Genomic DNA, 228,054 nt, shown 5'->3' on the forward strand with positions numbered 1-228,054 from the left:
CCTCCATGGCGAATGCCCGCCGGAGGTGCTGACCTTCAATCCGTCGCTGCTGTTGCAGTGTCAGGCCACCAACTTAGTCGATCCCCAGCAAACCCTTCAGGATGCGCGGGTGGACTCCATTTTGGCCATGAACCCTGTGGGTAGTGCCCTGTTTGGCCCAGGGGGCTTTCAGCGCGTCACCATTCCGGTCATGGTGGTCAGCAGTGCCGCTGACACGGTAGCCCCGGCCTTTCCTGAGCAAATCCTGCCCTTCACCTGGCTCTCCACGCCAGAACGATACCTGGTGCTGCTGGGGCAGGGCACTCACTTTTCGGTGATTGGCGATGTTGAGGCCAGCGACCAACCCATTGCCCTGCCACCAGACATCATTGGCCCCCGCCCCGACCTGGCGCAGGAAGCCATGAAGATCCTGGCCCTGGCGCATTTTCAGATGACCCTCAATCAGGATGAACGCTTTCGGCCCATGGTGCAGGCGGCGTTCGTCAAGGCCATTAATGGTGAGACCTATCCCCTCTACCTCAGCACTACCCTTTCCACCGAAGCACTAGGATCGGTGCTTCAGCCCTAGCCCCAAATCGCCCCAGGCGGACTTAGCCCTTGGCCCTACCGCTCAGGACGGTGCCGATCAGACAGGCTCCAGTGGTGATCACGCCCTCAAGCCGGGCCTGGGTGAGGTCGGCGCAGAGGAGGTTGGCCCCAGAGAGGGATGCTCCGGCTAGGTTGGCTTGGTGCAGGTCGGCTTCCTCTAGGTTGGCATTGTTTAGTCTGGCCCCGGAGAGATCGGCCCCAGACAGATCGGCTCCCCGCAGGTTTACCTCACTAAGGTTGGCTCCCCGCAGGTCTACACCGCGTAAATCTACCCCTTGCAGGTTCACCCCGGTTAGGGTGCAGCCACTCAGGAAGGCCCCCGCCAAACTGCCCCCGCCAAACCGCGCTCCCATCAGGTTGGCCCCCCGCAGGTTGGCCCCCCGTAGATCGGCCCCGCTGAGGTCGCACTGCATCAGGTTGGCCCCCCAAAGGTTGGCCCGCCCGTCGGCCCCTGCTAGGCTAGCGCCCATCAGATTGGCTCCCTCTAGGTGGGCTTGGTGCAGGTTGGCACGGCTGAGGTTGGCTCCGACGAGGGTGGCCCCTGGCCAATGTACCCCGGCCAGCATCGCCCCAGATAAATCTTCATCGGCTAGATCAACCCCCGGCAAGTGGCGCAGTTGTCCAGCCTTGAGGGCGGTTAGATCCAGAGAGTCGGCGGTCGCAGGGGCCATGGGTTTGGGATGGGGAGGAGGGCAGTGGGGACAGATTACTGGGCAGTGGCGGCAAAGACCGTCCTGGGATCGGCAAGCTCAGGGTTGAGTAAGCCAGCGCCTAGGGTGATTTTAGTGGGAATGGTGGGCAGGCTCATGCCCTGTTGTAGCCCCATCACCAACAGGCTCAGAATTTCGACGAGTTTAGGATCCCACCGTTGCCCTGCTTCCTGCTGAAAGTTCCCCAAGACTTCTGTGATGTTAGCCATGGTCTGAGCGGGGTCTGGTGCGTGCCCCTGACCGGATGGATCGTAGCCCTTGAGGGCCACCTGGCGCTGAAACTCGGCCACCAGACCCAACAGGCGCGACTCTAGGGGGATGCTGTCTCCCGCTAGGCCAGCGGGATAGCCCTGCCCGTCCCAGCGTTCGCCCTGGTGGGTGATGATGGCGGCAATGGCGCGCATTCGGGGCATCAGCCGCAGGGCTTGAACCTCAGCCACCAGGGGGCAACTGGGGGCCTCGTGGCCGAGGGCGAGAACTTCGGCGGTGGGGGCAATGCGGTGTAGCATTCCGGCCAGCCGCAGGCGCTGAATTTGCCAAGCGGGTAGATCGAGCAGTTGGCCCATCATCTCTAGCAGGGCCACCACTTCGCTGCCCGCCAGGGGGTTGATGGGATCGCTCAGGTCTACGAGCTGGGCCATGCGTAAAAAGGCTTGCAGCTCGTTAGAAAACAGGTTGTGATCGAGATCTTCGGCCCAGTTAAAGGTGAGATTACTCTGCAAGTCATCGCGGCTGGTTTGCAGATACTGCACCACCTGGGTCACGGTGCGGCTCACGGTAACGGCATCGGGGCACGTTTGGGCGGGGGTCTGCTGGCGCAGGGCGTCAAGCTGTTGTGAAAGCTGGGCCTGGAGGGCCGGATCATAGCCTCCGATATGCTGGATGGCCAGTTCCACCGTTTGGCAAACCAGGGCGGCATCAAAGGTCCAAAACCCGTAGAACTTGCGCTCTAGGTCGTTGCTGGGCAGTCCGGTTTTGCCATAGTCAGCCTCGGATAGTTCTTGGCAGAGCACCATGGCGCTGTACTCCGGCGAGAGAATCATCAGGTGCCATTCCTGGGCCACCGGGTCGCTATCGGCCAAATCGACTAGGGCTACATTCTGGCGCTGGCTGGTGGGATGATCGTGAAAGCCCGCCTCTGGAGACGCCATGATGACAATCTGCTGGGATCGGTCGGCCAGGGCGGCGTAGCGCTCCGCCTCTTCTAGGTACCACTTGCCCCGCTGAAAGGCCGTGATGACCAGGGGATCGGAGTCAGCGGTGAGAATACAGTCCTCTAGGGCATGGCAGAGGGCCACCAGGGTATTTTTGTAGTACACGCCGTAGTTAAGGGGCGTAGTTTCCGGTTCGGTGCGCCCATCCACCAACCGTTGCAGTAATGACCCCTCCAGCATTGCAGTCCTCGGTATACCCTACAGCTATGTATTCTGGATGATAACGCAGCTTGGGGGGGGCAAGCCACGGCACAATAGCTACCCCTGGCGACAGGTGGATAGCGGCACCGGAGAAACCACCGATAAACGCCCGCTTCACCCAGAATCTTAGCGAAACCTGTTACCGTTTCAGTAACTTTTGAGCATCTCCTGTCCACCCTCGGTAGAGTGAGAGGTGGCAGGGCAGGTAGGCCATCATTCTCCTACGATCCCCGGCCCAATTCCCGTCAGTGGGGCTTGAGAAGCGGCCCCATGACTGAGGACTTGCCTAAAAATCGTCAATGCTGTGGATGTGAGGTCAACCATGATGCAAACTGCTGTGATCCGTCGTCTCAAGCCAGCCCTAGGGTTAGGAATTCTGAGCCTGGGGCTGGCCCTGGGGCTATCCAACCTGGGTCAATCGGCCCAAGCCCAAGCCGAGCCTGAATGGCACAACTGCCTCACCCGTGAAGTGTTTACTCCGGCTAAACAAGCCTGGTGTAATCGCTGGCAAACCCTTCAGGAGGGGACATTTCTGGTGCCGTCCACGGGGGTGCAGGACTCGGTGTACACCACGGTGACGCTGACCAATGGCCAGTACCAGGTGGCGGGTGAACTCATGGTTGCCCTGGCCAACGAACCGGGCTGGATAGCCTTTGGCGACGTGAATGGCGATGGGAAAGACGACGCAGCGGTGATCCTCGGCGTTCTGCCGGGGGATGGTACGGCCCTAGCCACCTACGTAGCGGCGGTGATGGACATTGACGGCAGTGCTGAGGCGCTGAATCCGGTGCTGTTGGGAGAACGGATCATGCTGAATGGCCCCATGACCATTGATAATCTGCGGATTCAGGTGCCCCAGCTCACCCAAGCCGAGGTGATTAACCGCGCCTTTGTGACCGATGGTGGCACCCTCAGCGAACTGGCCCAACTGCCTACCCCAGAGCGGGTTCCCGGCGGCGTTCCCGATGGCACCCTGGTGTTTAGCAACACGGCCACCTACGCCCTGCGCGTGTTCACGCAATCGGGCCAGCCCCATGTCAATCTGTTTAACCGCCAAACCGGGCGGCTGGAGGTAGACGCCGGACGGGCCATAGCCGTCTCCTCTGTTTCGGGCACCCGCTACGAGTACAGTGGATCTGAAACTAGTCCTTCAGTGCTGGTCAGCGTGGCCCGCGATGGATCTCAAACTTTGGAGGTCAATGGCACCGTGCAAACAGATCGATCCACCGTCAGCGGTACGGTGGCTTACCTGCCCCGCATTGCCCTACCGCCCAACGCTGTAGTGGAGGTGCAGTTGGTGGATGTCAGCCGCGCCGGAGCCCCGGCCATTGTACTAGCCAGCCAGAGCACGATCACGGGTGGGCGGCAGGTGCCCATTCCCTTCGAGTTGGTCTACAACCCCGATGGCATTGATCCCCGCATGACCTACGCAGTTCAAGCCCGGATTACGGTGGATGGGGAACTTCAGTTCATCAGCACTCGCCGCTTTACCGTAGACCTACTAGGACAGACAACCTCGGTGGAGGTAGTGGTCGATCCAATTCAGCGCTAGGCTGCTAGCTGAACAGACGGGAGTAGATCCGCAGGGCAGCCAGGCGGGCCATCAAGGCCATCCAGCCCAGCAGCCACAGCAGCGACAAGGGCCACCAGGGCGGCAACCCCAGGGGCCAGCGCAGCAAATCCACCAGGGAAGCCAGGGGCAGCAGCCCAGCGAACTTGGCCAGCAGGGGCGGCAGGGTATCCCGTGGGAAGTAGGTGCCGCAGAGGGTAAACATGGGAATCACGATCAAAAAGATGGGAACGTTCACCTGATCCACCTTGTTCACCACCCCCGCCACCAGCAAGCCAAAGGCCCCAAACAGAAGGCTCCCCAGCCCAATCAGCGGCAGGGACAGCAGCAGACTAGAGAGGTCGTAAAGCTGGGCGATGACGGCCACTAATCCAGTGAGGAATCCGGCGATGGTGCCCTTGGTGGCGGCCCAAAACCAGTCGCCCAGAAACACGTCCGTGTAGCTGAGGGGGGCGGTCAGCAACGCCTGCCAGGTTTTCTGAAAATTGAGGCGTATGAAACTGCTGTAGGCTCCCTCAAAAAAGGACTGAAACAGCACGCCAATGGCAATCATCCCCGGTGCGAGAAACTGGGGATAGGGCACGGGCTGACCCAGGTGCTGCACCTCGCCAATCAGCGGCGTGAGGCCGTAGCCAAAGGCCAACAGGTAGACGATGGGTTCAGAAATGGGGGGTAGGCAGTTCACCAGCCACGTACTGCGGTAGACCTGGAAATGCCGCCACCAAACGGAATAGACCCCCCAGGGGGTGACGGAGACGGGCTTGAGTCCGGCGATGGGTTTCATTCCAGCAGGCTCCCGGTGAGGCGCAAAAACACATCTTCTAAGTTAGCCTGTCGGCGCAGCAGGCGACGGGGGTGGTGGGCTTCGATCTGGCTCCAGAGGGTTTCGGGGTCGTCGTCGGGCAGGGTAATCAGGTAGCCGCTGCCAAAGGGCCGAGACCAAACGCCAACCTGTTCTGCCAGGGTTTTGATGGTGTCCCCCGGAATGCCTTCGACCTCGGCAATTTCTCGGCCCATCACCCGTAAAATCAGGTCGTCGGGGGTGCCTTCGTCAATCACCTGGCCCTGTTGCAGCAGCAGCAGCCGATCACACAGCCGCTGGGCCTCGTCCATATAGTGGGTGGTCAACAAAATGCCGCAGCCCTGGGCCTTGAGGTGCAGCACCAGCCGCCAAAAGTCTTGACGGGCATCGGGATCGAGCCCGGTGGTGGGTTCGTCTAAGAAGATCACCTGGGGCCGATTTAGCAGTGCGCGGGCTAACACCAGCCGCCGCTTCATGCCGCCAGAGAGCTCATCTACCTGGGCCGTGGCCCGGTCGGAGAGGTTCACCAAGTCCAGCAGTTCCCCTGCTCGCTGCTTGGCCGCTGCCCCAGTGATGCGGTAGTGGTGGGCAAAGTGGGTGAGGTTTTTGAACACCGTAAAGTCTGGGTCGAGGTTGTCGTCTTGGGTGACGATGCCCATCTGGGCGCGGGCCTGGGCCGCCTGGGCTGGAATGTGCCAGGGGCCAAGCTGCACAAAGCCCCGTGTGGGTACCACCGTGCCAAACAGCATCCCCACAGTGGTGGTTTTTCCGGCCCCGTTGGGCCCCAGCAACCCCACAATTTCTCCCGGATGCAGGGCAAAACTCACCCCCTGCACCACAGGCATCTGGTTGTATTCCTTCCACAGGTCGTAGGCCGTTAGGCTTAGGGCATCAGACATGGCGCTACACTACATCTCCTTCCTCACCCTAGCGCGATGCCAAGCTATCCGCCGGAATCATGGCTATCCTGCGGCGAAAAATCCTAAAAACTATCCTGATGAGCCACGCCACCGCTGAACGATAGGACGGTAGATGCACCCTGATGAAATCCTTGGCCCCTGGGCTAGGGATTTTTTTTGCGCCCACAGTCTGACCCTATGACTTCTCCTCACTGTTTTGCACGACCAGTACCGAACAGTGGGCATGGTGCAGCACATAGTTGCTAACGCTGCCCAGGAGTGCCGCCTGAATCCGCCCCCGCCCCCGCCGACCAATTACAATCAAATCGGCTTGGTAATGGTGGGCAATCTCGCATAACTGTGGCCCTACTTCGCCGCCGCGCCAGTCCCAGGATACAGCTACCCCGGCTTCCTGGGCTTGGGTTTCGAGGCTGGCTAGCCATTGGCGGGTGTGCTCTAGGTTGGTATCGAGCTGCTCCTGAGCAATGGCGAGAAATTCTTTGGCGCTGGCCCGGTAGCGGTCGCCAAAATCTAGATTGGTAGGGATGGGCAGGGTGAAACAATGGGCCAGATGCAGGTGTGCGCCCTGGGTCTGAGCCAGCCCTAGCGCTGTGGCAAACACCCGCTCCGACAGGGCCGACTGATCGATAGCCGCCAAAATCCGTTGGTACTGACCCATAAGACTCACCTGGAGAGACAACGCAGCTCCTCACCCGCAGGGCTTGGCCCCGGCGGAAAGACCCACGAAAGCATCTTAAACCTTGATCCTGCCGAAACAAGCAGCATGGCCCCAGAAAAGGGCACTAACGGTGAAGGACAGGGATGTTCAGCGGCAGGCTGATCGAGATTGCCTGCGTTAAGACAGGTTTCGCCGCAGCCACCCCCCCACCCCCCCTTGCGATACTTGAGCTATCTGTAATCGGGGAAAGTGCCATGTTCAAACGCATTATCGTTGCCGTAGACTGTGAATCCACCATGGCTAGCCCAGTGGTGGCCGAAGCCCAAGCCATCGCCCTAGCCCACTCAGCTCACCTGAACCTTGTACACGTCCTCTCTCCCCTGCGCCTGGGCTATCCCGATCCGGCCTATATGACCCTCGACGGAGCCTTCAGCACCATTAACCTCCAAAGCTATGAGCTGTACCGCTCGACCTGGGAAGCCCTGACACAGCAAACCCAGGTCAAACTCAATGCCTGGGTAGAGATGTCCCAAGGACAAGGCATTGACACCACCGCCACCCAACTGGCGGGAGAACCGGGCAAAGCCCTGTGCCTGCTGGCTAAAGACTGGTCAGCGGATTTAATGGTTGTAGGCCGACGGGGAATGCAGGGGCTTGGCGAACTTCTCCTCGGTAGCGTCAGCAGCTATGTTCTCCACCATGCCCCCTGCGCGGTGCTGGTAGTGCAAGGGCAGACCATCGCTGACGCTGCCGCCTAGGGGGCAGGCGAGATCCCTCCACCGTGAGGGCGAATCAACGCCCTACCCCACCATGATCTCCCTCACCATCCTCCCTAAAAACCTCCCTAGACCAAGGATCTGGGGAGGCTAGGGTGCTAATTGGCTGAGTTTGTCGCCCGTGCTGGCGGATCCCCAGATAACGGGCTACTTGCCAAAGCTGCTGATGGCAACCTTAGCCAACTCGATAGCTTGGGCTAGGGCCGTGCTGTCTTCCGTTAACTTACCCACGGCAGCGGCGGCGTCATCCACATTCAGCGCCCCTGTATCCTGACTCAGGGAGGAAAGGGCCTTAGAGACTCCGTTGAAAGCGGCTTGTAGGTCGTCAAACTTAGTGCCTAGTTGGGTTTCAAGAGCCGCTTGGATCTGATCTGGAGTGGCAGAGAGTGCCTTCTGAAACGCTGCCGTATCCTCCACCAGGGTACTGAAGGCAGTGGCAGCGGTTTCCAATGCTGTTTGAGATGCCACAAGTTTTGGTTCTAGTAGCGTTGTATCTGGCGTAGGAGAAATTGCAATTTTGCTCAGTTGCTTGGTCAAATCCTTCGTGACCGACTTCAGGGGCTTTAGGGTGCCATTAAAGCTGTCTTCTAGGACGTCTTCATACTCTCCCAACACCGAGGACACAAACTCCTGAGCAGCCTTGCTAATTTGTAGATCCATGGCTTCAGTCACAGAGCCTTCAGTGGCCGCTAAGGCCGGAGGAACAAAGGCGAACATCATCGTGCTCATCAGCCCTAGAAGGCAGATGCTAGCAGTCAATCCCTTAGCAAACCGACCTGTAATTTGGCGAAGGTAGTGAATCATGAAACTTTTCCTGAAATCAAACACATCTATACCCAGCGCTGCCTGGCCCATTGATTTGAGCTTTTATCTAGCTAACTTTCGCCCAAAAGTGATCCTTATTCCCGTCTTTCTGGGTGAGGAAAATTGAATTCCCATCCTGGGCTATCACCACCAGGAAATATGAGAACAACCGCATGCTTGGCGGTTTTTCTGGATGATTTGGGTTAACGAAAATTAAGCAGCTACAACGCTAAAACGAGTAATCCTCCAGCACTGTACACAATCGACAAGGGTTTTTCAACAGCCTGCTAAAAATCACAGACTCTCTACAGAATTCCCCCACGCTCCGCTTCCGACTCCCGCTTCCCCACTCCTGACTCCTGCCCCCTACCTAGTCCCCGACTCCTGCTTCCTGACTCCCGCTTCCTGACTCCCGCTTCCTGACCAGGGCAAACGCATACTCGTGGAAACAGGGATACTGATGGGGAAGGTTGAGATGGAGACATCCTATGGCCCCCACGGATAGGCTGCTGAATCATTTTGAGTCGTTAGAGGATCCGCGTACTCCGTACCTGATTGAGCACCGCTTGTTAGACATCATCGGGTTAACGATCTGTGCGGTGGTCTGTGGGGCGGAGAGTTGGGTGGAGGTGGAAGCCTACGGGCAAAGCAAAGCGGCGTGGCTGAAGACCTTTCTGGCGCTGCCAAGCGGAATTCCGTCCCACGACACGATTAGCCGTCTGTTTGCTCAACTTGACCCCGACCAATTGCAGGGGTGTTTTCTGAGTTGGGTGAAATCGGTATCGGCGCTGAGTGAGGGCAGTGTGGTGGCCATTGACGGCAAAACGGTGCGGCAGTCCTATGACCGAGGTCGAGGGAAGGGGGCCATCCATATGGTGAGCGCCTGGGCGGCGGAGAATCGCTTGGTGCTTGGGCAAGTGGCCGTGGATGAGAAATCGAATGAAATCACGGCCATTCCAGCCTTACTGAAGGTGCTGGCCTTGAGAGGATGCATCGTCACCCTAGATGCCATGGGGACTCAGAAGGCCATTGCCCAGCAGATTATTGAGCAGGAAGGGGACTACATCCTCAGCCTCAAGGGCAATCAGCCCGGCCTTTACGAGGATGTGCAGCAGATCTTTGACCATGCCCGACAGCAGGGCTTCAAGGCCATGCCCCACGAAGCCTATGAAACGATTGAGAAAGGCCATGGTCGCATTGAAATCCGCCGTCATTGGCTCCTGGGGGAGGTGGAGCATCTCGTCGATGCCGACCAGTGGCTCGGCTTAAAGCGGGTGGGCTTGATTGAATCGGAGCGTCGTCTTCCTGGGCAGGCTCCCACGATCACCCAACGCTACTATCTCACCAGCCTTGACGGCGGAGTAGAGCGCTTTGCCCAGGCCACCCGCAGCCACTGGGGCATTGAAAATAGCCTCCACTGGTGCCTTGATGTCGCTTTCCATGAGGATGACTGTCGCATTCGCACGGGCTACGCCCCCCAAAATATGGTCGTCTTGCGACACTTGGCCCTCAACCTTCTCACGCAGGAATCCTCCGCCAAGGTTGGCAAAAAAGCCAAACGACTCAAGGCCGGATGGGATAACGACTATCTCTTCAAGGTGCTGACGCTCACAAAATGAGTATGCGTTTGCCCTGGCTTCCTGACCCTCCAAATCCCACCAAAGCCAGATGGTATGATAAGTTCACATTGTTGCTGTATCGAGTGTTAAGGAGTTCGACCGTGGTTGAGCCGTTGCTAAGTGGCATTGTTCTAGGGCTAATTCCGGTAACGCTGGCGGGGCTGTTTGTGGCCGCCTACCTGCAATACCGTCGGGGCAATCAGTTTGACCTGTAGGCTCCAGTTAACGGGTCAGCGCTGAATCGGTTGATCCCCCCTTGGGCCAGATAGGCCGTCCCCACAGCCGCCTCGGTCGAGGTGGCTATTTTTATGGGCACTTGTAGGAGACCCTGGCGGATCTCGGCCCATGTTGGATTTTTGGCCCCACCTCCAGCGGTGTAGATGCGCTTCAGGGGGGACGACCCCTGCTGGACAAGGAGATCATAGCTCCGCTGTTCGATGCGGGCGATGCCCAGTAGTAGCCCATGGAGAAAGGCGACGTCATCGGCAGGACGAGGGGTGAGCCGGGGGGCAAGGTGGGGATCGTTGATAGGAAAGCGTTCCCCTGGCTGGAGCAGGGGGTAGTAGTCCAGATCCATCGGCGCAGCGGGGTCGATGTGTTGACTGAGGCGGGTGAGGGTGTCGGCATCAAAAAACTGCTTTAGCACAGCACCACCTGTATTAGAAGCGCCCCCCGCTAGCCAGTAGTCTCCTAGGCGATGGCTGTAGATCCCGTATTCGCTAGCCTCTACCCTGTGGGCGCTGAGGAGTTTAATCGCCAGGGTTGACCCCAGGGAGGTGACGCCATCCCCGACTTCGCTGGCCCCACTGGCCAAAAAGGCGGCGATACTGTCGGTGGTGCCCGCCACGATCTCGCACTGGGGCGACAGGCCAAACCGTTGTGCGATATCCGCTGTGACGTATCCAGCGACCTGGCCTGGTTCTAAGACCTTTGGCAGTAGGAAGGCCCAGGGTTGTCTAAGCATGGCATCGGGGTAAGCCAAGCGGCCCGGATCGTAGCCCAGTTTCAGGCTGTTGTGATAATCGCTGAGACCCCAACGTCCGTGGAGATGGGCGCTGAGCCAGTCGGCTTGGTGCAGAAAATATCGCCCTTGCTGCCACAGTTCAGACGGTAGGTGTGCCTGCCACCACAGTAGTTTGGCTAAGCTAGACGTGGCGCTATAGGCTGGGCTATGGGCGGGGACGAGGCTTTTCCCCTGGGCCAATTCCGTTTTGCCTCGGCCATCGTGGTACATCAGGGCTGGGGCAAGGGGCTGTCCTTGACCATCGCACAGCAGCACTGTGCCGGAGGTGCCATCTAGGGCAATCCGCTCAATGTAGGGGCTGAGGGCCGAGGGCAGGGCATCTAGGACGGCAAAAAGGGCTTGTCTCCACGCGGTGTAGGACGGCGGTGGATCCCCATAGTTGGTGCGGTAGGCCCAGACCTCCTGCCGCCGCTCCACCATCGCCGCTCTCACCCCGGAGGTGCCAAAGTCAATACCAAGGGCCAACACCATCTTCATACCCCACCGCAGATATACAAAAGGCATGACCGCCCATTGACCAGCCATGCCCCTGTTCTATTGTGTTCTGAAGTCGTGCCACCGAATCGGAACTGGCCTAGACGCTGAGTTCGCTCAGTTCGCGGCACATGTAGTCAAAGGGAGCTTCCACGACGGAGGGATTGGCTACCCCAGCTTCGGCTACCTTGGCTTTGATGATATCTTTCATGATTTGGATGCCGATGACGGTGGGGCCAATGGGCACGCCCAGGGAGTTGTAGGTTTCCCGCAGGCCCGCCAGCACCCGCTCATCCAGCAGGTCAGAGTCGCCAGCCACTAGGGCATAGCTGCCGTAGCGCAGGTAGTAATCCATATCGCGCAGACAGGCAGCATAGCGACGGGTGGTGTAGGCATTGCCACCGGGGCGGATCAGTTCGGGCACCTGGGCAAACAGGGTCGAACCAGCGGCCTTCACAATTTCCGAGGCGTTGGCGCTGATCACGGCTGCCGCTTTAATCCGGTCAAGGCCGCTGTCAAAGTAGGACTTAATGGAGCTAAGGGCATCCCGGTCGAGGTAGCGCCCGGTGTCGTCGTAGGTTTTGATCAGCGTCGTCACGGCATCCCGCATGGATTGTATCTCCCAACTCTCACTGGACAAACAGCAATTTTATTTAAAGGCATTCAAACCCGATCCGGCGCTTTATCGGGGACGTTCGTCGCGCCTTGGCAAGTCTGATTCTCGTGAAAGTTTACCACGGGGGTTTATCCCCCAAGTGCCCCTAGCCCGTTCAGGGGGCTTCTTTATGAGGGAATTGTTACAAAAGCACATATTTCGCTATGGATAGGGCCATGGTGCAGGGTTGGGCAAGGGCAGAGTAAGGCTGGGCCGAATCTGGGCCATGGGATGCGTAAATAAAGGGCTGAAACATCGTTACAAATCATCCCAATTTTGCCCCTGGGGCCTCGATTTCTGGGATAAGGAAGGGTTTATTTGTTGCGATCTCCTGACAAAAGGTAACTCCTGATACAAAACGAGCGTACCCCTATCCATAGGATGGGTCAGATGAATCAATGCTGTGGCAATAGCCCTGCAACGTGGTGCGCTTTGGCTCAGCCATAGGGGTTCCCGTTCTGGGGTGGGTTGAGCATAGCCAGTTGGTTGGCCATTCGGGACATCTGGCGGTTCTGTAGACCACCAAGCCTCACTGAAGGGCGAATGGCATTGATTTACTACACATTTCCACGCTTGTAGAGGTTAAGGAGTAGTTCATGGCAACCCCAGCAGACATCCTAAAGAAAATTGAGGATGAAGGGATTGAATTAATCGATCTGAAATTCATCGACATGCCAGGGATTTGGCAGCACCTTACCGTGCACAAGAGCCAGATTGACGAAAGCAGCTTTAGCGATGGCGTGGCATTCGATGGTTCCAGCATCCGAGGCTGGAAGGCCATTAACGAATCCGACATGATGATGGTGCCCGATCCTGACACCGCCTGGATCGATCCCTTCATGTCTCACAAAACCCTGAGCATGATCTGTACGATCAAAGAGCCTCGGACGGGGGAACTGTATTCCCGCTGCCCCCGCGCCATTGCTACCAAGGCCATCGAATACATGAAGTCTACGGGCATCGGCGACACCGCCTTCTTTGGCCCCGAAGCAGAATTCTTCATCTTCGATGACGTGCGCTTCGACCAAAACGAGCACTCCGCCTACTACTACGTGGACAGCGTAGAAGGCCGTTGGAACACGGGTCGAGAAGAGAAAGACGCCCTAGGTGTGAGCCGTAACCTCGGCTATAAGCCCCGCTACAAAGAGGGCTACTTCCCCGTCGCTCCCACCGATACCTCCCAGGACATGCGGAGCGAAATGCTGCTGACCATGGCCGAGCTGGGGGTGCCCATCGAGAAGCACCACCACGAAGTGGCCACGGGCGGTCAGTGCGAGCTAGGTATCCGCTTCGGCAAGCTGGTGGAAGCCGCCGACTGGCTGATGATCTATAAGTACTGCATCAAGAACGTGGCCAAGAAGTACGGGAAAACCGTTACCTTCATGCCCAAGCCCCTGTTTAACGACAACGGCTCCGGGATGCACACCCACCAGTCCATCTGGGGCAACGGCCAACCCCTGTTCGCTGGGGATCGCTATGCTGGCCTGAGCCAGATGGCCCTGTGGTACATCGGCGGCATCCTCAAGCACGCCCCCGCCCTGCTGGCCCTGACCAACCCCACCACCAACTCCTACAAGCGGCTGGTGCCCGGTTTCGAGGCTCCGGTGAACCTGGCCTACTCCCAGGGCAACCGCTCCGCTTCCGTGCGGATTCCCCTCTCCGGCGACAACCCCAAGGCCAAGCGCCTAGAGTTCCGCTGCCCCGATGCCACCTCTAACCCCTACCTGGCCTTCGCCGCCATGCTCTGCGCAGGTATCGACGGCATCAAGAACCAGATTGATCCCGGCGATCCTCTGGATGTGGACATCTACGACCTCAGCCCTGAGGAACTGGCCAAGATTCCGTCCACCCCCGGCTCTCTGCTGGATGCCCTGAAGGCTCTGGAAGCGGATCACGAGTTCCTCACCAGCACGGGGGTCTTCACCGAAGACTTCATCAGCAACTGGATCGAGTACAAGCTCGACAACGAAGTCAACCCCATGCGCCTGCGTCCCCACCCCTACGAACTAGCCCTCTACTACGATTGCTAGAGTTCCAGTCGGCCCTCACCCCCAGCCCCTCTCCCAAGTTGGGAGAGGGGGGGCGGAAAGTTCTTCAAGGTGCTTCACAGTCCCTCTCCCATGGGGAGAAGGATTTAGGGTGAGGGCCAAGTCATCAACAGCGGACTGTGTTCTACGGAATGCAGTCCGTTGTTGCATTCTGACGATTCCCGTCCCACGTCCTCCAATCCCTAACCCCTAATCCCTCACCTCCCCTAGCCGAAAATCCCCACATAGACTACTATTCCATCCAGTTTGTTCGTTAGACGCCGCCCCAGGAGGACACCCCATTGGCCAAGGCCAAATCCCCAAAACGTACGATTATTCTGGTCGTTTTGAACGGCAAAGGCGGTGTCGGCAAAACGACCACAGCGGTGAATTTAGCCGCCATTTACGCCGAAACCCAGTCGGTACTGCTGGTGGATGCCGATCCCCAGGGGTCTGCCCTGTGGTGGACGGGCCGCAGCCCCACGGCGCTGAATTTTGAGGTTATTCAAGCCAACGATCCCGCTCACCTCAGCGACCTGCCCAACCTGGGACGACACGACCTGGTGATTGTGGATACGCCCCCCGCCCTCAACTCAGCGGCCCTAGCGGCTGTGATCCCGGTGGCGAACTACGTGCTGCTGCCCACGCCCCCCGCCCCGATGGACTTAGCTGCCCTAATTACTACAGTCAGTGAAGCGGTAGCCCCTAGGGGGGTAGCCCATCGAGTATTGTTGACAAAAGTAGACTCCCGCAGTTTGGCCGAAGCCCTTGAGGCTCAAAACACGCTGCTGGAACTGAATATCCCAGCCTGCAATGCCTTTATTCGGACGTACAAGGCCCACGAACGCGCCGCCCTAGAAGGCATACCCGTGGTGCAGTGGCGGGGCAAAAATGCCCAAGAAGCCCGTTCTGACTACCACCGAGTGGCCGAAGAAATACAGCGAGACTGGAAGTAACCCTCTGGAAAAGACTATGACCAAGAAAAGCCTCTCCGACCTACTAAAAGAAGAAGCCAGCAAGGCCGACACGCCGGGGGAGGCTCCTGCGCCTGGAAATCCGTCGGACGAGGCCCCTCCTCTGCCCTCTGGGGATGAAACCGCCCGTCAGCCCATTCAGAGCCGCCGCAAAACGGCCAGTAGTCGCGCTAAGACGCCCCAAGCCCCCGCTGCTAAGAGTGCCTCTGCCAAAAGCACATCGGTTAAAACTGGCGGACGCACTGCGGCTAAGTCTCAAACCACCGTCCAGCCAAGCGATTTATCTGGGGATCAGCCCAGTGCGGCTAGCCCAGCAGCTACCCCGGCGGCGGCAAAAGTTGCTGCGCCCCCCAGTGTTCCAGCCTCCAGCGGCCCTTCTACCGCAGACTTAGAAGCCACCCTAGCCACCGTTCAGCAGGAAAAGGCTAACCTCGAAACCATCGTGCAAGGGCTTCAGCAGGATCTCGCTGCCCAGCAGAGCCGCCTGTTTGAACTCACCGATAGCCTCGACCAGGCCCAGGCCGATCTCAAGGCTAAAACCACCTCCCTTCAGCAATCTGAGGCAGCCCTCGCGGAAGCCAAGGCCACGATTTTGAAGCTGTCTGCCCCCGCCCCTGCCCCTGTCGCCGCCCCCAAAAGCCCTGCCCCGCCCCGCCGCTCCGGTGGAGACATTGTGCCCCGCCAACCCAGCTCAGGGCCAGCCCAACCCGGCTATGTACGCGGCGTCCCCTCCTATACGCCTCAGTCGGATCAACCCAATCCCATGCTCTCCGATGCCGATATTGGCTGGGTAGACTAGCTTGGGTCGTTCACCAGGGCAAATCATCAGAAAGATGGCAGGATGCCTGCGGCGAGGGCCGCAATAGAATACCCGCCTTCCTCCGACAGACATTGGATGAGGCGGGTATTTGGCTATTGCTGTCTAGGCTAGGCGGCTAGCGGATAGCTGGGCGGTGTGATCCTGTCCCAATGATCTCTAGCTTGGCGATGCTGCGGGATGGAGGCACCGCTGAGATTAGGCGACTAGTTTTGATCAAATAGGGAGTCAAGGTAAATTCGATTTACCTCGCGGCCACAGTGGCCGTTTTGCATCAAAAACAGGGATAGAGCGGCGCAGAACACCCGGTGCTGGCTCCAGTTGGCATGGCTAGCCAGGTAAGTCTGGAGGGCTTCATGGAGTTCTTCGGGGATTTCGGCTAATAGGCTAACGCGGGTCTGAGTCGTGGAGTTGGGGATCACTCGGAGTTCCTCCTCGGAAAACATTGATGAACTGTGGCGAACGGGGCAGGAAACCGTGGCTGGGCAATCAAGCGCAGCCCCTTTGCACCCATGCCGATACCCTAAATCGGCATGATCGTGGTCTTTAGGCATAGCAAAGCTGCGCTACACAGACGTTTAGACCTTCCTTACAACCTCAGCCGATGAAGAGCACCGCCTGAGGATGGCCGCTACGTTGGAGCGCATCGTATTTCCAGTCGCATCATTCTGCCCAACTCCCCCGAGACTGTCAATCTTGCCTAGAAGCCAAACTTGCGCTAATCCCTGTTCCCGGCAACGAAGCAATCAGGGTTTGATGGATCGCCCCTGGGGCCATGCCACTGCCTTAGGCAAAATAATCCTCCCGTAGGAGATGACCTTAAGTTTTCCACAGGTTATCCTCAAAGCCTGAGAACCCGTTTTTTCCTGTGGAGAACTCCAGCACTTCTGTGGAAAACCTGGGGAAAGATCTGGGGAAACTCAGCTAAAATAAAAACTTTTGTAACATTTCAGGGTTTAGGGGATTGACAATCGAGGGGGATTGCTGGGCTAGGTTGATGCTTTTTTACCCTTCACTGGATCTACCGATCTCTTCATGGAATAGAGGGGTGAGTCTTACCATCGCGCCCCCGCCCAACCCTCTGGAGAGCAGCCCAACCCTAGGGCTCCAGAATGCGCTGGGGTTAGGGCTCCTTGAGCATTGGAGCCCCCTAGGCTGATGTGTGGGCTTTGGGGATTGGGGATAGCCAGCCACCATTGTCGGCCTACCCAGCGTCGTCATCCATGGGCTGGCGATGCTGGCGTGCAGGCCCTAGACCCCAGGTTGTGATGGCCAACAGCAGCCCTAGTGCTAAGGTTTGGAGGGTTTCTGAGAAGGGGCGAGGGGTCTGCCAATCGAAGGCCTCCTGACCTTGACCCGACAGAAAGCTGCGGAGCCCCTGGACAACCGCATCGGGGGTGAGGGGCGTCTGCCATTCCGACAGCGTGAGGTGTTGCTGGGCTCCCACTAAGGTTAATCGGTGGCAAAAGCGCACACCGCCTTGGGGAATGTTGTCGCAAAGGCGGGACGCCAGGGTAAAGTCTGTCCAGTCTAAGGTTGTGTGCTGTGCAGGAAGCCAGCCCAGTCTACGGCCTCGCTCCAGTTGGCAATGGGCCACGGCGGGCGCGCCCGCTGAGGGGGCTGGGCAGTGGAGGCGCAGAGCCTTGCCGGGACTAGCTCCGTAGAGGCAGAACAGGAGGACACAAACAACGACCACCCCAGCAAGGCGCGGCACGACACGGGGTGGGGCGATCATCCTGGCTTAGGCTCCAACAAGACTCAGTTTCCAGCTAGAGGGCAGACGCGAGGATCTAGTAGTCCAGTTCTTCCTCGTATTCGGTGACTTTTTTCTTCTGGGGAATATTGATGGGAGTTGGCGTGTAGGGTTCAGCGTCGGCTTCCTCCGTCCAGGTTTCCTCCGCCACCTCTTGGTAGCTGGCATCGCTCACGTCGTAGGAGGATGGCACGGGGGGAGTGTCATCCCAGTTAGCATCTAGACTAGCGGCTCGGTAGGCTTCGGCAGCTTGGGCGCGGGCCACGGGCTCCTCCACCAGTTCTGGTTGTCCCCAGTCGTCATCACTCCATCGCTCCTCAGCGGCGGGGGTGCGGGTTTTGGTCAACTCTGTGGGTGCTTGAACTCCAGAGGGCAACTGGTTGGCGGTTGAAACGGGCATGATGTACTCGCTGTCGCTGGTGCGTTCCCAGGGGGCGCTGCCGATGCCTAAGCGTTCTAGGAGCCCAACGCTGAGCTGTACCATTTTTTCCTCGGCCCCTTCAAAGACAATCAGCCGATCGGGGCCGCTGCTGACGACTTCATCAATGGAAAGCTCGTAGGTGCTGATCACTTGGTCTGGAATTTGAGGTAGGCCAAAGGACGCCACCACAATGGTTTCGAGGCGACCGTTGGTGACGTCAAACTTAAAGCCTCGCACCCGCCCTAGGGGTTCCCCCGTTTCGGTGATGACTTCGCAGTTGACCAAGGTGCTGTAGGGGCCGATGTTAACCTCATCGTCTAAAACGGTGTCGTCGTCTACCAAAATGACGTCCCCAATTTGGCGAATACTGCTGAGGGGCATAATTTGCAGCGGGGCAGACACCAGGCTCGACATGATATTGTCTCGGAGCCCCACCGCCACCACTTCGCGCTGATCGACATCGACCCAAACTTGACTGACAATGCCAAGGCGCTGGCCAGAGTTACGTGTGATGACCTGGGTTCCCAGGAAGTCAGAGCGGAGGCGATATTTGTCTAAGGTCATGTCAGGTTTATCTCGTTTGCCGAGAGGCTAGATCGCTAGGGAAACATTGAGCCATTCTCAGACCAAGGCTGATGGATGGCGGAGCGGGGTGTTACGGTGCTGGGTCTAAGCACGGGCTAATCCGCCCCTGGCTTGAATGACTATCTTAAACAGAATCGCACTATTTTACAGGACGGAAGACCGAACCGCTAGCAACCGCAATCTGGCGGATCCACAAATAGACTATGGCCCTAGCTGCACCTCCTAGCCGGGTCACTTTCGGCGGCGGCTCTGGTTGTATTCCCGGTAGGAGTTAGCTAATGTATCAGAATGATGGAGACATCACTGTCCTCTTCCTGCGCTGAGCGTTTAGGTGATTGTGCGTACCTATAAGAGCCAGAAGATCGACCCCCAGTCCGACTACCCTTGCCCCTGTCGCCGCAGTGGTCGCCTACAGCCCATCATCCTCACCGAGGCCTTTGGGTGTGATCGCTGCCAGCAAATTTTTGTGGTGCAGGACGATGGCTATGTCATGGAGCAGCTTTCCACCCACTACCCCTACAAACGAGCTTGGCGCTGGACTGGCCAACAGTGGCGGCTAGACCGATCTGCCCTCAACCTGAGCTACCCTTCGCTCTTGGTGATGACCTCCTTTGTGTTGATGGCCTTTTTTCTCATTTTGGCCACCCTTCAGTCTCCCCAGGGAACGAGAGCCCTGACCCATCTGCTGATGACCATGGGAGTATTAGCTCCCTTGGGTTTTGTGTTCTGGCTAGCCTCTCGCCGTTAGCCCTCAACGAGAAAACGATGGTGACTCCCGGATCCCAAGAGGAACTTAGTGCAGCGGTCGGTGAGGTAGCCCAGGCGGGGTGCAACCTTTGGCTAGGGGGCGTAGAGGCCCAAAGCCAGATTCTAGAGGCCATGGCCGATCAGCTGGAGGCCGCACAGAATGACATCCTGGAGGCAAACACCCTCGATTTAGAAGCAAGTCTAGAAATGGCCGTCCCCGATCTGGTGCTGGACTGGCTGAAATTGACCCCCGAACGCCTCCACATTGCCAGTAAAATTCTCAGGCGACTCGCCTTTCTGGGCGATCCCCGTTGGCTGAATGCCTTGCCCGCCAGCCGCTGGGCCAAGGATGCCGCAGGCTATAGCCAGGTGGTGCCCGTGGGGGTGGTGGCCTTTGTGTATGAAGCCTTTCCAGAACTGGCCGCGATCATGGCTGGCTTCTGTGTCCGCACTGGAAACGGCCTCATTTTGAAGGGGGGCAACGAAGCTAGCCAAACCAATCAGGCCATTGTCCAAGCTCTGCACCATGGCCTGGTTCAGGTCAATCGGCCAACAACAGCCCTGCTGTTCCTCTCCGATGATTCTGGGGATGCGGCCCGATCCTGGCTGGTTCAAGATCCTGGCGTGAATCTCGTGATTCCCTACGGACGCCCGAGCTTGGTTAAACAGGTCATTCGCCAAGCGGCTGTTCCCGTCTTGCCCACCGCCATGGGCAACTGCTATCTGTACTGGTCAGCCTCCGGCAAAGCAGCCACCGTCGCTTCTATCGTGATCGACAGCCATCGGGGAGAACCAGATGCGGTGAATGCGGTGGAAAAAGTGCTCATCCATGAAGCCTGTACTACGGCGGCGGTGGCCCAGCTCTGTCGCCTGCTGTGGGATAGCGGGTTTAAGGTCTTGGGTGACGATGCCCTACACCAAGACCTGCCGGACTTGCCCCTTGCCGCGGTCAATGACTGGCACCAACCCCTGTTGGCCAAGCGAGTTTTGTTAAAGCGAGTGGACAATCTAGCCCAGGCCGCCGCCTGGATTAACCGCCACAGCAGTGGCCATGCCAACGTTCTCGTCAGCGACACCTACTCTGAGACGGTGCAGTTTCCCCGTTTGGTGAATAGTGCGGTGGTCTATGTCAATGCCTCCCCCCGTTTTGTCCGCAACCCTTCCCAAGCGGCGGCCATTGCCCTAGGCATGACTACTCAGCAGGGGCGCTGTCAGGGATTTGTGGGGCTCAATGCCCTGCTGACCGTCCGCCACATTTTGCAAGGTCTGAGTGAGGATCGGTAGGTCTAGCCCGGGGCCTAGGGCTAAGAACTGCCAGGGGCCAATCTTTCGAGGGAGAGACACCCGGCGGTCATGGCTTGAACTATCCAGGCGGCCAAGCCCCTTTTGGGGGGCTTCCCCTAGGGAACCTTCAGCAATCTTAATATCCAGATAAAAAATTGCCCAAGCTCAAATCAGACTATTCAGAGCACCAAGGCAATGGGTACACTCAGACAGATTCTCTTTCCGTCCCATCGTTGTTGAGAGCGTAGGTTATGGCAGCTTCCTCTGGCCCCATTGCAGCAACCCCGAAGCCGATCCAGTTTGGCACCGATGGCTGGCGCGGCATCATCGCCGCCGACTTTACCTTCGAGCGCGTTGCTCAGGTGGCTGCCATCTCTGCCCATGTGTTGCAGCAATGCTTTGGCGAAACCACAGGTAGTCGGACGGTGGCGGTGGGATATGATCGCCGATTTCTCTCCGCTGAATTTGCCCGCACGGCTGCCGAGGCCATTGCTTCCCAGGGCTTTGATGTCTGGCTGTCCCAAGACTATGCCCCAACCCCGGCCTTCAGTTTTGTGGCCAAGCATCAAAACCTCCTCGGGGCGATTGTAATCACCGCGAGCCACAATCCCCCTGCCTATTCTGGCCTCAAAATTAAAGGAGCCTTTGGGGGGTCAGTTTCCCCGGATGTCACTCAGCAGGTGGAGGCGCTGCTGCCCAATCCCCCTGCGCCCATTGGCCCTAAGGGGCAGATTACAGCGTTCGACCCCTGGCCTGACTACTGTGCCACCCTTCGGGCTGAGGTGGATATCGCAGCGATCCAGGCCGCGCTCGCCAGCGGCCAACTGACGGTTTTTGCAGATGTGATGTATGGCTCAGCCTCTGGTGGCCTACCTCGCCTTCTCGGAGAGGGTAATGTCCGTGAACTGCATCACCATGCCGATCCTCTGTTTGGCGGCAACCCGCCCGAACCTCTGCCCAAGTACCTGGGAGAACTGCTAGGGACAGTGAAGGACGAACCCGTTGCGGCGGGTGGTTTGAAGGTGGGGCTCGTGTTCGATGGCGACAGCGACCGCATTGCAGCCGTGGATGGTAGCGGCCAATTTCTCAGCTCCCAAATTCTTATTCCCATCTTGATTGATCACCTCAAGGCACGGCGGGGCTACAGCGGCGAAATTGTTAAAACGATCAGTGGCTCAAACCTGATTCCCGCCGTGGCCCAACTCCATGGCCTCGATTTGCACCAAACCCCCGTAGGCTACAAATACATCGCTGACCGCATGCAGGAAGCCCCGGTGCTGCTAGGCGGCGAAGAGTCGGGCGGCATTGGCTACGGCCATCACATCCCCGAACGGGATGCCCTCATGTCAGCCCTTTACGTCCTCGAAGCCGTGGTGATGTCGGGGCTAGATCTGAGCGACTACTATCGTCAGCTTCAGGAAAAAACGGGCTATTTTTCCGAATACGACCGCATCGACCTACCCCTGGCCAGTATGGAAGTCCAGGCCAAGCTGTTGAACCAACTCGCCACGGATCCCCCTCTGGAGGTTGCGGGTAAAGCGGTGAAGGATATCCTCGCCATCGACGGCTATAAGCTCACCCTGGCGGATGAGAGCTGGCTGCTGATTCGCTTTAGCGGCACCGAGCCTGTCCTGCGTCTCTACAGCGAAGCTAAGACCCTGGATGAGGTACATAAGCATCTCAGTTGGGCTAGGGATTGGGCCAATGCCCTAGCCACGGGCTAATGGCCCCGGCAATCCCTCATGGACAGGGACAGAGCCCACAGCCTAGGGGAAGCGGTCAGCCGATCAGCAATCCCCTGGGGGCCTAAACCCCAACGGGCCGATCTTTGCTGCCATTCTTGCGGCCTAGGCTAGTCACGGAATCCTGTCCTGGACGCAAAGCCTCCAGGGGATCAAGGGGGGCGATCCCACCGCGATCCAGGATTTGAGGAATCAGATCCTCCCGCCGCACCGCCATCAGGTGAACTCCTTGGCAGATCTGGCGAGCGGCTTGCACCTGCTCCGCTGCAATGTGAATGCCCTCTTGCAGCGGATCCTTGGCCTCGGCGAGCCGTTGAATAATGGTTTCTGGGATTTTGGCCCCCGGCACATTGCGATTGATGAACTGAGCATTCTTGGCGGACTTCAACAGAAAAATCCCTGCCAGCACCGGACGCCCCGATCCGGCTGCGATGTTATCCATGAACTTGCGTAGCCGCTCAAAGTCGGTGATGAGCTGGCTTTGGAAGAACGCCGCCCCTGCCTTGACCTTGGCCTCAAAGCGGCGTTGCAGCCCCGACCAACTGGCAGATTGTGGATCCACCGCTGCCCCAGCAAACAGGTTGAGTGCCCCATCGGTGAGGGGTTTACCGTGGCTATCTTCGCCGCTATTGAGCTGGTGGATCAGCCGCAGCAGCCGCACCGACTCTAAATCAAACACAGGCCGCGCATCGGGATGATCCCCAGCTTTGACGGGATCCCCAGTCAAAGCCAGGACGTTTCGCAACCCCAATGCTTGAGCCCCTAACAAATCGCCCTGAAGGGCAATGCGGTTACGATCTCGACAGGCAACTTGGTACACCGCCTCGACGCCTTCCCGCTGAAGCAGCACCGATGCTGCCAGGGAAGACATTCGCATCACCGCCCGACTGCCATCGGTCACATTCACCGCATGTACCCGCCCCTTCAGCAACTGCGCCATTTGCAGCATATGGCTGGGGTCAGATCCTTTCGGTGGCATCACCTCAGCGGTGACTAAAAATTCGCCAGCCTGAGCGGCAGACTGGAGGCGATAACCTAGGGGTGCAGCAGTCAACCCGATCTCCTCGGTGGCAATGGCATGGACGTTTGGCTAGTATATCCTGTCAATTGTTCCCTAGGGAAATCGCGGAACACCTTGATCCCTAGGGGGCGATGGAAAATCCTAGCGCTTGCTTGACCCTGGCCAGGGTGGGGTTAGCGACTGCCGCCGCCTTCTCTTCTCCGGCCTTGAGGATGGATTCTAGGTAGCCCCGATCCGCCATCAGTTCGTTGAATTTTTCCTGAATGGGAGCCAAGGCCGCTACGGCAGTCTCGGCTAGCAAGGGCTTGAACTGTCCCCAGCCCATCTCTCGACATTCGGCGGCGACGGCATCCTTCGTTTGGCCCGACAAAATCATGTACAGGCTCAGCAGGTTATGGCACTCTGGGCGGTTGGGATCATCAAACCAAAGCCCGCGTTCTGGATCGGTTTTGGCCCGCTTAATTTTTTTGGTCATCACATCCGGGGTATCAGTCAAATCAATCCGGCTCTGCTCCGAGGGATCGGATTTCGACATTTTCTTGGTGCCGTCGGTGAGGCTCATCACCCGTGCGCCCGCTTCCCGAATTAGCGGTTCGGGCACCTTCAGCACTGGATTTTCTTCGCTGCCGTACTGAAAATTGAGGCGGTTGGCAATGTCGCGGGTGAGCTCCAGGTGTTGCTTTTGGTCTTCGCCAACGGGCACCAAATCCGGCTCATACAGCAAAATATCCGCCGCTTGCAGCACGGGATAATCGAGCAAACCAATGCTGACGTTTTCCCCCTGTTTGATGGCCTTTTCTTTGAACTGAATCATCCGTTCCAGCCAGTTCAGGGGCGTAATGCAGTTGAACAACCAGGCCAGTTCCGCATGGGCCGACAGGTGCGACTGCACAAAAATGGTGGATTTTTCAGGATCGATGCCGCAGGCGATGTAGGTGGCGGCCACTTTGTAGGTGTTTTCGGCCAGTTGCGCCGGATCGTGGGGCACCGTAATCGCATGGAGATCGGCCATGAACAGGAACGCATCGTACTCATCCTGGAGGTCAACCCAGTTGCGAATGGCACCAAGATAATTACCCAGGTGCAAATTACCCGTGGGTTGAATGCCCGAAAGGATGCGCTGTTTGGCCATAGCGATAAAGACGGAGAGTGAAGACGACAGGGATAGAGCCATTCTTAGCTAAACCCTTTACGAATCTACACCACTCTTTGGCCCTCGCCTTGCTGAATCTTCGTAAATTATTTAGATTTATGACAGCAAGAGCATTCCCATCGCAGTCCTTGGGGCTAGGTTTCGCTCCTGTGTGCCCACCCTGCCCAGGTTTTGCCATGACTTCTACGGACTATGCTTCCACGACTGATCTCTCCACTCGCCTCCAATCGGCCCTAGACCTGGCTCAATCCGTCGAAAATCACGGAGAAGCCAGTCGATTGATTCAGGCGATTGTGGCAGAACTGCAAGATCAAAGCCCCGAAGCCATCGCCCTGTTTCAGCAGCTTTGGCAAGCCTACATTTCCTCCCAGCGGTCTTCCCAATTCTGGCAGCAGGTTTCTGAAGCTGAGAAGAACCTCTCGGATCGCCTCAGTGCCAGCCACGTTCAGCTCAAGCAAAACTATCTCCGCCTCATGCAGGAACAGTAACTCAGCCAACTGTCTGACACAGATCTCAAGCCGCCCCACGTCAACCAAACTCGTAGGGTACATTGCTTCGCGAGTGCACCGCAAAAGAAATTTGAAAAACCCCTCGGTTCTGCCCCATCACTCATGGGCTACCGAGAGGTTTAAGACCTGGGTGCTAGAACTTTTTAGCTGATCCCATCCGCCAATAATAACGTTCCAAAGAACGAAAGGCGTTGGCCTACAGCAGGCCCGTGTTGGTGCCTTGGCGACCCGTGGCCAATTCCACCTTAACGATTTTGCCGCCCATCTTTTGGATGCGCTGCTGCTCACGAAACCAGTTTTCGTAGGGCACTAGCTTGGTAAAAAAGGTGTTTTGCAGCTCTCGCTGGGTGCGAATGCGGCTTTGGCTGGGCACGCAGGCCGTAATCTTAAACATGCGCATGGTAAAACGCTCTCCTACTATCTCGCTGGACTACAGAATTGACGTTTAGGCTAACCCTACTGAAAAGCCAGAGTCGAAAGCCAATGCTGGGGACACCAGGAAGACAGCACAGCCTAACCCATTGTCCAAACACTCGCTCCTGACTCTGGCCTGTGACTACCCTATCACCCGATGGGAGAAGGGATGGCACCAGGATTGAGGCTTAGCTCAAGCCAGAGCTGATGTAGTCGAAGTACACGCCCATTTCCTTCCCAGCGTCAGCGCCCACCAGGCTGGCGGTCACTTCTTTCATGGCTTGGATGGCGTTCACGGTAGCACCGATGGGCACGCCCAGGGAGTTGTAGGTTTCCTTCAGGCCGTTCAGCACGCGCTCATCCAGGATGGAGGGATCCCCAGCCAGCATGGCGTAGGTGGCATAACGGAGGTAGTAGTCGAGGTCGCGGATGCAAGCCGCATAGCGACGGGTGGTGTACATGTTGCCACCGGGACGGGTGATGTCGGAGTACAGCAGGGACTTGGCCACAGCTTCCTTCACGATTTCAGCGGCGTTGGCGCTGATGGTGGAGGCGGCACGAACCCGCAGTTCTCCGGTTTGGAAGTAAGCCTTCAGCTTATCCAGGGCGGAGCTGTCCAGGTACTTGCCCTGAACGTCGGAGGAATTGATAACAGCGGTAATTGCGTCTTGCATGGGTGAAGCTTCCTTAGAACTGACGTAATCTCAACAACGAATCGACGAGGTAGTGCAAATGCGAGTAGGGCAAATGCGACTACTGCATTGCGCCGACAACATAGTCGAAGTAGGAGGCGGCTTCAGCAGCATCGTCGCTGGACAGCAGACCAGTTGCCACAGCCTTCATGGAGCGCACGGCTTCAGCCACAGCGGGGATGGGGGTGCCCAGGGAGTTGTACATTTCGCGCACGCCCACCAGACCGATTTCTTCGATGGGGGTCACATCACCAGCGACCACGCCGTAGGTGATTAGACGCAGGTAGTAGTCCATGTCGCGCAGGCAGGTGGCGGTCATTTCTTCGCCGTAGGCGTTGCCACCGGGGGAAACCACGTCAGGACGCTTTTGGAAGAGCTGGTTGCCAGCTTCTTTCACAATGCGCTCGCGGGATTCGGTCAGCACTTGGGCAATCCGCAGACGACGCTCGCCAGAGGTCACAAAACCCTTGATCCGATCCAGTTCGCCGGGGCTGAGGTAACGGGCCTCAGCGTCAGCATTCACGATTGACTTCGTGACAATACTCATTGATGGATTCCTCCGAAAGATATAACCAGATGTCTATAAAACTGGCTTTGACGGGCCAATGGACTGAGCAGGCGAGGGTGCCACCGCAGCACTATCGAGTTCAGCGAGAATCCTCAAAGGCTCAGTATCCTTCCCGAATCATTGTCAGGGATTGTGATCCCCTTCTTAAAGACAACGCAATATTTTGTAATAGTCTTCCTCAGTTTTCTAAATGCCCGTCCCATCTTGGTTTCGGCGCAAAGAGTTGGAAGTCTCACAAGCACAACCGCCTAGATTAAGACAATCCGGCGGTCATGCTTAATATTCCGTTGTGAATCTATCAGGAATTGGATCCAGCAGATTTGGCTTATACCCAAGCTAGCCTTAGGAGATCACAAAGATGTTTCTCAGCCTTGGATTGGCCCTCACCCCCAGCCCCTCTCCCAGGGAGGAGAGGGGAGCCGGAAATCTTTCAAAGTCCCTCTCCCAACTTGGGAGAGGGATTTAGGGAGAGGGCCAACCGTAGGGCGGATTATCGGGTTGGGCCTTTAGGACGCTCTAGCGACGGTAGGGCACGCCCTGTTCGCCAAAGTAGCGCTGGTATTCCGCTGAGGACAGCATCGCCTGGGCAACGGCCAGCCGCCCTTGGGCGTCAGCCATGGCCTGGTACTGCTGGGTTTCCTCGCCCTGGGCCAGGTTACGACCGAGGATTTGCCGCGCCATGATTTCCACCAGCTTGCTCTGGGGATAGGTATCCACAAAGCGCTGTTGGTAAGCCTCGGAGGCCAGCAATTCGGCCACAAAGCCACGGACGGTCAGGCTGCCGTTACGGAGAGCCTGTTCCGCCTGGGGCAAGCGCCAAGCCGTCGGGATTTCCCCGTCGTAGGCCATCATCACCTGGCGATAAATCGCCGTGATTACCTCTTCAGACTGAGCGGCATCCATATCCGCCGACCAGCGATAAAGCCGGGTGGCGGGCTGGGCCGTGGTCAAATCCAGACTTGCCGACTGGGTAGCGCGTCCAACGGAAGCCGCAAGGGCCGCTTCTTGGCTGGCTTGAGCCGCCACGGCATCCGCCATCAGGGGCATATCCGTCACCGGAATCGTAGATTTGGCGGGTACAAAGCTGGGCACCACCAGATCCCGATTTTGCTTGGTGAGACGGTTGTAGAGCCGCTCGGTGTTGGGGAAGTTGGCCGCAGGCAGGGTGGGATAGCGGCGGTAGGGCACCGTATCTTCCCCGAAGTTCTCGGCGTACTCAGGGGTGTTCAGCATGGCCTTGATGAAGCCACGGATCCCTTCGCTGGCCAAGATTTGGTTGTACTTGCGGATTTCCGCCTGATCCATCGGAGCCCGACCCAGGAAGTGCTTGGTGCCAAACTCAATCACTTGGGTATTGGGGTAGGGGGCGTAGAACTCTTTGATGTAGAGGCTCGAACAACCCAGCCCTTCGATGAACTCCTTCAGGGTGATTTCGCCGTTGCCCAGTTTGCTTTCCAGGGCGGTGAACTCGCTCTTCACAATGTAAGGGGCGATGTCCCGCTCGAAGATTTGGCGATAGGCGGCGGCAGTCACTTGCTTCAGGTTGGGCTTGTCGGCCAGGGAGGTGAGTTTGAACGCCTTGGTCTGCTGGCGCTGACGGTTCACCCCTTGGCTGATGCGACGCTGCACATCGGGGATGGAGCGGTCTTCGCCCACGGAACCCAGTTCCACAAAGCGCGGCACAGTGGTGTCGGGAATCGGCATCATCCCCTTCTCGGCCAAGGAACCCACCCGCATACTGCGGAGGGCCAAGCCCTTGGGCGTCAGGTAACGCTCGTAGGGAACGGTATCTTCGCCAAAGGCTTCCGCGTATTCCTGGCTGTCGATGATGCTGTCCACCAGGGCGTAGAAGCCCTTCTTGGCGCAAATATCGAAGTAGGCGTTGGTTTCCTTCCGCCCATAGGTGGGGCGACCCAGCAGACGACGGTGGATGTACTCCACGGCCTTCATGATGTACAGGGACGACCAGTAGGTCTTACGGAAGGCTTCGGACTTGGCAATCGTCCGAATGAATTCCTTCAGGGTAATTTCGCCGTTCTCCAGCTTGATTTCCGCCACGTTGGAGCGCTGGCCAGAGTACACCTCGCGACCAAACACCTGGCGATAGGCGGCGCTGATCACCGCCTGGGTGGAGCTTTCCGAATAGCGCACGCTGGCCTGGGTATTCCCAGTTTTGGGAATTTGATCCAGCTTGAACACCTTGGCCCCCAGAGAACCAGGGTTGAGACCACGGGCAGCGGGGTTGCTCAACTGGTTGTTGATACCAGCCCCACGGTGGATCAGAATCCGGCGGGTGTCTTTGTTGAAGAAGGCCGGAGTGGCGCTGACATCGCGGGTTTCCTTCGGGAAAATCGCCCCGAACTGAATTTCCAGCGGGTCGTTGCCAGAACCGTAGGGGTGCTGGTCGGGTAGGGGCTGCTCGTAGGCAGCGAACAGGGTAATGAACTGGGGCTTCTTGCGGAAGGGCGCACTGAAGTTAAACAGCTCGAACTGCGGCCCCCAGTTGCGGCATTCCTGGGCTTCTTGGCCCAAACCGCGCAGGTAGGGGACGGTCTCTTCCCCGAAGTAGTCGCTGTATTCCTTGGAATCTACCAGGGCATCCACCAGGGCGGGCAGACCACCGCTGGAGACGATGGAGAAGTACTTTTGAACTTCTTCGCGAGAGCTAGGCGCACGACCGAGGATATGGCGGAAGGCCAATTCCAGGGCGCGGCTGTTGATGTAGGGCTCGTAGAAGTTCTTGCGGTACAAAGGCGACTTGGCCAAACGACGAACGAACTCCTTCATGGAGATTTCGCCGTTCTTCACCTTGGATTCCAGGTCGGAGATCGACAGGGAGTAGGCGCGGGTAATGTCGCGCTCAAACACCTGACGATAGGCCGCTTTCACCACGTCATTCTTTTCGGTGGCGGAGAGACCGGGCTTCATGGCGTACTTGGGCCGCCGCTCCGCCGCATTGAAATAGATCTGGGGTAGTTGGAGCCCTTGTTGATCGCCGGAGGGACGCTGGCGCAGCTTATCTGAAGGGGTGGGAGCCTTGAACTCGGTGAGCAGCACATCGAAGTACTGGGACACAATGTCCTTAGCCTCAGAATCGCCGCTGACGTAGCGGACCGAGGCCGCTTTCATGGTCTGAATGGCCACGATGGTCGCCGCCGTGGAGCAGGCATTCTCAATGATTTCCCGCAGGCCGCGCACGTTTACCGAAATGATGTTGGGATCCCCCGCCACGATGGCGTAGGTGACATAGCGCAGGAACCAGCTCAGGTCACGCAGGGATTTCTGCATGTTGCTGGGGCCATAGCGAGACACGTTGATAGGCCGGAACCCAGGGGGAATAGGGCCAGAGGGCGTCGTACTGAAGAGACCGCTGAAGAAACCGCCGCCACCGCTGCTTTCAATAAAAGTTGCGGTGCCAAGCTTGGCGGCTTCCTGGGCATCGAGCACGGTGCCCGCCCGCGTTTTTTCCATGGGCTGATCGGCGTCGGGCCGTTCCAGGTAGGCCAACGGTGACCCCCCGGTAAAGATGCGATTGGCCGCCTGGGACACGATCAACTCGGAATAGCGAGTCAGCGTCTCAGCAATCAGCACTCGTTTCAGGCCGGAATTAAAAAAGCCGGACAAATCCTCCAGCTCACCCTTGGCCATGTAGCGGTCTTGTTGCTCAGCTTGGGCAATCGTTGCGACCGGAAGGGTTTGGTAGAGCTGGGGCCGCGCCACGGCACTTCCACCACTTGCTTTAACACTCATGCGTATTCAAAGGCTCCCTATGCGGACAATCACTGCATTTATAAGACTAAGGCGTCCCGGACGCAGGCTTTGAGGCTTGGCCCTAGAGGGGCAAAGAAACTTAACCTACTGGGGGCAAATCCGTTATCGACTGTTTCTAATCAATCTCAACTGATCGACATCAAGCCGAAACAGGTTCGTAAACCAATCTGGATTCAGATTAAACCGTTTCAGAACCGCAACACAGCTTGTTAAGAACTGTGTAACATCCCGTTCGAGAAAGGTCTTCGGTCATCATAGAGGATGGCCATCCCCCCCTGAGAAGACCTCTAAGTTTTGTAACGTTTCGTGATGAATAGCCCTGAGTCGAGTCCCGTTCAGTCCGTCAGCGATGCCGTCGCCCGTCTTTACAATACCTACCCCTTCCCCCCAGAGCCGATCCTGGATGAACCGCCTCCAGGCTACAACTGGCGCTGGTATTGGCCCACGGTTCACAGCTTTTGCACCGGGGCTGCTCCTGGTCAGTCCAAGGTCAGAATCCTAGACGCAGGCTGCGGCACGGGGGTCAGCACGGAATACCTGGGCCACCTCAATCCCCAGGCGGATGTGTTGGGGATTGACCTCAGCGAAGGAGCCTTAGCCACCGCCAAAGAACGCTGTCGGCGATCTGGAGCCACCAACGTCCAGTTCCGCCACCTCAGTATTTATGATGCCGATCAACTCGATGGGCAATTTGACTGGATCAACTGCGTCGGCGTTCTGCACCACATGCCGGATCCCATACGCGGCATCCAATCCCTCGCCGCCAAGCTGGCTCCTGGTGGGTTCCTCCATGTCTTTGTCTATGCCGCCATTGGCCGCTGGGAAATCTCCCTCATGCAGCGGGCCATTGCCCTCGTCCAGGGGGAACAACGGGGCGATTATCGGGACGGCGTCAGCGTGGGACGGCAACTTTTCGCCAGCCTGCCCGAAGGCAATCGCTTCAAGCAGCGAGAGAAGGATCGCTGGTCGCTGGAAAATCAGCGGGACGAATGCTTTGCCGATATGTACGTCCATCCCCAGGAAGTGGACTACACCCTCGACACCCTATTTGACCTGATCAACGCCTCTGGCCTGGAGTTCCTCGGCTTTTCCAATCCCCACATTTGGCAGCTAGATCGATTGTTGGGGAGTAACCCAGAACTGCTCCATCGGGCCAAACAGATGTCGCAGCGGGATCAATATCGCTTGGTGGAACTGCTGGATCCCGAAATCACCCACTTTGAATGGTTCCTGGCCAAGCCGCCCCTAGCCAAACAGGACTGGCACCAGGACAGCGACCTGCTGGCGGCTTACATCCTCCGCAACCCCTGCATGGAGGGCTGGCCCAGCCAAAGCATTTTCGACCATAACTACCAGTACATCACCCTCTCCCCCGTGGAGTTCGAGGTGTTGTCTGCCTGCGATCAATCCAACGCCCCTACGACGACGGATGCACTGGAAACGAACGCGACGCTGGCCGTGACGGATCTTCTCGATCAAACCTCAGCCAGCCTGGACGACCTGCGGGAAATGCAGCAAAAACAGCTCATCCTGTTACAGCCGCCACAGCTTTCCCCCTAGCTTTGCTCAAGAATCATAGATTTCCTTAGCGAGGGGCCTATTAAGTATTATTGCCGTGATATGATCTCCTACGGCCTGAAACAACGGGCCAAACCCCTTGACGGCTAAGGATTAGTGCTTTCGTGGCCTCCACTTCCTCTGAGCAAACCAGTGATGCGGTTCAGGTAACAGACAGCCCAGCCGAGGAGTCAATACTTCCCCCTCCGGTCGATACCGCGATGGGAGAATATTATCAGCTCCAGCAAAATCTGCTGATTTGTACGGTTGCCTTTAGTGCCGTAGTCTTTTTCTGCGTCTGGCTCACCTACTCCTTGCCCATTGCTCTGAATTATTTAATTGGAGCGTGCGGTGGTGTGGTTTACTTGAGGATGTTGGCAAAAAACGTCGCCAACCTTGGGCGTGGGCAGGCAAAGATCGGTAGCGGTCGCCTTGCGATTGTCATCGGGTTAATCCTCGTGGCATCACAGTGGCAACAGCTTGAGATTGTTCCGGTTTTTCTAGGTTTTTTGACCTATAAAGCCGCCCTGATTGCCTACACACTTTGGACAGCGGTTTTACCGAATCAGTCTTAAGCATGGGGCCGCCTAGGCTTTCAAAATTTTCCGGATTCCCGGAAAGTACGAATCAGTTTGGTAAAGATGGCGCTGGGTATGGTTATGTTTTATCCCTCAACTCTGGCAGAGTTAGAAGTTGGTCAACATCTTTACTGGCAAATTGGCAATCTCAAGCTCCATGGGCAGGTTTTCCTGACTTCTTGGTTTGTGATTGGTTTGTTGGTACTGGTGTCAGTGTTAGCCACTCGCAACGTTCAGCGGGTGCCTTCCGGGCTACAAAACCTGATGGAATACGCCCTAGAATTCATCCGAGATTTGGCCAAAAACCAAATTGGAGAAAAGGAGTATCGTCCTTGGGTTCCCTTCGTGGGCACGCTTTTCCTGTTCATTTTTGTCTCGAACTGGTCAGGGGCTCTGGTGCCCTGGAAGCTGATCCATTTGCCCTCTGGTGAATTGGCGGCTCCCACCAACGATATCAACACCACCGTTGCCCTAGCCCTACTCACTTCCCTGGCCTATTTCTACGCCGGGTTTAGCAATCGCGGTCTGGGATACTTTGCCAAGTACATTGAGCCGACCCCGATCCTTTTGCCCATCAACATTTTAGAAGATTTCACCAAGCCCCTTTCCCTAAGTTTCCGTCTGTTTGGGAACATCCTCGCTGACGAGCTTGTGGTGGCGGTTCTGGTTCTCCTGGTACCTCTCTTCGTACCGTTACCAGTGATGATCCTTGGGTTGTTCACCAGCGCGATTCAAGCGCTGATCTTTGCAACCCTAGCCGCTGCTTATATCGGAGAGGCCATTGAGGGGCATGGTGGCGAAGAGCATGAGTGACCTTGAAAAAGGCATTCAGAACCCGCTGGCTGATGGGTCAGGTGCCATCATCAGCAGAGTGGCTTAGAGGGCCGCAAGACAAAAGACGCTAAGTCAGCGTTGTTTATACCTGATTCGCTTGTTGTAGATTGTCAAAATCGAGGTAACGACATGGATCCTATTATCGCAGGCGCTTCCGTAATCGCTGCTGCTCTAGCCGTTGGTTTGGCAGCGATTGGCCCTGGTATTGGTCAAGGTAATGCTGCTGGTCAAGCTGTGGAAGGTATCGCCCGTCAGCCCGAAGCTGAAGGCAAAATTCGTGGCACCCTTCTGCTCAGCTTGGCGTTCATGGAAGCACTGACCATTTACGGCCTGGTGGTGGCGCTCGTTCTTCTCTTCGCTAACCCCTTCAGCTAAGGTTCTAGGCCGTGGGGGATCGGGTCAACCTGTCTCCCACGGTTTTTTAGAGATTACGTTCGAGACATCGCATTCGAGACATTGAAGTAATTGGGTAAAGACACCCAACATAGGGTGGGGGACGAAGAGGCATGATTCATTCAGTGTGGTTTTTGGCTGTAGAAGCGGCAGAGGAAGCAAGCGGCGGTCTGTTTGACCTAGATGCTACCCTTCCCCTGATGGCGGTGCAGTTTGTGCTTCTCGCGGTAATACTCAATGCCTTGTTCTACAAGCCCTTGGGTAATGCCATTGACGAGCGCGACGGCTACATTCGCAGCAACAAGGTAGACGCCGCTGAGCGCCTTGCCAAGGCTGAGCAAATCGCAAAAGCCTACCAGCAAGAACTCGCGGAAACCCGTCGTCAGTCCCAAGCCGTGATTGCAGCGGCCCAGGAAGAAGCCCAGAAACTAGCGGCTCAAAGCATTGCCGAAGCTCAACAGGAGGCCCAAGCCCAGCGTGAGCAAGTTCAGCGTGAACTGGACGAGCAAAAGCGCCAAGCTATGGCCACCCTAGAGCAGCAGGTGGATGGCCTAAGCCGTCAAATCCTGGACAAATTGCTCAGTGCCGCATCCTAGCCTGCCTTAAGGCCATGGTAAGCACGATGCCAGCGTCGTTGACGGAAAGAAAGATATGACTATTGGTTGGTTTCTAGCAACAGAGGGAGGAGTTGGTCTTAATTTCGACATTCTTGAGACCAACCTAATAAATTTAGCCATCATCATTGGCGTTCTCGTCTACTTCGGCAGCAAGTTTTTAGGTAAAACCCTATCTACTCGCCGAGCCGCCATTGAAGAGGCGATTACCGAAGCCGAGAAGCGCAAGCAAGAGGCCGCTACCGCCCTAGCTGAGCAGCAACAAAAGCTGGCTCAGGCCAAGGAGGAAGCCCAGAAAATTTTAGCCGACGCTGAGCAGACTGCCGCCCGTACCAAGGAGGCTATCCTGGCCCAGGCTAAGGTAGATGTGGAGCGGATGCGGGCGAGCGCAGCTCAGGATCTAAGCTCTCAAGAGACGAAGGTCATGCGGGAGTTGCAGCAGCGAATCGCGGCTCTAGCCCTAGAGAAGACCGAGCGCGAGCTACCCCATCGTCTCAATGATGACGTTCAGCGACGCCTGGTGGATGCCAGCATTGCCATGCTAGGAGGAGGTCAGTAATGAAAGACAGCACCATGACATCTGAAGTCACGCTGCCCTACGCCAAGGCTCTGATGGACATCGCCAAGGAAAATGGCGTAGTCGATGAGGTGGGCAACGAAGTGGCTGGCTTGCTAGCCGTCCTCAACGATTCGGCAGAACTCACCCAGTTCCTGGGCAACCCCCTGATGGAACCGGAAGCGAAGAAGGGTGCGCTGCGACAAATTGCCGAGGGGAAAGTGAATCCCGCTGTGTTGAGCGTGCTGCTTCTACTTGTGGATCGCAACCGCATCATGTACCTGGACGGTGTTCTAGAGCAGTACCAAGTGCTGCTGCGGGAACTTAAGCAGACGGTCTTAGCCGATGTAGTGTCTGCGGTGCCCTTGTCCGAGGAGCAAACCGCCACGATTCGCGACCGAGTGGCGGCTCTATCTGGGGCTCAAAATGTGGAGCTATCGGTTCAGGTGGATCCCGATCTTCTGGGAGGGCTGATCGTCAAGGTGGGCTCCCAGGTGATTGACGCCAGCCTGCGCGGACAACTTCGCCGGATTGGCATGCAGTTGGCAGCAGCGGCCTAGTCTTGGCCACCCTTTGTTTTTTCATGTTTGTGTAGGTTTAGCAGAGCAGATCCTATGGTTAGCATCAGACCTGACGAAATTAGCAGCATTATTAAGCAGCAGATCGAGCAGTACAACCAAGAAGTCAAAGTATCCAACGTGGGTACCGTGCTTCAGGTGGGTGACGGGATTGCTCGGATCTACGGCCTAGAGAACGTCATGGCCAGCGAACTGCTGGAGTTTGAAGACGGCACCGTGGGCATCGCCCTCAACCTAGAGGAAGACAACGTCGGTGCGGTGTTGATGGGCGACGGTATCAACATCCGTGAGGGTAGCCCTGTAACCGCGACGGGCAAAATTGCGTCGGTGCCCGTGGGTCAAGCGATGCTGGGCCGCGTGGTGGACGCCCTGGCCCGTCCCATCGACGGCAAGGGGGACATCGAAGCTTCTGAAACCCGTCTGATTGAGTCTCCTGCCCCCGGCATTATCGCCCGTAAATCGGTGTACGAGCCGATGCAGACCGGGATTACCGCCATCGACGCCATGATTCCCATTGGTCGGGGTCAGCGCGAGCTGATCATCGGCGACCGTCAGACCGGGAAAACCGCTATCGCCATCGACACCATCCTCAACCAAAAGTCTGAAGATGTGGTCTGCGTTTACGTGGCCGTGGGTCAGAAGGCTGCTTCCGTGGCTCAGGTGGTAGATGTGCTGCGCGAGCGCGGTGCTCTGGACTACACCATCGTGGTCGCCGCCAATGCCAACGATCCTGCTCCTCTGCAATACCTGGCTCCCTACACGGGTGCCGCCCTGGCCGAGTACTTCATGTACCAAGGCAAGGCCACCCTGGTGGTGTACGACGATTTGACCAAGCAGGCTCAGGCCTACCGTCAAATGTCGCTGCTGCTGCGTCGTCCCCCCGGTCGTGAAGCCTATCCTGGCGACGTGTTCTACCTGCACTCTCGTTTGCTGGAGCGGGCCGCGAAGCTCAGCCCCGAACTCGGCGAAGGCAGCATGACCGCTCTGCCCATCATCGAAACCCAGGCTGGCGACGTTTCCGCCTACATTCCCACCAACGTGATTTCCATCACCGACGGTCAAATCTTCCTGTCCTCCGACCTGTTCAACTCCGGTCTGCGTCCGGCCATTAACGCGGGTATCTCCGTATCCCGGGTGGGTTCGGCGGCGCAAATCAAAGCCATGAAGCAGGTGGCGGGCAAGGTGAAACTGGAACTGGCCCAGTTCGACGAACTGCAAGCCTTCTCCCAGTTTGCTTCCGACCTGGATGCTTCCACCCAGAAGCAACTGGCCCGGGGTCAGCGCCTGCGTGAACTGCTGAAGCAGCCCCAGTACTCTCCCCTGCCCGTGGAAGAGCAAGTCGCCATCATCTACGCCGGGATCAACGGCTACATGGATGAAATCCCCGCTGATAAAGTGGTGGAATTTGCCAAGTCCATGCGCGACTACATCCGCAACAACAAGCCTAAGTTTGCTGAACTCGTTCGCAGCGAGAAGAAACTGGGCGATGAAAGCGAAGCCCTGCTGAAGGCGGGGATTAACGAGGCCAAGGAAGCCTTCATGGCTGCTGCCTAGTCTCTGCTTCAATTCGCTCCTCCGACCGAGGTATCTGGCCTGCGGTTGGGGGAGCGCCCCCGCAACAATGGCTGAGGACAGATTATGCCTAACCTAAAAGCAATTCGAGATCGCATTAAATCCGTTAAAAATACTCGCAAAATCACCGAAGCCATGCGACTGGTTGCCGCCGCTAAGGTGCGCCGTGCCCAAGAGCAGGTGATTGCGACTCGTCCTTTTGCGGATCGACTGGCCCAGGTGCTCTACGGCCTGCAAAGTCGGCTCAAGTTTGAAGATGTGGATCTGCCCCTGCTCAAGCAGCGGGAGATCAACAACGTCGCGATTCTGGTCATCTCTGGCGACCGGGGTCTGTGCGGCGGTTACAACACCAACGTTATCCGTCGGGCGGAAATCCGCGCCAAGGAATTAGCGGCTGAGGGCATCAACTATCAGTACGTCCTGGTAGGCCGGAAAGCCAGCACCTACTTTAAGCGTCGGGAACAGCCCATTGAGGCTAGCTTTACCGGGCTAGAGCAAATCCCCAACGCCGAGGAAGCCTCTCGCATTGCCGATGAACTGTTGGCGCTGTTCCTGTCGGGCAAGGTGGATCGGGTAGAGCTGATCTATACCCGGTTTGTCTCCCTGGTGAGCTCTCGTCCCGTGGTTCAGACCTTGCTGCCCCTGGACGCTCAAGGGCTGGAAACCCCTGATGACGAGATTTTTCGACTCACCACTCGCGGCGGCAACTTCGAGGTTCAGCGGGAAAAAGTAGCGTCTCAAGTCAAGATGAACTTCCCCCAAGACATGATCTTCGAGCAAGATCCCGTCCAGATCCTGGATGCGCTGCTGCCCTTGTACCTCAACAACCAGATTCTGCGGGCTCTCCAGGAATCTGCGGCTAGTGAACTTGCGGCCCGTATGACGGCTATGAATAACGCTAGCGACAACGCCAAGGAATTGGCCAAGTCCCTCAACCTGACCTACAACAAAGCTCGTCAGGCAGCAATTACCCAAGAAATTCTTGAGGTAGTCTCTGGGGCCAATGCCTTGGGTTAACCAATTGAAAGTTAGGTGCTTATCAAACGCCTAGCTTTTCATCAGAAACTTCAATTTAACAGGGGAACTAGATCTTTTCTGGTTCCCTTTTATTTTTTCTCCACAGCTATTGCTGTATAAGTCATACCAATACAAAATGAAGCTGATTATAATTTAGGCTGTCTTCTGGAATTCAATTTGAATTGGCGTTGTTTTGAACAGGATGCAGGCGGAGGCAGTGGGCGAAAATCTCTGGCAAAAGCGGTATAGTTGATTGACTTTAGACTGGGACGTTTTTAAGCTATTTATAAGCGGAGTGATGGTTGAACGAAGAAACGATGCCTTACAGTCTGGATTTAAGGAAGCGCGTGATCGACTTTGTAGAAGGAGGTGGCAGCATCTCGAAGGCGGCGAAAACCTATCAAGTCGGTCGTGCGACAATCTATCGCTGGTTAAATCGAGTCGACTTGGCCCCGACCAAGGTAACCCGACGCCAACGTAAACTCGATTGGGACGCTCTTCGCAAAGATGTGGAGCAGAATCCAGAAGCCACGTTGAAGGAACGGGCTCAGAAATTTGGGGTGAGCATTAGTGCGCTCTCTAAGGTCTTCAAGAAAATGAAAATCACCCGAAAAAAAAAGAACTAAGGTATCGAGAGCGAAATGCAGAAGAACGCATGAAATACTATCGAACCCTGAGAGCATTGATTCAGGTGTATGGCGTCAAAAGCCTGGTCTATATTGATGAGTGTGGGTTTGAGGAAGGCGTGGCTTGTCTGTACGCTTGGTCGAAACGGGGAAAGAAAATCTATGGAGAGCGCCAGGGCAAGCGAGGGAAGAAGGAGAATCTGATTGCGGCCCGGAGGAAAGGCAGAAAAGACTTGATTGCCCCAATGTTGTTTACCGGAAGCTTAGATGCTGAAGGATTTGAGGGATGGTTTAGTCTGTTTTTGTTGACGAACGTCACGACCCCCTCAGTTTTTATTCTAGATAATGCTCCCATCCATCGAAAGACGAAGATTAAAGAACTAGCAGAAGAGGCGGGGCATCAGATTTTATTTTTACCGAAGTACTCTCCCGACCTAAATGATATCGAGCATGACTTTAGTGCCTTAAAGAGAGCCAGAATGTATGCGAAACCCGGCACTTCTCTGGATGACATTATTCGAGACTATTGTGCTTCCTGATGTCTCATTACTAATTCCATCAACTATATCTTGCTTGCGGACAACCTAGGGACGTAGTTAGCGCCTATGTTTGGTTAAAAAGCGATCTAGCTGATTGGCAAAGGCTCCAGTCACTCGCTGGTTGAAGGGAGCAGGCCCACCTGTATCAACCCCAGCGCTGCGTAGTTCATTCAGAAAGTTTCGCATCGATAGCCGTTCTCGAATATTGCCCTTGTCATAAAACTCACCCCTAGGATTGAGGGCGTAGGCTCCTTTGTCAATCGCTTCTGCGGCGAGGGGAATATCAGCGGTAATTACTAAATCTCCGGCTTCTAGGTGTTTCACAATGTAGTTATCGGCGATGTCTAGACCGGAGCGTACCTGCACAAATTCAATGTAGGGAGAACCTGGAATTTGTAGCTCCTGATTGGCCACTAGCGTCGTCTTGATTTCAACCCGTTTCGCGGCTCGAAATAGGATTTCCTTAATTACGTTAGGACAAGCATCCGCATCTACCCAAATTTGCATCATCTATTTACCGATGGGTGCCCGTTGAACGAGCTGAACTAAACTCTGGACATTGCTCTGCTTCAGCGCATCGAGCAGGAAAGGGGCATCATTCAGGAAGCGCTAGGGGTGTCCCACCATGGCATACTCTGGCGGCGCAGCTAACCAGGCTCAACGGGCCACAATACAGGCCGAAACGATGGGGGCTTGCAATAGCACAACCCCAAAGCCAGTCATCATACCCCCTAGCCAGCGATCTCGGCCCTTGCTCCATGGCGTCTTCCCTGGGGCTCTCTCAGTCTAGCGGTCGCGGGGTAGCGAGGGAAAACATGTTGTTTGTACAGGCTGAATGGGGCCTGGGCGTGGTGGCGAAAATCCTGACTATGCTTACTAGGTCTCAGCCTCGTCATCCTGATGGATCGCGCCCTAACCCTAGGCCATGGGGTTAGAAACGTTAGCAGAGTCTTGAGAAATTCACGTTTTTTGAACATTGATTGTCTGCATCGCGGGGGCTCTGGCACCATAGGAAGCAGCTTTGGTGTGAGTTGTGTACGGTTTCCGTTGGCGGGCTTCTCCGTCCAACCTCGTCACAGGTCTTGTTTTCAGTTCCTTTTTTTCGAGTCAACTGTGGTAGATAAATCTATGAATGCCTTTCGTACCGCCGCTTTTTTAACCGCTTCCGTCGCCTGGATGGGGACAGCCTGTATGGTGCCCGTCAGCCTGGATGATCAAGACAACCTCGTCGGCACGGTCTGGGAGCTTCAGCAAATCCAGATGAACGACGACACCCGGTTTACGCCCAGCTCGCCCCAAAACTACACCGTGGAATTCACTGAGCGCGGGGACGTATTTGTTCAGGCCGACTGCAACCGCGCCGCCGGAGCCTTCAACTTAGTGGATGGCCGCATTACCATTACCCTTGGCCCCACCACCCTAGCCGCCTGCCCCGAAGGCTCCATCGACACCCGCTTCCTGCAAAGCCTGCGCGATGCCAATATGCTCTTCTTCCAGGGCGACGACATGTTCATTGACCTCGCCTACGGCAGTGGCACCATGCAGTTTTCCCCCGCTTCAACGGTATCCCTCACGGGCCGCGTCTGGGAACTCCAGGACATTCAGTTCAACGACGGCAGGCTGTTGGTGGCCGAACCCACGGAAAACTACACCGTCGAGTTCATGGACGATGGCTCCATGGCCGTGCGGGCCGACTGCAACCGAGGCCGGGGCAGCTTTAACGTGCCTGAACCCGGTCGCCTGAGTGTGGCCCCCATTGCCACCACCATGGCCGCCTGTCCCGAAGGCTCCATCGGCGGCGACTTCACCCAAGCCCTCAGCAACGCCAACCTGTTCTTCTTCCAGGATGGTCAGCTCTTTATTGACCTCATGTTTGACAGCGGCACCATGCGATTCCAGGAAGCAACGGCCCCCAGCTTGGTGGGTAGTGTCTGGAAGCTCCAGCAAATCCAGATGAACGACGGTTCCCAGACCGTTCCCAGCAACCCCGAAAACTACACCATCGAATTCATGGGCGATGGCAGCGTGGTGGTGCAGGCCGACTGCAACCGGGGCCGGGGCAGCTTTGCCACCGCCGCCGACAACCGCCTCAACATCACCGGGGTAGCCACCACCCGCATGGCCTGCCCAGCGGGTTCTGCCGATGCAGATTTCCTGCGCGGGTTGGATAATGCCAACAGCTACTTCTTCCGTGATGGTCAACTGATCGTCGAACTGATGTATGACAGCGGCAGCATGATCTTCTCGGCGGATTAATTCCGAAGTTGACGGCTGACCCCTGAGCCCTCACCCTAAAGCCCTCTCCCCACGGGAGAGGGCCTTTGAGAGGAACTGGACTAGACGCGCTCCTAGGGTTGACTAAGCCGCCTCTGGGCTGGCGTTGAGCAGCGGGAACCCTAGGGCTTCTCGTTGTTCGAGGTAGAGCTGGGCTACCCGGCGGGCCAGGGCACGGACTTGGCGAATGTAGCGGGTGCGTTCCGTTACGGAGATCACCCCCCGCGCATCCAGCAGGTTGAAGGTGTGGGAACACTTCAGGACATAGTCGTAGCTGGGCAGCACTAGGCCGCGATCCATCAGTTGCTCGGCTTCTTTTTGGTAGAGTTCAAACCGTTGGAACAGCAGGTCGGGGTCGGAGGCTTCAAAGTTGTAGGTGGAGTTTTCGATCTCCGCCTGCATGTAGATGTCGCCGTAGGTGAGCTGGTCATTCCACTGAATTTTGGCGATGGCGTCCACCTCTTGCAGGTACATGGTGAGCCGCTCTAGGCCGTAGGTGAGCTCAATGGACACAGGCCGACAGTCAATACCACCGCACTGCTGAAAGTAGGTGAACTGGGTGATTTCCATGCCGTCGAGCCACACTTCCCAGCCCACGCCCCACGCGCCCACGGCGGCGTCTTCCCAGTTGTCCTCCACAAAGCGAATATCGTGGTCTTCGGGCTTGATGCCCAGCGCCCGCAGGGATTCGAGGTAGGTGTCTTGAATATTGTCCGGCGAGGGCTTGATCAACACCTGGTACTGAAAATAATGCTGATAGCGGTTGGGGTTTTCGCCGTAGCGGCCATCTGCCGGACGCCGACAGGGTTCGGCATAGGCCACGGCCCAGGGCTCTGGCCCCAGCGCCCGCAAAAAGGTGTGGGGGCTTTTGGTGCCTGCGCCCTTTTCAGTGTCATAGGGTTGCACAATTACGCAGCCCTGTTTGGCCCAAAAGTCATTCAGCGTGGCAATTACAGACTGAAAATTCACGGTATTTCCCCTATCCAAGCGGGCCAAGCCCATCACATCACAGCACCCGGTTAAGGCACTTGTCAGCTCTTTATTGTCCCCCAAAAGACGATTCCTTGAGGCGACAAGACGTTACTCATCCCGAATTCCGGCGACCTAGAAACCCAGCCAAGCAAAAAAGGTCTGGTGAGTGACCAGTTCCAGCAGCAGCAACGCCACAAAGCCCACCATGGCAAAGCGACCGTTTAGGCGTTCGGCGTAGGTGTTCCAGCCAAAGGTGGGGCTATCGGGGGCGGTGGGGCTGTCGGCAGCGGGCTGGGAGGGAATCTCGGTGGTGGAGGTCTCGGCGGGGGGCATAGTCGTTGGGTATGAAGGCCAGATGCTATTGTAAACCCTCGCCTCGTTCTAGTAGGCGGGCTGATCGGGCAGGGAAGACTGGCCAGGGGGGAGAGGGCTTAGTTGCCCTGTGTATACCAAGGTCTGGCGCAGCATGGCTATCACTTCGGCGCGGCTGGCTTCGCGGTTGGGCTCTAGGCGCTGGGGATCGGGATGGTTCACCACCAGGTTGGCTTCTAGGGTGGTTATCAGGGCGGTTTTGGCCCAAGGGGGCACTTGGTCGGCATCGAGGTAGGCCCTCAGCACGCGGTCGGGGCTGCTGCTAGACTTGAGATTGAGCCCGCTAGCTAGGGCCAACAACACCTGGAGTCGGGTAATTTTGTCCTCCGGGCGAAAGGTTTGGTCAGGGTAGCCCGACAAAAACCCCATTTCCACCGCATTCTGAATGGGCTGAGTGGCCCAGTGCTCTGGATCAACATCGCGGTATGAGGACGGCGGTACTGACGGCGGAGCTAGGACAAACAGGCGACTAATCTGGGAGGCAAATTCCGCCCGCGTCATCGGATCGTTGGGCCGAAAGGTGCCATCTGGAAAGCCCTTGATCAACCGTCGCTGGGCCAAATCTTCCAAAATGGGAGCCACCCAATCGGCTTCGCCACTGTCGCTGAAGTAGGGGCGGGGCTGCTGACTAGGAGCTTCTGGCCAAACCTCCTGGGGGGGCAAGGGCTGGGGCTGCACCAGGGGCGGAATGTCGAGAGGTGGGGCAGGTTGGGTGGTCAGGGCAGACAGCACGCTGAGGGGGTTAGGCCAGCCCGGCACGGTGATTTCGCCAACGGGCGGACTCTGTTCCGCCGAAGACTGCACCGGGCCTTGACCCCGCCAAAGTCCTCCCATAATTCCAATGACGAGGCCACCTGTGGCCATGGCCGTTATGAACTTGAGGCGAATACTTGGCTTCAAGAACGGCTGAGGTGGCATAGACACTCCCCACAAAGAACGCAAGCTAAGGCTAACGTAGATCGCAAGGCTTAGCGCCATCGTTTTGGCGGGGGCTTCCCCCACAAGCCCTGCTCTAGCCTAGGGCTAGCAGATCGTCATGGGCTCAACAACCGGGGCGCTTATCAACCGCCCTAGGAATCCTCATGGATATCGCGGCTCACCCGTGGCCCGTCCCCCAACGAGATCGCGTATAGTTGATAGGAGCGAAGACCCAACGTTTCAATCGTCCTAATCGTCAGAAAAGTATGAATCAACGTATCGGGCAACTCGTTATGATCACCCTCGCCGCTGTGGCAGGGCTAGGAGTCATAGCCTTACCCCAGAGTATTGCCCCCCAGGCAATGGCTAGGCACCCCAATGGCTCAGCGAACGCCTCAACCCCATCTCCGGTCTATCGGCTCCAGGCTCCAACGGTGCTTCAAGGGGTCGTCGCTCCCCTCAACTCCCTGCGCCTGATGAAGCGAGCCCTGGCCAATGCCGCCGACTCCGACAGTCGCATGAGCCTGCCGCTACTAGCCATTCTCAATGAACCCCTGAAAACCACCGGACTTGGCCCCATCCAAATTGGCATGACCCTAGCCGATCTGGAGGAAGCAGGGCTGACCCCCATCGCCATTGAGGGCAGCGGTCAGGGAGTCTGTCAGTACTATCGCATTAAGGGCAATAGCGAGCCGATTGGGATCATGGCCATCGATGATCGGATTCTACGGATTGATGTGTGGCCCGGTAGCCTCATTGAGACCCGCAGCGGCGCAAAAATTGGCTCAACGGAGGCCGATTTAGTTCGCATGTATAGAGGCCAACTAGAGGCTACAGCCAACCCCGTCACCCTTGGTAAGACCATCGTGTTTACTCCCCGAACCCCCGGCGAAGACCTGTTCCGCCTCGTCTTTGAAACCGATGATCGGGGCCGGGTCGTGCAGTATCGAGCGGGCCAGTTTCCATCCGTTAGTTGGCCAGGAGGATGCCTCTAGACGACGGTGGCTCCCCTCTCAGTCTGTGGGTCAGCCCGATGGTATTTCAACCCATAATATCCTTAGCTCGAATTGCGGTTGGTGTGGCGCACAATCCAATAGCTGATGGCCAGGGAAAAAATGGCAATAGCCAGCCCAATCAACGTGGCACCTGACACTTTATTGAGGTCAAGAATAATAATTTTGCGCCCAACGGCGGTAAGGGCTGTGGCGATCACCAATTCCACCTGCACCACATGGCTGCGAATGTAGCCTGTGATGTTTTCTAAGATTTCTAGGGCAATTAAAATACTGAGAAAGAAGCCAAAAATATCAATCACAGGCTGTCCTAGAAAGGCTCCAGGGCCAGTGGTAAGAATAGAACGGCCAATAACAATTCCCAAATCAATCACCATGGCAATGATCACAACGATCATGCCCAAGGACAATATTTTGGAAATGGTGCCCTCAAACTGATGCAAACGCTTGAGAAAAATATCGTTTTTCAACTGTGCGAGAAGCTGTCTAGCCGAACGTGCCATCAGTGCAAGGGAGGGAGGAACACAGACTAGGAGGATGAAAGTACCCCGGACGAATGGGTCTCAGGTTCAGATGATTTTACCGGATTGTGTGGAACCATCGCGACGGGCAGCGCCGTTCTTTCTTCCACCTGCGCCAATGATTGGGATTGATCCGGGGGCGACAGCGGCACGACCTGCACCGCACAGGCTTTGAGCTCTGGCTGAAGGGAAATGGGGCAGGCTTCGGGATGAGTGAGGGCGTTGCATTCGGCGTCCTCGGCCCAGAGGGATCCCCAGTGCATGGGCACAAACAGGGTACCGGGGCGAATGTTTTTGGTCACTAGCACAGGTAATCGGGCGGTGCCACGGGCGGATCGCACCTCTACCCAGTCTTGATCCGCAAGCTGGAGCCGTTCGGCATCGCGGGGGTGCATTTCTAGAAAGGGCTGGGGGTGCATTTTTTGAATTTTGGCGATGCGTCCGGTGCGGGTTTGGGTGTGCCAGTGGCCATAGAGTCGCCCAGTGGTGAGAACGAAGGGGTAGCGGTCATCGGCAGGTTCGGCCAGCCCTTTTTCGTGGTAGGGCATGAACCGGGCGCGGCCATCGGGGTAGGCAAAATGATGGTCGGTGTAGAGGCGTTTGTTGTGCTTGTCGGGAGCCGTATCAGCGGCGGTGTCGGCGGTTTCCTGGGTTGGACAGGGCCACTGGATCGGGCTAGTGGCTAGTTGTTCGTGGCTGATCCCGGTCATATCGCACAGTCGGCCTTGGGTGATTTGGACAAATTCCCGGTGGACGTCGGCACTGGTGGCAAACTGGAACTGATCGGCAAAGCCCAGGCGGCGACCCACTTCAGCAAAAACCTCCCAGTCGGCGCGGGCCTCCCCCACCGGGGGCCGAAAGGCTTGGCAGAGGGTGACGGTGCGCTCGGAATTGGTCATGGTGCCCGTTTTTTCGCCCCACTGGGCCGCAGGCAGCAGCAGGTGGGCATAGGCGGCGGTTTCGGTGGGGTAGTAGGCGTCTTGGTAGACGGTGAAGGGGGATCGTTGCAGGGCGGCTTTGGTGCGGTTCAAGTCCGGCAGGCTGACGGCGGGGTTGGTGGCGGCAATCCACAGCAGGCCCACTTGGTCGTGCTCTAGGGCGGGGATCATTTCGCCGATAGTGAGGCCACGGGTGGGGGAAATCTGGCCTTCCGGCAAGCCCCAAAACTGCTCGACTTCCTGGCGGTGCTGGGGATTTTTCACCAGACGATATCCCGGCAAAATGTGGGCTAAGCCGCCTGCCTCGCGCCCTCCCATCGCATTGGGTTGCCCGGTGAGGGAAAACGGCCCTGCCCCCGGTTTGCCAATCTGCCCCGTCAGCAGGTGCAGGCTAATCAGGGAACACACCTTGGCGGTGCCCTCGGAAGACTGGTTCAGCCCCATTGACCACAGGGATAGGACGGATTGGGACTTGGCCCAGGTGCGGGCGGCGGTTTCTAGATCGGCTTCCGCAATGCCGCAGCGTTCGGCGACGATACTGGGTTCGTAGTGGCGCAGAACGTCGGTGTAGTCTGCAAATCCTTGGGTGGACTGGTGGATGAAGCCCTGATCCAACGCGCCCCACCTCAGCAGCAGGTGGCCGATGCCGTTGAGCAGGGTGATGTCGGTGCCGGGACGGATGGCGAGATGTAGGTCGGCGACTTGGGCGGTTTCGGTGCGGCGCGGATCCACCACAATCAGCTTGACGTGGGGGTTGCGCTTGTGGTGCTTCCGCAGGCGGTTGAAGACGATGGGGTGGCACTCGGCGGTGTTGGTGCCGATGAGGAAGGCGCAGTCGGTGAGATCCAAATCTTCGTAGCAGCAGGGGGGGCCGTCAGAACCCAAGCTCTGCAAATAGCCCGACACCGCCGAAGACATGCACAGCCGCGAGTTGGCATCAAAATTGTTCGTCCCCAAGCAGCCCTTAATCAGCTTTTGGGCCACATAGTAATCCTCGGTCTGGAACTGGCCAGAGCCGTACATATAGACTCCATCAGGCCCTAAGTCCTCCAGGACATCACGAATCCGGTGGGTAATCTGGTCTAGGGCCACCTCCCAGGACACCCGCTCAAAGGGCGCATCCAAGGATTCCCGCAGCATCGGGTATAGCAGCCGATCCTGGTCGATGGATTCCGCCACCGTGGCCCCCTTCACACAGACCATGCCTTGGCTGGAGGGATGGGCGCGATCTCCCCTGGTTTGCCAGCGTTGGGGAAGCGTAGGATCGTCGCTGGGGCGCTGGGGCACAACCTCCAAGCCACACCCAACACCGCAGTAAGGACAGAGGGTTTTGTGAGGAGCGGCCATAGTTGCGTATTAACAGTAGGAAGGAATGGGAACGGGACGTAGATTACGGAAATGCTAAAGAAGCTATGAAACGGAGAAATCCTATGGTAGTCTGCAAACATTAATGCAAACTGTGTGTCCCTGACGTGAACGATAGCGGCAGGGCATTTTTTTGGCCTTAAGCCCTCATCCGTCCTTAATCGGCTTTATTGGGAATCCTTCTGAAGGCGCAGCTTTGGGTGGTGCATTGCTTCGCGAATGTACCCTACGGTCTGGCTCCCCTCTCCCCCGGTGGGAGAGGGGTTGGGGGTGAGCGGGTTATTCCATCGTGACCGAGACTGAACTACCGGGAGCCTCTCCGCCAGAGCGGGGTTGGGCTTGGAAATGCTCTATCAGCAGGGTTTTCAGCACATCGGGCAGATCGTCGCAGGGGATGCCCTGCATGACTTTTTCGCCGAGATGGGCATCTTTGCCGACCTTGCCACCCATAAAAATATCCACACCTTCCACGGTTTTGCCGTCCTTGCGGACTTTGGTGCCCATCAGGCCGATGTCCGCCACCTGGGGTTGGCCGCAGGAGTTGGGGCAACCTGTCCAGTGAATCCGCACGGGCTGGGGCAGGGTAAGTTCGGCATCTAGCGCTTTGGCGAGAACCTGGGCGCGTTGCTTGGTTTCTACCAGGGCGAAGTTGCAGAACTGCGCTCCGGTGCAGGAGACCAGCGCCCGCATCAGGGGCGAGGGATCGGTGGAGAACTTTTGGAGCAGCGGCTCCTCTAGTAGCACGGGCAGGCGATCATCGGGCACATTGGGGATAATCACGTTCTGCTCCACGGTCAACCGCAATTCGCCGTTGCCGTAGACTTCAGCAAGGCGGGCCAATTCGTAGAAGTCCTCGGCCCAGAGGCGACCCACGGGCACATGCAGGCCCACGTAGTTCAGCCCCGCCTGTTTTTGGGCATACACGCCGATGTGATCGCGCTTGTCCCAGTCCATTTCGTCCTTTTCTGCGGCGGGGGTGAGGGGCTGGCCATAGGCGGATTCCACCTCAGCCCGGAAGCGATCTAGCCCCCATTCGTCGATTAGCCACATTAGGCGGGCCTTTTGGCGGTTCACCCTGGGGCCGTTGTCCCGGTAGACCTCTAGGATGGCGCGGCTGAGGGCAACGACGCTGTCATCGGCGGGAACCCAGGCGTTGAGGGGAATGGCCGCTTCGCAGCGACGGGCGGAGAAGAAGCCCCCCACCAGTACGTTGAAGCCCAAAACGCCATCTTTAAAGGCGGGAACAAAGGCAATATCGTTAATTTCGGCGTGGATGGAATTGTCCCGTCCGCCTTCAATCGCAATGTTGAATTTGCGGGGCAGATTGCTAAATTCAGGATTTCCCTGGCCGTTGCCCGTGATCATATCCTGAACTTTTTGCACGAGTTCTCGCGTGTCGATGAGTTCATCGGCATCGAGGCCAGATACCGGAGATCCGGTGATGTTCCGCACATTGTCCATGCCAGACTGCACAGAGGTCAGCCCCGCTGCCTCTAGCTGGTGGAAAATATCAGGAATGTCTTCTAGTAAAATGCCGCGAAGCTGAAGATTTTGCCGAGTGGTAATGTCGGCACTGCCGTCTTCGCCATAGCGCTGAATAATGTTAGCCAGGGTGCGAGATTGGTAGCTCGTCATTACCCCGTGGGGCAACCGCAACCGCAGCATGAATTTACCAGGGGTAACAGGCCGAAAGAAGATCCCTAGCCACTTGAGACGATGGGTTAAATCGGCTTCATCCACTGCTTCCCAGCCAATTTTGGCAAAATGGGCTAGGTCGTGCCTAACCAGCAAGCCGTCTTTTTCAGCCTTTAGCTTTTCAAACTTATTCAATTTCGTGCTAGCGGCTTCGCTAGTCCTATCCATAGAAATAGTCACAGGCACACCGCCTTGCAAAAAAGATCAACAACACAACGAACACCTATTGACAGAAAACTTTCAGGCCAGGGTCATTGTTGACCTACCAACACTCTCTATGCACTTCCCATACAATTTCATGAAATTTGAATCGCGGTGTGGATAGACAGCAAAGGTAATGATGCCAGGAGTCAGGTTTCCTGCACCTCTTGAGAATGCTCTAGATTCATTGTTTTGCTTAGCGTAATCACCATAAGCGGCGCTTTTCCAATGATTTTGTATCTCTCAATACGCTTTTTGGTGATCCATGCAAGTCATGCAAACTCCCATTGCGCGACCTGCATAGTGCAGGGCCAGAATCGGCTATCACTATAGACAGGCATACTTTAACCATTGGCTCCTATCCGTTTTCTGATGGATGAAGGACACCTAAGCATCGCCAAACCTGTGAATCAAACCTGTGCATAAAACCTGTGAATCAGGGGCTGAAGCCCTTTACCCGTACTGTATCCAACGGCAGCCAGCGTGTTTTCCGCTCAGTCATGATGGCCTATCCCATACCCCATAGGGAGCAAGATTTTGTTTGATTTCGTTGACCCCTTGGCTTCACCCCAGGCTAGTTCCTCCCCCCCAACAGACTTGGTCTCTTCATCCACTACCGCGAGCCAACTTCGGGAGGGAGGTAATTTTCGGCAGGGCAGTTTCGCCGATCGTTGGGAGGCCGCTCGGCAGCTTCCCCGATTGGGAGGGGTGGCCATCGGCGACCTGATCACCATGCTTAGGGATGAAAGGCTGGACTGGGAGGATCGCTGGTTTGCTGCCTACAGTCTGAGACATTTTGACCACCCAGCGTCGATTGCTGCCCTCATTGACGCCTTGGGTACCGCTGACGAAGACTTGCAGAAAACGATTATTGATACCCTGGGCCACCTTGGCCCCAACGCCATCCAGGCACTCAGCACCCTTGTTACAGCATCAGCTACTCAGGCCATGGCCATTGAGGTGCTCTGTCGCATTCCTCACCCCGCGACCCAGCCCCTCCTGGTTGCCGCCATTGACCACACAACCGGATCAACCAAGGCCAGTATCATTCAGGCGTTGGGGCAATTTGCCGACCTAGACGTACTCTCTCTGGTGGTGGATGCGCTCCAAGACTGTACCGCCGCAGTGCGACTGGCCGCCATTCAAAGCCTGATTAGCTTTAGACGGCAGATTGGCGATCTCCAGTGGGTGGCCTTGATGCAACCCCTAGCCAAGGATATTCACCCAGCCGTAGCACAGCAGGCCATCTATGCCCTAGGGCGCACTTCCCACTCCGCCGCCACCCAAACTCTTCACGAGTTGTTGACGGTCAGTCATACCCCCGTTTCCCTCAAGCTAGCCACCGTGCAGGCTCTCGTTTGGCAAGACACGCCTGCGGCCTTTGAAGCCATTGTCCAGTCCTGGGATATGCTGTCCGACGCCATTCGCGTGACGGCCTTGCAAGCCCTCTCACGCACCACTAACCCTAGCCTACAACTCCGCTTGGTTATCCAGGTGCCGCAGTGGCTGGATGCGCTGCCTACTACCGCCGACCGTAGCCTGCTGCGTCGTCACTTGGTCATGCTGTTGGGGCAATGGGGAGATCGGCGGGCCATCCCCATCCTGCAAGCCCTCACCCAGGATGAAGACGCGGGGGTTCGTCTCCATGCCGCCGCTGCCTTGCGACACCATCACCCGTAGAGGCCCAGACTCACCCTGCTCCCCTAGATCCCTAGGCGATGCAGGTCTTCTGACTTTTTTTAGCCGTGGGTGCATCCAAACATTGCGGCAGATCGTACTCCTTAAGAATCTGCCGCGCAGGTTCAGTTGTTGGCGTATGAGATAGACCGATGTTTTACAACAAGATGTGGCAACGAATGGGCCTTGCCCTTTGTGCAGGCCTGTTGGCCGTGGGATTATCCACCCCTGCTTGGGCCAGGGTGACGGGATCCTACTCTGACGCTGTTTCAGTATCCGCGACGGCGATGACCCAATCCCTGGGGCAGCAGGTAGACTCTAACCTAGCGGCGGCGCGGTCAACCCTGTTGGCTCAGGGGATGATGCCCCAGCCGATGATGACCTATGTAGCTATTCTGAGTCCGCAGGCTGTGGTGCCCAATGCGCCGCGCAGCGATGCCCGTGGAGCGGTGGGAGCAGTGCTGGTAGGCAACCGTCTGGTGGTGCGGGCCAGCTTCCGCGATTTGACTAGCGGCCCTCGTAACTACGAGACCGATCCGGTGGATCCGCCAAACCCGAACATCACCTCTGCCTTCCACATCCATCGGGGCAGCCCCATGGAAAATGGGCCTTTCCAGTATGCCCTGGAGGTCATGCTGAATGATACGGGCATGGGGGGCGATGCGCGGGGTGAATTTACCCTAACCCCAGAGCAGGTTCAGGCCCTCAACGACGGAATGCTGTACGTTGATCTGCACACCACCCGCCACCGAGGGGGTGAGCTGCGCGGCGTGCTCATGGCGGGATAAACCCGCGCCGAGGGGGGATGACCTGCGGTGGCCCTAGGGTAGCGCCATCCCCCACCGCCAGCCCTTTAGCCAGATATGAACTTGGGCAAGATAGCGTTCCTGCCGCAGGTGAGGCAGACTAAGGTTAGTGTCTAGGTTTCCAGTGACGATGGATGTTGCACAGCCCAGCCAAGGGAATGTCGGTGAGCCGACCGACACAGACCTCTGGTTGGATCTCTGCGCCGGACAGCAAGAGGCGCTGGGGCAGCTGTATGATCGCCATGCGGGGCTGGTATACGGCATTGCCCTCAAACTGCTGGCCAATTCCCACGAGGCCGAAGATCTCACCCAAGATATTTTCCTTAAGCTGCCCCAAACAAACGCCTACGACCCTCAGCGGGGCTCCCTCAGAACCTTTTTAGCCATCATGACCCGGTCACGGGCCTTAGACCGCCTGCGTTCGCGCAGCGCCGCTCAGAACTCTGCCAGCCGTCTGCAAACCCTACAGCCAACTGCTAGTACCCCTCCCGAAGATCACCTGCACCAGGCCGAGCAGTGGGAACAGGTGCAAGCCGCCCTCGCCCAACTCTCCGATCCCCAGCGCCAGGTTCTACGCATGGCCTATTATGAAGGCATGACCCAGGCTACCATTGCCGAGCAACTGAATACCCCCCTGGGTACCGTGAAGGCCCACGCCCGCCGAGGCTTGCTGAAGCTGCGGCATTTGCTTCACGATTATCGAGACTAACCGCCCATGATCGGTTCGCTATCCCCAGAACAGCGGCAACAGTTGATGGCTGGCTACGTCCTCTACGATCTGAGTGCAGAGGAAGCCGCCATCCTCAAGGCTTTGCTGGCCGAGCACCCAGACCTACAACACGAATTGGCCCAACTGCAAGCCACCTGGGAAGCCGCCTGCGAAATTACCCCCCAAGCGCCGCCCGATCACCTGCGTCGCGCCATCTTGCCCATCGCTGGCATCCAAACATCTGCTGCGGTCAATATACCAACTCGCCAGAAACCCTCCCCCATTACGCCGCCGCCCATTGTCGTTGGCCCCTGGTGGCAGCGGGGGTTGGGGGCCGCTGCGGCACTGGTCATTGCGGGCCTGAGCATCAGCAACCTGGTGTTGTGGCGGGCGCTTCAGATGGCCCAGACATCCAGCGGCGAAACCCTAACCGTTGCCCTTGCCGATCCGACGGGTATGGCCACCGCCACGGCGGAGGTTCAGATCAACCCTCAAACCCTGGAGGGGTCGCTGACGGTGGCTAACTTGCCCCCCCTAGAGCCAGGAATGGTCTATGTCCTGTGGACGGTGGTTGACCCCAATGCCCCCGTTACCGTAGACGACAAAAACGCCATCCTCACCACCGTATTCACCGTGGATGAGCAGGGCCGCCAGTCTCAGCCGATTGACCTACCCAGCATCTTTCGGCGGGATGGTGATCGGGTACGGGCTATCGCCATCACCCAAGAATCCGCTGCGGATCCCCAGTCGCACCGTTCCGCTCCAATTTTGATTCAGCCGCTTTAGGGCGACCTCCCGTAATATCCGCAGGGTAACGCCCCAGTTAGGCTGACATCATCCTGCGGACAGGCGCGGTCAACGCCACCCTAGGAACTTCGCGCCCCGTTCGTTCGGTCTACTGGGTATCTCACGAAATCATCTCACGGAATCTCTGTGCCGCCTGACGGAATGCACAATAAGATGTAGGGCAAGTTGCGCTTCCCCCTAGGGAAAGCCTGCGGTACATTCCATCGGTAGCCCTACCTCGTCTATGGAGTTCCCCAATTTAGACACCCTACAGTCCTTTCTATCCCGCTGGCTAGAACAGCATGGGCACGATGTTTATTGCCAAGTTCCGGTACCCAGTGGCCGAAAGGTCGATATCCTCACCCAAGACTACGTTATTCGCTGCGCCCACACCCTCTATCAAGACACCCTACAGGCTGCGGCAGACGATCTCCAGATACAGCGAGGTCACTTCCCTGATCAGAAGCCTGTCATTGCTGGCCTTACCCCCGACCAGCAGTGGGATACGGCCTACGCCATGGCCGAACAGCTCAAGGGCAGCGGGATAGAAGTGTGGTTCATCGACCAAATGCCGCCCTTTGTTGGATACTACAGCCGACTGGCCAAACAGGGTGGCCCTGAGGTTGCCGCTCCCAGGCGCAAGGCTCCCTGGGGTGGATGTCTTTTGTCTACAGGCGTAGCCGCTATCCTGGGGCTCAGCTTTTGGCTGGCCTTCAATATTTTGGAACGCTACGAACTTCAGGTTGCCACCAATACCCAAGACGAACGAGCCTGGGAGCGACTGCACAGCGCTGTGGAGCAATGGGATATTAACAATGCCCAGCTAGCCTTGGAGCAACTGTCCAGCAGTCGCAATGCCTGCGTGTCTAGATTTGCAGATCAGTTCTCTGAAGCGCTCAACCAAAATGGAGCAGAAGGGTTTCGAGATATCAATCCAATCAAGCGCACGCTCAACCAGCAGGATAGATGCCGCCTTGAGATACAACCGTACGACTTCTCTCCCTAGCTCTCCATGGCCATAGCAGATTGCAGGGAACAGCGGTTCTCAAGCAGGAGGCTAGGCCCTTTGACCATAGGCGAATGGGGGATAGCTCCGTCCGCAGAACATCAGAAACCTAAAGCCCTGGATGACCAATGGGCAAGATAACCAATGAAAAAGCGCCCCCCTTTCGAGGAGCGCTTTCTCTTCCCTAGTCAACTATCGCTAGCTGACCCATGGACTGGTCACAATGGACTAGCCGATGATTTCAGGAGCCTCAGCCGTAGCCAGGTCGAGGGGGAAGTTGTGAGCATTGCGCTCGTGCATCACTTCCATACCCAGGTTGGCACGGTTGATTACGTCAGCCCAGGTGCCAATCACGCGACCCTGAGAGTCGAGGATGGACTGGTTGAAGTTGAACCCGTTCAGGTTGAACGCCATGGTGCTGATGCCCAGTGCGGTGAACCAGATGCCGATCACAGGCCATGCACCCAGGAAGAAGTGCAGGCTGCGGCTGTTGTTGAAGGAAGCGTATTGGAAGATCAGACGACCGAAGTAGCCGTGAGCCGCCACAATGTTGTAGGTCTCTTCTTCTTGGCCGAACTTGTAGCCGTAGTTTTGGGACTCGGTCTCGGTGGTCTCACGCACCAGAGAAGACGTCACCAGAGAGCCGTGCATGGCGGAGAACAGAGACCCACCGAACACAGCGGCCACACCCATCATGTGGAAGGGGTGCATCAGAATGTTGTGCTCAGCTTGGAACACCAACATGAAGTTGAAGGTACCGGAAATCCCCAGGGGCATCCCGTCAGAGAAGGAGCCTTGACCGATGGGGTAGATCAGGAACACAGCGGTGGCAGCGGCCACAGGGGCAGAGTAAGCCACGCAGATCCAGGGGCGCATACCGAGGCGGTAGCTCAGTTCCCACTCACGACCCATGTAGCAGAAGACGCCGATGAGGAAGTGGAAAATCACCAACTGGTAGGGGCCACCGTTGTACAGCCACTCATCCAGGGAAGCGGCTTCCCAGATGGGGTAGAAGTGCAGACCGATAGCGTTGGAGGAAGGAACAACAGCACCAGAGATGATGTTGTTACCGTACATCAGGGAGCCAGCAACAGGCTCACGGATGCCGTCGATGTCCACGGGGGGAGCAGCGACAAAGGCGATTACGAAACAGGCGGTGGCAGCCAGGAGAGTGGGGATCATCAGCACGCCGAACCAGCCAATGTACAGGCGGTTTTCGGTGCTCGTTACCCACTGACAGAACTGCTCCCAGAGGGAGGCAGATTGTTGCCGTTGAAGGGTCGTGGTCATGATTAGAAATGAGTGCAGGTTTACAAGGTTTGCTTCCCACAAGGGGTAGCGAGGTATGTATGTCACTACCTTAACCGAACTGTAACGGTTTGTAAAGCAGTCAGCTCATAACATTTACCGTCCCTATCGTCGTTCTGCCCCTTGTGGCTGAAAGCGAAGTCCCTAGGCCCCCAATCCCCCAGTCTTCCAAGCCTTTTACCTACGGACTAACCGCCTCCTGAAGCGCCTGCTGCACATCGGGGATAAACACCGCATACATGCCGCGTAGGTCGCCTTCTTTGAAGTCGTAGGCGAGGTCTTGGGGGTAGTTGGCTTTCACAAAGTCGGGTCGAGAACTTTTCATCCCGTGGCAGGCTAGACAACTGGCTTCCACGTTAATGCGCCGATAGTAGCGGGTGCCGGGTTGGCCGTTTAGCGTCTCTTTTTCCCAAAGGCCCATCAGTTCAGGGTTTTGCTCAAACTTAGCCAGGGCCATGGTGGCGTGGGGCGTGTCGAGGGCGTGGTCGGGGTTGCGGTATTTCTTGGCGAGCTGCTTCACCTGCCAGCCGTTTTCTTTGCTCAGTTCCATCGCCTTCATGCCCACGGGTTTGCAGACCTGCTTCATGGTGTCGGCGGTGGGGGGCTCCGGTGCATCTTTTAGGTAGGAGGCCAACCCACTGCGGAGGGCATCCAAATTTTCCACCGCTTCGACGGCCTTAGCCAATTCCGCTGGGTTCACCTCCGCCTGGGCCAGGGCAGGTTGCCAGCCCCACACCAGCGTCATCAAACACAGTCCTAGGCCAAAACGCAAAAACCATTTCATCACAGCACATCCTTTTGGCTAAACGCTACGTCAATTGTTCCAATCATTTCCTAGGGCAAGGGCGAGATCGGTGCAGACCGCAACATCTCTCAACCTCTGCCCTGCTGCCTTCCGCAGACACAGATCCCCTATTGCTGTGGGCCACCTCCAGGGAGATCCCCCTGAATTCCCCTTAGTAAGGGGACTTGGAAGCCGATTCCCCCCTTACTAAGGGGGGCTAGGGGGGATCCCAGCCTAAGCAGGTTGGGAAGGCACATGGCTGTCCACCATCTGGGGTGCCGAGGGCCGATAGTCGCTCAGCAGTTTGAGGCCAAACAGCGTCCGCAGCCCCAGCCGTTCGTACCAGGGCATCCCCACCCCAAAGCGCATTTTGGCCATGAAGTATTCCTCAAAGGCCGCTTTTACCCACACCACCCAGGGGCCACGGGCGGCGTAGGACTGCTTGCGTTTGCCCGTGGCCGGGTCGGGAATGACTGGCGCGGCGATGTAGGCGATGCCCGTTTCGCCAAATTCGGCAAAGCAGAGGGCATCGAGGGTGGGCACTTGCAGCGGGCCGTTGATGGCACCTAGATCCACGGCGATGTTGTGGGCGGCGGCGGTGGCCATGGCTTCGGCCATTTGTCCGCTCTTGGGTAGGCCGATGGGTACTTTGGTTTGGTCGGGCTGGGTCAGTTTGATGCTCACCCCGGCGGCGTAGATTTCAGGAAATTCGGGGTGGCGCTGGGTGGGCAGCACGGGGATGAACCCTTTTTCGTCGGCCAAACCGGGGACTTCACGGATGAACGGAGCGCCCCGGAAAGACGGCAGAATCATCGAATAGCGGAAGGGAACTTGGCGACCATCGCTGAGGATGACGGCATCGGGGCTGACCTGGGTAATGGCGGCATTGTCGATGAACTCTACCCCTCGTTTTTCCATCAAATCAGCGGTGAGTTCGCGGGCATTTTTTACCCCAGAAACGCCCAAATGCCCCACGTAGGGTTCTGGCGTGATGTAGGTAATGGGTACCTGGTCGCGAATGCCCAGGCGGCGCAGTTCCCGTTCGGCCATCAAAATAAATTCGTAGGCGGGGCCAAAGCAGCCCGCACCGGGGGCCGCCCCCACCACCATTGGCCCAGGATTTTTCACAAACTCGCGCCATGTTTCCCGTGCTTCTAGGGCGTGGTCGGGGGTGCAAACGGATTGCGTATAGCCGCCGTGGGGGCCAAGGCCGGGGATCAGGTCGAAGGCGAGGGAGGCTCCGGTGGCAATGGTCAGATAGTCGTAGTCCAGAGTATCGCCGCTGGCTAGGGTGATCTTCCGCTGCACAGGATCCAGCCCCGTTACCCGATCCTGCACCAAGTTGAGCCTGTGGCGTTGGGCCAGGGGAGCCAGATCCAACTGAACGTGCTTCATGGACTTGAGATCCAGCGCCACTTGGATGAGTCCTGGAATAAAGGTGAACTTGTCATGCTCAGAAATCAGCGTGACCTGGTGCTCGGCGGGGAGAAAGTGCCGTAGTTCGTAGGCGGCGGGCAACCCACCCAAACCAGCCCCAATCACAACAACGTTAGCCATAGAAAATCCTTTATCACTAAAGAGTGATGATTTAGACAGAGGAGATAATTTCAGAGGAGGAATGGGGCACATACCGCATTCTCAAGACCCTGAGGCTATCGGAGGCCACAGACCAGGACGACCCCTGAAAACATCTATCTTGATTATTTGACTATTTTACCATTAAGTTATATATTTAGAGAATGATTCTCATCGTATTCCTTTCGCTTCATTAACTTAGGTAAGGATTTTTAACCCATGTATCACTTCAGTAAAGTCGTGGCCGCCTCCTTTGATGACGCCATTGCCCTAGTCACCGAAGCGCTACGCCAGCAAGGGCTCGGCATCCTCACCGAGATCGACGTGCAAGCCGCCTTCAAGAAAAAGCTGGATGTAGACTTCCGCCGCTACAAAATTCTCGGAGCCTGCCATCCCCAGGTGGCCTACGCCATGCTGCAAACCGACGACAAAGCGGGCGTCCTCTATCCCTGCAACGTCGTCGTGCAAGAGCACACCGATGGCCGAGTAGAGGTCTCCGCCGTGGATCCCCTGGCCATGTTTTTGATGATCCACAGCCCCCAGGCCAAGGAAATCGCCCTCGATGCCAGCCAAAAAATGCAGGCCGTCATGGCCCAACTGCCCGAAGCCGTTTTAGTCGCCGCCTAGAGCGTTGGTTTAGAAGCCCGGTTTCTGCATCAGGTGGCATACCAGATTGGGTCTCACACCAAATCCGAGTTTCACAACCCCAAGTCCCAAAGCGTAGGACTGTAGGGTGCATTAGCGGCGACAACCCTACCTGGCAACACCCGAATCGCTTTGGTTCGCCGCAATGCACCACAGGAGAATCAGGTGTAATCAAGTGGGATTGAGGATTATCCAGCCAGAAACCGGGCTTCTCCTCCCACGACACCGCACCCCCTCTCACCTCAAACACCCCTCACCCGAATCAATACCGATCAACAACGATGGACAACACCTTTCCCCTCACCGATCCCCCTTCTTTATCTCGGCGGCAACTGCTGAACTTCCTAACCGGAGCCACCGTTGCTGCCACCGTAGGTTCGGCCCTGTACCCCGCCGCCAAGTTTATGGTGCCCCCCGCCGCCGCCGCTGCTGGGGGTGGATTGCTGGCCAAAGATAAACTGGGCAACCCCATCCCCGCCAGCCAAGTTTTGGCCGAACCTCCCGGCACCCGTGCCCTAGTGGCTGGATTGGCCGGAGAACCCACCTACCTCACCGTTACCGAAGACGGCTCCATCGACGCCATGGGCCTGGTGGACAACTGTACCCACTTGGGCTGCACCTTTCCCTGGAACCCGCTGGATCAGCAGTTTCAGTGCCCTTGTCATGGTTCCCGCTATAGCCCCGACGGTGCCGTCGTGCGTGGCCCTGCGGATCGCCCCCTCAAACTCACCCGCGTTGAGGTGCGCGACAACGCCATCTGGCTCTCCCCCTGGACAGAAACCGACCCCCGCACGGGAGAAAAACCCTGGTGGGTGTAGGGTTTCGTCATTGATTTTCAGCAACACATTAACAAGGGGCTTAAGCCCCTTACCAGAAATTCATATCCACTGATTACCCAAAGGTAGGCGCTTACTGTGTGGAAATTTCTAGGATTTATTCAAAAAAACCTGGTTTGGTCAGTCCCGATTTGTATGATCGCGGGGATTTTGGTCGGGGCCGTCATTAACCCAGCCCCGCTCAAGGCGTTGATTATTCCCCTCACCTTTTTAATGGTTTACCCGATGATGGTGAACCTGCAAATTCAAGAGGTTCTCTCCGGCGGCGACACCAAAGTTCAAGTAGTCACGCAGTTAATTAACTTTGCCATCGTGCCCTTTTTCGCTTTTGGGATGGGGCAATTATTCTTTGCCGATCAGCCCCTTGTGGCACTGGGGTTGCTACTCGCCTCCCTCCTACCCACCAGCGGCATGACGATTTCCTGGACGGGCTTTGCCAAAGGCAACGTCAGCGCGGCCATTAAGATGACCGTGGTGGGGCTGATCCTCGGTTCCGTTGCCACCCCCTTCTATGCCAAGGGTTTGATGGGAGCGGTGGTCGAAATTCCTCTCACAGACATTTTTCGGCAGATTATTATTATTGTGTTTCTGCCCATGCTGCTGGGTTTAGCCACCCGCACGGTGCTGATTCGTACCCTGGGGGCCGACAAGTATCACAAAAATCTAAAGCACAAATTTCCAGCTTTTTCGACGTTGGGTGTCCTCGGTGTGGTCTTCGTGGCCATGGCCCTCAAGGCGAAGGATATTATCAGCAATCCGATGATTTTGCTGTCCTTTTTGGTACCCCTGGCAATTCTGTATGCCGGGAACTTTCTCCTCAGCACCATTATCGGCAAGCTGTTCTTTAACCGAGGCGACGCCATCGCCCTAGTCTACGGCACAGTAATGCGAAATCTCTCCATTGCCCTTGCCATTGCGATGACCAGCTTTGGTCGAGAACAGGGTTCAGAAATTGCCCTAATTATCGCCATGGCCTATATTATTCAAGTGCAAGCAGCGGCCTGGTATGTGCGCTTCACCGACCGCATTTTTGGGCCTATTCCTCAACCACTAACCCAGCCTTGAACCTAAAAAATTGCTGAAATAGTGAACTGACGGGTATAGCCACCTTAATGGCGGGGGCGAAGGCGGTAACTCCCCTCGGCTGACCTCGCTGGGTAGGCTGGTGCCCCAGTTTGAGTCATGGTTTCAATAATGGCAACCTCCGTGCCACAATTGGCGCAACCCTTTAGGGTAGAGGAGAGGGGGAACGGTGGAGCGAGCGTCTCAGCCAGGGTCAAATGTTGAGCCCCAGGGTGGCCAAAATACCGGACATTCACTAGGGCAACCGTTGGCCCATTCTGCGCCGACGCCCCAGCAACTCCAGAGCATTAAGGCCCAACTTGATCTGGTGTTGTTGGCCCTAGAATCGTTGACGGGCGTGGGTTCTGAGGCGATGTTGGCGGCAGCAGCGAGCTTGGGCTTATCGGAACTGCTGAGTGATCGGGTCAACCTCTGGCGGTTGCGGCAATCTAGCCCCCTACGCAAGGGTCAAGGCCGTAAAAAGCTTGATATTGACGAAGCCCGTGCCCTGGTGTTGGTGATTACTGATCTCGCCCAGGCCCACCAGGCCACCATTCGTCAGGCCGTCGCCCAGCTCGAAGATGCCCTCGACCAAGGCCGTCCCCCCCACCGGGTAGCCATTCTGGGCAACTACCTAGATGCCTTCGCCAATGCCTACCAAGAGCGGATGGAAGCCGACCCAACGCCGACCCCCGACGACCTCAATGCCCTGGCCCTAAAACTGTTGATTGATCTGCTGTTCTATGGCGGCTCAGGTGGATCTCGAAAACTCTGGCTCACGCTCCTAGATCGTTCTCAAACCTAGCCCTAATGCCCGGTTCTTAACTCCCAATCCCCTTCCATGACCACCGCTGTCTCCCTTTCCTCCTATGACTATGCCGCTGGGGCCTGGACCCTGCGGCTGACGGGGCAGGTGTCACCGTTGACAGCGCTGACGGAACGGGTGGTGCTGCGGCGATTGCGGTTTCACTTGCGATTGCAGGAGGAAACCCTTGAGGCCCAGACTACAGCCCCAATTCCCCCCAAGGCAACCCGTTTTGAGTGGTCGGGGCCAGGGGCAGACTTAGCGGATCTTACCCAGCTTGTTCAGGGGTATGTGCAGCGATATTTGGCCAGTCCAGACCTAATCCCAGCAGCGACCCTGCGCCAAGGACAGATGGAACTGGCTCCGATAGGGCCAACGCGCCATCGTTTGACCATGGCCGATGCGGCGACGGCAGTGAACCTATCGATCCTGCATCTAGCCGATCTGGCGGCGGTCCTCGCCCAGGCCGATCAGGCGGTGGATGTACTGCCTGAGGCCCTAGCTCCGGCGCGGCCACATCGAGAACGGCGTCTGCGCCCCCGGCGACTGCCCCTGTGGACGGGATCGGTGGCGGCGGTGCTGGTGGCAGCGGTGTTGGGCAGTCAGTGGTTAGGCCAAATGACTCTGACGACGCAGCCAGTACCTAGCCCCACAACAGCAACCCTGCCCCCTCCCTCGGATCCTGTTCCTCTGGCCAGCGACGAAGCCAGTGATGAGGCCAGTGATGAAGCTAGTGATGAGGCTAGCAATGAGTTGGCAACCGAGGCCGATCCCGCAGTCACTCCGGCCCTGGAGGGAGCTAGGCTCCGAGGAGCAGAACCGTCTACCGGGGGGGATAGCGAGGAGCCCAGTCTAGGAGGAGCAGGCACCGCTGAGAGCGTTCCTGAATCAAGACCACCGACCTCCCTACCCCGGCCCCCTAGATCCCTAGACCGTCCGGCAGCTTCAGAAGCGCCCCCTCCGGCCAGTCCTTCTGCGCCTCCCCCGGCGGATCCCCGGCCTCCCCAGCGTCCGGCCCGCCTACCCCCCGACCGCCCTGCGCCTCCGGCTGGGGAAGCGCCTTCGGTGGCTCGTACGGCCCCGATGCCAGAGGCGTCTGTTCAGCCCGATCCCCTCGCCGCTGCGCCCCTAGCGGCGGAGCCTCCCGCTGGCATTACGGCGGCTGAAGCAGAATCCGATCCCCTCGCCCCTGACGACCTCGCTACGGGGATCACCGCTGTGCAGACGGCCCTAGAGCAACGGTGGCAGCCCATTCCAGGGATGGCATCGCCCCTGCGCTACCACCTCACCTTGGGGCCAACGGGGGAAGTGTTGGCCTGGGAACCCCTCACCGCCGCCGCTCGCCAATACCTGGCCCAGGGACATCTCCCCCAGGTAGGAGAAGTGCTGCCGAAGGTGAGCCTGCCTGACACCATCCTCCTGAGAGTTGACCTAGGGCCCTCAGGAGCGGTAGAGGTGGCTCCGGAGGCAGCAGCCCCAGGGCGTTGATCAGCGTCGTCCGACGTAGTGATAGATTTTGAGATAGCCTCGGCCCTTGACCAGCACCCGTCCGGCAGCCTCGAAGTGGTAGAGGTGCTTAACCCGCCGATAGGTTTCCTCCGTGACCTGAATTTTGCCCGGTTGGCCTTGAGACTCCATGCGGCTGGCGATGTTGACCGCGTCGCCCCAGAGGTCGTAGCTGAATTTTTTGATGCCAATCACCCCAGCCACCACGGCCCCCGTGTTGATGCCAATCCGAAGCTGGAAGGCTTGGCCATCACTGCGGGCCATGCCAGCGGCGGCGATTTGCATGGCTAGGGCCATCTCCATAACGGCTTCGGCATGGTCTTGGCTGGGCAGGGGCAGCCCCCCCACCACCATGTAGGCATCGCCAATGGTCTTGATTTTTTCGAGCTGGTAGCGATCCGCCAGTCGGTCAAATTCAGAAAAGACCTGGTTGAGCCAGTTGACCAAGCTGAGGGGGCTGGTTTGGGCGGCGAGGGGCGTAAAGTTGACGATGTCGGCAAAAAGGATGGTCACATCATCAAAGCGATCCGCCAGGGAACCCTGGAGCTGCTTGAGTTTTTCCACAATGGCCTTCGGCAAAATGTTGAGCAGGAGTTGTTCAGATTTTTGCTGCTCTAGGCGCAGGGCTTCCTGGGCCTGTTCCCGCTCCTTCATTTCCTGGTGCAGTTTGTCATTCTGGGCCTGAAGCAATTCTGCCTGCCGCCGCAAGGCCCGCTGAAGATCGGAGAGGAGCTGGGTTGGCCCACCGGAAGCAATAGCCCGCTGGGTCTGTCTCTGTAGGCGGCGGAGCAGCGCGTAGGTATTCACCTGCACCCGCAGTCGCGCCACAATCTCCTCAACCCCCAGCGTGAAGAGGATGTAGTCGGCCACGCCACTGTCAAAGGCCATGAGTCTGGGGGCAGGCGATAGATCGGCCCCTAGAACAACGATGGGAATAAAAGCCGTCTCGGCCCGCTGCTTCCAGGCTTGGCAAAGCTGCTGTTCGGTAGCCGTAAAGCTCGGAACCGACAGAACAATGACATCGGGCAGGGGGAGTGTAGCCGATAGATCGACCACAGCAGGGCCACAGGACACCCCAAACCCCTCAGCCGACAGCATTTGGATCAAATCTGGCGAGGCCGCAAGGCCGCAGTCGGCGATCAGGATCGTACCTGAAAGACTCTTGGGGAAAGGCTCGTTCATGCAGAGTTTGGACTCACCATGGCAATGGGGGGACGGAAGGCTTTCCCCGTGGGCCAATGCCCTAGGGGCAAGGACAGCGGCTCACCCCTCCAGGGTGATCACTGGCGCAGGAGATTCCGGCTGAACCATGGTGCGACGGCTCCCGTCCTTGTTGTTATCCTGCCTTAGCTTACCGAGGATAGCTACTGAATCCGGGCAGAGTTCAAGATTTTCTGTTAGAAACAGCTAGCGTTCCCCCAGGCTAGGCTGTCTGACCCCATTGAGGGAGACGACATGGAGGAAAGCGACACCGTAGTGCCCTGACTCTAGGTGATCCCGGTGGCAGGGAGAGCTAACATCCCTCAGATCTGGCCCCTACGCCGATGCATTAGGGTGTCCTGCCCTAGCGTCGTCGCGACCAGTTCTGCCACACGTAGGAGGTGCGAATCACCAGCCACAGCAGCAGCAGGGCAATCAACCCACCCTTGCGCGGGGCATCAAAGGTGAGAAAGGCCAGCATGACACACAGCCCATCAATGACAAAAAACAGCCAGGCTGGAGGCCGCTTGGGCCGATAGAACCAACCCACCTGCAAGAGCTGAATCACTAGGGCTAAAAGTGCTCCCACCACCGCCGTAATCACGGTGATCCAGGGAGCTAAATCCAACGTGCGCGCCACGGCAATAGCCGCTAAAACCGCCACCCCAGGGCTCAGGATCAGCTCCGCAATTTGAAAAATGCGCTGTTTATAGCTGTCCTTCGACAGCATTAACTCCGCCGCCGACCAACTGACCAACACCCCAATGCAGAGGGTGGGGGGCAACTGCGACAGCAGGGGGACGTTACCCCACAGTTTTTCCCCAGACATCAGGCCAATGATCAGCAGCGGCAGGGCCACTCGGAGCCCCGTCGCTGCTGCAATGGAAAGAATCGCCAGAATTTCAGTAATTAACACGGATGTGTGTCCTATCCGTAGCACCCACGTTTACTATGCCCTGGAGGTTTGAGGAATGCACGGGGTCAAGGGGCAGAAATGGAAGAAATCGTGAATGAAAATGTCAGAAATAGCAGATAGCCTGGAAAATCAACGCCTTTTGGGCTGAATAGTCGATGCTCTCAAGGGAAAAAGCTGGGATTAAACGATGATGGGACAGTCCAAGGCTAGGGTCTAGGCTGGAGCCTATTGACCCAGGGCATTGGAGAGGTAGTCGGCGGTAGCCTGCACCACGGCAACGGCGTTTTCGTAGACCATGCGAGTTGGCCCCAAAACGCCCACCGTGCCTAGGGATAAATCCTGCTTGGTGTAGTTTGAGACCACCAAGGCGCAGCCCTGCATCGGTTCAATGGGGTTTTCTGAACCAATCCACACCCGCACATTGGAGGACGAACTGGCGGGGGCGGGCGGTGCGAAGAACAGCGGCCACAGTTGCGATTGCTCCTCCTCCAGCAGCCGCACGATGGACTGAATCCGCTGGGCTTCGGCAAATTCCGGCTGGCGCAGCACCTCAGCGAGGCCACTCATTAAAAGCTGGGTGGTGCTGGGGGCTTGGGAGCGCTGGGCTAAATCGAGGATGGCCTGTTCCAGCATCGCTCCATAGCGCTGAAAGTCGAGGTCAAGGTGGCTCCAGTCTAGGCCCGCCACATCGGCTAGGGGGCGTCCGCGCAGGTGTTGGGTCAAAAAGTTGGAGAGAATATCGAGTTCTCGCCGTTCCGCATCGTCGCCTAGGGTAGAGGTGATCTCCGTGGGCAGCTTGAGCACTACGGATTGGGTGGTGAGGGAATCGAGCAGCACCAGGAGGAGTACCTGGCCTGCCTCCACCTGCACCAACTGGATATGGCGAATCAGGGCCGCGCTGGCCTGGGGCACCGTAATCAGGGCGAGATAGCCGCTCACCTGAGCCAAAATTTGGGTGGCTTCCTTCAGGAGGGCCTCCAGACTCCATCCGGCCCAGCCCAGTTCCTCCGAGAGCAGGGCGTCCACCTTTTGCCCCAAGGATCCGGCGGGCTGCATCAGGCGATCCACGTAGAGCCGATAGCCAAAATCCGAAGGCACCCGCCCCGCTGAGGTGTGGGGCTGGTAGAGGAGGCCGTATTTCTCCAGGCGACCCATGGTGTTCCTCACGGTGGCGGGGCTCACCTTGAGGTTATATTCCTGGACGATGGCCCGTGACCCCACGGGCTCGGCGGTGGCAATGTAGTGGCGCACCGTAGCCTGGAGCACCTGCTCGTGGCGGCTGGTTAGCGGAGGGGCGGCGTCCATAGGGGGGAGGGCGTTTAGCTCAACAGGGACTTTGCCTTACCATAGCAGATGCGTCCATCGACCTGGTATCAGGGGCGACTCCGTGGGGGGCGGGCTCCTCATGGGTATCTAGGCCGCAAAACCTAGGAGTCTGAGCTTTGGGTGAAGAACTCACCCACTTTGAAGCTGGCCGTATCCTCCAGTTGCTTGAGGACAGATCGGGTAATCAGCTTGCCCGTCTCCACCAGCACTTCCCCGGTAATGGGGTGCAGGAGGTCTTGCTCGGCCCGCCGCCCAATCAGCGCCTCAATGTCTTGGAGGGAGTTGACGTACATACCGGGCGGCAACTCCACCACCACACCGTTGCCAATCACGCGGGACTGACAGGCCAACCGAGAATTGGGCTTGCAGGAGGTAATTACCTCCAGGGTGCGCTGTTCGCGACGGTTGATGGGGGTGAGGGCTTCCATGCCCGACTGCACATAGATGTGGCAGGTGGCGCACATGCCTCGGCCACCGCATTCCTTTAAGACATCCAGCTCCTTATTTAGCAGCACCGAGAGCAGGTTGCTATTGGTTTCGATGGAGGTTTCTTGGGCAATGGGCTCTAGGCGAACGGTTTTAACCATGGGGACTGTTCTACTCCGGAATCAGGGGAATCTGGAAACCAGTGAAAGGGGCTATCTTACGATACTGCAAGGTTTCGGAATGGTTATCGGGAAATTGGGCGGCGGGCGGCGGGAATCAGTCGGCGGGAATCGGGACAATCCTAGGATGTATGACGCCAAGGCAAGGCGTTGCCAATGTGCAGCCACGCACCACGGCCCATCATCAGCGAGTGAGCGGACGGACGCAGGGCACATTCACCTAGCTATGCACCACCGTCGAGGGGCAGACCTAGGGTGATGACTCCTGATTGCCCACCAGTAGCGCCACCTCCTGGGGCGATAGGGTGCCCCCCTCTCCCACCATGCTCTTGAAGTTGCGGATGGTGCGGCTACCCCGATCTAAAAAGGCATTCACCCAGTCGCGTACCCACTGCTGCTGCTCTGGAGTGATGGTTTCAGCGGCGTTGGGCAGGGCAAAATGACCATCTTTTTGAATTTCAAACTGAGCCAGCCAGGGTTGATCGGGGCGAGACTGTTTCCAGGTGTTGGCCACAATGATTTTGCCGAGGTACTGGGTAGCCCCGTCGCTGAGGTGGTTCATCGCCGCCAGCAGATCCGCCACGCTAACCGCCGTGATCCCTGGGGAAGGCGAGGCTGCTTCCGTGGGGATCGCTACCGGGGCACCGGGGAAAGGAGTGGATCCATCGGGGTTCATCGAGCGGCTGTTGAGGGTGACACAGCCCGCCAGCAGCCGGAAGGTGGAAACGGCATTGTGGGGTTCTTCCATCAGGGTCTCGGTGAGCTGCCGGATGGCGGAACGGTAGGTGTTAAAGGCCATTTGGTCGGCCATGAGCACCAGCAGAATCAAGCCCTCGTCGAGCTTATAAATATGGACAAGCTGGTGAGTAAACCGAAAAGAAAAGGTGTCAAACCCGGCGGGGATCGTCTCAATCACCTGCTGAATCCCTTGGGCGAGGGCATCCTGCTGGCCCGTATTGAGCTGAATATCGGGGCCAAAGAAAAAGGGCCGATTCCGACCGTCGATCAGGCCAATGCCCGATAGACCGGGTAAATTCAGGAAGTTCTGAATAACCTGACGTTTCATAAATCCTTGGGGTATCCTGCCATTTTCTTTCTGGGAGTGTCCCGAAACAAGTAATCTAGGGATGGCGGCCTGATCGCCTAAGTCATCCCCCGTGGCCATCGTTGATCAGGGGTGAAGCATGGCTTAGCCGCTGCCCCATCGGTTCTGTTGCTTGTTGGCGTTTCAGCACTCCTGACGTTAGGGTTAATGCCCATGTCTGACCTTCCTTTCACCCTCGACCAACTGCGTATCCTCAAAGCCATTGCGGCGGAGGGCAGTTTTAAGCGAGCGGCAGATAGCCTCTACGTGTCCCAGCCAGCGGTAAGTCTTCAGGTGCAGAACCTAGAGCGCCAGTTGGATGTGCCCCTGTTTGACCGAGGTGGTCGGCGGGCTCAGCTCACCGAGGCCGGACATTTGCTGCTCAGCTATGGTGATCGTATTCTTAGCCTATGCCAAGAAACTTGTCGGGCGATTGAAGATTTACAAAACCTACAAGGAGGCACCCTAATCATCGGGGCCAGCCAAACTACAGGCACCTACCTGCTGCCCCGGATGATCGGCATGTTTCGCCAAAAATATGCCGATGTGGCGGTACAGCTCCATGTCCATTCCACCCGCCGCACCTCTTGGAGTGTGGCCAATGGGCAAATTGATCTGGCGATTATTGGCGGCGAAGTTCCCCCTGAGCTCCAGGACTCCCTAGAACGGGTGCCCTACGCCGAGGATGAACTGGCCCTGATTCTGCCCATGCACCATCCCCTGGCCAGCCAAGAGGTGATCCAGCGGGAGGATCTCTATAAGCTGCACTTTATTGCGCTAGATTCTCAGTCCACCATCCGCAAGGTGATTGACCAGGTGCTCACCCGCTGCGGCATCGAGACCCGTCGTCTCAAAATTGAGATGGAGCTGAATTCTATTGAGGCGATTAAAACGGCGGTGCAGTCGGGTCTAGGAGTGGCCTTTGTGTCCAACTCCGCCATCGAAAAAGAGTTGCAGATGGGGGTTCTGCATCGGGCCAAAATTGACTCAGTGGTGGTAAACCGTACCCTGTCGGTGATTTTTAACCCCAACCGCTACCGTTCCAAAGCCGCCGCCGCCTTTACCGAGGAAATTCTGCCCCAGTTCACCAATCTGCCCCTCAACTTCAAGGCCATTAACGCCGATAAAAATGGCAGCAAATCCCCAGCTCTGGGCGAACTCTACGCTAACGGCAGCGCAGCTAGCCCTCCGCCCTCCGCCTAACCCGCTCCATGCCTTCCTTCAGCGAGAGAGGGCTACCCATGGGGATAGGGCTTTCTCGTTGCAGCTCTAGGCTTCTTGGCGGAAGCTCATTTGGCTGGCTGGGATGGCAATCAGGCCGTCTTTGTAAATGTGAATCAGGTTGTGCTGGCGCAGCTTGCCCATGAGCCGGGTAACGGTGACGCGGGTGGAGCCGATGGCGCTGCCGATTTGGGCATGGGTGAGCGTCCAGGGTAGGTAGTAGCCCGATTCGCAGGGTTCGCCAAATTCTTCAATCAGCAGGGTAATAAAGCCCAGCAGCCGATCAATGGTGCGCCGCTGTCCCAGGGTGCTGAGCCACAGCAGTTTGCGCTGGTGTTGATACCGGAAGGCATCGAGCACTTCGCGGCGGAAGTGGGGCCAGTTGTCGAGGTCGCTCCAGTAGAGCCAGATGACGGTGGTGTTATCGGCATGGGCAAAGCTCTGGAGGCTAAAGGGCGACTGGGCCACAATTTCAAAGGGCTGTCCGGCCCCCACAAACCCCAGAAACGCTTCTTCGTTTCCAGCGAGGCTCAGGCCCCCGCCGCCCCTTTCATCGTCACCATCGGCCTCAAGGTCAGCCCCGGCATCGCTCAACAACTGGCTAGTACCCACCAAGCGCACCGCCCCTCGCTCTACTAGGTACAGGAGCCCTGCACGGGTTGGGATGCGCTCATCTTTGTTGAAGGATCGGGATCGATAGTGATCCTGGGCCCAGTCAGTAATGCGCTGCCAGGTTAGAAAAGGGCGCGGGTTGTCGGAATGGGTGGATAGCAGCATAGGATGACAGACGGGTGGAAGTGCAAAAAATTGACAGGGAGCACAGCCGGAAACCCAGTCATAGAACGGCAGGGAAACCGTGACCACCAACAGTAACCTGGATTTAGCCCCACCTCCCTAGCAATGTTGCGCCATGGAAACCGTCCCCTGGAGGCCCCGCTGCGTCCATAACGCTGTAGCGACCTCCCGGTGAGACGAACCTTCTGGGCTGGCAAACGCCGCCGTTGACTGAGGCAAATTCCAAGAAACAAGCTTGGGTGTCTACTATTGTAAACTATCTCCAGGCTTCCCTAGGTCTCTGTTTACCGTATTTTTACGGAAGACTGAAACTGTTAAGGATGATACTGCTTGCGCCTATCGTTCTATGGAGGCTGGGAAGTCGTGGGTGAGGATAGCCTGTCCACGCTGGTAGATTTCCTGGGCGTAGTCCGTCCAGGCTCCTTGGCCCCAGTAGCGAAAGCAGCTCGTTTGCAGCAGTAGATGGTGCAGCAGAGCGTTGCGGTAGCGATACTGACGCTCTAGGGGTTCGCTGCCGTCGGGGATAGACGACTGGCGGGCCATGGTGCGGTGAAACTCGGTGCTGAGGCGTTCCATCGGCCCCATGATGTTTGCGTAGCCCTGCACCCAACTGCGGTCGTTCGTCCAAGATCCGCCCTCCATGGAAAAGCGGTTATCTTCGGTACGGAGTTCCTGAATCGCTGCGGCCATGGCTTCAGGGCCAACTTGGTCGCCCATTTTCTGCCAGAGCCGATGTTGCCCCACGGCCTGACAGACGGGGAACTGGCTGGAATCTACCCCTGCCGCCGCCAGCAGTTCTAGGTATTCTGTCCCGTTAAAAGCCACAACACCGCACCGCCCGCCGCCCTGTTCCCGCATTTCGTGCCAAGACCGCATAAAGGCGCTAGGAAATTCGTTCATCATCACGCCGCCGTTTTCGCCGTCGCTAATTTGCGTCACCAAGGGCGGCACAGTGGCCGCACCCAGGGTCTGAGGCTGGAGCGTTTTGGCTTCCCAATAGGGCTGCATTTGGGCTACCAGCTTGGTGTCGGAGCCCTGGGTTTTGATTAAGACCGTAATGTCCGCCGTTTCCCCCTGGGCATTGCGGGAGACCAGGCGATGGGGCAGGTGGGGCTGGCTGATGCCTTGGCCTTCGGGGGTTTCCACGGTGTGTTCCTGCACCAGCAGCCAGCGATAGCCGCAGTCCTTCAGGGTTTTCACAAAGGCGTAGAGCACATCGGGATGGTTGGGCAAGTGCATCTCCGGCGGCGAAAAGCCCCGCACTCGGCTGAGCGCTTCTAGGCCAAAAATCGCCGCAAAATGGTGTTGCCAAGCCCGAATATGCAGCTTTAGATCGGGGATCGGCGTGGAGGGCACCACTGCATGGCCCCAGCAGGTGCCTAACCATTCCACGTAGGGTTGATAGGTTGGGTTGCAGGCCAGACGGCGCAGTTTTTCCAAAATATCTTGCCGCCCCATGTGCTGAAAGCCCCACAGCAGCGTGCCGGAATAGTCCAGCATCACCCTGGGGTTACAGCCTTGGTTCACCAGTTCAGGAATGAAATCTCCTAGACGGGCATAGCAGTAGGCAAAGGGGCCTGCGTTGTGGTTATCCCCCTCGTAGGGGTGCTCGAACATGTATTGCAGATGGTTGATTAGTTCTCCCTTGGCCCCCGCCGGAATCGTGGGCTGGTGCATGTGCAGGGCAATGGCAAACCCGGCAGACACGTCATCCAGCGCAAGGTTGGTGTGGGGTAGAAAAACGGGCGCATCCGAGGCCAAGGCGGCATCTATGGCGGCGTCCCAGCCAGAAAGGATGGGCAGTCCATCCTGAAGGGGCGGGATGGGCGTTGAGGGTAGCGTGGCGCTGGTCATAGGCAAATTGTGAAGACAGTGATGGGTATGCGCCTGCCTGAAGGCTACTTTTAGTGTGGCACTCGTTGGGCCTTCTTTACCAGAACCCAACGACCCCCACGAATTTTGACCAGCCCCGCGCCAAAGCAATGGGGAGTCTTGGTGCAGCGACCGAGTGGCACCGATCACAACTACCCCACCCCCATCAGAGGCTCAATCTTCTCTAACGGTAAGGGTGGCAACTCAATGGGGGCAAGGCACTAGGGGCTGCTTAGGGGAACGTGGCTGTACTCCCATGGCTGGGGTGTCACCATCGCCCAAAAGCCAGGACAGGAGGGGGCCAGGTGAGGAAACACCAAACCTGCCCCTTGCCGATAGACCTGACCGCAACTGGGGTAGATGGTATCCGTGGTGGGGCTGGGTTCTCTGAGATTAACCACTCGGTGCTCGTAGGTGCCGGGGCTCCCTGCCGATGGAGATCGCGTCACCATGTAGGTGTCTTCTCCCTCTTGCAGCAAAGCCACGCATTGATCGCAAATAAATTCGCCGGGGCTTTCCCGAAACACAAAGTTGCCTGGGAGTTGGTAGGCTCCCCCTTGGTCATCGGTGAGGAATACCGCTGAGCTTTTTTCGAGGGTGCCGTCGGCGTGCATCACCTCTTTCAGTTGGAATACATAGCGATAGGCGGTGCCGGGGAGGGTTTCTCCGGGTCTGATGCTGCGAAAGGCTAGGGATCGGTCGCCCACGCGATACCCCCCAACGACCAGCGCCACCACCGTCAGGATCGCTGCACCCAATGCTTTTCCGTTCACAACCCAGGGCCTCGCTATCGTTACTCTTAGCATTCCCAGGTTAAAGAATTTCTAGTCCTCGCGGCTAGGATCGTCGCCCGCATCGCAGGACGTATCGCCATCGAAGGCGCTATCATCCCCACCCTCGCAGGAGTCAGACGGACTGGGTTCCACGTCGCGGGGATCGCGATAGCCATCCCGCAGGCTGCCCAGACCCCAATCGTCGTCTGAGAAGGCATACAGCCCTTGGCTACGGCTCTTTTTGTTGGCGCTCAAGACTTCTGTTCCGGTGGCCGTATAGCCACAGTAGCGGCAGGTGCGATGGATAATGGCCTCCCCCGGACGGCTAGGGGTCGGTTTAGTGAGGGTCTTTTGGTGGGTAATGGCCATGGTCTTGTAGTGGCAGCGGGGGCACTGGGTGACTAGGCGACTGGGAGCGGCAAAGCGAAACACCTTGCGGCGCGTACATTGGGGGCAAATCGCCACGCTGTAAAAGACTGAGTCTAAATCCGCTTCGATCTGCTGGGCCGGATTCAGATAAGGTTTAGCCGCCTTGCGGTTGTACAACGTGGTGAGCACGCCACAGATATCGCACGTGGGACGATGCTTATACGACCAGTGTTGTAACAACCAGAAGATGATTCCCCCAAGCAGCCCAAAGAGAATAATCGGCAGCAAGGCGAGGATGATCGGCAGTAGAAGACTCAGCAAAAGCAAAAGAAGCGTCAGCCATGCCATCGGATCATCCCACGGTATCGGCTCGCCAAATTCAGGTTCGCCGAACTCCGGATCGGTGTCTGGGGTAGCGGGAGCCTGCACTAAGCCAGGGAAAACCTGAATCTGCCGATCCTGAGTGGCCACGATAGGGATCACGAAGTCTTCAGCCCGCACCAGCCCAGTTTGCCCGTCGGTAGCTCGTAGGACTAGAGTTGTTCTGTCCTGATCCGCCCACCCTCCGCCTTGGGGAACAATTCCCCAAGCCAGCGTGAGACTGAGGCCAGCTAAGATCAGAAAGCCTTTCGGTCGGGAGACTAGGGAGCGTCGGGGCATCGATCCTCCTAGGGCCGCTGGGGGCTGGGTTGTAATTCATCCGACCGCAAGGGGCAATAGGGCCGGATTTTTGCAAGATAACCTACACCCGCTGATACTGTCCATGCTGGCAGGATTGCATAGTCAACCAGGGTTAACGATAGGCAACGACTCGTTTTCAAAAGCTTTGGGGCTAACCCCTGATAGATAGGCCGCTGACCGTTCGCTAGGGCTGCCCCACCAACCCCTGCTTGAGGTCACGAATGGCGGCACTGGAGTTGCGGTCGTAGGCGATCTGAACACAGCGGGTGATGATCGCAGACAAGTCCACCCCTGGAAAGAACTGGCTTTGGGTAATGAGGTGATAGCCCGCGTCCTGAAACTGATACATCATAAGTTGCTGATGCCTGTAGAGCCAGACTTCCGGCACCCGAAAGGGCACATAATCCTGCACGTCCGAAAAGCTGGTCACGTCCACTTCAATGACTAAATCCGGGGGTGGATCCTGCTGCCAATCAATTCTGGTTTTGCCCGATATGGCCTGCCAATTCTCGATGTAAAAGCAGTAGTCCGGCTCTAGACCGCTGATTTCTGGCAGTGTCATCGTCACCGGAGTAAAGGCATCGTAGTCTTGGTTCCGATGGTCGAGCAGGGCTTTTACGATATCGGCGATCAGGTTGGCATCGCGCCCGTGCACAGGCAAGGGAGACATCAGCAGCACTTCTCCAGGACGGTATTTGAGGCGTGGCAGGGTGCCATCGCCCCGCTGATCGCACAGGCGTTGATACTCCGGCCAAGTGGCTGGCAACCGCACCACCGCCCCCGCTGGCAACTTAATGCTTTCGGGCGAAACCAAAGCGAACATAGTGGGCGCATCCCCAACGCAATCTACCGCCATCATAACGACAAAAAATCCCTGGGATTTGAGACAACCCCAGGGACGTATCCGCTACACCGTGGCCTTAGGCTACTCTTGGGTTCCGGCCAGGGCTTTTTGGGTTTCTTCTTTGTCTAGCTTCAGCACAATCACGCCCAGCGGGGGCAGGGTGAGATCGAGGGAGAAGGGGCGGTTGTGGAAGGCCCAGTCGTCCGACCATTTGCCGCCGAGGTTGCCCATGTTGCTGCCGCCAAAGTCGCGGGCGTCGCTGTTGAAGAGTTCTTTGTAGTAGCCCTTTTCGGGAACGCCGATGCGGTAGTGGCTGTGGGGTTGGGGGGTGAAGTTGCACACCACCACCACAAAGTCGCCCGTGCCCTTGTCGCGCCGCAGGAAGGACACCACGCTGTGGCGGTTGTCGCTGCAATCAATCCACTCAAACCCAGCCTGGTCGAAGTCTTGGGTAAACAGGGCGGGTTCGCTGCGGTAGAACTCGTTCAGCTTGGCCATGAACTGCTTCAGGTTTTGGTGCGGCTCGTATTGCAGCAGGTGCCACTCCAGATCGCCCCACACGTTCCACTCGCTCCACTGGCCAAATTCCATGCTCATAAAGAGCGTCTTTTTGCCGGGATGGGTGAACATGTAGGTGTAGAGGCAGCGCAGGTTGGCGAACTTCTGCCATTCGTCACCGGGCATTTTGCCGAGCATATTGCTCTTGCCGTGGACGACCTCATCGTGGGACAGGGCCAGCATAAAGTTTTCGGTGAAGGCGTACCAAATGCTGAAGGTGACGTTGTTTTGGTGGAACTGCCGGAACCACGGATCCATGTTGAAGTAGTCCAACATGTCGTGCATCCAGCCCATGTTCCACTTCAGGTTGAAGCCCAGACCACCGACGTAGGTGGGCCAAGACACCATCGGCCAAGCGGTGGATTCTTCAGCAATGGACAACACGCCGGGGAAGTAGGTAAACAGCAGATGGTTCACCTGACGCAAAAAGTCCGCCGCTTCGATGTGCTCATGGCCGCCGTACTCGTTGGCCACCCACTCGCCATCCTTACGGAAGTAGTTGAGGTAGAGCATGGAGGCCACCGCATCCACCCGAATTCCGTCGATGTGGTACTTCTCGAACCAAAAGATGGCGTTGGCCACCAGGAAGTTGCGTACCTCGTTGCGGCCATAGTTGAACACTAGGGTGCCCCATTCCTTGTGTTCGCCCTTGCGGGGGTCGGCGTGTTCGTAGAGGTGGGTGCCGTCGAAGAAGGCCAGCCCGTGGCCGTCCTTGGGGAAATGGCCAGGAACCCAGTCCACAATCACCCCAATGCCGTTAGCGTGGCACTGATCCACAAAATACATGAAGTCTTCTGGAGTGCCGTAGCGAGACGTCACCGCGTAGTAGCCCGTCACCTGGTAGCCCCAGGAGCCATCGAAGGGGTGCTCGGCGACGGGCAGTAGCTCGATGTGGGTAAAGCCCAGCTCCTTCACGTAGGGAATCAGCCGCGCCGCCAGTTCTCGGTAGGTCAAAAACCGTGCACCGGGCTTCAGTTCTGCCACGGTGACAACGGGTTCGGGGGTGCCATCGGGCAACAGGGCCGGAGTCGCGGAGGACTCGTGCAGCCAAGAACCGAGGTGAACTTCGTAAATGGAAACAGGCTGAGTTAGCGGATCGGTCTGACGCCGCTTCTCCATCCACGCGTCATCCTGCCAAGCATAGCTGTCGAGGTCGGTGACGATGGAGGCGGTTTTGGGCCGAGTTTCCTGCTGGAAGCCGTAGGGGTCAGACTTCTCGTAGATGTGGCCATCGTAGTTTTTGATTTCGTATTTATAGTGGGTGCCCACATCCAAACCTGGGATGAACAAATCCCAGATGCCGTTCGACAGGCGGCGCATCTGGTGTTTGCGGCCATCCCAATAGTTGAAATCCCCTAAGACCGAGACATTGCGGGCGTTGGGTGCCCACACGGCAAAGTACACCCCGGTAACGCCCTCGACCTCAGTATAGTGGGCACCGAGTTTTTCGTAGATGCGGTGGTGGTTGCCCTCACCGAACAGGTGAATGTCAAAGTCGGTGATGGAGCGGGTTTTGAAGGCGTAGGGGTCATAGATGACGTGGACATGGCCATCAATGATGTATTTGAGCTGGTAGTTGGCCAAATCCTGCACTTCCAAAACGCACTCAAAGAAGTGGGGATTGTGGAAGCTCTCCATGGGCACTTCCTTGTGCTCCTCCGGCAGCACCACCCAAGCCTTCTCGGCCTGGGGCAGGTAGGCTCGCACAGCCCAGACGGTTTGGCCGTCCTGCTGCACCATGTGGGGGCCTAGTACCTCGAAGGGGTCGTGGTGCTGGTTCCAGACGATGCGGTCAATTTGCCCAGGATCAACGGTTACAGCCATGTTTTAAAGTCCACAGGTGATGATGACGCAGCCTGAGGTGCCCGATGCCCTAACCTTGTGCCCGTGCTGTCAGTACCGTGCGCTGTTAGGAGTTTACCCCGCAACCCGACGTTCTGGGATCAGCCTTGAACCCCGACGACCGTCTTCAGGGGGCGTTTCAGCCCTCAGATTGGCGTAAGTTTACTATCTGCGGAATAGATTAACAAAACTTAGCGATTTCCTGCGGGATTTTTTTGATACCGACTCCGGGGGCGGCATCCTCGTGATTTTCCTGCCCCTAGCGAATAAACGGCAGGATCGGCTTCACCACCCGCCGAAACTGCAACAGCCCAATCAGTTGAGCAACTTCCTCATTAACCTGGGCATTGCGATTGGGATCCTGCAACTGCTCCATTAAGATCGCATAGGCCGCCGCCGATAGGGGTTCCCCGGTGAGGGGAGACCGAGCTTCGGTGATAATTTCCGTGCGAAGAATTTCCTCTGGGGTGTCCTCCGGCGGGGGCAGCGCTAGGGCCGGAGTTGCCACCATGAGACTGAAAACCAGGGCTAGGCTAGGGGGTGCAGCATTCATGAACTAAGGGCGGCGGCGGATAATCGACTAGCGGACAGTGCGTTATTTTTAACATACCCACAGACACCTTACACTTTGTCCCAATGGGGCGATGGCCCCTAATGGCCTGTGCTAAGGTTCAGGGGCAAGATTTACCCCCCTGGAGGCACCATGGCTTCGCTGCGACCCCTTGGCTCATTTATCACCCTCATGGCCTTAACCGCAGGTCTGGGTATAGGAGTGGCCTCGTTGCCAGCCCAGGCCCAGCCAGCCATCATCGAAACTGGGGGCACCATTGTTCCGGCAGAATCGGTACATACCTTTGAAGGCCAAGCAGGGCAGGTTGTCACTATCACCCTAGAAAGCGAAGACTTTGATCCGGTGCTCACGCTGCAAAATGCGGCTGGCGAAGAAATTGCCTTCAACGATGACTTTGGTGGTAGCCTCAACTCCCGCATTGTGGCCGAGCTTCCCGCCAGCGGCACCTATCGGGTTGTGGCTCGTTCCTATTCGGGCAACGGCGGCGATTTTAGCCTCACGGTACGGCTCGCCACCGAGTTTGAGATGGCCCTAGCCAAGGCCGACTCCCTCACCAATGAAGGACGCTACAGCGACGCCATTGCCGCCTATACCGCCGCCATTGCCCTCGACCCGAACCAGGCCATCAGCTATCTAGGCCGCGCCCAAGCCACCCTAAGCCAGGTTTACATGGATCAAGGCGAGACCATGGAAGGCCCAGAGGACATTCCCGCCGCCGCCCGCCAATCTATGATCACAGACTTCGAGACAGCCGCCGATTTGCTGGAAGCGGACGGCGATATCAACTGGGCGATGTCCCTTCGGGAACAGGCAGCATTCCTCCAGGGTGGGGGGGAGGGGAATTAACCCTATCCCACGAAAGCCTTGGGCTAGGTATCTTACTGGCCGTCCGAAGCCCAACGTAGACCTCTTCTCTGACCTAGGCAACCTTTTGAATTGTCGGTCGTCTAGGTCATCAGGTGAATGGTAGATACACCAAAGCCCAATCCCTCGGAATTTCCGGGGGATTTTTTTAGCCTCCCACTCCCGACTCCCGACTCCCCATGCCCAAACAAAAAGAGAGCCGCCCGTAGACGACTCTCTTTGTAGAACCGATGGCCGTTAGTGTCTAGTCAGACAGCTTGCGGTAGGGTACAGCGGTGGCGATGTTGATGTCGCCCACGGAAACACGAGCCGGAGCCGCGCCCGTTGCGCCGATGTTGCGGGCCATGGACAGGAAGAGGCTGGGGTTGCCAGCGGTGGCCTGCTTGTCTTGGGGTACAAACCGCTTGACCTGGGACTGCCAAATGATTTGGGGGAAGCCCAGTTGGTTGCGGTGGTAGGCGTCGTAGCGGGGGTTGCTGATGTGGATGGGCAGATCGCCTTCACCCTTACCAGGAAGCACCCGACGGCGCTGGTAAGGCACGGTGTTGTAGCCGAAGTTGGTCAGATACTCTTCGCTATCGAGCAACGCATCCACGAGGCCCTGAATACCCTTGTTGGCGACCACAATAGACCAAGCAATCTTTTCGCGCTCGTTGTACACTTCGCGGCCCAGGATTTTTTGGACGCAGTGCTCAACAAACTTGTAGTTGCTGTTTTTGGCAAAGAAGCTGTTGTAGAAGGTGGGAGACAGCGCCAACCCCCGGATGAAGTCGCGCACGGTGATTTGTCCGTTCCGCAGTTGAGACTCCAGGAAGATCTGACGATCACACTTGAAGGCGTGGAAGAACATCTGCCGATAGGCCGCCTCAATCAGGGCATCCATTCCGGTGCCGCTGTAGACATCGTCGGTGGAGAAAATCCGGGGCTGACGGTCGCCGCCCACGTCGATGTTGGCAACCCGCTGGTTTTGGCTGGACGGAGAATAGTTTAGTAACGGAAGAGACACGTTTGAATCTCCAGAATCTTAGGAAAATTTACAAACTTTGGGAACGATCATACGGGAATGCCTGACGCCCTCTGGGGTAATCTGAGGAAATCAACACAGTCCTTAACATTCGCCAAAGTGGTTATCCTCCCAGGGGTTGAGGAACCCGTTGGCGATCCTCCGGTTTTCCTTAGCTGGCTGAGAGAGGGGCCGCGTGTCCCCAACGCCGTCGTCCCCTGCCCCGGATCGCCACTCTTCTGCCCTGCCCTCTGCCCTGCCCAAACTGGGGCCAAACCAGGTTGAAGCGAGACTCTAGGCCCATTGCTCTATCACAAAAGGGGAGTATGGCCCACCCTCGCCCCGGCCATGACGTTATATATAGTTAGATATATTTAAACCGATAACTTAAAGTTATGAATATATACAGATCTTCCAAAATAAACCTTATCCAATCGCTGGTACTATGCTAATGCATGAGGTAATTAAAAATACCTGAAGCGTGTGGTGGGCAACCGTTTTATTGGGTTGTCTGCTCTTTGCTGCCATCTCATTGTTGTGGACATCTGGCGGGCACTTAGACTGGGCAATAGTTTCCTGGCTTGCTAAGGAAACGGGTTTGTCTGTGGCTGAGCCGCAGAGGTTCGCGTGAGAGATTTCTTAGATTCACAGGAAGGGAGATATGTCTTACTCTCAGACAACGACTCAGTCAAAAGCGGGCTATAGCGCTGGTGTAAAGGACTATAAGCTGACCTATTACACCCCCGACTACACCCCCAAAGATACCGATATCCTGGCGGCATTCCGGATGACCCCCCAGCCCGGTGTGCCCCCCGAAGAGTGCGCCGCTGCTGTGGCCGCTGAATCCTCTACGGGTACCTGGACCACCGTGTGGACCGACCTGCTGACCGACATGGATCGGTACAAAGGTCGTTGCTACGACATCGAGCCGGTGCCCGGTGAAGACAACCAATACATTTGCTACGTGGCCTACCCCCTCGACCTGTTCGAGGAAGGTTCTGTCACCAACCTGCTGACCTCCCTAGTGGGGAACGTGTTCGGCTTCAAAGCCCTACGCGCCCTGCGTCTGGAAGACCTGCGGATTCCCGTGGCCTACCTGAAGACCTTCCAAGGCCCTCCCCACGGTATCCAAGTGGAGCGCGACCGTCTGAACAAGTATGGTCGTCCTCTGCTGGGTTGTACCATCAAGCCCAAGCTGGGTCTGTCCGCCAAGAACTATGGCCGTGCGGTCTACGAAGCTCTGCGCGGTGGTCTAGACTTCACCAAAGACGACGAAAACATCAACTCCCAGCCCTTCCAGCGCTGGCGTGATCGCTTCCTGTTTGTGGCCGACGCGATCCACAAGTCCCAGGCTGAAACCGGGGAAATCAAGGGTCACTACCTGAACGTGACCGCCGCTACCTGCGAAGAAATGCTGAAGCGGGCCGAGTACGCCAAGGAACTCGACATGCCCATCGTCATGCATGACTTCCTCACCGCTGGCTTCACCGCCAACACCACCCTGTCCCACTGGTGCCGTGACAACGGCGTTCTGCTGCACATTCACCGCGCCATGCACGCTGTGATCGACCGTCAGAAGAACCACGGGATCCACTTCCGCGTGCTGGCCAAGTGTCTGCGGATGTCCGGTGGTGACCACATCCACACTGGTACCGTGGTCGGTAAGCTGGAAGGCGACCGCGCTGGCACCCTCGGCTTCGTAGACCTGCTGCGCGAAAACTACGTCGAGCGCGACCCCTCTCGCGGGGTGTACTTCACCCAAGACTGGGCTTCCATGGCTGGCGTCATGGCCGTGGCTTCCGGTGGTATCCACGTGTGGCACATGCCCGCACTGGTGGAAATCTTCGGCGACGACTCCGTGCTTCAGTTCGGTGGTGGTACTCTCGGCCACCCCTGGGGTAACGCTCCTGGTGCAACCGCCAACCGCGTGGCTCTGGAAGCTTGCGTTCAGGCCCGTAACGAAGGCCGCGACCTCACCCGCGAAGGCGGCGACATCATCCGCGAAGCTTGCAAGTGGTCTCCCGAACTGGCGGCTGCCTGCGAACTGTGGAAGGAAATCAAGTTCGAGTTCGACACCGTTGACACCCTCTAATTGTGCTTTGGCGGCGGGGATAGACTCCGGTTTATCCCTATCCAAGGCAGGGGGTAGGACATTCTCGAAGGTGAGCGTCTTGAGAAAACTTAAGATTGCGGCCTAAGTTACCGAATCCATCTGGATTTCGAGCTTAAATCAGGGCTACCCACCCACCGGGCGGGGTCTAGGTCAACTCTTCGAGGAGACACCGATGGACCTTAAGCAAGCGGCCAAGGACACCGCTAAGGTGCTGACCAGCTATCTGACCTTCCAGGCCGTGAAAACGGTGTTGAGTCAGCTTAAGGAAACCAACCCTGCCCAAGCCTATTGGCTGAATACCTTTTCTTCCAAAGACGCGCTCCAGGATGGAGAAACCTATCTGACAGCGCTGATGGCGGAAAAGCCAGACATGGCCATGCGCATCATGACGGTTCGGCAGCACATTGCAGAGGAAATCTGCGAATTTTTGCCGGAAATGGTGATCGCCAACCTTCAGCAAGCCAATATGGAACACCGCCGCCAGCATTTAGAGCGCCTGACTCAATTGGGCGATGCCGACCATCTGGATCAATCGGAGACCCTTAGCACCCTGGAGGTGCCCCAGGAATCCACCACCGATGGAGAGCACGTCCCGGAGTAGGCTCCAGGATTCACTACGGATGCGTCGAACTATCGTCGTTAACCCTTTGTTCACTCGCGGTCAGCCCCGGCTACCGCAGATTAGTAACCCCAGCGAGGAACTATGAAAACTCTGCCTAAAGAGCGTCGTTACGAAACGATGTCCTACCTGCCCCCTCTGACCGATGCGCAGATTGAGCGGCAAATCGCCTACATCCTGAAAATGGGCTACTTCCCGGCTGTGGAGTTTAACGAAGACTCCAACCCCGAAGCCTACTACTGGACGATGTGGAAGCTGCCCATGTTCAACGCTACCTCCACCCAGGAAGTGCTGAGCGAAGTGCAAGCTTGCCGCTCCGAGTACTCCAACTGCTTCATCCGCGTGGTCGGCTTCGACAACGTGAAACAGTGTCAGATTGCTAGCTTCATCGTGCACAAACCCGGTGCTAGCACCTATCGCTACTAAGATCATCTGTATCCCCTAGGGGATAAGCCAAGCCGATAAAAGGGGTGAGAAGTGTTGGCTTCTCACCCCTTTTGGGTTCATTCATGCAGAGCAATGGCTCATACTCAATCCAAATAGAAAACCCCCTATAAATTGAAGCTTTCCTAGTCGAGGAGGCTGCACTAACCACAAGTTCAACCTGAGCAGGGTTGGCTCTTAGATCGGGGGTAAGCCATCGGGCTTTAGTCTTAGATCGGAGCGTTAATCAAGCCAGGATGGTCTTGGGGACGCGGGCCAGGGGCAGACCAAAAGAAGCGGCGGTCTTCGGTGGCGATGGGTCGGTCGTTAATGCTGGCTTCGCGACGACGCATCAACCCATTCTCGGCAAACTCCCAGTTTTCGTTGCCATAGGCGCGATACCACTGTCCGGCATCATCATGCCACTCGTATTGAAAGCGGACAGCAATCCGGTTTTCGCCAAAGGCCCACAGTTCTTTGACCAGGCGATAGTCCAGTTCTTTATCCCACTTACGATGCAAAAAGGCACGGATGGCGTCGCGGCCCTGGAAAATTTCGGCCCGATTGCGCCAGTGGCTGTCCTCCGTGTAGGCCAAGGCCACGCGGTTGGGGTCTCGGCTGTTCCAGGCGTCTTCGGCCATGCGGACTTTGGCAACGGCAATCTCACGGGTGAAGGGGGGAACAAGGGGAGTAGAGGTCATAGCATTTAGAGGGTTGGATCAGATTTCAAGGGCGTAGAAGCTGACATGGATGTAAAAAAGCTGTCAGCCTTGGCCAACAGCCTAGAGTTTGTGAGTTAGGTATTCAAATGCGAGATAGCCTCAGCCTCATTAGGCCATCTCAACGAAGTCATCACCACTTTTTGTAGGGCAGAAACTTGCCGTTCATGATGACCTTGACTCGATCTCCCTTGGGGTCTTCAACTTTTTCAACATCTAAGGTGAAGTCAATAGCGCTCATAATGCCGTCGCCAAATTTTTCGTGAATCACAGCTTTCATCGGCATCCCATAGACCTGCATGATTTCATAGAAGCGATAGATGAGGGGGTCGGTGGGGATGACAGGATCTAGACCACCTTTTACCGGAAAATCCGTGAGGGCCTCAATCAAAGCCGCATCACCGCCAATGGCTTCAATCAACTGCGTAGCTTCCTCCAGCGAAGCACTGGCTTGACGGTAAAACACTGAGGCGATCCATACTTCGTCATAGCCCGTTTTGGCTTCGAGGTCGGCAAAGCTAAGACCAGAAGCTTTCTTAGCAGCTAGTAGCGTTTCTGTAGCGGTGGAAAGAGTCATGATAAGTCCTCCTAACGGACATCCAATAAATTACGTTGAGCGTCTGAGCTATCGCCGTAGATAGCACGAGTTTCGTCCTGACCAGAACTCCCTTAAACAGAAGGGAGAGCCTTCCAAACACCCCTGATCAGGACAGTGCGGAAGATCCCCGCTTATTTCCGAATTCGAGCCTCCTCCACAGCCCGGGTTTCACGGTAGAGATGGCTTTCCATCTCAGCCTTGAGATCATGGTAGGCAGGGTGTTGATCAATGGTTTCCCGGTTGCGAGGACGCGGAAAAGGTACTTCCAGAATTTCATCAATGCGAGCCTCAGGGCCACGGGTCATCATAACGATGCGATCACTCAACAACAAGGCTTCTTCAATGCTGTGGGTAATCATAATGACGGTTTTCCGCTTTTGCTCCCAAATGCGCTCTACTTCGTCCTGCAAAAAGCCACGAGTCAGAGCATCCAAGGCACCAAAGGGCTCGTCCATGAGCAAAATCTGAGGGTCAATGGCAAGGGCACGGGCAATGCCTACCCGCTGTCGCATCCCACCCGAAAGCTCGTGGGGATGCTTCTGTTCTGCTCCCACTAAGCCAACTAGTTGAATGTGCTCTTTAATGACCCGATTTCGCTGTTTAGAAGACAGGTGAGGATGAACCGTTTCGATAGCAAAGCGCAGGTTTTCTTCCACCGTCATCCAGGGCATGAGGGCATAGTTTTGAAATACCATGCCCCGATCTGGCCCTGGGCCGATAATTGGCTGACCATTGAGCAGGATTTCGCCACCGCTGATAGAACTGAGACCTGCAATCATATTCAGCAGGGTCGATTTACCACAGCCGGAAGGGCCAATAATCGACACAAAGGTATTGGGCTCAATCTCCAGGTTGATGTCTTGAATAGCCACGAAATCGCGACTGGTTTTGCCAGAGAGCTTGTTGATAAAGCCGCGTTTTCCGGGAAAGACTTTAGAGACGTTACGGATAGAAAGCTGAGCGGTATCTGAGGGCACATCCGCCGAAAGATAGCTATTCACAGGAGCTGTTCTCATGAGTTTCGACCAAAGGCAACAAATTTTTCCAGAGCTGCAAATAGGCTATCTAGAGTCAATCCAACTAGCCCAATGATAAAGATTGCCACTAAGATATTGGCAATCGACAGATTATTCCATTCGTTCCAGATAAAGTAGCCTAGACCTGTGCCAAGCAGCATTTCTGCCGCTACGATCACTAGCCAAGCAATTCCCATGCTGATGCGTAAGCCCGACACGATATTAGGTAGGGCCGCAGGAATAATCACCTTCCAGATGGTACGCAGGCGCGAAGCTCCCAGGGTATTTGCAACATCTAGGTAGTCTTGGTTGACATTGGCAACGCCGAACGTTGTGTTGATTAGCGTGGGCCAAATGCTGGAAATAAAGATGATAAAGATCCCAGTTTTTTCAGAGTCTCGCAGTAGGTATAGCCCTAGGGGCAACCAGGCTAGGGGCGACACGGGTTTGAGGAGCTGAATGTAGGGATTAAAGGCTTTGTAGGCGACGGGAGACATGCCCACTAAAATCCCGACCGGAACTGCCACTAGAGACGCTAAAATGTAGCCAATGGCCACCCGGCGTAAGCTAATCAGCAAACTCCATCCAATCCCAAGATCGTTGGGGCCGTTGTTGAAAAAAGGGTTGCTAACCCACCACCAAAAAGCTTGAATGGTTTCGCTGGCCGTGGGCACGCCTCTAACAAACCAACCGGCCTTGGCCCCAATTTCCCAGAAGATTAAAAACAGACTGAGGGAAAGGATAAATAGGCCAGCCGCTTTGATGCTTTCATTGTGCCACCAGGGGTCTTTACTGATGGTGGGCGAAAGACCCACAGGTGTTGGTTGACTCACGGCCATAATGAAGGTCTCCCATGGTTATTGAAGTTGACGATAATGAATCAGAATCCAAGCCTGACCCATCTCTGCTGCCTCAAGGAATGTTGGCCTGAAACAGCGAGAGATGACGACCTTTTCAAATAGGAGTTCGAGGGGAAATACCGCCTGAGTGAGGGCAATACCTTGGGGTAGGCACGGGCCTCTATTTCCTGGCGCTGGCCCTAGATTCCAAATTGATCGAGTTGGGATTGAACATAGGCCCCAGGATCAGCGGGGTCAAAGGTATCGAAGGCTAGCTGTTCCTCCCGTGAGGTTTCAGTGGGTGGATTTTGCCCTAACTCCTGGGCAAGCTCGCGGGCTAGATCGGTGAGGAAGATGTCTTCGCCAATGCTGGTAAAGGTGTCATCGTTGATGATGTCAGCCACACGGCCCTCTCCCTGAATATCCCAGCGCAGCAGTTGGGATGAAATCCATTTGGCAAAGCTCTGCCAGGGATAGGGATCAAAGTCAATCCGGTCGGGCACTGATTGGGTATTGCCCTGACCGTCTTCAAAATTGCCCGTCAGCACTGCTTCTACAACCTCTGGGGGCTGGTTGAGGTAGGCTCGACCGGAGATGGCCGCTGCAATTTCAGCGCGATTAGCCGGGTTGCGGGCATAGCCCGCCGCCTCAATGATGGCCTTGTTGAGGGCACGGAAGGCGTTGGGATGCGCTTCCATCCAGGTGTCGCTGGCGGTGAAGGCGCAGCAGGGATGGCCATCCCACAGATCCTTGGTGAGCATATGGATAAAGCCTGCCTCTTCAAACACGGCCCGCTGATTAAAGGGATCCGGCATCAGCATGGCATCAATGTCTCCCGCAATAAGCTGGGCGATGCTGTCTGGAGGGGGCACGGGGCGAATCTGCACATCGGTGTCAGGGTTCAGCCCACCGGAGGCTAGGTAGTAGCGGATCAGCAGGTTGTGCATGGAGTAGGGAAAGGGTACTCCAATGACGAATCCTCGGAAATCTTCGGGGCCGTTGACGTTGCCTCGGTGCCGCTCGGCGATGGTAATGGCCTGTCCGTTGATATTTTGGATGCTGGCCAGACGCACCCCAAAGGATGGAGACCCCATCCCTAGAGTCATGGCGATGGGCATGGGAGCCAGCATGTGGTAGGCATCCAGTTCTCCGGCAATGGCCGAATCGCGCACCGCTCCCCAACTTGGCATCCTCACCGTAGTGGCATTGAACCCATAGCGCTCGTAAAAGCCCAAGGGCTCCGACATAATAATCGGCGTCGCGCAGGTAATGGGAATAAAGCCCACCCGAATATCGGTTTTTTCCAGGTTGCTGGTGTCTATGGGGGCTTCAGCGGCCTCCTCCCCAGGGCCACTTCCCCCCGCACAACTGGCTAGGGTCACAAGAGCTGCCCCTACCGCCATGTTGCGCAGAAACTCCCGCCGGGTGGCACCACTATTGCGGATAGAATCGGCAAAAAACAAACCTGCCTGCGGCCCAAAGGCAGCGGCAAAGGCATTCTCTAGCCCCCCGGCCTGTTTGCACAGGGCCAAAATCAGCCTTTCGCGCTGCGGATCGTTGCGGCCCACTCGCTTCAAGAAAAGTGCCTTCCGCAGTTCGTAGGCATTCACGGCATCGGCGGCCCGCAGCTGATTTTCCTTGTAAAGGCCCATTTTCACCAGGTCATCCACCATGTCCACCGGGTCTTGGGGCATGGTTTGTAAAAACGAGGCATGATCGGTGGTGAAATGGACCGTGCCACAGGTGCGGCAGGGCTGATCTAGCCCCATCAGGGAAGGGGACGTACAGCTTAGGCTTCCCCAATCACTGAGCGACTTTGCAACGGCTGAAATAACCATAATAATGGATACACTGAATGCAACAACAACCTTTCCCTATCCGCCCAAAGGTACCTCTTTGCTTTGATTTTCAAAGCTAGCCACCGTCGGGTTAAATGTAACAGGTGAACGATGGATTTTCGTTCACTCTACTCAAACCAACCTTTCCCATCCTGAACTACAAACTCCATGATGGGGAGCCTGTAATCTCAATTCAAATCTCGCTGATTTAAAGCCTATCAAGGTAGGCTACAAAAGCCCATAGGATGTTTTTTAGATCTTCGTTGGATTTTCTTTAGAACTTTTCCAGCTCCATGGAATTTTCCTGATTTTTGTTAAATCTGTTACAGATACTCCAGGAAAATGATCAAACGTGATCGATAACTTCCTGTTGACAAAATGTTGTTTACGCTACAGAATTTTGCCTCCAGAACTGGGGGGAAACCCCGTGGAATTGCCGAAACTGTCGGGTAAAGTACCCGGCATCCCCATAGCCAGCCGCTTCTGCAATGGCGCGAACGGATTGATTGGTGTTCGTCAGCAAATAGCGAGCTTGGGCCATGCGCCGCTCAATGATCCACTGCTTCACCGTGCGTCCGGTGTGGGTTTGCACAAGACTCGTTAAATAGGCGGGGGAATAGCCCGCAGCCTGGGCCACATCCTTGAGGCTGATGGGCTGGCAAAAATGAGCTTCAATGAACTGGAACACGTAGGTCAGTTTAGGATCATTGGGAAAAAAATCAGGCTGGTTAGCGGAGGAATCTCCTGCCTTAGAAGGTTCCCTATCCCCTTGTCCAAGTGACAAGTCGAGGGGGCTCAAAGCCCCTGGTGCTGGGAGGTATGGCGTCTCTAGGGAGGCTATTCCGCCTCTGTCGTAGAGGCTAGAAAGCTGATCCTGGCGCTGCAACCGGGTATTGATGGCGGCTAGAAATTGATCTACGGTGCAGGGCTTAGTCAGGTAATCGTCAGCTCCTAGTTCCATCCCCCGACGCAGATCAGCCATCGTGACTTTAGCCGTGAGAAAAATTAGCGGAATTCCAGTGGTTTGGCGAGATTTACGTAGGGCAGACAGGACTGCATAGCCGTCCATATCGGGCATCATAATGTCGCAAACCACTAGATGGGGCCGATGCTGCTGGGCTAGGCTGACGCCACTGGTGCCATCGCTTGCGCCCACAGCATGGAAGCCTTCAAACTCTAAACACTTGAGAAAAATATTGCGAGTTTGGGCCTCGTCTTCAATGACCAAAATTGTTTTTTCAGACATGGGTGCGACAGTTACAAATGTCTCTAGCGTCGTTCAGCGTAGCGATCTGCATGACAAGACAACGTAGGCTAGGGCAACGACAGTGGGGATCAAAGTATGGGTTAAAGCATGGGCCATAGATAGTTTTTCCGTGGAAGCTCGGCTTTTCACGGGGCGTTCCACGGTGCGCTAACGTCTTCAATACTGTGAACTGAACCAGACACCCAAACCCTGAGTCCCCATCTGTCATGGGGTAAAAATGACCTACCCGGATGGGGTGCCGTTGCCTAAGTTGAAAGGAAATCGTAGTCTATGTTACTTTTATTTTATATTTGCAAGTTTTGATTCCTCCTTGGGCGGAGGAATTGAGATGTAAGCAAATAGCGCTGATGATCCTATGATTCTTTGATAAACCTGAAGCTGACTTCTTGTTGTGTTCGGTGATACAGTTGCTTCCGGCCTCTCCCATCCTGGCTCAGTCTGCTCGCGCTGCTCTTGCCGCCTTCACCGAAGATTCTAATGACCCAAACCTTTTGGTTGCCCTCCCGTGTAGCCCCAGAACCTGCCCCCCTTGGCCAAGAGCTGGAGCATTTGCGCCGTCAGCATCGCCTGATTCTCAATGCTGTAGGCGAAGGGATCTATGGCCTGGATTTGGAGGGTAATGTCACCTTTGTGAACCCAGCGGCAGCGGCAATGATCGGCTGGTCGGCGGAGGAACTGATTGGCCAACCTATGCATGCCGTGACGCACCATTCCCGCGAGAATGGTCAGCCCTATCGACGGGAGGACTGCCCGATTTATGCGGCGTTTCAGGATGGTGGCGTGCGGCGCATTACCCATGAGGTGTTTTGGCGAAAGGACGGCACCAGCTTTCCGGTGGAATATATCAGTACGCCCATGCGCGATGAGGAGGGCCATCTGATCGGTACCGTTGTTACCTTTCAGGACATTACCCAGCGGCGGTGGGCCGAGCAGATTTTGCAGCGGGCCAACGAGGAACTGGAGCAAAAGGTGCAGGAGCGCACCGCCGAGTTGCAGGCCGCCAACCAACAGCTTCAGCAGCTTAGCGACATGCGCTCTCGGTTTGTGTCCATGGTCTGCCACGAGTTCCGTAACCCGCTGAACACCATTGCCCTGTCGGTGTCCTCCCTCCACCGCTACGATACCCAACTGCGCCCGGAGGAAAAAACCGACTATCTGCGGGCCATCAATACCAATGTGGAGCGCATGACCCAGATGATTGACGACATTCTGGTGATTGGCAAAATTGAGGCCAAGGTGCTGGAGGTGAATCCGCAGCCGCTGGACGTTGCGGCTTTTTGCCAAGGGCTGCTGGCAGAGCCAGACTATGACCGCCCCCAGGCTCCGATTCAGCTGATCTGCCGCCATCGCCACCTGTGGGCTGAGGTGGACGAACGGCTGTTGCGGTCGATTTTGGGCAACCTTCTATCCAACGCCATCCGCTATAGCCCTGATCTTGGAGCCATTGCCCTAACGCTGACCGGACGGCAGGGTCGCCTCACCTTCCGAGTGCGGGATATGGGGATGGGCATTCCCCTCAGCGACCGCCGCGACCTGTTCAAGCCGTTCCATCGAGGCCGCAACGTCAGCAATATCCCTGGCACGGGGCTGGGGCTGAGTATCGTTAAACAGTTTGTGGACTTACAAAATGGCACCATTGACGTGACCAGCCGCCAGGGCCAGGGCACAACGTTTACCGTGCGTCTGCCCTGGCATCTGACCGCCAAAACCGTCTCAAACCACCGATTCTAGGGTAAAGAAATCCGCAAAAATTTTATCGCCTACCTTATTGAGGTGAACTTGTAGACCATCCAAAAATTCGTGGAGACCTTGCTGGGTAATTTCGTCGATGGTGAGGTAATCCAGTTCTGAACGCAGTCGGCCCAGGGCTCGGTCGCTATCCGTGCGCCAGGTGCCGGGAGCTGCGCCGGAGATTTCGTGCAGAGACCGCTCTGCCTGGAGTAGACAAAAGAGAATAGAGCGAGGAAATTCGCGGTTCAAAATCAGAAATTCTGTCACGCCCCGGGGAGTAATACGGTACTGGCGCTTGCGATACATTTCGTAGGCGCTGGCAGACTTCAGCAGCGCAATCCATTGCAGGTCATCCAGGGGCGACCCAACGTCTGTCACCGCAGGCAGCAGAATATAGTACTTCACATCTAGGATGCGGGCGGTTTTATCGGCTCGTTCCAGCAGCCGACCCAACTGCCCAAAGTGCCAGCCTTCATTGTGGGTCATGGTGGCATCCATCACCCCGGCAAACAGGTGACTCGCCATTTTGACCTGGGGAAAGAAGTGATGTAATTCTGACAGTTGCCCCCCGTCAGCGGCCTCGTTGACCATCAGATAAAAGTCATTCACCTGCTCCCACATTTCTGAGGAAATGACCTCCCGCACCGAGCGTGCATTTTCTCGCGCCGACCGCAAGCACGAAATAATGGAATTGGGATATTCCCGATCAAAGGTGAGAAATTTAAGGATGTTTTCCGCCGTGGCTTCCCCATAGCGCTGGCGGAAGGTTTCCTGATCGCCCGTGGTGATAACAATGGGGTCCCACTGCTGTTCCATTCCCAGGGGAGCATCTAGCAGCAAATTCAGGTTGACATCCACAAAACGGGCCACATTCTCTGCCCGCTCCACATAGCGGTTCATCCAGTAAATTGAATCGGCAACTCGGCTTAGCATCGGCAGCAGCAACCAAAACGCAGCGGCATGATTAGGACGGGAATAGCCTCCCGGTTAGCCTTCAGTATAGGGGCAGAGCCGGAGGGCGCAATCTGATTGATGGACAAAACTTCTCGGATCGCCCCCCGAAAGCCCTCTCCCTAGCCCCCAACTGGCGGACAAAAAATGCGGTAGGGGCACGGTGTTGGCGTCCCTACCGCCTTGGGTTCACGTAGGGGTCAGGTCTCCTGCCCCTGCTACAGCTATGGGTTCTAGCTAGGGAGGAATTTTCCCTGGGCGGCGCGTTCTATTTTGGTCATCCACCTCCATAATGGCTATGGCTAAGCAAGACTTAGGGCAACCATGATGAGCGGTGTGCGCACAATAACCACGGTAATCGCGAAGGCAGGGCAGGAGGATGTCCTCAAAGGGTTGATGACGGAAGTTGCTGACTTGGCCCGTCAGGAGGCGGGCTGTTTACGCTACGACCTCTGGCAGGGGCACGCCAACCGAGCTGAGTTTGTAGCCCTTGGGGAATGGCAGGATGACCCAGCGTTCCAGACCTATGCCCGCTCGTCCTACCTGGAGGAACTGATGCGGGAAATCCCTGAGTTGGTGGCCCATCCGCCCGACGTGCAGTGGTATACCTGGGTGCTCTAGGCAACGCTCACACTAATCGTCGATCAAGGACTGGTCAACTAACGACTCATCAACCAGTGGCCGGGGCTGAAAAAAGGACACCCCCGCCGCCGCTACCATAATCAGCCCAATGGCGACCACCATTTGAGTGGTCAAGGTTTCGCCCAGGGCCACAAAACTAATGGTGGAGGCGATGGCGGGTTCTAGGCTGAGCAGCACCCCAAACACCTGTACGGGCAGTCGCCGCAGAGCTGCCATTTCCAGGGAGTAGGGCAAGGCTGACGCCAACAGGGCCACGCCCAAGCCCACCAGCAAAATCCTGGGAGACAGCATGGCCCAGCCCTCTGCTGCCAGCCCCAGGGGCACCAGCACGATGCCTCCTACGGCCATGGAGAGGGCCAGCCCTTCCCCTCCCCGAAACGCCCGCCCCATCCGGGCAGACAAAATAATGTAGACGCCCCAAGCCACCCCCGCTAGTAGGGCAAAGGCCACACCCCAGGGGTCTAGGTTGTTGGTACGCAGGGGCGACAACAGCACCACCCCCACCGCCGCCAGGGCCACCCACAGCCCGTCTAACCAACGGCGAGAATGCAGCAGCGCCACCAGCAGCGGCCCCGAAAATTCGATGGCCACCGCCACCCCCGTGGGAATACGCGCAATGGCCAAATAGAACAGGCTGTTCATCACCGCCAGGGCTAACCCAAAGCTGATCAGTAGGCGATAGTCTGCTGGGGTATGCCCCCGCAGTTTGGGCCGCTGCCAAGCCATCAACACGATGGCCGCTAGCCCTAGGCGCAACGTGACCATCCCCAACGGCCCCACCTGTCCAAAGATACTCTTGGCCAGCGTGGCCCCCATCTGGATCGAGATCATGGAGCCAATGACTAGGAATGGGGCGGGCAGGAGGGCAGACCAGGCAGACAGCAAACGCAGCATAGGAAGCAGACAGGCGAAGGAGTAGGATCAGGATGTCGTCTAGCCTAGTCTGTTGGCGGTGCAACGGGAATCACCTGGGCTCGATGGAGGAGATCTTCACCGTGCCAATAGCCTAAATGACGCACCTGTACGGCCTGTCCTGGCTGCACCAAGGCCCCCGTGGCTTGGTAAATCTGATGGATTTTGGGATCGTAGGCGACCACGTCCCCCAAGGTTCCGATGGGGCAAACGGCCCAGGTTTGCAGGAGTTCCTGCCAAGGACGGGCCAGGGGAATCAGCTTACTCGCGGGCAAGCTGGCTTTTTGCTGCGCCGCCTGGGCCGCATTGGGCCACATCAGCAGCCAGGGTTCGATCACCCTCAATGCCTGCTGCTGCACCTGCCGCCGCAGGTCTTGTTCTTGGGTGGCCAATCGTTGCTGAAGGCGTGCGTACTCTTGATGTAGCGTTTCCACGGTGACTGCATGGCCCTGGGGCGCGGCTCCATCCGCCGTCCCACCGAGGGCTTCAGATTCGACTGACCGACTCCCGGTCCCCGCCGATGGGCCGACGGCGGGCGGGTTAGCGCTGGCCGTAGCGGCATTCCACCGGGCCACCAAGTCCCCCAGTTCTATCCCCAGGGCTTGGCTTAGCCGTTGCAGGGTTTCCAGGCGCATGGTTGCCAGTTGCCCCCGCCGCAGTTGGTTAATGCTAGACCGCGACACGGCCGCCCGCTGGCTCAAGGCCCGATAGCTAGGAATGTGGGCCTGGGCCATCAGCCGTTGTAGCAAGTCATCCTGGGGAAACGGGGTGGGCATGGTTTTGGGGAGAGAGTGCGCCTTTGCGTGCCCCAGGGCATCCCATGGGTTCCTAGATGAATGCCCTGACCTGCAACGATCTAGCCTTCAACTTGATCTTTATATTCTGCGGCAGACATGGCATCGTCTAGGTCGTCGAACTTGTCAACCTTAACCTTAATCAGCCAGCCATCACCGTAGGGATCATCGCCAATTTGCTCTGGAGCATCGATCAGGGCGTCATTGCGCTCTAGCACCTCGCCATCCACCGGAGACTTCAGTTCCTCCACGGCCTTCACCGATTCCACATTGCCAAAGCGCTCTCCCCTTTCCACCGTATCGCCCACATCAGGGAGTTCTAGGAACACAATGTCCCCCAGTTGGTCGATGGCGAAGGCGGTAATGCCCACCGTGACAATGCTTTCCTCCTCGTCTACCCGCGCATACTCATGGGTATCTAGATACTTCAAATCTTCGGGATATTCAAACGCCATGGCCTTACCTTTGTCTCCCCTGGAGCAGCGTTAATGGCCTGTATCAACAGGTTCCTGTGTGCAAGTTTGCCACGAGTTTGCCCCCTTGGAGCATCAAATTTCCCCCACCCCCTACCTCCCACCCCCTCCCAGCCCAGATCACAAACTGGCCCTTCTGGCCCAGCGATTTTGGCGCTTATGACTACAATGGGGCATGTCCTTTTGTGTCAGGCATTGCCCCTGCCATGACGAATCCAGATTCTTCTCCCCCCCCCTCTCCCGCGCCTGCGCCTTCTTCCGCGCCTGCGCCGCCGCGTACTCTCCTAAAGACTGTCACCCAGGCATTTCAGGCTGTTCAGGCGAAGGTAGACTTTGGCCAACTGTCGGTGAAGCCCGGTTCCCGTGCGGCCTCCTTGGAGGTGGTGGTGGATGGTCAGCCGACGACCTACCCCCTGCTGGGAGAACACTACGTAATGGGGCGCAGTTCGTCCCAGTGCGACATTGTGGCGGCCAGTCCCATCGTCAGCCAGGTGCACGCCACCCTGACGCGGGATGAGAACCGTCCGGGACAGCCCTTCGTGCTGAAGGATCGCAACTCCACCAACGGCATCTATCGCGGCAAAAAGCGCCTCAGCCGAGTGGTGATGAACCACGGCGATGTCTATACTCTGGGGCCAGCAGAACTAGCGGATGCCGTCACCCTGCGCTACATCGACCCGCCGCCCTGGTATGTGAAAGCAGCTCGGTACACCCTCTACGGCTTTACCGGGGTGTCTCTGGCGGTGGGGGTGTGGATTGTGGGAATTGAGTGGCCCAAAATTCCGGTGCGCCCCCTGCCAGATTCGGTGCAAGGCCCGGTGATGGTCTACGCCGAGGAAAATGGAGCCCAGGTGCCCCTGCGGGAACAGCGCAACCAGGCCCACCTAGAACTGCAAAGCATGGACGACTTTTCCCCCTACCTGCCCAAGGCGCTGATTGCCTCCGAAGATACCCGCTTCTACTGGCACCTGGGAGTTGATCCGCTGGGGATTGCGCGGGCTACGGTGATAAACGTGCAGGGGGGCAGCATTCGCCAGGGGGGTAGCACCATCACCCAGCAGCTTGCCCGCAGTATCTATCGGGAATACGTGGGCACCGGAGACTCCGCTGGTCGCAAGATTCGCGAGGCCATTGCCGCCCTCAAACTGGAGACCTTCTACAGCAAAAACAAACTGCTGCTCACCTACATGAACCGGGTCTACCTAGGGGAGAACCTCTACGGCTTTGAGGATGCGGCCCAGTTCTACTTCGCCAAGCCTGCCAGAGAGTTAACCCTCTCTGAAGCGGCCACCCTGGTGGGCATTCTGCCGGGGCCAAACGCCTTTAACCCGGTGACAAACTACGACGCGGCGGTGTTTTATCGCGACCGTGTGCTAGAGCGGATGGTGGCCCTGGGCATGGTCAGCCAGGAGGAGGGCCGTCGTGCCCGTCGTTCTCGCATTGAAATTAGCCCCGAAGCCACCCGCCAACTGCAAAGCACCCGCGCCCCCTACTTCTATAGCTATATTTTTCAGGAGCTAGAGACCGTGCTGGGGGAGTCTCTGGCGCGGGAGGGGAACTTTATTGTGCAGACAGGGCTTGACCTCAACCTGCAACGGCTGGCCGAAAATGCCCTCACTAGCGACATTGCCGCCCGTGGCTCGGCCCTGGGCTATTCCCAGGGGGCGGTGGTCACGGTGGATACGGCCTCCGGGGCCATTCGGGCCATGGTGGGTGGGGTCGATTTTGGGCAAAGTCAGTTTAATCGGGCTTCCCAGGCCCTGCGCCAACCTGGTTCCACCTTCAAGCTATTCGCCTTTGGGTCGGCCCTAGAGCAGGGGATGTCTCCCCGCCGCACCTTTGCCTGTGATGCCATGACCTGGAACGGCCAGCGGTTTGCGGGCTGTCGGGTGGGGTCGGCCCCCATGGATATGTATCGAGGGATGGCCCTGTCGGAAAACGTGGTGGCCCTACGCATCGCCAGGGAAGCGGGATTGGGCAACGTCATCGACAACGCCCAGCGTCTAGGGATTACTTCCCGACTGCGGCCCACGCCGGGGTTAACCCTAGGAGAAAGCGAAGTCACGCCCTTGGAAATTACCGGATCCTTTGCGGCGGTCGCCAACAACGGCATCTGGAACCGCCCCCACGGCATTGTGCGGGTGCTAGACAGCAGCGATTGCGCCAACCAAGACGATATCTCCACCTGCCGCGTCATCTACGAATTTGGCCAAGCCGGAGATGCCAACCGTCCCGCCGTTGACCCTGGGGTGGCTAATACCCTCGTCACCCTGCTGCAAGGGGTGGTGCAGGGGGGAGGCACAGGGCGCAATGCCTTCTTGGGCTTGGGCGAACACGGCAAAACCGGAACTACCGACGACAGCCGCGACCTCTGGTATGTGGGCACCCTGCCCAGCTACGGACTCACCACCGGGGTGTGGCTAGGCAATGACGACAACTCCCCCACCCGAGGCAGCAGTGGCCAAGCCGCCGCCGTCTGGGGGGCCTATATGCGTCAGGTGGTGCGATAGGTTAGTCGTCGGGAAACTGCCAGCAGGCAATGTGCTCTACCCGTTGGCTGCCGCAGGCACAGGCTACCTCATCGGAGGAGTCCATCCAGGTGGCATCGCAGTCGCGGCAGTGGCACAGCACGTTATTCAAATTAGCCTGGGCAAGGCCAAAGCGCCAACGCTTCAGTTCCTCGGGGCTGAAATGGGAGGGAGGCTGGGTCATGGCTATTTAGGGTTCTTGGCGGTTTGGGGAACGAGGCTGACGCCGCAGATTTCCCACAGGCTAAGGGCCAGCGCAGGTTTCCGCCTTGGGGAAGGGGTCGGCTGGATGAGTAGAGCATAACCCATTCTCAGGGGATCACAAGCGGCCTCCTTTGCCGCGATCCAGCCCCCCTTCGAGGTGGCGGGCGAGGTGGCGGGGAGAATCACCCAGGGCATCCCCATATCTCGTTATGATGAAAGACCGTCTCCTTCTTCTTGCCATGGCTGCTTCTTCCCGGTCAACCGCTCCTTCCCCAGCCCCAGCCCTCAGCGAAGACCATTCTCCGGCTATTGCCCAGCCGGAATCAGCGGCGACAGGGCATCCCTTCCATTCTGAACCACCCCCAACCCCAGAGACACAGGGCGGATCTCCCCTCCTTGGCCAGTCCCTCGAAGCGCTGACGGCCTGGATGGTGGCCCAAGGACAGCCCGCCTACCGGGGTAAGCAGTTGCACCAGTGGCTCTATCAGCAGGGGGCGCGGTCGCTGCAAGACATCACCGTTTTCCCCAAAGCGTGGCGGCAGCAGGTGGCGGCGGTTTCGGTGGGGCGTTCAGACATTTACCACCGCACCGAGGCCAGCGATGGCACCGTCAAGTATCTGCTGAAGCTGGCAGATGGGCAAATTATCGAAGCAGTGGGGATGCCTTCCGCCAAGCGGCTGACGGTGTGTGTATCGTCCCAGGTGGGGTGCCCCATGGCCTGCGATTTTTGCGCCACGGGCAAGGGCGGCTTTTTGCGCAACCTGCACACCCACGAAATTGTCGATCAGGTGCTGACGGTGCAGGAAGACTTTGGCCAGCGGGTTAGCAATATCGTCTTTATGGGCATGGGCGAACCGCTGCTGAATACGGATAACGTGGTCGCCTCCATCCGCTGCCTCAATCAAGATGTGGGCATCAGCCAGCGATCCATGACCCTTTCCACGGTGGGCATTCCGGGCCGCATTCGCAAACTAGCCGATGAACAGCTTCAGGTCACGTTGGCGGTCAGCCTCCATGCCTCCAACCAAACCCAGCGCCAAGGGCTGATTCCCAGCGCCGGGGCATACCCGCTGACGGAACTACTGGCGGAATGTCGCGATTATGTGAAGATCACCGGGCGGCGCGTCACCTTTGAATACATCCTGCTGGCGGGGTTGAATGACCAACCCCAACACGCCGCCGAACTGGCCCAACACCTGCGCGGCTTCCAAAGCCATGTCAACCTCATCCCCTACAACCCCATCAGCGAGGTAGACTACCAGCGCCCCAGCGAAGCCAGCATTCGCGAATTTGTGTCTCAACTAGAGTCTCGCCACATTGCCGTCAGCGTCCGCTACTCTAGGGGGCTGGAAGAAAACGCCGCCTGTGGCCAACTGCGGGCCTCGAAGGTGGCTTAACAGCGCAGGGGTTCACAGCAAAGCAACGAGAATAGACCCAAAAGCTAGCTGAGCTTGACGACGGCCTGATTGCTCAGGAGGGTATCGCCCGTAAGGATATCTTCCACGGTAATCCGCAGGAGGCGATCCGCATCCACAGAGAACAGCACCCGCACCCGGTCGCTGCCGGGAAATCCGGGCGGGTTGAGTTGGGCAATGGTGCGGGCACCGTCTTTGTCGTTGAGGGGCTGGATGGTGCGGTTGGCCTCGGTGAGTTGGCGGGTGACGAGGCGACCGTTTTCAAAATAGACCTCGGTTTGGGTGGTGGCTTCCCCCAGTTCGCCAATGATTAGCTCGATGCTGGGCTGTTTTTCCACCGACGCGCCCAGAGTCAATTCCACGGGCAGGGCCATGGGGTAGGGCTGGCCCTGGGGAATGATGGGATGCCAGCCGTGGGCATTGTTGCGCCGATCCCAGTAGCGGATGCCATAGCTGTGGTAGAGAAAGTCAGACACCTCTAGCCCCAGGCCCACTTGCAGCGCCCCCTGGGCTACGGCCTCGAAGGGTCGGCTGGCTTTAATCTTGTCGGCAGGAAAGCGCTGCTGCACCCAGGTTTGCACAGCAGGGATTTGGGCCGTTCCTCCCACTAGCAGGACGGCTTCGATATCCTCTGGGGCCACCCCCTGACGACGGGCCTGCTGAAGCACCTGGTTGAGGCTGGCCTCTAGACGGTCAAAAAACTGGTGCTGTTGCAGAATTTGGCCGAACTGGTCGCGGCTGAGGCTGAGGTCGTAGGTATCAAAATTCTCGGCGTCAAAGTAGGCTTCTTGGGCGGTAGCGGCTTCAGACAGCCGAATTTTCAGCCGCTCCGCCAACCGCTGGGTGAGGGCTGTCATCGGTAGGTTCTGGGTTTTGTGGAAGTAATCCACCAGCCAGTTGTCGATGTCGGCCCCGCCCAGATTCTCCCCCGCCTTGGCTAGCACCCGGGCGGTTTGGGGCTTTTGGGCACTGGGTTGATCGGCCCCTTTGCGGCCCCACTTCAGCAGAAACCCCATGGGTGCTTTCTCCACCGGGGCAACCAACTGCACCAGCGACCAATCCAACGTGCCGCCGCCAAAGTCCATCACTAGCAGGGTTTTCTCCTGGGTTAGGCCATAGCCCAGGGCCGCTGCGGTGGGTTCGTCAATCATCTGCACTTGGCCAAAGTCTAGCCGCTCCGCGAGTTCCCCCAGCCACAGGCGGTAGGCTTCAAAGCTGTCTACGGGCACGGTGAATACTAGACTGTCGCGCTCTCCCGTTTGGGCCTTGGCCTCGGTAAGGACAGCCTCTAGAAACCACTGCCCCACTTGGTCAAAGGTGATGGTTTGACCCTCGATTTCTGGCAAAAAGCCGCGCCAGGGAACGCCAATGCCCCGTTTCACATTGCGAAAGAAACGCGGATCGGTGACGACATCTAGGCCGCGATCCCGCACCGCCTGCCCCACCACTAGGCCATCCACCCCAAGCTGTTCTACATAGGCCAAGCTGGGGATGAGGGGAGGGTCGTTTCCTAACAGGGCACTTAACCCAGGCAGAGCGATGGTTTCCGGCTGCTGGAGGGCTGTATTCCATCGGGTAACAACGGTGTTGCTGGTGCCAAAATCGATAGCGAGGGTCATGGGACGGACGGGTGATGGGCCTAGGATCGGTCAGAGGATGGCTTGTGAGGCCAGGTGCGAACCAGGACGGTGGCTAGGGTAATCACGGTGATGGGAATGACAAACAGCAGCATGATTTGGCTAAACAGGCCCAGGTGGCTATGGTCTGCCGCCCGCAGAATGAGGTAGGTGGCATAGGCGACATAGTAGCCGCTAAACAGCACCCCTTCCCAACGCGAAATAACGTTGCCCGTGGCAAAAATGGGAATACAGGCCACCGCCACCGCCACCATCACGGGTAGGTCAAAGTTGATCACCGCATTGGGAATTGCTATCCCGGTGCCGGAAACCAGGGAGGTCACGCCTAGCACGGTCAAAATATTAAAAATGTTGCTGCCTACTACGTTGCCCACCGCAATGTCACGTTCGCCGCGCAGGGTAGCGACGACGGAGGTCGCCAGTTCTGGCAGAGACGTACCCGCCGCCACAATCGTCAGCCCAATCACCAGTTCACTAACCCCAATGGCTGTGGCAATGGCAACGGCTCCATTGATGAACAGCCGTGACCCCAGCACTAGCGTCCCCAAACCCAGGCCCATCCAGCCCAGGTTGATCAGCCAGTTGTCCTGGGAGGCTTCTTTGAGGCCGTACTCCTGGTCGTATTCGGCCTGCACCTCAGCATTATTTTCGCGACGACTAAGGTAGATCAAAAACACGGTGTAGACCGCACCGCCCACCAGCAGAATCACCCCATCGGAGGGCTGGAGGCGCTGATCTAGGGAGAAGATCAACAGCAGGGCTGAAACTCCGATCATGATGGGTACATCCAGACGAATAAGCTGCTGGGCCACCACCAACGGAGCCACCAAGGCGGACAGCCCCAGGATGACCAGAACGTTAAAAATGTTGCTGCCGATGACGTTGCCAAGGGCGATATCCCCCTGGCCAGCCAAACTAGACTGAATACTCACCGCCATCTCCGGGGCACTGGTGCCGTAGGCCACCACCGTGAGGCCGACAATCAGCGGGGAAATACCCAGCAGCCCCGCCAGCCGGGACGCACCCTTTACCAAGGATTCGGCTCCTACGAGCAACAGTCCGCCCCCAGCAATTAGCAAAAGGATGGCAACGATCATACGTGCAGTCTCACTTGGTCAGTAGGTGGGCTATGGGTCAGGGTCGCAGAGGATGGATCGTGCCATGGCTGGAGATCCTGGGCCAAACACCGTCGATCTCCACTGGTCGAAGGACACTGCCCTAGGCTTCGATCACAGCTTAGAGGACACACCACCCCCCGTAGGATATTCCTAGGCTAGGATGTTCCTCTGGCAATCTTGCTGCCTTCAACCCAATCTCTAGTATGTCTGATTTTGGAACGGCTGTTGTGAGCCCCGATCCCCTCGCCCCCTGGCGCAGCCCCTTAGCTAGGGCATTGCACCGCAACCGCAGTAAGCCCCACAGCCGCTATGCCCAGTTAGCGACCCTGTCGGCCAACGGACGCCCCACCAACCGCACCGTAGTCTTTCGCGGCTTTTACGACGGCAACAATGCCCTGATGTTTGTGACCGATATCCGCAGCGCCAAGGTAGCGGATGTGACCCAACATCCCTGGGGAGAACTCTGCTGGTACTTTACCCAAACCCGCGAACAGTTCCGCCTCGCTGGAGCCATTCACCTCGTCACCGCCGCCACCGAAGACCCCACCCTGCGCCAAGCCCGCCAGGAACGCTGGGAGGCGCTTTCCGAGGCCAGCCGTCAGTCCTTCTATTGGCCGGATCCGGGACATTCCCGCTGCGACGATCCCGCTGCCTTTGAGCCGTCCCCAGCGGTGGACAACTTACTCGACCCACCACCTAGCTTCAGCCTAGGCTTCCTTCAGCCCGATGCGGTCGATCATCTAGAACTGCGGGGAAGCCCCCAAAACCGCACCCAATACCAGCGATTAGAGGATGGCACCTGGACGATGCAGGCGGTGAACCCCTAGGACGACTGCCGCCGTTCGATGAGCTGCCGCCATTCTTCGTCGATTTTGTCCTTGTTGGCGATTTCCTGATCGGTCAGGTCGGTTTCGGTGGTGTAGGCCAGGTTTTCGGCAGTGACGATGGTTTGCCCCGCCAGGGTTTGGGCAAAGGAGAGCTTTTCTCGCACCGGATCATCCAGTTGGGCCAGCACCTCCGCCCGCTGTTCCCGCTCTTGGTTGCGGCGGGTAATTTTGCTGTTTTGCCGCTGCACCCAAAAATACCGGACGATGGGAATGCCCAAAAACGCTGACCCATAACCCAACAGCAGCCAGTAGATGGAACTGACAAAAATTGCCAACTCACCAGCGCTGGCCACTAGGGCTTGATCTTGCAGCATAGAGCCCAGGGCTAAGGCGGCGATCAGGTTAGCACTGCCGAGGGCAATGGCTCCCATAATCTGCCCAGAACTAGCGTTGCTAAACTTACGCGGAAGTTCTTGCAAAAACTGCGGCGGCGAAATACGTTTGCGTTCCTGGGCCGTTACCTGCAATTCAGGAAACTGGTAAACAATACCGCCCTCCGCACTTACCTGGGGCACACCATTAAAGCGGCTGAGCACCGGAATCATAAAGTCTTCAAATTCCTTGCTCCAGCCTTGGCCCAAATCGCTGAGGAAAGGGGCAACTTGTTCAGCGACAACGACCCCACCACTGGCCTTAACCACGGATGCAATGGCCTGCCAGCGGCGTTCTTCTAAATCGGCGTTGGGATCGCCATCACCAAAGAGGAAGGAAAAAATCGCTTCCAGGAAATTCATTTTGCTATCAGAAGCGGGTTGGGCAGCAGGACGGCGGTAGTACCGATAGTCAAACATCCGAAATAGATCTGGCCCCAGCCACATCCTGGGGATGAAAATCATGCCGCCACCAGAACGGCTATCTCGCCGATCATCGCCCTGCTGAGAAGCGGCTGTAGCCGCAATGGAAATCGCAATGATAGCCAGCACAATCAGCACGAGCGACAGGATTAAAACAATCCCAAAGGAAATGCGGATCAGGTAAAACAGGATTCGCCAAACCTTTTCCCAGGTGGCTTGCCAGCGCAATTTCCAGGATTTGCTCAGCAAAATGCCCTGGATATTTTTGGGGAAGACGTAGGCAATTTCCCCAGTTTCAGAAACTTGTAAATGGGCCTGGACTTCGCTAGCCAGGGTTAACATGCCCTGCTGCGCTTCGTGGAGAGGCAAGCCCGCCTCGGCAGCCACATCGCCGATGGTCACGCGATGATCGAGGCGTTCGATGGCTTTAATGAGAACGTTGGTATCGGCCATAGATCAGGATCCCCTGGGTTGGCAGCGTCGAAACGTGGGCGCTTACCCACAGTATAGAAACTCGACCTCCCATCCGCAGGGGACAGTAACCGTACCTGTTGGGGATGGGGGCTAGTTTTTGCCGAGCACCTGATCCCGAATGGTGGAGATATCGTCCAGCAGTTCCTGACGGTTGGAGGCTTTCAGCAGATAGCGATAGAGGAACCACCCGGTGTAGAACAGGCCGATTAACTCGAAGGTGGGGGCCAACAGGGGCAGATCGTTGATGGCATCCAGCAGGGCCAGGACAATTTTGACCGCGATGATGGCCGCCACAATCAAGCCGATGGTGACAATGGGCCGACGATACTGCTTAAAAAACTGAGAGACGTAATCGGGTAGATCGCCCAGCAGGCTAGACACTTTTTCCCACGCTTGCTTAATTTGCCGAGTGGCTTCATCGCCCAGCGCTTCGGCGGTGGATTCGGAGTCTTTGAGGTCTACCATGGGCTTTTCCGGTTCTGAGAAGGCGGTATCCGACTGAAAATCTGTGCTCATAATCCTGGGGCTTCCATAACGAACGACGGGGGAGGGGCGAACCGCGAAATTAACCGCAAAATTACGACAACAGAATACACCCAATCGGCCTTCAGCGTTAGCCGTTGTGGTCACGGATCAGACTAAGCGAACCTTCAGCTAGACTGGGTGCCTCCCTTTTCCCCCGATGGTTCTGGGGCGATGGTTGGGTAGATGCTATTCCCCAGATAGCCCTTCCAGGGAGGACAGGTATTGGCGAAGGCGCTGCCGATCCACCACAAAATCAGGGTCGGGCCGACGACTGGGAGGCTGCCCAGAGGCAGACACCGCCGACCATTGAATAAACGAACTGCCACGGCGACGGTCGGGTCTACGAGATGAAGTCATGATTAATAGTTACCATTGATACAAAACCACTATACCCAACCCTGTATACAGCGAACGCGATTTGTAATGAACCCAAACCTAGGGGGCCAAGTCCAGAGCGTCCCATGACCTGGGGCCGATTGCTCAAGGTGATAGGGATCGGCTCATCCTGGCCTGGGGAGGTTAAAACCAGGCCGCTTTCCCATCGGCGGCAATGTTCCTTAATATGGAGGCGTTCATCATTAGCAGGGGAAGTGCCGTGAAAGCATTGGTTGCCGGAGCCACCGGGGAAACAGGATCGCGGATTGTGGCGCAGCTCATCCAGCGTGGAATTCCCGTCAAAGCCTTGGTGCGAGACATTGCCGCTGCCCAGGCCAAACTGCCCCCAGAGGTGGAACTGGTGCAGGGCAGTGTGGGCAACAAAGCCAGTCTGCAAGCGGCCCTAGAGGGCTGTACTGTGCTGCTGTCGGCCACGGGTGCCCGCCCCAGCCTCGACCCCACTGGGCCGTACCAGGTGGATTATGACGGCACCAAAAACCTGGTAGACGCCGCCAAGGCGGCAGGTATCGAGCATTTTGTGATGGTGTCGTCGCTGTGCGTGTCCAAGCTTTTCCATCCGCTCAACCTGTTTTGGCTGGTGCTGTACTGGAAAAAACAGGCGGAAGCCTACCTCCAACGCAGCGGCCTCACCTTCACCATCGTTCGCCCCGGTGGCCTCAAAAACGACGATGACGACGCCCGCCCCCTGGTGATGGCCCCCGCCGATACCCTGTTTGAGGGCAGTCTGCCCCGGATGAAGGTGGCGGAGGTGTGCGTGGAGGCCCTGTTTGAACCCGCCGCCCGCAACCGCATTGTGGAAATTGTGGCCCAGGAAGACGCAACGCCCCAGGCTATGGCCGAACTCTTTGCCGCCCTCACCCCCTAGCCCCACAGGCACCACCCCAGAGATGCCTTCAGAGATAACCCTAGGGCGGGTCATGCCCCTGGCCCGATGACCAGTCAGCCAGGGGGCGGATGAGGATCTAGCGATCCGCCTTCATCGCCTGTTGAATGGGATCAAACCCGGCGGGAAAGTGGGTTTCTTGGGGGTCGTAGTCGGCCTGGTGGAACTGGGTGTCCGTGATGTTGGCGGTACGTAGGTCGGTGCCGATCAGCATGGCACCGCGTAGATCGGCAGCGGTAAGGTTGGCCTCACGGAGGTTGGCATAGCTGAGATCGGCACCGCGCAGATTGCTGCCGCTGAGGTTGGCGGCGCTGAAGTCGGCATAGCTGAAGTCGCAGCCCTTGAGGTCGGCCCCAGATAGGTCGGTGTCGGCCAGGATGACGTATTCAAAATTGCGTTGACCAGCAGCGTAGGCTGTGACCAGATCCGCCGCCGTGACAATTTGGGAAACGGGTACTGATGGGGTCGTCATAACACATTCTCTCACTTGCCCCTCTAGCTTAGGGGGTTGGGGGCGTCCTGTACCATGGTCTTAACGAAGGGTCTTGATTGTCCTGCCCTGGCGATCTGGGGTGGGGTAGGGTGGTGGGCTGTGGGTTTGTGAGCAGTAGGTTTGTTAGCTTAAGACATACTTCTATACACCCGGCCCTCAGTGGCCCAGGGCGTCCGCTGATTTCTCCCCTGCTATGGCCCTTGATTCTCCTTTTCCTGCGTTGCCCTCCCCACCGCCGCTGAATGCCCTTCTTTCCCCCGATCCCCTAACCTTGGCGACGGGGTTAGTGCGTCTCTCCGGGGTGGCGATGACGGTGACGGGCCAAGACCGGATTTCTCCCACCCTGCCTATGGTGCTGGTAAGCAATCACCGCAGCATTATGGATGCCCCGCTGCTGATGCAGGCTGTCCAGCGTCCAGTTCGGTTTGCCTGTCATCACTACCTAGGCCAGGTGCCTGCCCTGTGCGAAATCGTCCAGGCCCTAGGCTGCCTACCCCTCGACCCGCCCGGACGGGGACAACGCGCCTTCTTTCGCCGCGCCCTCCACACCCTCGGCCAAGGCGGGGCGGTGGGCATTTTCCCAGAGGGGGCCGCGCCTATGGTGCAGGCTACAACGCCCTACCATCTGGGGCCTTTCCATCGCGGCTTTGCCCATTTGGCTCTCCGCGCCCCCGTAGAGGAACTGGCCATTGTGCCTGTGGCCCTGGCCTCCCGCCAGGAGTGGAACCGGGCCGTGATGCCCCTGCGCTGGCTCAGTTGGTTTGATGCCACCGAGCCCCTGTTTCAACAGCCCGGATGGCACCCCGCTGTGGTCTATCGCACGGTGGAGGTGCGGATCGGTCGCCCAATTCACCTCGATGCCACGCTGCGATCTCACTATCGCCGCCGAGGGCAGGCAGCGCTGATGGCCGATCTCACCCGCAGTTGTCACGAAGAAATTGCGACTCTCCTGGGCTCGCCCCCGTCGCCATCCCGGCCCGCCTAGGGGCTGTTTGTGCTGCACCCTGTTCCCCACTCCCCACTCCCGCCCATGTCCGATACTCTCCACCTACTCACCCCCACCGAAGCCCAGCCCCATAAGCCCCTGTTGGTTTACCTGCCCGGTCTGGATGGGTCGGGGCGACTGTTTGACCACCAGGTTCCGGCCCTACATCGATCCTTCGAGGTACGTTGCTTGGCGCTGCCCAAGGACGACCGTAGTTCCTGGCATCGCCTGGTTGAGCAGACCATAGACCTCCTGGTGGCTACCGCCGCTGGACGCCCAATTTATCTCTGTGGGGAGTCCTTTGGCGCTTGTTTGGCGCTTCAGGTAGTGGCCCAGGCTCCCGATTTAGCCCATCGGCTCATTTTGGTCAATTCAGCCTCGGCGTTTCACCGCTTGCCTTGGCTGACGGGGCTGGGGTCGATAACGGCCTGGGTGCCGTCCTCAATTTTTCCGTTCTCGACCCTGGGCAGTATGCCGCTGTTAGCCAATCTCAACCGTATAGCCCCGGCCCAGCGCCATCAGTTATTTCAGGCCGTCCAGGCGGTTCCCCAGGCCACCGTGGCTTGGCGGATGGATCTCTTAGCTCAGTTTCGGCTCGATGCCCTGAACCTAGCGGCCTGGACAGCGCCCACCCTGCTGCTGGCGTCCTTGGCCGATCGGCTTCTGCCCTCCCTTGAGGAAGCCCATCGGCTGCTGGCTGTTTTTCCCCAGGCCCAAATTTATCCCTTGCCCTACAGCGGCCATGCCAGCCTCCTAGAGGAAACCATCAGCCTTAGTCAGATTTTGGCGGAAACTGGCTTCCTTCCTCAATTTAGACCCGTTTTTGCCTAGTTATGCCTTGAATTGCTGTTTGGGTGTAAGGTCGCCCCTGCCTAGGGGTGTAGCGATGCCTGCGCCGCCGCCAGGGCTGGCCTAAGCTGGCCTTGGTGACGGGTGAGCTGTTGCTGGGCCAAGTCAGCATCGAGCTGCCCCAGGTGCATCATCAGCGCCAGTTTGACCTGTTGGCCGCTACGATCTAAAAGTTCGGCGGCGGCGGCGCGGTCGAGGTCGGTGAGGTCACAGAGGATCCGCAAGGCTCGATCTCGCAGCTTGGTATTGGTGACAGCCACATCCACCATGCGATTGCCGTAGACCTTGCCCAGCCGCACCATGGCCCCAGTGGAGAGGATATTCAGGGCCATTTTGGTGACGGTGCCCGCCTTCAGCCGGGTGGATCCCGCCAGTAGCTCTGGCCCAACCAAAAGACGGATATCAATATCAGCTTCGATGGGAGCTTGGTCAGCGGGCACGCAGGCGATGAAGATGGTTTTGGCCCCTTGCTGACGGGCGGCGTGGAGGGCTCCTTTCACGTAGGGGGTTGTCCCTCCAGCGGTGATCCCCACCACCACATCCCGGTCATTCACCTGGCGTTCGGCCATGGCCGCTTCGCCATCGGTAAACACGTCCTCCAGCCCTTCAGAGCTTTTGACTAGGGCGGCTGGCCCACCCGCTAAGATTCCCTGCACCAGTTCCGGCGGTGTGCAAAAGGTGGGGGGACATTCCGCTGCGTCTAAAACACCTAACCGTCCGCTGGTGCCTGCACCGATGTAGTACAGCCTTCCCCCTTGGCCCAGGGCGGCGGTGATGGCTTCAATGGCCAGGGCCAGGGGTTCGCGGGCAGCGGCAATGGCGGCCACGGTGCGCTGATCCTCCTGGTTAAACAAATCGACTAATTCCAGCGGGCTGAGTTGATCCAACTGGGCACTGCGGGGATTGGCCTGCTCAGTGAGCAAGTGCCCCCGGTCGGTGGGGTCAAAGACGGAGGAGGACGAAGTAGACATGATGCTGGAGTAAAAAAGACACCACGATAGGCCAAGACTAGCCACGCTTTGCCAGCCACGTTAAAAGTTTAGACGGTCTGGGGGCAAAACTGACCCGTACCCCAGGGGCAGAGGGCAGAGCATGATAAAGCTCAAAATCTCCAGCAAGGGAGACGAGCTAGACGAGTCAGAACGCAGCAGCAGTGAGTTCAGACTACTTTTCCACCAGTTCACGGAACCAGTTATCGCTCCAGAGGTCATCAAAGGCGGGTTCGGTGCGGGCTTCTTCTCGATAGTCGGGGTCGAGGCGGACGGCCTGTTGCAGGCATTCCAAAGTCATATCGGATTCCCGCTGGAGGGCGTAGCAGAGGGCTTTGTTGTAGTGGGCCTTGGCATAGTCGGGGTCGAGGGCGATGGCTTTATCGAAGCTCTTGATTGCCTCTTCGTCGCGCCCAAGTTTGACCAAAGCGAGGCCGCGATTATCCCAGGCTTTGGGCAGTTCGGCATTGAAACGGGTGGCTTTATCGAAGGAGGAAAGAGCGTCTTCGTAGCGTTCCAGTTCCAGTAGAGAAAGGCCGCGATTGAGCCAAGCAATGGCATCATTAGCCTGAATTTGTACGGCACGATCAAAGGATTCAAAGGCGTCTTCATGCTGTTGCAAAATGCCGTAGGACACGCCACGGTTCACCCAGGCTTCGTGGTATTCGGGGTTGATTTCTAGGGCTTTATCAAAGGCGGTGATTGCGTCTTCTCGGCGTTTTAAGCGACTGAGCACCATGCCCCGATTCAGCCACACCTTGGGGTCTTCGGGGGTGATGTCCACCAGTTTTTCAAACACCGCCAGGGCGTCTTCGGGGCGGCGTAGTTCGCGCAATAGCAACCCTTTTTGGTACAAAGCTAGATGGTGACGGGGGCTGATGGCAAGAATCCGATCTAGGGATGTTACCGCTGCTTCCAGTTGTTCTAACTCCTGTTGAGCCTTGGCACGATTCAGCCAGGTATTAACGTTGTTGGGCTGAATTTCCAGGGCTTTGTCATACTCGCCCAGGGCCAGGTCGTAATCTTCGGCTTCCAGGTAGCGGTCGCCCGCTTGAATGTATTCTTCGGCAGTGAGGAATAGTTCGGGGCGGTTGAGTTCTAGGCGGGTGAGCTTGTCGGTGACGACCTCAAACTGCTGGCGGGTTTCGCTCATAAACACGTCCGAGATATATTCCGGCGTGACTTCGGCGAGGCGGTCGAGAATGTCGGATTTTTGGCGCATCGCTTCGGCCTGGATGGCCTCTAGGCGCACCTTGTAGCTTTGCTGGAGCAGGGCCAGATCCCCTAGAGCAACCTCGCGGCCCGCTTCCACATCGGCCTGGAGCTGAGTAAGACGGTCGCCCATTTCGGCCATCAGCGCTTCTAGCCGTAGACGCACTTGGTCTTGACGCTCGGTGGTGGCGGATTCCAAATTGGCTAGGTCTTCGCTGAGGCGGCGATCAAAGGTGTCGATTTTATCCAGCACCCGGTCGCGCTTGGTGAAGATCATCTCCCGCGCCTGGGTGAGCTGATCGGTGAAGGCCGCTTCCATGGCCCGCAGGCCGTCGAGGGACTGCCTTTGCTGGTCGCCCACCTGTTCTTGCAGAATGCGGACTTGCTGGCTGAAGGCCGTCGCTGTCGCCTCCAGATCGTTGAGGATGGTGGTTTTTTGAATTTCCGATTCCGTGGCCATCTGGGCAAGTTGGGCCTGAAGGCTTTGGGCCATGTCCTGAAATTCATCCAGGGTGCCTCGCTGGCGGCTATCGACCTCGGTGCGGGCGGTGGCAAAGCGGTCTAGGGCATCGTCGGCGGCGCGGCGCAGGTCAAACAGCAGGGCTTCCTGGCGCTGTTCGATGTCGCTGCGGAGGCCGGAAAACTGGCCCAAAAATTCGTCTGCCGAACGGCGCAGGTCTTGCAGAATGCGGCTGCGTTGGCCTTCCACTTCCGTTCGCAGGTTGGCAAAGCGCTGGGTGAATTCGTCGATGGAATTCTGGATGTTCTGAATCGCCAAATCCCGATGGCCAAAGGCGCTGACCTGCAATTCCCCCAGTTGGCGACTGATGTCCTGCTCCTGGGTTTGTAGGCGTTCCAAGCCCTCTCGCTTTAGGGCATCTAGGGATGCGGCAATTTCGGCGGTCTGTTGATTCACTTGGTCGCTGGCTTGGTTCGTCAACTGCTGCCGCAAGTCCGCCAGGGCAGACATGACCCGATCTCGCTCCTCCTGGACGGTGGTGGTCATCGCCGTCATCCGATCCGCCAAACTGGCTTCGCTATTGGCGAGCTTTTGCAGAACGGCATCCTGCTGCACCTCCACATCGCCGCGCAGGCGGTTTACGTCCCGCAGAAAGCCCGTCTGGTTGTCCTCCATCACCCGAAACACGGCATCCCGCTGCATTTGGGTCTCTTTGCGGAGGGTCGTCACCTGGTCTTCGGCAGTTTGGCGTAGGCTGACTAGGCGACCGACAAAATCCGCCTCGGTGGATTCTAGCTTTACCTGTAGTTCGGCTAACGTAGACTGCCAATCGTTGAGGGTGCGGGCCTTGAACTCGGCCAGGTCGTCCACAATGCGGTTGAGCACCTGCTTTTTGGTCAGGGCTTCTTCCTGAAAGCGGTCGGTGCGGCTGGTGATGGCAGCGGCTTGTTCTTCGGCCTGGTTGAGGATGTAGTCTAAATCGCGGGTGGCAGACTGGATGCGGGTTTCGAGGTCGGTAATTTCGTTGATTTGTTTACGAACGATGACAGACACTTCCTGAATCACCGAGCGCCGCATCAGCCAAAGCATGGCCACGCCCAGCCCCAACAGCAGCACGAGGGCACCCAGCAACACCATAAATAGAGTAGTGGCTCGTCGGAAGGCTAGGTCAGCCTCTCGCTGAAGTTGCTCAATTTGCGCCGTGCTGGCCTGGGCGATCAGGATCTCATTCTCCGTCGCGCTGGCTTGGGCCATGGAAATCTCATGCTCAGCCGCATCCTGCCCTGATACAACGGCCTCAACCCTAGGTATACCGACGACGGCACCGCCGCTCAGCAATGCCAGCGACAACAGCAACAGGGGACGGGGCAGGGTGGCAAAGGGGCGAGAAATCGGCCTCATCAGGGATAGTCCTAGGTGCGGGCTTGTGACGGCAAACCCGTTGAATATGCTTAGGATAACTGATAGCCTGACGGCCTGACACATCTCAAAAACGACCCAGTCCTAGGACGCTTGCCCATCTATTTCGAGCGATGAAGGGGGGAAACCTTATAAAAATCCTCAAATTTTCCCCAAGGGGCAGAACCTTCGCTAGCGTAGACGGGCACTCCCTAAAGTCAATTTTGAAGGACTCTGCCATGACCCAGGCTAAATCCGGCGACCTCGTTGCCATTCACTACACAGGTAAGCTCGAAGATGGCACCGTGTTCGACTCCTCCCGCGACCGCGATCCGCTGGAATTTTCCCTGGGCAGTGGCCAGGTAATTCCTGGCTTTGAGGCGGCGGTGATAGGCATGAGCCTAGGAGAATCCAAAACCGAAGTGATTCCCTCGGAACAAGCCTATGGCCCCTACCGCGACGAAATGGTGATGGTGGTGGATCGCCAGCAGATTCCCTCCGAAATTCCCCTAGAGGTGGGCATTCAGCTTCAGTTGCAGGGGCCAGATGGCCAAGCCGTTCCCGTCCTGGTATCGGATCTATCCGACAACGATGTCACCCTCGATGCCAACCATCCCCTCGCCGGAGAAACCCTGATTTTTGACATCGAACTGGTGGGCATTCAGTAACCGATGGTGCTTCCCTGGGGCGCTGACGTGTCGCCATCTATCGCTGATGCGTCAGGCTAGAGATCCCAGCTTCAAAGGAGCATCGGCCCAGCCACGGCCTGGGGCTACCACGCCTGGAACCGTGACCCTGGCCCCTGGAGTGAGGTAGGCTGCTCGGCGGCTTCTGCTAAGGCCGTGGCCACCTTGGCGGCATAGGGGCGCATCACCGACCAGGCTAAGGGCGACAGCCAACCCTGAAGCGTGATGGAATAGGAAATTTGGGTGCCCCGCAGGGTGGACTTGAGTTCGTAGGTAATCCGCTCCTCTAGACCCGGCATGGGCAAGACGCGGACGCTGATCAACTCCTGGGGCAGCACTCGCTCCACAAACACCGAGACGGGCAGCGGAAACAGGCGGGTAAAGGCGCGGTAGATCAGCCCTGGTTTGGGCGAGAGCCCCAAGGGCGCATTGGTACTCGTCAGCAGCGGATGCCACGAGACGTCGGCCAGATTGTTGATGGTCTGCCAGAGGGCATCCACGGAGGCCGTGCTGACAATGCGGTAGGACTTCTCTAGCCGTTGCTGCACCTGCACCCAGCGCTGAATTACCTGCATCAACGACAAAAAGGGCCGAGGAAACGACCACGCTTGAGGCAACCAGGCCCGAAAGATGGCGGCAATCATAGCGGCAGGCTCCACGGACAGCAAGAACTAGGGGGACATTTCCCCAAGCCACAGACTAAGGCAAACACCAGAACGCTAGATCGAACGTTCGCGAAGAGGAGCCCGACGGCCCCCTTCTGCCCTAGCCTATGCTTACTAGGTTAACCTGTGGCTTCAGAGTTACGTTTATTCGCTTTTTAGGCGTGTTAGCGTTCAGAATCGTCCATTTTCCTTGGTTGAGGTGTTGCCGATCCGCCCAAGCTATTGGACGGGGCGCGGTTTCCCGATGGGGATCAACCTTGGGGCATTGGCAGGCTAAACCTCTGACGGCAAACGCTTGTTCACAGAATGTTGAGTTTCGCAACATTATTAACTGCGTCTTTAGCCTTGGGGGAGGGTTTCACGGTAGCGTGAAGAAACCACGAATGGCTGCTATCGTTACCCTTGATTTTTGCATTGCACGCTCAGTAGACGCAGTATCTATGACCCTTTCTTCAGCACCTAACCCAACCGCCACCCCCAAAACCGCGCCCCCACCCTCCGATTCGCGGGATCGGGTCAGCGCCATGCTCAAGCAGCTTCAAGACAACATCTGTCAGGGGCTAGAGGCTCTAGACGGTGAGGCGACATTCCAGGAAGAAAGCTGGGAACGCCCGGAAGGGGGCGGCGGACGTTCGCGGGTGATGAAACAGGGCGGCGTGTTTGAGCAGGGCGGCGTCAACTTCTCAGAAGTCTGGGGCGATCACCTGCCTCCCTCCATTTTGGTGCAGCGCCCCGAAGCCGCCGGACATCGTTTCTATGCGACGGGCACCTCCATGGTGTTGCACCCCCGCAACCCCTATATCCCCACTGTTCACCTCAACTATCGCTACTTTGAGGCTGGCCCGGTGTGGTGGTTTGGCGGCGGCATCGACCTCACCCCCTACTATCCCTTCGAGTCGGATGTGGTGCATTTCCACCGCACCATGAAAGAGGTGTGCGACCGCCACAATCCCTCCTACTACAAAGTCTTCAAGCCCTGGTGTGACGAGTATTTTTACCTCAAGCACCGCCAAGAAACCCGTGGCGTGGGCGGCATTTTCTTTGACTACCAAGACGGCCAAGGACTGCTCTACCGTGGCCCCGATCAGGGCAAAGGCGCAGACCAGGTGAGTCAGGCCATTGGCGAACTGCCCCAGCGCTCCTGGGAAGACCTGTTTGCCTTCTCCCAAGACTGCGGCAACGCCTTTTTGCCCGCCTATGTGCCCATTGCCGAACGCCACCGCAACGACGAGTACGGCGACCGAGAACGCCAGTTCCAGCTCTATCGCCGGGGCCGCTATGTGGAATTTAACCTGGTCTACGACCGAGGCACCATCTTTGGCCTGCAAACCAATGGCCGCACCGAATCCATCCTGATGTCGTTGCCGCCCCTGGTGCGCTGGGAATATGCCTACGCCCCCGAACCGGGAAGCCTAGAGGCTCGGCTCTACGATATCTTCCTGAAGCCCCAAGACTGGGTGAATTGGCCCAGCGCCTAGGCCGCACCAAAACCGAAAGTACCTCGCCCCCGATCCACCTTCAGGATTGGGGGATGTTTTTAGAAGCGACAGGCTTACTCAGGATTTGTCCTTACCGCTGCCCACGGCACCGGGAAGGCGATTTTCCAGTCATCGCCCATCGTTCAGGCGAGGCTTTTTAGCGAAATACGGTTTCGTCCTCTTTGCGCCAAGCTGGATCAACCAGACAAATGAAAACGAGGGGCACATCACCCACATTGCGGATGCATTGGCGGGCGTTGGGCGGAATATAGATCGCGTCCCCTGGCTCCACCCGCTGGCTTTCGTCATCAATGTGCATTTCGCCGCTGCCGGACAGAATGTAATACACCTCGGACGTAGTAAGGGCATGGGGCAGAGACACCTGGCCCACGGGCACAATGGCATGGGCCAGACTGTAGCGCAGGGCGATGTCCTGCTTATCGGGGTGGAGCAGTTCCCGCAGGCGGGTGCCGTCTCCAGCAACAAATTCTGGACAATCCAGCAGTTTCCGAATCAGCATAGGTGTCTCCTCGCTCCCTATTCCCACTCGATGGTGCCAGGGGGCTTGGAGGTGATGTCATAGACCACCCGGTTGACGCCTTCCACTTCGTTGACGATGCGGTTGGAGATGGTTTCGAGCAGGTCGTAGGGCACCCGCGACCAGTCGGCGGTCATGCCGTCTTCGCTGCTCACCAGGCGCAGCACAATCGGGTAGGCGTAGGTGCGTTGGTCGCCCATCACGCCAACGCTGCGGACGGGCAGCAGCACCGCAAAGGCTTGCCAGAAGTCGTGGTACATGCCTTGTTTGCTGATTTCATCCCGCACCACAAAGTCGGCGTTGCGAAGGATTTCCAGCCGCTCTTCAGTGATTTCGCCGATGATGCGAATGGCCAAACCAGGGCCAGGGAAGGGATGGCGACGGACGATTTCTTCCGGCAGGCCAATGTTGCGGCCCACTTTGCGAACTTCGTCTTTAAAGAGTTTCCGCAGGGGTTCCACCAGCTTGAACTGGAGATCCTTCGGCAGACCGCCGACATTGTGGTGGCTCTTGATTTTCACCGCCACCCGTTCCCCGGTTTTGGGGTCAACGTTGGTGTCAGCGGATTCGATTACGTCGGGATATAGCGTGCCCTGGGCTAGGTAGTCGAAGGGGCCGAGGCGGCTAGATTCTTCCTCAAACACCCGGATAAATTCGTGGCCGATGCGCTTGCGCTTTTCTTCGGGATCGGTGACGCCCTGCACAATATTGAGGAAGCGTTCCCGCGCCTTGATATGCTCGACGGGAATGTGGAACTGCTCTTGAAACAGCTTCACTAACCGCTCCGGTTCGCCCTTCCGCATAAAACCCTGGTCGATGAACATACAGGTGAGCTGATCCCCAATAGCCTCATGGAGCAAAAAGGCTAGGGTTGAAGAATCCACCCCGCCGGAGAGGGCCAGCAGCACCCGCTTGTCGCCCACCCTGGCACGAACTTCGCGAATGGCTTCTTCCACAAAGGCTTCCGTCGTCCAAGTGGGGTGGCATTCGCAGATGTGGTAAACAAAGTTGCGAATCAGGGCAATGCCGCCGATGGAATGTACCACCTCCGGGTGGAACTGCACGCCGTAGAGCTTGCGCTGGTGGTCGGCGATGGCGGCGCAGGGGGTGTTGTCGGTGTGGGCCAGGACTTCAAAGCCGTCGGGGAGCGTCGTCACCGAGTCGCCGTGGCTCATCCACATGGTGGTGTTGTCTTCCACATTGGTGAGCAGGTCGGTGGGGTCGTCGATGAAGAGGCCCGCTTTGCCGTATTCGCCCCGTTCCGCCCGCTCCACCTGGCCGCCCAACTGCTGCACCATGAGCTGCATCCCGTAGCACACACCCAACACGGGGATGCCCAGTTCCCAAATGGCGGGATCGCAGTGGGGAGCACCAGTGTCGTACACCGAACTGGGGCCACCGGAGAGAATGATGCCCTTGGGATTGAGCTGCTTGAGCTGTTCCGCCGTTGTACGGTAGGACAAAACCTCCGAATACACTTCGGTTTCGCGGATGCGACGGGCGATTAGCTCAGAATATTGAGAGCCAAAGTCCAGAATCACCAGCATTTGGCGATTGACCTCCGGCATAGAGGTGTCGTCGAGGTGGGTAGTAGAATCGGTTTGAAGGGTCACGGGCTTAATCCTGTAGATGGAGACGGGGGTGACGAAAGGGCTAAAGCTCAAGGCACAGGGGCAAGGTGAGGGGGGAGTTTGGGTGCCCATGCCCTGACAGCGGAGCAATCAACCAAAGGATTTTAAAGGGCAAGCGAGGAATGGTATCCGCCGCAGGCGAAGGATTGTAAAGGGGGATTGGTAAAAAAGAATCTTTTCAGTCTAGCAAAACTTGCTGAAATAACGTCTTTCCTTGGGCGCTGGTAGCAACAATTTGGCGCTGGCGGTTAAAGAGCATCGATCCCACCCGCAGCCCTTGCCCCGTGTGGGCGTGGACGTAGACCGAGGCCCGTTCGTCAATGCGTTCCGCAATGGCCTGATAAACCTGGACAGCTACGGTCGGATCATGATCCCGTAGAAGTGCTAGTCCTGCTTCCACAGTATCCGCCTGAAAAATCGCCTGGGTGATTTCCAGCGGCACCCCCGCCGCTGCACAGTGGGCCGCTAAAATTTCCTGCCGCCCGTCGGCCACATGGTGATGGGTGTGAAAAATGCCCCCCGCCAGCTTAATCAGCTTGCCGTGATAGCCCAGCAGCAGCACCCCTTCGACACCCAACTGCCCCGCCTCCACCAGCAGCGGCCCCAGCCAGTTAGCGGTCTTCACCCGACAATCGGGGTTCATGCCCAGTTTCACGGCCAAATCCAGCCCGTTTTCCCCCACACAAAACACCAAGTCGCGGTACTGAGCAGCCTTCTCCCGCAGGATGTCCCGCGACTGATCTAACTGCCCTGGCGCACTCAGGGGCTCTGAAATGCCCGATGTGCCCAGCAGCGACAGCCCTTCCACCACCCCAAAGGCCGCATTGGAGGTACGCTCCGCCAAGGCCCGACCCTCTGGCAGAATGATCGTCACCCGCAGGGTTTTCCCGGATGGAATCAGCGGCGTTAGGTTGTGGGTGATGACCGTTTGGGCGTAGCGATAGATCGCCGGAGCATCCCCCTGGTTGACCTGGCGACCAATGCCCTCGCCGCCTTCGATTTGGATGGCTTCAGGTTGGTCAGGATTGCCCCAAGCCACCACCGACCACAGGGGCGTATGGCGCGTTAGGTCTAGGTTATCCCCCGGATCGCTGTGGGTCATGGCCAGCACTGATCCATCCGGCAAGGGTGCCACCTGGGCAATGGGGATTTCGGCTGCCTGGGCGGGCTGCACCAAGTCTAGGCTCACCACCGGAGGGGAATCCATAGGATTTATTAACCGTCGCAGTGCGGCTACGGCCCCTGCACAAGCAAAAACGGGCAAGGTATAACCAGAGCGGGCAGGGGAAGAAGACACCACAAGACACAGGGCAGATTGGCCATGGTAATAATAGGGCAGACATCAGTGCTTTGCAGCCTAGAGTTAATGCCAATCCATTATGAGATTGAGCATGATAGGGGGAAGTGTTTGAGAGGGTAGATTCGGATGACACGCCCCTTCGTGCTTGAGATAGCCGAAAGCGAAACCTTTCTGGAGAAAAGCTTGAAGCAGGCGAAAACTGGACTGCTCAAAGGGCGGTGGCGAATGCTGTGGTGGATCAAAACCAAGCAAATCTGCTATCGATAGGAGATTAGTGAGCCACTTCTCATCGAAATTGAGAAAGACCCCGTCCCTGCTGCCATAGCAAATTTGTAGCGCAAAAAATCCCAGGACTCTCCAAGAACCCTGGGACTTTTATGAGTATTAAATGACCGTTGGAACCCTAGTGGGGAGCCTTCGTCCATTCGGTGTGGAAGGTGCCTTCTTTGTCGGTGCGCTGGTAGGTGTGGGCTCCAAAGTAGTCGCGTTGGGCCTGGGTGAGGTTTTGGGGTAGGCGGTCGCGGCGGTAGCTGTCGAAGTAATCCAGCGAGGCGCTGAAGGCGGGGACGGGGATGCCCTGGTGGGCGGCGAGGGCGATCACCTCCCGCCAGGCGGCTTGGCGATCCAGAATGGTTTGCTTAAATTCTGGGGCCAGCAGCAGGTTGGGCAGGCTGGGGTTTTCGTCGTAGGCGTGTTTGATTTTGTTCAAAAATCCGGCCCGAATGATGCAGCCCCCCTTCCAAATGCGGGCGGTTTCGCCGAGGTTGATGCCGTACTCGTAATGGTTCGAGGCCGCGCCAATCAGCGCCATGCCCTGGGCGTAGGAGCAAATTTTGGAGCAGTAGAGGGCATCGCGGATTTTGTTCACCATGTCCTTTACGTCACCGCTGAAGCTGGCGCTGGGGCCAGACAGTTCCTTGGAGGCCGCCACCCGTTCGTCCTTGATGGAGGACAGAATGCGGGCGTTCACCGCTGCGGTAATGGTGGGAATGCCGACGCCCAATTCCAGGGCGCTCATCACCGTCCAGCGTCCGGTGCCCTTTTGGCCAGCGGCGTCGAGGATCAGTTCCACCAGGGGCTTGCCCGTATCGGGATCGAGGTTGGTGAAAATGTCCGTGGTGATTTCAATCAGGTAGGAATCCAGTTCTTCGGTGGTGTTCCATTCGGCAAACACTTCGTAGAGCTGGTTGTGATCCAGGCCGAGGACGCTTTTCATCAGGTCGTAGGCTTCGGCGATCAGCTGCATATCGCCGTACTCGATGCCGTTGTGCACCATTTTGACGTAGTGCCCTGCGCCACGGGGGCCAATGTAGGTGACGCAGGGGCCGTCATCCACCTGGGCGGCAATTTTCTGCACAATCGGCTCGATGGAATCGTAGGCGGCGCGGGTGCCTCCGGGCATCAGGCTGGGGCCGTTGAGGGCACCTTCTTCGCCACCGCTGACGCCCATACCAATGAACCGCAGGCCCGTGGATTCGAGATCCTTGGTGCGCCGCTCGGTATCGTCGTAGAGGGAGTTGCCGCCGTCGATGATCATGTCGCCTTCTTGCAGCAGGGGCCGCAGTTGGTCAATGACGGCATCCACCGCGCCGCCCGCCTTCACCATCAGCAAAATGCGGCGGGGGCGTTCTAAAGATTCAACAAATTCTTCCAAACTGTAGGTGGGCTTCACGTTTTTGCCCTGGGCGCGGCGCTCCATAAAGCTTTGAGTCACCTGGGCGGTGCGGTTATACACGGCTACCGGGAAGCCATTGCGTTCAACATTGAGGGCCAAATTTTCGCCCATCACGGCGAGGCCGATTACACCAAAACTCTGTGCCATAGAACTCTCTTGGTAACTGTTCGCTGGGAGGGACTGTTTGCTTAGGGTTGCCGTTCGCTGTGGCCTAACACCCCATCCGGTCTGCCGCCAAAGCCGGGTTGACGATGTCCGGTGGAAGAGGGCGAGGGAACCACGCCCCTACGGATTGACGGGTTGGGAGTCGGGTGTGCTTTTAGACGGTACACCTTGGGGATGAGGGCAAGGTTAACCCCCGCCTCCCCAAGGAAAACTGTCAACAGCGTAAACAACCTTTGGGAAAATCGGCCTCTCCCAAAGGTTTTCTTTAGGCCCTTGGCCCCTAAAACAGGAAACCCTGACCAAGGGGTGGCCAGGGTTCAGGGAAGGGGTATGTAAGGATCTGGGGCGCGAAAACCTACCAAAAGTCGGCGACGCGATAGCCCAGTTCGGCCAACATGGTGCGCAGCAGGGGCAGGCTGAGGCCGATGACGTTGCTGTGGCAACCCTCCAGCTTTTCGATGAACAGTCCGCCCTTGCCGTCGATGGCAAAGGCTCCGGCGCAGGCCATGGGTTCGCCAGAGTTCGCGTAGGCGGTGATGGTGTCGTCGTCGAGGTCGGCAAAATAAACGCGGGTGACGGCAGACCGGGTGAGGCAAACGCCACTAGGAGAAACTAGCGCGTGCCCCGTGTGGAGTTCGCCCACCTGTCCGCGCATCTCTTGCCAGCGGGCGATGGCTTCGGCGGGGCTGGCGGGTTTGCCGTAGATTTGGCCATTGAAGGCCAGCACCGAGTCGCAGCCGAGGACGATGGCATTGGTGAACTGGGGCGCGATGGTCTCCGCTTTGCGTTGGGCCAGAGTCAACACATGGCGGCTGGGGTCGGGCTCGTTCACTTGGGATTCATCGAAGTTGCTGGGGCAAACGAAGGGATGCACCCCCGCCCCCACCAGCAGCAACCGACGCGCCTTGGAGGCGGAAGCCAGGACAAATTGAGGTCTGGAAGACGCAGAAACCATTGGACTCAGGGACACTCCACAACGACAATCCACGACATTTCGCGACGTTGGCCTAGGAGACCTTGAAGGACGCCACGGACTGCTTTAGGATGTCCTTCATTTTGTCCCAGCGGTCTTCGTTGGTAGAGGCATTGAAGGTATAGAGCTTGCCCCGGCGGACGATGGCGCTAGCGAGGTTGTGGCGGGTTCCGGCGGGCAGATCGGCCACGTATTCCAGAATGTAGTAGGTTTTGTCGTCGGGGGTATCAATGCGCTGGGCGCTGACCAGTTCCACGTTGCTATCGTTTTCCGCGATGGCGTTGAAGCTCTTAGACAGCTTGTAGCCCACATCGGTGGGGCTACCCAAGTCTTCTAGTTTCGTGTTGTTGGGCACTTCGCTCACAACCACACTGACGTTTTCGGTTTCGTGGATGATGTCGTGGAAGACCACATCGGCGGCACCGGGCACCGTCACCTCAACCCAGCCCGTGGGATACATGAAGTCGTAGCCATCGTAGGGATCGGTGTAGCTGAGGAGGCCACCGCCACCGCCTACGCAGCTTTGGAGGGCAACGGCAAACACCAGAATCAGCACAGTGGCCAAACGCTTGAACATGGGTGGAAATCCTTCGGTCATGGTCGGTTTTATTGTCTCATTTATTGTTAGCTAGGAATGGCTTGTTCGCCAGGGATCGGCGGGGGCGAGGCCATTAGGCGGCGGGTTTCTCAAAAAATAGGAGGTGCTGCTGGGGCAGGGTATCGTCGGTCTTCAGCCAGCGCAACCCCACGGCGGCCATCTCGCGCTTCACCTGGGCCTCGCTCATTTTGTGGAGGCGCTTGATCATCACCAGGGGATTTTCCGCTCGATATTCTGCCAGCACCACCCGGCCACCGGGCTTCAGGGCAGCAACGATGCCCGTCATCATCTCGCGAGGGTAGGCAAATTCGTGGTAGGCATCCACCATCAGGGCCAGATCGAGGGTATTCGGGGGCAGGTTGGGGCTGTCCTCGGTGCCCAGGATGGATTCAACGTTGGTGATCTGGCTAGCGGCTAGCTTTTGGCCCAGCAGATCCAGCATTTCCGGCTGAACATCCACCGCCAGCACCCGGCCCTGGGGCACCCGCGCCGCCAGCCGCGTGGCAAAATAGCCCGACCCAGCCCCGATGTCGGCCACGATGTCCGTAGGTTGCAGAGCCAGGTGTTCCACCGCAGCTTGGGGCCGTTCCTGCAACCCGCGACTGGGGCGATCTAACCAGGCCGCCCCCTCGTGGCCCATGGTTTTGGCGATTTCTCGACCTAAATATACCCGCCCGATACCATCCTGGCTGGGGCTGATGGTTTGATAGGACGAACTCACCGCTAGGGGCAAAGATCCGCAGGCCGCTAGGGAGCCTACCACCAGCACCCCGACGATTCCCCGCACCCAAACCGAGACTAGCCCCGACCACCATCGCTGGCCTAGGGCTTTCAGCGGCAACCTCAATAGGGGCAAACCGTCTGATTTTCTCTGCACATCAACACCTCCTGGCTGGTTGAAAGGCACCACGACGCTTTCCCGACCCTGGCCCTGGGGATGCAGGGCGGGATGCTCCGTTGATTAAGCTAACCAAGAATTGGGGTTGTTGGCCATCTGGCCTAATGGTTGAGATGCAGAGAATTTTGGGCTAGGGGGAGAAAGGAATCCGCGACAGCAGGTTATTCAAAATTTCGCGACCATTGGGGTCGATCACCTGGAGGCGGATGTAGTCGGGATCGCTGGGCCGCCAGGTCACTTGGTATTGGTGGCCCCCGTTGCGCCAGGTATAGATTTGGCGATCCTGAGTACCCGATTGGGTGGCCCCAGACAGGTACATCTCACCACCATTGCGGCGGCTCATCGCTTGATAGTGCAGGGTTCCCTCGGCTTGCCACAGGTTAACGACCCAGTCGTCGTTCATATAGTCGCCCGTCATTGGCGATTGGGCCGAGACGGGAGTGGGGGTCAGTAGTTCCCCAACCACCATCGGGGCAGACATTCCTAGCAATGCACTCAGCACAAGGGCACGAAAATTCATGGGACAGATCCTTTTGGAACGTAAACAATAGAACGCGCAATCAACTACCAATTACGGATGACCTATTCCGAACAACGGATGGCCCAGTTACCTCCAATGGGCGATCCGTTGCTGAGACTTAGATGCGATCTCCCGGACAGAGTCCGCCGTCGCTGCATTCCGGCGTCAGCACATCCACCACCTGGCGGCGAAACTGAGCCATCATCGAGTCGGGTAGGGCTGGAACTGCCTGCTGGGTAGTGCCCAGGTCAAAGCCACCTTCTTCCATCTCCACCGAGATCTGGCGACCTCGGCCAAAGGTGTCCATCAATTCCTTTGCGGTGTTGCAGGGGATGAAATATTGCCCCATATACACGCTGCCGCCGTCGGCCTCGTAGTTAAAGTACGCGCCCCGCGCCGAGGGATTGCCGCAGAATTGATCCGCCGTCAGCGCCACCATGGTGGCCAAGTGCAGGTCGTACCAACGCATGGCCCCGCCCTCGGCAGAGACCGCCGTACCGGGCTGGGGCACAACCAGGGTAGCCCAGCGGTGATTAAAGTCTCCCCCGGTGCGAGCCAGCTTCACCATGCCGACGGGTAGGATGTCGGCGCTGCCATGCTTGGTTTGACTGGAGGATACCTCCCCTCGCTCCAGCCCTAGCTCAGAGCGCACGGTGGTAATGGCCATGCTGACCATGTCGATGGTATCCTGCCATTCCTGGATATCGTCTACGGCCTCCCACTCGCCCTGGCTGTTAGTAAAGACGATGGTTTTGCCGTCGTCAGCCAGCACCTTGCGGGTAAAGTTGCCGTCGAAGTAATCTTCGTGGGCATAGAACTGGCCGTCATCGTGGAACCAGTAGCGCGATACGGGGCCGTCGGGATAGCCCATCTCCACCCGCAGGGGCTGGTCGTTGGCTCCGGCGCAGAATAAATAAACAGTGTCGTTAATTTGCTGCTCTTCAAAGATGAGGCAATCCCGGAGCATCATCCGCTCTAGCTCGGCGTCGATGGTGGCGATGGAGTAGGCCGCAGGGTCGAAGGCGTTTGAGACAAGGGCGGTTCTGGGCGATCCAGCAGCGGCAGCCGATGGGGAAATCGCCGTTTCTCCGGCGGATTGCCCTAGGGATGTCGCGGCTTCGCCACAGCCCAGTAACCCGATGGCTAGTCCTAGGGAACCTATGGTGCCGAAGGCTTGGCGCAGCGCTTGACCGATTTTCTGACTCATTAGACTTTTACGATAAACGTTACGTTAACCAGAATGCCCAGCTGGTTGGCTGAGCTATCAGGCAACATCAACGCGATTGGAAATTTTACGGAAAGCGAAGCGGTTTATGAAGTTTCTATCCCTGTTTTCCCTTGGTTATCTTGACTTGGGCCATGGATGCAGCCCTGTCCCTTGCGATTCCCCAGCAGCTAGGGGGCTGATCTTGAAGATCGAGAGGCTGGCCCCCTGCTTTGACTTCCGTGGGGTGCAAGGTGCCCAAAACTGAGAAATTTAGCGCAGCGCACAGTCTTGGCACCCAATTCGTTTTATAACAATTATTAACATTGTTCCCGCACCCCTAGCGCTGCCCTACTGCTATGCAAACCCTGCAAGACCCTGCCCTCGAATCGTCTCCTGTGGCCCCGCCCTCTGGTAAGCACCGTGTTGTCATTATCGGCGGCGGTTTTGGTGGGCTCTATGCGGCCCAGCGGCTGGGGCGGGCTACTGATGTGGAGGTGACGCTGATTGACAAGCGCAACTTTCACCTATTCCAACCCCTGCTATATCAGGTGGCGGTGGGGGGGCTATCGCCCGGAGATATCGCTTCACCGCTGCGGGGGGTGCTGAGTCGGCAGAAAAACACCCAGGTGTTGATGGCGGAGGTGGTGGATATAGACCCCCAGGCTAAAACCGTTCGCCTCAAGGGCGATAGCACCCTGGCCTCCGATATCTTGGCCTACGACACGCTGATCGTGGCCACTGGCATGAGCCACTTCTACTTTGGCCGCGACGACTGGGCCGACATTGCCCCCGGCCTCAAAACCGTGGAAGATGCCCTAGAAATGCGGCGGCGCATTTTTGCCGCCTTTGAAGCCGCTGAAAAGACGACCGATCCTGACTTGCAGCAAGCCCTGCTCACCTTTGTGATTGTGGGCGCTGGCCCCACTGGGGTGGAACTGGCTGGGGCCTTGGCCGAACTGGCCTACCACACCCTCAAGCCCGACTTCCGCCAAATCGACACCGCCCAAACCCGCATTCTGCTGGTCGAAGGCATGGATCGGGTGCTGCCGCCTTTCCCCTCCGACCTGTCTCAGCGAGCCTACCAAGACCTAGAGGGCATGGGCGTAGAGATTTTGACCCAAACCCTCGTCACCGATATTCAGGGCCACCAAATCACTCTCAAGCAGGGCGAAGAGATAACCACCGTGCAATCGGCTACTGTGCTGTGGGCGGCGGGAGTACGCGACCCCGGCATGGGTGGCATTTTGGCCGAACGCACCGGGGCCGAACGGGATCGCTCAGGGCGGATCATCGTCTCAGAAGACCTGAGCGTGCCCAACTATCCCGACATTTTTGTGGTTGGTGACCTGGCCCACTTTGCCCACCAAGACGATAAGCCCCTCCCTGGTATTGCCCCCGTCGCCATGCAAGAGGGTCAGTATGTCGCCAAACTCATCCAAAATCGGCTAAAGCAGCGCCCTACCACCAAATTTGAATACAAAGACACCGGGGGACTAGCGGTGATTGGGCGACACTCGGCGGTGGTGAATTTCCCCTGGATGCGACTCACGGGCTTCCCCGCCTGGTTTGTGTGGCTGTTTGTCCACATCTTTTTCTTGATCGAATTCGACAATAAGGTGATTGTTATGATCCAGTGGGCCAGCAACTATATCACCCGCAAGCAGGGATCTCGACTGATTACCATCCCCCCCGATCCGGCCCCCAAAAGCGCCCTTTCCTAGGGCATGGGGAAGTTTGCTAGGGTGGTAGCAGATGCCCTCCCTCTTTCCTGGGGCAAAAGGTCGGACAGCTATGGGTGATGATGGCTTAGATGCCCTCTTGGCAGGGCCACCGATTGGTCGTCGGGTGCGGTCGCCCGGTTTGCGAGTGGCCGATATTCTCACCATGCCGGAGGATCAGCAGACGGTGGTGAACTGGTTGATCCGTCACTATGAAGCCACCCCTGCGGCCCTAGCCCAGCACCTCAATTGGGACACCAACCAGGTTCAGGCCCACCTGGAGGATCTGCTGAACCAGGGCTATGTGTACACCGTGGATGGTCGCGGTGCCTGCACCTATCGGGTGAAGCTGGCTCCCAAGTCGGGCCGCCAAATGCCCACGGATGTCTGGCAGGTGCTCGACCGCGACAGCGAACAGGCCAACGTTTTTATCTCCTACTCTCGCCGCAACAAGGAGTTTGTGCAGCAGTTACACAGCGCCCTAGAAGCCACTGGACGAGAGGTTTGGGTCGATTGGGACAGCATTCCGGTGGCGGGAGACTGGTGGCAGGAAATTCAGCTTGGCATTGAGCTGGCGGATACCTTCTTGTTTGTGATCAGCCCCGACTCGGTGGCCTCCAAGGTCTGTGGGCAGGAAATTGAAGCGGCGGTGAAGCACCACAAACGGCTAGTTCCCGTGGTGTTTGAGGATGTGCCCCCAGAACAGGTGCACCCCGAACTAGCTCGCCTCAACTGGATGTTTTTTCGCGCAGAGGACGACTTCCAGCCCAGCTTTCAGCGGTTGCTGGCGGCCCTCGACCAAGACCTAGACTATGTACGCAGCCACACCCGCTTGTTAGTGCGGGCGCTAGAGTGGGAACGCCATGGACGAGACATGAGCTACCTCCTGCGCGGGGCAGACCTCGACCGGGCCAACGAACATCTTGCCCAAGGCGAGAAACAGGAGCCCCACCCCACCGATCTCCACCATCGCTATGTTCTGGCTAGCGCAGAGGCAGAGGCCAACCTCCAGGATCGAGAACTGGGGCGGCAGGCAGCCGTTCTGGCAGAGCAGCGACGGTGGCTGCGGGTGGTGACGGTGGTGTCTGTGGTGGCGGTGGGGATGGGGGGAATCAGTGGCCTCCTGCTGCAACGGGCGCGGCAAGCGCAAACCCAGGCGGAACTGGGCCACTGGCAGGCAAGGCAACACCTGGCGACGGTGCTCAGCCAGACCAACCAGCCCTGGGATGCCCTGCTGGCCGCCACCCAAGCCGGAGTGAGTTGGCAACGATTGCCCTCCGACCTGCGCTCCCCCCAAGGGCAGGCCCAAACCCAGGCCAGCCTAACCCAGGCCCTAGCGACTATCGAGGCGCTGTCCGCCGACGATCCACCGACCACGGCATCGGCAGACTTGCCCCGGCTTCTGCAGCGCAGTTGTGCCTACCTCACCGAGAATGCCGCAACTCAGTTCTCCGCCGCCGAGGCAGATCTATACTGGCCCTGTCCCTAGGCCATGGGGTCGCAACCAGGAGCTACCACCACCCGGTTACGACCCACCGCCTTGGCTTGGTAGAGGGCGTCGTCTGCGGCCTTAATCAGGGTGCTGGCTGTCGATCCGTGGTGGGGGAAACAAGCTACCCCCAGGGAGGCGGTGAAGGGATTGATGAGAATCCCCTGGTAATCGACCCGCAGGCGCTCAATTTCTAGGCGGATGGCTTCGGCCCGTTGCTCGGTGACGGTGAGGGCCGATTCGGGTAGGATGAGGGTCATTTCTTCGCCCCCGTAGCGGCAGGCAATGTCTGACCCCCGCACCCGTTCCCGCAAAATTTTGCCCACCGCCTGAAGGGCCAGATCTCCGGCGTCGTGGCCATAGGTGTCGTTGACGGCTTTGAAGTAGTCAATATCCAGCATGATGATGCCGATGGGGTGGTTGTGGCGCTGGGCCCGTTGGATTTCCTGCTGGAGGGATTCCTCTAGGTAGCGGCGGTTAAATAGCCCCGTCAGCGGGTCGCGAATGCTCTGGTGCTGCAAGGTTTCCCGGAGATTGAGGTTAGCGATGGCGAGGGAGAGTTGCTCGGCCACGGTGCGGGCCAACTGCTGCTTGGCCGCAGGAAACTGGTCGGCTCCTGCGGCCCAGAGGTAAAACAAGCCCAGCGTTTCGCCCTGGGCCTGCATGGGTAAACAGAGGGTGATGGCCGTGGCGGGGGCATTGCTGTGGCGGCAGCGCAGGCCCGTTTGCCCTGGATCAACCTGGTGGCTCCGGCCCCGCCGTAGCGCCCAGCAGTCTTGGGGATGAAATTCGGTCATGGAGGTGTGGTCATGGCCCCAGGTCGTCACCATTTCTGCGTAGTTGCGGGAGGGATTGATAATGAAAATGCTGCCGCCACAGTGGGGAAACAGGGGAGCTACCAGGGTGGCCATGGCCTGGTAGGCTTCCTGCACTGTGAGGCAAGACTGAATAAACTCGTTCATTTCGCCGAGGTGCAGCATCTCCTCCTGGCGTTGTTGCAGGCTGGCCACGTTGTCCTGCAATTTTTGGTTGGATTGCTGAAGGGCCAGTTCAGACTGTTTGAGGGCGGTGATGTCTCGGCAAGTCACCGCTAGGCCATCCCCTAGTTTCACAGCAATCACCTCCAGCCAAAAGTCGCGATCTTGGTGGCGATAGTGAACGGACTGCTGCACGGGCTGGCCTGTGCTCACCACCTGCTGACACAGGGAAAATAGGGTATCCACATGGCGATGGGGATGGAGATCCAGCAGCCGTTTTCCGAGTAGTTGGCTGGGGGTGTGGCCCAGCAGATCGGCGGCGGTGGGGTTGCACAGCAGCCAGGTAAAGTCAATCACGAGGTCGCCCTGGCGCACCGACTGAAAGGCCATGATGCCGTCTAGGGAGCTGTTTAACACACCACTGAGCTGCATTTCTGAAGTTTGCAGAGCGGCCTGCATTTCCACCGTCGGTGTTACATCGAGGTGGCTCCCCACCATCCGCACTACCCGACCTTCGTCATCCATCACGTGCAAAATCCGGGTGAGCATATGCACTGTGGATCCGTTTTTGTGGTGATAGCGCTGCACCAGGGAAAAGTGATCGGTGCGTCCGGCGTTGTAGTCTTGGGTGAGCTGCTTAGATGCCACACGGTCTTCCTCGAACATGACGGTCTCCCACATGGCGAGGGAGTTCTCAAGCTCGTGGTCTTGGTAGCCCAAAATGGATTTCCATCGGGGGGAGAAGTAGATCTCGTGGGTCAGCAGATTCCAGTCTGAAAAGCCCTCGGAGGACGCCTGAAGCACCAGTTCAAGCTGTTCCTTGGTGGATTTCAGATCTAACTCAGCCTGGAGTCGATGGGTAATGTCGCGGGCGGCGGCGTAGATCACCTGCCCTACAGGTACCGACCGCCATTCTATCCAGCGGTAGGATCCATCCCAACAGCGGTAACGGTTTACAAAGTTGAGGATTTCCTGCTGTTCTGCCAGGGTGGCCAGGGTAGCCGCCGTGGCTTCGAGATCATCGGGGTGCACGTAATCCATGAAGCGCTTGCCCTCTAGATCCTCAATGGCATAGCCCAGGGTTCTTTCCCAGGCGCAGTTGAGGCGACGGAAGTAGCCATCGGTATCGGCAATGCAAAGCAAGTCCAGGGAAACAGAGAAGAACCGATCTAGCTCGTCAATTTTGATTTGGAGGGCGAGTTCCGTCTGCTTGCGCTCGGTGATGTCGCGCACGATCACTAAGCATTCTTCGTCACTACAGGGCACCAGGCGCACTTCTTCGTAGCAGGTTTTGCCGTGTTTGGGCAGTTTTTGCTCCCATGCCTGCAACTGCCCGGAGGAGAGTGCCTGATCAATGCGCTGAAGATGGTAGTGCAGCAAATCGAGGGGTAGTACCTCCGACAGGTGGCGTTGAATAGGCAGAAAGATCCCAGTTGTGCCATCCTTGGGGGGCAGCACCATAAAACAGGTGCCATCTCGCCCCACCCGCAGCAGTAAATCGGGAATGGCCGACAAAATTGCCTGATTGGTAGCCTCACTCTGGCGCAGAATGATCTCCATCTGCTGCCGCTGGGTTTCCTCCCGCTTGCGATCACTAATATCGGTGTGGGTGCCAATGAGGCGCTGGGGTTGGCCTGCGGCGTTCCACTCAATCACCTGCCCCCGATCCAAAATCCACTTATAGCTGCCATTTTTGCAGCGCATTCGGTGTTCGTTTTGGTAGAGGGGTGTGTCGCCCCGCAGGTGGGCTTCTAGGTCGGCATAGCACTGGGCTTTGTCGTAGGGATGGACGCGGCTGTCCCATTCCTCTAGGCGATTGCTGATTTCGTGATCGTCGTAGCCCAGCATGGTTTTCCACTGGGCCGAGAAAAAAACCTCGTTGGTAATGGGGTTCCAGTCCCACAGGCCATCCCCGGTGCTCTCTAGGGCCATTTGCCAGCGCCGTGCCGTCGCCTGTTCTGCCACTAACTGCTCCCGCAAGGACTGGTTGGCCCGGTTCAGGGCCATTACCTGCGCTTTTAAGGTGGCGACGGTATCCCCAGGGCTAACCATCGCCTCTAGGGTAGAACTAGGCGAAATCAGGGAGGGACTATCTACCGATACGATCTCACCAGTCACGGCGGTACCTTGGGATCAGAACGGGAGCCGAGAGAAAAGGACGTGGATGGGGTCAACCCGGCCCTAGCCAAAGGTAGGCAAGGGGGAAGACCTTTCTCTCTTTGTGTGCCCATTCCTAGGGGAAAACCACGACCCGCGCTATCATTCTTTAACCTTCTTAAGATAAGAAAATTGAAAGAGGGTTCGAGTCCACAATAGCTACCCTAATCTTGGCCGACGACGGATAGAAACGTGATATTGATCACATTTTATTTAGGTTACTGAGCAAGTCTTGAGCAAACGTGACCTGTTCTCTCCAGGATATTACTGATGCCGTGGGCCGCAGTGTGACCTAACTCCTTGCCTAAAGCAGGCCCCGATAGCGGATAAAGAGCAAGATCGCCGCCCAAGATCCTAGGGCCACCTTAAGGGCTACCAGAACATTGAGCAAGGGAAGGATACCACCGCTGAGGAGGGAGCCAACTTCCCCCTGGGGAAGCTCGAAACCTACTAGGGTGAGCGCCGCAAGCACAATAAAAACCAGCACCGAGACCTTCTCTAGGGCGGCCGCTCGCCAGCGTTCGTAGAGGGCTTGGATCCATTCTGAGGAGGGAGCCGTAATCGCCACTAGGCCGATGGCGGTGCCTCCCGCCACTCCAGCGGCAAACCCGCCCCCCGGACTCAGGTGCCCTCGAATGGCAAGCTCAATGCTGACGAGGGCTGCAATGGTTGCGCCCAGCCGTGCCAGCACGATGGAGGGTTCGTCAGTAAAGCGGTAGAAGGGGGCGTTGGGGACTTCGTCTGCCAGCAAATATTTGGCTCCCATAATCGCGATGGTAAACACGACCACCTCAAAAATGGTGTCGTACAAGCGATTGCGAAAAATGATGCCTGATACGGCATTGGGCACGCCGCTATCAGCCACCACTGCTTCAACGATATTGGGCATGGGTGCTACCACGGTGGGATCGGGCAGCACCAAAATTTTCAGAAACAGCAGCGCACCCGCCACCAGGTAAATCCACTTCATGGTTATCTCCAGATCAGCGCAGGGTTTTCGATAGGGGCTCAGCCAGAGGAGGGGCTGGGGGAACTTGAGGCAAGGACTGGATATCGACCAGGTGGTCAGGCAACTCGGCGGTTAGGATGTCGTAGATCCGGGGTATACGCAGGGTTAGGGTCGGCGCAGCCTCGGGCTGATCCAGTCGATCTGGCTCCGCTGCCCCCCGGTCAATTCCGCTGCTAGGGGGATAGTAAATCCCATGAACCGCTTTATCGCTTAGGGCCTGGGCCAAACTGTCTGAATCGGGGTAGGGCACGAGTTCTAGGCGCAGATAGTGACCCTGGAGTACGGTTCGCAGAGGGGTGAGCACCTGACGCAGGGAGGCATCCGGGTCGGCCTGGACTTCCTCCAGTAAGCCCAAGCGCATCACCAGGGAAGATCGCACGGCCACGGCATAGAGGGTGACGGCCAGCATGGTGCCCACCAGGGCCTCGGTGAGGGCTACATCGGCCGCTCCTACCACCACGTAGACCAGCGCCGCCACGGCCCCCATGATGCCCCGAATGACGAGGGCTTGATAGGGGCTGGTCTGAACCATGAGCATCAAGGCCGACAGGGGCAACAGGGCCACAATGGCGTAGACGTAGCTATCAATCATGGCTATCCTCCGGGGTAGAGCAGTAGGCCAGCACGTAGCCCAGCACCGTGTTCCACAGGGCTAGGGTGATCAACCCCAAGACCAGCAGGGGCCATTCGCTGGGAATTTTCAGCAACAGCCCCACCACAATGGCCATCGAGCCCAGGGTATCGGCCACGGAAAGACTATGCAGCTTAAACAGCACCGACCTCGGCCCCAGCAGCGGCCAGGTGCCCCAAAACCAAAACACCACCCCCAGAGTGATGCATCCATAGCTGAGCAGATCAATCACAATTAAAATCTATGGGTTTATGAGTTTAGATGTATTTTAGTCTATCTTCTCCCCCCCCTGAATGGGTAGCTCCCCGCAATATCTGTACAAAATCGGTGTCAAGCATCGGAGGATCGGGCGCTGGGGAGATGCGGCTCCGGCCCATCGGGGTGGGGCACGATGGCTCGGTTGCCAAGCGGGCAGTTTCCAAATTGGTAACTTGGCCCCTGGAGCTGTGGGCCTATGCCAAGGTGAAGCTAACCCCTTGGAGATGTACGACAATGACGCCCCGATGGAATGATATAGCCCTAGGTCTAGGGATTGTGGCCCTGGTGGCCGGGGGCTGGCGCAGCGCCCAGTCTATGCCCCAATCCTCTGAATCGCTGACCCCAAACCCTGTCCCCATGGAGACCGTGATTATGCCCCCAGGTGCAGATTCGCTGACGGATGGGTTGGTTGCCCCCGATGTGGTGGCGGCGCAAACGGCCTTTGGCTTGGCCCTCCTGCGCGATCTGTACCAGGAAGCCCCCCAAGACAACCTGCTGATCTCACCCCTCAGTGTGGCGATGGCGCTGACCATGGCCTACAACGGAGCCGCCGGAGACACCCAGGCCGCCATGGCCGAGGTGTTGCGGCTGCAAGGGCTTGACCTCGACCCCATCAACCAGGGCAACCAAGCTCTGATGGAGCGGTTGGCCACAACGGCCCCCGGCCTTGATATCGCCATCGCCAATGGCCTGTGGATGAACCAAAACTTGCCCGTTTATCCCAGCTTTGTGGCCGCCATGACCCAGCACTATGGTGCAGAGGTGGCCGCTGTGGACTTTGCCGATGCCGCCATCCCCAGCCAAATTAATCGCTGGGTTAGCGACCAAACCCGTGGCCACATTCCCACGCTGGTCGATCAGATTGACCCGAACCAACTGCTGCTGCTGGTGAATGCCCTCTACTTTAAAGGCGACTGGACCACCGCCTTTGACCCCGCCCTCACCACCGATCAGCCGTTTACCCTAGCGGATGGCACAGCCATTCAGCACCCCGCCATGGAGCGTCGGGGAAGTTTTAACTACTTTGCCACCGACCAATGGCAAGCCGTTAGCCTACCCTACGGCCCGGAGGAAACCCTCAGCTTTGAGATCATCCTCCCGGCAGAAGATGTGCCCCTTTCAGAGGTGGTCGCGCAGCTAACGCCAGAAGCCTGGGCCACCTGGATGGGCCAAGGTCGCAGGCGGGATGGCCTGGTTCAAATTCCCCGTTTCACCACTGCCTATGAAGCAGATTTGATCCCCGCCTTGACCCGCCTGGGCATGGGTGTGGCCTTTACCGACGCTGCCGATTTCTCTGGCCTCACCTCCCTCAGCGCCGCCATCAACCAAGTTCGCCACAAAACCACCCTAGAGGTGACAGAATCGGGGGCCGAAGCCTCCGCCGCCACCGTCATTGGCATCATGCCCACCTCCATCATGGTCGATCCAGAACCGCCCTTTGCGCTGCGGGTAGATCGGCCTTTCCTGGTGGCCCTACGGGATCGACCCACGGGAGTGCTGCTTTTTGTGGGCACCATCGCCGACCCGCGCTAGACCGACCTATCGCCCCAGTGCCTATGCCCAATCAGGATGGCAACGGCACCCAAGCCCGATTCCCAGCTGTGTCGCTACAGGCAGAGGCCTAGGCCCGCCCAGAATTGCGGTCTAGGCCCAAAAACAGCAACTCAGTGGGCGTTAAGAAAATAGGCGCAACGGCAGAATAACCCAGACTCTCGATCTACAACAGAGGAGGGGGTTATTCTACATAGGGATCTCTGGTCATGGTCGATACAATCCAGACAGCAGCGGATCGGGCCTACGATATTTTGCGGGTGGATCGTCAGCCCTTGGGGGCCGTGTTTAACCCGGAAACCGTGGCGGTCATTGGGGCCACAGATCGCGAGGGCAGCGTGGGCCGTACCCTGCTGTGGAACCTGATCAGCAGTCCCTTTGGCGGCATTGTCTATCCGGTAAACCCGCGTCGGCGCAGTGTGTTGGGCATTCGTGCCTACCCCAGCATCCAGGATATTCCTGACAAAATTGATTTGGCCATTATTGCCACCCCCGCCCCCACCGTGCCGGACTTGGTCAAAGCTTGCGCTGAGGCCGGAGTGAAAGGTGTGGTCGTCCTGGCCTCTGGTTTTCGGGAAATCGGCCCCGCCGGACTGGCCCTAGAGGAGCAAATTCAGGCCCATCTAAAAGGGCAAAAAATGCGGCTGATTGGCCCCAACTGCCTGGGGTTGATGAACCCGCTGACCGGGCTAAACGCCACCTTTGCCAGCACCTTTGCCCGTCGGGGCCATGTGGGGTTTATCAGCCAATCCGGGGCGCTCTGTACCGCCGTGCTGGACTGGAGCTTGCAGGAAAACGTGGGCTTTAGCGCCTTTGTGTCCATCGGCTCCATGCTGGATGTAGACTGGGGCGATTTGATCAACTACCTCGGCGACGACCCCAACACCCGCAGCATCGTCATTTATATGGAGTCCATCGGCAATGCGCGGTCGTTTTTGTCGGCGGCGCGGGAGGTGGCCCTGACCAAGCCGATCATTGTGATCAAAGCAGGCCGGACGACCCAGGCGGCCCAGGCGGCGGCGTCCCACACGGGTACATTGACGGGCAGCGATGCGGTTCTGGATGCGGCGTTTCGGCGGTGCGGGGTGCTGCGGGTAGAGCAAATCTCTGACCTGTTTGACCTGGCGGAAGTTCTGGCCAAGCAGCCCCAACGTCCCCAGGGGCCAAGGCTGACGATCATCACCAACGCGGGCGGGCCGGGGGTATTGGCCACGGATGCCCTGATTGGCACTGGGGGACAGTTAGCGACTCTCTCGGACGACACCCTGGCGGCGCTGAACCAAGCCCTTCCTGGACACTGGAGCCACGGCAACCCGGTGGACATTTTGGGCGACGCCGACCCCGACCGCTACACCCAGGCCATCCAAGCCGCCATGGACGACCCCAACAGCGACGGCCTGCTGGTGGTGCTGACCCCCCAGGCCATGACTGCCCCCACCCAAACGGCGGAACGATTGATTACCCTGGCCAAAACCGCCACCAAGCCCCTGATTGCCAGTTGGATGGGCGGATCGGAAGTCACCGAGGGAGAGTCCCTGCTGAATCGGGCCAGCATTGCCACCTACCGCTACCCCGACACCGCCGCCCGCCAGTTCAACGCCATGTGGCAGTACAGCTACAACCTGCGCGGCATCTACGAAACCCCGGCCCTGCTGCCGGAATCCGAGTTTGGCGAGGGCCGCGATCTGGCCCAGGTGGAGACCATCATTCAAACCGCCCGTGCCGAAAACCGCACCCTGCTGACGGAACTGGAGGCCAAGCAAATCCTCCAGGTCTACGGCATTCCCGTGGTAGATACCCGCCCCGCCTTTTCCGCCGAGGAGGCCGTTGCCGCCGCCGAAGCCGTGGGCTATCCCGTGGTCGTGAAGCTCCTCTCCCGTACCCTCACCCATAAAACCGACGTGGGGGGCGTGCGCCTGAATCTGCAAACCGCCGAAGAAGTCGCCACTGCCTACACCGAAATGGCCTCCGCCATCCGCCATCGCTTTGGGGATGCGGCCTTCAAGGGCGTTACCGTCCAGCCCATGCTCAACCTCAGCAAGGGCTACGAGCTAATCCTGGGCAGCAGCGTCGATGACCAATTCGGCCCGGTGATTCTCTTTGGCACTGGGGGCCAACTGGTAGAAGTCTATCGAGACAGCGCCGTAGCCCTGCCGCCCTTGAACACCACCCTGGCCCGTCGGCTGATGGAGCAGACCCGCATCTACGAAGCCCTCCAGGGGGTGCGCGGTCGCCAAGCCGCCAACCTCACCGAGCTAGAGATGATCCTGGTGCGGGTCAGCCAGTTGGCCATCGAACAACCGCAAATCAAAGAACTCGACATCAACCCGCTGCTCGTCTTCGAGGGCGATACCCGCTATCCCCTGGTGGCCCTCGATGCCCGTGCGGTGCTGACCGAACCGGGGGAAACCCCGCCGGGGCCAGCCATTCGCCCCTACCCCAGCCAGTACGTCACCACCTCCACCCTGCGGGACGGCTCCCCCGTTACCCTGCGCCCCATCCGCCCCGAAGACGAGCCGCTGCTGGTGCAGTTCCACCACACCCTCTCCGAGGAAAGCATCTACTTCCGCTACTTCCATTTGATGACACTGAACCACCGCATCGCCCACGAACGGCTCACCCGCATTTGCTTCATCGACTACGACCGGGAAATGGCCCTGGTGGTGGATCACAAAGACCCCGAAACAGGCGACCACAAAATCCTGGCCGTAGGGCGGCTGAGCAAAAGCCACGGCACCAACCAAGCCGAATTCGCCATGCTGGTCAGTGATGCCTACCAACGCCAGGGCGTTGGCACCGACCTGCTGCGTCAGTTGCTCCAAATTGCCAAGGACGAAGGCTTGCAGAGCGTCACCGCCGAAATTTTGCGGGAAAATCGCCCCATGCAACGGGTCTGCGAAAAGCTGGGCTTCACCCTCAAGCGCAAACCCGACTTTGTAGAGGCGGAAATTCAGCTATCGCTGTAGAGGGTGGGCAATGCCTCGCGCCATTCTGGGAAGAAGTCAGCCTGATCACTCCAGCTCACCCCAAAACGGGCCTCTACTTCGGTGAGTGTTCTGAATACATCAATCATGTTGGTGGCGGAGTCGGGACTTCCATGAGTAAACTTATACTAGCCATAAGAAAAGCTTAAGTTACAGGGCATCCAGGGCAACGGCTACTTATACTGAAATTTTCTGCCTAAGATCCTATATTCGGCATTTAGACTGAATTTTTTCCACCTAAGATCCCCACAGGGGTATTTAGGCGGACAGATTTCCACCTAAGATCCCGTATAAGGGGATTAGGCAGAAAGTTTCCCTCTAATAAAGAGTTATGCGGCTCAGGCAATCGGTGAAGGCGCAGCTGAAAAACTCCTGATGAGACATGATCACACGGGAAATGCTTACTCTCAAGATGAGTTGAGCCTAAGGCTTTACATTCGCTCAATTTATATGCATAATGCATACACATATAGAAGCGAGCATTGATTCATGAAACTACGCCATGGATGACGAAAGAACAGTAAACCTTTTGGGTGCACTAGCACTCAGCATTGTAGATGCGTTGAATTCGGTTGTTGAGGTTAATGCTGGCTACGGGGGAGAGGCTCCTGCTGCTCTTGTGACTTTGGGCGTTGATCCAGGCATCTCGATCAATGCATTACGACAAATTCTTAACCTCTCTCATCCGGGAACTGTTCGACTCATCGATCGCTTGGAATCTGAGGGGCTAGTTGAGCGCAGATCTGGAACCGATGGTCGTACACTGGCTCTTTTTCTCACGGAAGCAGGTCACGAGCGCCGACAAGCCATTCTGACCGAGCGCCGACATCAATTGCAGCTTGCTATGAGTACATTGACCCAGAACGATAGCAAACAACTGACAAAACTGCTGGAGAAAATGCTCACAGCGATGACAACTAGTGAGTTACGAAATTTCACGATTTGTCGGCTCTGTGAGGAAGAAGTGTGTCCAACTGATCGCTGCCCTGTAGAGCAAAAATATCGCCAATTGCTGGAACCATGAACAAAATCATTATTGCACTGAGTTATGCATTTTGCTGGGGAGTAGGGGTAACGCTAACTAAAATCGCCCTTTCAGAGATTACGGCAACGACACTGCTAACAATTCAACTCCTCTCTAGCGTTCTATTTCTTGCTACAGTTTGTTACCTGAAGGAACGCCAATTTCCTTTTTCCTGGCAACGACTCAAACAAGGATTTGCCGGGATATTTGAACCTGCTTTAGCTTATATGTTCGGGATCTTCGGTGTAAAGATGACGACGGTCAGCAATGCTACCTTGATTGCTTCCACTGAAGTGATTTTGACCATTATATTTGCCGCCGCTTTCTTAGGTGAGAAGCTGACACGAGCGAAATTCCTGCTAGCTGGAATTAGTTTTGTGGGAGTGTCTCTGTTGATGTTAAAAGATGCTCAAGGCGCGAGTCATTCTTCTCTTATTGGCGATTCACTCGTTCTTCTCGGCACTCTGTTCGCGGTAATCTACGTTCTTTTTAGCAAGAGGCAGATCGAAACAGCGAACCCTCTACAACTAACCATATCACAGCAAACCGTTGGGTTAATTACAACTGTACTGTGCTTTAGCGTGTTGTCGATCCTTAGTCCGAGCTACGAAGTGAATGCAGCAAACATTTCGCCGCAGTTTTGGTTGTTGGCAGTAGGCTCAGGAATTATGCAGTATGCGTTGGCATTCTTGCTCTATCTCGTTGCATTGCAAAATCTTCCTGTGAGTCATGCTGCGTTTTATCTTTCTCTGATTCCTGTTTTTGGTGTGGCTAGCGCAGTCGTAATTATTGGGGAGCAGCCTAACCTAGCTCAATGGGTTGGGGGGGGGCTAGTCGTTGTATCCTCCTACTACGCCAACAGGTTAAAACCCACTCAGGCATAGATGTTTGGTGGGTGCTCGGATAAGTTGCAGCGATCACCACATAACAAGCCTGCTGCACCGGAACGAATCTAAGCTATCGTTGGGATAAAAAGGTGATCTGCGTCCGGTGAGCAGGGTCGTTAACTAAACATAATCTGAGGCTCGAAGAAGCCCAGGTTTACATTGAAATTGTGATGGACGGAGCCGACGTTATAACGTCACTGGCGCAACGGGTTCGATGTCGGGACTGTGGACGCCGATTGGGTTGGTGCGCAAGACCCAAAGAGCGGCTCCGTGGCCCACTCGTCCTGCGGACATCTTTCTCAAACGGAGATGACGCGGCCCTTGAGCCCAGGCCATGCCATCAATCCTAGTTTGGCGGATAATCCCTCCACCTTTCGCCCTAAACTGTTACTGATGAGCGGTTTGAGGGCGTAGGACGTTGGCAATTGCAGCACTGTTGGGCATTTTGGGGCTAGCCTACCTGCTAGGGTCGTTCCCCACGGGCTTTTTGCTGGTTAAGGCGCTGAAGGGCATTGATATTCGCGACTACGGCTCCGGCGGCACTGGGGCCACCAACGTTCTCCGTACCGTTGGCAAAGGCCCCGCGCTCATTGTGTTTGTGGTGGATTTGCTCAAGGGCAGCGCCGCTGTGTGGATGGCGCAATGGGCCTTTCCCCTGCTCTTGGCCCATTGGGGAGAGTCCTCCAGTGTGGTCTTTAGCCCCGGTTTTCAGCCCTGGGTTGATATGCTGGCTGGACTGATGGCCCTGCTAGGGCATAGCCGCTCGGTTTGGCTGGGCTTTACGGGGGGCAAATCGGTAGCGTCGGGGCTGGGGGTGCTGCTGGCGATGGCTTGGCCCGTAGCCCTAGGTGCCCTGGGAGTTTTTGGCCTCACCCTGGCCCTCAGCCGCATTGTTTCTCTGGGGTCTATGCTGGCGGCTCTCGCGGCTATTCTGCTGATGATCCTCACCCAGCAACCCCTTGCCTATACCCTCCTCGCGCTGCTGGGCGGGGGCTATGTAATTCTCCGCCACCGGGGCAACATCCAGCGGCTGCTGGCGGGTACCGAACCTCGCATCGGCCAATCTAGCCCTGCCTCCCATCCCCGATCCACAGAGTCCTAGGCGAGGCCATGCCAGCCCATGGGCCGTGAATCTGGGGCTGTTCTCTCTGGGGAGCCTAGGGGCGTAAGGGTGTGGCCGACGATCTCAGCAGGTGTATGGCCGGGGACTGGGATGCCGTGCTCAGAATAATGTAGCGGCGATCTAGGTAAAGCCAGCCCTCTGATTTGAAGTCTTTCAACAACCGTGTGACAGTAACGCGGGTCGTGCCAACGGCGGTGGCTAATTGGTGGTGGGTTAGCTTCAGGGGAATACGGATTCCCTGGGGCTCGACCTGACCAAAATCCTTGGCCAAGAGCATCAAAAAGTGCCGCAGCCGATCCGCTACCAAGCGCTTGCCAGATAGGGCCAACCACGCCTCGGTTTGCTGAAGGCGCAGGGTTAGGTTCCGAAAAACTCCCACCATCAGCACTGGAGACGCTTCGATTTCTCCAAAGGGTAGCACCAGCACATCCACATCCGTCAGGGCTGTGGCCCAGTAGGGATCGACCATAGACAGGGGAAGACCTATGGGCATGGATGGCCCCGCTAGCCCCAGTAGGGTTTCGCTACCGTCGGGCTGGATGGTAAATAACTGCGCCACCCCTCGGCACAGAATCAAAACCTCATCGGCTTTGAGGGGAATGGATTGCCCTGCCGAGTAGGCCACCAGGGAACGCTCGCGGTAGAGCTGTTCTAGCAGATCAATGAAACTTTGCGGACGACCCGCCCCAGCCCCAGCAAGGTAGGAATTGACAGTGGAAATAGACACGGGAGATACCCAGAGTACACCAGAGGCATGAGGCTAGACCCTAGGGTGTCGGGGCTCCTGGGAACCCCGACGCTGTGAAAACCCACAGTAGGTTGTAGCCGCCCGTCTCTATCCTCAACAGCCAACGTTAAGAGAACTCTCCGCCTAGGTTAAGCTCCGGCCAATAAACCTTTAAGCTTTTGTTAGCTGGCATACCAAGGGCCACTATTTTAGTGATGCATCATACCCAAGGGGCCTAGTCCGCTTGGGTGGGCGCACTACAAAGCTGCAATACATTCAATCTCAACAGCCACATCCTTGGGGAGGCGGGCCACCTCCACGCAGGCGCGGGCAGGGGCATTTTCCCCTCCGAAGTATTTGGCGTAGACTTCGTTGACGGTGGCGAAGTCGTTCATGTCCTTAAGGAAGACGCCCGTTTTTACCACGTTGTCAAAGCTGGCCCCAGCGGCGGTGAGAATGGCCTGAATATTGGCGATCACCTGCTCGGTTTGGGCCACCACGTCCCCAGTGCCCACCAGTTCCCCGGTTGCCGGATCTAGGGCAATTTGGCCCGACACAAACAGCAGTTGTCCTGTCACCGCGACGGCTTGGTTGTAGGGGCCAACGGGGGCGGGGGCGTTGGGGGTGTTAATGATGGTGCGTTCCATGGTGTGCCTTACTAGAAGAAAAATCGACGGATTTAGCGGATTTATTGGATGGCTAAGTCTCTGTGGCCCTCACCCCCAGCCCCTCTCCCAGGAAGGAGAGGGGGGCCGGAAGTGCCCCTCAAAGTCTCTAACTATTGCGACTTCAAAGTCCCTCTCCCATCTTGGGAGAGGGATTTAGGGTGAGGGCCAAGACTCAGCCCAAAAGAGCCTAAATATCCACCCCCAAGCGGGGACGGTGGCCGTAAAAGCGGTACTGCCAATAATCGCGCAAAATGCGGTCATGATCAAAGCAGAGGTTTTCGGGTAAGGCCCAGGGCTGAATGATGGCAGCGGTTTTGGCATCGTCTCCGGCGATGGGGTCGGTGGTGGCGGTGGCCAGAAACACCACGCTGAGGGTGTGCTGGCGGGGATCACGCCGGGGGTCGGAATAAACGGCCAACTGCTCGACTAGGGTGACGGTGAGCTGGGTTTCCTCTAGGGCTTCGCGGCGGGCGGCGGCTTCTACCGATTCGCCATAGTCTACAAAGCCACCGGGCAAGGCCCAGCCCAGGGGCGGATTGTGGCGCTCAATCAGCACAATGGGGCGGTGGGGATGGTGCAGCAACTCAATGATCAAATCCACCGTGGGAGCGGGGTTGCGGTAGGTAGTCATAGCGCCAAAATTCCCTGCAAGATATGGCCGAAACATCGCCCAAAAATCACCGACCAAAGGCCAGCCAACCTTAGTCAGTCGTGCTAGAGTCTACTGGAATTGCACAGGTTTGACTATGCCTTTTCCTCGATCCAGCGGCATTTTGCTCCATCCCACCTCCCTGCCCAGTCGATTGGGAATTGGCGATCTTGGGGCAGCGGCCTATGAATTTGTGGATTTTTTGGCCGCTACGCGCCAACAGCTTTGGCAGGTGTTGCCCCTGGGGCCAACGGGCCATGGCAATTCGCCCTACATGTGCTACTCCTCCATGGCGGGCAATCCGCTGTTGATTAGCCTCGAAAAGCTGTGCGAAGACAACCTACTCTACCCCGACGAACTGCACGACCTAGAAAACCTCGCCGCCGACTGGGTGGATTTTGATGCGGTGATTCCGGTCAAAATGCGTCTCTTAGAGCGAGCTGCCAGCCGCTTTCGGGATGTAGCCACCGAGGAAGATTTGGCCGACTTTGAGGCGTTTTGCACCGAGTTTGCCTTTTGGATTGACGACTTCGCCTTTTTTATGGCCCTCAAAAATGCCTTCGGTGGAGCCAGTTGGCCCGACTGGGAGGAACCCATTGCCCGCCGCGAACCCGAAGCCCTAGCGGCCTGGCGGGAGAAGCTAGCCAGCGATATTTTCTGCCACAAGTTTCTTCAGTTCGAGTTCTACTGTCAGTGGAGAAGTCTCAGGCAGTACGCCAACGAACGCCAGATCCAGATTATTGGCGATATTCCCATCTACGTTGCCCACGATAGCGCCGATGTCTGGGCTTTTCCTGACAATTTTATGATCGACCCGGAAACCCTGGCCCCAGCAGAAATGGCGGGCGTTCCACCGGACTATTTCAGCGAAACCGGGCAGCTTTGGGGCAACCCCACCTACAACTGGGAAGTCTTAGAAAAACACGGCTTTGACTGGTGGATTCAGCGCCTACGTACCCTTCTGCAATACGTAGACCTGATTCGGGTCGATCATTTTCGGGGTCTTCAAGCCTATTGGGCTGTTCCCGCTGGCGAAACCACGGCCATGAATGGTGATTGGGTGGATGCCCCTGGAGCGGCCCTGTTTGAAACCGTGCGTCAAACCCTTGGCAGTCTACCTATCTTGGCGGAAGACCTCGGTGTCATCACCCCCGACGTAGAGGCCCTGCGCGACCAGTTCGAGTTTCCGGGCATGAAAATTCTGCACTTTGCCTTTGGCTCCGACAACGGCAACCCCTACCTGCCCACCAACTACGTCCACAACAGCGTTGTCTATACGGGCACCCACGACAACGACACCACCGTGGGCTGGTTTGAGCAAATCTCCGACTACGAACGGGATCGACTCCTTCTCTACGCAGGCTGCCTCAGCCCCGAAGGCGTTCATTGGACGATGATTCGCCTTGCCCTCATGTCCATCGCCAACCAGGCTATCATTCCCCTCCAAGACGTGCTTGGCTACGGCAGCGACTGCCGCATGAACACCCCCGGACAGGCGGGGGGCAACTGGGGCTGGCGCTACCGAGACGGGGTCATCACCCACGAGGTGCGAGAATGCCTGCGGGCCTTAACCGAATTGTCTAACCGCGCCTCTGGCTGGACGGGTGAGTCTGCATCCTAGGTACGGCTGGGCCTTGGACGGGCGGTATCTTCCCCCTTGGTAGGGGTAGAGGGTGGCGAGTGGGCATGCCAACCCATGGCGCGATTGCCCGTGATGCGATCATCCGTGATGCGATCATCCGTGATGCGATCATCCGTGATGCGATCATCCGTGATGCGATCATCCGTGATGCGACGGCAGAGATCAGTTCATAGGGCTTCATGCAGACTCCCCTGGCGTCATCCGTAATACCTACGATCCCCGATCAGTGCCACAGAATGGCCAACCAAGTTCCGTGAATACCCATGCTAGCCCTAGAGAGAGGGCTGATAGAGTGGGGAGAAAGCCATCAAGGTAATGTCCATGGCCCTGGCATACTGGCGGGATGAATGCAAAATCAACCATCCCCAAATTGACTACGAACACCATCACCTGCTCAACCTGCTAGAGAGGCTGTACCGTCTTGTCCTCCTTGGTCAACCGGACAATGCTATTCAGAACACCCTAGATACCCTCTTCAATGCCCTGCTAGAGCACTGCGAGACTGAAGAGGCGCTGATGGAAATCTTTGCCTATCCAGACGGCAATAGCCACATTGAAGAGCATGAAGAAATTTTGGCCCAAATTTTTAACTACCGCCTCACCCTAGAGCAAGGGCTGCGCCCCCTCACCATTGACGATGTCCATGACTTGGCAACCTGGTTGACGAACCACGTCTGCACGACCGATCTCAAAATGATGCAGTACGTACAGCACCAGCAAAAAAACGATGGCCAAGCCATGACCCAAGAAATCAACCATCGCCTCTTTTCGCTGGTGATTTAGGAGTTCGCTGAAGATGACGGATGCCTGCCCCGACTCTCCTGCGGGTAGAGATGCGCTCACTCCTGCCGCCCTAGGAACCCTGGGCGAAGACCTGATTGCTCAATGGATGACGGCTAGGGGCTGGACGGTGCGAGATCGTCAGTGGCACTGCACCTATGGCGAACTGGATCTTGTCCTCACCCAGGGGAGCCCCCAGGAGGATGGAATCATGGCCTTTGTGGAAGTCAAAACCCGCAGCCAGGGCAACTGGGACGCCGATGGCCTGATGGCCATTACCCGCAGCAAACAAACCAAGCTCTGGAAAGCTGCTCAGGTCTACCTGCTGAAGCATCCCCAATGGGCCAACGCCGTCTGTCGGTTTGATGTGGCCCTGGTAGCCTGTCGCGCCAGTCTCCCCACCGCCACCCGCCCAGACCGCTACCTTGCCCTCTCCGACGGACGCTACCTGATCCTCCAAGACTATATTGACTGCGCCTTTGATGCCCGCAGGTAGCCCTGGCTTAGCGGCCATAGGCATGACCCGTGGGCAGAATCGTGCTCGTGTCGCAACGGGCCCCCGTCAAATCTACTCCCACCGCCCGAAAAAGGTTGCACTGTCGCAGATTCGCCCCGTGGAGAACCGTCCCCTCCAGCCGCGCCCCCACCAAGGTGCAGCCCTCCAGATTAGCGTCTGTGAGGTCGGCCTGCCGGAGATCGGCCCCGCTGAGGTTTGCCCCCCGCAGGTCGCACCCCTGGCCGTTGGCCGTTTGGAGATCGGCACGGCTAAAGTCCGCCTGGGCAAGAAGGGCTTCGGCTAGATTGGCTCCATAGAAGTTGCTGTCGCCCAGTTGAGCCGCCGTTAGATTAACGCCCCTGAGATTGGCTAGGGCAAAGTTGCAGTAAGGCAAGTAGGCCTGGGCCAGACAACTGTGCTCCAGGTCAATCTTTCGCAAGTTCGCCTGAAACAGATGAATGGCGGTCAAATCCCGATGGGAAAACCGCCGCTGACCCGCGCCATAGGCTTGGTACAAAGCGTCCCCTGTCAGTCGCTGCATATCCTCCACGGTTGGCTGAACGATTGCGGTTAAGCCCCGGCAAATGGGTAGATCGACTTAACCAAAACTCGCCAACCACTTTAATCGTTAACGTTTCGTCATAATCGGCTGTTAAGCATCTCTTCAGGTTTGCGCGGCTAGGGTGTACGTCGGGAAAAGAGCTTGAAATACAGCCAATGCCCTGCTTCGTGGAACGGGAACAGCAGGTAGGTCAGGGGGTTGATGGTGACAATGATGTTTCGCACATTGCGCTTGGCCAAGGCCACCACCGCCCAGGCCACCCACGGGGCTGACATCACCCCAACGGGATTGAGGTTGCTCTTGAATGGCCCCAAAATCACCTTCCGCACCACACAGGGCGCATCCAGTCGCCGCAGCGTCACCAGTTCCCCCATCAGCCGCTTGGAGATTTCGTAGAGCGGGCTAAAGGCTGGGTTTACCTCAGCCTCGGAGGTATTCACCCAAACCTCCTTGTTGGCCCGCTGAGGGGAGGTCTCCACGGTGTTGAAGAAGACCTCCATCAGCCGCAGGCCAGAGAGGGCGTTGGCTTCTAAGGATTGATCGATGGCTGCCGGAGTTCGCTGCCCATGGACATTGAGGCCGTGGTTAATCACCAAGATATCGACCCGGCGCAGAGCCTCCTGTAGATCGGCTTCGGATCCAGGCTGCCAGCGCCAGCAGGGTACCGTCTCTGGAAAATCGGCCCCATCGGAGGTCGTCAGGGCGATGGGCTTGGCCCGTTGTTTGAGGAGTTCCTCAATCAGGGCGCGGCCCAGGGTGCCCGATGCCCCCGTCACTGCCACGGTTTTGCCCTTCAGCGAGACCGCTGTTCCCAGTGCTTTGTCCATCACAGTAAAGTAGCCCGCATAGTAGGCGTTGGTGTCGTCAAAGTGGTGCCGCCAGTGATAGGTACGGTTCACTAGCCAGTTGCTGGGGGGCGTGGTCAGTTCTCCCGGTTCATGGGTAAGGTCGGTGGTGCGTAGCCAACCCTGGGAACGGGCGATGGCCGTGGTTAAAAAGCCACCCCCATAGACCACCCCCAGCCACAGCCCCGGAATCCCAGAAACCAAGGCGGCTAAGGCCATCACCGCCATCATGACCAAGGCTTCGGGCACATCGTTATGAAGCTGGGCCTGCCGATAAATCTCCTCACTGACGGGGGTAAAGTCTTTCTTGTAGGCCCGATGGTGCCAGTTGTGGAGCGCCATCACCGGAGACCAGGCATGGCCCAGCATATGGTAGCCATCTCGTACCATCTCCACAAGAAATACGGAGGCTAATCCCCACAATCCTTGTATCACAACCGTTTGAAACGGCATACCCGATTGCCTCACACCAACAAAAAACATCCCTATTCTGCCACGACTCAGGAGAAGAACTGGACAGAATAGGGATTTAGCAGATGCCCCTGATGGGGGAGATGGGTTGGTCATCTAGGTGGCGGCGGTGCCTTCCTCTTCCTCTGGCACGCCAATCGACCGCGATAGTTCAACGCCGTTTTGCTCTAGCACCACAATGGGTTCGTTGCCGCGCATATCAATGCGCTTCACCAACACCGATCCGCCAGCCACCCGCTGACCAGCCATCACATACCGCCCCGTCGGTTCGCTGGGAGATTGCACAATGGCGTAGGTGCGATCTCCGATGGTGACAACGCCTGTAACCACAACCTCACGGGCCTGGGTCGGCTCTGGTAAGGGCGGCAAGGGGGCTAGGGCCACCGGAGGCTGACCCGGTTGTCCAGACCCTGCGGTTCCCCCCGGCGTGGTTGGGCTGCCCCCTGGCGCTGCCCCCGTTGGCGAACCCGCCCCTGGCGAACCCGCCCCCGGAGCGGTTGCCCCCGGAGCCGTTGCTGTTGGGGCAGTTGCCGTTGGAGCCGCTGGAATACCACCTGGTACTGGGCCAGCCGCTGGAATGACCGGAGCCGGAGGGGGTGGCGTGACTACAGGGGGCGGCGGAATGGGCACCGTCGCGAAGGGGTCGGGGCGACGGTTGTTGATTTGCCGCACCCGTTCCTCAGGGTCGGTAGATTGAATCAGCTCTGCCCTGGCAATGTTGGCCAGTTGAGGGGCAGCGGGCACCATGGGCGTGGCAAAGTTAGGATCGCCTTCTACGGGCGCTTGATCGATGGGAACCTGATCAATAGGCACTTGGTCAATGGGCTGCTGATCAATGGGCACTTGGTCGATGGGAACCTGATCCAGCGGTGGCTGGTCGTTGGGGAGGGGCTCAATGGCAACGTCCCCCGGTTGACCATTCTCCCTAGCCATCTGCTGCTGCACGAAGTTCGCCATGAAAGGCACCCCAGCCAGCATCGATAGCATCCCGGCGAGGCTGGTCAGCAGGCTGACTTTGGCCAACTTGCGACTGCCCCAAAACTTGATGCAGAACACTAGCAGGGCAAAGGGGACAAACAAAGACAGTAGCCCCCAGGTTGGACTCACTCGAAAAGCATCTACGAGACCAACCAGCCCCCCCACCGTGGCCAGCAGGACGCCTAAACCAAACAAAATGAAAAAAACAGCGGCTCCCATGGAGGCGTCTCCTTCGTTCCCCTATCTTGATGCCTCAACGATAGCTCAATTATTGATAGGCGGAACGGCCTTAGGCGATTTCGTCATCAGAATTTGCAAGCAGTGTCCGCATGTGGTTTAGCCCTTGCTTCACCCGACGGGAGACGGTTACGGCGCTGATTCCCATGCGTTCGGCAGTTTCTTTTTGTGTCAGATCGTAGAGGAAGACAAACTCTAGAACCTCACGGGTACGGTGCTCTAATTGCTGTAGCGCCTGCTGAAGCCGCATCTGATCTTCTTGGGCCAGTTGGAAGCTGCGATACTTGCTGTCGGGCAGCAAATCTCCCAGACAGGCCGATCCTAAATCTTCGTCCTGCATGGGCGCATCTAGGCTTAGCAAAGACTGGTTGCAGCGAGCCATTTTGACATCCTGCCATTCTTCCACGGAAATCTCTAGGGCGGCAGCAATTTCGTTGTCGTTGGGCACCCGCCCCATATCTAGGTGGAACTGACGGATGACGCGGCGAGACTGGGCTTCTAGGGCTTGCCAGCGGCGAGGAATCCGCATGGATGCCCCCTTATCGCGCAGGTAGTGCTGAATTTCGCCACGGATGTAGGGAATGGCGAAGGAGCTAAAGGCATAGCCCTTTTCGGGGGAGAACCGCTCGATAGCCCGAATTAGGCCCATACTGCCGACCTGCATCAGGTCGTCAAAGGATTCATTGGAGCGCTGCAACCAGTGGTAGGCTTCGCGACGCACAAGACCCACATTGAGGTTGACCAATTGATTCCGAAGGTCTAGGGAGGGTTGCTGTTGGTACCGCTGTAGGAGTTCCAGGGTACTACCTTGAACCTGACGACACGATGAAGCTGGCATAGCGATATTTCAGGAAAGGGCTCGTTTGTCTCGATGCTGGAACTAGGGATTTAAGCAGGTCAGTACTTAAACGGGGGCATTAGCATACGTGTTATCAGCCTAATGGCGGAGCCTAGGCCGTCACAATGTCGTATCTACGGAGACAGCCGTTAACCTTTACTTAGTATACGAGACCGCCACTCTTCGCCCTAAAAATTACGGATTGTTCTGGGAAACGGGGGCGTAGTCAGCCGCCCACCATCCTGTTTACCAGAGATCAAAGCCTTGATTGACTAGCCCTTCCCTTAGTTTACTAAGAGTTCATAGACTCAGTAAACTTTTTCAAAGTATCCGGATCTGAGTCTCCCTAGGTTTTTCTCTAATCCCAATGATAAAGGGCTGATCCCCGTTGGTTGCGAGGGCCTTTCTGGGCTTAGCTCTGTAGACTATCGCTGGAATGTCCGTATAATTGCTGACCTGTCTTTACAGAACTTCATCCTGCATGGCCCTAGGCTCCTCCAAGGTTTGGCCTGGGTGGCACAACGGAGGCTAATGTCACAATGGAAGGGTCTCTAGATTATTTTTCCCCCACACCATGGTTTTCTTTCACTCCAAACCTAATTGGCAACTTTCGGAGCAGCAGGTGACGGCGGAAACCGCCTTTTGGAACCGACGACGTTTCATGAAAACAATGATGGGGGCGGGAGTGGGGATCGCGGTGGCTCCCCTGGCGGCTTGTCAAACGACCCGTACCATCGATCCAAAGCTGGAGAGAACGCTGGGTCGATCCCTCGGAACGGTGCCGTTAAATGCTGCCTTTGCCGATGCGGGGCGGTTGCCGACGGATCAAGCCTACGCCAGCAGCTACAACAACTACTACGAGTTTGGCAGTACCAAGGGCGTTTGGCCCAACGCCCAGGCCCTGCCCACCGATCCCTGGCGGCTGGAGGTGTCGGGCTTGGTGAAAAATCCCCAGACCTACGACCTGGATGACCTCACCCGTCGGTTCCCCTTGGAAGAGCGGATTTATCGCTTTCGCTGCGTAGAAGCCTGGGCCATGGTGGTGCCCTGGATTGGCTTCCCCATGCGGTACATCCTGGAGGCTGCCGAGCCTACGTCAGCAGCTAAATTTGTCCGGTTTACCTCCTACTACGATGCCCAAGTGTGCCCTGGGCCTGCCTATGGCTTTGCCCTAAACCTGCCCTGGCCCTACGTTGAGGGGCTGACGGTGGCGGAAATGGCCAACGACCTCGCCTTCTTTGCGGTGGGCATCTATGGCCGCACCCTGCCCAAACAGCACGGAGCCCCGATTCGCATGGTGGTGCCCTGGAAGTACGGCTTTAAGGGGGCCAAGGCCATCGTCAAAATCGAGTTTGTCGATCAGCAGCCCGCCACCTACTGGAACACCATCGCCCCCAATGAGTACGGCTTTGAAGCCAACGTCAACCCAGCCGTCCCCCATCCCCGCTGGTCTCAGGCCACAGAGCGGCTGCTGGGGGAAACCACCAATCTCTTCAACTGGGAAACCCAGCCCACGGTGATCTACAACGGCTATGGCGACTACGTAGCCAACCTATACGCCTAGGGGATTGGCCTCGTGAGACTAGAAACCCGGCTTCTTTATCGGCGAGTTCACGCGATTTCATCGCGGCCAAGGTAGAAACCGGGTTTTTGAACTCCTGAGATGTCGGCGGGAGGCGCGGGAGGCTTTAGTCCGCAGGGCCAAAGTATTGAGGCACAAAGCTGCCGTGCAGGCCGTAGGGCACATGGTTAGAGAGCTTCAGTCGAGCGATGGGGCCAGCGCTGATCGCCTGGGCATCGAGGATCACCAGGTCGGAACAGCCCCGTTCGGCGTCGTACATCAGCATCAGCACCCAGCCTTCATCTTCGGTGACGGCTCCGGGGCGGGGCACAAACAGGGGCTCTCCGGCAAAGCCACGGGGGGCCGCACTCCAGACGTCGGTTTTGCCCGTCTCGGCGTCCCATTTCAAGAGGGCTTGCAGGGGGGCGTTGCCCTGATCGGCGTGGGTGGTGCCGATGAACAGGTAGCGGTAGTCGCGGCCCATGTGGTCGGGGTGCAGGGTGGGAAATTCCACGCAGCGGGAAATTAGGGTTTCGACCTGGGCTGATTTCGCCGCCAAATCCACGGTAAACCGCCACAGTTGGCCAGCGGGTACTTTGTCGAAGTCCACCGTGCGGTAGTCGGCGCTGTCCTCCAGACTGGGGAAGCCGTCGTAGCACACCGAATCAATCACTAGCTGGCCGTCCCGCTCGAAGGCGTTGGCGTGGTGGAAGACAAAGCAGGGGTCGGTGTCGATCACCTGCATGGGGTCGGTGCCGTTGCGGGGAATGACCAGGATTTTGGTGGGCTGCTTGGGGTTGAACTGAATGCACTCCGCCGCCCCCTTAAAGCCCAGCAGGAAGGGCAATGGCCCAAAGCTGACGGGGTTTTGGAAGAAGATGGCGTAGTTGGGGGTGAGGGCAAAGTCGTGTAGGAAGGCAAAGCCGGGGATGGTGTGGCTGTGCTGGGCCAGGGCGTTACCTGCGGCGTCCAGTTCATACAGGGTGATGGTGCTGGAAAGACCCGCCTTGGCGGCAAATCCCACCAGACGAGGTTCCCCGTGATGCCCTGGATCGACCCTGGGGTGGGCGGTAAAGGCTCCCTCTGGGGCGATGAGGCCGTTGAAGGTATCTAGCCCAAAGGTGTCTAGGGTGACGGGATCCAGTCGGTGGGGTGGGGCCGCTTCCCACAGCGCCAGCAGACGGTCGGCCCAGTAAATGATGTTGGTATTGGCGATATTTTTGATCTTTAGGTCAAAGGCATTGGCCAAGGGGCCACCGGGCTTTTGGGTACCAAACACGCCGCGATAGAGGGGCTTTTTTGCCTGCTGCTCGGCCAGATACCCCGCCGTCCGCACAAAGCGGTTGCGGAAATAGGCCCGCCCATCCTTGATGGCAATGCTGCTAATCATGCCGTCCCCATCGAAGGGGTGCTTCACCGGATAGCCTGCAATATCGAGCAGCCCCGGCCCGTTGCGAAACAGGGTGCCCTCTAGCTCGGTGGGGATGGCTCCCTCAATATCGCTAATCCAATAGCTGTACTCGTTGGGCTGAGAGCGATAGCCGCTGCACCAGTCTTCGCGGGTGTAGGACTTGGCGTTGGCGGTGGGTTTGGGTTGGGTTGCGGTCATGGTAAGACACCTCATAGATCTGAAAATTGGGGGAGGCCCTCACCCCCAGCCCCTCTCCCAATTTGGGAGAGGGGAGCCGGAAAGTCCTTCAAAGTACCTCTCCCAGCTTGGGAGAGGGATTTAGGGTGAGGGCAAAGACGATGCTTTTCAACTAAACCGAGGCCGTTTCTTGGTCGGGGGCGGTGGGGGGCGATTCCGCTGGGGATTGCCAGAGAATTTGGGCCTCTTCGGTGCCCTCGCCCTGGGAGGAGGTGTTGGGCAGCAGAAACAGCAGGGGCAGGGGCAGCAGGGTGGTGAGGTTGGTAATCAGCACCAGTTGCCAGAGGTGGTCGAAGTTGGTTTCCGTCACGCCCAGCCAGTGGGTGAGGACGGCCCCCAATTCGTGGGAGACCAGCCCCGCCAGGTTCAAAATCGACATCAGCAGGGCGAATAGGGTGGCCTCGACCCCCGGTGGGCACAGCCGCGCCGACAGCACCAGCACGGGCATGAAGGCGATTTCCCCCATCACCGTTAGCACCAGGCTGTCGCCCAGGCTAAACCACTGGTCATCAATGCCGAGGCTGCGGTTGGCGTGGGTGACGAGCAACAGCATCGACATCCCCAGCACACTCGACAGCACCGTTGACCAGGCAAAAATGGTGCGGAAGGGCACCGTTCGCAAAAACCGCTGAAATACCCAAATGCCCAGCAGCGCCGCCACACTCGTCACCAGCCGCACCCGCCCCAGAAACTCCGGCTGAAAGCCGAGGTCGTTGGTGGTGAAGAAGAAAAAGGCCGCATCGGCGGTGGGGGTCGCCTGCCACAGGAACAGGAACAGCGCTGGCATCCAGATCGCCCGTTGACGCACCGCCTGCCACAGTTGCCCCATCTGCCCCCGCATCACCGACCAGGTGGGCGATTCCTGCACGGGTTCTTCCTGGATAATCCAGGCCACCAGGGAGACAATCAGCGGAAAGGTTGCGGTGATACCAAACACCGTGCGGGTGCTGACCTGCTCTAGCAACAGGCCACCCAGGTAGGCCGTCATCAGCCCGCCCACCGCCGAAGCGCCCCAGGCCAAGGATTGCAACGTGCCTGCCTCGCCCTGGGATTCGCCCCGTGCCCGTTCCACCACCAGAGAATCGACAATCACGTCGCTGATGGCCACGGAAAGGGAACTGAGGGTAATCGCCAAAATTGCTGCCCAGCCCGACTGCACCACCGTGGCCAGGGCCAGCCATGCCGCCGCCCCCAACAACCCCGACAGCAGCAGGTAAGGCCGCCGCCGATAGCCCCCAATGGGCAACCCATCGGAAATGAAGCCAAACAGCGGCTTAATCGTCCAGGGCAGGGCCGCAATCCCCGTCAGCGCCGCCACTTCGGCGGGAGACAGGCCCAGGTCATCCTTGAGGAAAAAGCTGACCGCCAGCCGCGCCAACCCCAAAATGCCCTGCACGAAGTAGACCATCAAAATGGCCACCAGTTCGGAGGTGAGGGGTTGCCCCTGGAGAATCCGGTTCTCTAGGAAGCCTTTGATGCCCCCAGAGGACGATGACGATACAGCCATAGATGAGCACAATCCTTGACAGCCTGTGATCCGCCAACATTAAGAAATGTCAACGCTGTCTTTTATCATAGCCCGTCCCCCAAAAGTCCGCAGAGCCTGGGGATTAGGGGGTGATGGGGCTGCGTCCTACAGTCCTATGGGCTAGGTCGGTTCTGGATAGCATGGGATTACCATTGCTGAGAACTAGGGGCAATTCAAGAATGAACGCTAGTTTTGCAAGGGTGAAGTGCCTAGCCGATAAACCCCCCAAGACAGCCCAAAACCTAGCAGCGCCAGCAGCACCATACAGAACCAGGTTTTGCGGTTGGAAAATTGAGCAATCAGCATATCAACGCGGGTCAGCAGCGTGGCTGCCACCAACATCAACAGGCAGGCAACCAACCGAAATCGCGTGACTGCCGCCATCGCCAAGGACGCCGTAAGTAAAGCCAGCACAACATAGCCTAGGTCTGACCGAAATCCTTGGATCAAAATGCGGCGACAGGGTTTCCAGCAGATGGTGCAGAGCGCTGCAAAGACCGCTGTACAACCAAGGCTCACGCCCCAGACCAGCAGGGACGCCGAACTCTGAAATAAAAAACCGCCATAGGTCATGTAGGAGGCCATCATCAACACCGAGGATAGCCAAGGGCTTGTGGCCTGCTGGGGAGGAGGCACTGAGTTTACCGATGAATTCCTAGCCGACCGTTTCATGACCGATGGTGGTGAGATGCCTAGACGTAAGGGGACGTTTTTGATCTCCCCAAGCCCCTCCCAGCAGTCTACACCACCGCAACGGGAAGCCCGCCCCCCAAACGGGAAGCGGGCTAAACGACGCAGGGAACGACCAACGAATCAGGGCTGACCTTGCTTGAGCGCGTTGCGCTGACCAGAGCGAGGCCACCGCCCTTTAGATGAGAAACAAGTGATCCAATCAACGAGGGAGAGGAAAACTAGCCCACGAAGGCCAAGCGAGGCTCGGACACACCAGCGGACTCGGTACCCTTCAGGTAGGCCAGCATGGTGTCGGCGTCGGAAACCTCAAAGGGGTCGATGGGGCAGTTGTCGCCGAAATCGGGCTCCACGAAGATCTTCTCGATGTTGCCATCGTTGACCAGCATGGAGTAGCGCCAGGAGCGCATCCCGAAGCCCAGGTTAGACTTGTCTACCAGCATGCCCATCTTGCGGGTAAATTCGCCGTTGCCGTCGGGCAGCAGGAAGACGTTCTTAGCGCCGATTTTCAGACCCCACTGGAACATCACGAAGGCATCGTTTACAGACACACAGATGATGGTGTCAACGCCTTGGGCCTTGAACTCTTCGTAGAGTTCTTCGTAGCGGGGCAGGTGGTTGGAGGAGCAGGTGGGGGTGAAAGCACCGGGTAGGGAGAACACCACCACTTTCTTGCCACCAAAGATATCTTGGGTGGTCAGATCTTGCCAGCGGTAGGGATTAGAGCCGCCCACAGACTCGTCCCGTACACGGGTCTTGAACACCACATCAGGCACACGTTCGATAACGGACATAGTTTACCTCTTAAGCAATACTGAACTGCGTTTCCAGCCTCGGCTGTTCGGAAGCTTGGATGCATGGCACTCCCCTACGACAGACCAGCACGAGCGGGCTGTAAGGTGAGCCAACCAAGCTCTAAATCAGAATAGTTCTGATTTAAGAATTTTTCAATAAGCATAATCACTTATTGAACTGACCGTATCTTAGACCACTGACGCTCCTAAGTAAACGTGTTACTGTATTAGGTGTCGTGATAGGCACCAACGGTAAAAGGGGAAGTTCTCCCCTCAGACAAACGCCTGGGCTGGAGATAGGTGGCAATGCAGCAACACAGTGAGGAAATTGTTCAAACGCTGAAGGCTAAAGGGCTGCGGGTAACGCCCCAGCGCTTTGCGGTGTATGCCAACCTGCTCAGCCGCTACGACCACCCCACCGCCGAAGACATCCTTGGCGATCTCAATCAAGACGCCCCTACGTCTTCTCAAGCGACGGTGTACAGTTCCTTACAAGCCCTGCGCGGAGTTGGCCTCGTGCGAGAGGTGCTGCTGGAGGAAGGCGTTCGTCGCTACGATGCCAACGTCGATCCCCACCATCATTTCCGCTGCAAAACCTGTGGAGCCATCGCCGATATTCCCTGGCAAGCCCTATCCCACATTGATCTCAATCACCTCAATCCTCACTGGCAAGTTGATGGCTATGAAGTGACTGTCCACGGCGTTTGCAGCCATTGCCAAGTGGATTAATCGTTGCGGTGGCAGTCTAGATTCATTCCAGATTCACTGTGTTAGCCTTTCCGCAGATTTCCCAGAATGCAGAAAAGTCATCATCATCAACACAGCAGAAGCTGATTGACTGACAAAACTTGCTAAAACCCACATCCGTCAAAGGGTCAGGAAACCTGACCCCTCCATGAACCCAGGGCTGTAGGGGCGCGGTTTTCTCGCCCGAAGCAGAATCTTTTGTCAGTCAACCAGCAGCAGAAGTGGTCGTTGAGTTTTGCTGACAGACTTGTCATCGCCATCAGACTCGCTGGGATGCTTTTAAGACTATTCGTCGGTGCGCTGCCTTTTCCCTACCTTTGCCTGCTATGGAGACCGGGAGTTTCCCGCTCGCCTCTTCCCCAAAATAGTCTGGAGTATTGATGTATACTGAGTCACGTTTAAGGAAATAGCTCCCATAGACGTTCATCTGGATACCTTGCGGAATGTTCTCCACGTAGCCGTTGAGCCATGTAACCAGGGCGGAAGCCACATCGTTTTAGGGAATCAATAGCCGAATGAAGCTATTTAAGCGATCAGCCTATAGATTGAGGAAGCTTGATATTCTAAAATGGCCTATTTGCTTACTTCTCTAGTGAGGAGAACTTGTCTCCAAAAGCCTGAGAATTCATTTGGCATCTAATCCACAATCTAAACGATGGTTTTCAAAGGGAACCCTAGCTTAGAATTATCTGCCGACCCTAATCTGAGATCGATATAGCTCTATGACTAAAAAACTACTTATGATTGTTAATGTGGACTGGTTTTTCCTGTCCCATCGCTTACCTATTGCCCTAGGGGCGATAGAAGCTGGCTATGAAGTCCACATTGCCACAGGCATTACCAATTGTCTTCAAGAGATGCAGTCCTATGGCTTGAGGGTTCACCCCATTATCCTGACGCGGGGAGATACGAGCGTTGCTAAAACTCTCATCTTGGGGGCTCAAATTTTAAAGCTTCTGAGTACCTTAAAGCCCGATATTTTGCACCTAGTTACTATCAAACCCGTCTTGATCGGCGGAATTTTAGCGCGACTCTGCCGAACGCCCAGCGTCGTTTCTGCTATTTCTGGGCTAGGCTTCACCTTTACCGATAAGAGCACTAAGGCTAACTTGATTAAGCGACTGGTCAGCTATTTGTATCAGCAAGCTTTTGGCCATAAAAACTTGCAGGTCATTGTACAAAATAGCAACGATCTCGTGACGCTTCAGAAGATAACAAAATTGCCGGAACAGCGCTTTACGCTACTACCTGGCTCTGGAATTGATTTGAAAAAATTCTATCCCCAGCCCTATCCTACAGGTAAGCCAATTGTGATGCTGGCTAGTCGTATGCTAATGAGTAAGGGCGTTCAGGAGTTTGTTGAAGCGGCAAGGTATCTATCTCAAGAAAAAGAAGTCGATGCCCGATTTGTTTTGGTTGGTTCACCTGATCCGTATAATCCAACGTCTTTAACTGAAGAACAGCTTATCCACTGGCAACAGGAAAGCATTATTGAATGGTGGGGGCACCGCACTGATATGGCCGCCACGATCAACGAGGCCCATATAATTGTCCTTCCAAGCAGCTATGGAGAAGGCTTACCTAAGGTTCTCATTGAAGCGGCGGCTTGTGGGCGTCCCATTGTCACCACGAACATACCGGGATGCCGTGATGCGATTGAGGCTAACGTCACGGGTTTCCTGGTTCCAGTCAAAGATGTTGATGCCCTGGCCGCCGCGATGGAAAGCTTGATTTTAGATCCACAGCAACGGGCCAGTATGGGTCAGGCTGGACGCCAGAGAGCGGAAGCCTACTTTGCCATTGAGGACATCGTTGCGGCCCACCTTCGGATCTACAGCGAGATGTATCGTTCGGCTAATTTGACAACACAAGCACCTAAACTTTAGCCCTAATCTAAGTCAGATTTGCCATGAACATTCTTGTAACTGGTGCTAACGGTTTTGTGGGCAGTGCCCTTTGTGATCATTTGCTCCAATCCAGTGAATATCATCTTTTTGCAGCCCTGCGCCGCCTTCCGTCCCAGCTTCCCCCCGGCCTTACCCCGCTGCCCATCACTGACTTCAGTGACCTGACCCCTCACCTTCACCAAATCGACGTCATTGTGCATTTGGCTGCCCGTGTTCACCAAATGCAGGACACCGCCGCCGACCCCCTTGCCGAATTTCGAGCGGTTAATACCACCGCCACGGCCAACCTTGCCCAGGCGGCTGCCCAAGCCGGAGTCCGTCGCTTTATCTACCTCAGTTCGATTAAGGTCAACGGTGAATTCACTCCAATGGGTCAGCCCTTCGCCGCCCAGGATGTTCCTCATCCTCAAGATCCCTACGGCATTTCCAAAGCGGAAGCCGAAATCCAACTTCGCTCCATTGCCCAAACGACCGGAATGGAAGTTGTCATAATTCGTCCTCCCCTAATCTATGGCCCTGGTGTCAAGGCTAACTTCCTGTCAATGATGCGCTGGCTAGATAAAGGCTATCCCCTACCCCTCGGCGCTATCCACAACCGTCGTAGCCTATTGGCGCTCTCCAACCTCGTTGATTTAATCATCACCTGTCTCACCCACCCTGCCGCTGCCAACCAGACCTTCCTCGCCAGTGACGATGAAGATCTCTCGACCACCGACCTGCTCAGACGCCTTGCCAAGGCCCTAAAGAAGCCTGCTCGACTCATTCCAGTACCGATGCCGCTCCTCCAAGCCGCTGCTCAGATTATCGGTAAGCCTGCCCTTGCCCAGCGGTTATGCGGCTCATTGCAGGTGGATATCAGCAAAACCCAAGCCTTGCTGGGCTGGACACCCCCTGTCAGTGTTGATCAAGGTTTGAGCATAACCGCTCAACACTTCCAACAATCACAACGGCAGTAATCATCTACCAAGATCTGCTGCTTCACCACCCTCCAAGCCTTCGGCTATGGGCGGAGCACTGCGACAGATCTTGGTAGATCGCAAACCTGCTCTTTTGCCATGATCCAGCCTACCCGGCGGGACGAAATCTCTCTCCCAGGTTGGGAGAGGGACTTTGTAGCGCTTCCGGCTCCCCTCTCCATCCTGGGGGGTAAGAGATGCGGGGACTTTGCGATCTACTGATCCTGAGCGTTAAAATTGCGGCATCCAGCCTTTTCGCAGATTCCTATGACGATTGCCGAACAAATTGTCGAGTATCTAGCGGTGCTGCCTGAACAAGAGCAGCGTGAAGTGCTGGACTTTGTTGAGTTTTTGGAAAACCGCTACCGACAACAAAGTCAGCAATCAGAAAATGAAAGCTGGTCAACGTTTTCTCTAGAATCGGCTATGCAGGAGCTTGAGGATGATCCTATTGAGTACACCGTGGCAGACTTGAAGGAAACGTTCTAATGGTTCAGGAAGGACAAATTGTTCTTGTTATCAGGAAGGTTTGAGGTTGAACTGGAGTGGAAAATGTTCTGGATGTTGAATCATGTCTAGGGAAAGATCAACATCGAGATCGGGCCAGTAGAGATGGCCTGGATGGGGTTCTTCTACATTAAAAATATGCTTGACAGGAGCCTCCTGAAACCAGGGGAATTGGTCATAGGGCAAGAAGTATTCTTGATCGTTGTGGATTAACCACAGACCATGCTTTGAGATATTGCTAACTTCCAGGTTTGAAATGGTTGTTCCAGGCGTTTCTAAAGTCATCGCGATATTCCTCAATGAGTTGCTCAATTTGCTTAAGCTGTGTTTTAGAAAGCTTATGGTTCGTGGCTAACTCTAGGTTCGGTTCTAGCCAAAATTTTGCTTCTCCATCTGCACAGGAAACATGAATGTGAACCCGACTTTCTTCTCTGGAGAAGAAATAAAATCGATAAGGGCCAATTTTGAGGATGGTTGGCATACGCTCAATGGAGGAAATCTGACGCGCTGATCTCGCAGATTCTGTCTTTATCCTAGCTTTCTGCTCATCAACCGTCTAGGACTGGCGAACGGAGGTCAGCAACAAGACACCAAAGCCCAGAAACACAGAAACCTGCGATGGGTAGGGGATAGGGTTGAGCAGGATGGTGAATTGCGGCCAAGGGGATGTACCACAGGGCCGAAAAATGGCGGTGCTGCCCATGGAGCCTGCACGTTAAAATGACGGCATACAGCCTTGGAGAGGCCAAACCTTAGTAATGTCGAGCGGCCCTGCCCTGCCCACGGCAAACGGGGTGACAACAGAATGGGGATAGGGAGGCAATGATGGTTCAAACCCTGGCGATTTCCGAGAATCTGACCCTCAAGTATTTGCGAGAGTCTTTTAGCCTGTCCTGGGTGCAGGAGTCGGACTTTTTCCCAGAGTGGCAGTCTGAGTGGCCTGTGCCCACGGAGGCCCAACGGCAAGCCCTAGATCGCATTCGAGACCGCTATTGTCACCAGCTTGATGAAGGATCGATGCTGGAAAATGGCGTGAAAATGATGATTGTCTCGCCCCTGCTGGATCGAGCGGGCTTTTACGATCCGCCCTTCCGCTGTCGTTTTGAGCCTTCGGTGGAGGTGAGTGTTAACACGGGCGAAACGACCCTCAAGGGCCGCATCGATACCCTGGTGGTGAACCAGCAGATTTGGGTTTGGGTGCTAGAGGCAAAACGCACTACATTCTCGCTATCCCTGGGTATTCCCCAGGCGTTGGCCTATATGTTGGCCAATCCTCAGCCCCGGCAACCTGCCTATGGTCTGCTCTGTAGCGGCGAAAGTTTTCTGTTTCTCAAGCTTTCGCTTCAGCCTAGCCCCCAGTATGGTTTGTCGCAACATTTCAATATCCTCAACCCTGGCGACTTGGGCCAAGTGCTAGGCATTCTGAAACACCTGGGTCAGTTAAGTCTTACCCCAGCCAAGTCCTAGGTCTAGCCCTTGTTGTTGACCGCCATTTGTCCATAGGTTCCACAGATTAAATTCGTAATGTAAGGATAAGTCATGGTTGATATCGCTCCTGACAAACAAAACATTGATAGTGTTTTTTCAAACACTGTCTATTACATTGACTTCTATCAGCGTGACTATAAGTGGACGGAGGAACCTGTTACTCGACTACTAGATGACATATTCTATAAATTCAATCAGGAATATGAACTTCTCAAAGACCTTGATCCTAGAAAGGAAATTATCACTGCTAAATATCCCTGGTATTACCTTAATACCTATGTCACAAATACTGTAGATGGCAAAGTATACATAGTTGATGGTCAACAGCGCCTAACGACGCTGACACTCATAATCATAAAGCTATATCAATTGGCGCATCAGAATGACTCCATGGCTACCAACTGGTTGCAAGCTAAATTAGTAGGCTTTTCAGGTATGGAGTGCCAGTTCTGGATGAACCACGAGCGCCATCGCCACGTTCTTGAAGCACTGAAAGATGATCATGATTTGAACAGCATCGATACATCGTCAGGTATTACAGCAGTTAATATGGTGCGAAATTATCGCACTATCAGTACCTATCTAGACCAGGAAATTATTGATCGAAACAAGCTAGAGACGTTTATCTTTTACTTTCTTTATCGCCTGATTCTGATTAATCTTGCGGTTGAACAAACTGATGTACCTATGGTTTTCGAGGTTATTAATGATCGTGGTGTACGCCTGCGGCCCTATGAAATTATTAAAGGTAAGTTACTAGGTCAGATCGATAAGCTAGAACTGGATCAGTACGATTATAATAGTCTTTGGGAAGATCGAGTTCGAGCTATCAATAGTTATCGTGAAGATGAAATTGATACCTTTTTTCGTTACTATCTGAAATCCAAATACTCTGACACACGAAAAGACGGTACTCGCTTCGATGGTGACTATCATCGAGAGATGTTTAGTCACACTATGAATACCTCCCTAAAGGTTAACCATAATCCTGTTGGCGTCAAAGACTTCCTCGACAAAGAATTTAACTACTTTACTGGCCTTTATCTCAAGATAATAGAAGGGACAAAAACTGAAGTCCAAGCTTATCCCCACGTCTTTCTCAACCGATTGAATGAGATGGATAGTCAGTTTTTGTTAATCCTCTCTAGTTGCCGACGAAATGACTCTGAAGAAGACCTAAAAATCTGTACTATCTCCTATGAAATTGATCGGCTATTCTCACTACTGCAACTTCAAAATGCTTACGACAGTAACGCCTTTGCAACTTTACTCTATCAAGTTTCTGCTGCTGTTCGAGATAAATCAATAGATCAAATTCGTCCAGTTTTTGATCACTTCCTAAAAGAGGAATTAACTCGTCAACGCTCTACTACGGTAACTGAGCCGTTTCAGTACGCTTTTTTCCGTAATACAGGCATCAATCTAAATATTCGATTTAAGCGCTATTTCTTCGCTCGAATTGAACAATTTCTTGCGAAGGAAACCAATATGAATATGAAGCACTCCGTTGAAGATCTAGTCACCAAGAGAGGTCACGTTAATGGTTTCCACGTCGAACATATTCTGTCTCATAATGACGATAATCTCAAGCTGTTTAACGGAGACAGCGATCTGTTTGAGCAGGAACGTAACCGTTTGGGTGGCCTGCTATTGCTAAAAGGTCTAGACAATATCTCAAGCAGTAATGAACCCTACAGTGAAAAGCTTAAAACCTATGCCAATACTCTCTACTGGAATGAAACCTTGAGGGCAGACTCCTATAAATCCAAGTTAGATATGCAGTCATTAAAGAAACGTTACAACTTAGAGCTGTGTCCCTATGACTCTTTTGGACCAGACGAACTCAATGCTCGTCAAAAGTTACTCTACGAGATGAGCGCCATCATTTGGAAGTAGGAAGAGATGGTATCTCTAACAGCATCTGGTTATCTACTATCAGAAGTACGGCTAGCCCTCCGCCGAAAGGGTGAGCAAAAAGGCGAGGTTGGTGGTGGCTTCTAGGGCGTGGGGGGCATTGGCCAGCATCAGCACAAACATACCGGGTTCTAGGGCAATGGGTTGGCCCTCTAGGGTGAGGGTGCCGCTGCCGGAGATTACATTCACCGTGGCGTTGCGGGTGGAGGTGTGTTCTGAGATTTCCGTCCCCGCCGCTAGGCAAAAGAGGGTGTATTGGCAGGTGGCATCTTTCCACAGCACCTTACTGAGCACACCGGATTCGGGAAACTCTAGGTGATCGTGGAGTTGCAGGGTGGTGGTGGGTGGGGTGATGAGGGTGGACATGGGGAGAGTAGGGAGTGGGGAATAGGGAGTGGGGAGTTGGTCTAGATCCCCAGTTTCTACGGGAAATTGGGGATCTGATGGCTTACTGGTTCAACACATCGCGCTTGTGGGCGGGGGCGGCGGCAATGGCGGCGACCTGGGCGCGGAGTTCCTCAGAAACGCCGATTTCTTCGAGGGTGATCATCAAATCTTCGGCCACGGCATTGAAGTGATCGCTGTTGAGGCCGTGCTGCTGCACCAGGGCTTGATGGGCCTCGCGCATGTAGCGGCCATCGTACTTATCGGTGCCGCCAAAGGCGTAGGTGAGGAAGGCTTTTTGGTGCGCCCGCTGTTTCACCATGTCCACATTGGCGAAAAAGTGCTTAATGCGGTCATCCTGAAGCACCCGTTCATAGAACTTATCCACGGCGAGATCCACCGCCGCTGCACCGCCGAGTTGGTCAAATAAAGTCGTCATGGGGTGTCCTTTGAATGAAGAAACAGTTTCTGGGGTTAAAATCCCGATTTTTGGGCTAGATCCCCAGTTTTTCCATCAACCGGGGATCTCCAGCTACAGATTAGCGCCCTTCAATCACGGGATGGCCCGGTTGGGGTGCGCCCAGTTGGGTGGGCTGGCGGAAGATGGCATAGACCGCCTGCACGGTGAACAGCACCATGCCGATGGCCCCGATGGTAAACACCACATCACCGGGGATGCGCAGCCATACTGTCCACTGCATCCAAGGGGAGCCAATTACCTCGGCGCTGCGGGCATACCAGGTGCCGTGGTTGACGGACTGCATGAGCTGGTAGAAGCCGTTGGGAATCAGGCCCAAGATCATCATGGCCAGCAGGCCACCGTTGAGGCTCCAAAACGAGACCCGCAGCAGCTTCTCGTTCCAGGCGCGGTCGGGCACAATTTCCCGCAGGGCAAACAGCATGAGGGCAATGGCCAAGCAGCCGTAGACCCCAAACAGGGCGCTGTGAGCATGGATGGGCGTGGTGTTGATGCCCTGGGAGTAGTAGAGCACGATTGGCGGGTTAATCAGGAAGCCAAAAACGCCCGCGCCCAGAAGGTTCCAGAAGCAGGTGGCCAGGAAAAAGCGCAGGGGCCAGCGGTAGAAGTTCTGGGCCTGATCGGACATCCGCAGGGTTTTGACCACCTCAAAGCCGACCAGCGTCAGGGGCACCACTTCCAGGGCGGAGGCGACGGCTCCCATGGCGGCGATGAAGGAGGGGGTTCCGGCAAAATACAGGTGGTGCAGGGTGCCGATGACGCCGCTGCCCAGGTAGAGAATCGTCGTTAAATAAGTGGCGCGGAGGGCCGAGGACTTTTTCAAAAAGCCCAGTTCGCTACAGAGGTAGGCAATGGCCACGGTGGCGAACACCTCAAAGAAGCCCTCCACCCACAGATGCACCACCCACCAGCGCCAATATTCCGCCACGCTGACGGGGGTGTGGTTGGTGTACATCAACCCAGAGGCGTAGAACAGCGGGATGGTGATGGCGCTGTAGAGGAAGAAGTGGTTTAGCCCGGTTTTGCTGCCTTCGGCCTTGAGGGCGGGACGCAGGGCGCGGAACATCAGCCACAGCCAGAACACCATGCCGCCAATCAGCAACACCTGCCACAGGCGACCCAGTTCCACATACTCATAGCCCTGGTGGCCGAAGAGGAAGCTGTTGTCTCCGGTGAGGATGCCCTGCACACTGGCCCAGGATCCGACCAGGGAACCGACCACCACCACTGTCAGCGCAATCAGCAGGGCGCTATTGCCCCACACTTGGCCCTTGGGTTCCTGCTTGCCAAACCGGGGGGCAAAATACAGCCCCGCCGCCAGCCAGCAGGTGGCAATCCAAAACACCGCCAGTTGCAGGTGCCACGTCCGCGACGCCGCGTAGGGCAAATACTGTTGCAGGGGCAGACCGTAGAAACCGTCGCCCTCTACCGCATAGTGGGCCGTCACCATACCCATCAGGATTTGTACCCCAAACAGCGCCATCGCCACGCCAAAAAACAGACTGGTGGCCTTTTGGCTGGGGGTAGCCAGACGGATGGCGGGCCGCTCGGCAACGATCTGCACCTCTTCCGAATCTTCCTGGGTGAGGTAGACAAAGAGGAACGCGCCAATGCTAAAAATCAGCACAATCACCGACACAATCGACCACACCAGGAATTGACCGGGGGCCTGGTTGCCGATCAGGTCATCGTGGGGCCAGTTGGCGGTGTAGGAAAAGGGCGCATTGGGGCGCGTGGCCGAAGCCGCCCAGGCCGTCCAGGCAAAGAAGGCCGTCACATCGCGGATTTCTTGCTCACTGGTGAACCAACCGTCGGGGATAGAGTGAATCCGCGAACCGTGGGCCAGCAGGGTTTGGTAGTCCGCAAACACCTGCTTCAGCCCCTGCACCTGGGCATTGGTCAGCACCAGGGTATTGGCCTCGGCATCGTAGCGGTTGGGCTTAAACTGCTCGCTCACCTGGGCTTGCAGCACCACCCGATCCGTCGCACTCAGAGCCTCCAAATCCGCCTGGGAAAAGCTGGGGTCGTTGGCATAGATCACCCCAGCGGTGGCCAGCCCCCAACGGTGCAGCACATCCGCCGTCCAGTCGGGCGCGAGGTAGCTGCCGTGGCCCCAAATGCTGCCCACATGTTGTCCGCCTCGGCCTAGGTAGGTGACTTGGCCATTTTCCACATCGGCGGCGGTAAAGATCACCTCATGCTGGGGCGATTCCACGATGGCGGGATGGGGGGGAGCGTATTTAGAAATGGCCGCCCCTGCCCCCAGCAACACGCTGAAGGTGACGACACAGATCAGCACCAGCCACACGGGCAAGCTTAAGTTTCTAAGTCGAGATCGAGCCTGGGCCGCGACCTCAAAGGATGGATTAGCCATGGTAAAACGTTGTGATATGACAAAGCTTCCGACAACGCTTCCAGATTAAAAGATGGCTTCTGCGAATCTCTTGACCTAAGTCAAAAAAACCCTTGAGAGAATGTTAATTTTGCCTTTCCTCCGTAAAAATCAAAACTTAAAAATGGCGCGAAGGCCCACAGAATCAGCCATATCACGATGTAGCTATAGGCTCATGGCTGTTGAGAGTGAGGGGCTGGCTACGTTATAATCTGTAACTAAATCATTACAATTCTTTAATTCAAAACATCTTGATTCTTGCCATTGAGCCTCTGCCCCCTATGCACAATTACCTATGAGTCAGCAATCCTTGGGTCTCAGGGATTGGCTAAAAACGACGCTGATTTTTCGAGAACTCAATCCATCACAACTGCAAGATTTGGCCCACATTGCCCAACGTCAAAGGTTTTCCAAAAAAGCCGTTATTTTTGAAGAAGGATCCGAAGCAACGGGTTTCTTTGTGGTCAAAACGGGGCGGGTCAAAATTTATAAAACCTCTCCCAATGGCAAAGAGCAAATTCTGCAACTCTTTGGGGAGCGGGACTATTTTGCCGAAGTACCCGCCATGGATGGCCAGTGCTTCCCCGTTTCCGCCGCCACCCTAGACGCCTCGGAACTGCTGTTTTTCCCCCGCCAGGATTTTCTCTCCCTCCTGGGCGAGCATCCCGAAATCGCCGTGGGCCTCTTGGTCAGCTTCTCCATTCACCTGCGGCAGCTCACTAAAACCATCGAAGACCTCGCCTTCAAAGACGTGCCCCAACGGCTAGCCACCTACCTATTCGATCAATACGCCCGCTCGCCCCAGTCGGATACGCTGACCCTCGACCTCACCAAAAGCCAACTCGCCGCCACCCTAGGCACCATCCCCGCCACCCTTTCCAGGGCCTTCTATCGCCTCAGCCAAGAAGGGTTGATTGCGGTCAACGGCTCCGTCATCGAAGTCCTCAATCCCGATGGCCTGCAAGCCTTCGCCCAAGCCCATCAGCCTAGCGACGACGAGGATCCAGAAACCTAACCCCATCGCTGCCCAAGGACGAGGATTCCCGCTCACAACCTTACGACAGTCGGAAAAATTCTATGAATGCCCTGGGATGTTGGTAAGCTGATAATTCTTGTTTTTTGTGATCACACTTTTGGGGTCACAGGTTGAGTGACGCTGTGGTTTAAGACGATCCTAGGTCTTGAATGGTCATAGAACCTGCGAATCCCTGTGGTCAACGCTTTTGTTATTGCAGAAACGCAACTGGTGGCAGGCATGGACAACAAACTGATGCTGATGATTCCGGGGCCAACCCCCATCCCCGAACAGGTGCTCTTGGCCATGGCCAAGCATCCCATGGGGCACCGCAGCGGCGAATTTAGCGCCATCATGGCCGAGGTGACGGAAAACCTCAAGTGGCTGCACCAAACCCAAAACGATGTGCTGATTCTAGCCTCCAGCGGCACGGGCGCAATGGAAGCGGGCATTATCAACTTCCTGAGCCAGGGCGATAAGGTGCTGGTGGGCAACAACGGCAAGTTTGGCGAACGCTGGGGCAAAGTGGCTCGCGCCTTTGGGTTAGATACCCAGGAAATCACCGCTGAGTGGGGCAAGCCGCTGAACCCTGACGACTTCAAAGCGGCCCTAGAAGCGGATACCGACAAGCACATCAAGGCTGTCATCGTCACCCACAGTGAAACCTCCACCGGGGTGCTCAACGACCTCCAAGCCATCAATACCCACGTGAAAGCCCACGGGGCGCTGATTATTGTGGATGCCGTGACCAGCCTGGGTGCTTGCTCGGTGCCCGTGGATGAATGGGGTCTAGATGTGGTAGCCTCTGGCTCTCAGAAGGGCTACATGATTCCCCCTGGTTTGGCCTTCGTCAGCGTTAGCGCCAAGGCTTGGACGGCCTACGAAACCGCGACTCTGCCCAAGTTCTATCTCGACCTTGGCCCCTACCGCAAAAACGCCGCCAAAAACACCACCCCCTTCACGCCGCCCATCAACCTCTTCTTTGCCCTGCAAGCGGCCCTGCAAATGATGAAGAAGGAAGGGCTAGAGGCCATCTTTGCCCGCCACGACCGCCAAAAGCGGGCCACCCGCGACGCGATGAAAGCCCTCAACCTGCCCCTCTACGGTGGCGACGGCTGCGCCAGTCCCGCCATCACCGCCGTCATGCCCCAGGGGGTAGATGCGGAGCAAATTCGCTCGGTGATGAAAAAGCAGTTTGACATTGCCCTCGCTGGCGGCCAAGACCACCTCAAGGGTCAAATCTTCCGAATGGGCCACCTAGGCTTTGTGTGCGACCGGGATATTCTCACCGCCGTTGCCGCCCTAGAAGCCACCTTGGCCCACCTGGGTTACAGCGACTTCACCCCTGGGGCTGGGGTCGCCGCCGCCGGGAAAACACTGCTGGCCTAGTCCAGCCTCCATGGCCGACGTTAGCAAGATGGTAGCCAAGTGCGCCACGAACAAGGGGCTTAGGCTCTTTGTTCGTGACAGGTGCTAAGTTCGTGACAGGTGCTAACCAAGCCTAGCTGCCTCAATCCTCTGGGTTATCCTGTGTTGCGGTTGGCCTAGGGGATTGGGCTAGGAGGGCTAAAATTTCGTCCACAGTCAGGGGTTTACTAAATAAAAAACCTTGGCCAATGTCGCAGCCCATTTCCTTGAGGATCTGTCGATGGTCTTCGGTTTCAATACCTTCGGCAATGGTAAGCAGCCCTAGTCGTTTAGCCATGTCGATAATGGAGCTAACCAAAACCCGAGCCCGGTGGCTAGTGCAGATCTTTTGGGTAAAAGACTGATCGATTTTGAGGTTATCGATTTCGCAGCGTTCCAAATAGCTCAGGCTAGAGTAGCCTGTGCCGAAATCATCGAGGGCTACCTCAAACCCCGCTGCCCGACAGTCATCAATGGCTTGAATCGCATCTGCTTGATCTAGGAAAATTCGTTCAGTCACCTCTAGTTTGAGGAACTTGGGACTAATGTTGTAGCGATGGGTGAGGGCCAGCAATTTATCGCAGAAATCAGGCTCCTGAAACTGGCGAACGGAGATATTGACGCTCACAAATAAGCGGTTGTTCGTGGCTTGATGCTTCTGCCAATGAGACTGAAACGTTTTGAGGTCGAGGCAGGCTCGTTCTAAAATCCAGTCGCCAATGGGCACAATGAGGGAGGTTTCCTCCGCTAGGGCAATGAACTGCTGGGGAGGCACCATGCCTCGCTCTGGACACTGCCAGCGCAGGAGTGATTCAAAGCCGACAATGCCATTATCTGCCATGGAAAAAAGAGGCTGATAATAGGGCTGAAGTTCGTCGTTGCTAACCGCCTTTTGTAGATCAGACTCCAGCTTGATCTCCTCTAAAATTCTTCGATGTTGGGGATCCTTCACGTAGGCTTTTTCAGTCACCGCCGGAGTGGGCAACACCACATGGGAAGAATTCATGACGGTTTTGAAGTACGTATTGTAGGCGCGATTGCGGTGTAGCGAAATAGAAATTAGCAGTCTCACCAGTGGGTTAGAAGCCTCGATGCGCTCTGCAATTTGTGCGGCTGAAATGACAATGCAGCGACAGGGCCCCATGGCGCGGGCTGAGGCAGACCGTGGGTAATCATCAATGAGACCCATCTCACCAAAAATGTCTCCTGGCCCTAGGACGCTAAGCTGCACCGCCTCGCTACCCGACCCCACAAAAATTTCGATCAGGCCCGACTCAATAATGTAGGCCGAATCAGAGGCACTGCCTTCGGTAAAAATGGTTTCCCCTTCCCGAAACAGCCGCACATTACAGTTGTTCGTTTGGGGTGGACTCGCCACTATCGGCTGAGGTAATCTTGCGGCCACCATGGCCTCCGGTCTTCGCGACGGGTCGGGGGAATCTATGGTAGGAGGGGAGGGGAAGGCGGAGGACGGAGAGACAGGCGGCATGGCAAAGACAGAACGAAAAGGGACAAGCTACATCCAAGAGGCAGATACCAAAAAGGCAGGGGCGTAGCCCAAGGGTCGTCATGGTCTGGGCACAATCGCGGTAGAGGCAACATCTGCCAACATCATGGCCGCCAAGGCAACCTATAGCCCTATTGCTAGATAGATATTAAAAATGGGCTGATCGCCAGAGAACCCAATTTCATGGTTTTCGCCTTTATCCCAGATCCGCCAGGAAATAGGTGATAACCTCAGACCACTCGCTCACCATGGGTAAAGCGGTAGGCTTAGTTGTGCAACGGCAGGGGAGCCTAAGCAGCCACCTTTCCTATGCTCATCGTAACCAACCACTGGGCTGACGATGTAAAGTTTTATTAAGCATTAGCCTATCGCGATGTGGAATCTTAGCACAAGTCATTTTGGGGCGTTGGCTTGGCCTGTGGGCCATTTATCCCTCTCAAGATAGATCTTTGCGTCTCAGGGTGCCGACTCAGCGCCCACACAGATAAGTCCCCCGGCCTCAGCAGGGCCGAAGGACTAGGCAATGCTATGAGGGTGTGGCCGCAGGGGCTCTAGGGCAAGCGGGGAGAAAAGGCGGATCTGGGTAGGGTAACTCCCAAGAGGGCTTTGCCCACGAACCCTACTTAGGGGCAAGTTTTGCCCTCAGCGTGGGGGGCTCTGAGGGGCCTAGGCGGGCGAATGGCTGGGGCCTTAGCTATCAAAGTCAAAGCTATCGGGGCTCAGGAACGACCCGGAAACCGTGTGCTCCAGTTCCATGCGCTGTTCCATTTGGCGCAGGAAGTAGCCTGTCATCATGGCTGAGGCTAGCAACCCCGCTAGGTTGTCGCGGTCGGTGGTCACTTGGACGTTAAAGCCGTCTCCGGGCAGCACGCCCACCAGTCCTTGGACGTTCTGGGCGATGATTTGCTTGATTTCACCACTGACGGATTGAGCCACGCGGGTGAGTACCTCTGGCGGCTGGTGCTGAAGGTATTTCAGCAGCTCATTGGGATGATCACTATCCGTAGACATCCCAATGAAATCAGTGTCTTCAGGGTTAAATGCCATAGAACCTTTGAGACCTCTGGTTACAACGTAGGCATAGGGGAAATAAGTATGAATTAATACTTAGTATGGTAGTAGAGTGCCCATTCCCTAGGGTATACCTATCAATATTCCCGATAATAGCGTAACGAATCATGAAATAGCGGCTCTATGGAAGAATGAGCCCGCCGTGATTCCCATGGCCTTGGGGCAGACTGTGGATGATCTGCTGCTCCTTTGGCAGAAGCCAGCCAGGAGAGGGGAATCGAAGATAAGCTAGCCTCGCTGAATATGGCGGCGTAGTTCGGTATACATCTCGTGAAAATGGTCCGTAAAGCAAAGGTCAAGGGTGCGGGGCCGAGGTAAATCTACGGAGACCTGATAGACAATGGTGCTGGGCCGAGATCCTAAAACGTAGATTGTATCGGATAGAAACAGCGCTTCTCGGAGGTCGTGGGTGACGAGGAGGGCGGTGCAGCCAGTTTGCTGCCAGAGGTCTTGCAGCAGGCTCCACATCTCCTCGCGGGTGAAGGCGTCGAGGGCGGCAAAGGGTTCGTCCAGCAGCAGAATTTCAGGCTGGTGAATCAGGGCGCGACAGAGGGAAGCCCGCTGGCGCATTCCCCCTGAAAGCTGCCAGGGATAGTGGTTCTGAAAAGCGTGTAGACCAACCGTGGTCAACAGTTTTTCGGCGGCGTGCAGGTATTGGGATCGGTGTTGGCGGAAGTGACGCTTGTGGGGCTGTACTACCTCCAAGGGCAGCAGCACGTTGTCTAGGGTGTTACGCCAGGGCAGCAACACCGGATTTTGGAAGGCAATCCCAATGTTTTTGAGGGGGCCAGTGATGGGTTGCCCATGGAAGTATACCGCGCCTTCCTGGACTGGGCTGAGGCCAGATACCATTCGCAGTAAGGTAGTTTTGCCGCAGCCCGACGGCCCGACTAGGGCCACAAACTCTCCCTCGGCGACCCGAAAGGCGACATGGTCAATGACCGTCAGAGGGGCACCGTGGCCGTGGTAGGTCAGCCGAATATCCTGGAAATCTAAAGCAGGTTTGGCCGCCGAGCTCGCATCGATCATGGGAAAAACCACCGCCTACGCCTCAACGCTACCGACTCTAGAGGCAACAAAATGTATTTTCAGGTACATTACGATAACGCTAACTGGTTGAGGTCGGGCCGTAGTTTGAAGCGCACTAAAATCAGCGTAATGTTGTCGTGGCCGTTTTTGTCATTGGCCAACTGAACTAAGTCAGCCACCCCCTGATCGAGGTTGGCCTTAGAACTAAGCAGTGGAGCAATGTGGCTGGCTTCGTGGCGTTCTAGAAGATTGTTGTCGCTCAGGCCATCGGAGCACAGGAGAAACAGCGTGTCTTCCACGATATCTTGGAAGGCGATCCCTGGTCTGAGGGCGTCTTGGTCGCGGGGGCCAAGGGCCTGGGTAAGCTGGTAGGCGTCGGGACGGGCGTAGGCAATGGCAGGCTCAACACCGCGATTAATTTCCCGCTGTCCTACTTCGTGGTCTATGGTGAGCTGCTGCAAGCCGTAGCGTTTGTTGTAGCTGTAGATGCGGCTATCGCCCACGTGAACTAGGGCCATGCGAAGATCTTGCACCAAGGCCATTACGAGGGTGGTTCCCATGCGGCCTAGGCCGGAGGTCGCCTTAACTTGGTTGGCCTCAAAGATGGCCTGATTGGCCTTTGCGACCCCTGCGATGATGGCCCCTTCGTCTAGGTAGCGATCTCGATCTAGGCGACTGAAGTAGTCCCGCAGTGTCTGTACCGCGAGTTGGCTCGCCACTTCCCCCGAGGCATGACCACCCATACCATCGCAGAGCACATACAGGCCTGTCGCGTCGAGGTGTGCTCCTTGGGGGCCATTGTGCTTCAGCAGTTGGGTTTGGCAGAGGAAGCAGTCTTCATTGTGGTGGCGCTGTTGACCCACATGGCTCTGGCCCGCTTCCTCCAGAGACAATAGCTTCATGGGGAGCACCATCGTCGGCAGGTCTAGCCCGCCTCCCTCGTCTCCTTCGTCTCCTTCGTCGCCCTCTGGGTCATCATCGTCGGCTTCATTGAGGCCAAGCAGTGCCTCATCAAAATTGAGCAGGGGATCAGCGTCAGTGTCCTCCCCGATGGTTAGGGTCGGAATTGTGACCTGCTGGGCCAAAACCGGGTTGGATCGATATTGCCCCGCCAGATCGGCTAGGGCCTCTTGGAGGCGTTCTAGGGGGGTGAGGTGGCCCTCGGCGAGGGCGTGAATGAGCTGCTGGAGGGCGATGGTTGGAGAGAGCGACTCTGTGAGCAACATTCGTTGCCAAGTTTGCCCCAGGGCAGGCAGGTTGGGAGTAGTGGCCGAGATATCGAGGTGGCTGAGGCACAGCAGATGGTTGGGGCTGAGCACCAGGCGATCGGGGTTGAGCAGGGTAATCTGCCCCTGCCAAGGAGCCAGCGCCTTCCACAACAGGGTAATTTCAAACAGCCACTGGGTTTGCTGAAGGGGGTCAGTGGTTTTAGTGGGCCACAGGGTTTCTAGGCGAGGCCAGGTGCTGCGATCTTCTAAGACCAGGATGGGCTGACCATCAGCATAAACCACATCATGGAGTTCTGGCACAGCCGGGAAGTAGTCGGCTTGGAGGGCCAGATAGGGCAAGGCTTGAACGGGTAGAGCCGCCAGTTCAGGAACGGTCTGCGGGTTGAGATCGGGCTGCTCTAGCCAGAGATCCTGAAGGGTTTGGAGGGGATAGCCCTGGCGCAGATCACAATCGATCACAGCCTGCACCATCACAGAATCTCCCGCCGCCGTCCACTGGTGTTGAGGCTGTCCTAGGCGTTGGTAGCGCTGTTCCTGGTCTAGGTAGGGCCTGGGGCTGGGGTCATCGCCCAGGGCCGTTGTGCTTTGATCGGGCCACCACAGGCTACACCAGCGCTGGAGCGGCTGGCCACAGTGATCGCACTCCCCTCGGTCATCGGAATTTTCAAACTGGCAAGAAGGGCAGATTAGCATGGCTGAACGCCACATCGAAGCTAGGCAGGGGTGCTGATGTTGGCTCATGCCCATTGTGGATCAAATCCGCCGACTCGGCTTACCTAGAAGCGGCGATGGGGTAAATCTTCAACCTCTGGGGGGATATCTCCACAGATCCTTGCCACAAATGTATCGAAATTGCAACACTTTGCCGTAGCCGCACCCAGGGCTAGGCCATGGCGCGGAGCCGTCGCTGTTCATCTGGGGTGAGCGACCGCCACTGGCCCGGCTGTAGGTCTTCGAGGGTGAGATCGCCGATGGCCCAGCGCACCAGGCGCAGGGTGGGATAGCCCACGGCAGCGGTCATCCGTCGTACCTGGCGATTTTTGCCCTCCTCCAAGGTCAGGGCCAGCCAGGTGGTGGGAATAGACTGGCGATAGCGAATGGGTGGATGGCGGGGCGGCAGGGGCGGATCCTCTGGCAACCGGGAAGCCTTGCAGGGGCGGGTGCGATAGCCTCGAATGGTCACTCCTTGGCGAAGCTGTCCTAGGGCGGCCTCGGTGGGTTCTCCTTCCACTTGCACCCAGTAGGTGCGGGGGTGGCCGTAGCGCGGATCGCTCAGGCGATGCTGAAGTCGTCCATCATTGGTCAGCAGCATCAGCCCCTCGCTGTCGCGGTCTAGCCGCCCCACGGGATAGACCGCCGCCACCGGGATAAAGGCCTTGAGTGTCAGGGCCGTGGGTGCATCCCCAGATTCGCTGAACTGGCTGAGGACGTTGTAGGGTTTGTAGAACAGTAGGTATTGATAGGCCATGGGTATAGGGCGGCGGGGTACGGGGTACAGGCCCCCGGAGACCAGCGATCCAGAGCGAAATTGCAACGTTTCATTGCAACTCTTTTGGAAATATTGAGAATCCCCAGGCTCCTAGGCTGTCCCGATATGCTGAAATCTATCGTATCAACGCAGGATATCCCTATGGACACCGGAACCCGATACCGCTTTTCTTGCACCCTCACCTTTGGCGACATCTACGGCCAGGTGATTGCTTGGCTAGTGATTTTGCTGGTGAGTCTGGCGGCATCCCTCGCGCTGATGGGGGCACGGCAGCCCGTTGTGGCCCTCGCGGCCATGGGGCTCATCTTGGTGCTGTCGCTGCCGTTTTTGCTGTTCGCCTTCGTGACCACCCTGCTAAACCACATTGAGTTTGAACCCGTAGGAACCACCCAAGCCGTCCAGGAATCCGTGCCCTCTGGTCGGATTCCATCCCCTGTCCAGGCCGTTAGTTAGCCCTTGAGGTCAGAGCCCCTGTCTCTCGCTCCATCGTCGAGGCTGGAGACAGGGAACCTTGAGGTTACTCATTGCTGGGCGCGGTGCCCTCGGGTTCAGAGGTGCCCTCGGCGGGGTCGCCATTGAGGGGCAGGGTGGGCTCACTGGGGGTCGCCATCTGCTGAATTTGGTCTTTGAATTGCGCTGGAGCCATGGCCGTGGCTTGATCAAAAAGAGCTTTGGCCTCGTCGTTATTGCCCTGTTCTTGCAGCACCAATGCCTTAGCCAGCACCGGACGGAAGTCCTCGGGAGCTGCAACCATCGCTTCATCGTACTGGGTCAGGGCTTGGTCTGGGCGGTTGTCCTCTAGGTAGACCTGGGCCAGCAAAAGCTGAATGGAAATGGGGTCAAGGCCGGGGGTATTTCCTTCGCTCTGGAGGCGTCCAGCGGTTTGCACCGCCTCCTGGAGCAGACCAATGGCCGCCTGGGGACGCCCTTGCTGCACCAGCAGCGCCGTTAGCCCCTGGAGGGCGTTCATGTCGGTAGGCTGCTGATCCAGTACCGTCCGGTAGATCTGAGCGGCCCCATCGAGGTCGCCCATCTGCTGTTTGGTTTGGGCTAGCAACACTTGGTACTCCATCACCGTGGGGTTGAGTTCCACCAGCTTTTCGAGGGGGGCCACCACCCCTGCCACATTGCCCAACTGGATCTGGGTATCTATCAATCCACGCAGAGCGGTTTGATTGTCGGGTTCCCGCTCTAGTACCAGTTCATAGCCCCTGGCCTGGGCCTCCAGTTCTGCCTGCATGGCCGTTGGATCCGTGGCTGGCAGATCATTGGTGCCCGTGGCTCGACGGTTGGTATTGCTGAGAAACGGTAGGAAGGATAGGGACAAAAAGGCGGCCAGCGCCAGAATGAGCACCGTCCCCACTAACCATCGATTGCGCTTAGTCGTCACAGAGGTACCCCCACTCTTGGGTCTAGAAGATCGTCACAGGCCAACCCCTGCCCCATCCCAGAAAACAGGGGCAATCCGGGGCAGCGGCGAGGGAGGCCAGCCTCCCTTGAGATCACTGGGGCCGCCCCTTAGCCGGAAATAAGCCCGTTAATTTTAGCGTTTCCAGTTGATATTGTTGGGGCTTTGGGTAAAAGCGATGGTGGCGAGGGCCTCGCCCTAGGCCATCGGGCACAAATTCCTGCGGCCCTAGGAAAGGATACGGATTTTAGGGAAATGGCCCTGAAAACAGAAACACATCCTAGGTTATGGGGTGAGTGGTACGCTAGGCTTACAAGACTAGCCCCACATAATAGACTGACAATGGCTGGTTAATGTTGAGAGGAGGTCGGTGGCGATGAGTGCTGTAGAGAAAAATTCCTGGCCCGAATCCGAGGACAATGCAAGTCAGTCCTCGGATTCTGAGGCCACCAAGCCCAAGGCCGAACGCCCTGCCCTGGTGGCTCCGCCCCCCCGCCCCATACCGTCTCCGGCCAAGCCCGCAGCGGCCAAACCTGCCGCAGCCAAGGGGGCGGCCAAACCCGCTGCCGTTGAGCCTCCCCCCGCTCCGCCGGAGCCCGTTTTTGACCCTGCGGTCTACCGCAACCAGCCCATTGCTCCCCCCAGCGAACCCATGCAGTATCGGGCCATTGGCCTCGTGCGGGGCACCTATGCCCCCACCGACGCCGACCAGATTAATCGGGGGAACCTCACCACCGATGACGGCCTAGTGGTGGACTCGGTGCTGCTAGGGCGAGTCACGAGCCTGGTGAAAAAGCACCTGGATTTGACCACATCTCACCTGTGGGTGGTCTATCCTCGCACCCGGCGCGAAGTGGAAACCGAAGCAGAACAAGACCTGCATTTTCAAATTGTGGGTGTTTGGGAACCAGAAACCCTGGGCCTGCCCGGGGAATCGCCCCGCACGGAGGAGGTTGCCGCTGATGACGAGGCTGCCCCGCCGACCGTTCCGGCTGCCGTCGATGCCTATCCCGCTGTTGACGATAACTTCTTTTCTATTCGAGGCGAAGTGGTGAAGTACGACCCCGAGGAAGACCTCATCACCGTCAAAATTGTCCAGGGCATCAAGCAGACACCGGGGGGAGCCAAGTCCTTTAAGCTCACCCTCAAGGGCCACATTGAAGGCCGCACGGTCGGCTATTTCTGGGACTTCCAGGCCAAACGCGACGACAGAGTGTTGGCCATAGAGTCGGCCTCGGTGGTGGGCATTGTGCCGCCGAAGAAACGACCCAAGGGAGGAAGCAAGCGCCCTGGCTTTAAGCGCCCCGGCGGGCCTCGGTCGGCGGCAGCGCCCCGCAAGACAACGGGAGCCCCCCGGCCTAAAAAGGTCATCGCCGACAAGGGTATGACAAACCCAGCCATGGCAGAGCCAGAAGCCGCCGAATAGCGCGCTGGGGGGGCACGAAGACCCCAGGATACCCTAGCCGCCCAGGGCATCCTGGGGCAAAAAAGCCCGATCCATTGGCAGGGAGGCTACCGGAGTAGACAGTTCAAAGGTGCCTGCTTCAATCCACTGTTTCAGCTCCTGTTGTACTTGGCGGGCGAGGTAAACGCTGGCTAAGGGGGCTGTACGGACGGCCTGCCCCTCGATGGTAATGGTTCCAGACTTGAGCTGGGCATAGCTCACCAGCCCAAAGGTAGGGCGCACCCGGCGAGGGATGGAGAAATCCATCACCGGAGCCACAATGTCTTGATCTTGGACGGCACAAGCCGCCGCCACCTGCTCGTTCAAAATCGGGATGGGCACACCGACGCCAATCATCAGAGAAGGCCCATAGCCCTTGAAATAACAGCCACGCACCCAGGTCGCTTGCATCGCTTTGGCATCACCCACCAGGGCCACCGTGGCAGCTGGGCCAAGGGGCGTATGGTTGGGCAAGCGCCGCTGAAGGGGGAAGTGCTGGGTGCCCTCCCAAGCAATGTAGCCCACGCCGCCGCCCAGAAAAATGCGGGTGCCGATACCCACGGTGGCCAAGTTGGGGTCATTCATCAGCGGTGAAATCGCCCCAGGGTTGGCATAGACCGCATTGCCCAGGCGCGGTTGCAGCGGCCCCAGGTAAGTGGCCAAGGGCCGATCCCCACCGTTCACCCCCACGATAAAGTTTTGGTACAGGCCACGGGGGTTGAACAAATAAAACTGGTTGATGGTGTCGCGGGTGATGGTGGTTTCGAGGGAGGTACGGGGGTAGCAGTCGGTGGCATGTCCGGTGGCCTGAAGGTGAACCGGACGACCCGCGACGAGGTCAGCAATCACATGACCGCCGCCATACTCCCGCGCCTCCTCCGACTCCATCCCCTCTGTGGTACGGCTGGCCACCACGGGCTGACTAGCCCCCAGATACAAGTCCACCGCCCCAAAGCCAGCGTAGGCGGGAACACCATCGAGGTAGCATTCCAATAGCTTGATAGGTGGATCCGTATGGCCCAGGTTAATCATTGCTCCGGCGGATTCCATCGGCTCAAAGGTGCCCGTTACCACCACATCCACGGCCTGGGCAGCGGCGGCTATCCCCTGATCCTGGGCCAAGGCTTTGAAGTCTTCGGCGGTATAGACCACCACCTGACCCGCCCGAATTTTCTCGTTAATGGCTTCAATGGATCGCATAGCCTAGGTTCCTGATGGAGGACGCTGACCCACCGACCAGCGCCACAACAATACGGCCATCAGCACCGAGGGAGCCAGCAATAGCCCTACTGCCAAGCCCAGGGATGGATCGAGGGCTAGGGGCAGAGCGGGCAGGAGATACTTGATGCTTGCTCCCATCGCCGCCGACAGTGCCACCACCTTCACTAAAAAATTTGCTTCGGACATCATTCAGCGCACAACTCCTCTCGCCAGCCCCCAGGATGGATAGTTTCACCATACCGCTGAACTTCAGGCTTGGCTCAGCTAATTTCGCCCCCCATTTGCCCTGCCGACGGCGGGTGGATAGCCATCCTGCCCTAGGTGCAGCGGTATGGGGGGCGATGGGTTTGGCTAGGGCTGGTCTTCAGCCGCCTTGAGCGCTAGGGCCGCGAGGGTGAGGCTCAGGCGGGCCTGCTCAATTTCCGAGAGACTCTGCCAGTGAGATTGCAGCGTGGTGCGTAGGTTGAGATCGAGAATGTCGTTTTGGCCGTCCCGCAGGGAGTAGGCGAGGGGGCGTGCCAGAACCGCCAAGTCTTCCGCATCCCAGGTGGGTAGCACCGCCTGGGCACAGGCTACTAGCTGATCGAGGTAGGCTTGGCCACTGTGGCGCAGGGCAATGACGGTGGTGGCAACGGTGTGCAGCAGGTCGTCGGGCAGGGGATCTTGAATCTGCTCCTTCAGGTTTTGAACAATGGCGGCAGCAGGGGACATCGCGGCCTGAGCCCATTGAGCGCTGATCTGGGCCGAAAATTGTTGCCAGCCCTCGGTCAAGCTTGATTCCAGGGCGTCGTCTTCCTCCTCTAAGGTAGCAGCGGCAAAGTAGGCTTCGGCCTGACTGGGCTCCCAAGGGTAGCTAGGGGGAGAACTCAGCAGGGCGGCGAGGAGTTCGGCCTGGGCGGCGAGGTGGGGATCGGGCTGGGTGTATGACATAAGCGAGATCAGGGGTCTACAGGGAAGATGCACAGGATGGTCATGGCTCTTGGGGGAAACTACAGCACCGCCCTAGGGGATTCCGTAGCCGAACGCTGGGGTTCTTGGAAAATGGCGAGAATTGCTCAAACGGGTGGGCTCAAGAATCCAGCGGGTGCGCCAGGGCGGGCCGGATAGTTGCGGCCAAACAACCGTTTCCCCCGTACCAGAATGCCTGTCCCTAGCTAGGGCATGGTGCCTATTGATTCTAGGGGCAGAAAGCCTGTTCTCGCTATGATGGGCGATCTTAGCCTAGGGGAGCAGGGCTGGGGTTTCCCTCTAGGGTAAATTCCAGTAGTTGGCCTTCGGGGCTGCCAAACCGCAGGATTGTGCCCAGGGGCAGCGGCACCTCAGATCGGTGCACGTGTTGCCAGGTGTGGCCGTCGTAGTAGTAGGAGCCAAATCGGGAGAAATCGCGCAGGTAGTAGGTGGATTGATCGGCTTTGGCCCCTAGCCCAGTCCGGCAAAAGACTTCGGCATGCTGACCCGAAACCCAGGGCTCGGAAATCACGAGGTCATTATCGGGCAATCGGCCCACCCGCAACAATCCGCCGCCCATCCGCCACAGTCGGGTCGGCTGATCGACGCAGCGCATCACAGGGGTCTGAGAACGGGACATCTCTTGCCCTGGGAGTTGGGTGACGGCCAGATCCATCGGTTGCAGCAGCGTGCCCTCAAACTGCGGATGCTGGTAGAGGACTGGCAGCGTCCAAGCTGGGTGGTTGAACCGATAGACGGTCAGCAGGTGCTGGCGAGCGGTGGCCATGGCCTGGGCTACGCTTTGTCGCTGGGCCAACCCCTGGGCCAACACCTGAATAAAACTGAGCGCTTCTTCGTCGGCGATGGAGTCTCGCATAGCCAAAACGGCTGGTACGCCGTGGTGCAGCAAGACTTCGGCTAAACTACTGCGCGGAATGACCTGGTTTTGGCGCTGGTCGGGCTGGGCTCCCCAGCAGGTGTTGAACACCGCCAAGCGCAGGCGGCAGCGGGCCAACACCTGGGCGAGCTCCATGCCGCTGAGGGCGGTGCCCGCCTGGAGAAACAGCAGCCCCCCATCCGGGGCCGGAACCCCATGCCCTGCATAGAAAAAGACGTTGAACTGGCCGCGTTCCAGGGTTGTCACCAGGGTTTTGGTGTCGGGTTCCACTAGGGTGCTAACCTGACAGGGCACCACCGCTGCCGCTCCCAGCCGCGACGTGCTCTGCTCTAGCAGGTGCTTCAGAACAGCCGCCTCCTGGGACAGTTGCAGGGTCGCCGCCGCCGATCCACTGCCCCCTTCCCCCAGCACAAGCAAAATCCGCAGGGATCGATCTAAGGCTATGGGCGGCAGGGCATCCACAGCGCTGGTGGTGCGGCTAAACAGTAGTTGTGATCCCAAGGACACCGCCGGACGACCGGGCTCAGGCTGCATAATCTCCCAGGGCAGGCTGATCAGCTCTGGAGCCCGAATATCCAACTGAAGGTGGAGGGGGCAGTCTAGCCCCATGGCCATGCCCAAACTGCGCTCTAGGGTAGATCGCAGCGGCCCATCAAATAACCAGTTCCAAAGACTCACTCCCAAGCCCTGCATTAGCCGCCCGGTTTGGCCACCCGCCGCTAGGGGTGGCCCCACCTGGTTGAGGAGCATCTCTAGGTTGATCTGGGGGGTAGCCGAAGGCTCGACCGGAGGTACATAGGCCGAGGGCACATGGGGCACCAGCGGCAACTCGCGCAGGGAGAAAAAGTCCTGCCACCGACCCCACAGTTGGGACATGGCCTCATCCCAAACCCGGTCGTGGTGGGCATAGCCGTCGGGAAACGGGCTGTGGAGCACCCAGATGGCGTAGTGGTTGGCATCCGTGCTGGTTAGCCGATCAAGGGCAAGCCGCAGCGTCAACACAGGGGGAGAGGGCATAGGGAGGGCAGGGCAGCAACAGGGCAAAATCCCAGGTGGGCAAAGCCCCTAGGGTAGAGAACAGAGACCCCGCTGACTGGGCAAGGTGGGGTTCAAGGGCTGGGCATTGGTCATGAGGGACTGGGCACTTACCCAACCTTGGCGACCGGGCTGAGCCAGGGGGTTCGCCAAGGCCCCAGGCAACCGGGGGGCAGGCTGCGATCCTGGGGGTAGATTGCCGGGGGGGGCAGCGCTGAGTGCCGGGGGGGCTGGGGCCGCATTAGGGGGGGTGGCGCACAATTGAAGGTACACCCACTGCCCTTGGCTAGCGATCTGACGCTGATCCACTACCTTTAGAATACTGCCTACCGGAACCGTGGGCAGGGGTTCGGCCGCGGCGGCAGGAGTTGACCCCAGCCCCAGGGGGTCGGGCTGGGAGGGATCCCAAGCCGCAGAACGCTGCCAAAAGCTACCCACAGCAATGTTCGCTGTAGCGGGGGGCAAGGGGGCTAGGGCGTCGGCCTGCAACCCCTGGGGCCAGGGCGGTAAAGCTTGCAGGGCCATGGCTTGAGGTCGCCAGCGCAGGTAGGCCCACCCCGCTACGGCCAGCCCTAGCAGGGTCGGTAGGGCTCCGGCCCAAAAGGCCCACCAAGGCCATCGTCCTGGACGGCTAGGGACCAAGACCTGCTGGGTGGCGGGTGGGGCCATGGGCTCTGGGGAGGCTGTGGCCCAGCCTGGGGAAGGGGTAGAGGGCTCGTGGCCAGGGCTAGACGCCGTCACCAAAGCAGGGGCTAGGGCGTGGGCCGGAAGGGCAGGAACCTGACCCCCCTGGGGTAAAAACCGCATTAGCCCCACCGTGACATTATCGTGGCCATTGAGCTGGTTGGCCCAGTGAATGAGGGTTTGGATGGTGGGGGCCAAGGGCAGCGACTGCCCCACCAAGGGCGCAACGGTATAGGGCCACAGGGCTTCTACCCGGTCGTAGTCACTCAGGCCGTCGGAGCACAGCAGCAGCACGCAGGGATCGTCGAGTAAGAAGTGCTGCACCGTGGGGTAGAGGTAGGCAGAGTCGTTAATGCCAAGGGCCTGCACCAGGGCTCCACCCCCAGCCATGTGGGTCGCTTCCTGGTAGAGGGCATAGCCCAGGCGAGCTTCGCGGGAGGCGACGTCGTCATCTAGGGTGATTTGGTAGGCTGTCCGAGCGCTGATCCGGTAGGCTCGACTATCGCCTAGGTGAGCCACCGAGACGTAGGGAAAATGCACCAGGGCCAGCACCGCTGTCGTGCCCATCCGGGCGCGGGCCGAGCGTTGTTCATCGTTGTTGCGGGTGGCAATATCGGTATTCACCTGCACCAGGGCCTGGGTGAGCCAATGGGCGACAGCATTGGGGCTGAAATCCCCCTGCTGGGTGAAGGATTGTAGACGGTGGGTCAGGGTTTGAATGGCCGTCTGGGAGGCCACACTGCCCTGCTCATGGCCGCCAATGCCGTCGCACACCAGCAGCAATGGTGGCATGGATTTGCCGACATCTCCGGTACCCAAGAAAACCTGTTTTTGGGCCTGCCTCTGGGGAAAACAGGCGTCCTCATTGCGGTCTCGCGCAGGGCCTTGGTCGGTATCAGCATCCCACTCCACCGTTACCGTCAGCCCAGTGGCCAGGGTTTGGAGGGCTTGATCCAGTTCAGCGATCAGGGCAGCGGCGGTCGGAAACTGTCCCTGGCCAAGGGCCGTGGTGAGCCACCCTAAATACTCTCGCAGGGGCGGCTGAGCCTGGGGTACCCACGCCTGCCAGCGCTGGCCCAAACAAGACAGGGTGGGGGGCTGGCCCTGCGGGTCGGACACCAATCGCGTTACCCGTAGCAGGGCGTGATCCACCCTTAGGGTTTCTGGGGCCAACAGCGTAGAGGCAACCCCTTCTTCGGCCAAGGCAGGCCAGAGCACCGCCATCTGCCGCAGCCAGTTGATCTGCCGCAGGGGGGTGCCTCCAGCCCAGGCTTGGCTGATGGTGGGCAGCACCTGCACCTGCATCGGCTCTGTGGCCACCGTAGGTACCGTAAGCGCCAGGGGAGCCGCATCCAGCAATAGCACATCGACATCTAGGCCACTGGCCGCCTTGTGTAGATAGTCGTAGGGGCGAGGGATGTGCTGAATCAAGCCAGACAGGCGCAGGTAGGGCATGACCTCCGGCGGGATCGTCTCTACCGAGGCAATGGGATGCTCTGGCCGCGTATCTAACCACACCGGATGCTTCCAGACTATATAGCGGTCTGCCACCCGCGTGCCGGAGGGTAGTGCCGATTCTAGGGTTTTCGCTACGCCATCCCCCACCGCCAACAACAATCGATGGGGCAGCGGCGTTTGACAGGTGGGGCAACGACCAACGGGCTGAGCAACCCCGGCACGACAGGTCGGATTGGTGCAGTAGATCACCATCCTAAAAGGCTGTAAAACACTGTGTCCATCATATCTGACCTGTCCAGTGGCCCGTGATTCCTAGGGGCATCGGGGCGAGAACCTAGGAAGGATGATTGCGGAGGTATGCTGGCCCTAGGAGGCGGCGTCTTCGGCGATGACCTGGGGCAGCCCCATGCTGTAATTGAGGGCGCGGCTCTTGAGGTTGTAGCTAATTTGGCCCGTTTTCAGCAAGTCTTTAATGAAATGCTCTAGATCAGACCCAATGCGGCGCAAATTGTAGTCCGTCAGGTCATCTCCCTCGGCGGCATCCACCAGGCGATCAAACTCGCCATAGACCGCCTTAACGGCCTCCTCCGACCAGTTGAATTCGTTATCGGGATCTACATCTAGGGTCAGACGATCTTCGCTGGGCACCAGGGCATTGTTCTCAACAACGGCGGTGTAGATGTGCACATGGCGAGTGGTGGACTTCAGCATCATAGTCAGACGGTGCCTCTGGAATGGTGCATGGCTGTACGTATTACAGCCTACCCGATCCACCGCGCCAATCCCATCCATAGCCCCGCGAATCACCCATGGATTCCGTTGCTAGGTCTAGCTGAGGACTCCCGCTCAGGGCTCCCGATGAAGGCTCCCGATCAGGACTCTAAGCCAACGGGGCTACAATCCAGCAGGGCTATAGGCCGCAGTAATATTCTCCCCACCGCAGCGCCCGGTTGAGGTCGGTATCCACACAGGTGAAGCCCACCACTTGACCGTTGATCAGGCCATAGACATCCTGCCAGCCTGAATTATTGGAGGCAAAGCGAACAGCGCTGACGGTTTGGCAGTTTTGAATCAGGCGATTGCCCATCTGGCCCATGAACTGGGGCGAGGAGAGCACCGTCGTCTGCCCCAGTCCGCCTAGCATCAGGGTCATCTCGTGGGGCCGATCTCGATGGGGTGAGCGGTCGCTGGGGTCGAGGAAGGTCGTATCCAAGAAACTCTGATTGACGGCGGCAAGGCGAGATCGTTCCGCCGCCAGTTGGCGATGACAGGTTTCGCTGAGGGCAACCGGGCCGCGCACCACAAAGTCGCTCCGTACCCAGCCCACCGCCCCCGATACCTCAAACCGTAGCCGATGCCACTGGGGGCAGTCTAAGGCCGCACCGCAAGCCTCCATGGCCGACTCCAGAATAACCACCCGATCCCCTGCGATCCCATAGTGCTGGGCCACAAAGCGGGTACCGGGGCCAGTGCGGATGTTAATCTGAGACCCCGGTTCAGCGGTCAGCGATCCCCGCTCAGGGCTCTGGGTTTGGGCCAAGGATTGACCCTGGGCCACGGCGGGAGCCTGAGCCAACGGCCCCCCCGTGATGCCCAACCCTGCGCCCAGCCATACCCCTAGGCTCAGCCAAACCCCGTGATTTGCCATGGTTGTTCTGCTCCTTGTCGGGCTTGAGATGCTAGGTCAAGGCAGCACTAACCTAAGGTTGCCTTGGCCTCAGGGTGAGTCGCTGCTCATCGCGGTTAATAGCTATCTTCGCTGGTGGCGGTGTGCAAGGCTAGGTCGTGGTTAGCCTGGTTCAGGCGGTCGGCGATGGCCTTGCGCCACTTCAAACTCACCTGATCATCGGCCAACATGTCCTGGGCTTCTTCTCGGTAGGTAGCTCCTTGCACCGCATCGACTTCTTCAATGTGTTGGAGATGGGACAGAACTTCTCTGGGCGTCGTCATGGTTCAATCCTTTGATTAGATGATGGCTGGTCTGGGGCAAAGCCTACCCATCGGCAGATCACACCCCAGTAAGGGGAATGGGGTAGATAAAGGCCCAATCGCCAACCGCTGGACGTTGGTCATGGTTTTATTGTGGGCCAGAGCCTTCCCCCTCAACCATTTCCCTAGGGAACCTTTACGCCCTGAAATGGTTGTTAGCAGTTTGCAGCAGAACTTTGCAATCGCCATCAACCAACCAATGGCCTAGGGCCAAAAATTCGATAAATCTGCTAAATATGGTGATCTCAAAGACTGGATTGTAAAAAAGCGTTAACTTTTTCATCCTTTAGCCCCTGCATGATCCTCCCTGGGGGCTCTCTGGGCAGAGTAGCATTATTAGACTTCAGGTTTCTGTGTTCTCTACTTTAGGTTAGCCTCAATGGCAACTTGGAATGAATCTCTCAAGATTGGCGTCCCTCTGATTGATGTTCAGCATCAGCAACTCTTTGACCAAATGGATCTCTTGGTCGATTCAATTCGCAACAAAAAAGACTTCAAGCAGATCAAGAATATTCTTCACTTCCTCAAGATGTACGTTGCCAATCATTTTGGCTATGAAGAGCAATGTATGCATCTCTATAAGTGCCCCATGGCAGGGCAGAATCAACTTGCCCACCTATACTTTAATAAACGACTGACAGAAATTGAGGTGCTGGTAGATTCTGCCCAGTCCCTCGACCATGTGGCCGATAAAGTTAGCCAAGAACTCATTCACTGGTTTGTGAATCATGTTCGCGGTATTGATTCCAACCTTGGCCCCTGCGCCCAGCCTACAGGGTAGGGTTATCCCTCTTGGTCGGGTTGCAGGGGAGCCGATTCATCCGGTTGGCTGAAGAGGCCAAACAGTGGCCCCAACCCTGCACCAATGGCAAAGCCTCCCGCATGGGCCCAATAGGCAATGCCACCCCCCTCCATACCAATCATGGTGGGGGTCTCTAGGCTGTCAAAACCATAGACTGCCTGCTGTAGAAACCACAGTCCTAGATAAAAAATGGCGGGAATTTTCAGCGGCAGGGGCAATGGCCCAAAGGGAACGAGGGTGAGAATGCGCACCCCTGGAAACCGAAAAATATAGGCTCCCATCACCCCAGCAATGGCTCCACTCGCGCCCAGGGAGGGAATGGTCGATTCCATGGCAAAGCCCCACTGAACAAGGTTAGCCAAGATGCCACAGGTGAGGTAGAACAGCACAAATCGGAAAGACCCCATTTGGTCTTCTACATTGTTGCCAAAAATCCATAGATAGAGCATATTCCCCAGCAGATGCAGCAGCCCACCATGGAGAAATTGACTGGTGATTAAGGTCATCCACTCCAGGGTATTAGGTATGGAAACTGCCGTCGATAGACTATTAGAAAAAGCCTGAGGAATCACTGCCCAGGTTTGAAAAAATGCGTTCAAATCCCCAGGCGATAGGCTTAGTTCGTAGAGGAAAATCGACATATTGAGGACAATTAGCCCGTAGGTCATGTAGGGCGTGCGTTGGCCAGGATTGTAATCTTTGAGGGGAACCACCGTGCTTCTCCTAGGGCTGAGACGTTTGTTATAGGGTAGACGGTTTCTCTGGATGAATTTGCTGCCTTACCTCAGCCAATGGGCCAGCATCGCTGCCCAGCAAAGAACTAACACCTCCGTCCACTCCACGGTGGCCCCGTAGGTGTCTCCGGTGTGCCCCCCCAAACGGCGCTGAAACCAAGCTCCTACCAACAGCGCCAAAACCAGTGCCCCCGCTCCTGTCCCCAACGCCAAAAAACGCTGATTGGGCCAGATCCAGATCCACGTCATCACCGCTAATCCGCTGGCCAACACCCCTTCCAGCACCCCCCAGGGTAGCCGCAGGTGGGGTTTGTGGAATGCTCCTTTGCCCGTCGCCTTGAGGTAGGGATAGCGGGCGATAGCCACCACCTGCCCCCATCGCCCCCCTAGGGCCGCCAGCACAAGGCTCCCCGGTCGCCCCAGCGCCAACTCGGCCAGGGCCAGGGTCTTCAGCCCCAGGATGGCTATCGCAACCATCACCCCAAAGGCTCCACTGTGGCTATCGGCCATCACCGCTAGCCGTCGATCTGGATCCTGCACCGCTAGGCCATCGGCGGTATCCATGGCCCCATCTAGGTGCAAGCCCCCCGTCAGCCAGAGCCACAGCCCCACCACCAGGGCACTGCGGAACAATGTCGTTAGCCCCAGCGTCTCTAATGTCCAGTCTACGCTCGACAAGCCTAGGCCCAACCCCAGACCCACCCACGGAGCCAAGGCCGCAATGCCCTCAAACTGCGGCACCCACCATCGAGGCAGCGGCAGGATGGTATAAAACAGCAGGGCACCCCCCAACTGCGCCCACCAGCGGGCCAAGGGAGCCAAAACCTCGATCCATCGTGGACTCACCGGGTCTCCTTCAGGGGGCTTCCCCTAGAATGCTTCCTGTTAGGGATGGCTAGGGCGGTTTTCTGCCAAAGTACTGGGCAGCGCTGTTTTCAAGGTACAGCCTAGGGCGTCAACATAGGGCATGAACGCAGGGTGCTGAGCCAGCCTGGGCTAGCATCACAAAATATTTCGGCACCATCTTTCGGCACCATCGCGTAAGTAGGGGCATTGCACCGAAATCTGCCCTAGGATGAGGCTTTGCCTTCCCTAGGCCATCCCCTAGCCACAGGGAACGCGAGAAAAGGCGGATCATTCCCAGAATTATCGAGTATCGTGGATGTAGAGCTGCGGGAGCAAAGCCTGCTCAACCTGCTCCACGGATTGCCGTAGCGTGGTTAGAAATCTATGAATCACGAGCGTGTTAGAGACCTAGGCACCCTCGCGCCCTGCTTGGTGGATACGGGCATGGTTGTGAACAAGGCCGATATGCTTAGGTTGCTTCAAGACCTCGGCCAAGTGAGCTACAGCCACCTTGAAGACGACGTTGTGCTCTCCGCCGACCAAGGTTTGATCATGGAGGTCTTTGCTGACCCCCAACAGGCCACGCTCGTTGCGAATCACACCCTTTACATCAACGTTCACAGTTTCGACTACCTCGAAATGGGTAAAACCGACGGGGCAAAAAGCCACTTTGACCTTGTACAAGACAATCGTCGGCTGCGCTTGGTGCCCCTGTCTGACCCCATGAAGGAGCACATGACCCGCACCGTCAACACGGCTACCCTAGAGGCGATGGTGGCCGATGCCCTCTCCGCCAGTTGGGATGCCTGCCTAGACGACGACCGTAACTTTCTAGACTAATTGTCTTTCGATCCTAGACCCCCGGTTAACCAAGCGGTGCTAAGCCGTAGCGGACAATGCGGTTAGATTGTACCGGAGGTTCTCAAAAACGGATCACCTTTTTTTAATTTTTTTTGACGCTGCTGTAAAGCTGGGCTTCGTTCTTGCAGAATCGGTAGTCTGAGCGAGGGACAGCGGAGCCCTGCCATGGATGATCCTAGGATGACAGGCCCCAGGGCTAGCGCATAAAAAAGCCGTCCCCAAGCTGAGGACGGCTTAGTCTGTATTTTTTGACGAGCGCATCCCCAAGGTAAGGGCCTTGTTTGCCCTAGGGATCTCGGTAGACTCCTAGGGCTCGCCTAGCCTTAAGCTTCTTCACGCTCAATGTAAAGGAACAAAAAGGCCATTGCCGCAGCGGGAAACACAATGCCCACTAAAGGAACCAGAATAGAGGGTAGAAACGCAGCAGCCATCGGAGTTTTCTCCTTCTCACGGTTGAATCACAGCATGTGCATAAGACTACTCTGATTTAGGGCGGTGTATGGCGGCGTGTGTCCATTTCGTTACAAACTGTTTTGGCAGAGCCACGGGCAAGGGTTAAAACGCTTAAAGCGTTGGACTGGGGGATAGGGCAATCCGCCGCCTGGGGTTCACCTAGTCGCGATTGATGGCAATCAGCAAGCGCAGGATGAACACAAAGAGGTTGATATAGGTGAGGTACATCGACAGGGCCGCCGAGAGGTATTGCTCATCTTTGTAGGTGCGGGGCAGGATGAAGAAATCCACCACAGAGGCACCGACAAACACCAACACCCCAAGGGCAGAGATGGCGATATCCAAAAACTGGGGAATGCCGCCGCCCAGGATGGCAAAAATGAATTGCCCCACCACCGCCAGCAGAATGGCAAACACGCCGATGCCAATGGTTTTGGTGAGGGCAAGGCCATCTTCCTCGGAGAGGTTGGAGCCAATTTGCCGAGCGGCGATGAACACCACCCCACAGGCTAGGGCCGCTGCACCAATCCCGGTCATGCCCACACCGGAGGTGCCCAGGGCCACGTAGATTAGGCCGCTGAGGGTATAGCCCGTCAACAGACTATAGGTGGCCAACAAAGGCAGGGCGGTGCTGTTATTTTCTTGGTCGGCAACGCGGCTTGCCACGAAGAACAGCGCAATCTGCGCCACCAGCGCCACCCAAAAGGTGGGCATGAAGATGGCGGGGCTGCTAGCCATCACCCCGAGGCCGCCAAAGGAGCCCAGGGCGGTCAGAATGAGGCCACCGCCGAGGAAGGGGAGGGCGTTTTTAATGACATTGGGGCCAACGAGGGCTTGGCCTTGGGCCTTTTGAATGGCCTCACGGAAATTGCTGGTATTACTCAAAGCCGTATCCTCTACAACTCGATATCGCCATAGACCCACGGCCCCAAGGACATCCCATCGGTGGAGAAGGCTCACACCAACGGAGCAACTTTGGGGCTATTGTTCGAGTCTGATGGGTTATGGCTACCTAAATTCTAGTCAAGTTTGAGGAGAAAGGGAGTCAACCCCTGGTGTGGTTATTCCCCGTGGCTTTCTTTCTCAGTTTACGCAACCACCCCCTATCCCTGAGGAGCACCGCTATGGACTATCGCCTTGGTTGGCCAAGCCTAGGATTGGTGGCTAGCCTAGGGCTGCTGCCTGCCCTCCCCGCCTCCCCCGTCTATCCGCAAGACCAGCCCCTAGCCCACCGCGTCATCATCATCCATCGCCCCACCCCGTGGCCCCATCCCTGGCCCTACCCTCAGCCCCAGCCCCCCGCAACCCGCGTGCGCGTGGAATTTGACGCCCTAGGTACCGACTGGGGAGCGGTGTATCTGGATGGACGGCTAATTTATCAGCCCCACAACTTCAACCGCCGCCATACCGTTCACCTACAGCCCGGTGGCTATCGCCTGGAGGTAACGGGGGTGGTGCGGTCAGATCGCTGGGCTAGTGGCTATTTGGATATTGGCCGCGACAATTCGCAAATTGTGGTGATTCGGTTCTCCAAGACCGGGGGCGTCAGCGTGTCGGGCAGCCCAGAGGTTTGGATCCCCGATTAGGTCATCGCCTAGGGCTGTTCCTCCGATGGCCAACTCAGGTCGATGCCCAATTCATCGAAGAGCCAGTTGATAACCTGCTGTCGTTCCCCAGGCGTCAGGTAGAAGCGACCTGTATGGCGCAGGCGGTCGTTAATATCCTCTAGGTCGGCTAGGGTAAACAGCCCAGCGGTAGTGGCAATGGTGCAAAGAACGTCATCTTGGCTCTGTTGATCAAGGTGGCCATGGCGATACCGAGCAATGTGCTGACCCAGTTTGTCAAAATCGTAGCTTTCCTGGGCAAGGCGCTGTTTTTTGGCGTCGGGGATGGGTTCTCCGGCGACAATTTTGGCATAGTCGGTATCCAGCAGGTTGAGCCGGACAATTTTAGGCGGTTGATGCAAGCTCAAACGGCCTCCTTACGGTTGGGGGGCTGGGAAACGTCACCACCGTTAGGCGGAGAGTACCCCGGTTATAGGATAGCTAGACCGCTGATCTGCCGCCCTCGCGAGCACAGCGGGGAGCCTAGGGCGATGTGGGTCTAGCATAGGCCAGTTTTTTCCTGGGGCCGGATTCCGTTGGATATTTTTCAGAAAGGCATGTCCCCCATCAGGGCAGGCCATAGAGTCCACTGAGGAGTAGGGATTCAAGTTTCTCAACTAAAGATCCGTTGACAATCGGGCAAACACCCTAGGCACTGCTGCTAGAATTGGGGGACTGTCAAAATAAATTGTTACCTAAATCACAGTCTGGGCCAAAGATTGTTCAGCCCGTCGTTGCCCAGTTGCTTTTTGCGTCATCCCTCTACAACCACCCCGATTTGTCGCCGCCATGACTACCCCTGTTGCGTCCCAAAGTGAAGTTCTTGTTCGCCGTGCTTCCGGGGCCTTTGCCCTCATTGACAGCCTCAAACGCCACGGGGTCAAGCATATTTTCGGCTATCCCGGTGGGGCCATTCTGCCCATCTATGACGAACTCTACCGGGCCGAGGCCGCTGGAGACATTTCCCACATTTTGGTGCGCCACGAGCAAGGGGCTGCCCACGCCGCCGACGGCTATGCCCGTGCTACGGGGCAGGTGGGGGTTTGTTTTGGCACCTCCGGGCCTGGGGCCACCAACCTGGTGACGGGGATCGCCACGGCCCAGATGGACTCCATTCCTCTGGTGGTGATCACGGGCCAGGTGCCACGCCACGCCATCGGTAGCGACGCCTTCCAAGAAACCGATATCTACGGTATTACCCTGCCCATTGTGAAGCATTCCTACGTGGCCAGAACGCCGCAGCAGATTGCCCAGTTTGTGGCTGAAGCCTTTTATATTGCCCAAACCGGACGTCCTGGCCCCGTGCTGGTGGACATTCCCAAAGACGTGGGCCTAGAGGAGTTTGACTATATTCCCGTGGAGCCCGGTCGGGTCAACCTCACGGGCTATAAGCCCACCATCAAGGGCAACCCGCGCCAAATTAGCCACGCCATTCGGCTGCTGCGCCAGAGCGAGCGGCCCCTGCTCTATGTGGGGGGCGGTGCCATTACGGCTGGGGCCCACGCCGAAATCGCCCGCTTGGCTGAGTATTTCCAAATCCCCGTCACCACAACGCTGATGGGCAAGGGGGCCTTTGATGAGCACCACCCGCTGGCGGTGGGTATGTTGGGAATGCACGGCACCGCCTACGCCAACTTTGCCGTGAGCGAGTGCGACCTGCTGATTGCCGTGGGGGCTCGGTTTGACGACCGGGTAACGGGCAAACTAGATGAATTTGCCTCCCGCGCCCAGGTCATCCACATTGACATTGACCCCGCTGAGGTGGGCAAAAACCGTGCGCCCCAGGTGCCGATTGTGGGCGACGTCAAACAGGTACTCGTCAATCTATTGGAGCGGCTGGAGGTGGAGAATCAACTGCCGCCCCCCAATCAAACCGTAGCTTGGCGGGAACGCATCAGCCGCTGGCGGCGCGACTATCCCCTGGTGGTGCCCACCTACCCCGATGTGCTCTCGCCCCAGGAAGTGATTACGGAACTCTGTCGCCAAGCCCCCCACGCCTACTACACCACCGACGTGGGCCAGCACCAAATGTGGGCGGCTCAGTTCCTCAAAAATGGCCCCCGCCAGTGGGTATCTAGTGCGGGCCTTGGCACCATGGGCTTTGGAATGCCCGCAGCCATGGGAGCTCAGGTCGCGCTGCCTGACGAAACCGTGATCTGCATCAGCGGCGATGCCAGCTTCCAGATGAACCTCCAGGAACTCGGCACCCTGGCGCAGTACCACATTCCGGTGAAAACCGTGATTATCAACAACGGCTGGCAGGGGATGGTGCGTCAGTGGCAGCAAGCCTTCCACGGTGAGCGCTACTCCTCCTCTAATATGGAAGTGGGAATGCCCGACTTTGAACTGCTAGCCCGCGCCTACGGCATCAAAGGCATCGTCGTCCACGACCGCGACCAACTGAGCGACGCTGTGGCTACCATGCTGGCCCATGACGGCCCGGTGCTGATGGATATTCACGTGCGCCGCGACGAAAACTGCTATCCCATGGTGGCTCCCGGCAAGAGCAACCACCAAATGCTGGGCCTGCCGGAGGTAGCCTCGGAAGCCGTTGCAACTCCTGCCTGCGGTCAGTGCGGCCATGAAAATACCCCGGGCAGCCATTTCTGCTCCCAGTGCGGCACTAAGCTGTAGGCCGTCACCAGGGTCGGACGTGGATGCCCCCTGGTCGAGTTAAGGCACCATTAAGCGCGATCTCTAGCATTACCCGTGTCCAAAGTCTTGGATGCGGGTAATTTTTTGAGGGTGGGCGATGGGGATCTTTGGGGCAGGGGTAGCCCAGTCCCAGAACCCCAGTCCCAGAACCCCAGTCCCAGATCTCCTGGTGGGGCCGGATGACCCAGCAACAGCGGACGACGGAACGCACCCAGCCTGGAAGTTTCAGGGTTGGGCGCTCCCCTGGGGGATTCTGGGGAGATGGAGGTTTTTGGGGGAGGATGACTCAGTTTGGAAAGAATGCAGTATCCTAGCCTCAGTTCTTTCCTGTGGTGTGGGTTATCTATGTCTGCCGCGCTGAAGTCCTACGTTCCTCGGCCCCTTCCGTCCTCGGGATCCCACACCCGAACAATGTCTACGACGGGGGTGTTGCGCCCTCTCAAGGCTGGTTCCGTGCCATCTCTCCCCGTGGCCACGCGCCCTAGCCCTTTGCAGCGGGCGATGGGCCACGTCCACACCGTCTCCTCGGCGCTGGCGCTGTCTTTGGTGGGGCTAACCCTAGTGGGATACGGCACCTCGGTATACCTAGATCGGCAGCTAGGGCAGGCCAGCAGACAACTCAGCCAGCTCCAACGCAGTGAGCAGCAAATTATTACCGCCAATGCGACCCTCACGCGCCACATGGCCCAACAGGCCGAGCAGCCGGAAGCCGGACTTTTGCCCCCCACGCCTGACCAGGTCATTTTCCTCAACCCGGCTCCCCAGCGGCCAGCCGTCGTTGTTGAAGATTCTCTGGATACCCCACCCTTGCAAACTCACCGCCCCCTAGGCTACTAATCCGCTACTTCGTTGCTGCGCTACTCTGCTTTAGGGTGTACCGTTCACGTACATTGAGGGGATCGAGAAAGGGAGATACCGACAGGCCCTTGGCCTAACCCTACTCCTCGCCCTGGCCGCTAGACCCCTTGCCCCACCGTTTTGCTATGGCTAGTTCCTATTCCTCGCCCACCCGTCCCCGTCGCCCTCGCCGTCCGCGTTCCCAGTCTCCACGGCAGCGCTTGGCCAGGGCGCGGTCATCAACGCGGCAGCGGCCTAGGGTGACGACCGCCCCCAGCACCCCGCGTCTAGTGATGGTGTGGGCGGCGTTAATGATTATGGTGGCTCTACTGGTCGGGCGGATGGCTTGGCTTCAATTGCGGCAGGGGGAAAGCCTCGGTCAGATGGCGGCTCAGCAGCGGGTGCGCCCCAGCCAGCCCCAGCCCCTGCGCTATCCCATCGTGGATCGTCAGGGCAACCTGCTGGCGATGGATCGGATGGTCTTTACCCTCTACAGCCACCCCAAGCTCTTTAATCAGCCTTCGGCCACCGTGGCCGAAGCCCTCAGCCCCCTCCTCGAAAAGCCTGCCGCTGAATTGTTGGCCCAGTGGGGCACCCAACCCACAGGCATTCGGGTAATGAATGGCCTCACCGCCGAAACCGCCGACCGCATCCGACAACTGCGGCTGAACGGGTTGGAACTGGTGCCCCAGCAGCAGCGCTTCTATCCCCAGGAAGACCTCTTTGCCCCGGTGATAGGGTTTGTGAATTTTGACGGTGCCGCCCAGGCGGGCCTCGAAATTGGCCAGGAATCGCACTTACTGCTGCCAGAACGCGACCAAAGCGACCCCATTCTGGCTTTGGTGCAGGGCCAAACGGGTAAAGCCACCCTGCATCTCACCCTCGATAGCCGACTTCAGCGGGTAGCCCAAAATGCCCTGGAGGACATGGTGGCCCAGCGGTCGGCCAAGGGGGGCACCATCCTGGTGATGGATGTGGACACAGGGGCGATGCTAGCCATGGCGGTGGCTCCCACCTACAACCCCAACGAATACTATCGCGCCAACATGGGAGCCTTTCGCAACTGGGCCATCAGCGATCTCTACGAGCCCGGTTCTACCTTCAAGCCCATCAATGTGGCCATTGCCCTCGAAGCTGGGGTGCTTCAGCCCGATGAACTGGTCAACGACAGCGGCCAGATTCAGTTTGGCCGCTGGACGATTCGCAACAGCGATTTTGCCGTGACGGGCGGACGCGGGGCGATTTCCATCACCGATGTGATGAAATATTCCAGCAACGTGGGCATGATCCGCATCATGCAAAAGCTCACGCCGGAGGACTACTTCCAATGGCTGGAAAAATTGGGGATGGATCAGCCCTCCGGCATTGACCTGCCCAACGAAGCCGTGGGTCAGATGAAGGATCGCGAACAGTTTATCCGCAGCCGCGTTGAGCCTGCCACGACCTCCTTTGGCCAGGGCTTTTCCATGACGCCGATTAAGATGATGCAGCTTCAGGCGGCCATTTCCAACGGTGGCCGATTGGTGATTCCCCATGTGGTGAGCGGCCTCAAGGACAGTGAGGGCACCCTGCTTTGGGAACCCCAGCGCCCCCCCGTCCGGCGGGTGTTTTCGGAGCGCACCACCCAAGCCCTGATGCCCATGCTAGAGGCGGTGGTAGACACGGGTACGGGGCGAGCGGCCCAAATTCCGGGCTATCGGGTGGGTGGCAAGACGGGCACCGCCCAGAAGGCCCTGCCCAGCGGCGGCTATGGCCCAGGCCGCATCACGAGCTTTGTGGGGGTGTTGCCCATTGAAAATCCGCGCTATGTGGTCATGGCCATCCTCGACGAGCCCAAGGGGGCCGATGCCTACGGTGGCACCACCGCCGCCCCTCTGGTGAAGGCCGTTAGCGAGTCCTTGGTGGTCTTAGAGGGCATTCCCCCCAGCGACGTGACTACTCCAACGCCCTAGGTTCCTGGGGGGAGCGTGCTTTTCCCCCAGGGGGATGATCCAAGGGCGCTAGGCTACTTCGGTTGGCGCAGGTCAAAGGAAATCGAGTGGGTCTTGGGAGGGGCTGTTGTAGGTCGGGCTTGGGGCCAGGGCTTGGGAAGCGAACTGGCCTTAGATCGGATCTTAGAGAAGGGCTTGGCATTGGCCGCGTTCGTTGGAACTGGCGGTGGGGTAGGCGTGGGGGACAGCGGCGGGGTAGGCGTTGTCGTCATGGATATAGGCGAGGGTGCAGCCTGGGATGCAGGTGGAGTCTGGGATGCAGCGGTAGATCGACCTGCCCCTAGCCCTAGGGCCTTGGCATTAGACATGATCGCCAGCCCGATTCCGGCCAGCACCACCAAGGGATGCCCCATACTCGCTGAACTCAGACTCAGCCCACCACTGACGCTGTGCAACCCCTGGGCCGCGGCGAAGAGTAACACAAAACAGAGCAGCCATAATTTCATGACGCAGTCAGCCTGGATAGGGAACAGGGGCAACCGAAACATCTTCAGCTCAGATGGGTTGAGCCCAAGGGAAACCCCAACGGGCGTTTTACCCTAAATCGCTTTGATTATGCCACTGCTTTTCCCAGATGGCTGATTGAGGTGGGCCCCACCGATTTGAAAATTGGGCAGGGCGAGGGGGCCAACTCATGGAACCATTGAAGGATGCCGTGGGTTGTAATGAAGGCCATGACCGTATCTCGAACCATTTGCCTCGGTTTCCTAGTCTTTATTTCGGTGGGAACCCTGCTGCTGTTGCTGCCCTGGGCCAATGCCAATGGCAGTTGGGGCAATCCCCTCGTAGCACTGTTTACCGCCACCTCAGCGGTCTGCGTCACCGGGCTGATTGTGGTCGATACGGGTTCCCACTTTTCGCCCCTGGGGCAGGGCATCATTTTGATGCTGATTCAAGTTGGGGGCCTAGGCTATATGACGGCCAACAGTTTCCTGATGCTGCTGCTGGGGCGGCGACTCAAGCTCAAGGATCGGTTGGCCATTCAGCAATCCATGGATAACAGTGAACTCGCCGGGGGAAGCTCACTGATTGTCTCTATCATCACCATGACCCTGATCTTTGAACTCACGGGTATCTTCTGCCTCTACCCGACTTTTCAGCAGGAGTTTGGCGGGGGCCGGGGGCTGTGGCTGTCGATTTTTCACAGCATCAGCGCCTTTAATAATGCGGGCTTCAGCCTGTTTTCTGACAGCATCGTTGGCTATGCCCTCAATCCGTGGGTGAACCTAGTAATCACGGGGTTGGTGATTGTGGGCGGCATTGGCTACCAGGTGATTATGGAACTGTATTTGTGGGCGCGGCACCAGTTTCGAGGAGACCAGCGGCGCACAACCTTTTCCCTGAACTTTAAGATTGTTACCAGCACCACGGTCGCTCTGCTAGCCATCGGCACCGTCGCCTTTTTACTCATTGAGTTCAACAACCCCGCCACCCTAGGCGACTATACGCCCCATCAAAAGTTGCTGATGGCCTGGTTTCAGTCGGTGATTGCCCGCACTGCTGGCTTTAACAGCATCGACATTGGGGCCATGGGCGAGGCATCCCTGTTTATTATGATCGCCCTGATGTTTGTGGGGGCTAGTCCGGGCAGTACGGGGGGCGGCATTAAAACGACCACCCTTCGCATTCTGCTGGCCTGCACGCGTATGGTCTTGCAGGGCAAGGAAGATGTGCTCAGCTATCGGCGGCAGATTCCCCCCAGTCGGGTGCTAAAGGCCATTGCGGTGGTCATGGGGTCGGGGTTGGCCGTGCTGACGGCAACCACCCTAGTCTCTATCAGCAATCCCAGCCTCAACTTCATTGATGTGCTGTTTGAGTCGGTGTCAGCCTTTGCCACCGTGGGCCTGAGTACGGGCATTACGGCGAATCTCTCCGACGTGGGCAAATACGTCATCATTATCACGATGTATTTGGGACGAGTGGGCATTCTGCTATTTATGGCCGCCTTGCTGGGCGATCCCAAGCCCACGGCCCTTCAATATCCCGAAGAGGATTTACTGATTGGCTGATCGGGTTGTCTCGCCCGATAGCCCTGGCCAAAAACCCAGATGACCCCAGTCACCGATGACCCAAGTCACCGTCCAGCCCAAAAGCCCAGCTTTCTAGTTAATCTCGCGCTTTTTCCTAACTGTCTTGTTTCTAGCTTTATCGATGACGGCTTCCTCTTCCCTGCGCCCTACCCTCAAGGCCCAACTCCTTGAACGCATTGGCCATCTGAATCTGGCTGAGGCCCTGCTGCCCGCCAGCCACCCCGATATTGACCAACTCATCCACGACCTTGAGGCCATCACCCCCATTGCCCAGCCGCTCCAGGCCGACCACTGGCCCACCCTGCTGGGCACCTGGGATTTGATCTACGCGTCCCAGGGCACCGTTGTTACCCGCCGCTTGCCCCTGTGGCCCGTGGGTCTTCGCCGCGTCTGGCAGCGTCTGGCTCCGTCTGCCCAGCCCAGTGTCCCCATCGTCACCGAGAATGGAGCTGTGGTCAGCCTCCCGGTGATTGGGGAGCTAACGGCCATTGCCCAAGGAGTTTGGCAACCCTACGAAGAAGCCGAAAGCGCCAGCGTTAGCTTTGGTTCCTTTAGCCTACAACCCACCCGCCTCCTTGGTGTTACCGGGCTCCATCTGCCCAAACTCACCCTGCCCATTTTTGATGCCCTCCGCCGCGAAGCCCTCTGGATTACCTCCTACCTAGACGACGACCTCCGCATTGGACGCGGCGCAACGGGCAACCTATTTGTGTTTCAGCGCACCTCCATAGGCCAAGGGGGCTGGGCCAGTAAACCCAGCCCAGCGCCATGATAAGGAAGTCTTGGGGCCAGCCCCGGTTCCCCTAGGACTTCCTAGGCGACATCCCATGGCCCCCAGTTCTTCGACCCATTTAACGAGCTGAGACAAAGCGCTCCTTAGCTAGGGCGCGGAGGCGGTCGATGTCTTCCCGGCGAGTGACGGAGAGGGGCACCGTGCGCTTAATTTGCTCAATAATCAGGGCCGTATCCGCCGAACGATTTTCGTAGAGGGCGCGGTAGTGGGCGGTGATGATGGCCTGTTCAATTTCGGCCCCACTGAAGCCCTCGGTGACGGCCACTAGGGTAGGGATATCGTAGGCCGCTAGCCCCTGGTTGCGGCGGTTGAGGTGAATTTTGAGGATATTCTCTCGCTCGTCGGCATCGGGTAGATCAACAAAGAAAATTTCGTCGAAACGGCCCTTACGCAGCAGTTCCGGCGGAATGGCCGAGAGATCGTTGGCGGTGGCCACCACAAAAATTTCCTGGGATTTTTCTTGCAGCCATGTCAAAAAATAGCCAAATAGCCGCCGACTGAGGCCCCCATCGGCATCGCTGCTGCTTTGGCCCATGCTCTTTTCAATTTCGTCAATCCACAGAATGCAGGGGGCCATGGTTTCGGCCAGCACCACCGCCCGCCGAAAGTTTTTGTCCGACTCACCCACGTATTTGTCGTACAGCCGCCCCGCATCCAGCTTCAGCAGGGGTAAATTCCACTGACGGGCAATGGTTTTGGCCGCAAGGGACTTGCCGCAACCTTGGATGCCCACAATCAAAATGCCCTTGGGGGCAGGCAGGTTAAACTTACGGGCCTGGGGCGTAAAGCCCACGCGGGCGTAGGCCAGCCAGCGTTTCAGTCCCTCAAAACCGCCCAGTTCCGCCGCGTTGGTTTCCGACGGGAAATAATCTAGCAATCCCTCTTCGTGGATGGCGCGGGCCTTGCGGTCTAGAATCCGCTTGATGTCCTCGCCATTGAGGGTTCCGTCATGGAGAGCTGCGTAGGACACCACCTTGCGCGTTTGGCTGAGAGTCATCCCCTGGAGTGCCTTGACTAAGGCGTGAACATCCTCTGGGGTCAGCTCAAGCTTGACTCTACTACCCTGGAGCGACCGCACAACCTTAGACACCGCATCTTGAAGTTCCATCGGCCCCGGCAACTTGATGTCTAAGTAAACGGCATCCTGGGACAGTTCGGTCGGCAAAGCTACCCCGCTGCCGCTGATCACAATCGTGGATCGGTTGAGGGAAAACTGCTGCACCACTTCCCGAAACTGACGTGCCACCACGGCATCCTTCAGGTGGGGGGCAAAGTCCTTCAGCCAAAAAATGGCCTTGAAGCTCATGTCCTGGATGTGGCGCAGCATGTCGATGGGTTCGGCGGTTTTGGGGAGTGCCTGCCCTCGCTTGGCCCCTGGGGGCGCATACTCATTTTGCCAACGGTTATCAGGGCTTTCGGGGGATCGCATCAACCCCTGGGCAATGCTCCACTCAAAGATAGGCATCTGCATATCCGAGCAGGCTTTTTGCATCAGCGTTTGCACCCGCTCCTCCTCCACCGTTTCAATCACAATCACCGGATGGAACGACACCACCAGGGTTTTGAAATGCTGCACACTATCTTTGAAGGACATGGTTGAGGCTCCATCGAGGCGCTAGAGGCAGGGCTGACCGGGCCACGGCTGTCCATGGCGCTGCTTAAGGCTGAACACCCTCCCGCCTATCCTAAATTCCTATCGCCGAGATTGGGAAAAGTCATGGGGGCGAAGGGGGCGGCTTGCGGGGCTGAGCAGGTAAAATCGTTAGGAAATCAGACCTAATTCAACAGTTGACCGACTTGGGTTATGGTGAAGGATGACGCGGCAAAGGGCGAAGTATGAACCAAGGAATTGACCTGCAAGGCAGTTTTGTCAGGCTGCTTACGGAACTGGGGTTGCCCAGTGGAGCGGCCAAGGCGCTGTGGCTGCCGTTGCCCATGGTGGTGATTTTGGTGGGGGCCACCGTCAGTATCTTCGTGACGGTGTGGCTAGAGCGGAAAATTTCCGCCGCCGCCCAACAGCGGATTGGCCCGGAATACGTGGGGCCGCTGGGCACCCTCCAAGCCGCTGCCGACGGGATTAAGCTGCTGTTCAAAGAAGACATCACCCCCGCCAAGGCCGACCCAATTCTGTTCACCCTTGGCCCCGCCATCGTGGTGATTCCGGTCTTTCTGTCCTACCTGATTGTGCCCTTTGGCCAAAACATGGTGATTACCGACATTGGCGTCGGTATTTTTCTCTGGATTGCCCTCTCCAGCATCGCCCCCATTGGCCTGCTGATGGCGGGGTATTCCTCCAACAACAAATATTCTCTGCTGGGGGGGCTGCGGGCAGCGGCTCAATCCATCAGCTACGAAATTCCCATGGCCCTAGCGGTGCTGGCGGTGGTCTTGATGTCCAACAGCCTCAGTACCATCGACATTGTCAACCAGCAGTCCGGCTACGGCATCCTCGGCTGGAATGTGTGGCGGCAACCCGCTGGCTTCCTAATTTTCTGGATTGCCGCCCTGGCGGAATGCGAACGTCTACCCTTTGACTTGCCAGAGGCCGAAGAAGAACTCGTTGCCGGATACCAAACCGAGTACACCGGGATGAAGTTCGGTCTGTTCTACGTCGGTTCCTACGTCAACCTGGTGCTGTCGGCGCTGATTGTGTCCATCCTCTACCTGGGCGGCTGGGAATTTCCGGTGTCCGTAAGCTGGATTGCCAACCTGATTGGCGTCAGCGAAACCACCCCCTGGTTCCAGGTGATCGCCGCCTCCCTCGGCATCATGATGACCCTGTTCAAAGCCTACGCCCTGGTCTTTTTGGCCATTCTGCTACGCTGGACGGTGCCCCGGGTGCGGATTGACCAACTGCTGGATTTCGGCTGGAAGTTCCTGCTGCCCGTGTCTCTGGTGAACCTGCTGCTAACGGCGGGGCTAAAGCTGGCCTTCCCCGTGGCCTTTGGTGGCTAGGTTGAGGTCAGGAAAGCCATCCTTACAACCCAGGTCGTCACCAAGGTTAATCCTTGGGTGTCATCCTGGGACTGGCTTTCACCCAGGCCGCTAAGACGCTCATTGCTCCATTGCTCAAACCTGTTCAAACGCTGGAGGTTTTCCCATGCTGGGGTTTCTCAAACAAGTTGGCGATTACGCAAAGGAAAGCTTTCAGGCCGCAAAATACATTGGCCAGGGGTTGTCCGTCACCTTCGACCACATGAGCCGTCGTCCGATTACGGTGCATTACCCCTACGAAAAGCTGATCCCCTCTGAACGTTTCCGGGGCCGGATTCACTTCGAGTTTGACAAGTGCATCGCCTGCGAGGTGTGTGTGCGAGTGTGCCCCATCAACCTGCCCGTGGTGGATTGGGACTTTGACAAAGCCACCAAAAAGAAAACCCTCAAGCACTACAGTATTGACTTTGGGGTCTGTATTTTCTGCGGCAACTGTGTGGAATATTGCCCCACCAACTGCCTCTCCATGACCGAAGAATACGAAATGGCCACCTACGACCGCCACGAACTCAACTACGACAACGTGGCCCTCGGTCGTTTGCCCTACAAGGTGACGCAAGATCCCATGGTGACGCCCCTGCGGGAACTGGCCTACCTGCCCAAGGGCGTGATGGAGCCCCACGATCTGCCCCCCAACTCGCGGCGGGCGGGCAAACTGCCCCAGGAAATTTTGGAGGAATCCACTGGGTCAGAGACTAAAGCCTAGGTGGCTGGGTCTTCGGTATGGTTGAATAGCGGGGAGGCTCCACGGGGCTAACCTGATCGCTGTTTTCTAGGAGTATAGGACTCGTGACGCTAGCAGAAGGGGTTCAACTGGTTGCCTTTGGCATCCTGGTGTTGATGGTGTTGGGTAGCGCCCTTGGGGTAGTGCTGCTCGAAAATATTGTGTACTCGGCCTTTTTGCTGGGGGGCGTGTTCATCAGCATGGCCGGGATGTATATCCTGCTGAATGCGGGCTTTGTGGCAGCGGCTCAAATTTTGGTCTACGTCGGGGCCGTCAACGTGCTGATCCTGTTTGGGATCATGCTGGTGAACAAGCGCCAGCCCTTTGCCCCGGTCAGCCAAGCCTGGATCAGCAAAGTCGCCACCGGGGGCGTCTGCGCCGGGTTGTTCGCCCTGCTGACGGTCTCCGTAATCAATACCCCCTGGGCGATTTCCAGCGAAACTCCCATTGGTGAACAGGCCATCGTCGAAATCGGCAAGCACTTCTTCACCGACTACCTGCTGCCCTTCGAGCTCGCCTCGGTATTGCTGCTGATGGCGCTGATTGGGGCGATTGTGCTGGCCCGTCGGGAACTCATCCCCGACACCGAACCGGGCGAACCGGAAACCGAAGCCCTGCAACTGCCAGAGCGCCCCCGCGAACTGGTGTCTTCGGCCCCTGTGGGTGATTCAGACCTTTAGGCGTAGGATGGGCAATGCCCACCCTACCGTGGCACCTCCCTATCGACTTCAGAACGTCATTCTTCTCCGCTGAGCTATGCAACTTGAGTATTTTCTCCTCACCGCCGCCGCCCTATTTTGTATTGGGGTCTATGGCCTAGTCACCAGCCGTAACGTCATCCGCGTTTTGATGTCCATCGAGCTGATGCTGAATGCGGTCAACCTCAACCTGATGGCTTTTTCCAACTATTTGGATCCGGTGGGTATTAACGGTCAGGTCTTTGCGGTGTTTGTGATCAGCATCGCCGCTGCCGAAGCCGCCGTGGGTTTGGCCATTGTACTCTCCATCTACCGCAACCGCGACACCGTAGACATGGAGCAGTTCAACCTCCTGAAGTGGTAAAAGACCTAATCCTTCAATCAGGTGGCGGGGATGACCGGATTCCCGCCATTTTTGCGTTTAAGATGGGGTAGTTTTTGGGCCAGGGTAGGCCAACTGCCGTGCAACTGAACCAGGTCATCATTGTGCATAAGGCGGGCAATCGCCTCAGCCAGCAATGGGCGGAGAAGTGCGCCCGTGAGCTAGAAGCTTTGGGTAGTAAGGTGTTGCGCGGCCCCAGCGGCCCCAAGGATAACCCTTACCCGGTATTTTTGGCCTCCGTCAGCCAGCCCATCGACCTGGCGATTGTGTTTGGGGGAGATGGCACCGCCCTGACTGCCGCCCGAAATTTAGCTGCCGAACATATCCCGATCCTGGCGGTCAACATTGGCGGACACCTGGGCTTTTTAACCGAAACCTCCGAGCAAATGGACGACACCGAGGCCGTCTGGCAGCGGCTTTTGGAGGATCGGTTTGCGGTGCAGCGGCGAATGATGCTTCAGGCCCAAATTTTTGAGGGCAACCGTACCAACTTAGAGCCCATGAGTGATCGCTTCTTGGCCCTGAACGAAATGGCCGTCAAACCCGCCGCCTCCGACCGCATGATCACCTCCATCCTGGAAATGGAGATCGACGGCGAGGTGGTGGATCAATACCAGGGTGACGGCCTGCTGATTAGCACCCCCACAGGCTCCACGGGCTACACCGTTGCCGCTGGGGGGCCAATTATTCACCCCGGCATGGATGCCCTGGTGGTGACGCCCATCTGTCCCCTCAGCCTCTCTAGCCGTCCGATTGTGCTGCCGCCGGGTTCCGTCGTCAGCGTGTGGCCCTTGGCGGATCCTGACCTCAGTACGAAGCTGTGGACGGACGGTGTTCTAGGCACCGCCATTTGGCCCGGTCAGCGGGTGGATGTGCGGATGGCCAGCGACATGGCCCAGTTCATCATCCTGCGCCAAGACTATTCCTACTACGGCACCCTGCGAAATAAGCTCAACTGGGCCGGAACCCGCATTAGTTTTGCCAATAATCATCGTAATTAATTGGAAAATTTTGGGCGGGGCTGGGGTGCTATGCTGCACAACAGTGCATCGGTTCTAGCGGGGAACAGCCGCTGGGGGCAACGGGGAAAGTTCGGTGAAAGTCCGGCGCTGTCCCGCAACTGTGAAGTCTTTTGGGGATGCTGGATGAACCTGGGCCATGATGGAAGCTCAATCTTGTCCGAACCCGTCCAAAACACGCTAAGTCAGAATACCCGCCGATGGGCGCACCGTAATGACATCTGCGAGGTACAGATTACTCATGATCAAGATCCAAAACACGAATATCAACCTTAAAGGCATGGTCGCCCTCGGCGGGAGTGGCCTACTGGCCCTGCTGCTGACGGCTCCGGCCCTGGCCCACCACCCCACGGGCAACCAAACGCCCAGTACCTTCATTGAGGGCTTCCTCTCCGGCCTGGGGCACCCCGTCATTGGCCTAGACCACCTCGCCTTCGTGGTCGCCGTGGGACTCCTTGGCGCTACCCGTGCCAAGGGCGTTATCCTGCCCATTTCCTTTGTTATGGCTGCTCTGGTCGGCACTGGAATCCACCTTGCGGAAGTGTCCCTACCTGGGGCCGAATTGTGGATTTCGGCCTCCGTTCTCGCCGTTGGCCTGCTGATTGCCCTCGGTAGCCAGTTCCCGACCCTAGCCTTGGCTGCGCTCACCAGCGTTGCCGGAATCTTCCACGGCTATGCCTACGGAGAGTCCATCCTTGGAGCCACCCCCGCCCCCTTGATGGCCTACCTGCTAGGCTTCACCGCCATCCAGCTAGGCATTTCCCTGGGTGCCTTTTGGTTGGGTCGGCGGGGGCTGGCCCTGGCTACGGAGACTCAGCCTTCCCCCAGCCTGCGTAAGGCGGGTTGGGCCATTGGCGGCATCGGCCTCGCGCTGACCTACGCTCAAGTGCTGGGCTAGGTTAGCGAGGGCCAATAGCTAGAAGGGCGAGGAGACCTCGCCCCTACGGGGTTTTTGGAGTTGGAGGGGACAGCCTTCCTAAAATTCGTCGTTGCTGTAGCCGCCGCCCATGGGGGCTTCGTTGTCGCGCTTAGAGCCCAGCAAGTCCATTCGATCTACCTTGATCACAGGCTTGGAACGGTTAGCCCCTGTGTTGCGGTCTTGCCAATACTCAAGCTTGAGGGATCCAGTGACCCCAATTAAGCTGCCTTTACGGACATAGTTGGCGGCGATTTCAGCCGTTTTGCCCCATATTTCCAGGTTAAACCAGTCAGGCTTATCGTCCCGGCTAGAGCGTCTTTGTACCGCCAACGTCAAATTACATTTCACACTGCCCGACTCAAAATACTTCACGTCTGGATCGCCTCCAACCCGGCCCACCAGCGTCACGACGTTTACGCTCATTGCATCATTACCAACAGCGGCAACCCGCATTGTAGGCTAAAGTTTCGGTGCTGTCAGGTCTTGGCTGACTCAACGGGCCGAACGGCCTAGCCAGGGTGCCCCAGGGTGAGTGGCCTGATTTTTTCTGGCAGATGGTCTACAAGGGTAATGTGGGCACTGGGCCTAGGGTTGAAGGTCAACAGCCTGCTTTTTCTTCGAGTAATAACAATTGCTTGACTAGACGGGTTGATACGAAACGTAATAGAATCCACAACGGATCTGAGTTGGTTCGTTGTTTTATCTAGCTTGGGGACAGATTGCCTGTGGCTATCTTCGACAGATTTTCTCGCGATATGGGTATTGACCTCGGTACGGCCAATACTCTGGTTTATGTCTCTGGCAAAGGGGTTGTCCTCCAAGAGCCCTCTGTGGTGGCCATTGACCAAGCCGAAAAGAAGCCACTGGCCGTGGGTGAAGAAGCCAAGCGGATGCTGGGACGGACTCCCGGTAATGTAATCGCCCTGCGTCCCCTGCGCGATGGGGTGATTGCCGATTTTGACACCGCTGAGATCATGCTCAAGCACTTCATCCGCCAGGTGCATGAAGGGCGGACGCTGGTCTCTCCCCGCATTGTGATCGGTATTCCTAGCGGTGTGACGGGTGTGGAACGGCGGGCGGTGATGGATGCGGCTCAGCAGGCGGGGGCTCGTACCGTCTATTTAATTGACGAACCCGTGGCAGCGGCGATTGGGGCAGGCTTGCCCGTGGCCGAACCCACCGGAAACATGATTGTGGACATTGGCGGCGGCACCACGGAAGTGGCCGTCCTCAGTTTGCAGGGCACGGTGCTGAGTGAATCGGTGCGGGTAGCTGGCGACGAACTGAGCGAGTCCATCTCTAACTACATGAAAAAGGTGCACAACCTAGTCGTCGGGGAACGCACCGCCGAAGAAATCAAAATCACCATTGGTTCTGCCTACCCCAACCCCAACGACAATGAAATCGCCATGGATGTGCGGGGTCTGCACCTGCTCTCTGGCCTGCCCCGCACGGTGACGGTGAAGAGCGCTGAAATCCGCGAAAGCATGGCCGAGCCCCTGTCGGTGATCATCGAAGCCGTGAAGCGCACCCTAGAGCGCACCCCGCCCGAACTGGCGGCAGACATTATTGATCGCGGCATTATGCTGGCCGGGGGCGGTGCCCTGCTGAAGGGGCTCGACACCCTGATCAGCCACGAAACGGGCATTGTCGTCCATGTGGCGGCAGATCCCCTGAGCTGCGTGGTGTTGGGGACGGGGCGAGTGCTGGAAAACTTCAGCCAGATGGGACGGGTCTTCAGCGGGCGTTCTAGCCTGTAAGCCTCCTCCCCGTCCTCCTCACCCAGAACCCTATGTTTGCCCTACGCCGCTGGTGGAATCGCCACGCCCTCAAAACGGGAATCGTTGCCCTGGCTATTTCTTCGGCCTGGGCCATGCGGGCCACCGATGGCGCTGCCCTCTACGAAGCCTATCACTGGCTGACTCGACCTTTGCAACCGGGCCTAAATCAGGAACAGGCGTTCGAGAACAGCTATATTCTCGAACTGCAACAGCGTATCGTCGAGTTGGAGAACCAAAACCGAGTTCTCCAGCAGATTGACGCCTACGAGGATACCCTCACGCAACCTGGCGTTCGGGCTGCGGTGATTGGCCGCGCCGCCGACCATTGGTGGCAGCACCTCGTCCTTAACCGAGGTAGCCGTCAGGGGGTAGAGCCGGGACACATTGTGACCGGGCCGGGGGGCATTGTGGGGCGGGTGGTGTCCGTCTCTCCCAGTACCTCAAGGGTACTGCTGATTAGCGATCCGACCAGTCGAGTGGGGGCCAAGGTGAGCCGCAGCCGGGTGATGGGGGTGGTGCGGGGCCAATCGAACAACCGCGTGATCATGGAGTTTTTTGAGAAAAACCCCGACGTGAAGGCTGGGGATGTGATTGTCACTTCCTCCTACAGCCGTTTGTTCCCTCGGGATGTGCCCATTGGTCGGGTGGAATCCATCGACCTGACCAAAAGCCCCGCCCCAGAGGCCACCATTCAACTGTCTTCCCCGCTTTCTATTTTAGAGTGGGCCGTGATCCAGCCCTTTAACCCACTGGAAGCGGTGGACGAACCAACCATTCCCAACCTCGACGACGAATCTGGGGGCACACCATGACGCCCATCGTTGGACGGCGGAAATTACCCTTCTATCGCCAGCCCTGGTTCCTCAACACCTGGGTAACGTTGGGGTCAGTGCTGTTTTGCCTGTTGTTGTTGCCCGGTCGCATTCCAGGCATTGAGCTGCTGGGGGTGGCTCCCCACTGGTTGCTGATTTGGGTGGTGGCCTGGAGCGTGAAGCGCACCGTATGGCAGGGGGCCATTGCTGGGCTGGTGTTGGGCCTGCTACAAGATGCCATGACCGCCCCTCAGCCCACCCATACCCTGAGTCTGATCGTGGTGGGTGTGCTCACCGCTCGCCTGCAAAAACAGCGCTACCTCCAGGAAGACATTGTCTCCATTGCGCTGATTGTGTTTGCCATGGCGGTCATTGCCGAGACCGTGCTGGCGCTGCAAATTAGCTTCAATCAACTGCTCTCTAGCGCGTCTCTCTACCCACCGCTGCCCAAAATTTGGCTATATCATCAGCGTGTCGCCCTCAGTTCAGCGATTCTCAGCAGCCTGTGGGCTCCGGCCCTGTACTACCCCCTCAACCGCTGGTGGGATAAGTATGCCAGTGGCTATTCTTCGGATTCCTAGCCTCTGCCAATGCCTAGGTTCTGCGGATACCTGGGCCTGTGAGTACCCCAAACCTAACGTCGGCAAACCTAACGTCGGCCTAGGGTAGCTTGCTGCTGAAGGCACTGAGCCGCCGTCCACAGGTCGGGTACGAGGTGAGTTGGGCGCAGGCTTTGGAGATAGCTTTGGCTGCGGATGCCACAGGTCACAGCTACGGTATCCATGCCTAGGGCTTGGCCTGCCAGGATATCGGCCTCAGTGTCACCAATCATTAAGGTGGCGGTGAGGGCATACCCCTGACGCTGTTGGGCCGCGATGGCCGTTTGGAGGCGCTCCAGTTTGTGGTGAACTTGATTTTGGTAGGCGGCCTGGGTTGCCGACATGCCGTATAGGTCGCTAATGGTATTCTCTAGGCCATGGTGCGCTAAGAACTGCATGACCTGATCCGGGGGCCGGAGAGTGACTAACACCACCCGCACCCCACACTGTTGGAGCATGGACAAACCCGCGTAGGCATTGGCCTGAAGCTGATCATGCCTCAGCAAGCTGGGGTGGTTCACTAGGCCACTCACTAAGTCAAGAAAGGTGTCAATTTGGGAGCCTTCTAGGCCAGACCAATGGGCAATTTGGCGATCAGGAACTCGGTTTTGCTTAAACGTCCAAAACTGCGCCTTGGAGAGGTGGCGAATGGGCAACTCGTCTCCCGTGGCGATGGTTATGGCCTGGAGGTGATCTAGCCCCTGGCGATAGGTTAGGTAGTATCGCTCGGATACATCGGCGATGGGGCCGTCAAAATCGCAGAAAATGGTGGAGTGAGTCATCTTGGATTGGCCCCAGAGTAGCGCAAACGGAAAATGGTCACGAAGTCGATGCAGTCAGATTTCTTAACGTTTTCTTTATAAACTGCAATTTTTATTCACTCTAGCAGTCCCCATAGGAAATGGCCACTCGGCATACCTCCTTTGGCATACCCCTTGGAGGATCCCCTCGGAGGAACTCCTAACGGGGAATGCCCCACCCTAGGCCGCTAGTGATCATAATCCAAGCGGTGCAGCCCACTACAGCGTGCGAGTTTCTAGGGGGAGAAAGACCGTCAGCACCTCACCCGCCTGGGGACGCTGACGGACAATGAGCTTGCCACCGAGGGACTGGAAAAGGTTTTTGGTGGCATGGAGGTTGAGGCTGAGCCCTCCGGTTTCGGGCTGAAAAATGAGCAGTTGCCCCAGCGCTTTGAAGGGCGAGGAAAAGAGCGTGTCGGCATTGGGGCCGGGGGCGCTGCGGTTAGGGCTGTTGGGGTCGTCGCTGGGGGGCTGGGATTGAAATTGGAGTTTGAGCTGGTGTCCGGCCAGGGTGACGGCCAGTTCAATGTGGCTGTAGGGGGGCAGGCTGTGGGTAAAGCGGTCGATGAGGCCGCTGAGCACCTGGTTTAGCATGGTGGGATCGCTGTTTACCAGGGGCAACTGGGGCGGTAGCGTAACGGTAAGGGTGTGGTTGCGACGGCTGGCCTGCTGTTGCCACAGGGGAATCGCCTCTTGGAAGAGTTGGTCGAGGGGAAAGGCAGAGAGGGGGGATTTGGGCTGCTGATGGGCTTCAGTTTCCAGCTCCACCGCCCGAAAAATCAGGTTAAAGCGGTCGATCTGCTGGGTACATTCTCGGTCGATGGATCGCAGGCGCTTCGCGACTTCCTCAGATACATCCTTGCGCTTGAGCAGAGATCGGGTCAGGGTGCGGATGGTGGTGAGGGGGGTGCGGATTTCGTGGGCCATGGCCTTCAGCAGTTCCGTATCGCTGCTGATTTCGGGGGCTGGCTCGGCGGCAGACGGTGGGGGGGCAGGCTCAGTGGTGGTTCCTGGGGCTGGCCCCAAACGCGTGACAGGCAGGGAACTAGCGTACCCTTCCCTGGTCGTTGCCACCTCCAGGGCTGCCAAGGGCACGGCGCTGGATACCTGAGTCTGGTGGCGCAGCCGATCTAACAGCAGGTGGCTGTACTGGGTTATAAGGTGATAGGTGGGGGCCACGGGCGGAAATTGGGCCACCAGGGCATCAAGGGTGGGCAACAGGGCCGGACGCACCGAGGCCATACGCAGCCGCAACTGCTGCCAGGTTTGCTCCGCCAGATCTGGATCAAAGGAGAACTGAAACCGAGGTTGGCCAGCGTCCCCCTCCCCCAGCACCAGCACTAGGCTGAAGTCAGCGGTGAGCAGCAGACAAAAGCGCTCCTGGGTGAGGGGATCCTCCGGGGGCAACGGCACCATGGGAAGATTGTAGGCTGCGCCCTCCCCTCGACTGCGCGGGTGGCCAGGAAGTTGGGGCCGAGCCACGGCCAAAATGCGCTCCAGGGGTTCGGGCACCAGCAGCCAGTGGTGAAGTAACTGCCCTCCAATGTTGTCAGGTAGAACCGGAAATGGCCCGGAAAACACCACCCCCAAGGCCAAGCCCTCGGTCAAGGGATCGGTGGCCCAAGCCCGACGGGCCGGATGGGTAGACAACAGTTGGGCCAGGGCTGCAATGCCAGCCAGCCACTCTTGCTCAGCGCGCAGGCGAGCTTGGGCCTGAGCTTCTAGGGGGTCTGATCCATCCATCCGCACCCTGTTGCTTCGCCATCCATGATTTCCCTCGCGCCAATCGGTGGCGGAGTGAAGCAGTTGGCTGAGGGAAAGGGGAGGGCGTGCCAAGATGATTACTTACCTCGCAAGGGAGCCAGGGCCAATCCAGGGCTACTGCGAGAGTACGGCTTTTTCCTACCCTTTGACTATGGGTAGAACCGAACGTTTTGACCGTTGAGGTGAAACCCATCTGACTCCGGTGCTTGGGGCCAAAAATCTCCGAATGCAACGAATCCTTAGAAAACCTTGCAATATTCCGGTTAGAAGGGAGCCAAGACCCTACAATAAACACGGTTTTTCTGGTCTTCCAGATCAGTCGATTCCGTTAGCCCTGGACGCAAGCGGGTTGTTGTCGGCTCTCTCGGTAAGGTAACGGTGAAGCATGCCAGAGGTCATTTCGATCTGTGGGCTCAAAACAGCCATCCTTGCCGTCTGTGGGAACCAAGATGCCGCTTCAGTTGTAATCCATTGTTGGATTCATCGGTGGATTAGAACAGCAACCAGGCCAGGAGTGATCGTATCCGCATCAAAGCTGGGGCTGATCCCTGTGGTGCCGTTTTTCGGCATCGTTTTCACAACATTCTGTCCTCACAACCTTCCATACCAAAGACCATGATATGAACGCCTTCGTCCTCCCTAACGCCACGACGTTTGACCACACCACACTTAACCACATCACATACTAGAGGGTGAGCTATGAACCGATTGACAACCATCCGCGCCGCTGCTTGGACGGCAGCGACCTTAGGTCTCTTAGGCAGTGTCGGGCCAGCCTTCGCCACCGCCCAACCCACCATGCAGCCCGTGGGCCGTCCAGCCAGCACGCTACTGGCCCAAACCTTTGGCAATGTTCCTGTTGATGAGGCCAACTTCCTGGTGGTGGCTGCTCCGGGTAGTGTCTCCCAACCCTACCGCTTACTGATTGTGGAGCAAATCTCCAATAACCGAGCCTGCTGGCAAATTCCCAACGCCAATGCGCGGCCCACGGAAATTAACGATCTGTGGAATACCTTCGATTTCACTGGGGTGTGCCGCATCCAGCGCGACAGCAACGGCTATGCGGTGCGGGCCGCAGGGCAGGATGTCAACGGAGCCCGGTTTGAGGTGAATAACCGCAACGGGAATCTGCTGCTGCAATTTGCCCCCAGCACTACCTCCCGCGAACGCATCACCATTGGCCGCACCGGGGGCATCAGCTCCACCGGATTCACCCAAATTCACTTAGATCCAGGCTGGTCGCTAACCAAGCGCACCTTTGAAGGCCAAGTCGTCAGTTCTCACCTGGTTTACTTCACCAACGACCTCACCCTCGCCCAACTGCAACAGGGCAGCGAAACGGGTGGTGGTACCACCCCGCCCCCGATTACTCCCCCCGTCGCCCTGCCCTTTAACGATATTCGGGGCAACCGCTACGTGAACGAGATTGCCCGGGCGGCAGAGATTGGCACCATGTCCGGCTTCCCCGATGGTCGCTTCCAGCCCACCAGCCCCCTCACCCGCGAGCAGGCGGTATCGGTGATCATGGAAACCGCCGAGCGGATTTTGCCCAGCAGCCTAGTGGCTACTCTGCCTACAGCGGTCTTTAGCGCCCCCTTCTCCGATGTGCAGGCCAACCGCTGGAGTGCGGTGAAGATCGCCCAGGCCCGCCAGTTGGGTATTGTAGCTGGCGATGCGGGCACCGGACGGTTCCGGCCCACGGATAACGTCTCCCGCGCAGAACTGATGGCGATGTCCCACCGATTGGCGCTGATTCGGGCGGATGTGGAAGCGGGTCTGGTGGAAGACGGCCCACCGCTGCCCGAAATTGACTTGGCCACGGGGGCTCTGCGGCCCAATATTCCCAACCCGCCTGTCTTCTCCGACATTAGCGGCCACTGGGCCGAGCGGGTCATCCGCGAAATGGGGGGGTACTGCGGCATTGCCACTCCCCTCAACGAGACGGGTACCAGCTTTGCTCCTAACACCAACGCTCTCCGGGATTTCACCGCCGCTGTCTCGGTGCGGGCCATTGACTGCCCAGCGGTGCTGCGTACGCCCTAGCCTATCGGCCTAGGCAAACCGCGCACATTTGTTATCCTAAAGCCCCATCGAAAACCCCCATACAAATTGAGACTTGCCTCGTTGAGGGGGCTATGCCAACGACAAGCTCAGCCTGAGCGGGATTGGTTTCTCAATCGGGGGTAAACAATCGGGATTTAGGATGAGAGGCAATCGCCCCTATTCTTCTCCCGCCTGGGAGGGGAATAGGTCATTGCCGCGCCTAGGGCAAAGGGTAGCCCTAGGCGCGGCGGCGTTCCATTTCCTGACGAATGGCCTGCACCATCTCCACTAAGCTGGTCTCAAAGAGCGTATAGAACATGGCCTTGAATGGCCCCACGTCGGCCTCGGCATGAACCATCTGAGATACGATCACCATGGGCTTGGGGCTGATGGGGGGAGCGGCGGTATCTAAACGCCAGTGGCCGTACATATGCTGCAAGTTACCCTGGAGCAGGCGGAAGCTAATTTGCTGCTGATCGATTTCTAAGTTTTCGGTGCGAACCACAGACTCAATAGTGGATAGCAAAATCCGCCGTCGGTCTACCTGCTCCACTACGGTGCGGGGGCCGTCGGATTCAATCACTCGGCTTTTGGCCACCGTGGGCAAAAAGCGGGCAAAGTTGCCGTAGTCGGTCAACACGGCCCAGGCGGTCGCCACATCGGCGACGGTGGTGGCCATCACTTCATACTGGCCCTGCCCGCCCTTCAGCAGCACTTCGCGTCGAGATAGCCGCCCCCAATCGGTGGGGGATAACCTAGCCAGGTAGGTCTCAGCAGGGATCACCTGACGGGATAATCGCGACATAATGCAGAAACCTAACGTATAGTTCCGTAGCCAACCATGCCCTCGTTCGATGCCGCCCTCACGGCTTACCAAACTCTCCCCCAGCGTGTCAAAAGCTTGATGCTAAGCACTGTCAGCGCCGACGGCAACCCCCACGCTAGCTACGCACCCTTTACCATAGACGACACCTATCAGATCTACCTACTGACCAGCGGACTATCCGCCCATACCCAGCATCTTTTAAGTACTGGGCGGGCTAGTGTTCTTATTATTGAAGACGAAAGCCAGACTCAGCAAGTTTTTGCCCGCCAGCGTCTGACCTACGATTGCCAGGTGATCCCCATTCCTCGCCATAGCGAAGGCTGGGAGATCCAGATTGCCCAAATGGAAGCTCGCTTTGGCCCCATTATTGCCATGCTGCGCCAGCTTGAGGATTTTCAGCTCTTTCGGCTCAGCCCCCAGGCAGGCCGTTTTGTCATGGGTTTTGGAGCCGCCTACGCCGTCGATCCCAACAACCTCAGCCAGCTTCAGGCGGGGGCCATTACTGGAGAAGCGAGCTAGGCGCGAAGAATCCGACGCAGCCCCGTCCAGCCGATGAGGGTGTAGCCCGCTGCCAGCAGCAGACTGGTGATGGAGGTACGCAGGGCAGATTTCCAGGCTTCAATTTTAACGCGGCGCTCGGCCTCCGCCCGTCGGGTGCCAATTTCTGCTTCAATGCGCTGGCGGTTTTGGTCCACCTGCTGCTGCAAAAACTGGTCTAACCCCTCTGGGTTATTTTGATATTGCTGGAAGTCTGGGGGCAACTGGCCGCTCTGGATGGCTTGATTCAGCAGTTCTTCGTTGTCTAGCAGCGCTTCGAGTTGGGGCCGCTGCTGGCTCAGTTGGGCTGCAATCTGTTGATCCAGTTGGGCGGCGGCTTGGCCCGCCTCGGCGTTAACCTGCTCTAGGGTGGTTTGGCTAGAGAGATACACGGCACTGAGATGCAGCAGCGACAGCAACAGATAGACTAGGCCCAGCAGGCTAGCCAGGGCCGACACCCAAAAGCGCAGGTCGGTAAACAACCCCTTGGCTAGGGCGACTCGCCCTACTCGGCCATCTACCCACAGCCCTGCCAGCAAAAGGGCCATGCCAATGAGAGGCACAATGCCGCGATCCACCAGTTGCGTGATGGTCGCCAACTGCCACTGAACATTGGTGACATTGGGGGGGAATAGCAAGATCAAGTAGTCGAGGAGGGCCGAGAGAATGGCCACTCCCCCGGCGGCCTTGAGGGCTAGGGCCGCGAGGGGAGAGGCAGTTGCGCCAGAGAGGGCGGATTCAGAGGTCATAAAATCTTGGCTAATTTCTACAGATAACCATTCTGCACTGGTGGCTTCCGAAAACAACACCATCGCGGTAAAACATTTGTGTCTGACCGCGCCCCGGCCTAGGCCTGCTGCCGTTGGCGGCGGTTGCTGCGGTAGCGGATGTATTCTGCCAGCCCCGACAGCAGGGCCGACCCGGTAATCAGCACCACACTGAGGGCGTTGATGTCGGGCTTTACCCCGGTGCGAACCCGGCTGAAAATCTCTAGGGGCAAGGGGTTGACGCCGCCCCCTGCCGTAAAGCTGGAGATCAGCAAATCATCCATGCTCAGCACAAAGGCCAGCAAACAGCCCGCAAAAATGCCCGGTGCTAACTGAGGAATCAACACCTGCATCATGGCTTGGAACGGTGTCGCCCCTAGGTCTAGGGCAGCTTCCTCTAGGTTAGGATCCAAGTTTTGCAGCCGACTGGAGACCACCACCGCAATGTAGGCCAAGCAAAAGACCATGTGGGCCGCAATCACAGTCCCCAGGCTGAGGGGAATGGCCACGGAGGTGAGAAACACCAGGGTGGCCACCGCAATGGCAATGTCGGGAATAATCAGCGGCAGGTAGGACACGCCGCGATAAAGCCCCTTGCCCCAAAAGCGATACTTGGCCAGCCCAATCGCCATTAGGGTGCCCAGCACCGCCGATACCGCCACCGCCACCCCCGCAATGGTCAGGCTATCCATCAGCGCCGCAAAAATCCGCCGATCCTGAAACAGCGCCCGATACCACTGCAAACTAAACCCTTCCCAGTTGGTGCTGTAGCGAGAACCGTTGAAGCTGTACACCGCCAGCACGATGATCGGGAAATACATGAAGCCGTACATCACGGCAGTGAAGAGGCTTTGCCAGGTAGGTTTGGAGAAGGGGGAGGCCATGGGGGAGTCGGGAATCAGGAGTCGGGAATCGGGAGTTGGGAGTCGGGAATCAGGAATCGGGAATCGGGATCTGTGCAGGGGTGAGGTCTCCTCACCCAATCAAACGGGGGGCGTTCATCAAGGTTAGGGATTATTGGGAGGTTTCGGTGACAGTGCTGCGGTCGCCGTATTTCAGCAGCAGGGCGATGGCGAGGCTGACGGCGAGGATCAGCACCATGCTGAGGGCAGAGCCAAATCCCCAGGCACGGGTGGGGCCGAGGAATTGGTTGTAGATCAGGCGGCTGATGTTCATGGAAGACGCGCCACCGAGCAGGGTGGGAACGACAAAATCCCCCAGGGCGGCGATGAACACCAGCAGGCACCCCGCCGCAATGCCGGGGAGGGTTTGGGGGACGGTGATTTTCCAAAATCGCTGCGGGGGATTGGCTCCGAGGTCGGCAGCAGCTTCCAGCAGGCGGGTATCTAGCTTTTCGAGGGCGGCGTAGAGGATGAGCACCATGTAGGGCAGAAGGCTGTAGGTAAGGCCAATCAGCACGGCGGTGGGCGTATTCAGCCAGTTTTGGCTGGGCAAACCAAAGACACCGAAGAGGGTATTCAGTACGCCGCTGGGGCGGAGGATAGTAATCCAGGCGTAGGCCCGCAGCAGGGAAGACGTCCACAGGGGCAAGACAAAGGCCACCACCAGCAGATTACGCCAGGGTTTGGGCGACATCAGCGCCAGCCAGTAGGCCACCGGAAAGCCTAGCCCCAGGCACAGCAGAGTTGTCCCCAGGGCAAAGGCGAGGGATCGGCCCATCACCCGCAGGTAAACGGGCTCCAAAATTTGGAGATAGTTGCCCAGGCCATAGCCCCCGGCGGGTTGGCCCAGCCGCAGACCGGGCACCAGGCTAATTTCGAGGATCAGAAGGGTAGGAATCACCAACAGCAGCAGCAACCACAGCCCCGCTGGCCCCAGCATGGCCACTGGCCCCAGCCAACGCCGAGGCGAGAGAGCTTGGGCAAGGCGCGATCCCCAGTCCGGGGAGATCGGTGACGGCAGGGGGGATTCGGCCATGGCGTTCTAGCTTCCTTGAGCGTGTCGATCAGCGGTAGGGTGGGCACCGCCCACTTCTGAGCGTTAGGGATGAGCGATAGCGCGGACATCACCCGCCCTCTAGGATCAGGCTTACGACCTAGGCGCTGGTAATCTCTGTCCAAAAGCGGTCGAAGAGATCGTTGCTGGCGGTGTCGATGGATTGGATGCCTTCGCTGCGGTCTAGCACCTCATCGGGGGGATAGAGGTGATCGTTATTGCGAATTTCGTCGGGCAGCAGGTCAAAGGCGGCTTGGTTGGCGGTGGCAAACAGCAGTCGCTCCACAGCGGCCTTGGCCACCTCTGGCTCTAGCAAAAAGTTGATCCACTGGTAGGCGGCGTCCACGTTGGGCGCAGAGGTGGGAATGACGAGGGTGTCTGTCCACAGGGAGGTGCCGCTAGCGGGGATGACATAGTCCAGCCGCTCGTCTTCTAGGGTGAGGGCAATGGCATCGCTGGAGTAGGCCATGGCGATGGACAGATCCCCCGCCAAAATTTCGTTCTCAAAGCCCGTGGTTTTGAAGGCGGCAATGTGGGGCTGAAGCTCGCGCAGTTTGCCATAGGCCGCCTCAATCTGGGCTGGATCGGTGGTGTTGTAGGAATAGCCCAACACCTTCAACGCCACCCCCAGGGTTTCGCGCATATCGTCGAGCAGGGTGATGCGGCGGGAGAGGGCATCTTGGTTATCCCACAGAAAGACCCAGTCGGTGGGGGATCCGGGGGTGAAGTCGCGGTTGTAGAGCAGCCCGGTGGTGCCCCAGTTGAAGGGAATGCTGTGGGCGTTACCGGGGTCGTAGGCGGGGTTTTGCCACTGCCTTTTGAGGTTTTCGAGGCCCACCAGCCGAGAATGATCGATGGCCGATAGCAATCCCGCCCCCACCATTTCCGACACCATATAGTCGGAGGGGTAGAGCAGGCTATAGGCGGCACCACCCCCGGCCTGCATTCTAGTCAGCATGACTTCGTTGGAGTCAAAAATATCCACCACCACCCGAATTCCGGTGCGTTCGGTGAAGGCGGCCATGAGCCCGTCGTCCACATAGTTAGCCCAGGTATAGATGTGGAGGGTATTGGGATCGCTCCCTCCCGTCGCCGGGGGGCGCGTCAGGTTTTGCCGACAGTTGGCCATGGATATCCCGGCCACCACTGCCGCTGATCGCTGTAGAAATCGACGACGGCTCCAGTGCACTCTAGGGCGACGGGCGGGTGGTGGCGTTGGGGGCACAGATGTCTCCTTCGGGGTAGCAGAGAGGTGGCGGTGAAGCTTCTGAGTTGGGAGGATTCCACCCTGATGTTAACCGTTGGTTAACGGTCTAGGGACGATCCACTGGCGCGATCCTCCAGCACATCGGGCAGGGTGGATTCAGCGGAGAGCAGTCGGGCATCCTCGGCGGCCCAGTAGGCGTAGATCGGGGTATCGAGGTCGGGGAGGGTTTGGCCTCGGTTGGCCAGCAAGACCGTCAGGGTTTCCCCAGAGGACAGCCGCACACCACAGTGGACGTGGGTGCCCAGGTACATGACATGGCTAATCTGGCCGTGGTAGCAATTGTCGGCGGTGGGAAAATCGGCGCTGAGGCGAATCTTTTCAGGCCGCACGCTAACCACCACGGGGTGAGGCTCCGGCGATATCTCAGGGGGCCGCTGCACCAGCACCTTCAGCCCCGACGGTGTTATCACCCGCATCACGGTGCTATCGCCCCCCGCTAGGTGGCCCTTGAGCAGGTTGGTATCGCCAATGAAATCGGCCACAAAGGGGGTGGTGGGGCGGTCGTAAATGTCGCTGGGGGTGCCAATTTGGTCAATCCGTCCGGCGTTCATCACGGCAATGCGGTCGGAGAGGGAGAGGGCTTCCTCTTGGTCGTGCGTCACCATGATAAAGGTGATGCCCAACTGGCGATGCAGGGTAGACAACTCCACCTGCATTTGCTTACGCAGCTTCAGATCCAAGGCTCCGAGGGGTTCATCCAGCAGCATCACCGCTGGACGATTGACCAAGGCCCGCGCCAGGGCCACCCGCTGCTTTTGCCCGCCGGAGAGCTGATTGGGCATCCGGTCGGCAAGGCTCTCCATCCGCACCAGCCGCAGGGCATCTAGCACCCGCTCCCGCACCTGGCTAGAGGGCAGGCGCTTAATTTTGAGGCCAAAGGCAATGTTGTCTCGCACGGTCATGTGGTCGAACAGGGCATAGCTTTGGAACACCGTGTTCACCGGGCGGCGGTGGGCGGGAATGCGGCCCATGTCCACGCCCTGAATCATCACCAATCCCTCGGTGGGGGTCTCAAATCCGGCAATGAGCCGCAGCGTGGTGGTTTTGCCGCAGCCGGAGGGGCCGAGAATGCTAAAAAATTCGCCTTGGTAAATTCGCAGATCCAGCCCTTGCACCGCTGGCTCGTCGTCAAAACGCTTGATCACCCCCCGAAGCTCGACATCAACTGCCCCCTCGGTGGCCGTGGCCGGGGTGGTGGAGTAAACCGTTTGTGCCATGGCAGCGCATCCCCATTGTCAACCCAACTTTAGCGATCTAATTGCAGATAAACAAGTCAATTCCAAAAATCCGCTCCAAAGAGGGTTCGGCCTGAAACGTGGGTCTTCGCCTAAACTGTATATATAGACACAGTTTTTGGGAACGCTAGTCAGAGGAGCTTGAAAGTCCTCAGAAAACGTCAGGCTTTTTGTCCCAGTCTGGAGGATAGACCCATGACAACGGCATTTATCAACGGCTTAGAAATTATTGCTGTCATGACCATGATGACCCTGGTGATGTGCCCTGTCCTGCTGTGGTTGTTGCCCCAGCGGTAGGGCCTGCCCGCTCCCCTATGGTTCTGGGCGGTGGGGCTGGGGATGCTCCCAGGTGCCTGAGAGTAGGCGGGTGGCTTCGTCGGCAAATTCTGGCTCATCCTCCCCGTCGGGTTCGAGCAGGGCGAGGGGATAGGGAGGGGGGGCTTGCCCTAGGGCGTCAGGGCCGCTGAAATTCAGGTGTTGCTCCACGATTTCCAAGTCTCGCAGCGCCTCCCAGGCCGACTGGTAGCGGTCGATAAAGTTGTACTGCACCAGGCGAGACAGCAGGTGAGCTAGGGCAGGATGGAGGTCTGGGGCGGCATAGCGCCAGATAATTTCTCCCTTGGCATCGCGTTTGAAGGCGTAGGCCGGAATCCCGGTCAGGGCCTCTAGGGCGGTGATGCCGAGGGCATAGAGGTCGCTGGCAAAGGTGGGCATCCCAGCGGATTGTTCGCTGGGCATATAGCCCTGGGTGCCGACGCCCACGGTGGCGGTGGGAGGATCACTGTCTTCGGTGGTGAGGGAGTGAGACAGCGCCTTCACGGCACCAAAGTCAATCAGTACCAGTCGCCGATCTTGGTGACGGCGAATGATATTGGCGGGTTTGATATCCCGGTGAATTACTCCCTGACTGTGGACAAAGCCGATCACGGGCAGTAAATCCTTCAGTAGGTGCAGCACGTAGATCTGAGGCTGGGGCCGACGGGAGGCCAGTTCCGCTTGGAGCAGATGGCCTTCAATCATTTCCTCCACCAAGTAGAAGGCATTTTGGAACTCGAAGTAGGCCAGCAGGCGAGGAATTTGGTCGTGGTGGCCCAGACGCTCTAGGGTTTCGGCTTCGCTGGCAAAAAAGCGCTGCCCTAACCGATGGGCCTTCGGGTCATCGCTGATTATCCGCAGTTGCTTGACGACGCAGATGGGTGCGCCCGGTCGTTGGGTATCTTGGGCCACGTAGGTTTCGCCAAACCCCCCCGAACCTAATAACCGGGTGACGCGGTAACGGTTGCCCAGCATCAGGCCAATCACCTCCTCCTGCCGCCGTCGCAGCAGGTCTTGGAGGTCGTCCTGCTGGCTGATGATTTCCTGCACAATGGGCGAGGTGACGTACTGTTCGAGGGTTTGGCGCAGGCGTTGTTTCCGCAGTTGTTCGGTGACGATGTCCGTCACAATGTAGGTTCCGCCCATCACTAAAAAGCCCAGGATCGGCACCCCCATGGGTAGCCAATAGCCCCCCAGCGCAAAGACACCATAGCTTAGCCAAAACCAGGTGCTTCCCACCGCTACCGTCCAGCCCAGCCTTGCCACTGGACGATTAAACCGCCACAGCAGCCCCCCAAACCCCGCCCCCGCCGATAGGATCAGCGCCGCCCGCAGCCAGGGGTAGGGAAGCTGACGCAGGGCCACCCCTTGGCGCAGATTTGCGAGGTCATGGGCCAGAATTTCAACCCCGGCCATCGCCTCTGGGTGAAACAGGGTTTGGGAGAAGGGGGCTCGGTGAAAGTCTTGGAGAAATCGAGCGGTGGCTCCAATCAGCACAATTTTGTCCTGGAAAAATTCGCCGTTGCCCAGGTGGTTCATCCAGGGGTCGGGATCCAGCACGTACCAAAAGGGCAGGTGTTGAAAACTGTAGGCTGGCCCATAGAATGCCACAAAGTCACCCCGGCGAGGGGGAAAATCCACCTGGGCGGCTCGGAGGGTGGCCTCCGTCAGGGTCTCAAAATCGCGGTAGAGGTTGTCGATCTGGCCTGCATCGGCGGTGGCGTCTAGGTGTGCCTGTCGGCTCTCCAAATAGGCCCGCCCATGGCGATGGATGCGGCTATCCACCTCTATGGGAGAGTTAATGCTGCCCACCCGCACAGGGGTTTCCAACAGCCGAGGCAGGGGCAATCGCAGTTGATCTAGGGTGCCCTGGCGCAGGTCGGTGTCGTCAAAGCTAGCGGCCAGCACCACCCGATCCCCCCAGCGGGTCAGTACCTCGACTAGGGCATCATCGTCCTCGGGGCCGTAGCCACTTTCCGCCAGAAACAGCACATCCACCGCCACCGCCTTGGCCCCCGCCGTCAGCAGTTTGTCAATGGCCTGGGCGTAGGCCCGCCGCTCCCAGGGGATATTGGCTATGGGCGCAAGGGCCGCATACTGGTCGGGGTTGGTGCGGTAGTATTCCGCCTGGGCAAAGGATTCGTCGTCCATCGCCAAAATCACAATGTCCGCTGGGGCCGGACGGGGGCCACGAATGTCAAAAAACAGGGTTTGCAGCGGCCTATCCAACAGTTGAGCCAGGGGGGAGTCTGCGGCCCCGTGAACCGCCATAAACCCTAGCCACAGCCCCGCCAAAGCAACCCTCAGCCAGCCCTTTTTAATCTGTCGCTGCACCCAGCCCTTAACCTGGGTTTGGGGCTGGGGAGACGAGGGAGTGACCTGGGGCGCAGAGGGCATGGCATCAAACTCCAAGCAGCGGCGAAACGGAGGCTATCGGAACGGGAGTGAAGACTTGGGTAGATAGAGCCCGGTGGCTTTCAGAATAGCGAAAAGCCAACGCCTTGGGGACGCTACCTGGAGCCAGCCCAATTTTGAAGAGTTGGCCACCCAATTTTGAGGCGTTGGCCAAAGAACATAAACCGCCCTACCTTTTCGGGGGGCAGCATCGTGATCTGCCCTAGCCATGCCTCGCCCTAGATCAAGCAGAGGATATTGGGATTGGGGGGGCATCCCAGGCGGTTCACGGGGTTGTTGTGGAGGTAAATTTGGCTCAGATTGGGGAGGGATCGCAGCACTGAGGTGTCTTCGATAAGGTTGCGGTTGAGATTGAGGGAACGAAGATTTTCTAAGGCAATCAAGGGGCTTAGGTCTTCAATCTGGTTGGAGCTGAGATCCAGAACTTCTAGGGCCGTCAGCCCACCCAGGGGCGTGAGATCCACCACACGGTTTTGGTTGAGATACAGCACTCTCAGGTGAGCTAAGGGGGCGAGGGGAACGAGGGATTCTGCTTGGGTTTGGCTGAGGTGAAGTTCCTCCAGCGCCGTCAAGGATTCTAGCCCCTGAAGGCTTCTAAGGGGATTATTGGCCAGACCCAACATCCGCAGTCGATCTAAGGCAGAAAGGGGCGTTAGGTCAGTCACTTGGTTATTGCTGAGGGAGAGCCGGGTAATCTGGGGCATTTGGGCCAAGGGGCTCACATCTTGGATGGCATTGTTGTGCAACATCAGATTTGTCACCTGGGGCCAACTGGCTAGGGGGGCGATATCCGTTAACCCTTGGTAGGACAAATTCAGTAGCCGCACCACCGAGGCTCGCCGTTCTGCTAGCAGGCAGTCTTCTACCCCCAGTTCAGTCATCAGCACCGCGACCGTGTGGCGCTGGTCGTCCGATAGCTCAGCTTGGGCTTCACACCACTGCTGAAACGTCCGAGGAGCTACCGTCGCCTGGGACATTTCACCCCCCGACTCTAATTCCGGCGAATCTCCCAACGGAGGGATGCGATCTGACTCCACTGATTCTGGTGTGTCCACCGATGCGTCCACTGACTCTGGTGTGTCCACCGATTCTGACGCGCCCACTGACTCCGCCGACTCTGCTGATTCTGGTGTGTCTACTGACTCCACCGATTCTGGTGTGTCCACTGTCTGAGTCGCCGCATCCATCACTTCCAAGACGGAGGGATCTGTGGCCCCAGGTGCTGTCTCTACCCCCTGCACCACCGAGGCTTCGGCATTGTGGATGTCTACGTCCGTTGCTCCAGCCACGTCCATCCAGCCCAAAGCCGCCAGCAGCCAGACTATCCCCACCAGTCGCCCTGGGGCCAAACCGCACCTCACCAAACCAAGCCCCCCACTCTCTGAAAACACGTCCCAACAGCCTGCATAAAACAGCTCTGCGACAATATCCTATCAATTTCCCCCCGCCCTGCTCTCCCTTCCCCATTCCAATCCCCTGCCTCCGAGGGCCAATAAGCCGATAAAATGCAGAGGTTGCTAAGTCCGTGCCGGATAATGGCCAAAAAGAGTGCAGGGCTGCTGATGTACCGCCGCTCTGACCAAGGAATTGAGGTGTTGTTGGTGCACTCCGGTGGGCCATATTGGGTCAATCGTCACTGGCAGGCATGGTCAATTCCTAAAGGAGAAATTGATCCGGGCGAAGATGCCTTTACGGCTGCCCAGCGGGAATTTCAGGAGGAAACCGGACAGCGCCCCGAAGGGCAGTTCAAGGCGTTGCGGGCCGTGAGACAATCGGGGGGAAAGCTAGTGTTTGCCTGGGCCTTTGAGGGCGACTTTGACCCCGATACTCTCCACAGCAACACCTTTACCCTGGAATGGCCCCCCAACTCTGGGCATATGCAGGAGTTCCCAGAGGTGGACGAAGCCGCTTGGTTCACCCTAGAAGAAGCCCAACGCCGCATCATCAAGGCCCAGGCCCAATTTTTAGACGAACTGGTGACGGTTTTGGCCAAGACCTCCCCCGATGCCCCTATTCCCCCCCGTTTTCCCCGTTGTACCTGACGCACCTCGCCCTCAAGCACTTCCGCAACTACCGTGAGCAGTGGGTTCACTTCACGGCTCCCAAAACCATTTTGGTGGGGGAGAATGCCCAGGGCAAATCTAACCTGCTGGAGGCGGTGGAACTGTTGGCCACGCTCAAGTCCCACCGCACCAGCCGAGATCGCGACCTGGTGCAGCAAGATCAGCCCCTAGCCCAGATCAGCGCCTCGGTGCAGCGAGACCTAGGGCCAGCGGAATTGGCCCTAGTGCTGCGGGCGGCGGGGCGACGGACGACCCTCCTCAACGGCGAAAAGCTGCGACGACAGCTCGACAGCCTGGGCACCCTGAATGCGGTGCAGTTTTCGAGCCTCGACCTCAACCTGGTGCGGGGTGGCCCTGGGGAACGGCGGGCCTGGTTAGATACCCTGCTGGTGCAGCTAGAGCCCATCTATGCCCACATCCTCAGCCAGTACAACCAAGCTCTGAAGCAGCGCAATGCCCTAATCAAGCGCCTCTATGGCGACGAGGAGGCTGCTCCCCCCGACCGCACCGAACTCGCCCTCTGGGATGCTCAACTCGCCACCCTGGGTACCCACGTCATGCGGCGGCGGGCGAGGGCGATCCAGCGCCTTGCCCCCATCGCCCAGGAGTGGCACCGGGCCATTAGCGGTCAGCGGGAAACCCTGCGTTTGCACTACCAGCCCAATGTCCCCCTTCAGGACGCCGCCGCCGCCGCCCCAGCTATCCAGGCCCAGTTTTTCGCCAAACTTCAGCAGCGGGCCGTAGCCGAACAGCACCAGCGCACCTCCCTGGTTGGCCCCCACCGGGATGATATCGACTTGATCATTAACGACACCCCCAGCCGCCAGTACGGTTCCCAAGGCCAGCAGCGCACCCTTGTCTTGGCCCTCAAGCTGGCAGAACTGCACTTGATTGAATCCGTCATCGGCGAACCGCCCCTGCTGCTGCTGGACGACGTACTGGCCGAACTGGATCTACACCGTCAAAACCAACTGCTAGAAGCAATTCAGGATCGATTTCAGACCATCATTACCACGACCCATCTAGGGGTTTTTGACAGTCAGTGGACGACCACCTCCCAGGTGTTGACGGTGAAGCAGGGGTGGATTGGGGAGTCGGGAATAGGGAATAGGAAATAGCGAATCGGCCTTGGCGGTACTCTGATTTTGATTTGGGTGGCGCAAGGGATTGGGGGCACCATGCAGCACCAGGATGTCTTCAATGGGTTTGCCCATGCGCTTATAGTTGAGACATAGAGGCAGAGCGAGGGCACACCATGGGCGCAGGAATTCAAGCCATTCTAGATCGGGCGTTAGATGGGGCTGACCTCACCCCGGAGGAGGGGCTAGCCCTGCTGCAAGCGGAGCAGGCGGCGGATATTGAGGCGATACGCTCCGTCGCGGATGCCCTCCGTCAGCGGCAGGTGGGCGATACCGTCACCTACGTCATCAACCGCAACATCAACTACACCAACATTTGCGAGCAGCACTGTAGTTTCTGCGCCTTTCGGCGGGATCAGGGTGAATCCGGCTCCTACTGGCTGGAGTTCGACACAATTCTCGCCAAAGCTGCCGATGCCGTGGCTCAGGGCGCAACGGAAATTTGTATGCAGGGCGGCCTCAACCCCTACGCCAAGGTTAACAACACTTCCCTCGGCTACTACCGCAAACTCATAGACACCATTAAATCCCAGTTTCCTCAGCTTCACCTCCACGCCTTTTCGCCCCAGGAGGTGCAGTTCATCGCCCGTGAGGATGGCCTCAGCTACGTCGAAGTTCTGCAATCGTTGCAAGAAGCCGGGGTAGGATCGTTGCCCGGAACAGCGGCGGAGGTGCTGGATGACGAGGTGCGGCGGGTGCTGTGTCCCGAAAAAATCAACAGCGCCACCTGGCTAGAGATTGTCGGACTGGCTCACCAAATCGGCCTGCCCACCACCAGCACCCTGCTATCGGGTCACATCGAAACTCCGGCCCAGCAAATCCACCATCTAGACCAGCTCCGCCAGTTACAGCAATCCGTCCTAAATCGAGGCACCGGGGCCGCCATCACCGAATTTATCCTGCTGCCCTTTGTGGGCCAAGAAGCGCCCAAACCTCTACGCCGCCGTGTCGGACGGGATCAGCCCATTCTCGCCGATGCCCTCAAACTCACGGCTGTAGCCCGGATTTATCTCGGCAACTGGATTCTCAATCACCAGCCCAGTTGGGTAAAATTGGGCCTCTCTGGGGCCACCGAAGCCCTGCGCTGGGGCTGCAACGATCTCGGCGGCACCCTGATGGAAGAACACATCACCTCCATGGCCGGAGCCCAGGGCGGCACCTGCATGACCGTGGACGCACTGCGGGGGGCCATCGCGTCCCTCGGTCGTCCGGCTCAGCAGCGGGATACGTTGTACAACCCAGTTCACACCCCAGAGCCCGCCCTAGTTTCACTAATTGGGTGATGGGGGAGGAAACACCGCCCCCGCCCGACAATCCCGCAGCCACAGCCGCACGGCCTGACCCACCACGCCCTGACTGCTTTCTTGGGGTGGTGTCAACCGCTGCTCGGCGAGGGGTCTAGCGGGGTCGCCCCCCAAGCTGGAATACAGCAGCACCGAACGCCATCCCCCCTCGGCCTGCACTAAAAATAACCAGTGAAACTGCTGCAACGACACCACCCGATTGCTGAGGTACTGCCGCTCCAGGGTCGTAAAAAACACCTGGCGAATGTCGGATTCTGAATCCAATCCGGCTCCAAAAGCCCGATCTGAAAGATCAATCGGTTCAAAGTCGGGCTGGCTGGCAATCAGCATGGTTCCCACCGGGCTAGGGGTTGGGGGCGTGGCTGAATCTTGGCCATCCGTGGTTGGGGGA

General features: G+C 57.5%; 217 protein-coding genes, 1 pseudogene and 1 riboswitch (2 of these 219 running past the window's edge). Of the genes and pseudogenes, 94 read left to right on the forward strand and 124 right to left on the reverse strand.

Annotation, left to right across the window (positions count from 1 at the left end):
- Positions 1-568: the 3' portion of an alpha/beta hydrolase gene (locus GFS31_RS05405; protein WP_198807216.1), read on the forward strand. It extends 1,151 nt beyond the left edge of the window; 568 of the gene's 1,719 nt are visible here — the last part of the coding sequence; its start codon lies off the left edge, out of view; the stop codon is at positions 566-568.
- Positions 569-590: 22 nt separating this feature from the next.
- Here GFS31_RS05405 and GFS31_RS05410 read toward each other — a convergent pair whose 3' ends face one another.
- Together GFS31_RS05410 and GFS31_RS05415 are read right to left on the reverse strand one after the other, a co-directional pair.
- The gene (locus GFS31_RS05410) at positions 591-1,259 is read right to left on the reverse strand and encodes a pentapeptide repeat-containing protein (RefSeq protein ID WP_198807217.1); all 669 of its coding nucleotides are present in this window, start codon (positions 1,257-1,259) and stop codon (positions 591-593) included.
- Between the two features lie 35 nt (positions 1,260-1,294).
- Positions 1,295-2,692, reverse strand: a complete 1,398-nt coding sequence (locus tag GFS31_RS05415) for a DICT sensory domain-containing protein (protein WP_198807218.1) — start codon at positions 2,690-2,692, stop codon at positions 1,295-1,297.
- Between the two features lie 343 nt (positions 2,693-3,035).
- Between GFS31_RS05415 and GFS31_RS05420 the strand changes: the two genes are divergently transcribed.
- A complete protein-coding gene (locus tag GFS31_RS05420) occupies positions 3,036-4,265 on the forward strand; it encodes a YbaY family lipoprotein (protein WP_198807219.1) in 1,230 nt (409 codons plus the stop codon).
- 4 nt (positions 4,266-4,269) lie between these two features.
- Here GFS31_RS05420 and GFS31_RS05425 read toward each other — a convergent pair whose 3' ends face one another.
- The 3 genes from GFS31_RS05425 to GFS31_RS05435 all read right to left on the reverse strand — a co-directional run bounded on the left by GFS31_RS05425 (position 4,270) and on the right by GFS31_RS05435 (position 6,663).
- Entirely contained in the window at positions 4,270-5,067 is a 798-nt protein-coding gene (locus GFS31_RS05425; RefSeq protein WP_198807220.1) for an ABC transporter permease, read from the reverse strand.
- A complete protein-coding gene (locus tag GFS31_RS05430; RefSeq protein WP_198807221.1) occupies positions 5,064-5,984 on the reverse strand; it encodes an ABC transporter ATP-binding protein in 921 nt (306 codons plus the stop codon). Before GFS31_RS05430 ends, GFS31_RS05425 begins: the two co-directional genes overlap by 4 nt.
- A 196-nt stretch (positions 5,985-6,180) precedes the next feature.
- On the reverse strand, positions 6,181-6,663 hold the full coding sequence (locus GFS31_RS05435) for a universal stress protein (RefSeq protein WP_198807222.1): 483 nt from the start codon (positions 6,661-6,663) through the stop codon (positions 6,181-6,183).
- A gap of 254 nt (positions 6,664-6,917) precedes the next feature.
- Here GFS31_RS05435 and GFS31_RS05440 point away from each other — a divergent pair, with 254 nt between their 5' ends.
- Positions 6,918-7,421, forward strand: coding sequence for a universal stress protein (locus GFS31_RS05440; RefSeq protein ID WP_198807223.1), 504 nt, complete (start codon positions 6,918-6,920; stop codon positions 7,419-7,421).
- Between the two features lie 165 nt (positions 7,422-7,586).
- Here GFS31_RS05440 and GFS31_RS05445 read toward each other — a convergent pair whose 3' ends face one another.
- Complete coding sequence (locus tag GFS31_RS05445; protein WP_198807224.1) at positions 7,587-8,243, reverse strand: hypothetical protein; 657 nt, start codon at positions 8,241-8,243, stop codon at positions 7,587-7,589.
- Positions 8,244-8,731: 488 nt separating this feature from the next.
- Here GFS31_RS05445 and GFS31_RS05450 point away from each other — a divergent pair, with 488 nt between their 5' ends.
- The gene (locus tag GFS31_RS05450) at positions 8,732-9,862 is read left to right on the forward strand and encodes an ISAs1 family transposase (protein WP_198806040.1); all 1,131 of its coding nucleotides are present in this window, start codon (positions 8,732-8,734) and stop codon (positions 9,860-9,862) included.
- Between the two features lie 101 nt (positions 9,863-9,963).
- Positions 9,964-10,077: a cytochrome b6-f complex subunit V gene (petG, locus tag GFS31_RS05455; protein ID WP_106882944.1), complete on the forward strand. Its 114-nt coding sequence runs from the start codon at positions 9,964-9,966 to the stop codon at positions 10,075-10,077.
- On the opposite strand, the gene GFS31_RS05460 is transcribed toward petG, so the two are convergent.
- The gene (locus GFS31_RS05460) at positions 10,062-11,390 is read right to left on the reverse strand and encodes an FGGY-family carbohydrate kinase (protein ID WP_225907576.1); all 1,329 of its coding nucleotides are present in this window, start codon (positions 11,388-11,390) and stop codon (positions 10,062-10,064) included. The genes petG and GFS31_RS05460 overlap by 16 nt on opposite strands.
- Positions 11,391-11,460: 70 nt before the next feature.
- On the reverse strand, positions 11,461-11,970 hold the full coding sequence (gene apcB, locus GFS31_RS05465) for an allophycocyanin subunit beta (RefSeq protein ID WP_198807225.1): 510 nt from the start codon (positions 11,968-11,970) through the stop codon (positions 11,461-11,463).
- Positions 11,971-12,611: 641 nt separating this feature from the next.
- Here apcB (GFS31_RS05465) and glnA point away from each other — a divergent pair.
- From glnA to GFS31_RS05480, 3 genes are all read left to right on the forward strand, one after another.
- Positions 12,612-14,045: a type I glutamate--ammonia ligase gene (glnA, locus tag GFS31_RS05470; RefSeq protein ID WP_198807226.1), complete on the forward strand. Its 1,434-nt coding sequence runs from the start codon at positions 12,612-12,614 to the stop codon at positions 14,043-14,045.
- A gap of 299 nt (positions 14,046-14,344) precedes the next feature.
- Entirely contained in the window at positions 14,345-14,998 is a 654-nt protein-coding gene (locus GFS31_RS05475) for a ParA family protein (protein WP_315865628.1), read from the forward strand.
- Between the two features lie 16 nt (positions 14,999-15,014).
- Positions 15,015-15,815 carry a hypothetical protein gene (locus tag GFS31_RS05480; protein ID WP_198807227.1) on the forward strand — a complete coding sequence of 267 codons (801 nt, stop codon included), beginning with the start codon at positions 15,015-15,017 and terminating at the stop codon, positions 15,813-15,815.
- 224 nt (positions 15,816-16,039) lie between these two features.
- On the opposite strand, the gene GFS31_RS05485 is transcribed toward GFS31_RS05480, so the two are convergent.
- The 3 genes from GFS31_RS05485 to GFS31_RS05495 all read right to left on the reverse strand — a co-directional run bounded on the left by GFS31_RS05485 (position 16,040) and on the right by GFS31_RS05495 (position 18,571).
- Positions 16,040-16,279: a DUF2811 domain-containing protein gene (locus GFS31_RS05485; RefSeq protein ID WP_198807228.1), complete on the reverse strand. Its 240-nt coding sequence runs from the start codon at positions 16,277-16,279 to the stop codon at positions 16,040-16,042.
- Positions 16,280-17,037: 758 nt separating this feature from the next.
- Positions 17,038-17,568, reverse strand: coding sequence for a hypothetical protein (locus GFS31_RS05490; RefSeq protein ID WP_198807229.1), 531 nt, complete (start codon positions 17,566-17,568; stop codon positions 17,038-17,040).
- Between the two features lie 55 nt (positions 17,569-17,623).
- Positions 17,624-18,571 (reverse strand): PRC-barrel domain-containing protein, encoded by a 948-nt coding sequence (locus GFS31_RS05495; protein WP_198807230.1) that lies wholly within the window; start codon positions 18,569-18,571, stop codon positions 17,624-17,626.
- Between the two features lie 358 nt (positions 18,572-18,929).
- On the opposite strand from GFS31_RS05495, the gene GFS31_RS05500 reads away from it, so the two are divergent.
- From GFS31_RS05500 to GFS31_RS05510, 3 genes are all read left to right on the forward strand, one after another.
- Complete coding sequence (locus tag GFS31_RS05500) at positions 18,930-19,340, forward strand: hypothetical protein (RefSeq protein ID WP_198807231.1); 411 nt, start codon at positions 18,930-18,932, stop codon at positions 19,338-19,340.
- A 17-nt stretch (positions 19,341-19,357) separates the two neighbouring features.
- Positions 19,358-20,623 carry an aldehyde dehydrogenase family protein gene (locus GFS31_RS05505; protein ID WP_198807232.1) on the forward strand — a complete coding sequence of 422 codons (1,266 nt, stop codon included), beginning with the start codon at positions 19,358-19,360 and terminating at the stop codon, positions 20,621-20,623.
- A gap of 251 nt (positions 20,624-20,874) precedes the next feature.
- Positions 20,875-22,347 carry a phosphoglucomutase/phosphomannomutase family protein gene (locus GFS31_RS05510; protein ID WP_198807233.1) on the forward strand — a complete coding sequence of 491 codons (1,473 nt, stop codon included), beginning with the start codon at positions 20,875-20,877 and terminating at the stop codon, positions 22,345-22,347.
- 82 nt (positions 22,348-22,429) lie between these two features.
- Here the strand turns inward: GFS31_RS05510 and GFS31_RS05515 are convergent, their stop codons facing one another.
- Positions 22,430-23,419, reverse strand: coding sequence for a methylenetetrahydrofolate reductase (locus GFS31_RS05515; RefSeq protein WP_198807234.1), 990 nt, complete (start codon positions 23,417-23,419; stop codon positions 22,430-22,432).
- A gap of 88 nt (positions 23,420-23,507) precedes the next feature.
- Complete coding sequence (gene trpS, locus GFS31_RS05520) at positions 23,508-24,560, reverse strand: tryptophan--tRNA ligase (RefSeq protein WP_317135082.1); 1,053 nt, start codon at positions 24,558-24,560, stop codon at positions 23,508-23,510.
- Positions 24,561-24,715: 155 nt separating this feature from the next.
- Here trpS and GFS31_RS05525 point away from each other — a divergent pair, with 155 nt between their 5' ends.
- On the forward strand, positions 24,716-25,027 hold the full coding sequence (locus GFS31_RS05525) for a hypothetical protein (protein ID WP_198807235.1): 312 nt from the start codon (positions 24,716-24,718) through the stop codon (positions 25,025-25,027).
- Positions 25,028-25,244: 217 nt separating this feature from the next.
- Here the strand turns inward: GFS31_RS05525 and GFS31_RS05530 are convergent, their stop codons facing one another.
- From GFS31_RS05530 to GFS31_RS05545, 4 genes are all read right to left on the reverse strand, one after another.
- Positions 25,245-25,448, reverse strand: coding sequence for a phycobilisome linker polypeptide (locus tag GFS31_RS05530; RefSeq protein ID WP_190492532.1), 204 nt, complete (start codon positions 25,446-25,448; stop codon positions 25,245-25,247).
- Positions 25,449-25,650: 202 nt separating this feature from the next.
- Positions 25,651-26,136 carry an allophycocyanin subunit beta gene (apcB, locus tag GFS31_RS05535; RefSeq protein WP_190492533.1) on the reverse strand — a complete coding sequence of 162 codons (486 nt, stop codon included), beginning with the start codon at positions 26,134-26,136 and terminating at the stop codon, positions 25,651-25,653.
- 79 nt (positions 26,137-26,215) lie between these two features.
- On the reverse strand, positions 26,216-26,701 hold the full coding sequence (gene apcA / locus GFS31_RS05540; protein WP_035986290.1) for an allophycocyanin subunit alpha: 486 nt from the start codon (positions 26,699-26,701) through the stop codon (positions 26,216-26,218).
- 537 nt (positions 26,702-27,238) lie between these two features.
- A complete protein-coding gene (locus tag GFS31_RS05545; protein ID WP_198807236.1) occupies positions 27,239-30,472 on the reverse strand; it encodes a phycobilisome rod-core linker polypeptide in 3,234 nt (1,077 codons plus the stop codon).
- A gap of 330 nt (positions 30,473-30,802) precedes the next feature.
- Here GFS31_RS05545 and GFS31_RS05550 point away from each other — a divergent pair, with 330 nt between their 5' ends.
- The 10 genes and pseudogenes from GFS31_RS05550 to GFS31_RS05595 all read left to right on the forward strand — a co-directional run bounded on the left by GFS31_RS05550 (position 30,803) and on the right by GFS31_RS05595 (position 39,357).
- On the forward strand, positions 30,803-32,053 hold the full coding sequence (locus GFS31_RS05550; protein ID WP_198807237.1) for a class I SAM-dependent methyltransferase: 1,251 nt from the start codon (positions 30,803-30,805) through the stop codon (positions 32,051-32,053).
- A 122-nt stretch (positions 32,054-32,175) separates the two neighbouring features.
- Entirely contained in the window at positions 32,176-32,625 is a 450-nt protein-coding gene (locus GFS31_RS05555) for an ATP synthase subunit I (protein ID WP_198807238.1), read from the forward strand.
- Positions 32,626-32,703: 78 nt separating this feature from the next.
- Positions 32,704-33,441, forward strand: coding sequence for a F0F1 ATP synthase subunit A (gene atpB / locus GFS31_RS05560; RefSeq protein WP_198807239.1), 738 nt, complete (start codon positions 32,704-32,706; stop codon positions 33,439-33,441).
- Positions 33,442-33,591: 150 nt separating this feature from the next.
- Entirely contained in the window at positions 33,592-33,837 is a 246-nt protein-coding gene (gene atpE / locus GFS31_RS05565; RefSeq protein WP_190492537.1) for an ATP synthase F0 subunit C, read from the forward strand.
- A gap of 131 nt (positions 33,838-33,968) precedes the next feature.
- Complete coding sequence (locus GFS31_RS05570) at positions 33,969-34,451, forward strand: F0F1 ATP synthase subunit B' (RefSeq protein ID WP_225907577.1); 483 nt, start codon at positions 33,969-33,971, stop codon at positions 34,449-34,451.
- A gap of 55 nt (positions 34,452-34,506) precedes the next feature.
- Positions 34,507-35,028, forward strand: coding sequence for a F0F1 ATP synthase subunit B (locus GFS31_RS05575; RefSeq protein WP_198807240.1), 522 nt, complete (start codon positions 34,507-34,509; stop codon positions 35,026-35,028).
- Positions 35,028-35,585, forward strand: coding sequence for an ATP synthase F1 subunit delta (gene atpH, locus GFS31_RS05580; protein WP_198807241.1), 558 nt, complete (start codon positions 35,028-35,030; stop codon positions 35,583-35,585). The genes GFS31_RS05575 and atpH overlap by 1 nt, the downstream gene beginning before the upstream one ends.
- 54 nt (positions 35,586-35,639) lie before the next feature.
- Positions 35,640-37,157 carry a F0F1 ATP synthase subunit alpha gene (gene atpA, locus GFS31_RS05585; protein ID WP_198807242.1) on the forward strand — a complete coding sequence of 506 codons (1,518 nt, stop codon included), beginning with the start codon at positions 35,640-35,642 and terminating at the stop codon, positions 37,155-37,157.
- An 84-nt stretch (positions 37,158-37,241) separates the two neighbouring features.
- Positions 37,242-38,192: a F0F1 ATP synthase subunit gamma gene (locus GFS31_RS05590; RefSeq protein WP_198807243.1), complete on the forward strand. Its 951-nt coding sequence runs from the start codon at positions 37,242-37,244 to the stop codon at positions 38,190-38,192.
- A gap of 317 nt (positions 38,193-38,509) precedes the next feature.
- Positions 38,510-39,357, forward strand: a pseudogene (locus tag GFS31_RS05595) (IS630 family transposase).
- Positions 39,358-39,414: 57 nt separating this feature from the next.
- On the opposite strand, the gene GFS31_RS05600 reads toward GFS31_RS05595, so the two are convergent.
- Positions 39,415-39,867: a YaiI/YqxD family protein gene (locus GFS31_RS05600; RefSeq protein ID WP_263974905.1), complete on the reverse strand. Its 453-nt coding sequence runs from the start codon at positions 39,865-39,867 to the stop codon at positions 39,415-39,417.
- A 603-nt stretch (positions 39,868-40,470) separates the two neighbouring features.
- Here GFS31_RS05600 and GFS31_RS05605 point away from each other — a divergent pair.
- Positions 40,471-41,613, forward strand: a complete 1,143-nt coding sequence (locus GFS31_RS05605; RefSeq protein WP_198807244.1) for an META domain-containing protein — start codon at positions 40,471-40,473, stop codon at positions 41,611-41,613.
- 102 nt (positions 41,614-41,715) lie between these two features.
- Here GFS31_RS05605 and glyQ read toward each other — a convergent pair whose 3' ends face one another.
- The 3 genes from glyQ to GFS31_RS05620 all read right to left on the reverse strand — a co-directional run bounded on the left by glyQ (position 41,716) and on the right by GFS31_RS05620 (position 43,839).
- Positions 41,716-42,600, reverse strand: coding sequence for a glycine--tRNA ligase subunit alpha (gene glyQ, locus GFS31_RS05610; protein WP_198807245.1), 885 nt, complete (start codon positions 42,598-42,600; stop codon positions 41,716-41,718).
- A gap of 135 nt (positions 42,601-42,735) precedes the next feature.
- Positions 42,736-42,936 carry a chlorophyll a/b-binding protein gene (locus tag GFS31_RS05615; RefSeq protein WP_198807246.1) on the reverse strand — a complete coding sequence of 67 codons (201 nt, stop codon included), beginning with the start codon at positions 42,934-42,936 and terminating at the stop codon, positions 42,736-42,738.
- A gap of 48 nt (positions 42,937-42,984) precedes the next feature.
- On the reverse strand, positions 42,985-43,839 hold the full coding sequence (locus GFS31_RS05620; protein ID WP_198807247.1) for an S-layer homology domain-containing protein: 855 nt from the start codon (positions 43,837-43,839) through the stop codon (positions 42,985-42,987).
- A gap of 320 nt (positions 43,840-44,159) precedes the next feature.
- Here GFS31_RS05620 and GFS31_RS05625 point away from each other — a divergent pair, with 320 nt between their 5' ends.
- A complete protein-coding gene (locus GFS31_RS05625) occupies positions 44,160-44,888 on the forward strand; it encodes a hypothetical protein (protein ID WP_198807248.1) in 729 nt (242 codons plus the stop codon).
- A gap of 62 nt (positions 44,889-44,950) precedes the next feature.
- On the opposite strand, the gene GFS31_RS05630 is transcribed toward GFS31_RS05625, so the two are convergent.
- The 3 genes from GFS31_RS05630 to GFS31_RS05640 form a co-directional block, all read right to left on the reverse strand.
- Positions 44,951-45,409, reverse strand: coding sequence for a phosphate-starvation-inducible PsiE family protein (locus tag GFS31_RS05630; RefSeq protein WP_198807249.1), 459 nt, complete (start codon positions 45,407-45,409; stop codon positions 44,951-44,953).
- 26 nt (positions 45,410-45,435) lie between these two features.
- A complete protein-coding gene (locus GFS31_RS05635; RefSeq protein WP_198807250.1) occupies positions 45,436-47,712 on the reverse strand; it encodes a molybdopterin oxidoreductase family protein in 2,277 nt (758 codons plus the stop codon).
- Between the two features lie 297 nt (positions 47,713-48,009).
- Positions 48,010-49,593 (reverse strand): ferredoxin--nitrite reductase, encoded by a 1,584-nt coding sequence (locus GFS31_RS05640; RefSeq protein ID WP_198807251.1) that lies wholly within the window; start codon positions 49,591-49,593, stop codon positions 48,010-48,012.
- Between the two features lie 630 nt (positions 49,594-50,223).
- Between GFS31_RS05640 and GFS31_RS05645 the strand changes: the two genes are divergently transcribed.
- The 5 genes from GFS31_RS05645 (at position 50,224) to GFS31_RS05665 (ending at position 54,610) form a co-directional block, all read left to right on the forward strand.
- Positions 50,224-51,306, forward strand: coding sequence for a HEAT repeat domain-containing protein (locus tag GFS31_RS05645; RefSeq protein ID WP_198807252.1), 1,083 nt, complete (start codon positions 50,224-50,226; stop codon positions 51,304-51,306).
- Between the two features lie 284 nt (positions 51,307-51,590).
- On the forward strand, positions 51,591-52,091 hold the full coding sequence (locus GFS31_RS05650; protein WP_225907578.1) for a CHRD domain-containing protein: 501 nt from the start codon (positions 51,591-51,593) through the stop codon (positions 52,089-52,091).
- A gap of 148 nt (positions 52,092-52,239) precedes the next feature.
- Positions 52,240-52,818 carry a sigma-70 family RNA polymerase sigma factor gene (locus GFS31_RS05655; protein WP_198807254.1) on the forward strand — a complete coding sequence of 193 codons (579 nt, stop codon included), beginning with the start codon at positions 52,240-52,242 and terminating at the stop codon, positions 52,816-52,818.
- Between the two features lie 6 nt (positions 52,819-52,824).
- Positions 52,825-53,604: an anti-sigma factor domain-containing protein gene (locus tag GFS31_RS05660; RefSeq protein ID WP_198807255.1), complete on the forward strand. Its 780-nt coding sequence runs from the start codon at positions 52,825-52,827 to the stop codon at positions 53,602-53,604.
- A 244-nt stretch (positions 53,605-53,848) separates the two neighbouring features.
- On the forward strand, positions 53,849-54,610 hold the full coding sequence (locus tag GFS31_RS05665) for a hypothetical protein (RefSeq protein WP_198807256.1): 762 nt from the start codon (positions 53,849-53,851) through the stop codon (positions 54,608-54,610).
- A gap of 228 nt (positions 54,611-54,838) precedes the next feature.
- Here GFS31_RS05665 and psbA read toward each other — a convergent pair whose 3' ends face one another.
- The 3 genes from psbA to GFS31_RS05680 form a co-directional block, all read right to left on the reverse strand.
- Positions 54,839-55,900 (reverse strand): photosystem II q(b) protein, encoded by a 1,062-nt coding sequence (psbA, locus tag GFS31_RS05670; protein WP_198807257.1) that lies wholly within the window; start codon positions 55,898-55,900, stop codon positions 54,839-54,841.
- A gap of 199 nt (positions 55,901-56,099) precedes the next feature.
- Positions 56,100-56,702, reverse strand: a complete 603-nt coding sequence (locus tag GFS31_RS05675) for a DUF3365 domain-containing protein (RefSeq protein WP_198807258.1) — start codon at positions 56,700-56,702, stop codon at positions 56,100-56,102.
- A 234-nt stretch (positions 56,703-56,936) separates the two neighbouring features.
- Positions 56,937-58,259 (reverse strand): NAD(P)/FAD-dependent oxidoreductase, encoded by a 1,323-nt coding sequence (locus tag GFS31_RS05680; RefSeq protein WP_198807259.1) that lies wholly within the window; start codon positions 58,257-58,259, stop codon positions 56,937-56,939.
- Between the two features lie 237 nt (positions 58,260-58,496).
- Between GFS31_RS05680 and GFS31_RS05685 the strand changes: the two genes are divergently transcribed.
- The 5 genes from GFS31_RS05685 to GFS31_RS05705 all read left to right on the forward strand — a co-directional run bounded on the left by GFS31_RS05685 (position 58,497) and on the right by GFS31_RS05705 (position 63,113).
- Complete coding sequence (locus GFS31_RS05685; RefSeq protein WP_198807260.1) at positions 58,497-58,904, forward strand: DUF302 domain-containing protein; 408 nt, start codon at positions 58,497-58,499, stop codon at positions 58,902-58,904.
- Between the two features lie 299 nt (positions 58,905-59,203).
- Positions 59,204-59,740: a cytochrome b6-f complex iron-sulfur subunit gene (gene petC, locus GFS31_RS05690; protein ID WP_198807261.1), complete on the forward strand. Its 537-nt coding sequence runs from the start codon at positions 59,204-59,206 to the stop codon at positions 59,738-59,740.
- 153 nt (positions 59,741-59,893) lie between these two features.
- A complete protein-coding gene (locus GFS31_RS05695; protein WP_263974906.1) occupies positions 59,894-60,823 on the forward strand; it encodes an arsenic resistance protein in 930 nt (309 codons plus the stop codon).
- Positions 60,824-61,088: 265 nt separating this feature from the next.
- Positions 61,089-61,625: a DUF3038 domain-containing protein gene (locus tag GFS31_RS05700; RefSeq protein WP_198807263.1), complete on the forward strand. Its 537-nt coding sequence runs from the start codon at positions 61,089-61,091 to the stop codon at positions 61,623-61,625.
- Between the two features lie 36 nt (positions 61,626-61,661).
- Positions 61,662-63,113, forward strand: coding sequence for a DUF4335 domain-containing protein (locus GFS31_RS05705; protein ID WP_198807264.1), 1,452 nt, complete (start codon positions 61,662-61,664; stop codon positions 63,111-63,113).
- Here GFS31_RS05705 and GFS31_RS05710 read toward each other — a convergent pair whose 3' ends face one another.
- The 5 genes from GFS31_RS05710 to GFS31_RS05730 all read right to left on the reverse strand — a co-directional run bounded on the left by GFS31_RS05710 (position 63,114) and on the right by GFS31_RS05730 (position 68,244).
- Complete coding sequence (locus GFS31_RS05710) at positions 63,114-64,313, reverse strand: adenylate/guanylate cyclase domain-containing protein (RefSeq protein ID WP_198807265.1); 1,200 nt, start codon at positions 64,311-64,313, stop codon at positions 63,114-63,116.
- A 382-nt stretch (positions 64,314-64,695) separates the two neighbouring features.
- Positions 64,696-65,247: a DUF4126 domain-containing protein gene (locus tag GFS31_RS05715; protein WP_198807266.1), complete on the reverse strand. Its 552-nt coding sequence runs from the start codon at positions 65,245-65,247 to the stop codon at positions 64,696-64,698.
- A 225-nt stretch (positions 65,248-65,472) separates the two neighbouring features.
- Positions 65,473-66,552 (reverse strand): heat-inducible transcriptional repressor HrcA, encoded by a 1,080-nt coding sequence (gene hrcA, locus GFS31_RS05720; RefSeq protein ID WP_198807267.1) that lies wholly within the window; start codon positions 66,550-66,552, stop codon positions 65,473-65,475.
- Positions 66,553-66,674: 122 nt separating this feature from the next.
- Positions 66,675-67,160: a 2Fe-2S iron-sulfur cluster-binding protein gene (locus GFS31_RS05725; protein WP_198807268.1), complete on the reverse strand. Its 486-nt coding sequence runs from the start codon at positions 67,158-67,160 to the stop codon at positions 66,675-66,677.
- A 268-nt stretch (positions 67,161-67,428) separates the two neighbouring features.
- Positions 67,429-68,244, reverse strand: coding sequence for a hypothetical protein (locus GFS31_RS05730; protein WP_198807269.1), 816 nt, complete (start codon positions 68,242-68,244; stop codon positions 67,429-67,431).
- A 192-nt stretch (positions 68,245-68,436) separates the two neighbouring features.
- Here GFS31_RS05730 and GFS31_RS05735 point away from each other — a divergent pair, with 192 nt between their 5' ends.
- A complete protein-coding gene (locus GFS31_RS05735) occupies positions 68,437-69,465 on the forward strand; it encodes a LysR family transcriptional regulator (RefSeq protein ID WP_225907579.1) in 1,029 nt (342 codons plus the stop codon).
- 66 nt (positions 69,466-69,531) lie between these two features.
- On the opposite strand, the gene GFS31_RS05740 is transcribed toward GFS31_RS05735, so the two are convergent.
- The 7 genes from GFS31_RS05740 to GFS31_RS05770 form a co-directional block, all read right to left on the reverse strand.
- A complete protein-coding gene (locus GFS31_RS05740) occupies positions 69,532-70,260 on the reverse strand; it encodes a Crp/Fnr family transcriptional regulator (RefSeq protein ID WP_198807270.1) in 729 nt (242 codons plus the stop codon).
- A gap of 354 nt (positions 70,261-70,614) precedes the next feature.
- A complete protein-coding gene (locus GFS31_RS05745; RefSeq protein WP_198807271.1) occupies positions 70,615-72,132 on the reverse strand; it encodes a glycosyl hydrolase family 57 in 1,518 nt (505 codons plus the stop codon).
- 239 nt (positions 72,133-72,371) lie between these two features.
- The gene (locus tag GFS31_RS05750) at positions 72,372-72,908 is read right to left on the reverse strand and encodes a hypothetical protein (RefSeq protein ID WP_198807272.1); all 537 of its coding nucleotides are present in this window, start codon (positions 72,906-72,908) and stop codon (positions 72,372-72,374) included.
- Positions 72,909-72,974: 66 nt separating this feature from the next.
- Positions 72,975-73,763 (reverse strand): hypothetical protein, encoded by a 789-nt coding sequence (locus GFS31_RS05755; RefSeq protein WP_198807273.1) that lies wholly within the window; start codon positions 73,761-73,763, stop codon positions 72,975-72,977.
- Positions 73,764-74,157: 394 nt separating this feature from the next.
- Positions 74,158-74,796, reverse strand: coding sequence for a Uma2 family endonuclease (locus GFS31_RS05760; protein WP_198807274.1), 639 nt, complete (start codon positions 74,794-74,796; stop codon positions 74,158-74,160).
- A gap of 102 nt (positions 74,797-74,898) precedes the next feature.
- On the reverse strand, positions 74,899-77,199 hold the full coding sequence (gene glgB, locus GFS31_RS05765) for a 1,4-alpha-glucan branching enzyme (RefSeq protein WP_198807275.1): 2,301 nt from the start codon (positions 77,197-77,199) through the stop codon (positions 74,899-74,901).
- Between the two features lie 277 nt (positions 77,200-77,476).
- On the reverse strand, positions 77,477-77,770 hold the full coding sequence (locus GFS31_RS05770; RefSeq protein ID WP_198807276.1) for a hypothetical protein: 294 nt from the start codon (positions 77,768-77,770) through the stop codon (positions 77,477-77,479).
- A 150-nt stretch (positions 77,771-77,920) separates the two neighbouring features.
- Between GFS31_RS05770 and GFS31_RS05775 the strand changes: the two genes are divergently transcribed.
- Complete coding sequence (locus GFS31_RS05775) at positions 77,921-78,634, forward strand: PPC domain-containing protein (RefSeq protein ID WP_198807277.1); 714 nt, start codon at positions 77,921-77,923, stop codon at positions 78,632-78,634.
- 262 nt (positions 78,635-78,896) lie between these two features.
- Here the strand turns inward: GFS31_RS05775 and GFS31_RS05780 are convergent, their stop codons facing one another.
- Positions 78,897-79,658: a phycobilisome rod-core linker polypeptide gene (locus tag GFS31_RS05780; RefSeq protein ID WP_198807278.1), complete on the reverse strand. Its 762-nt coding sequence runs from the start codon at positions 79,656-79,658 to the stop codon at positions 78,897-78,899.
- A gap of 658 nt (positions 79,659-80,316) precedes the next feature.
- Between GFS31_RS05780 and GFS31_RS05785 the strand changes: the two genes are divergently transcribed.
- The 3 genes from GFS31_RS05785 to GFS31_RS05795 all read left to right on the forward strand — a co-directional run bounded on the left by GFS31_RS05785 (position 80,317) and on the right by GFS31_RS05795 (position 82,813).
- Entirely contained in the window at positions 80,317-81,747 is a 1,431-nt protein-coding gene (locus GFS31_RS05785; RefSeq protein ID WP_198807279.1) for a form I ribulose bisphosphate carboxylase large subunit, read from the forward strand.
- A gap of 193 nt (positions 81,748-81,940) precedes the next feature.
- Positions 81,941-82,369 carry a RuBisCO chaperone RbcX gene (gene rcbX / locus GFS31_RS05790; RefSeq protein WP_198807280.1) on the forward strand — a complete coding sequence of 143 codons (429 nt, stop codon included), beginning with the start codon at positions 81,941-81,943 and terminating at the stop codon, positions 82,367-82,369.
- 102 nt (positions 82,370-82,471) lie between these two features.
- Entirely contained in the window at positions 82,472-82,813 is a 342-nt protein-coding gene (locus tag GFS31_RS05795) for a ribulose bisphosphate carboxylase small subunit (RefSeq protein ID WP_190492169.1), read from the forward strand.
- Positions 82,814-83,040: 227 nt separating this feature from the next.
- Here the strand turns inward: GFS31_RS05795 and GFS31_RS05800 are convergent, their stop codons facing one another.
- The 6 genes from GFS31_RS05800 to GFS31_RS05825 form a co-directional block, all read right to left on the reverse strand.
- Positions 83,041-83,511: a DUF1348 family protein gene (locus GFS31_RS05800; RefSeq protein WP_198807281.1), complete on the reverse strand. Its 471-nt coding sequence runs from the start codon at positions 83,509-83,511 to the stop codon at positions 83,041-83,043.
- Between the two features lie 151 nt (positions 83,512-83,662).
- Positions 83,663-84,106: a cyanase gene (gene cynS / locus GFS31_RS05805; RefSeq protein WP_198807282.1), complete on the reverse strand. Its 444-nt coding sequence runs from the start codon at positions 84,104-84,106 to the stop codon at positions 83,663-83,665.
- Positions 84,107-84,258: 152 nt separating this feature from the next.
- The gene (locus tag GFS31_RS05810; RefSeq protein ID WP_198807283.1) at positions 84,259-85,143 is read right to left on the reverse strand and encodes an ABC transporter ATP-binding protein; all 885 of its coding nucleotides are present in this window, start codon (positions 85,141-85,143) and stop codon (positions 84,259-84,261) included.
- Entirely contained in the window at positions 85,140-85,982 is an 843-nt protein-coding gene (ntrB, locus tag GFS31_RS05815; protein ID WP_198807284.1) for a nitrate ABC transporter permease, read from the reverse strand. Before ntrB ends, GFS31_RS05810 begins: the two co-directional genes overlap by 4 nt.
- 200 nt (positions 85,983-86,182) lie before the next feature.
- A complete protein-coding gene (locus GFS31_RS05820) occupies positions 86,183-87,751 on the reverse strand; it encodes an ABC transporter substrate-binding protein (protein WP_225907581.1) in 1,569 nt (522 codons plus the stop codon).
- Between the two features lie 454 nt (positions 87,752-88,205).
- A complete protein-coding gene (locus GFS31_RS05825; RefSeq protein WP_198807286.1) occupies positions 88,206-89,066 on the reverse strand; it encodes a response regulator in 861 nt (286 codons plus the stop codon).
- 498 nt (positions 89,067-89,564) lie between these two features.
- Between GFS31_RS05825 and GFS31_RS05830 the strand changes: the two genes are divergently transcribed.
- Positions 89,565-90,818 (forward strand): PAS domain-containing sensor histidine kinase, encoded by a 1,254-nt coding sequence (locus tag GFS31_RS05830; protein ID WP_198807287.1) that lies wholly within the window; start codon positions 89,565-89,567, stop codon positions 90,816-90,818.
- On the opposite strand, the gene GFS31_RS05835 is transcribed toward GFS31_RS05830, so the two are convergent.
- On the reverse strand, positions 90,801-91,751 hold the full coding sequence (locus GFS31_RS05835; RefSeq protein ID WP_198807288.1) for an alpha-E domain-containing protein: 951 nt from the start codon (positions 91,749-91,751) through the stop codon (positions 90,801-90,803). The genes GFS31_RS05830 and GFS31_RS05835 overlap by 18 nt on opposite strands.
- A gap of 354 nt (positions 91,752-92,105) precedes the next feature.
- Between GFS31_RS05835 and GFS31_RS05840 the strand changes: the two genes are divergently transcribed.
- Positions 92,106-92,390, forward strand: a complete 285-nt coding sequence (locus tag GFS31_RS05840) for a putative quinol monooxygenase (RefSeq protein WP_198807289.1) — start codon at positions 92,106-92,108, stop codon at positions 92,388-92,390.
- A 12-nt stretch (positions 92,391-92,402) separates the two neighbouring features.
- Here GFS31_RS05840 and GFS31_RS05845 read toward each other — a convergent pair whose 3' ends face one another.
- From GFS31_RS05845 to gcvH, 3 genes are all read right to left on the reverse strand, one after another.
- Positions 92,403-93,305, reverse strand: coding sequence for an EamA family transporter (locus GFS31_RS05845; protein ID WP_198807290.1), 903 nt, complete (start codon positions 93,303-93,305; stop codon positions 92,403-92,405).
- Between the two features lie 44 nt (positions 93,306-93,349).
- Entirely contained in the window at positions 93,350-94,099 is a 750-nt protein-coding gene (locus tag GFS31_RS05850; RefSeq protein WP_198807291.1) for a helix-turn-helix domain-containing protein, read from the reverse strand.
- An 80-nt stretch (positions 94,100-94,179) separates the two neighbouring features.
- Positions 94,180-94,572 carry a glycine cleavage system protein GcvH gene (gene gcvH / locus GFS31_RS05855; protein WP_198807292.1) on the reverse strand — a complete coding sequence of 131 codons (393 nt, stop codon included), beginning with the start codon at positions 94,570-94,572 and terminating at the stop codon, positions 94,180-94,182.
- 224 nt (positions 94,573-94,796) lie between these two features.
- Here gcvH and GFS31_RS05860 point away from each other — a divergent pair, with 224 nt between their 5' ends.
- Positions 94,797-97,100 (forward strand): transglycosylase domain-containing protein, encoded by a 2,304-nt coding sequence (locus GFS31_RS05860; RefSeq protein ID WP_198807293.1) that lies wholly within the window; start codon positions 94,797-94,799, stop codon positions 97,098-97,100.
- Position 97,101: 1 nt separating this feature from the next.
- Here GFS31_RS05860 and GFS31_RS05865 read toward each other — a convergent pair whose 3' ends face one another.
- Positions 97,102-97,302, reverse strand: a complete 201-nt coding sequence (locus GFS31_RS05865) for a hypothetical protein (RefSeq protein ID WP_198807294.1) — start codon at positions 97,300-97,302, stop codon at positions 97,102-97,104.
- A gap of 259 nt (positions 97,303-97,561) precedes the next feature.
- Here GFS31_RS05865 and rlmN point away from each other — a divergent pair, with 259 nt between their 5' ends.
- A complete protein-coding gene (gene rlmN / locus GFS31_RS05870; protein ID WP_198807295.1) occupies positions 97,562-98,719 on the forward strand; it encodes a 23S rRNA (adenine(2503)-C(2))-methyltransferase RlmN in 1,158 nt (385 codons plus the stop codon).
- Positions 98,720-98,763: 44 nt separating this feature from the next.
- Here the strand turns inward: rlmN and GFS31_RS05875 are convergent, their stop codons facing one another.
- Both GFS31_RS05875 and GFS31_RS05880 read right to left on the reverse strand, forming a co-directional pair.
- On the reverse strand, positions 98,764-100,356 hold the full coding sequence (locus tag GFS31_RS05875) for an Hsp70 family protein (protein ID WP_198807296.1): 1,593 nt from the start codon (positions 100,354-100,356) through the stop codon (positions 98,764-98,766).
- A gap of 20 nt (positions 100,357-100,376) precedes the next feature.
- Positions 100,377-101,471, reverse strand: a complete 1,095-nt coding sequence (locus GFS31_RS05880) for a calcium/sodium antiporter (protein WP_198807297.1) — start codon at positions 101,469-101,471, stop codon at positions 100,377-100,379.
- 224 nt (positions 101,472-101,695) lie between these two features.
- On the opposite strand from GFS31_RS05880, the gene GFS31_RS05885 reads away from it, so the two are divergent.
- On the forward strand, positions 101,696-102,319 hold the full coding sequence (locus GFS31_RS05885; RefSeq protein WP_198807298.1) for an Npun_F5749 family FMN-dependent PPOX-type flavoprotein: 624 nt from the start codon (positions 101,696-101,698) through the stop codon (positions 102,317-102,319).
- Here GFS31_RS05885 and GFS31_RS05890 read toward each other — a convergent pair.
- From GFS31_RS05890 to GFS31_RS05900, 3 genes are all read right to left on the reverse strand, one after another.
- Positions 102,316-103,626: a hypothetical protein gene (locus GFS31_RS05890; protein WP_198807299.1), complete on the reverse strand. Its 1,311-nt coding sequence runs from the start codon at positions 103,624-103,626 to the stop codon at positions 102,316-102,318. The two genes, GFS31_RS05885 and GFS31_RS05890, sit on opposite strands and share 4 nt — an antisense overlap.
- 111 nt (positions 103,627-103,737) lie before the next feature.
- Positions 103,738-104,163, reverse strand: a complete 426-nt coding sequence (locus GFS31_RS05895) for a CAAD domain-containing protein (RefSeq protein WP_198807300.1) — start codon at positions 104,161-104,163, stop codon at positions 103,738-103,740.
- Positions 104,164-104,358: 195 nt separating this feature from the next.
- Positions 104,359-104,529, reverse strand: coding sequence for a hypothetical protein (locus tag GFS31_RS05900; RefSeq protein ID WP_198807301.1), 171 nt, complete (start codon positions 104,527-104,529; stop codon positions 104,359-104,361).
- 238 nt (positions 104,530-104,767) lie between these two features.
- On the opposite strand from GFS31_RS05900, the gene GFS31_RS05905 reads away from it, so the two are divergent.
- Complete coding sequence (locus GFS31_RS05905; RefSeq protein WP_198807302.1) at positions 104,768-105,433, forward strand: SDR family oxidoreductase; 666 nt, start codon at positions 104,768-104,770, stop codon at positions 105,431-105,433.
- A gap of 97 nt (positions 105,434-105,530) precedes the next feature.
- Here GFS31_RS05905 and GFS31_RS05910 read toward each other — a convergent pair whose 3' ends face one another.
- Positions 105,531-105,923: a pentapeptide repeat-containing protein gene (locus tag GFS31_RS05910; RefSeq protein WP_198807303.1), complete on the reverse strand. Its 393-nt coding sequence runs from the start codon at positions 105,921-105,923 to the stop codon at positions 105,531-105,533.
- Positions 105,924-106,137: 214 nt separating this feature from the next.
- On the opposite strand from GFS31_RS05910, the gene GFS31_RS05915 reads away from it, so the two are divergent.
- Both GFS31_RS05915 and GFS31_RS05920 read left to right on the forward strand, forming a co-directional pair.
- Positions 106,138-106,929 carry a lysophospholipid acyltransferase family protein gene (locus tag GFS31_RS05915; protein WP_225907582.1) on the forward strand — a complete coding sequence of 264 codons (792 nt, stop codon included), beginning with the start codon at positions 106,138-106,140 and terminating at the stop codon, positions 106,927-106,929.
- Between the two features lie 45 nt (positions 106,930-106,974).
- Positions 106,975-107,760 carry an alpha/beta fold hydrolase gene (locus tag GFS31_RS05920; RefSeq protein WP_198807304.1) on the forward strand — a complete coding sequence of 262 codons (786 nt, stop codon included), beginning with the start codon at positions 106,975-106,977 and terminating at the stop codon, positions 107,758-107,760.
- A gap of 41 nt (positions 107,761-107,801) precedes the next feature.
- Here the strand turns inward: GFS31_RS05920 and murQ are convergent, their stop codons facing one another.
- Entirely contained in the window at positions 107,802-108,749 is a 948-nt protein-coding gene (gene murQ / locus GFS31_RS05925) for an N-acetylmuramic acid 6-phosphate etherase (protein WP_198807305.1), read from the reverse strand.
- Between the two features lie 193 nt (positions 108,750-108,942).
- On the reverse strand, positions 108,943-111,840 hold the full coding sequence (locus GFS31_RS05930) for a tetratricopeptide repeat protein (protein ID WP_198807306.1): 2,898 nt from the start codon (positions 111,838-111,840) through the stop codon (positions 108,943-108,945).
- Between the two features lie 236 nt (positions 111,841-112,076).
- Here GFS31_RS05930 and GFS31_RS05935 point away from each other — a divergent pair, with 236 nt between their 5' ends.
- Complete coding sequence (locus GFS31_RS05935; RefSeq protein WP_198807307.1) at positions 112,077-112,505, forward strand: peptidylprolyl isomerase; 429 nt, start codon at positions 112,077-112,079, stop codon at positions 112,503-112,505.
- A 104-nt stretch (positions 112,506-112,609) separates the two neighbouring features.
- Here GFS31_RS05935 and GFS31_RS05940 read toward each other — a convergent pair whose 3' ends face one another.
- Positions 112,610-113,167: an SRPBCC family protein gene (locus tag GFS31_RS05940; RefSeq protein WP_263974908.1), complete on the reverse strand. Its 558-nt coding sequence runs from the start codon at positions 113,165-113,167 to the stop codon at positions 112,610-112,612.
- 461 nt (positions 113,168-113,628) lie between these two features.
- On the opposite strand from GFS31_RS05940, the gene hemF reads away from it, so the two are divergent.
- Positions 113,629-114,666 carry an oxygen-dependent coproporphyrinogen oxidase gene (gene hemF / locus GFS31_RS05945; RefSeq protein WP_198807308.1) on the forward strand — a complete coding sequence of 346 codons (1,038 nt, stop codon included), beginning with the start codon at positions 113,629-113,631 and terminating at the stop codon, positions 114,664-114,666.
- 157 nt (positions 114,667-114,823) lie between these two features.
- Here hemF and GFS31_RS05950 read toward each other — a convergent pair whose 3' ends face one another.
- The 3 genes from GFS31_RS05950 to cbiD all read right to left on the reverse strand — a co-directional run bounded on the left by GFS31_RS05950 (position 114,824) and on the right by cbiD (position 118,135).
- The gene (locus GFS31_RS05950; protein WP_198807309.1) at positions 114,824-115,186 is read right to left on the reverse strand and encodes a cupin domain-containing protein; all 363 of its coding nucleotides are present in this window, start codon (positions 115,184-115,186) and stop codon (positions 114,824-114,826) included.
- 17 nt (positions 115,187-115,203) lie between these two features.
- Complete coding sequence (guaA, locus tag GFS31_RS05955; RefSeq protein WP_198808059.1) at positions 115,204-116,772, reverse strand: glutamine-hydrolyzing GMP synthase; 1,569 nt, start codon at positions 116,770-116,772, stop codon at positions 115,204-115,206.
- Between the two features lie 241 nt (positions 116,773-117,013).
- Positions 117,014-118,135, reverse strand: a complete 1,122-nt coding sequence (gene cbiD, locus GFS31_RS05960; protein ID WP_317135084.1) for a cobalt-precorrin-5B (C(1))-methyltransferase CbiD — start codon at positions 118,133-118,135, stop codon at positions 117,014-117,016.
- Between the two features lie 126 nt (positions 118,136-118,261).
- Here cbiD and GFS31_RS05965 point away from each other — a divergent pair, with 126 nt between their 5' ends.
- Positions 118,262-118,402, forward strand: a complete 141-nt coding sequence (locus GFS31_RS05965) for a hypothetical protein (RefSeq protein ID WP_198807311.1) — start codon at positions 118,262-118,264, stop codon at positions 118,400-118,402.
- 136 nt (positions 118,403-118,538) lie between these two features.
- On the opposite strand, the gene gndA is transcribed toward GFS31_RS05965, so the two are convergent.
- The 6 genes from gndA to GFS31_RS05995 form a co-directional block, all read right to left on the reverse strand.
- A complete protein-coding gene (gndA, locus tag GFS31_RS05970) occupies positions 118,539-119,957 on the reverse strand; it encodes an NADP-dependent phosphogluconate dehydrogenase (RefSeq protein WP_198807312.1) in 1,419 nt (472 codons plus the stop codon).
- Between the two features lie 373 nt (positions 119,958-120,330).
- Positions 120,331-120,930: a Maf family protein gene (locus GFS31_RS05975; RefSeq protein WP_198807313.1), complete on the reverse strand. Its 600-nt coding sequence runs from the start codon at positions 120,928-120,930 to the stop codon at positions 120,331-120,333.
- 52 nt (positions 120,931-120,982) lie between these two features.
- A complete protein-coding gene (gene psbP / locus GFS31_RS05980; protein WP_198807314.1) occupies positions 120,983-121,525 on the reverse strand; it encodes a photosystem II reaction center PsbP in 543 nt (180 codons plus the stop codon).
- Between the two features lie 94 nt (positions 121,526-121,619).
- Positions 121,620-122,423, reverse strand: coding sequence for a class I SAM-dependent methyltransferase (locus tag GFS31_RS05985; RefSeq protein WP_225907583.1), 804 nt, complete (start codon positions 122,421-122,423; stop codon positions 121,620-121,622).
- A gap of 151 nt (positions 122,424-122,574) precedes the next feature.
- Positions 122,575-122,964 carry a hypothetical protein gene (locus tag GFS31_RS05990; protein ID WP_198807315.1) on the reverse strand — a complete coding sequence of 130 codons (390 nt, stop codon included), beginning with the start codon at positions 122,962-122,964 and terminating at the stop codon, positions 122,575-122,577.
- Between the two features lie 118 nt (positions 122,965-123,082).
- Positions 123,083-124,171, reverse strand: coding sequence for a hypothetical protein (locus GFS31_RS05995; RefSeq protein ID WP_198807316.1), 1,089 nt, complete (start codon positions 124,169-124,171; stop codon positions 123,083-123,085).
- A gap of 356 nt (positions 124,172-124,527) precedes the next feature.
- Here GFS31_RS05995 and GFS31_RS06000 point away from each other — a divergent pair, with 356 nt between their 5' ends.
- On the forward strand, positions 124,528-125,892 hold the full coding sequence (locus GFS31_RS06000; RefSeq protein WP_198807317.1) for an NAD(P)/FAD-dependent oxidoreductase: 1,365 nt from the start codon (positions 124,528-124,530) through the stop codon (positions 125,890-125,892).
- Between the two features lie 70 nt (positions 125,893-125,962).
- Positions 125,963-127,378 carry a toll/interleukin-1 receptor domain-containing protein gene (locus tag GFS31_RS06005; RefSeq protein WP_198807318.1) on the forward strand — a complete coding sequence of 472 codons (1,416 nt, stop codon included), beginning with the start codon at positions 125,963-125,965 and terminating at the stop codon, positions 127,376-127,378.
- On the opposite strand, the gene GFS31_RS06010 is transcribed toward GFS31_RS06005, so the two are convergent.
- The 4 genes from GFS31_RS06010 to GFS31_RS06025 form a co-directional block, all read right to left on the reverse strand.
- A complete protein-coding gene (locus GFS31_RS06010) occupies positions 127,375-130,473 on the reverse strand; it encodes a diguanylate cyclase (protein WP_198807319.1) in 3,099 nt (1,032 codons plus the stop codon). The two genes, GFS31_RS06005 and GFS31_RS06010, sit on opposite strands and share 4 nt — an antisense overlap.
- A gap of 343 nt (positions 130,474-130,816) precedes the next feature.
- Positions 130,817-131,482 carry a Na(+)/H(+) antiporter subunit B gene (locus GFS31_RS06015; RefSeq protein WP_198807320.1) on the reverse strand — a complete coding sequence of 222 codons (666 nt, stop codon included), beginning with the start codon at positions 131,480-131,482 and terminating at the stop codon, positions 130,817-130,819.
- A gap of 13 nt (positions 131,483-131,495) precedes the next feature.
- A complete protein-coding gene (locus GFS31_RS06020) occupies positions 131,496-132,113 on the reverse strand; it encodes a DUF4040 domain-containing protein (protein WP_198807321.1) in 618 nt (205 codons plus the stop codon).
- The gene (locus GFS31_RS06025) at positions 132,106-132,384 is read right to left on the reverse strand and encodes a monovalent cation/H(+) antiporter subunit G (protein ID WP_198807322.1); all 279 of its coding nucleotides are present in this window, start codon (positions 132,382-132,384) and stop codon (positions 132,106-132,108) included. The genes GFS31_RS06020 and GFS31_RS06025 overlap by 8 nt, the downstream gene beginning before the upstream one ends.
- A gap of 260 nt (positions 132,385-132,644) precedes the next feature.
- On the opposite strand from GFS31_RS06025, the gene GFS31_RS06030 reads away from it, so the two are divergent.
- Both GFS31_RS06030 and GFS31_RS06035 read left to right on the forward strand, forming a co-directional pair.
- Positions 132,645-133,943, forward strand: coding sequence for a serpin family protein (locus GFS31_RS06030; RefSeq protein ID WP_198807323.1), 1,299 nt, complete (start codon positions 132,645-132,647; stop codon positions 133,941-133,943).
- Positions 133,944-134,170: 227 nt separating this feature from the next.
- Positions 134,171-136,927 carry a bifunctional acetate--CoA ligase family protein/GNAT family N-acetyltransferase gene (locus tag GFS31_RS06035; protein WP_198807324.1) on the forward strand — a complete coding sequence of 919 codons (2,757 nt, stop codon included), beginning with the start codon at positions 134,171-134,173 and terminating at the stop codon, positions 136,925-136,927.
- Here the strand turns inward: GFS31_RS06035 and GFS31_RS21235 are convergent.
- Positions 136,912-137,034, reverse strand: a complete 123-nt coding sequence (locus tag GFS31_RS21235) for a hypothetical protein (protein WP_263974909.1) — start codon at positions 137,032-137,034, stop codon at positions 136,912-136,914. The two genes, GFS31_RS06035 and GFS31_RS21235, sit on opposite strands and share 16 nt — an antisense overlap.
- A 413-nt stretch (positions 137,035-137,447) precedes the next feature.
- On the opposite strand from GFS31_RS21235, the gene GFS31_RS06040 reads away from it, so the two are divergent.
- The 3 genes from GFS31_RS06040 (at position 137,448) to plsY (ending at position 139,958) form a co-directional block, all read left to right on the forward strand.
- Entirely contained in the window at positions 137,448-137,969 is a 522-nt protein-coding gene (locus GFS31_RS06040) for a MarR family winged helix-turn-helix transcriptional regulator (RefSeq protein ID WP_198807325.1), read from the forward strand.
- Positions 137,966-138,853, forward strand: coding sequence for a DMT family transporter (locus tag GFS31_RS06045; protein ID WP_198807326.1), 888 nt, complete (start codon positions 137,966-137,968; stop codon positions 138,851-138,853). The genes GFS31_RS06040 and GFS31_RS06045 overlap by 4 nt, the downstream gene beginning before the upstream one ends.
- A gap of 421 nt (positions 138,854-139,274) precedes the next feature.
- Positions 139,275-139,958 carry a glycerol-3-phosphate 1-O-acyltransferase PlsY gene (gene plsY / locus GFS31_RS06050; protein ID WP_198807327.1) on the forward strand — a complete coding sequence of 228 codons (684 nt, stop codon included), beginning with the start codon at positions 139,275-139,277 and terminating at the stop codon, positions 139,956-139,958.
- 55 nt (positions 139,959-140,013) lie between these two features.
- On the opposite strand, the gene GFS31_RS06055 is transcribed toward plsY, so the two are convergent.
- The 3 genes from GFS31_RS06055 to GFS31_RS06065 all read right to left on the reverse strand — a co-directional run bounded on the left by GFS31_RS06055 (position 140,014) and on the right by GFS31_RS06065 (position 142,005).
- On the reverse strand, positions 140,014-140,706 hold the full coding sequence (locus GFS31_RS06055) for a Crp/Fnr family transcriptional regulator (protein ID WP_225907584.1): 693 nt from the start codon (positions 140,704-140,706) through the stop codon (positions 140,014-140,016).
- Between the two features lie 257 nt (positions 140,707-140,963).
- Positions 140,964-141,353 (reverse strand): RidA family protein, encoded by a 390-nt coding sequence (locus tag GFS31_RS06060; protein ID WP_198807328.1) that lies wholly within the window; start codon positions 141,351-141,353, stop codon positions 140,964-140,966.
- A 208-nt stretch (positions 141,354-141,561) separates the two neighbouring features.
- Positions 141,562-142,005, reverse strand: coding sequence for an NUDIX domain-containing protein (locus GFS31_RS06065; RefSeq protein WP_198807329.1), 444 nt, complete (start codon positions 142,003-142,005; stop codon positions 141,562-141,564).
- 115 nt (positions 142,006-142,120) lie between these two features.
- On the opposite strand from GFS31_RS06065, the gene malQ reads away from it, so the two are divergent.
- The 4 genes from malQ (at position 142,121) to GFS31_RS06080 (ending at position 144,941) form a co-directional block, all read left to right on the forward strand.
- Positions 142,121-143,644 (forward strand): 4-alpha-glucanotransferase, encoded by a 1,524-nt coding sequence (gene malQ, locus GFS31_RS06070; RefSeq protein WP_198807330.1) that lies wholly within the window; start codon positions 142,121-142,123, stop codon positions 143,642-143,644.
- A 65-nt stretch (positions 143,645-143,709) separates the two neighbouring features.
- Positions 143,710-143,838 carry a hypothetical protein gene (locus GFS31_RS21240; protein WP_263974910.1) on the forward strand — a complete coding sequence of 43 codons (129 nt, stop codon included), beginning with the start codon at positions 143,710-143,712 and terminating at the stop codon, positions 143,836-143,838.
- A 148-nt stretch (positions 143,839-143,986) separates the two neighbouring features.
- The gene (locus tag GFS31_RS06075; protein ID WP_198807331.1) at positions 143,987-144,448 is read left to right on the forward strand and encodes a bacteriohemerythrin; all 462 of its coding nucleotides are present in this window, start codon (positions 143,987-143,989) and stop codon (positions 144,446-144,448) included.
- 13 nt (positions 144,449-144,461) lie between these two features.
- The gene (locus GFS31_RS06080) at positions 144,462-144,941 is read left to right on the forward strand and encodes a YraN family protein (RefSeq protein WP_198807332.1); all 480 of its coding nucleotides are present in this window, start codon (positions 144,462-144,464) and stop codon (positions 144,939-144,941) included.
- 7 nt (positions 144,942-144,948) lie between these two features.
- On the opposite strand, the gene GFS31_RS06085 is transcribed toward GFS31_RS06080, so the two are convergent.
- The 4 genes from GFS31_RS06085 to GFS31_RS06100 form a co-directional block, all read right to left on the reverse strand.
- On the reverse strand, positions 144,949-145,482 hold the full coding sequence (locus GFS31_RS06085) for a pentapeptide repeat-containing protein (RefSeq protein WP_198807333.1): 534 nt from the start codon (positions 145,480-145,482) through the stop codon (positions 144,949-144,951).
- Between the two features lie 137 nt (positions 145,483-145,619).
- Entirely contained in the window at positions 145,620-146,831 is a 1,212-nt protein-coding gene (locus GFS31_RS06090) for a bifunctional sterol desaturase/short chain dehydrogenase (RefSeq protein WP_315865629.1), read from the reverse strand.
- Positions 146,832-146,915: 84 nt separating this feature from the next.
- The gene (locus GFS31_RS06095; protein WP_198807335.1) at positions 146,916-148,016 is read right to left on the reverse strand and encodes a hypothetical protein; all 1,101 of its coding nucleotides are present in this window, start codon (positions 148,014-148,016) and stop codon (positions 146,916-146,918) included.
- A 70-nt stretch (positions 148,017-148,086) separates the two neighbouring features.
- Positions 148,087-148,872, reverse strand: coding sequence for an RNA polymerase sigma factor SigF (locus tag GFS31_RS06100; RefSeq protein WP_198807336.1), 786 nt, complete (start codon positions 148,870-148,872; stop codon positions 148,087-148,089).
- A gap of 574 nt (positions 148,873-149,446) precedes the next feature.
- Between GFS31_RS06100 and msrP the strand changes: the two genes are divergently transcribed.
- Complete coding sequence (gene msrP, locus GFS31_RS06105) at positions 149,447-150,436, forward strand: protein-methionine-sulfoxide reductase catalytic subunit MsrP (protein WP_198807337.1); 990 nt, start codon at positions 149,447-149,449, stop codon at positions 150,434-150,436.
- Between the two features lie 124 nt (positions 150,437-150,560).
- Here msrP and GFS31_RS06110 read toward each other — a convergent pair whose 3' ends face one another.
- The 4 genes from GFS31_RS06110 to GFS31_RS06125 all read right to left on the reverse strand — a co-directional run bounded on the left by GFS31_RS06110 (position 150,561) and on the right by GFS31_RS06125 (position 155,093).
- The gene (locus GFS31_RS06110) at positions 150,561-152,042 is read right to left on the reverse strand and encodes a carotenoid oxygenase family protein (RefSeq protein WP_198807338.1); all 1,482 of its coding nucleotides are present in this window, start codon (positions 152,040-152,042) and stop codon (positions 150,561-150,563) included.
- A 151-nt stretch (positions 152,043-152,193) separates the two neighbouring features.
- Positions 152,194-153,588, reverse strand: coding sequence for a folate/biopterin family MFS transporter (locus GFS31_RS06115; RefSeq protein ID WP_198807339.1), 1,395 nt, complete (start codon positions 153,586-153,588; stop codon positions 152,194-152,196).
- 207 nt (positions 153,589-153,795) lie between these two features.
- The gene (locus GFS31_RS06120; protein WP_198807340.1) at positions 153,796-154,245 is read right to left on the reverse strand and encodes a hypothetical protein; all 450 of its coding nucleotides are present in this window, start codon (positions 154,243-154,245) and stop codon (positions 153,796-153,798) included.
- A gap of 275 nt (positions 154,246-154,520) precedes the next feature.
- Positions 154,521-155,093: a peroxiredoxin gene (locus GFS31_RS06125; protein WP_198807341.1), complete on the reverse strand. Its 573-nt coding sequence runs from the start codon at positions 155,091-155,093 to the stop codon at positions 154,521-154,523.
- 306 nt (positions 155,094-155,399) lie between these two features.
- Between GFS31_RS06125 and GFS31_RS06130 the strand changes: the two genes are divergently transcribed.
- From GFS31_RS06130 to GFS31_RS06145, 4 genes are all read left to right on the forward strand, one after another.
- Positions 155,400-155,822: a Fur family transcriptional regulator gene (locus GFS31_RS06130; protein ID WP_198807342.1), complete on the forward strand. Its 423-nt coding sequence runs from the start codon at positions 155,400-155,402 to the stop codon at positions 155,820-155,822.
- Between the two features lie 740 nt (positions 155,823-156,562).
- Positions 156,563-157,726, forward strand: a complete 1,164-nt coding sequence (locus GFS31_RS06135) for a glycosyltransferase family 4 protein (RefSeq protein WP_198807343.1) — start codon at positions 156,563-156,565, stop codon at positions 157,724-157,726.
- Positions 157,727-157,749: 23 nt separating this feature from the next.
- The gene (locus GFS31_RS06140; protein WP_198807344.1) at positions 157,750-158,703 is read left to right on the forward strand and encodes a UDP-glucose 4-epimerase family protein; all 954 of its coding nucleotides are present in this window, start codon (positions 157,750-157,752) and stop codon (positions 158,701-158,703) included.
- A 267-nt stretch (positions 158,704-158,970) separates the two neighbouring features.
- Complete coding sequence (locus GFS31_RS06145; RefSeq protein WP_198807345.1) at positions 158,971-159,192, forward strand: DUF2281 domain-containing protein; 222 nt, start codon at positions 158,971-158,973, stop codon at positions 159,190-159,192.
- 30 nt (positions 159,193-159,222) lie between these two features.
- Here GFS31_RS06145 and GFS31_RS06150 read toward each other — a convergent pair whose 3' ends face one another.
- The 3 genes from GFS31_RS06150 to GFS31_RS06160 all read right to left on the reverse strand — a co-directional run bounded on the left by GFS31_RS06150 (position 159,223) and on the right by GFS31_RS06160 (position 159,913).
- A complete protein-coding gene (locus GFS31_RS06150) occupies positions 159,223-159,495 on the reverse strand; it encodes a DUF2442 domain-containing protein (protein ID WP_198807346.1) in 273 nt (90 codons plus the stop codon).
- On the reverse strand, positions 159,449-159,691 hold the full coding sequence (locus GFS31_RS21655; protein WP_198807347.1) for a DUF4160 domain-containing protein: 243 nt from the start codon (positions 159,689-159,691) through the stop codon (positions 159,449-159,451). The genes GFS31_RS06150 and GFS31_RS21655 overlap by 47 nt, the downstream gene beginning before the upstream one ends.
- A 75-nt stretch (positions 159,692-159,766) precedes the next feature.
- A complete protein-coding gene (locus GFS31_RS06160) occupies positions 159,767-159,913 on the reverse strand; it encodes a hypothetical protein (RefSeq protein ID WP_198807348.1) in 147 nt (48 codons plus the stop codon).
- 119 nt (positions 159,914-160,032) lie between these two features.
- Here GFS31_RS06160 and GFS31_RS06165 point away from each other — a divergent pair, with 119 nt between their 5' ends.
- Together GFS31_RS06165 and GFS31_RS06170 are read left to right on the forward strand one after the other, a co-directional pair.
- The gene (locus GFS31_RS06165) at positions 160,033-160,677 is read left to right on the forward strand and encodes a restriction endonuclease subunit R (protein ID WP_198807349.1); all 645 of its coding nucleotides are present in this window, start codon (positions 160,033-160,035) and stop codon (positions 160,675-160,677) included.
- 72 nt (positions 160,678-160,749) lie between these two features.
- Complete coding sequence (locus GFS31_RS06170) at positions 160,750-162,594, forward strand: DUF262 domain-containing protein (RefSeq protein WP_198807350.1); 1,845 nt, start codon at positions 160,750-160,752, stop codon at positions 162,592-162,594.
- 51 nt (positions 162,595-162,645) lie between these two features.
- On the opposite strand, the gene GFS31_RS06175 is transcribed toward GFS31_RS06170, so the two are convergent.
- From GFS31_RS06175 to GFS31_RS06185, 3 genes are all read right to left on the reverse strand, one after another.
- Complete coding sequence (locus GFS31_RS06175; protein WP_198807351.1) at positions 162,646-162,978, reverse strand: cupin domain-containing protein; 333 nt, start codon at positions 162,976-162,978, stop codon at positions 162,646-162,648.
- Positions 162,979-163,060: 82 nt separating this feature from the next.
- On the reverse strand, positions 163,061-163,435 hold the full coding sequence (locus tag GFS31_RS06180; protein ID WP_198807352.1) for a group I truncated hemoglobin: 375 nt from the start codon (positions 163,433-163,435) through the stop codon (positions 163,061-163,063).
- Positions 163,436-163,535: 100 nt separating this feature from the next.
- Positions 163,536-165,848: a nitric-oxide reductase large subunit gene (locus GFS31_RS06185; protein WP_198807353.1), complete on the reverse strand. Its 2,313-nt coding sequence runs from the start codon at positions 165,846-165,848 to the stop codon at positions 163,536-163,538.
- A gap of 313 nt (positions 165,849-166,161) precedes the next feature.
- Between GFS31_RS06185 and GFS31_RS06190 the strand changes: the two genes are divergently transcribed.
- Together GFS31_RS06190 and GFS31_RS06195 are read left to right on the forward strand one after the other, a co-directional pair.
- Entirely contained in the window at positions 166,162-166,881 is a 720-nt protein-coding gene (locus GFS31_RS06190) for a Crp/Fnr family transcriptional regulator (RefSeq protein WP_198807354.1), read from the forward strand.
- A 195-nt stretch (positions 166,882-167,076) separates the two neighbouring features.
- Positions 167,077-168,270, forward strand: coding sequence for a pyridoxal-phosphate-dependent aminotransferase family protein (locus tag GFS31_RS06195; RefSeq protein ID WP_317135085.1), 1,194 nt, complete (start codon positions 167,077-167,079; stop codon positions 168,268-168,270).
- Positions 168,271-168,391: 121 nt separating this feature from the next.
- Here the strand turns inward: GFS31_RS06195 and GFS31_RS06200 are convergent, their stop codons facing one another.
- The 5 genes from GFS31_RS06200 to GFS31_RS06220 form a co-directional block, all read right to left on the reverse strand.
- Positions 168,392-169,777, reverse strand: a complete 1,386-nt coding sequence (locus GFS31_RS06200; protein ID WP_198807355.1) for an EAL domain-containing protein — start codon at positions 169,775-169,777, stop codon at positions 168,392-168,394.
- 708 nt (positions 169,778-170,485) lie between these two features.
- Positions 170,486-170,842: a DUF760 domain-containing protein gene (locus tag GFS31_RS06205; RefSeq protein WP_198807356.1), complete on the reverse strand. Its 357-nt coding sequence runs from the start codon at positions 170,840-170,842 to the stop codon at positions 170,486-170,488.
- 252 nt (positions 170,843-171,094) lie between these two features.
- Positions 171,095-171,895 (reverse strand): ABC transporter ATP-binding protein, encoded by an 801-nt coding sequence (locus GFS31_RS06210; RefSeq protein WP_198807357.1) that lies wholly within the window; start codon positions 171,893-171,895, stop codon positions 171,095-171,097.
- A gap of 68 nt (positions 171,896-171,963) precedes the next feature.
- Positions 171,964-173,817 carry a serine/threonine phosphatase gene (locus tag GFS31_RS06215; protein WP_198807358.1) on the reverse strand — a complete coding sequence of 618 codons (1,854 nt, stop codon included), beginning with the start codon at positions 173,815-173,817 and terminating at the stop codon, positions 171,964-171,966.
- 190 nt (positions 173,818-174,007) lie between these two features.
- Positions 174,008-174,592, reverse strand: coding sequence for a pseudouridine synthase (locus tag GFS31_RS06220; protein WP_198807359.1), 585 nt, complete (start codon positions 174,590-174,592; stop codon positions 174,008-174,010).
- A 162-nt stretch (positions 174,593-174,754) separates the two neighbouring features.
- Between GFS31_RS06220 and GFS31_RS06225 the strand changes: the two genes are divergently transcribed.
- On the forward strand, positions 174,755-175,066 hold the full coding sequence (locus GFS31_RS06225) for a hypothetical protein (protein WP_198807360.1): 312 nt from the start codon (positions 174,755-174,757) through the stop codon (positions 175,064-175,066).
- Between the two features lie 64 nt (positions 175,067-175,130).
- On the opposite strand, the gene GFS31_RS06230 is transcribed toward GFS31_RS06225, so the two are convergent.
- A complete protein-coding gene (locus GFS31_RS06230) occupies positions 175,131-176,003 on the reverse strand; it encodes a tetratricopeptide repeat protein (protein ID WP_198807361.1) in 873 nt (290 codons plus the stop codon).
- Positions 176,004-176,397: 394 nt separating this feature from the next.
- On the opposite strand from GFS31_RS06230, the gene GFS31_RS06235 reads away from it, so the two are divergent.
- Positions 176,398-177,447, forward strand: a complete 1,050-nt coding sequence (locus GFS31_RS06235; protein WP_225907585.1) for a hypothetical protein — start codon at positions 176,398-176,400, stop codon at positions 177,445-177,447.
- Between the two features lie 33 nt (positions 177,448-177,480).
- Here GFS31_RS06235 and GFS31_RS06240 read toward each other — a convergent pair whose 3' ends face one another.
- The 8 genes from GFS31_RS06240 to GFS31_RS06275 all read right to left on the reverse strand — a co-directional run bounded on the left by GFS31_RS06240 (position 177,481) and on the right by GFS31_RS06275 (position 185,659).
- Positions 177,481-178,665, reverse strand: coding sequence for a homocysteine biosynthesis protein (locus GFS31_RS06240; protein WP_198807362.1), 1,185 nt, complete (start codon positions 178,663-178,665; stop codon positions 177,481-177,483).
- A 3-nt stretch (positions 178,666-178,668) separates the two neighbouring features.
- Positions 178,669-178,875, reverse strand: a complete 207-nt coding sequence (locus GFS31_RS06245; RefSeq protein WP_198807363.1) for a hypothetical protein — start codon at positions 178,873-178,875, stop codon at positions 178,669-178,671.
- Between the two features lie 162 nt (positions 178,876-179,037).
- Positions 179,038-179,616, reverse strand: a complete 579-nt coding sequence (locus GFS31_RS06250; RefSeq protein ID WP_198807364.1) for a hypothetical protein — start codon at positions 179,614-179,616, stop codon at positions 179,038-179,040.
- A gap of 286 nt (positions 179,617-179,902) precedes the next feature.
- Positions 179,903-181,549, reverse strand: coding sequence for a CHAT domain-containing protein (locus GFS31_RS06255; RefSeq protein ID WP_198807365.1), 1,647 nt, complete (start codon positions 181,547-181,549; stop codon positions 179,903-179,905).
- Positions 181,550-181,597: 48 nt separating this feature from the next.
- Positions 181,598-183,961, reverse strand: a complete 2,364-nt coding sequence (locus GFS31_RS06260) for a protein phosphatase 2C domain-containing protein (protein ID WP_198807366.1) — start codon at positions 183,959-183,961, stop codon at positions 181,598-181,600.
- A gap of 114 nt (positions 183,962-184,075) precedes the next feature.
- Positions 184,076-184,423: an NAD(P)H-quinone oxidoreductase subunit M gene (locus GFS31_RS06265; RefSeq protein WP_198807367.1), complete on the reverse strand. Its 348-nt coding sequence runs from the start codon at positions 184,421-184,423 to the stop codon at positions 184,076-184,078.
- Positions 184,424-184,619: 196 nt separating this feature from the next.
- Entirely contained in the window at positions 184,620-185,357 is a 738-nt protein-coding gene (locus GFS31_RS06270) for a hypothetical protein (RefSeq protein ID WP_198807368.1), read from the reverse strand.
- Positions 185,358-185,452: 95 nt separating this feature from the next.
- A complete protein-coding gene (locus tag GFS31_RS06275) occupies positions 185,453-185,659 on the reverse strand; it encodes a hypothetical protein (protein ID WP_198807369.1) in 207 nt (68 codons plus the stop codon).
- Between the two features lie 418 nt (positions 185,660-186,077).
- Here GFS31_RS06275 and GFS31_RS06280 point away from each other — a divergent pair, with 418 nt between their 5' ends.
- Positions 186,078-186,479, forward strand: a complete 402-nt coding sequence (locus GFS31_RS06280) for a bacteriohemerythrin (RefSeq protein WP_198807370.1) — start codon at positions 186,078-186,080, stop codon at positions 186,477-186,479.
- 2 nt (positions 186,480-186,481) lie between these two features.
- Here GFS31_RS06280 and GFS31_RS06285 read toward each other — a convergent pair whose 3' ends face one another.
- Complete coding sequence (locus GFS31_RS06285; RefSeq protein WP_198807371.1) at positions 186,482-187,213, reverse strand: rhomboid family intramembrane serine protease; 732 nt, start codon at positions 187,211-187,213, stop codon at positions 186,482-186,484.
- Between the two features lie 66 nt (positions 187,214-187,279).
- Positions 187,280-188,080 (reverse strand): adenosylcobinamide-GDP ribazoletransferase, encoded by an 801-nt coding sequence (gene cobS / locus GFS31_RS06290; protein WP_225907586.1) that lies wholly within the window; start codon positions 188,078-188,080, stop codon positions 187,280-187,282.
- A gap of 384 nt (positions 188,081-188,464) precedes the next feature.
- On the opposite strand from cobS, the gene GFS31_RS06295 reads away from it, so the two are divergent.
- Positions 188,465-188,920 carry a hypothetical protein gene (locus GFS31_RS06295; RefSeq protein WP_198807372.1) on the forward strand — a complete coding sequence of 152 codons (456 nt, stop codon included), beginning with the start codon at positions 188,465-188,467 and terminating at the stop codon, positions 188,918-188,920.
- A 344-nt stretch (positions 188,921-189,264) separates the two neighbouring features.
- Here GFS31_RS06295 and psaI read toward each other — a convergent pair whose 3' ends face one another.
- A complete protein-coding gene (gene psaI / locus GFS31_RS06300) occupies positions 189,265-189,372 on the reverse strand; it encodes a photosystem I reaction center subunit VIII (RefSeq protein ID WP_190499471.1) in 108 nt (35 codons plus the stop codon).
- A 181-nt stretch (positions 189,373-189,553) separates the two neighbouring features.
- On the reverse strand, positions 189,554-190,279 hold the full coding sequence (locus tag GFS31_RS06305; RefSeq protein WP_198807373.1) for a Bax inhibitor-1 family protein: 726 nt from the start codon (positions 190,277-190,279) through the stop codon (positions 189,554-189,556).
- A 239-nt stretch (positions 190,280-190,518) separates the two neighbouring features.
- Between GFS31_RS06305 and GFS31_RS06310 the strand changes: the two genes are divergently transcribed.
- The gene (locus GFS31_RS06310) at positions 190,519-190,980 is read left to right on the forward strand and encodes a hypothetical protein (protein ID WP_198807374.1); all 462 of its coding nucleotides are present in this window, start codon (positions 190,519-190,521) and stop codon (positions 190,978-190,980) included.
- 8 nt (positions 190,981-190,988) lie between these two features.
- Here GFS31_RS06310 and GFS31_RS06315 read toward each other — a convergent pair whose 3' ends face one another.
- On the reverse strand, positions 190,989-191,360 hold the full coding sequence (locus GFS31_RS06315) for a hypothetical protein (RefSeq protein WP_198807375.1): 372 nt from the start codon (positions 191,358-191,360) through the stop codon (positions 190,989-190,991).
- A gap of 427 nt (positions 191,361-191,787) precedes the next feature.
- Between GFS31_RS06315 and ilvB the strand changes: the two genes are divergently transcribed.
- From ilvB to GFS31_RS06330, 3 genes are all read left to right on the forward strand, one after another.
- Positions 191,788-193,632 carry a biosynthetic-type acetolactate synthase large subunit gene (ilvB, locus tag GFS31_RS06320; RefSeq protein WP_198807376.1) on the forward strand — a complete coding sequence of 615 codons (1,845 nt, stop codon included), beginning with the start codon at positions 191,788-191,790 and terminating at the stop codon, positions 193,630-193,632.
- A gap of 432 nt (positions 193,633-194,064) precedes the next feature.
- Positions 194,065-194,490, forward strand: coding sequence for a hypothetical protein (locus GFS31_RS06325; RefSeq protein WP_198807377.1), 426 nt, complete (start codon positions 194,065-194,067; stop codon positions 194,488-194,490).
- A 146-nt stretch (positions 194,491-194,636) separates the two neighbouring features.
- The gene (locus GFS31_RS06330; protein ID WP_198807378.1) at positions 194,637-196,442 is read left to right on the forward strand and encodes a peptidoglycan D,D-transpeptidase FtsI family protein; all 1,806 of its coding nucleotides are present in this window, start codon (positions 194,637-194,639) and stop codon (positions 196,440-196,442) included.
- A 53-nt stretch (positions 196,443-196,495) separates the two neighbouring features.
- On the opposite strand, the gene GFS31_RS06335 is transcribed toward GFS31_RS06330, so the two are convergent.
- A complete protein-coding gene (locus GFS31_RS06335; protein ID WP_198807379.1) occupies positions 196,496-196,927 on the reverse strand; it encodes a hypothetical protein in 432 nt (143 codons plus the stop codon).
- A gap of 228 nt (positions 196,928-197,155) precedes the next feature.
- On the opposite strand from GFS31_RS06335, the gene GFS31_RS06340 reads away from it, so the two are divergent.
- Positions 197,156-198,490, forward strand: a complete 1,335-nt coding sequence (locus GFS31_RS06340) for a TrkH family potassium uptake protein (protein WP_198807380.1) — start codon at positions 197,156-197,158, stop codon at positions 198,488-198,490.
- A 142-nt stretch (positions 198,491-198,632) separates the two neighbouring features.
- The gene (locus GFS31_RS06345; protein ID WP_198807381.1) at positions 198,633-199,283 is read left to right on the forward strand and encodes a PAP/fibrillin family protein; all 651 of its coding nucleotides are present in this window, start codon (positions 198,633-198,635) and stop codon (positions 199,281-199,283) included.
- A gap of 79 nt (positions 199,284-199,362) precedes the next feature.
- On the opposite strand, the gene GFS31_RS06350 is transcribed toward GFS31_RS06345, so the two are convergent.
- Complete coding sequence (locus GFS31_RS06350) at positions 199,363-200,898, reverse strand: AAA family ATPase (RefSeq protein WP_198807382.1); 1,536 nt, start codon at positions 200,896-200,898, stop codon at positions 199,363-199,365.
- Between the two features lie 242 nt (positions 200,899-201,140).
- Here GFS31_RS06350 and nuoH point away from each other — a divergent pair, with 242 nt between their 5' ends.
- The 6 genes from nuoH (at position 201,141) to GFS31_RS06380 (ending at position 206,019) form a co-directional block, all read left to right on the forward strand.
- The gene (nuoH, locus tag GFS31_RS06355; RefSeq protein ID WP_198807383.1) at positions 201,141-202,259 is read left to right on the forward strand and encodes an NADH-quinone oxidoreductase subunit NuoH; all 1,119 of its coding nucleotides are present in this window, start codon (positions 201,141-201,143) and stop codon (positions 202,257-202,259) included.
- 148 nt (positions 202,260-202,407) lie between these two features.
- Positions 202,408-203,004 (forward strand): NAD(P)H-quinone oxidoreductase subunit I, encoded by a 597-nt coding sequence (gene ndhI / locus GFS31_RS06360; protein ID WP_225907652.1) that lies wholly within the window; start codon positions 202,408-202,410, stop codon positions 203,002-203,004.
- A gap of 83 nt (positions 203,005-203,087) precedes the next feature.
- Positions 203,088-203,702: an NADH-quinone oxidoreductase subunit J gene (locus GFS31_RS06365; RefSeq protein WP_198807385.1), complete on the forward strand. Its 615-nt coding sequence runs from the start codon at positions 203,088-203,090 to the stop codon at positions 203,700-203,702.
- A 76-nt stretch (positions 203,703-203,778) separates the two neighbouring features.
- Complete coding sequence (gene nuoK / locus GFS31_RS06370) at positions 203,779-204,084, forward strand: NADH-quinone oxidoreductase subunit NuoK (RefSeq protein WP_190494488.1); 306 nt, start codon at positions 203,779-203,781, stop codon at positions 204,082-204,084.
- Positions 204,085-204,182: 98 nt separating this feature from the next.
- Complete coding sequence (locus tag GFS31_RS06375; protein WP_198807386.1) at positions 204,183-205,103, forward strand: NAD(+) kinase; 921 nt, start codon at positions 204,183-204,185, stop codon at positions 205,101-205,103.
- Positions 205,104-205,135: 32 nt separating this feature from the next.
- A riboswitch (cobalamin riboswitch) is annotated at positions 205,136-205,338 on the forward strand.
- Positions 205,339-205,362: 24 nt separating this feature from the next.
- Positions 205,363-206,019: a HupE/UreJ family protein gene (locus tag GFS31_RS06380; RefSeq protein WP_198807387.1), complete on the forward strand. Its 657-nt coding sequence runs from the start codon at positions 205,363-205,365 to the stop codon at positions 206,017-206,019.
- A 78-nt stretch (positions 206,020-206,097) separates the two neighbouring features.
- Here GFS31_RS06380 and GFS31_RS06385 read toward each other — a convergent pair whose 3' ends face one another.
- Complete coding sequence (locus GFS31_RS06385; RefSeq protein ID WP_198807388.1) at positions 206,098-206,463, reverse strand: single-stranded DNA-binding protein; 366 nt, start codon at positions 206,461-206,463, stop codon at positions 206,098-206,100.
- A gap of 302 nt (positions 206,464-206,765) precedes the next feature.
- Between GFS31_RS06385 and GFS31_RS06390 the strand changes: the two genes are divergently transcribed.
- Genes GFS31_RS06390 through mreD form a run of 3 tightly spaced genes read left to right on the forward strand, consistent with a single transcriptional unit; the run spans position 206,766 to position 209,214 of the window.
- Entirely contained in the window at positions 206,766-207,800 is a 1,035-nt protein-coding gene (locus GFS31_RS06390; protein WP_315865630.1) for a rod shape-determining protein, read from the forward strand.
- A 32-nt stretch (positions 207,801-207,832) separates the two neighbouring features.
- The gene (gene mreC, locus GFS31_RS06395) at positions 207,833-208,633 is read left to right on the forward strand and encodes a rod shape-determining protein MreC (RefSeq protein ID WP_198807389.1); all 801 of its coding nucleotides are present in this window, start codon (positions 207,833-207,835) and stop codon (positions 208,631-208,633) included.
- A complete protein-coding gene (gene mreD, locus GFS31_RS06400) occupies positions 208,630-209,214 on the forward strand; it encodes a rod shape-determining protein MreD (protein ID WP_198807390.1) in 585 nt (194 codons plus the stop codon). Before mreC ends, mreD begins: the two co-directional genes overlap by 4 nt.
- Positions 209,215-209,282: 68 nt before the next feature.
- Here mreD and GFS31_RS06405 read toward each other — a convergent pair whose 3' ends face one another.
- Positions 209,283-210,014 carry an HAD family hydrolase gene (locus tag GFS31_RS06405; protein ID WP_198807391.1) on the reverse strand — a complete coding sequence of 244 codons (732 nt, stop codon included), beginning with the start codon at positions 210,012-210,014 and terminating at the stop codon, positions 209,283-209,285.
- Between the two features lie 237 nt (positions 210,015-210,251).
- Complete coding sequence (locus tag GFS31_RS06410) at positions 210,252-211,868, reverse strand: HAMP domain-containing histidine kinase (protein ID WP_198807392.1); 1,617 nt, start codon at positions 211,866-211,868, stop codon at positions 210,252-210,254.
- A gap of 627 nt (positions 211,869-212,495) precedes the next feature.
- Between GFS31_RS06410 and GFS31_RS06415 the strand changes: the two genes are divergently transcribed.
- Positions 212,496-213,839 carry a DUF3747 domain-containing protein gene (locus tag GFS31_RS06415; protein WP_198807393.1) on the forward strand — a complete coding sequence of 448 codons (1,344 nt, stop codon included), beginning with the start codon at positions 212,496-212,498 and terminating at the stop codon, positions 213,837-213,839.
- 238 nt (positions 213,840-214,077) lie between these two features.
- Here the strand turns inward: GFS31_RS06415 and GFS31_RS06420 are convergent, their stop codons facing one another.
- A complete protein-coding gene (locus GFS31_RS06420) occupies positions 214,078-214,644 on the reverse strand; it encodes an SRPBCC family protein (RefSeq protein ID WP_198807394.1) in 567 nt (188 codons plus the stop codon).
- A 36-nt stretch (positions 214,645-214,680) separates the two neighbouring features.
- Between GFS31_RS06420 and GFS31_RS06425 the strand changes: the two genes are divergently transcribed.
- The gene (locus GFS31_RS06425; protein WP_198807395.1) at positions 214,681-215,184 is read left to right on the forward strand and encodes a HugZ family protein; all 504 of its coding nucleotides are present in this window, start codon (positions 214,681-214,683) and stop codon (positions 215,182-215,184) included.
- Here the strand turns inward: GFS31_RS06425 and GFS31_RS06430 are convergent.
- The 7 genes from GFS31_RS06430 to GFS31_RS06460 form a co-directional block, all read right to left on the reverse strand.
- Positions 215,181-216,014: an HpsJ family protein gene (locus tag GFS31_RS06430; protein WP_225907587.1), complete on the reverse strand. Its 834-nt coding sequence runs from the start codon at positions 216,012-216,014 to the stop codon at positions 215,181-215,183. The genes GFS31_RS06425 and GFS31_RS06430 overlap by 4 nt on opposite strands.
- 35 nt (positions 216,015-216,049) lie before the next feature.
- Positions 216,050-216,853, reverse strand: coding sequence for an ABC transporter permease (locus GFS31_RS06435; RefSeq protein WP_225907588.1), 804 nt, complete (start codon positions 216,851-216,853; stop codon positions 216,050-216,052).
- Positions 216,854-216,983: 130 nt separating this feature from the next.
- Complete coding sequence (locus GFS31_RS06440; protein WP_198807396.1) at positions 216,984-217,907, reverse strand: ABC transporter permease; 924 nt, start codon at positions 217,905-217,907, stop codon at positions 216,984-216,986.
- 118 nt (positions 217,908-218,025) lie between these two features.
- Positions 218,026-219,150 (reverse strand): spermidine/putrescine ABC transporter substrate-binding protein, encoded by a 1,125-nt coding sequence (locus tag GFS31_RS06445; RefSeq protein ID WP_225907589.1) that lies wholly within the window; start codon positions 219,148-219,150, stop codon positions 218,026-218,028.
- An 80-nt stretch (positions 219,151-219,230) separates the two neighbouring features.
- Entirely contained in the window at positions 219,231-220,409 is a 1,179-nt protein-coding gene (locus GFS31_RS06450) for an ABC transporter ATP-binding protein (RefSeq protein WP_198807397.1), read from the reverse strand.
- Positions 220,410-220,739: 330 nt separating this feature from the next.
- Entirely contained in the window at positions 220,740-223,139 is a 2,400-nt protein-coding gene (locus GFS31_RS06455; protein WP_198807398.1) for a serine/threonine-protein kinase, read from the reverse strand.
- A 236-nt stretch (positions 223,140-223,375) separates the two neighbouring features.
- The gene (locus tag GFS31_RS06460) at positions 223,376-224,506 is read right to left on the reverse strand and encodes a leucine-rich repeat domain-containing protein (RefSeq protein WP_198807399.1); all 1,131 of its coding nucleotides are present in this window, start codon (positions 224,504-224,506) and stop codon (positions 223,376-223,378) included.
- Between the two features lie 186 nt (positions 224,507-224,692).
- Here GFS31_RS06460 and GFS31_RS06465 point away from each other — a divergent pair, with 186 nt between their 5' ends.
- The 3 genes from GFS31_RS06465 to cofH all read left to right on the forward strand — a co-directional run bounded on the left by GFS31_RS06465 (position 224,693) and on the right by cofH (position 227,642).
- Positions 224,693-225,199, forward strand: coding sequence for an NUDIX domain-containing protein (locus tag GFS31_RS06465; protein WP_198807400.1), 507 nt, complete (start codon positions 224,693-224,695; stop codon positions 225,197-225,199).
- Positions 225,190-226,338 carry a DNA replication/repair protein RecF gene (gene recF, locus GFS31_RS06470; RefSeq protein WP_198807401.1) on the forward strand — a complete coding sequence of 383 codons (1,149 nt, stop codon included), beginning with the start codon at positions 225,190-225,192 and terminating at the stop codon, positions 226,336-226,338. Before GFS31_RS06465 ends, recF begins: the two co-directional genes overlap by 10 nt.
- Before the next feature lie 137 nt (positions 226,339-226,475).
- Entirely contained in the window at positions 226,476-227,642 is a 1,167-nt protein-coding gene (cofH, locus tag GFS31_RS06475; RefSeq protein ID WP_198807402.1) for a 7,8-didemethyl-8-hydroxy-5-deazariboflavin synthase subunit CofH, read from the forward strand.
- On the opposite strand, the gene GFS31_RS06480 is transcribed toward cofH, so the two are convergent.
- Positions 227,631-228,054, reverse strand: the 3' portion of a protein-coding gene (locus tag GFS31_RS06480; RefSeq protein ID WP_198807403.1) for a hypothetical protein. 332 nt of this gene lie beyond the right edge of the window; 424 of the gene's 756 nt are visible here — the last part of the coding sequence; its start codon lies off the right edge, out of view; the stop codon is at positions 227,631-227,633. The two genes, cofH and GFS31_RS06480, sit on opposite strands and share 12 nt — an antisense overlap.

The sequence above is a fragment of the Leptolyngbya sp. BL0902 genome (genome assembly GCF_016403105.1).
Lineage (GTDB): Bacteria > Cyanobacteriota > Cyanobacteriia > Phormidesmidales > Phormidesmidaceae > Nodosilinea.

Coding starts and splice junctions, on each gene's coding strand:
- GFS31_RS05410 (WP_198807217.1), bottom strand. CDS start 1,259: ATGGCCCCTGCGACCGCCGACTCTCTGGATCTAACCGCCCTCAAGGCT.
- GFS31_RS05415 (WP_198807218.1), bottom strand. CDS start 2,692: ATGCTGGAGGGGTCATTACTGCAACGGTTGGTGGATGGGCGCACCGAA.
- GFS31_RS05420 (WP_198807219.1), top strand. CDS start 3,036: ATGATGCAAACTGCTGTGATCCGTCGTCTCAAGCCAGCCCTAGGGTTA.
- GFS31_RS05425 (WP_198807220.1), bottom strand. CDS start 5,067: ATGAAACCCATCGCCGGACTCAAGCCCGTCTCCGTCACCCCCTGGGGG.
- GFS31_RS05430 (WP_198807221.1), bottom strand. CDS start 5,984: ATGTCTGATGCCCTAAGCCTAACGGCCTACGACCTGTGGAAGGAATAC.
- GFS31_RS05435 (WP_198807222.1), bottom strand. CDS start 6,663: ATGGGTCAGTACCAACGGATTTTGGCGGCTATCGATCAGTCGGCCCTG.
- GFS31_RS05440 (WP_198807223.1), top strand. CDS start 6,918: ATGTTCAAACGCATTATCGTTGCCGTAGACTGTGAATCCACCATGGCT.
- GFS31_RS05445 (WP_198807224.1), bottom strand. CDS start 8,243: ATGATTCACTACCTTCGCCAAATTACAGGTCGGTTTGCTAAGGGATTG.
- GFS31_RS05450 (WP_198806040.1), top strand. CDS start 8,732: ATGGCCCCCACGGATAGGCTGCTGAATCATTTTGAGTCGTTAGAGGAT.
- GFS31_RS05460 (WP_225907576.1), bottom strand. CDS start 11,390: ATGCCTTTTGTATATCTGCGGTGGGGTATGAAGATGGTGTTGGCCCTT.
- apcB (WP_198807225.1), bottom strand. CDS start 11,970: ATGCGGGATGCCGTGACGACGCTGATCAAAACCTACGACGACACCGGG.
- glnA (WP_198807226.1), top strand. CDS start 12,612: ATGGCAACCCCAGCAGACATCCTAAAGAAAATTGAGGATGAAGGGATT.
- GFS31_RS05480 (WP_198807227.1), top strand. CDS start 15,015: ATGACCAAGAAAAGCCTCTCCGACCTACTAAAAGAAGAAGCCAGCAAG.
- GFS31_RS05485 (WP_198807228.1), bottom strand. CDS start 16,279: ATGTTTTCCGAGGAGGAACTCCGAGTGATCCCCAACTCCACGACTCAG.
- GFS31_RS05490 (WP_198807229.1), bottom strand. CDS start 17,568: ATGATCGCCCCACCCCGTGTCGTGCCGCGCCTTGCTGGGGTGGTCGTT.
- GFS31_RS05495 (WP_198807230.1), bottom strand. CDS start 18,571: ATGACCTTAGACAAATATCGCCTCCGCTCTGACTTCCTGGGAACCCAG.
- GFS31_RS05505 (WP_198807232.1), top strand. CDS start 19,358: ATGGTGACTCCCGGATCCCAAGAGGAACTTAGTGCAGCGGTCGGTGAG.
- GFS31_RS05510 (WP_198807233.1), top strand. CDS start 20,875: ATGGCAGCTTCCTCTGGCCCCATTGCAGCAACCCCGAAGCCGATCCAG.
- trpS (WP_317135082.1), bottom strand. CDS start 24,560: ATGGCTCTATCCCTGTCGTCTTCACTCTCCGTCTTTATCGCTATGGCC.
- GFS31_RS05525 (WP_198807235.1), top strand. CDS start 24,716: ATGACTTCTACGGACTATGCTTCCACGACTGATCTCTCCACTCGCCTC.
- GFS31_RS05530 (WP_190492532.1), bottom strand. CDS start 25,448: ATGCGCATGTTTAAGATTACGGCCTGCGTGCCCAGCCAAAGCCGCATT.
- apcB (WP_190492533.1), bottom strand. CDS start 26,136: ATGCAAGACGCAATTACCGCTGTTATCAATTCCTCCGACGTTCAGGGC.
- apcA (WP_035986290.1), bottom strand. CDS start 26,701: ATGAGTATTGTCACGAAGTCAATCGTGAATGCTGACGCTGAGGCCCGT.
- GFS31_RS05545 (WP_198807236.1), bottom strand. CDS start 30,472: ATGAGTGTTAAAGCAAGTGGTGGAAGTGCCGTGGCGCGGCCCCAGCTC.
- GFS31_RS05550 (WP_198807237.1), top strand. CDS start 30,803: ATGAATAGCCCTGAGTCGAGTCCCGTTCAGTCCGTCAGCGATGCCGTC.
- atpB (WP_198807239.1), top strand. CDS start 32,704: ATGGTTATGTTTTATCCCTCAACTCTGGCAGAGTTAGAAGTTGGTCAA.
- atpE (WP_190492537.1), top strand. CDS start 33,592: ATGGATCCTATTATCGCAGGCGCTTCCGTAATCGCTGCTGCTCTAGCC.
- GFS31_RS05570 (WP_225907577.1), top strand. CDS start 33,969: ATGATTCATTCAGTGTGGTTTTTGGCTGTAGAAGCGGCAGAGGAAGCA.
- GFS31_RS05575 (WP_198807240.1), top strand. CDS start 34,507: ATGACTATTGGTTGGTTTCTAGCAACAGAGGGAGGAGTTGGTCTTAAT.
- atpH (WP_198807241.1), top strand. CDS start 35,028: ATGAAAGACAGCACCATGACATCTGAAGTCACGCTGCCCTACGCCAAG.
- atpA (WP_198807242.1), top strand. CDS start 35,640: ATGGTTAGCATCAGACCTGACGAAATTAGCAGCATTATTAAGCAGCAG.
- GFS31_RS05590 (WP_198807243.1), top strand. CDS start 37,242: ATGCCTAACCTAAAAGCAATTCGAGATCGCATTAAATCCGTTAAAAAT.
- GFS31_RS05600 (WP_263974905.1), bottom strand. CDS start 39,867: ATGATGCAAATTTGGGTAGATGCGGATGCTTGTCCTAACGTAATTAAG.
- GFS31_RS05615 (WP_198807246.1), bottom strand. CDS start 42,936: ATGCCCCCCGCCGAGACCTCCACCACCGAGATTCCCTCCCAGCCCGCT.
- GFS31_RS05620 (WP_198807247.1), bottom strand. CDS start 43,839: ATGGCCACAGGTGGCCTCGTCATTGGAATTATGGGAGGACTTTGGCGG.
- GFS31_RS05625 (WP_198807248.1), top strand. CDS start 44,160: ATGAATCAACGTATCGGGCAACTCGTTATGATCACCCTCGCCGCTGTG.
- GFS31_RS05630 (WP_198807249.1), bottom strand. CDS start 45,409: ATGGCACGTTCGGCTAGACAGCTTCTCGCACAGTTGAAAAACGATATT.
- GFS31_RS05635 (WP_198807250.1), bottom strand. CDS start 47,712: ATGGCCGCTCCTCACAAAACCCTCTGTCCTTACTGCGGTGTTGGGTGT.
- GFS31_RS05640 (WP_198807251.1), bottom strand. CDS start 49,593: ATGGATAGGACTAGCGAAGCCGCTAGCACGAAATTGAATAAGTTTGAA.
- GFS31_RS05650 (WP_225907578.1), top strand. CDS start 51,591: ATGACCCAATCCCTGGGGCAGCAGGTAGACTCTAACCTAGCGGCGGCG.
- GFS31_RS05655 (WP_198807254.1), top strand. CDS start 52,240: ATGGATGTTGCACAGCCCAGCCAAGGGAATGTCGGTGAGCCGACCGAC.
- GFS31_RS05660 (WP_198807255.1), top strand. CDS start 52,825: ATGATCGGTTCGCTATCCCCAGAACAGCGGCAACAGTTGATGGCTGGC.
- GFS31_RS05665 (WP_198807256.1), top strand. CDS start 53,849: ATGGAGTTCCCCAATTTAGACACCCTACAGTCCTTTCTATCCCGCTGG.
- psbA (WP_198807257.1), bottom strand. CDS start 55,900: ATGACCACGACCCTTCAACGGCAACAATCTGCCTCCCTCTGGGAGCAG.
- GFS31_RS05675 (WP_198807258.1), bottom strand. CDS start 56,702: ATGAAATGGTTTTTGCGTTTTGGCCTAGGACTGTGTTTGATGACGCTG.
- GFS31_RS05680 (WP_198807259.1), bottom strand. CDS start 58,259: ATGGCTAACGTTGTTGTGATTGGGGCTGGTTTGGGTGGGTTGCCCGCC.
- GFS31_RS05685 (WP_198807260.1), top strand. CDS start 58,497: ATGTATCACTTCAGTAAAGTCGTGGCCGCCTCCTTTGATGACGCCATT.
- petC (WP_198807261.1), top strand. CDS start 59,204: ATGGACAACACCTTTCCCCTCACCGATCCCCCTTCTTTATCTCGGCGG.
- GFS31_RS05695 (WP_263974906.1), top strand. CDS start 59,894: ATGATCGCGGGGATTTTGGTCGGGGCCGTCATTAACCCAGCCCCGCTC.
- GFS31_RS05705 (WP_198807264.1), top strand. CDS start 61,662: ATGACCACCGCTGTCTCCCTTTCCTCCTATGACTATGCCGCTGGGGCC.
- GFS31_RS05710 (WP_198807265.1), bottom strand. CDS start 64,313: ATGAACGAGCCTTTCCCCAAGAGTCTTTCAGGTACGATCCTGATCGCC.
- hrcA (WP_198807267.1), bottom strand. CDS start 66,552: ATGGACGCCGCCCCTCCGCTAACCAGCCGCCACGAGCAGGTGCTCCAG.
- GFS31_RS05725 (WP_198807268.1), bottom strand. CDS start 67,160: ATGGTTAAAACCGTTCGCCTAGAGCCCATTGCCCAAGAAACCTCCATC.
- GFS31_RS05730 (WP_198807269.1), bottom strand. CDS start 68,244: ATGAAACGTCAGGTTATTCAGAACTTCCTGAATTTACCCGGTCTATCG.
- GFS31_RS05735 (WP_225907579.1), top strand. CDS start 68,437: ATGTCTGACCTTCCTTTCACCCTCGACCAACTGCGTATCCTCAAAGCC.
- GFS31_RS05740 (WP_198807270.1), bottom strand. CDS start 70,260: ATGCTGCTATCCACCCATTCCGACAACCCGCGCCCTTTTCTAACCTGG.
- GFS31_RS05745 (WP_198807271.1), bottom strand. CDS start 72,132: ATGACCAGCGCCACGCTACCCTCAACGCCCATCCCGCCCCTTCAGGAT.
- GFS31_RS05760 (WP_198807274.1), bottom strand. CDS start 74,796: ATGTTCGCTTTGGTTTCGCCCGAAAGCATTAAGTTGCCAGCGGGGGCG.
- glgB (WP_198807275.1), bottom strand. CDS start 77,199: ATGGCTGTAACCGTTGATCCTGGGCAAATTGACCGCATCGTCTGGAAC.
- GFS31_RS05770 (WP_198807276.1), bottom strand. CDS start 77,770: ATGAATGCTGCACCCCCTAGCCTAGCCCTGGTTTTCAGTCTCATGGTG.
- GFS31_RS05775 (WP_198807277.1), top strand. CDS start 77,921: ATGGCTTCGCTGCGACCCCTTGGCTCATTTATCACCCTCATGGCCTTA.
- GFS31_RS05785 (WP_198807279.1), top strand. CDS start 80,317: ATGTCTTACTCTCAGACAACGACTCAGTCAAAAGCGGGCTATAGCGCT.
- rcbX (WP_198807280.1), top strand. CDS start 81,941: ATGGACCTTAAGCAAGCGGCCAAGGACACCGCTAAGGTGCTGACCAGC.
- GFS31_RS05795 (WP_190492169.1), top strand. CDS start 82,472: ATGAAAACTCTGCCTAAAGAGCGTCGTTACGAAACGATGTCCTACCTG.
- GFS31_RS05800 (WP_198807281.1), bottom strand. CDS start 83,511: ATGACCTCTACTCCCCTTGTTCCCCCCTTCACCCGTGAGATTGCCGTT.
- cynS (WP_198807282.1), bottom strand. CDS start 84,106: ATGACTCTTTCCACCGCTACAGAAACGCTACTAGCTGCTAAGAAAGCT.
- GFS31_RS05810 (WP_198807283.1), bottom strand. CDS start 85,143: ATGAGAACAGCTCCTGTGAATAGCTATCTTTCGGCGGATGTGCCCTCA.
- ntrB (WP_198807284.1), bottom strand. CDS start 85,982: ATGGCCGTGAGTCAACCAACACCTGTGGGTCTTTCGCCCACCATCAGT.
- GFS31_RS05820 (WP_225907581.1), bottom strand. CDS start 87,751: ATGGGGCTAGATCAGCCCTGCCGCACCTGTGGCACGGTCCATTTCACC.
- GFS31_RS05825 (WP_198807286.1), bottom strand. CDS start 89,066: ATGTCTGAAAAAACAATTTTGGTCATTGAAGACGAGGCCCAAACTCGC.
- GFS31_RS05830 (WP_198807287.1), top strand. CDS start 89,565: ATGACCCAAACCTTTTGGTTGCCCTCCCGTGTAGCCCCAGAACCTGCC.
- GFS31_RS05835 (WP_198807288.1), bottom strand. CDS start 91,751: ATGCTAAGCCGAGTTGCCGATTCAATTTACTGGATGAACCGCTATGTG.
- GFS31_RS05845 (WP_198807290.1), bottom strand. CDS start 93,305: ATGCTGCGTTTGCTGTCTGCCTGGTCTGCCCTCCTGCCCGCCCCATTC.
- GFS31_RS05850 (WP_198807291.1), bottom strand. CDS start 94,099: ATGCCCACCCCGTTTCCCCAGGATGACTTGCTACAACGGCTGATGGCC.
- gcvH (WP_198807292.1), bottom strand. CDS start 94,572: ATGGCGTTTGAATATCCCGAAGATTTGAAGTATCTAGATACCCATGAG.
- GFS31_RS05860 (WP_198807293.1), top strand. CDS start 94,797: ATGACGAATCCAGATTCTTCTCCCCCCCCCTCTCCCGCGCCTGCGCCT.
- GFS31_RS05865 (WP_198807294.1), bottom strand. CDS start 97,302: ATGACCCAGCCTCCCTCCCATTTCAGCCCCGAGGAACTGAAGCGTTGG.
- rlmN (WP_198807295.1), top strand. CDS start 97,562: ATGGCTGCTTCTTCCCGGTCAACCGCTCCTTCCCCAGCCCCAGCCCTC.
- GFS31_RS05875 (WP_198807296.1), bottom strand. CDS start 100,356: ATGACCCTCGCTATCGATTTTGGCACCAGCAACACCGTTGTTACCCGA.
- GFS31_RS05880 (WP_198807297.1), bottom strand. CDS start 101,471: ATGATCGTTGCCATCCTTTTGCTAATTGCTGGGGGCGGACTGTTGCTC.
- GFS31_RS05885 (WP_198807298.1), top strand. CDS start 101,696: ATGTCTGATTTTGGAACGGCTGTTGTGAGCCCCGATCCCCTCGCCCCC.
- GFS31_RS05890 (WP_198807299.1), bottom strand. CDS start 103,626: ATGGCCGATACCAACGTTCTCATTAAAGCCATCGAACGCCTCGATCAT.
- GFS31_RS05895 (WP_198807300.1), bottom strand. CDS start 104,163: ATGAGCACAGATTTTCAGTCGGATACCGCCTTCTCAGAACCGGAAAAG.
- GFS31_RS05900 (WP_198807301.1), bottom strand. CDS start 104,529: ATGACTTCATCTCGTAGACCCGACCGTCGCCGTGGCAGTTCGTTTATT.
- GFS31_RS05910 (WP_198807303.1), bottom strand. CDS start 105,923: ATGACGACCCCATCAGTACCCGTTTCCCAAATTGTCACGGCGGCGGAT.
- GFS31_RS05915 (WP_225907582.1), top strand. CDS start 106,138: ATGGCCCTTGATTCTCCTTTTCCTGCGTTGCCCTCCCCACCGCCGCTG.
- GFS31_RS05920 (WP_198807304.1), top strand. CDS start 106,975: ATGTCCGATACTCTCCACCTACTCACCCCCACCGAAGCCCAGCCCCAT.
- murQ (WP_198807305.1), bottom strand. CDS start 108,749: ATGTCTACTTCGTCCTCCTCCGTCTTTGACCCCACCGACCGGGGGCAC.
- GFS31_RS05930 (WP_198807306.1), bottom strand. CDS start 111,840: ATGAGGCCGATTTCTCGCCCCTTTGCCACCCTGCCCCGTCCCCTGTTG.
- GFS31_RS05935 (WP_198807307.1), top strand. CDS start 112,077: ATGACCCAGGCTAAATCCGGCGACCTCGTTGCCATTCACTACACAGGT.
- GFS31_RS05940 (WP_263974908.1), bottom strand. CDS start 113,167: ATGATTGCCGCCATCTTTCGGGCCTGGTTGCCTCAAGCGTGGTCGTTT.
- hemF (WP_198807308.1), top strand. CDS start 113,629: ATGACCCTTTCTTCAGCACCTAACCCAACCGCCACCCCCAAAACCGCG.
- GFS31_RS05950 (WP_198807309.1), bottom strand. CDS start 115,186: ATGCTGATTCGGAAACTGCTGGATTGTCCAGAATTTGTTGCTGGAGAC.
- guaA (WP_198808059.1), bottom strand. CDS start 116,772: ATGCCGGAGGTCAATCGCCAAATGCTGGTGATTCTGGACTTTGGCTCT.
- GFS31_RS05965 (WP_198807311.1), top strand. CDS start 118,262: ATGACACGCCCCTTCGTGCTTGAGATAGCCGAAAGCGAAACCTTTCTG.
- gndA (WP_198807312.1), bottom strand. CDS start 119,957: ATGGCACAGAGTTTTGGTGTAATCGGCCTCGCCGTGATGGGCGAAAAT.
- GFS31_RS05975 (WP_198807313.1), bottom strand. CDS start 120,930: ATGGTTTCTGCGTCTTCCAGACCTCAATTTGTCCTGGCTTCCGCCTCC.
- psbP (WP_198807314.1), bottom strand. CDS start 121,525: ATGTTCAAGCGTTTGGCCACTGTGCTGATTCTGGTGTTTGCCGTTGCC.
- GFS31_RS05990 (WP_198807315.1), bottom strand. CDS start 122,964: ATGAATTTTCGTGCCCTTGTGCTGAGTGCATTGCTAGGAATGTCTGCC.
- GFS31_RS05995 (WP_198807316.1), bottom strand. CDS start 124,171: ATGAGTCAGAAAATCGGTCAAGCGCTGCGCCAAGCCTTCGGCACCATA.
- GFS31_RS06000 (WP_198807317.1), top strand. CDS start 124,528: ATGCAAACCCTGCAAGACCCTGCCCTCGAATCGTCTCCTGTGGCCCCG.
- GFS31_RS06005 (WP_198807318.1), top strand. CDS start 125,963: ATGGGTGATGATGGCTTAGATGCCCTCTTGGCAGGGCCACCGATTGGT.
- GFS31_RS06015 (WP_198807320.1), bottom strand. CDS start 131,482: ATGAAGTGGATTTACCTGGTGGCGGGTGCGCTGCTGTTTCTGAAAATT.
- GFS31_RS06020 (WP_198807321.1), bottom strand. CDS start 132,113: ATGATTGATAGCTACGTCTACGCCATTGTGGCCCTGTTGCCCCTGTCG.
- GFS31_RS06030 (WP_198807323.1), top strand. CDS start 132,645: ATGACGCCCCGATGGAATGATATAGCCCTAGGTCTAGGGATTGTGGCC.
- GFS31_RS06035 (WP_198807324.1), top strand. CDS start 134,171: ATGGTCGATACAATCCAGACAGCAGCGGATCGGGCCTACGATATTTTG.
- GFS31_RS21235 (WP_263974909.1), bottom strand. CDS start 137,034: ATGATTGATGTATTCAGAACACTCACCGAAGTAGAGGCCCGTTTTGGG.
- GFS31_RS06040 (WP_198807325.1), top strand. CDS start 137,448: ATGGATGACGAAAGAACAGTAAACCTTTTGGGTGCACTAGCACTCAGC.
- GFS31_RS06045 (WP_198807326.1), top strand. CDS start 137,966: ATGAACAAAATCATTATTGCACTGAGTTATGCATTTTGCTGGGGAGTA.
- GFS31_RS06060 (WP_198807328.1), bottom strand. CDS start 141,353: ATGGAACGCACCATCATTAACACCCCCAACGCCCCCGCCCCCGTTGGC.
- GFS31_RS06065 (WP_198807329.1), bottom strand. CDS start 142,005: ATGACTACCTACCGCAACCCCGCTCCCACGGTGGATTTGATCATTGAG.
- malQ (WP_198807330.1), top strand. CDS start 142,121: ATGCCTTTTCCTCGATCCAGCGGCATTTTGCTCCATCCCACCTCCCTG.
- GFS31_RS21240 (WP_263974910.1), top strand. CDS start 143,710: ATGCCAACCCATGGCGCGATTGCCCGTGATGCGATCATCCGTGATGCG.
- GFS31_RS06075 (WP_198807331.1), top strand. CDS start 143,987: ATGGCCCTGGCATACTGGCGGGATGAATGCAAAATCAACCATCCCCAA.
- GFS31_RS06080 (WP_198807332.1), top strand. CDS start 144,462: ATGACGGATGCCTGCCCCGACTCTCCTGCGGGTAGAGATGCGCTCACT.
- GFS31_RS06085 (WP_198807333.1), bottom strand. CDS start 145,482: ATGCAGCGACTGACAGGGGACGCTTTGTACCAAGCCTATGGCGCGGGT.
- GFS31_RS06090 (WP_315865629.1), bottom strand. CDS start 146,831: ATGTTTTTTGTTGGTGTGAGGCAATCGGGTATGCCGTTTCAAACGGTT.
- GFS31_RS06095 (WP_198807335.1), bottom strand. CDS start 148,016: ATGGGAGCCGCTGTTTTTTTCATTTTGTTTGGTTTAGGCGTCCTGCTG.
- GFS31_RS06100 (WP_198807336.1), bottom strand. CDS start 148,872: ATGCCAGCTTCATCGTGTCGTCAGGTTCAAGGTAGTACCCTGGAACTC.
- msrP (WP_198807337.1), top strand. CDS start 149,447: ATGGTTTTCTTTCACTCCAAACCTAATTGGCAACTTTCGGAGCAGCAG.
- GFS31_RS06110 (WP_198807338.1), bottom strand. CDS start 152,042: ATGACCGCAACCCAACCCAAACCCACCGCCAACGCCAAGTCCTACACC.
- GFS31_RS06115 (WP_198807339.1), bottom strand. CDS start 153,588: ATGGCTGTATCGTCATCGTCCTCTGGGGGCATCAAAGGCTTCCTAGAG.
- GFS31_RS06125 (WP_198807341.1), bottom strand. CDS start 155,093: ATGTCCGTTATCGAACGTGTGCCTGATGTGGTGTTCAAGACCCGTGTA.
- GFS31_RS06130 (WP_198807342.1), top strand. CDS start 155,400: ATGCAGCAACACAGTGAGGAAATTGTTCAAACGCTGAAGGCTAAAGGG.
- GFS31_RS06135 (WP_198807343.1), top strand. CDS start 156,563: ATGACTAAAAAACTACTTATGATTGTTAATGTGGACTGGTTTTTCCTG.
- GFS31_RS06140 (WP_198807344.1), top strand. CDS start 157,750: ATGAACATTCTTGTAACTGGTGCTAACGGTTTTGTGGGCAGTGCCCTT.
- GFS31_RS06145 (WP_198807345.1), top strand. CDS start 158,971: ATGACGATTGCCGAACAAATTGTCGAGTATCTAGCGGTGCTGCCTGAA.
- GFS31_RS06150 (WP_198807346.1), bottom strand. CDS start 159,495: ATGACTTTAGAAACGCCTGGAACAACCATTTCAAACCTGGAAGTTAGC.
- GFS31_RS21655 (WP_198807347.1), bottom strand. CDS start 159,691: ATGCCAACCATCCTCAAAATTGGCCCTTATCGATTTTATTTCTTCTCC.
- GFS31_RS06160 (WP_198807348.1), bottom strand. CDS start 159,913: ATGGGCAGCACCGCCATTTTTCGGCCCTGTGGTACATCCCCTTGGCCG.
- GFS31_RS06165 (WP_198807349.1), top strand. CDS start 160,033: ATGATGGTTCAAACCCTGGCGATTTCCGAGAATCTGACCCTCAAGTAT.
- GFS31_RS06170 (WP_198807350.1), top strand. CDS start 160,750: ATGGTTGATATCGCTCCTGACAAACAAAACATTGATAGTGTTTTTTCA.
- GFS31_RS06175 (WP_198807351.1), bottom strand. CDS start 162,978: ATGTCCACCCTCATCACCCCACCCACCACCACCCTGCAACTCCACGAT.
- GFS31_RS06180 (WP_198807352.1), bottom strand. CDS start 163,435: ATGACGACTTTATTTGACCAACTCGGCGGTGCAGCGGCGGTGGATCTC.
- GFS31_RS06185 (WP_198807353.1), bottom strand. CDS start 165,848: ATGGCTAATCCATCCTTTGAGGTCGCGGCCCAGGCTCGATCTCGACTT.
- GFS31_RS06190 (WP_198807354.1), top strand. CDS start 166,162: ATGAGTCAGCAATCCTTGGGTCTCAGGGATTGGCTAAAAACGACGCTG.
- GFS31_RS06200 (WP_198807355.1), bottom strand. CDS start 169,777: ATGCCGCCTGTCTCTCCGTCCTCCGCCTTCCCCTCCCCTCCTACCATA.
- GFS31_RS06205 (WP_198807356.1), bottom strand. CDS start 170,842: ATGGCATTTAACCCTGAAGACACTGATTTCATTGGGATGTCTACGGAT.
- GFS31_RS06210 (WP_198807357.1), bottom strand. CDS start 171,895: ATGATCGATGCGAGCTCGGCGGCCAAACCTGCTTTAGATTTCCAGGAT.
- GFS31_RS06215 (WP_198807358.1), bottom strand. CDS start 173,817: ATGCTAATCTGCCCTTCTTGCCAGTTTGAAAATTCCGATGACCGAGGG.
- GFS31_RS06220 (WP_198807359.1), bottom strand. CDS start 174,592: ATGGCCTATCAATACCTACTGTTCTACAAACCCTACAACGTCCTCAGC.
- GFS31_RS06225 (WP_198807360.1), top strand. CDS start 174,755: ATGGACACCGGAACCCGATACCGCTTTTCTTGCACCCTCACCTTTGGC.
- GFS31_RS06235 (WP_225907585.1), top strand. CDS start 176,398: ATGAGTGCTGTAGAGAAAAATTCCTGGCCCGAATCCGAGGACAATGCA.
- GFS31_RS06240 (WP_198807362.1), bottom strand. CDS start 178,665: ATGCGATCCATTGAAGCCATTAACGAGAAAATTCGGGCGGGTCAGGTG.
- GFS31_RS06245 (WP_198807363.1), bottom strand. CDS start 178,875: ATGATGTCCGAAGCAAATTTTTTAGTGAAGGTGGTGGCACTGTCGGCG.
- GFS31_RS06250 (WP_198807364.1), bottom strand. CDS start 179,616: ATGTCATACACCCAGCCCGATCCCCACCTCGCCGCCCAGGCCGAACTC.
- GFS31_RS06255 (WP_198807365.1), bottom strand. CDS start 181,549: ATGCCCTCTCCCCCTGTGTTGACGCTGCGGCTTGCCCTTGATCGGCTA.
- GFS31_RS06260 (WP_198807366.1), bottom strand. CDS start 183,961: ATGGTGATCTACTGCACCAATCCGACCTGTCGTGCCGGGGTTGCTCAG.
- GFS31_RS06265 (WP_198807367.1), bottom strand. CDS start 184,423: ATGATGCTGAAGTCCACCACTCGCCATGTGCACATCTACACCGCCGTT.
- GFS31_RS06270 (WP_198807368.1), bottom strand. CDS start 185,357: ATGGCAAATCACGGGGTTTGGCTGAGCCTAGGGGTATGGCTGGGCGCA.
- GFS31_RS06275 (WP_198807369.1), bottom strand. CDS start 185,659: ATGACGACGCCCAGAGAAGTTCTGTCCCATCTCCAACACATTGAAGAA.
- GFS31_RS06280 (WP_198807370.1), top strand. CDS start 186,078: ATGGCAACTTGGAATGAATCTCTCAAGATTGGCGTCCCTCTGATTGAT.
- GFS31_RS06295 (WP_198807372.1), top strand. CDS start 188,465: ATGAATCACGAGCGTGTTAGAGACCTAGGCACCCTCGCGCCCTGCTTG.
- psaI (WP_190499471.1), bottom strand. CDS start 189,372: ATGGCTGCTGCGTTTCTACCCTCTATTCTGGTTCCTTTAGTGGGCATT.
- GFS31_RS06310 (WP_198807374.1), top strand. CDS start 190,519: ATGGACTATCGCCTTGGTTGGCCAAGCCTAGGATTGGTGGCTAGCCTA.
- ilvB (WP_198807376.1), top strand. CDS start 191,788: ATGACTACCCCTGTTGCGTCCCAAAGTGAAGTTCTTGTTCGCCGTGCT.
- GFS31_RS06325 (WP_198807377.1), top strand. CDS start 194,065: ATGTCTACGACGGGGGTGTTGCGCCCTCTCAAGGCTGGTTCCGTGCCA.
- GFS31_RS06330 (WP_198807378.1), top strand. CDS start 194,637: ATGGCTAGTTCCTATTCCTCGCCCACCCGTCCCCGTCGCCCTCGCCGT.
- GFS31_RS06335 (WP_198807379.1), bottom strand. CDS start 196,927: ATGAAATTATGGCTGCTCTGTTTTGTGTTACTCTTCGCCGCGGCCCAG.
- GFS31_RS06340 (WP_198807380.1), top strand. CDS start 197,156: ATGACCGTATCTCGAACCATTTGCCTCGGTTTCCTAGTCTTTATTTCG.
- GFS31_RS06345 (WP_198807381.1), top strand. CDS start 198,633: ATGACGGCTTCCTCTTCCCTGCGCCCTACCCTCAAGGCCCAACTCCTT.
- GFS31_RS06350 (WP_198807382.1), bottom strand. CDS start 200,898: ATGTCCTTCAAAGATAGTGTGCAGCATTTCAAAACCCTGGTGGTGTCG.
- nuoH (WP_198807383.1), top strand. CDS start 201,141: ATGAACCAAGGAATTGACCTGCAAGGCAGTTTTGTCAGGCTGCTTACG.
- nuoK (WP_190494488.1), top strand. CDS start 203,779: ATGCAACTTGAGTATTTTCTCCTCACCGCCGCCGCCCTATTTTGTATT.
- GFS31_RS06380 (WP_198807387.1), top strand. CDS start 205,363: ATGATCAAGATCCAAAACACGAATATCAACCTTAAAGGCATGGTCGCC.
- GFS31_RS06385 (WP_198807388.1), bottom strand. CDS start 206,463: ATGAGCGTAAACGTCGTGACGCTGGTGGGCCGGGTTGGAGGCGATCCA.
- mreC (WP_198807389.1), top strand. CDS start 207,833: ATGTTTGCCCTACGCCGCTGGTGGAATCGCCACGCCCTCAAAACGGGA.
- mreD (WP_198807390.1), top strand. CDS start 208,630: ATGACGCCCATCGTTGGACGGCGGAAATTACCCTTCTATCGCCAGCCC.
- GFS31_RS06405 (WP_198807391.1), bottom strand. CDS start 210,014: ATGACTCACTCCACCATTTTCTGCGATTTTGACGGCCCCATCGCCGAT.
- GFS31_RS06415 (WP_198807393.1), top strand. CDS start 212,496: ATGAACCGATTGACAACCATCCGCGCCGCTGCTTGGACGGCAGCGACC.
- GFS31_RS06420 (WP_198807394.1), bottom strand. CDS start 214,644: ATGTCGCGATTATCCCGTCAGGTGATCCCTGCTGAGACCTACCTGGCT.
- GFS31_RS06425 (WP_198807395.1), top strand. CDS start 214,681: ATGCCCTCGTTCGATGCCGCCCTCACGGCTTACCAAACTCTCCCCCAG.
- GFS31_RS06430 (WP_225907587.1), bottom strand. CDS start 216,014: ATGGTGTTGTTTTCGGAAGCCACCAGTGCAGAATGGTTATCTGTAGAA.
- GFS31_RS06435 (WP_225907588.1), bottom strand. CDS start 216,853: ATGGCCTCCCCCTTCTCCAAACCTACCTGGCAAAGCCTCTTCACTGCC.
- GFS31_RS06440 (WP_198807396.1), bottom strand. CDS start 217,907: ATGGCCGAATCCCCCCTGCCGTCACCGATCTCCCCGGACTGGGGATCG.
- GFS31_RS06450 (WP_198807397.1), bottom strand. CDS start 220,409: ATGGCACAAACGGTTTACTCCACCACCCCGGCCACGGCCACCGAGGGG.
- GFS31_RS06455 (WP_198807398.1), bottom strand. CDS start 223,139: ATGCCCTCTGCGCCCCAGGTCACTCCCTCGTCTCCCCAGCCCCAAACC.
- GFS31_RS06465 (WP_198807400.1), top strand. CDS start 224,693: ATGGCCAAAAAGAGTGCAGGGCTGCTGATGTACCGCCGCTCTGACCAA.
- cofH (WP_198807402.1), top strand. CDS start 226,476: ATGGGCGCAGGAATTCAAGCCATTCTAGATCGGGCGTTAGATGGGGCT.